172 protein-coding genes, 2 tRNA genes, 1 pseudogene and 1 riboswitch (1 of these 176 running past the window's edge) are annotated in these 170,000 nt (G+C 66.0%); of the genes and pseudogenes, 72 read left to right on the top strand and 103 right to left on the bottom strand.

The annotated features are described in order from the left end of the window. Positions 1–246 carry the 5' portion of a CBS domain-containing protein gene (locus N539_RS0100980; protein WP_028968756.1) on the bottom strand. 183 nt of this gene lie to the left of the window's left edge, so the window shows 246 of its 429 coding nt (coding positions 1–246); the start codon lies at positions 244–246; its stop codon lies beyond the left edge, outside the window. Between the two features lie 68 nt (positions 247–314). On the opposite strand from N539_RS0100980, the gene N539_RS14790 reads away from it, so the two are divergent. After that, the gene (locus N539_RS14790; RefSeq protein ID WP_051531105.1) at positions 315–605 is read left to right on the top strand and encodes a hypothetical protein; all 291 of its coding nucleotides are present in this window, start codon (positions 315–317) and stop codon (positions 603–605) included. Continuing rightward, positions 602–976 (top strand): acyl-CoA thioesterase, encoded by a 375-nt coding sequence (locus N539_RS0100970; protein ID WP_028968755.1) that lies wholly within the window; start codon positions 602–604, stop codon positions 974–976. Before N539_RS14790 ends, N539_RS0100970 begins: the two co-directional genes overlap by 4 nt. Here the strand turns inward: N539_RS0100970 and N539_RS0100965 are convergent. The 7 genes from N539_RS0100965 to N539_RS18685 all read right to left on the bottom strand — a co-directional run bounded on the left by N539_RS0100965 (position 973) and on the right by N539_RS18685 (position 10,685). After that, a complete protein-coding gene (locus N539_RS0100965) occupies positions 973–2,460 on the bottom strand; it encodes a DUF4139 domain-containing protein (protein WP_028968754.1) in 1,488 nt (495 codons plus the stop codon). The genes N539_RS0100970 and N539_RS0100965 overlap by 4 nt on opposite strands. 5 nt (positions 2,461–2,465) lie before the next feature. Beyond that, entirely contained in the window at positions 2,466–3,896 is a 1,431-nt protein-coding gene (locus tag N539_RS0100960) for a DUF4139 domain-containing protein (RefSeq protein WP_156029682.1), read from the bottom strand. 113 nt (positions 3,897–4,009) lie between these two features. Then, complete coding sequence (locus tag N539_RS0100955; protein WP_028968752.1) at positions 4,010–4,645, bottom strand: DUF4167 domain-containing protein; 636 nt, start codon at positions 4,643–4,645, stop codon at positions 4,010–4,012. Between the two features lie 224 nt (positions 4,646–4,869). Continuing rightward, positions 4,870–5,697 carry a peptide chain release factor N(5)-glutamine methyltransferase gene (prmC, locus tag N539_RS0100950; RefSeq protein ID WP_028968751.1) on the bottom strand — a complete coding sequence of 276 codons (828 nt, stop codon included), beginning with the start codon at positions 5,695–5,697 and terminating at the stop codon, positions 4,870–4,872. Further along, a complete protein-coding gene (prfA, locus tag N539_RS0100945; protein ID WP_028968750.1) occupies positions 5,694–6,779 on the bottom strand; it encodes a peptide chain release factor 1 in 1,086 nt (361 codons plus the stop codon). Before prfA ends, prmC begins: the two co-directional genes overlap by 4 nt. Further along, entirely contained in the window at positions 6,776–8,014 is a 1,239-nt protein-coding gene (gene hisS, locus N539_RS0100940; RefSeq protein WP_028968749.1) for a histidine--tRNA ligase, read from the bottom strand. Before hisS ends, prfA begins: the two co-directional genes overlap by 4 nt. A 37-nt stretch (positions 8,015–8,051) precedes the next feature. Next, entirely contained in the window at positions 8,052–10,685 is a 2,634-nt protein-coding gene (locus N539_RS18685) for a TonB-dependent receptor (protein WP_197018308.1), read from the bottom strand. 186 nt (positions 10,686–10,871) lie between these two features. Here N539_RS18685 and N539_RS0100930 point away from each other — a divergent pair, with 186 nt between their 5' ends. After that, positions 10,872–12,362 (top strand): amidase, encoded by a 1,491-nt coding sequence (locus N539_RS0100930; protein ID WP_231462799.1) that lies wholly within the window; start codon positions 10,872–10,874, stop codon positions 12,360–12,362. Here N539_RS0100930 and N539_RS0100925 read toward each other — a convergent pair. Beyond that, positions 12,352–12,666 carry a DMT family transporter gene (locus N539_RS0100925; protein ID WP_028968747.1) on the bottom strand — a complete coding sequence of 105 codons (315 nt, stop codon included), beginning with the start codon at positions 12,664–12,666 and terminating at the stop codon, positions 12,352–12,354. The two genes, N539_RS0100930 and N539_RS0100925, sit on opposite strands and share 11 nt — an antisense overlap. 50 nt (positions 12,667–12,716) lie before the next feature. Here N539_RS0100925 and N539_RS0100920 point away from each other — a divergent pair, with 50 nt between their 5' ends. After that, positions 12,717–13,361 carry a DUF1345 domain-containing protein gene (locus N539_RS0100920; protein ID WP_028968746.1) on the top strand — a complete coding sequence of 215 codons (645 nt, stop codon included), beginning with the start codon at positions 12,717–12,719 and terminating at the stop codon, positions 13,359–13,361. On the opposite strand, the gene N539_RS0100915 is transcribed toward N539_RS0100920, so the two are convergent. The 3 genes from N539_RS0100915 to ispG form a co-directional block, all read right to left on the bottom strand. Further along, a complete protein-coding gene (locus N539_RS0100915) occupies positions 13,358–14,257 on the bottom strand; it encodes a DMT family transporter (RefSeq protein ID WP_028968745.1) in 900 nt (299 codons plus the stop codon). The genes N539_RS0100920 and N539_RS0100915 overlap by 4 nt on opposite strands. Positions 14,258–14,284: 27 nt before the next feature. Next, positions 14,285–14,764, bottom strand: a complete 480-nt coding sequence (locus N539_RS17505) for a retropepsin-like aspartic protease family protein (RefSeq protein ID WP_051531100.1) — start codon at positions 14,762–14,764, stop codon at positions 14,285–14,287. Between the two features lie 200 nt (positions 14,765–14,964). After that, positions 14,965–16,095 (bottom strand): flavodoxin-dependent (E)-4-hydroxy-3-methylbut-2-enyl-diphosphate synthase, encoded by a 1,131-nt coding sequence (gene ispG, locus N539_RS0100900; RefSeq protein WP_028968744.1) that lies wholly within the window; start codon positions 16,093–16,095, stop codon positions 14,965–14,967. 110 nt (positions 16,096–16,205) lie between these two features. Here ispG and N539_RS14775 point away from each other — a divergent pair, with 110 nt between their 5' ends. Genes N539_RS14775 through N539_RS17500 form a run of 3 tightly spaced genes read left to right on the top strand, consistent with a single transcriptional unit; the run spans position 16,206 to position 20,698 of the window. Further along, positions 16,206–18,380 carry a toll/interleukin-1 receptor domain-containing protein gene (locus N539_RS14775; RefSeq protein ID WP_081774115.1) on the top strand — a complete coding sequence of 725 codons (2,175 nt, stop codon included), beginning with the start codon at positions 16,206–16,208 and terminating at the stop codon, positions 18,378–18,380. An 18-nt stretch (positions 18,381–18,398) separates the two neighbouring features. Then, positions 18,399–18,857, top strand: coding sequence for a hypothetical protein (locus N539_RS0100890; RefSeq protein ID WP_028968743.1), 459 nt, complete (start codon positions 18,399–18,401; stop codon positions 18,855–18,857). After that, on the top strand, positions 18,854–20,698 hold the full coding sequence (locus N539_RS17500; protein WP_051531096.1) for a hypothetical protein: 1,845 nt from the start codon (positions 18,854–18,856) through the stop codon (positions 20,696–20,698). Before N539_RS0100890 ends, N539_RS17500 begins: the two co-directional genes overlap by 4 nt. Here the strand turns inward: N539_RS17500 and N539_RS0100880 are convergent. Genes N539_RS0100880 through N539_RS0100870 form a run of 3 tightly spaced genes read right to left on the bottom strand, consistent with a single transcriptional unit; the run spans position 20,695 to position 21,974 of the window. After that, complete coding sequence (locus N539_RS0100880) at positions 20,695–20,940, bottom strand: hypothetical protein (RefSeq protein ID WP_028968742.1); 246 nt, start codon at positions 20,938–20,940, stop codon at positions 20,695–20,697. The genes N539_RS17500 and N539_RS0100880 overlap by 4 nt on opposite strands. Further along, positions 20,937–21,143 carry a hypothetical protein gene (locus N539_RS0100875; RefSeq protein WP_028968741.1) on the bottom strand — a complete coding sequence of 69 codons (207 nt, stop codon included), beginning with the start codon at positions 21,141–21,143 and terminating at the stop codon, positions 20,937–20,939. Before N539_RS0100875 ends, N539_RS0100880 begins: the two co-directional genes overlap by 4 nt. 6 nt (positions 21,144–21,149) lie before the next feature. After that, a complete protein-coding gene (locus N539_RS0100870) occupies positions 21,150–21,974 on the bottom strand; it encodes an SPFH domain-containing protein (RefSeq protein ID WP_081774162.1) in 825 nt (274 codons plus the stop codon). A 163-nt stretch (positions 21,975–22,137) separates the two neighbouring features. Here N539_RS0100870 and N539_RS0100865 point away from each other — a divergent pair, with 163 nt between their 5' ends. Then, positions 22,138–23,058, top strand: a complete 921-nt coding sequence (locus N539_RS0100865; RefSeq protein ID WP_037551866.1) for an isoaspartyl peptidase/L-asparaginase family protein — start codon at positions 22,138–22,140, stop codon at positions 23,056–23,058. Here the strand turns inward: N539_RS0100865 and N539_RS0100860 are convergent. The 4 genes from N539_RS0100860 to N539_RS0100845 are packed head-to-tail and all read right to left on the bottom strand — an operon-like array spanning position 23,034 to position 25,709. After that, on the bottom strand, positions 23,034–24,170 hold the full coding sequence (locus N539_RS0100860; protein WP_028968738.1) for a GNAT family N-acetyltransferase: 1,137 nt from the start codon (positions 24,168–24,170) through the stop codon (positions 23,034–23,036). The two genes, N539_RS0100865 and N539_RS0100860, sit on opposite strands and share 25 nt — an antisense overlap. A 33-nt stretch (positions 24,171–24,203) precedes the next feature. Continuing rightward, the gene (locus N539_RS0100855; RefSeq protein WP_028968737.1) at positions 24,204–24,665 is read right to left on the bottom strand and encodes a RidA family protein; all 462 of its coding nucleotides are present in this window, start codon (positions 24,663–24,665) and stop codon (positions 24,204–24,206) included. Positions 24,666–24,696: 31 nt separating this feature from the next. Beyond that, on the bottom strand, positions 24,697–25,440 hold the full coding sequence (locus tag N539_RS0100850) for an SDR family NAD(P)-dependent oxidoreductase (RefSeq protein ID WP_028968736.1): 744 nt from the start codon (positions 25,438–25,440) through the stop codon (positions 24,697–24,699). Further along, the gene (locus N539_RS0100845; RefSeq protein WP_028968735.1) at positions 25,437–25,709 is read right to left on the bottom strand and encodes a DUF3572 family protein; all 273 of its coding nucleotides are present in this window, start codon (positions 25,707–25,709) and stop codon (positions 25,437–25,439) included. Before N539_RS0100845 ends, N539_RS0100850 begins: the two co-directional genes overlap by 4 nt. 46 nt (positions 25,710–25,755) lie before the next feature. Here N539_RS0100845 and N539_RS14765 point away from each other — a divergent pair. Beyond that, a pseudogene (locus tag N539_RS14765) lies at positions 25,756–26,103 on the top strand (response regulator); the annotation flags it as partial. Between the two features lie 158 nt (positions 26,104–26,261). Here N539_RS14765 and rpmG read toward each other — a convergent pair. After that, positions 26,262–26,429 carry a 50S ribosomal protein L33 gene (gene rpmG, locus N539_RS0100835; RefSeq protein WP_028968734.1) on the bottom strand — a complete coding sequence of 56 codons (168 nt, stop codon included), beginning with the start codon at positions 26,427–26,429 and terminating at the stop codon, positions 26,262–26,264. 153 nt (positions 26,430–26,582) lie between these two features. On the opposite strand from rpmG, the gene N539_RS18305 reads away from it, so the two are divergent. Genes N539_RS18305 through N539_RS0100815 form a run of 4 tightly spaced genes read left to right on the top strand, consistent with a single transcriptional unit; the run spans position 26,583 to position 31,423 of the window. Continuing rightward, positions 26,583–26,891 carry a hypothetical protein gene (locus tag N539_RS18305; RefSeq protein WP_156029680.1) on the top strand — a complete coding sequence of 103 codons (309 nt, stop codon included), beginning with the start codon at positions 26,583–26,585 and terminating at the stop codon, positions 26,889–26,891. A gap of 34 nt (positions 26,892–26,925) precedes the next feature. Beyond that, the gene (locus N539_RS0100825) at positions 26,926–28,545 is read left to right on the top strand and encodes a cisplatin damage response ATP-dependent DNA ligase (protein WP_028968732.1); all 1,620 of its coding nucleotides are present in this window, start codon (positions 26,926–26,928) and stop codon (positions 28,543–28,545) included. A 47-nt stretch (positions 28,546–28,592) separates the two neighbouring features. Then, the gene (locus N539_RS0100820; RefSeq protein ID WP_028968731.1) at positions 28,593–29,894 is read left to right on the top strand and encodes a metal-dependent hydrolase family protein; all 1,302 of its coding nucleotides are present in this window, start codon (positions 28,593–28,595) and stop codon (positions 29,892–29,894) included. Then, the gene (locus N539_RS0100815) at positions 29,891–31,423 is read left to right on the top strand and encodes a S10 family peptidase (protein ID WP_197018306.1); all 1,533 of its coding nucleotides are present in this window, start codon (positions 29,891–29,893) and stop codon (positions 31,421–31,423) included. Before N539_RS0100820 ends, N539_RS0100815 begins: the two co-directional genes overlap by 4 nt. Before the next feature lie 73 nt (positions 31,424–31,496). On the opposite strand, the gene N539_RS19090 is transcribed toward N539_RS0100815, so the two are convergent. After that, positions 31,497–32,309: a cold-shock protein gene (locus N539_RS19090; RefSeq protein WP_051531095.1), complete on the bottom strand. Its 813-nt coding sequence runs from the start codon at positions 32,307–32,309 to the stop codon at positions 31,497–31,499. A 209-nt stretch (positions 32,310–32,518) separates the two neighbouring features. Between N539_RS19090 and N539_RS0100805 the strand changes: the two genes are divergently transcribed. Genes N539_RS0100805 through rpoN form a run of 5 tightly spaced genes read left to right on the top strand, consistent with a single transcriptional unit; the run spans position 32,519 to position 36,572 of the window. Then, positions 32,519–33,142, top strand: coding sequence for a ribonuclease D (locus N539_RS0100805; RefSeq protein ID WP_028968728.1), 624 nt, complete (start codon positions 32,519–32,521; stop codon positions 33,140–33,142). Continuing rightward, positions 33,142–33,780, top strand: coding sequence for an LPS export ABC transporter periplasmic protein LptC (gene lptC / locus N539_RS0100800; RefSeq protein ID WP_028968727.1), 639 nt, complete (start codon positions 33,142–33,144; stop codon positions 33,778–33,780). The genes N539_RS0100805 and lptC overlap by 1 nt, the downstream gene beginning before the upstream one ends. Positions 33,781–33,812: 32 nt before the next feature. Next, positions 33,813–34,316, top strand: a complete 504-nt coding sequence (locus N539_RS0100795; RefSeq protein ID WP_051531282.1) for an LptA/OstA family protein — start codon at positions 33,813–33,815, stop codon at positions 34,314–34,316. 9 nt (positions 34,317–34,325) lie between these two features. Then, positions 34,326–35,099, top strand: coding sequence for an LPS export ABC transporter ATP-binding protein (lptB, locus tag N539_RS0100790; protein ID WP_028968725.1), 774 nt, complete (start codon positions 34,326–34,328; stop codon positions 35,097–35,099). Between the two features lie 12 nt (positions 35,100–35,111). Continuing rightward, the gene (rpoN, locus tag N539_RS0100785) at positions 35,112–36,572 is read left to right on the top strand and encodes an RNA polymerase factor sigma-54 (protein ID WP_028968724.1); all 1,461 of its coding nucleotides are present in this window, start codon (positions 35,112–35,114) and stop codon (positions 36,570–36,572) included. Here rpoN and N539_RS0100780 read toward each other — a convergent pair. The 8 genes from N539_RS0100780 to N539_RS17485 all read right to left on the bottom strand — a co-directional run bounded on the left by N539_RS0100780 (position 36,569) and on the right by N539_RS17485 (position 45,884). Beyond that, positions 36,569–37,333, bottom strand: coding sequence for an endonuclease/exonuclease/phosphatase family protein (locus N539_RS0100780; protein ID WP_028968723.1), 765 nt, complete (start codon positions 37,331–37,333; stop codon positions 36,569–36,571). The two genes, rpoN and N539_RS0100780, sit on opposite strands and share 4 nt — an antisense overlap. A gap of 33 nt (positions 37,334–37,366) precedes the next feature. Then, on the bottom strand, positions 37,367–39,880 hold the full coding sequence (gene gyrB / locus N539_RS0100775) for a DNA topoisomerase (ATP-hydrolyzing) subunit B (RefSeq protein WP_028968722.1): 2,514 nt from the start codon (positions 39,878–39,880) through the stop codon (positions 37,367–37,369). Between the two features lie 91 nt (positions 39,881–39,971). After that, positions 39,972–41,480 (bottom strand): DEAD/DEAH box helicase, encoded by a 1,509-nt coding sequence (locus tag N539_RS14750; protein ID WP_081774113.1) that lies wholly within the window; start codon positions 41,478–41,480, stop codon positions 39,972–39,974. Between the two features lie 206 nt (positions 41,481–41,686). Continuing rightward, positions 41,687–42,742 (bottom strand): DNA replication/repair protein RecF, encoded by a 1,056-nt coding sequence (gene recF / locus N539_RS0100765; protein WP_028968721.1) that lies wholly within the window; start codon positions 42,740–42,742, stop codon positions 41,687–41,689. Positions 42,743–42,758: 16 nt separating this feature from the next. Then, positions 42,759–43,064: a hypothetical protein gene (locus N539_RS0100760; RefSeq protein ID WP_197018305.1), complete on the bottom strand. Its 306-nt coding sequence runs from the start codon at positions 43,062–43,064 to the stop codon at positions 42,759–42,761. 11 nt (positions 43,065–43,075) lie between these two features. After that, positions 43,076–44,179, bottom strand: a complete 1,104-nt coding sequence (gene dnaN / locus N539_RS0100755; RefSeq protein ID WP_028968719.1) for a DNA polymerase III subunit beta — start codon at positions 44,177–44,179, stop codon at positions 43,076–43,078. Between the two features lie 84 nt (positions 44,180–44,263). Beyond that, on the bottom strand, positions 44,264–44,863 hold the full coding sequence (locus tag N539_RS17490; protein ID WP_051531091.1) for a fasciclin domain-containing protein: 600 nt from the start codon (positions 44,861–44,863) through the stop codon (positions 44,264–44,266). Positions 44,864–44,951: 88 nt separating this feature from the next. Continuing rightward, entirely contained in the window at positions 44,952–45,884 is a 933-nt protein-coding gene (locus N539_RS17485) for a hypothetical protein (RefSeq protein ID WP_156029678.1), read from the bottom strand. Between N539_RS17485 and N539_RS0100740 the strand changes: the two genes are divergently transcribed. Then, complete coding sequence (locus N539_RS0100740) at positions 45,864–46,481, top strand: hypothetical protein (RefSeq protein WP_028968717.1); 618 nt, start codon at positions 45,864–45,866, stop codon at positions 46,479–46,481. The two genes, N539_RS17485 and N539_RS0100740, sit on opposite strands and share 21 nt — an antisense overlap. A gap of 123 nt (positions 46,482–46,604) precedes the next feature. On the opposite strand, the gene N539_RS0100735 is transcribed toward N539_RS0100740, so the two are convergent. The 4 genes from N539_RS0100735 to N539_RS0100720 are packed head-to-tail and all read right to left on the bottom strand — an operon-like array spanning position 46,605 to position 50,299. Then, complete coding sequence (locus tag N539_RS0100735; protein ID WP_037551634.1) at positions 46,605–47,852, bottom strand: spinster family MFS transporter; 1,248 nt, start codon at positions 47,850–47,852, stop codon at positions 46,605–46,607. Beyond that, entirely contained in the window at positions 47,849–49,012 is a 1,164-nt protein-coding gene (locus N539_RS0100730; protein WP_028968715.1) for a class V aminotransferase, read from the bottom strand. Before N539_RS0100730 ends, N539_RS0100735 begins: the two co-directional genes overlap by 4 nt. Next, positions 49,009–49,776: a tryptophan 2,3-dioxygenase gene (locus N539_RS0100725; protein ID WP_028968714.1), complete on the bottom strand. Its 768-nt coding sequence runs from the start codon at positions 49,774–49,776 to the stop codon at positions 49,009–49,011. Before N539_RS0100725 ends, N539_RS0100730 begins: the two co-directional genes overlap by 4 nt. Before the next feature lie 52 nt (positions 49,777–49,828). Continuing rightward, positions 49,829–50,299: an outer membrane protein assembly factor BamE gene (locus N539_RS0100720; RefSeq protein WP_028968713.1), complete on the bottom strand. Its 471-nt coding sequence runs from the start codon at positions 50,297–50,299 to the stop codon at positions 49,829–49,831. 4 nt (positions 50,300–50,303) lie between these two features. Here N539_RS0100720 and N539_RS17480 point away from each other — a divergent pair, with 4 nt between their 5' ends. After that, complete coding sequence (locus N539_RS17480; RefSeq protein WP_197018304.1) at positions 50,304–50,939, top strand: ubiquinol-cytochrome C chaperone family protein; 636 nt, start codon at positions 50,304–50,306, stop codon at positions 50,937–50,939. Next, positions 50,936–51,454: a YceD family protein gene (locus tag N539_RS0100710; protein ID WP_028968712.1), complete on the top strand. Its 519-nt coding sequence runs from the start codon at positions 50,936–50,938 to the stop codon at positions 51,452–51,454. Before N539_RS17480 ends, N539_RS0100710 begins: the two co-directional genes overlap by 4 nt. A 13-nt stretch (positions 51,455–51,467) precedes the next feature. Here the strand turns inward: N539_RS0100710 and ssb are convergent, their stop codons facing one another. From ssb to N539_RS0100645, 13 genes are all read right to left on the bottom strand, one after another. Further along, positions 51,468–51,956 carry a single-stranded DNA-binding protein gene (ssb, locus tag N539_RS0100705; RefSeq protein WP_028968711.1) on the bottom strand — a complete coding sequence of 163 codons (489 nt, stop codon included), beginning with the start codon at positions 51,954–51,956 and terminating at the stop codon, positions 51,468–51,470. Positions 51,957–51,983: 27 nt separating this feature from the next. Beyond that, positions 51,984–53,831 (bottom strand): ferrous iron transporter B, encoded by a 1,848-nt coding sequence (gene feoB, locus N539_RS0100700; protein WP_028968710.1) that lies wholly within the window; start codon positions 53,829–53,831, stop codon positions 51,984–51,986. Next, positions 53,828–54,097 carry a FeoA family protein gene (locus N539_RS0100695; RefSeq protein ID WP_028968709.1) on the bottom strand — a complete coding sequence of 90 codons (270 nt, stop codon included), beginning with the start codon at positions 54,095–54,097 and terminating at the stop codon, positions 53,828–53,830. Before N539_RS0100695 ends, feoB begins: the two co-directional genes overlap by 4 nt. A 44-nt stretch (positions 54,098–54,141) precedes the next feature. After that, positions 54,142–54,795: a COQ9 family protein gene (locus N539_RS0100690; RefSeq protein WP_028968708.1), complete on the bottom strand. Its 654-nt coding sequence runs from the start codon at positions 54,793–54,795 to the stop codon at positions 54,142–54,144. Between the two features lie 5 nt (positions 54,796–54,800). Beyond that, the gene (locus tag N539_RS14730; protein WP_037551631.1) at positions 54,801–55,694 is read right to left on the bottom strand and encodes a DMT family transporter; all 894 of its coding nucleotides are present in this window, start codon (positions 55,692–55,694) and stop codon (positions 54,801–54,803) included. A gap of 69 nt (positions 55,695–55,763) precedes the next feature. Further along, entirely contained in the window at positions 55,764–56,186 is a 423-nt protein-coding gene (gene ribH, locus N539_RS0100680) for a 6,7-dimethyl-8-ribityllumazine synthase (protein WP_028968707.1), read from the bottom strand. A gap of 4 nt (positions 56,187–56,190) precedes the next feature. Next, positions 56,191–57,474: a 3,4-dihydroxy-2-butanone-4-phosphate synthase gene (gene ribB / locus N539_RS0100675; protein WP_028968706.1), complete on the bottom strand. Its 1,284-nt coding sequence runs from the start codon at positions 57,472–57,474 to the stop codon at positions 56,191–56,193. A gap of 52 nt (positions 57,475–57,526) precedes the next feature. Beyond that, complete coding sequence (locus N539_RS0100670) at positions 57,527–58,132, bottom strand: riboflavin synthase (RefSeq protein ID WP_028968705.1); 606 nt, start codon at positions 58,130–58,132, stop codon at positions 57,527–57,529. A gap of 9 nt (positions 58,133–58,141) precedes the next feature. Continuing rightward, positions 58,142–59,098, bottom strand: a complete 957-nt coding sequence (gene ribD / locus N539_RS0100665) for a bifunctional diaminohydroxyphosphoribosylaminopyrimidine deaminase/5-amino-6-(5-phosphoribosylamino)uracil reductase RibD (RefSeq protein WP_028968704.1) — start codon at positions 59,096–59,098, stop codon at positions 58,142–58,144. Positions 59,099–59,111: 13 nt separating this feature from the next. After that, positions 59,112–59,435, bottom strand: coding sequence for a hypothetical protein (locus N539_RS0100660; protein WP_156029676.1), 324 nt, complete (start codon positions 59,433–59,435; stop codon positions 59,112–59,114). 41 nt (positions 59,436–59,476) lie between these two features. Further along, positions 59,477–60,136 (bottom strand): energy transducer TonB, encoded by a 660-nt coding sequence (locus N539_RS17475; RefSeq protein WP_051531088.1) that lies wholly within the window; start codon positions 60,134–60,136, stop codon positions 59,477–59,479. A 94-nt stretch (positions 60,137–60,230) separates the two neighbouring features. Further along, complete coding sequence (gltX, locus tag N539_RS0100650; protein WP_028968702.1) at positions 60,231–61,550, bottom strand: glutamate--tRNA ligase; 1,320 nt, start codon at positions 61,548–61,550, stop codon at positions 60,231–60,233. Then, positions 61,547–63,193 (bottom strand): NAD+ synthase, encoded by a 1,647-nt coding sequence (locus N539_RS0100645; RefSeq protein WP_028968701.1) that lies wholly within the window; start codon positions 63,191–63,193, stop codon positions 61,547–61,549. The genes gltX and N539_RS0100645 overlap by 4 nt, the downstream gene beginning before the upstream one ends. Positions 63,194–63,285: 92 nt before the next feature. On the opposite strand from N539_RS0100645, the gene N539_RS0100640 reads away from it, so the two are divergent. From N539_RS0100640 to N539_RS0100625, 4 genes are all read left to right on the top strand, one after another. Further along, positions 63,286–64,221, top strand: a complete 936-nt coding sequence (locus N539_RS0100640) for a ribose-phosphate pyrophosphokinase (RefSeq protein ID WP_028968700.1) — start codon at positions 63,286–63,288, stop codon at positions 64,219–64,221. Between the two features lie 89 nt (positions 64,222–64,310). Further along, complete coding sequence (locus tag N539_RS17470) at positions 64,311–65,357, top strand: hypothetical protein (protein ID WP_051531086.1); 1,047 nt, start codon at positions 64,311–64,313, stop codon at positions 65,355–65,357. Positions 65,358–65,360: 3 nt separating this feature from the next. Beyond that, the gene (locus N539_RS0100630; RefSeq protein WP_028968699.1) at positions 65,361–65,723 is read left to right on the top strand and encodes a cupin domain-containing protein; all 363 of its coding nucleotides are present in this window, start codon (positions 65,361–65,363) and stop codon (positions 65,721–65,723) included. A 23-nt stretch (positions 65,724–65,746) separates the two neighbouring features. Further along, the gene (locus N539_RS0100625) at positions 65,747–66,409 is read left to right on the top strand and encodes an SDR family oxidoreductase (RefSeq protein WP_028968698.1); all 663 of its coding nucleotides are present in this window, start codon (positions 65,747–65,749) and stop codon (positions 66,407–66,409) included. 3 nt (positions 66,410–66,412) lie between these two features. Here the strand turns inward: N539_RS0100625 and N539_RS18035 are convergent, their stop codons facing one another. Continuing rightward, on the bottom strand, positions 66,413–66,736 hold the full coding sequence (locus tag N539_RS18035) for a VOC family protein (protein WP_197018303.1): 324 nt from the start codon (positions 66,734–66,736) through the stop codon (positions 66,413–66,415). Between N539_RS18035 and N539_RS0100615 the strand changes: the two genes are divergently transcribed. The 3 genes from N539_RS0100615 to rplT all read left to right on the top strand — a co-directional run bounded on the left by N539_RS0100615 (position 66,677) and on the right by rplT (position 68,047). After that, entirely contained in the window at positions 66,677–67,330 is a 654-nt protein-coding gene (locus tag N539_RS0100615) for an SDR family oxidoreductase (RefSeq protein WP_028968697.1), read from the top strand. The two genes, N539_RS18035 and N539_RS0100615, sit on opposite strands and share 60 nt — an antisense overlap. A 132-nt stretch (positions 67,331–67,462) precedes the next feature. Then, complete coding sequence (rpmI, locus tag N539_RS0100610) at positions 67,463–67,666, top strand: 50S ribosomal protein L35 (RefSeq protein ID WP_028968696.1); 204 nt, start codon at positions 67,463–67,465, stop codon at positions 67,664–67,666. A gap of 12 nt (positions 67,667–67,678) precedes the next feature. Beyond that, positions 67,679–68,047, top strand: a complete 369-nt coding sequence (gene rplT / locus N539_RS0100605; protein WP_028968695.1) for a 50S ribosomal protein L20 — start codon at positions 67,679–67,681, stop codon at positions 68,045–68,047. A gap of 54 nt (positions 68,048–68,101) precedes the next feature. Here rplT and N539_RS0100600 read toward each other — a convergent pair whose 3' ends face one another. Continuing rightward, positions 68,102–69,013, bottom strand: coding sequence for a DUF5996 family protein (locus N539_RS0100600; protein WP_028968694.1), 912 nt, complete (start codon positions 69,011–69,013; stop codon positions 68,102–68,104). 79 nt (positions 69,014–69,092) lie between these two features. Here N539_RS0100600 and pheS point away from each other — a divergent pair, with 79 nt between their 5' ends. Then, positions 69,093–70,142: a phenylalanine--tRNA ligase subunit alpha gene (pheS, locus tag N539_RS0100595; RefSeq protein WP_051531084.1), complete on the top strand. Its 1,050-nt coding sequence runs from the start codon at positions 69,093–69,095 to the stop codon at positions 70,140–70,142. Then, positions 70,139–72,487, top strand: coding sequence for a phenylalanine--tRNA ligase subunit beta (gene pheT / locus N539_RS0100590; protein ID WP_028968692.1), 2,349 nt, complete (start codon positions 70,139–70,141; stop codon positions 72,485–72,487). Before pheS ends, pheT begins: the two co-directional genes overlap by 4 nt. Here the strand turns inward: pheT and N539_RS0100585 are convergent. From N539_RS0100585 to ftsE, 4 genes are read right to left on the bottom strand one after another with little or no spacing between them, the layout of a single operon-like run. Beyond that, positions 72,484–73,164, bottom strand: a complete 681-nt coding sequence (locus N539_RS0100585) for a lysophospholipid acyltransferase family protein (protein ID WP_028968691.1) — start codon at positions 73,162–73,164, stop codon at positions 72,484–72,486. The two genes, pheT and N539_RS0100585, sit on opposite strands and share 4 nt — an antisense overlap. Beyond that, positions 73,164–73,700: a YdcF family protein gene (locus tag N539_RS0100580; protein WP_028968690.1), complete on the bottom strand. Its 537-nt coding sequence runs from the start codon at positions 73,698–73,700 to the stop codon at positions 73,164–73,166. The genes N539_RS0100585 and N539_RS0100580 overlap by 1 nt, the downstream gene beginning before the upstream one ends. After that, positions 73,697–74,566 (bottom strand): cell division protein FtsX, encoded by an 870-nt coding sequence (locus N539_RS0100575; RefSeq protein WP_028968689.1) that lies wholly within the window; start codon positions 74,564–74,566, stop codon positions 73,697–73,699. The genes N539_RS0100580 and N539_RS0100575 overlap by 4 nt, the downstream gene beginning before the upstream one ends. Then, entirely contained in the window at positions 74,566–75,285 is a 720-nt protein-coding gene (gene ftsE, locus N539_RS0100570; protein WP_028968688.1) for a cell division ATP-binding protein FtsE, read from the bottom strand. Before ftsE ends, N539_RS0100575 begins: the two co-directional genes overlap by 1 nt. A 108-nt stretch (positions 75,286–75,393) precedes the next feature. On the opposite strand from ftsE, the gene N539_RS0100565 reads away from it, so the two are divergent. Continuing rightward, positions 75,394–76,251: a zinc-ribbon domain-containing protein gene (locus N539_RS0100565; RefSeq protein WP_156029674.1), complete on the top strand. Its 858-nt coding sequence runs from the start codon at positions 75,394–75,396 to the stop codon at positions 76,249–76,251. Between the two features lie 2 nt (positions 76,252–76,253). On the opposite strand, the gene N539_RS0100560 is transcribed toward N539_RS0100565, so the two are convergent. Next, positions 76,254–76,472: a hypothetical protein gene (locus tag N539_RS0100560; protein ID WP_028968686.1), complete on the bottom strand. Its 219-nt coding sequence runs from the start codon at positions 76,470–76,472 to the stop codon at positions 76,254–76,256. Positions 76,473–76,644: 172 nt separating this feature from the next. On the opposite strand from N539_RS0100560, the gene N539_RS0100555 reads away from it, so the two are divergent. Further along, a tRNA-Leu gene (locus tag N539_RS0100555) sits at positions 76,645–76,731 on the top strand. A 30-nt stretch (positions 76,732–76,761) separates the two neighbouring features. Here the strand turns inward: N539_RS0100555 and N539_RS0100550 are convergent. From N539_RS0100550 to N539_RS0100530, 5 genes are all read right to left on the bottom strand, one after another. Next, the gene (locus N539_RS0100550; RefSeq protein ID WP_028968685.1) at positions 76,762–79,461 is read right to left on the bottom strand and encodes a hypothetical protein; all 2,700 of its coding nucleotides are present in this window, start codon (positions 79,459–79,461) and stop codon (positions 76,762–76,764) included. Between the two features lie 30 nt (positions 79,462–79,491). After that, on the bottom strand, positions 79,492–80,325 hold the full coding sequence (locus N539_RS0100545) for a fimbrial biogenesis chaperone (RefSeq protein WP_051531081.1): 834 nt from the start codon (positions 80,323–80,325) through the stop codon (positions 79,492–79,494). Between the two features lie 118 nt (positions 80,326–80,443). Next, positions 80,444–80,953, bottom strand: coding sequence for a DUF4402 domain-containing protein (locus N539_RS0100540; protein ID WP_197018302.1), 510 nt, complete (start codon positions 80,951–80,953; stop codon positions 80,444–80,446). A 100-nt stretch (positions 80,954–81,053) separates the two neighbouring features. Next, complete coding sequence (locus tag N539_RS0100535; RefSeq protein WP_197018301.1) at positions 81,054–81,512, bottom strand: DUF4402 domain-containing protein; 459 nt, start codon at positions 81,510–81,512, stop codon at positions 81,054–81,056. Between the two features lie 180 nt (positions 81,513–81,692). Next, a complete protein-coding gene (locus N539_RS0100530; protein WP_028968681.1) occupies positions 81,693–82,199 on the bottom strand; it encodes a DUF4402 domain-containing protein in 507 nt (168 codons plus the stop codon). 144 nt (positions 82,200–82,343) lie between these two features. Between N539_RS0100530 and N539_RS14710 the strand changes: the two genes are divergently transcribed. Further along, positions 82,344–84,467 carry a PBP1A family penicillin-binding protein gene (locus N539_RS14710; protein WP_081774109.1) on the top strand — a complete coding sequence of 708 codons (2,124 nt, stop codon included), beginning with the start codon at positions 82,344–82,346 and terminating at the stop codon, positions 84,465–84,467. On the opposite strand, the gene N539_RS0100520 is transcribed toward N539_RS14710, so the two are convergent. Next, positions 84,423–85,133, bottom strand: a complete 711-nt coding sequence (locus N539_RS0100520; protein ID WP_028968680.1) for a M48 family metallopeptidase — start codon at positions 85,131–85,133, stop codon at positions 84,423–84,425. The genes N539_RS14710 and N539_RS0100520 overlap by 45 nt on opposite strands. Continuing rightward, positions 85,111–85,548 (bottom strand): YcgN family cysteine cluster protein, encoded by a 438-nt coding sequence (locus tag N539_RS0100515; RefSeq protein ID WP_028968679.1) that lies wholly within the window; start codon positions 85,546–85,548, stop codon positions 85,111–85,113. Before N539_RS0100515 ends, N539_RS0100520 begins: the two co-directional genes overlap by 23 nt. Before the next feature lie 62 nt (positions 85,549–85,610). Here N539_RS0100515 and N539_RS0100510 point away from each other — a divergent pair, with 62 nt between their 5' ends. After that, positions 85,611–86,198, top strand: coding sequence for an ankyrin repeat domain-containing protein (locus tag N539_RS0100510; protein ID WP_028968678.1), 588 nt, complete (start codon positions 85,611–85,613; stop codon positions 86,196–86,198). Between the two features lie 3 nt (positions 86,199–86,201). Here the strand turns inward: N539_RS0100510 and N539_RS0100505 are convergent, their stop codons facing one another. From N539_RS0100505 to N539_RS0100470, 8 genes are all read right to left on the bottom strand, one after another. After that, a complete protein-coding gene (locus N539_RS0100505; RefSeq protein ID WP_028968677.1) occupies positions 86,202–86,687 on the bottom strand; it encodes an MmcB family DNA repair protein in 486 nt (161 codons plus the stop codon). Positions 86,688–86,772: 85 nt separating this feature from the next. Next, entirely contained in the window at positions 86,773–87,342 is a 570-nt protein-coding gene (locus tag N539_RS0100500; RefSeq protein WP_051531076.1) for a cell wall hydrolase, read from the bottom strand. A 269-nt stretch (positions 87,343–87,611) separates the two neighbouring features. Continuing rightward, positions 87,612–87,956, bottom strand: coding sequence for a DUF1491 family protein (locus tag N539_RS0100495; protein WP_028968675.1), 345 nt, complete (start codon positions 87,954–87,956; stop codon positions 87,612–87,614). 16 nt (positions 87,957–87,972) lie between these two features. Beyond that, positions 87,973–88,452, bottom strand: a complete 480-nt coding sequence (locus N539_RS0100490; protein WP_028968674.1) for a PTS sugar transporter subunit IIA — start codon at positions 88,450–88,452, stop codon at positions 87,973–87,975. Positions 88,453–88,498: 46 nt separating this feature from the next. Continuing rightward, positions 88,499–89,068, bottom strand: a complete 570-nt coding sequence (gene hpf / locus N539_RS0100485) for a ribosome hibernation-promoting factor, HPF/YfiA family (protein ID WP_028968673.1) — start codon at positions 89,066–89,068, stop codon at positions 88,499–88,501. 57 nt (positions 89,069–89,125) lie between these two features. Next, complete coding sequence (dnaQ, locus tag N539_RS0100480; protein WP_028968672.1) at positions 89,126–89,824, bottom strand: DNA polymerase III subunit epsilon; 699 nt, start codon at positions 89,822–89,824, stop codon at positions 89,126–89,128. An 8-nt stretch (positions 89,825–89,832) separates the two neighbouring features. Next, positions 89,833–90,426 carry a dephospho-CoA kinase gene (gene coaE / locus N539_RS0100475; RefSeq protein WP_028968671.1) on the bottom strand — a complete coding sequence of 198 codons (594 nt, stop codon included), beginning with the start codon at positions 90,424–90,426 and terminating at the stop codon, positions 89,833–89,835. After that, positions 90,423–90,995, bottom strand: a complete 573-nt coding sequence (locus N539_RS0100470; protein ID WP_028968670.1) for a Maf family protein — start codon at positions 90,993–90,995, stop codon at positions 90,423–90,425. Before N539_RS0100470 ends, coaE begins: the two co-directional genes overlap by 4 nt. Positions 90,996–91,290: 295 nt before the next feature. On the opposite strand from N539_RS0100470, the gene hemE reads away from it, so the two are divergent. The 10 genes from hemE to N539_RS0100420 all read left to right on the top strand — a co-directional run bounded on the left by hemE (position 91,291) and on the right by N539_RS0100420 (position 100,867). After that, entirely contained in the window at positions 91,291–92,352 is a 1,062-nt protein-coding gene (gene hemE, locus N539_RS0100465; protein ID WP_051531072.1) for a uroporphyrinogen decarboxylase, read from the top strand. Then, positions 92,349–92,801: a CopD family protein gene (locus tag N539_RS0100460; protein WP_028968668.1), complete on the top strand. Its 453-nt coding sequence runs from the start codon at positions 92,349–92,351 to the stop codon at positions 92,799–92,801. The genes hemE and N539_RS0100460 overlap by 4 nt, the downstream gene beginning before the upstream one ends. Positions 92,802–93,029: 228 nt before the next feature. Further along, on the top strand, positions 93,030–94,286 hold the full coding sequence (rho, locus tag N539_RS0100455) for a transcription termination factor Rho (protein ID WP_028968667.1): 1,257 nt from the start codon (positions 93,030–93,032) through the stop codon (positions 94,284–94,286). 10 nt (positions 94,287–94,296) lie between these two features. Beyond that, a complete protein-coding gene (locus N539_RS0100450; RefSeq protein WP_231462797.1) occupies positions 94,297–94,965 on the top strand; it encodes a YjbE family putative metal transport protein in 669 nt (222 codons plus the stop codon). 10 nt (positions 94,966–94,975) lie between these two features. After that, positions 94,976–95,620 carry a TerC family protein gene (locus tag N539_RS14705; RefSeq protein ID WP_037551628.1) on the top strand — a complete coding sequence of 215 codons (645 nt, stop codon included), beginning with the start codon at positions 94,976–94,978 and terminating at the stop codon, positions 95,618–95,620. A 5-nt stretch (positions 95,621–95,625) separates the two neighbouring features. Then, complete coding sequence (gene mnmE / locus N539_RS0100440) at positions 95,626–96,882, top strand: tRNA uridine-5-carboxymethylaminomethyl(34) synthesis GTPase MnmE (RefSeq protein WP_028968665.1); 1,257 nt, start codon at positions 95,626–95,628, stop codon at positions 96,880–96,882. Between the two features lie 40 nt (positions 96,883–96,922). Then, positions 96,923–98,602: a tRNA uridine-5-carboxymethylaminomethyl(34) synthesis enzyme MnmG gene (gene mnmG, locus N539_RS0100435; RefSeq protein ID WP_028968664.1), complete on the top strand. Its 1,680-nt coding sequence runs from the start codon at positions 96,923–96,925 to the stop codon at positions 98,600–98,602. After that, on the top strand, positions 98,599–99,213 hold the full coding sequence (rsmG, locus tag N539_RS0100430; RefSeq protein WP_051531070.1) for a 16S rRNA (guanine(527)-N(7))-methyltransferase RsmG: 615 nt from the start codon (positions 98,599–98,601) through the stop codon (positions 99,211–99,213). Before mnmG ends, rsmG begins: the two co-directional genes overlap by 4 nt. After that, entirely contained in the window at positions 99,210–99,992 is a 783-nt protein-coding gene (locus N539_RS0100425) for a ParA family protein (RefSeq protein WP_028968662.1), read from the top strand. Before rsmG ends, N539_RS0100425 begins: the two co-directional genes overlap by 4 nt. 8 nt (positions 99,993–100,000) lie before the next feature. Further along, positions 100,001–100,867, top strand: coding sequence for a ParB/RepB/Spo0J family partition protein (locus N539_RS0100420; protein ID WP_037551626.1), 867 nt, complete (start codon positions 100,001–100,003; stop codon positions 100,865–100,867). Position 100,868: 1 nt separating this feature from the next. Here N539_RS0100420 and holA read toward each other — a convergent pair whose 3' ends face one another. The 4 genes from holA to N539_RS0100400 are packed head-to-tail and all read right to left on the bottom strand — an operon-like array spanning position 100,869 to position 105,343. Further along, positions 100,869–101,885, bottom strand: a complete 1,017-nt coding sequence (holA, locus tag N539_RS0100415) for a DNA polymerase III subunit delta (RefSeq protein WP_028968660.1) — start codon at positions 101,883–101,885, stop codon at positions 100,869–100,871. Further along, a complete protein-coding gene (lptE, locus tag N539_RS0100410; protein ID WP_028968659.1) occupies positions 101,882–102,382 on the bottom strand; it encodes an LPS assembly lipoprotein LptE in 501 nt (166 codons plus the stop codon). Before lptE ends, holA begins: the two co-directional genes overlap by 4 nt. Further along, positions 102,379–104,898 (bottom strand): leucine--tRNA ligase, encoded by a 2,520-nt coding sequence (gene leuS / locus N539_RS0100405; protein ID WP_028968658.1) that lies wholly within the window; start codon positions 104,896–104,898, stop codon positions 102,379–102,381. Before leuS ends, lptE begins: the two co-directional genes overlap by 4 nt. Before the next feature lie 10 nt (positions 104,899–104,908). Continuing rightward, on the bottom strand, positions 104,909–105,343 hold the full coding sequence (locus N539_RS0100400; RefSeq protein WP_028968657.1) for a DUF3576 domain-containing protein: 435 nt from the start codon (positions 105,341–105,343) through the stop codon (positions 104,909–104,911). Between the two features lie 188 nt (positions 105,344–105,531). Between N539_RS0100400 and N539_RS0100395 the strand changes: the two genes are divergently transcribed. Genes N539_RS0100395 through N539_RS0100385 form a run of 3 tightly spaced genes read left to right on the top strand, consistent with a single transcriptional unit; the run spans position 105,532 to position 107,598 of the window. Next, on the top strand, positions 105,532–106,248 hold the full coding sequence (locus N539_RS0100395; RefSeq protein WP_231462795.1) for a porin: 717 nt from the start codon (positions 105,532–105,534) through the stop codon (positions 106,246–106,248). Positions 106,249–106,255: 7 nt separating this feature from the next. After that, complete coding sequence (locus N539_RS0100390; protein WP_028968655.1) at positions 106,256–106,912, top strand: YggS family pyridoxal phosphate-dependent enzyme; 657 nt, start codon at positions 106,256–106,258, stop codon at positions 106,910–106,912. Beyond that, complete coding sequence (locus tag N539_RS0100385; protein ID WP_028968654.1) at positions 106,912–107,598, top strand: HAD family hydrolase; 687 nt, start codon at positions 106,912–106,914, stop codon at positions 107,596–107,598. Before N539_RS0100390 ends, N539_RS0100385 begins: the two co-directional genes overlap by 1 nt. Here N539_RS0100385 and ribA read toward each other — a convergent pair. The 4 genes from ribA to N539_RS0100365 all read right to left on the bottom strand — a co-directional run bounded on the left by ribA (position 107,590) and on the right by N539_RS0100365 (position 112,663). Then, entirely contained in the window at positions 107,590–108,663 is a 1,074-nt protein-coding gene (ribA, locus tag N539_RS0100380; RefSeq protein WP_443027617.1) for a GTP cyclohydrolase II, read from the bottom strand. The genes N539_RS0100385 and ribA overlap by 9 nt on opposite strands. Continuing rightward, complete coding sequence (locus N539_RS0100375; RefSeq protein WP_028968652.1) at positions 108,645–109,439, bottom strand: exodeoxyribonuclease III; 795 nt, start codon at positions 109,437–109,439, stop codon at positions 108,645–108,647. Before N539_RS0100375 ends, ribA begins: the two co-directional genes overlap by 19 nt. A gap of 209 nt (positions 109,440–109,648) precedes the next feature. Beyond that, positions 109,649–110,254, bottom strand: a complete 606-nt coding sequence (locus tag N539_RS0100370) for a LolA family protein (protein ID WP_028968651.1) — start codon at positions 110,252–110,254, stop codon at positions 109,649–109,651. Positions 110,255–110,341: 87 nt separating this feature from the next. Then, positions 110,342–112,663: an FtsK/SpoIIIE family DNA translocase gene (locus N539_RS0100365; protein ID WP_051531068.1), complete on the bottom strand. Its 2,322-nt coding sequence runs from the start codon at positions 112,661–112,663 to the stop codon at positions 110,342–110,344. A 102-nt stretch (positions 112,664–112,765) separates the two neighbouring features. On the opposite strand from N539_RS0100365, the gene N539_RS0100360 reads away from it, so the two are divergent. Beyond that, positions 112,766–113,980 (top strand): UbiH/UbiF/VisC/COQ6 family ubiquinone biosynthesis hydroxylase, encoded by a 1,215-nt coding sequence (locus N539_RS0100360; RefSeq protein ID WP_028968649.1) that lies wholly within the window; start codon positions 112,766–112,768, stop codon positions 113,978–113,980. A 1-nt stretch (position 113,981) separates the two neighbouring features. Here the strand turns inward: N539_RS0100360 and N539_RS14700 are convergent, their stop codons facing one another. Both N539_RS14700 and N539_RS0100350 read right to left on the bottom strand, forming a co-directional pair. Continuing rightward, on the bottom strand, positions 113,982–114,617 hold the full coding sequence (locus tag N539_RS14700; RefSeq protein WP_051531278.1) for an LON peptidase substrate-binding domain-containing protein: 636 nt from the start codon (positions 114,615–114,617) through the stop codon (positions 113,982–113,984). After that, complete coding sequence (locus tag N539_RS0100350) at positions 114,614–115,519, bottom strand: tetratricopeptide repeat protein (RefSeq protein WP_028968648.1); 906 nt, start codon at positions 115,517–115,519, stop codon at positions 114,614–114,616. Before N539_RS0100350 ends, N539_RS14700 begins: the two co-directional genes overlap by 4 nt. 165 nt (positions 115,520–115,684) lie before the next feature. Between N539_RS0100350 and N539_RS0100345 the strand changes: the two genes are divergently transcribed. The 3 genes from N539_RS0100345 (at position 115,685) to N539_RS14695 (ending at position 117,924) form a co-directional block, all read left to right on the top strand. Continuing rightward, positions 115,685–115,759 (top strand) — tRNA-Gly (locus tag N539_RS0100345). A gap of 156 nt (positions 115,760–115,915) precedes the next feature. Then, positions 115,916–116,440, top strand: coding sequence for a Dps family protein (locus N539_RS0100340; RefSeq protein WP_028968647.1), 525 nt, complete (start codon positions 115,916–115,918; stop codon positions 116,438–116,440). A gap of 44 nt (positions 116,441–116,484) precedes the next feature. Further along, the gene (locus tag N539_RS14695) at positions 116,485–117,924 is read left to right on the top strand and encodes an NAD-dependent succinate-semialdehyde dehydrogenase (protein ID WP_051531067.1); all 1,440 of its coding nucleotides are present in this window, start codon (positions 116,485–116,487) and stop codon (positions 117,922–117,924) included. Positions 117,925–117,927: 3 nt separating this feature from the next. Here N539_RS14695 and N539_RS0100330 read toward each other — a convergent pair whose 3' ends face one another. The 4 genes from N539_RS0100330 to hemC form a co-directional block, all read right to left on the bottom strand. After that, complete coding sequence (locus N539_RS0100330) at positions 117,928–119,010, bottom strand: serine hydrolase (protein ID WP_028968646.1); 1,083 nt, start codon at positions 119,008–119,010, stop codon at positions 117,928–117,930. Between the two features lie 142 nt (positions 119,011–119,152). Beyond that, positions 119,153–119,956, bottom strand: coding sequence for a hypothetical protein (locus N539_RS14690; RefSeq protein ID WP_156029670.1), 804 nt, complete (start codon positions 119,954–119,956; stop codon positions 119,153–119,155). After that, the gene (locus N539_RS0100320; RefSeq protein ID WP_028968645.1) at positions 119,953–120,618 is read right to left on the bottom strand and encodes a uroporphyrinogen-III synthase; all 666 of its coding nucleotides are present in this window, start codon (positions 120,616–120,618) and stop codon (positions 119,953–119,955) included. The genes N539_RS14690 and N539_RS0100320 overlap by 4 nt, the downstream gene beginning before the upstream one ends. Beyond that, the gene (gene hemC, locus N539_RS0100315; RefSeq protein ID WP_037551617.1) at positions 120,615–121,529 is read right to left on the bottom strand and encodes a hydroxymethylbilane synthase; all 915 of its coding nucleotides are present in this window, start codon (positions 121,527–121,529) and stop codon (positions 120,615–120,617) included. Before hemC ends, N539_RS0100320 begins: the two co-directional genes overlap by 4 nt. Before the next feature lie 51 nt (positions 121,530–121,580). Here hemC and tsaD point away from each other — a divergent pair, with 51 nt between their 5' ends. The 6 genes from tsaD to purH are packed head-to-tail and all read left to right on the top strand — an operon-like array spanning position 121,581 to position 128,784. Beyond that, complete coding sequence (gene tsaD, locus N539_RS0100310; RefSeq protein ID WP_028968643.1) at positions 121,581–122,612, top strand: tRNA (adenosine(37)-N6)-threonylcarbamoyltransferase complex transferase subunit TsaD; 1,032 nt, start codon at positions 121,581–121,583, stop codon at positions 122,610–122,612. Beyond that, positions 122,609–123,589: an NAD(P)H-dependent glycerol-3-phosphate dehydrogenase gene (locus N539_RS0100305; protein ID WP_028968642.1), complete on the top strand. Its 981-nt coding sequence runs from the start codon at positions 122,609–122,611 to the stop codon at positions 123,587–123,589. Before tsaD ends, N539_RS0100305 begins: the two co-directional genes overlap by 4 nt. Positions 123,590–123,593: 4 nt before the next feature. Continuing rightward, on the top strand, positions 123,594–124,838 hold the full coding sequence (locus tag N539_RS0100300) for an RsmB/NOP family class I SAM-dependent RNA methyltransferase (protein ID WP_028968641.1): 1,245 nt from the start codon (positions 123,594–123,596) through the stop codon (positions 124,836–124,838). Between the two features lie 18 nt (positions 124,839–124,856). Further along, positions 124,857–125,531 carry a ribulose-phosphate 3-epimerase gene (gene rpe, locus N539_RS0100295; protein WP_028968640.1) on the top strand — a complete coding sequence of 225 codons (675 nt, stop codon included), beginning with the start codon at positions 124,857–124,859 and terminating at the stop codon, positions 125,529–125,531. After that, positions 125,528–127,180, top strand: a complete 1,653-nt coding sequence (locus tag N539_RS14685) for a heparinase II/III family protein (protein ID WP_037551615.1) — start codon at positions 125,528–125,530, stop codon at positions 127,178–127,180. The genes rpe and N539_RS14685 overlap by 4 nt, the downstream gene beginning before the upstream one ends. A 14-nt stretch (positions 127,181–127,194) precedes the next feature. Continuing rightward, entirely contained in the window at positions 127,195–128,784 is a 1,590-nt protein-coding gene (purH, locus tag N539_RS0100285) for a bifunctional phosphoribosylaminoimidazolecarboxamide formyltransferase/IMP cyclohydrolase (RefSeq protein ID WP_028968639.1), read from the top strand. A 7-nt stretch (positions 128,785–128,791) separates the two neighbouring features. Here the strand turns inward: purH and N539_RS14680 are convergent, their stop codons facing one another. From N539_RS14680 to N539_RS0100260, 5 genes are all read right to left on the bottom strand, one after another. Next, positions 128,792–130,309 (bottom strand): lipopolysaccharide biosynthesis protein, encoded by a 1,518-nt coding sequence (locus N539_RS14680; protein ID WP_231462842.1) that lies wholly within the window; start codon positions 130,307–130,309, stop codon positions 128,792–128,794. 50 nt (positions 130,310–130,359) lie between these two features. Then, positions 130,360–133,227 (bottom strand): DNA polymerase I, encoded by a 2,868-nt coding sequence (gene polA / locus N539_RS0100275; RefSeq protein WP_028968638.1) that lies wholly within the window; start codon positions 133,225–133,227, stop codon positions 130,360–130,362. Between the two features lie 516 nt (positions 133,228–133,743). Further along, complete coding sequence (locus N539_RS0100270) at positions 133,744–134,139, bottom strand: MAPEG family protein (RefSeq protein WP_028968637.1); 396 nt, start codon at positions 134,137–134,139, stop codon at positions 133,744–133,746. A gap of 168 nt (positions 134,140–134,307) precedes the next feature. Further along, the gene (gene nadB, locus N539_RS0100265) at positions 134,308–135,900 is read right to left on the bottom strand and encodes an L-aspartate oxidase (protein WP_028968636.1); all 1,593 of its coding nucleotides are present in this window, start codon (positions 135,898–135,900) and stop codon (positions 134,308–134,310) included. Further along, a complete protein-coding gene (locus tag N539_RS0100260) occupies positions 135,897–136,826 on the bottom strand; it encodes an ABC transporter ATP-binding protein (RefSeq protein ID WP_028968635.1) in 930 nt (309 codons plus the stop codon). Before N539_RS0100260 ends, nadB begins: the two co-directional genes overlap by 4 nt. A gap of 83 nt (positions 136,827–136,909) precedes the next feature. Here N539_RS0100260 and N539_RS0100255 point away from each other — a divergent pair, with 83 nt between their 5' ends. From N539_RS0100255 to N539_RS14670, 4 genes are read left to right on the top strand one after another with little or no spacing between them, the layout of a single operon-like run. Then, positions 136,910–137,110 carry a zinc-finger domain-containing protein gene (locus tag N539_RS0100255; RefSeq protein WP_028968634.1) on the top strand — a complete coding sequence of 67 codons (201 nt, stop codon included), beginning with the start codon at positions 136,910–136,912 and terminating at the stop codon, positions 137,108–137,110. After that, complete coding sequence (gene tldD, locus N539_RS0100250; protein ID WP_028968633.1) at positions 137,107–138,528, top strand: metalloprotease TldD; 1,422 nt, start codon at positions 137,107–137,109, stop codon at positions 138,526–138,528. Before N539_RS0100255 ends, tldD begins: the two co-directional genes overlap by 4 nt. A 52-nt stretch (positions 138,529–138,580) precedes the next feature. Beyond that, positions 138,581–139,282 carry a winged helix-turn-helix transcriptional regulator gene (locus N539_RS14675; protein WP_051531065.1) on the top strand — a complete coding sequence of 234 codons (702 nt, stop codon included), beginning with the start codon at positions 138,581–138,583 and terminating at the stop codon, positions 139,280–139,282. A 30-nt stretch (positions 139,283–139,312) separates the two neighbouring features. Continuing rightward, positions 139,313–139,621: an EthD family reductase gene (locus tag N539_RS14670; RefSeq protein WP_051531063.1), complete on the top strand. Its 309-nt coding sequence runs from the start codon at positions 139,313–139,315 to the stop codon at positions 139,619–139,621. Here the strand turns inward: N539_RS14670 and N539_RS14665 are convergent. Both N539_RS14665 and N539_RS14660 read right to left on the bottom strand, forming a co-directional pair. Beyond that, the gene (locus N539_RS14665; RefSeq protein ID WP_037551611.1) at positions 139,618–140,589 is read right to left on the bottom strand and encodes a PLP-dependent cysteine synthase family protein; all 972 of its coding nucleotides are present in this window, start codon (positions 140,587–140,589) and stop codon (positions 139,618–139,620) included. The two genes, N539_RS14670 and N539_RS14665, sit on opposite strands and share 4 nt — an antisense overlap. 22 nt (positions 140,590–140,611) lie before the next feature. Then, positions 140,612–142,552: a TonB-dependent siderophore receptor gene (locus N539_RS14660; RefSeq protein ID WP_081774105.1), complete on the bottom strand. Its 1,941-nt coding sequence runs from the start codon at positions 142,550–142,552 to the stop codon at positions 140,612–140,614. A gap of 79 nt (positions 142,553–142,631) precedes the next feature. Between N539_RS14660 and N539_RS0100225 the strand changes: the two genes are divergently transcribed. Together N539_RS0100225 and N539_RS0100220 are read left to right on the top strand one after the other, a co-directional pair. Beyond that, the gene (locus tag N539_RS0100225; protein WP_051531061.1) at positions 142,632–143,162 is read left to right on the top strand and encodes a DUF924 family protein; all 531 of its coding nucleotides are present in this window, start codon (positions 142,632–142,634) and stop codon (positions 143,160–143,162) included. Beyond that, positions 143,159–143,377 carry a putative signal transducing protein gene (locus N539_RS0100220; RefSeq protein WP_037551609.1) on the top strand — a complete coding sequence of 73 codons (219 nt, stop codon included), beginning with the start codon at positions 143,159–143,161 and terminating at the stop codon, positions 143,375–143,377. The genes N539_RS0100225 and N539_RS0100220 overlap by 4 nt, the downstream gene beginning before the upstream one ends. On the opposite strand, the gene N539_RS0100215 is transcribed toward N539_RS0100220, so the two are convergent. From N539_RS0100215 to N539_RS0100195, 5 genes are all read right to left on the bottom strand, one after another. Next, the gene (locus tag N539_RS0100215) at positions 143,374–143,781 is read right to left on the bottom strand and encodes a TIGR01244 family sulfur transferase (RefSeq protein WP_028968630.1); all 408 of its coding nucleotides are present in this window, start codon (positions 143,779–143,781) and stop codon (positions 143,374–143,376) included. The genes N539_RS0100220 and N539_RS0100215 overlap by 4 nt on opposite strands. 1 nt (position 143,782) lies before the next feature. After that, the gene (locus N539_RS0100210; protein WP_028968629.1) at positions 143,783–144,313 is read right to left on the bottom strand and encodes a hypothetical protein; all 531 of its coding nucleotides are present in this window, start codon (positions 144,311–144,313) and stop codon (positions 143,783–143,785) included. Between the two features lie 93 nt (positions 144,314–144,406). Continuing rightward, positions 144,407–146,632: a M3 family metallopeptidase gene (locus tag N539_RS14655; protein ID WP_051531276.1), complete on the bottom strand. Its 2,226-nt coding sequence runs from the start codon at positions 146,630–146,632 to the stop codon at positions 144,407–144,409. Positions 146,633–146,700: 68 nt separating this feature from the next. Continuing rightward, a complete protein-coding gene (gene recQ, locus N539_RS0100200; protein WP_028968628.1) occupies positions 146,701–148,452 on the bottom strand; it encodes a DNA helicase RecQ in 1,752 nt (583 codons plus the stop codon). Continuing rightward, entirely contained in the window at positions 148,449–150,269 is a 1,821-nt protein-coding gene (locus tag N539_RS0100195) for an ABCB family ABC transporter ATP-binding protein/permease (protein ID WP_037551605.1), read from the bottom strand. Before N539_RS0100195 ends, recQ begins: the two co-directional genes overlap by 4 nt. Before the next feature lie 395 nt (positions 150,270–150,664). Between N539_RS0100195 and N539_RS19085 the strand changes: the two genes are divergently transcribed. The 4 genes from N539_RS19085 (at position 150,665) to N539_RS0100165 (ending at position 152,820) form a co-directional block, all read left to right on the top strand. Further along, positions 150,665–150,796 (top strand): hypothetical protein, encoded by a 132-nt coding sequence (locus N539_RS19085; protein ID WP_269319413.1) that lies wholly within the window; start codon positions 150,665–150,667, stop codon positions 150,794–150,796. Positions 150,797–150,801: 5 nt separating this feature from the next. Beyond that, complete coding sequence (locus tag N539_RS0100180; protein ID WP_028968626.1) at positions 150,802–151,656, top strand: glucose 1-dehydrogenase; 855 nt, start codon at positions 150,802–150,804, stop codon at positions 151,654–151,656. A 368-nt stretch (positions 151,657–152,024) separates the two neighbouring features. Next, on the top strand, positions 152,025–152,210 hold the full coding sequence (locus N539_RS0100170) for a PspC domain-containing protein (protein ID WP_028968625.1): 186 nt from the start codon (positions 152,025–152,027) through the stop codon (positions 152,208–152,210). A gap of 85 nt (positions 152,211–152,295) precedes the next feature. Next, positions 152,296–152,820, top strand: a complete 525-nt coding sequence (locus N539_RS0100165) for a peroxiredoxin (protein WP_028968624.1) — start codon at positions 152,296–152,298, stop codon at positions 152,818–152,820. On the opposite strand, the gene N539_RS0100160 is transcribed toward N539_RS0100165, so the two are convergent. Then, positions 152,807–153,202: a gamma-glutamylcyclotransferase family protein gene (locus N539_RS0100160; RefSeq protein WP_051531274.1), complete on the bottom strand. Its 396-nt coding sequence runs from the start codon at positions 153,200–153,202 to the stop codon at positions 152,807–152,809. The genes N539_RS0100165 and N539_RS0100160 overlap by 14 nt on opposite strands. Before the next feature lie 195 nt (positions 153,203–153,397). Here N539_RS0100160 and N539_RS0100155 point away from each other — a divergent pair, with 195 nt between their 5' ends. After that, on the top strand, positions 153,398–154,057 hold the full coding sequence (locus N539_RS0100155) for a hypothetical protein (protein WP_156029668.1): 660 nt from the start codon (positions 153,398–153,400) through the stop codon (positions 154,055–154,057). Between the two features lie 60 nt (positions 154,058–154,117). On the opposite strand, the gene N539_RS14645 is transcribed toward N539_RS0100155, so the two are convergent. The 3 genes from N539_RS14645 to N539_RS17465 form a co-directional block, all read right to left on the bottom strand. Then, positions 154,118–154,750, bottom strand: a complete 633-nt coding sequence (locus N539_RS14645; RefSeq protein WP_037551604.1) for a cytochrome b — start codon at positions 154,748–154,750, stop codon at positions 154,118–154,120. Between the two features lie 71 nt (positions 154,751–154,821). Then, positions 154,822–155,253 carry an NAD(+)--rifampin ADP-ribosyltransferase gene (arr, locus tag N539_RS0100145; protein WP_028968621.1) on the bottom strand — a complete coding sequence of 144 codons (432 nt, stop codon included), beginning with the start codon at positions 155,251–155,253 and terminating at the stop codon, positions 154,822–154,824. Between the two features lie 4 nt (positions 155,254–155,257). Then, a complete protein-coding gene (locus N539_RS17465) occupies positions 155,258–155,749 on the bottom strand; it encodes a DUF3833 family protein (RefSeq protein ID WP_051531059.1) in 492 nt (163 codons plus the stop codon). Between the two features lie 198 nt (positions 155,750–155,947). Between N539_RS17465 and N539_RS19080 the strand changes: the two genes are divergently transcribed. The 3 genes from N539_RS19080 to N539_RS0100125 all read left to right on the top strand — a co-directional run bounded on the left by N539_RS19080 (position 155,948) and on the right by N539_RS0100125 (position 157,253). Beyond that, entirely contained in the window at positions 155,948–156,076 is a 129-nt protein-coding gene (locus tag N539_RS19080; RefSeq protein WP_269319412.1) for a hypothetical protein, read from the top strand. Positions 156,077–156,096: 20 nt separating this feature from the next. Further along, the gene (locus N539_RS0100130) at positions 156,097–156,552 is read left to right on the top strand and encodes a YaiI/YqxD family protein (RefSeq protein ID WP_028968620.1); all 456 of its coding nucleotides are present in this window, start codon (positions 156,097–156,099) and stop codon (positions 156,550–156,552) included. A 74-nt stretch (positions 156,553–156,626) separates the two neighbouring features. After that, positions 156,627–157,253, top strand: a complete 627-nt coding sequence (locus N539_RS0100125; protein WP_028968619.1) for a glycoside hydrolase family 25 protein — start codon at positions 156,627–156,629, stop codon at positions 157,251–157,253. 496 nt (positions 157,254–157,749) lie between these two features. On the opposite strand, the gene N539_RS0100120 is transcribed toward N539_RS0100125, so the two are convergent. The 5 genes from N539_RS0100120 to N539_RS0100100 form a co-directional block, all read right to left on the bottom strand. Next, the gene (locus N539_RS0100120) at positions 157,750–159,384 is read right to left on the bottom strand and encodes a hypothetical protein (protein ID WP_197018299.1); all 1,635 of its coding nucleotides are present in this window, start codon (positions 159,382–159,384) and stop codon (positions 157,750–157,752) included. Positions 159,385–159,509: 125 nt separating this feature from the next. Continuing rightward, positions 159,510–160,112, bottom strand: a complete 603-nt coding sequence (locus N539_RS14635) for a DUF2199 domain-containing protein (protein WP_081774103.1) — start codon at positions 160,110–160,112, stop codon at positions 159,510–159,512. A gap of 66 nt (positions 160,113–160,178) precedes the next feature. Continuing rightward, entirely contained in the window at positions 160,179–160,646 is a 468-nt protein-coding gene (locus N539_RS14630) for a lipocalin-like domain-containing protein (RefSeq protein ID WP_051531057.1), read from the bottom strand. Next, a complete protein-coding gene (gene thiC, locus N539_RS0100105; RefSeq protein ID WP_028968617.1) occupies positions 160,643–162,580 on the bottom strand; it encodes a phosphomethylpyrimidine synthase ThiC in 1,938 nt (645 codons plus the stop codon). Before thiC ends, N539_RS14630 begins: the two co-directional genes overlap by 4 nt. Beyond that, positions 162,576–162,684: riboswitch (TPP riboswitch) on the bottom strand. (Overlaps the previous gene by 5 nt.) A 71-nt stretch (positions 162,685–162,755) precedes the next feature. Further along, positions 162,756–163,304, bottom strand: a complete 549-nt coding sequence (locus tag N539_RS0100100; RefSeq protein ID WP_028968616.1) for an EF-hand domain-containing protein — start codon at positions 163,302–163,304, stop codon at positions 162,756–162,758. Positions 163,305–163,713: 409 nt separating this feature from the next. Between N539_RS0100100 and N539_RS17460 the strand changes: the two genes are divergently transcribed. Beyond that, positions 163,714–170,000 (top strand): autotransporter domain-containing protein (locus tag N539_RS17460; protein ID WP_081774101.1); only part of this gene is annotated, 6,287 nt, incomplete at its 3' end.

Genomic DNA, 170,000 nt, shown 5'->3' with positions numbered 1-170,000 from the left:
TGCGGTGATCGCCGGCGAGCTCATCGCTTTGCTCACCGGCCAGTCGAGCGCTTCGGCGCCGTGCTCGCGCAGGCAATAGATGACGTCGCGCTCCGACATGACCCCGGCGATTTGGCCATTCTCGATCACCGGAAGAGCGCCGATGCGCTTTTCGCCAAGCTTTCGAACCGCATCGTGCACGCGGTCGTCGACGCCGATGGTCTCGACCGTGTTTCCCTTGCTGCCAAGCACTGCCGCGATGGTCATGGCGCGCCTCCCCGACTTGCCCCGCCTGTCGGCTTGATCGTCTCACTTCGCAAGCCCAAAGGGAGGCCATGCCCCAGCCAGATCCCATCCCGAGCCCTGGCTATTCGCTGATGCGTCGCTTCTGGCGGATCTTCCGGCTGCTCGCGCTGCTGTCCGTGATCGTTGCGGGAATCGCGGTGGTCCTGGTCACGCGCGGCGACGACCAAATCCACGCCGGCCTGATCATCGCCACCGGGCTTGGCGTCGGGTTCACCATGCTCCTCGGCACGGCCCTGATGACGCTTGTGTTCCTGAGCTCATCGAGCGGGCATGACGATCAGGCCACGCCTCATATCCACCAGGAGAGCGACGACCAATGACCGATCTCGAGCGGACGCCGATCCTGCGCGTTGTGCCCGGCCCCACCGACATCAACGCCAACGGCCATATCTTCGGCGGCTGGGTATTGAGCCAGATGGACATCGCCGCGGGCGTCGTCGCCTCGCGCCGCTCGAAGGGACCGGTCGCCACCGTGGCGATCGAGGCGATGGAATTCATCGCGCCGATCCATCTGCGCGACCTGATCTCGGTCTATGCCCACGTCGAGCGCGTCGGCCGGACCTCGATGGGGGTGAGGATCGAAGTCGTCGCCCAGCGCGACCTCGGCCAGACCGAGGTCAAGGTGACCGAAGGACTGTTCACCTTCGTCGCGCTGGACGCCAACAACCGTCCGCGGTCCATCGATAATTAGTGGTATCGCAGCCTGGCGCTTCCGTTCGCCGGCACGGTGACGCGCCACAGCATCCAGCCATCGCGCTTCACCAGTTTCGCGTTCAGCCCTTTGGTGTCGAGAGCTAGCTCGATCTCGGCAATCTGCGGCCGCGGAAGATCGTTGGTAAGCGTGAGGATATAAGCGTCGGGATCGTCGTCCGTTTGCTTCGCGAAGACGCCGTTTGCAGTCCCGACCGGAATCTCGACTCTCTCGCCGATCGCGTGGTCGTCCATCTTACCCTCGCCGATCAGGACGCGGCGGCCATCCCTCCGGCCGAGCAAGACGACCTTGCCTGCCGGCAAGGCAAGACCGAGCCCTTCCTGAGATCGGTTGCGGGTGACGAGGACCCGCTCCAGCGGACCTTCGAAGTTTCCCTCCGGCGGGCGGAGCTTGACGATGCTCTGGACGCCGACGGAGGCCTGGCTGATCATAGCGACCTGCTTTTGCGACTTGGCCGCCACCGTGACCTGTTCGGGAATGCGATATAGCCGCACGTCGCCGAGCTTCTCCTCCTCGGCCATCAGCTCGTCGCCGCCGCGCTCGGCCGAGGGCGGCGGCGATGGCGGCGGCGCCTGCGCGCTGATGCGTGAGCCGGTGACAATGATGAGCTCACCGCCCACCGGCAGCACTTCAACCGGAATGTCGCTAGTCGTGCCTTGCGGCCAGCAGTTGATCGTAATCGGCCTGGCTTCCCCTTGCGGCACATAGACGCGATCGCGGTTGAGCTTGCCGGCGACGGCCTGGGTGTCGGCGTCCGCGAGCGATGTCTGGTCACCGTTGGCGAGGGTCAGCCAGGCGAACAGCGAGATCCGGTCGCCGCCGGGCGAGAGCTCGGCGACATAATTTGCCTGCCAGTCGAAATTGTTGGTGATGTAGGTCAGCGTCACCTCGCGCTCGATCGGACCGGGACTGCGGACGCGCACCGACAGCGTCGGCTTGGCGGATAGCCCGGTCGGCACTCGCGAGGCAATCAGCGTCTCGGGCAGGCCGGTGCAGCGCAGCGCCTCGATGCCGCCGGCCGTCTGCAAGACAACTCCGTCGGACGTGGCGCGGACCACCGCTTCCTGCTCGCGGACCTTGCCCGTCGTCTTGTCGGTGCGGCGAAGCAGCAGCCGCTCGCCGAGCGACGCATCGAGCAGCGACCCTGGCGAAAGCAGCCGCGCATCGCGGTTCTTCTCGAGCACCGCTTCGCCGAGACCGACTACGATCGCACTCTGCGGGACGATGCCCGAGGTCACCCCTTCGAAGCGCAGCTCGCTCTCGCCGGCGGGCAACCGCACGCGGCGGGTTTCGCTGACCAGCGCATAGCCGCCGAGCCACTCGAGGTTGAGCGGCTCGATCCCGCGGTCCGGGTTGCGGTAGACGGTCACGGCCACGCGCTCGGGCGCCGGCGACGTGACGATCGCCTGCGCGTCGATGCGCGCGGACAGCGCCAGCGCTGCAACCAGGACGAGGGCGCGCATCGGTCTTAGTAGCGGCTGTCGAACGTCGCGGTGACGGTTGCTTGGCCGTTCGCCGGAACGGGAACGGTCCAGCCGACCTGGTCGGCATTCGGCCGCACCGATTTCATGCTTTCGTTGGTGACTCGGGTGTCGCCGACAAGGCCGCTCTGGAACAGGTCGATGGTGATCGGCTTCGGCGAGGCGTTGGTCAGCGTGTAGCGCATCCGGGTCTTCCAACGGTCGCTCGCGATTCGAGTTCGCTCCTCGACGACTGGCCGGACCTTGACGTCAAACGCCTCTCCCGTTGTCACGCCGATCTGCGACCCCATCGGAGTGTGATCGATCGCGTGTTCGCCGACGAACTGGGGGCTGCCGCGCGCGTCGCGCTGATAAACGCGGATAGTACCAGCCGGCAGCGCATCGCCGAGCCCGCCGTCGCGGGAGCTCGAGAAGCGCAGCACCGTCGAGGCGCCCATCGGCTCCTCGCTCGTCGTCAGCCAGCCATTGTTGAACTCAAAGGAGCGCAGCGCGGGAGCACCGTGCACGTCGAGGAAGCTGACCTGCTTGGTCTGCTTGTCGGCGATCGTCGTGCGCTCTGGCAGCGGATAGAGGTAGAAGTCGCCGAGCCGCTCACGTCCAGCGGTCTCGGTTCCGGCGCGGCCGATCGTGCGTCCGGGCGGGGGCGGCGGAGGGGGAGGGGGATAACCGCCGCCATAATAACGCTGCTGGTATGGGTTCGCCTGACCGACGGCGCCCGCCACGAGAAGGGTCGAGGCGTTCATGTACGGAGTGCCGCTGTTGTTGGTAAGCGTTATCCAGCCCTGCATGTCCATGCGGCTGTTGGCTTCGTCGAACAGGGCCACGTAGTCGGCCGCCCAGCCGAGGCCGGGGGTCAGGTAGGTGAGCGTAACCGGACGCGGCCCGCCCCCGTCGCTGCGAACGGTGACCGACAGGGTCGGGCGGGGGCGCAGCGAGGCAGGGACCTGATCGAAGATGACGCGCGCTGGCAGCCCGTCGTCGCGCAGCACCTCTATGCGGTCGCCGATTTGCAGCACGACGCCGCCATTGGCAGCCAGCACTCGAGCGCGTTCGCGCACCTCGCCGCCGGTCGCCGGATTGACGCGAACCAGGGTCACTTCCTGGCCGACCGCATTCTGCATCAGCGCCGCCGGCGTCAGCAGGTCGAAGTCGAAGTTCTGCTCGACGATGCCGACGCCGCGGCCGTTGAGAGTCACGGTTTCGGGCTGAATTTGCGCCGAGACGTCGCTGAACTCCTGCCGGCTTCGTCCGGACGGAAGGTTGAGCACGCGCTTGTCTTCGACCAACGCGCGGTTGTTGTTGTAGATCGTGACCGCCACATCACCTTGAGCGGTCTGGCTCGCCGCCGGCACCTCGGCCTGGGCGAACAGCGGCGCCGCGGCGCATAGCGCCGTGCCCAACAGAAACAATCGACGCATTCCCATCTCCCCGAACTCAGACGGGGACGATGTTACAATGTAACACGCACGTCAAGCCGTCGTTGGAGAGCAGAGAAGCGTTACGGCCGTGAACGGTCAGTGAATTGAACGGCTTAGGCCGCGGGAGCGATCTCGTCGTCGCCATCGGCGGGCCGAGCGGCGCGCGCGCGGCGGCGGGGGCGCTCGGGCTCCGCTTCGACTTCATCGGATTGGTCGTCGCGGCCGATCGCCGGCGGAAGCGCGTCGAACGGAATGGTTTCGGGCTCGCCGTTCATTGGCTCGTCACGGCTGGCGCGTTCAGGGCGCTGGGCGCGTGCGGAGCGTTGCTCATCGCCTTCGGAGCGGTGCGGGCGGTCGCGGCGATTGAAGCGCTCGGCGCGCTCGGGCCGATCGTCCGACGCTTCAACGTCGCCCGCCTCGGCCAGCTCTTCGTCGCCCTCGTCCTCGTCCATTTCCTCGTCGCGCTGGCGCCGCGGGTTCTGGTCCTCGAAGCGGGCGCGGCTTTCGCCCAGAACGCGAAAATAATGGTCCGCGAACTGAAGGAAATATTCGGTCTGCACGCGGTCGCCCGCGAGCTGCGCGTCGCGCGCCATGCTCTTGTATTTCTCGAGCAGCTGGGCGGCGTTGCCGCGCTGGCGATTGTCCTGGCGGTTGCCCGGCTGTCCGCCGAGGTTCCGACCCCCGCCGCCGCCGCTGCCTTGTCCACCACGGCCGCGCCTGCGGCCACCACCCTGTCTGTTGTTGATCAAATGCCTACGTCCTTACGCAGTGAAGCTAGCCCCTTTGCCTTCCTCGGGCAGGGCGGCGCGAGGCGCTGCCCTGACCCTCTCGTCGCGGTCTGCGCTACAAGCGCGAGACGAACGGCCGATTGCGTCGGGGGTGGAGCGGAGCGCGTCCAGCTTCCCTTGAAGGGGCGGGCACCGGTCCTGCCATTGATGTAGTGTCGCCGACGCCCGATGCCAAGCGATTTCGTTCAAACCCAGGTTAGCAGGACGGCGCGGTGGCGCCCGGCAAGGTCCTCCGCGACCCGCGCCTTGAGGCCGTCGCGGGCAAGGAGCGAACTGACCGCATCGGCCTGATCGTGGCCGATCTCGACCGCCGCCAGCCCGCCCCGGCTGAGCAAGCGCGGCAGCTGCGGGGCCAGCTCGCGGTAGGCGTCGAGGCCCTCCACACCGGCAAACAGCGCCTCGTCCGGCTCGAATTCGCGCACGCCGGCGCCAACCTCGGCGCCTTCGGGGACGTAGGGCGGGTTGCAGAGAATCAGGTCGAAGGTCTCGACCAAGCCTTTCGCCCAATCCCCCTGGATCAGCTTGATCCGGTTTTCGAAGCCGAGCCGCCGCGCATTGGCCGAGGCGTAGGACAGGGCCTGGCGCGACATGTCGATGCCGAGGCCGGTCGCTTCGGGCCAGATGTCGACCGCGGCCAGCACGAGGGTTCCCGGCCCGGTGCCGAGATCGAGGATGCGCTGTGGGCCGGCCGTGCCTTCGAAATGCTCGAGCGCGGAGGCGATCAGCGCCTCGGAATCCGGGCGCGGCACGAGTACTCCGGGGCCGACGTGTAGCTCGATGTTCCAGAACGCCCGGCGGCCGGTGATGTAGGCGATCGGCTCGCCCGACTTGCGGCGCTCGACCATGTCCCAGAAGCGGTCCGGCACCGGGCGATCGGGCGGCGCCAGGATCAGCCGGTCGCGATCGATGTGCAGCGCCTCGGCCATCAAGAGTTCGGCGTCGAGGCGTGCAGTGTCGCTGGTCTTTTCGAGCCGACGCGCGGCATCGCCGAGCGCGCGGGCGATGTGCTTCACGCGTCTTCGAGGCCAGCCAGCCGCTCCGCCTCGTCCTCCGCGATCAGCGCGCCGGTGAGCTCGCCGAGCCCCGGGCCTTCGAGGATCGCGTCGAGCTTGTGCAGCGTCAGGTTGATCCGGTGGTCGGTGACTCGTCCCTGGGGGAAATTATAGGTGCGGATCCGCTCCGAGCGATCGCCTGACCCGACCATAGATTTTCTCGCTCCGGCGCGCTCGCTGGCCAGGCGCTCGCGCTCGAGCTCGAACAGCCTGGTGCGCAGCACCTTCAGCGCCTTGGCCTTGTTCTTGTGCTGCGATTTCTCGTCCTGCTGGATGACGACCAGGCCAGTCGGCAAGTGAGTGATCCGCACGGCGCTGTCGGTGGTGTTGACCGACTGCCCGCCCGGGCCGGACGAGCGATAGACGTCGATCCTCAGGTCCTTGTCGTCGATATGGATATCGACATCTTCGGCCTCGGGCAGCACGGCGACGGTCGCCGCTGAGGTGTGGATGCGCCCGCCGCTTTCGGTCGCCGGCACGCGCTGGACGCGATGGACTCCGCTTTCGAACTTAAGCTGCGCGAACACCCCTCGCCCGGTAATCGAGGCGATCGCTTCCTTGTATCCGCCGACCTCCGAGACGCTGGCTGAGATCAGCTCGAAGCGCCACCCCATGCCCTCGGCATAGCGCTGGTACATGCGCAGGAGATCGCCGGCGAACAGCGCCGCCTCGTCGCCGCCGGTCCCGGCCCTAACTTCGAGCATCGCGGGACGGTCGTCGGCTGCGTCGCGCGGGAGCAGCTGGAGCGCGAGCCGGCGCTCGGCGTCGGGCAGCTTGCCGCGGATCTCCTCCGCTTCGGCAACCGCCATTTCCTTGAGCTCGGGCTCCGCGGCGGGGTCGTGGACCATGCCGTCGAGGACGTCCAACTCGGCGCGCAGCCGGCGCACCTCCCGCGCCGCATTGGCGACCGGCTCGATCGCCGCATAGTCCTTGGACAGCTTCACGAACTCGTCGGGCGACAAATCGGCGCGTGCCATCGTCTGGGCAAGCTCGTGGCGCCGCGATTCGATCGACGCGATGCGTTCCAGCGAGATGCGGGTCATCGGCGGATCGCCTCGGCAATCAGGTCGAGCGATACGCCGCGCTGTTCGCCGCTCGTCAGGTCCTTGAGCTGGGCCTGCCCGCTGTCGAGCTCGTCGTCGCCAAGGATGAGCGCGTAGGCGGCGCCGGCCGCATTCGCCCGGCTCATTCGCTTCTTGAGGTTGCCGCGATAGGCCATGTCGGCGGCGATTCCTTCGCGCCGAAGCCCGACCAGGATACGTTGCGCCTCGGCTTCCGCACGCTCGCCGAGCGGCACCAAAACCACCGCCGGGCGCACCGGCGCAGGAGCGTCGATCATCATCGCCAGACGTTCGATCCCGGCCGCCCAGCCGACCGCCGGCGTCGACGGGCCGCCAAGCGCTTCGATCAGCCCGTCGTAGCGGCCGCCGGCGATCACTGTCCCCTGCGCGCCGAGCCGGTCGGTGACGAATTCAAACGCGGTGTGGCGGTAATAGTCGAGGCCGCGCACCAGGCGCGGGTTGCGGGTCCATGGAACGCCGGCGGCGTCGACGCCGGCAGTCACGGCGGCGAAGAAATCCGATGCTTCGGCGGTCAAATATTCATCGACGTTTGGCGCGTTCTCGCAAATTCCCCGATCCTTCGGGTCCTTGCTGTCGAGGATCCGCAACGGATTGCGCTCGAGCCGCGCGACGCTGTCCTCGGACAGTGCGGCTTTGTGCGAACGAAAATAATCCACGAGCGCGCCGCGCCACGCATCGCGCGTCTCGGGGTCGCCGAGCGTGTTGAGCTCGAGCGTCACTCCCTCGGCGATGCCGAGCTCGGCGAGCAGTTGATAACCGAGGGTGAGGATTTCGACATCGGCCTGGGGCTCAGCCGCGCCGATGATCTCCGCGTCGAGCTGGTGGAATTCGCGGAAGCGGCCTTTCTGCGGCCGCTCATAGCGGAACGCGGAGCCTGACGCGGCGACCTTCAGCGGCGCGTGCTGCTGCCAACCTTCGGACAAATACGCGCGACAGATGCCCGCGGTAAACTCGGGCCGAAGGGTGATCGATTCCCCGCCGCGATCCTCGAACGAGTACATCTCCTTGGAGACGACATCGGTCGTCTCGCCGATCGTCCGGGCGAACACGGCGGTGTGTTCGATGGTCGGCACTTCGACCCGCCTGAAGCCGTAGAGACGGCGCACGCGATCGAACGCCGCAACCACCGCGGCGAGGCGGTCGGCATCTTCTCCGAGCAGGCTTTGCGTACCCCGTACGGGTTGAACCGGCGTCATTGCCGCGCGCTAAAGCACATTTCTTCGGAATGCGGAATCAGCGGGGATTGGTTCCGTTCTGGCGATCGCCTTGAAAATCCCGCCGCATCGTCGCGAACGACGGCAGGAACGATTTGCGGAAGCTGATCATGATCGTCCGGCCGAGCGGGTCGAGCAGGTCGGGTTGATAGCTCAGCGGCACGTTGCCGGCGGCGTCATGCACCTTGGGCCGGCTGTTGAAGAGGTTGTTCACCTCCAGCCGGAACTGAGTTCCGCGCAGCCACGGGTGCTTGAGGGCGACTTCCGGAATATCGCCGGGATTGGCGAACAGCCGCAGGTCGAACGTCGCGAGCGGGGAGAAGCGCAAGTCGTCGCCGCTCAGCGTATTGACCGTCGTCCCGCTCCGCCAATTGGCGCTGACGCGCGCGCCGAGCCCGTTGTTGGACCAGCCGCCCTGCGCCTCGACCTGGTGGCGCGGCGTGCCCCCGCCCTGGCCCGCTGCCTCCCCGTGCAGATAGTCGATCACCGGCAGGCCCGGGCCGATCGAGACCTTGTCGGTCAGCGTGATCGTATCGGTAAGCGAGAATTGGAGACGGCCGCGGCTCCCGCCGCCGAAGAAACCGCCGCCACCACCACCGCCGCCTCGGCCACCGCCGCCAAACCCGCCACGACCTCCGCCGAAACCGCCGCCGCCTTCGGATGGAGGTGGCGGAGGACCGCCGGCTCCCTCGGGTGGCGGGCCCGGAGGCGGAGCATTGGCGTCGGGTTGAGCGGCACCCTGAGGCGCGCCGCCGGCTTGCGCGCCGGTGGCCGGCGGCGTTCCGCCTCGACCCCCACGGAATTGCGCGCGAATCTGGTCCATCACCGATTGCGACGGCCGCCGCGATTTGAGCGGCTTGGAGAAATCGAAGCCAATACGCAGCGTGTCGCGCGTCGAACGGTCGAAGTTGATTGGCCGGAGGTCGACACTCACGAGCGTTCCCGAGGGATCGCGAACGAACCGCTCCGGGAACGCCTCCTCGATGGTCGGGCTCGCAGTGATGTTGGAGATCGGGCGGTCGATCTTCTGGTGGACGTAATCGGCGCGCAGCCGCAGATCGGTCTTGGAGCTCGGTTGCCAATAGCCGCCGAGCTTGAACACCGTCCGCTTGTCGGCATCGAGGTCGGGATTACCGCCCGTGGTGGCCGTGACCAGCACCGTCTCCCCGGTCGTGAAATCGAAAATGCGCGTCCCCGGAGTGACCAGCACCGGGTCGCCGAGCTGGTTGATGGTCGGGGCGCCCTCTTCCCGGCTCCAGCTGGTGAGGAAGTTGAGCCGGTCGACCGGCGACCAGTTGGCGCCGCCACCGAACTTGGTCAGCGTCCCGAAGTCCGAGAGCTGATCGACCTCGGCGTTGGCGTTTACCGTCAGATTGCCGAGCGCGCTGAAGTCGCGGTTCCGGCGCGAGATCGGCAGGTCGACATTCACGGCCGCAGTGCCGCTGGTGCGCCCGAGCGAGCCATTGGTACCGACGCCGGCAAGCTCGCGGAATGTATCCAGGTGGACCGTGTCCGCACCGGCGCGAATGGTGCCGCTGGCGTCCCCGGCCGGCAGCTTGAACAAATTGCCGTTGGCGGTGGCGGTGAGGTCCGCCGACGTGGTCGTCTCCCGCGCCCGGTCATGCGGGAAAGCGGCATTGTCGCGGTCGGTGCCGGTGGTATCGCGCTGCCAGTCGGCATTGCCGGCGACGTTCCAGTGCCACTGGCCCTTGTCGCCGTTGAGGGTGGTGCCGAGGTGAGCGCTGTTGCTGTTGGTGTTACGGGCAAGCGGCACCAGCAAAGTGTCGCCGAGCCCGATCAGCGAGCGGCCCTCGCTGTGCTCGAGCTCGCCGTTGAGCGTGCCCGACACGTCGCCGAGCACCGTCCGGCTGATGACGGTCGATCCGCGCAGGTCGCGCCTGGACCCGACCAGCGAGCGCGCCGCCAGCGCGTCCGCATCACTGCCGGTCGGCGACGATTCGGTGAGGAGAATGTCGCGCTCATCCTCGGTCAGCATCGAATTGCCTTCGGCGTGGAGGTTGAACTGCGTGCGGCCGTCGCGGTTGATCATCAGGCGCGTGAGATCGCCCTTGGCCGAGGCGTAGCCGCCGTCGGTGGCGGCGCCGGCCCCGACTTGCACGACGGTCGAGCGAAAGCGCTCGCGAAGGACGATGTTCACGACCTTCTGGTCGGCGCGATAGCCGTATTTTAGCGCGACTTCCTCGGGCAGTATCTCGACCCGGCTGATGGCTTCGGTCGGAATGTCGCGAAGCTCGCGGAAGCCCGAGATGCGCTTGCCGTTGAGGAGCAGGACCGGCTGTCCGCCGCCGCGGCCCTGGGCGCTTCCGATTTGCGGCGAAAGCGCGTCCAGAAGCTCGCTGATGTTGGTGGCGCCGGTCGCGCGCACGTCGCGCGAATCGAGGGTGTTTTCGGGCGGGATGTCGCCGACCACCGACCCGCGCGGGCGGGCGCCGGTGACGACGATGGCGTCTTCCTCGTCGCCATATTCGTCGGTCGCGACCGGTGCTTCGGTTGCCGGTGCTGCCGTGGCCGGCGGTGCCGCAGTGTCCGCCGGCGGCTGCGACGGATCGACGGCCGCCGATTGCGCGGCGACCGGCGATGACAAGGGCAGAAGCGCCGCCACACCGGCGAGAAGCCTGGTTCGCAATGTCATGACGGCTGCGCTAACCGCGGCGACTGAACGCGCGCTGACATTGGGCTTAAGTTCGAGCAAGCGTCGGACCAGACCGACCAACGGATGGAATATTGCATCTTGCGCTCAAACCCTTTGGGGGGCTTTTGTTGCGCCGCTCGGTAGGGGGTGATCGCAATGATTAAAAGTGCAGCAGCAAGCCTAGCGATGCTTTTCGCAACGGGCGCCTCGGCGCAATATCCTGACGGCAGCGCGCGGCAACGGACCGCCAACGCGCTCGCGCGCATCCAGGCGATCGACCCGCAATTGCACTCGGTGCTCGCCCTCGACTCGACAGCGATGGCCCAGGCTCAGCGAATCGACGCGCGTGGCGCGCGCGGCGGGATCGCCGGCGAGCCCATCCTGCTCAAGGACAATATCGAGGCCGCCGGGCCGCTTCCGACGACCGCCGGCAGCCTTGCGCTTTCGACCAACGTCACCAACCGCGACGCGCCGCTGGTCGCGCGCCTTCGCGCGGCCGGCGCAATCATCCTCGGGAAAACCAACCTTAGCGAGTGGGCGAACATCCGCTCGAACCATTCAATCTCCGGGTGGAGCGCGGTCGGCGGCCAAACCCGCAACCCGTGGGCGCTCGACCGCAATCCGTGCGGCAGCTCGAGCGGCAGCGGCGCGGCGGTCGCGGCTGGCCTAGTGCGCATCGCCATCGGCACCGAGACCGATGGGTCGGTGACCTGCCCCGCGGCGCTCAACGGCATCGTCGGGATGAAGCCGACCGTCGGCCTGGTCAGCCGCACCCACATCGTTCCGATCAGCCACAGCCAGGACACCGCCGGGCCGATCGCCGCGAGCGTGCGCGAAGCGGCGATGCTGCTGACCGCGATTGCCGGCAGCGACCCCGCCGATCCGGCGACGGTGGAGGCGGACAAGCGCAAGACCGATTATGCCGCGCTGCTCGACGCCGGCTCGCTGAAGGGCAAGCGGATCGGCGTCATGCGCTTCGCCTCGGGGTTCGGCACCGACGCCGCTTTTGCGACCGCGCTGGCGGTGCTTCGCGAACGCGGCGCGACGCTGGTCGAGATCAAGAAGTTCGACGACCAGTCGAAAGGCAGCGACGAGCTCAAGGTCCTGCTGACCGAGCTCAAGGCCGATCTCGCGACCTATCTCAAGGGCAGCCCGGCCCCGATCCCGGTGCGCAGCCTCGCCGACGTGATCGCCTTCGACAATGCGCACGCGAAGGCTGAAATGCCGCTGTTCGGCCAGGACACGTTCGAGGACGCGCAGAAGACCAAGGGGTTGAGCGACCCCGCTTACAAGAAAGCGCGCGAGGCGAGCTTCCGCGCCGCGGGCCCGAACGGGATCGACCATCTCCTGAAGCAGTACAATGTCATTGCGCTGGTCGGCCCGACGATGCCGCCGGCGTGGCTGATCGACCCGGTGAACGGCGACCAGAGCACGGGCGGTGGCGCGGGATCGCTTGCCGCAGTCGCCGGTTACCCGCACCTGACGGTGCCGATGGGCCTCGTCAAAGGATTGCCGGTCGGGCTCAGTTTCATCGGGCCCAAGTGGAGCGAGGCGCGGCTGTTGTCGCTCGGCTACGCTTACGAGCAGGCGCGCGGGCCGTTGCCGACGCCAAAACTCTATCGCTCGATCGACGACAGTCCCGAGATCGCGCCGGCGCTGCTGCCGATCAGGCGGTAGCGCGAAGCGCGGCGATCGCCGCGACGATGGCGAGGATCAGGAGGAGGCGGACGGTGCTCGACGGCTCGTGGAACCAGAGGATCCCGACGATCACCGTGCCGACCGCGCCGATGCCGCCCCACACGGCATAGGCGGTTCCCATCGGGATCGTCCGCGACGCGAACTCGAGCAAAGCCATGCTGATCGCGACCGAGACCAGGAAGGCGAGGGTCCACGGCAGGTTCCTGAACCCGTCGACGAAGCGCAGCGAGGTCGTGAACCCGACTTCGAACACACCGCCGATGACAAGCCACAGCCAGGGCATGGATTTCCTTTCACTGGACGCGGCGCGCCCTTTCGTTACGCTCCGAACTCATGGCGAAACCGCACACCATCGGCAATAAGATCGCGCCGTGGCGCTTCCTTGTGTTCGTCGGAATCATGGCGGCAGGAGTGCCCATCGCCTCGCGGCAAATGGGCAATCTCGCGCTCGGTCTCATGACCGGCTTCGACATCGCCGCGCTAGTCTTTCTGATCCTGTGCGCGCCGGTGCTGGGGACGAAGCAAGCGGCGGTCGTGCACCGGCATGCCAAAGAGAATGACGCCAATCGCACCGGGCTGATTGTCATCACGTTGATTGTGATGGCCGTCTTGCTCGCCGCCATCGGAGCGGAGACGATGGTCAACCGCCCGGAGCCCCTGACCAAGGCGATCGTCATTTCGAGTTTGTTCCTCGCCTGGCTGTTCAGCAACCTCGTCTACGCATTCCATTATGCGCACATGGCATATCGCGATGGTCCGCACGCGACCTGTTCGGGGCTAAATTTTCCGGGCAAGGAAGACCCTGTCTATTGGGACTTCATCTATTTCGCCTTCACCCTCGGCATGACCTTCCAGACCTCCGACGTGACCATCAGCGATCCGCACATCCGCAAGTTCGTCACCCTCCACGCCTTCGGCGCCTTCGTGTTCAACATCGGCGTGCTCGCCTTCACCATCAACGTGATCGGCAGCAGTTAGGTATAGTCCATCTCCGGCGGGGCGGCGGGCTTGCCGCGAATCGCGAGCAGGCAACCGGCGATGATCAGCGCGGCGCCGGCCAGCGTGTACGACGACAGTTTCTCGTGGAAGTAGATCCAGCCGAGGACCGAGGCCCACAGGAAGGCGCTATATTCCGTGACCGCAAGATAGCTCGCCTGCGCGCGCGCATAGGCCCAGGAGAACAGCAGCCCGCCGGTGATCGACATCAATCCGGCGATCACGATCCACAGCCAATGCCCGTGCGGCCATTCGGGCATGCCGAACAGCGGCACTGCGGCGAGCCATAGGGCTGCAACCGTCAGGGACTGGAAGAAACCGATCTCGAGCGGCTTTGCGGCAAGCGCCTGGTGCCGCATCAGCACGATGTTCACGGCATAGCACAGCGCCGAGCCGATGATCGCGGCGCTGCCGAGCAGCACCTCCGGCCCGAGCTGGGTGCGCGCCTGGCCGAACACAATGGCCAGCACGCCCGCGAACGCGACCACCGAGCCGAGGATCGAGCGTGACCCGATCCGCTCATGCAGCGTCAGCGCCGCCAGCACCAAAGCAATCAGCGGCGCGATGAAGGTCAGCGCGATCGCCTGGGCCAGCGGCACGCGGCCGATGCCCCAGAAGAACAGCAGCGCCATGACCATCACCACCACGCCGCGCCAGATGTGAATCCGAAGCGTCTTGCGGGTCGGCCACTGTCGCCGCGCCGGAAAGTATAGCGCGGCTGAAACCGTCAGATTCACCAGCGAACGCCAGATGCTGATCGCGTAGATGCCGATGGCGATGACCAGCGCCTTCATCACCGCATCCATGACCGACAGCACGCCGACTGCCGCGAGTGATACCGCGAAGGCTTGAGCGGGATGTTGGGGAACGCGGTTCATCGACCGCGCCATAGTGACGACTTCAGGCTAGCGCAGCACCATATATTCGCCGCGCATCTGCACCTCGCCCATCCGCGACAAATAGGATTGGCCGAGCAGCGACATCGAGGAATCCGCGAGGATGACGCCGTCGACGTCGTTGACCAGCTTGCCGTCGACCTCGATGCTGTCGATGGTCACCGGCAAGCCGCGCACCGGACCCGAAGCACCTTCGCCGATGACGTAGAATTTGGACGGATCGACCGGGATGCCGAGCCGCTCGGCGTCATCCGTGGTCAGCGCAACCACATCCGCGCCGGTGTCGACGATGAAGTGGACGAGCTCGCCATCGACCTTCGCATAAGTGAAAAAGTGGCCGCTCTCGCTGCGTTCCAGGCGCGTCTCCTTGGGCGGCTCCGACGGTGTCGAGACGCGGTGCGGATGGCCGCTGCTGCGTGGCCCGGAGCTGGGCATGAACGCACCGATGGCGACGCCGATGCCGAGGATGAAGAGAAACAATCGTCCCATGCGAGAAGGCCTACCGTGGCGATGGGTTCAAAATCGTTAAAACCGCTACCGAACCGCGGCGGCGTGTGGCGAGTCGATCAGCAACGGCGGCGCGGAATGCGACGCGGCGATGCGGTCGGCGAGCGCGCCCAACAAAGTGGCGATGAGCAGCAGCTTGGTCACATCGGCAAGCTGCGCCGATTAGGTAAAGAAACGCTGAACTATTCCGCGGCGGTGAGCGTCGGCTGTGCCTCGGCGGCCTCGAGCTCGGCCGCTTTCGCTTCGACCAGCTTCACAATGTGATCGATCATGTCGGCGTCGCGTACATGATGATCGGTGACGCCCGACAGATAGACCATGTGCGTGCCGTTGCCGCCGCCGGTGATCCCGATGTCGGTCTCGCGCGCTTCGCCCGGGCCGTTGACGACACAGCCGAGCACGCTGAGCGACATCGGGGTCTTGATGTGCTGCAGCCGTTCCTCGAGCGCCTCGACGGTGCGAATGACGTCGAAGCCCTGACGCGCGCAGCTCGGGCAGGAGACGACCCGCACGCCGCGGCTGCGGATGCCGAGCGACTTCAGGATCTCATAGCCGACGCGGACCTCTTCCTCGGGCTCGGCCGACAGGGAGACGCGGATGGTATCGCCGATGCCGGCCCACAGCAGCGACCCGATGCCGAGCGACGACTTGACCGTGCCGCCAATCAGCCCGCCGGCCTCGGTCACGCCGAGATGGAGCGGGCAATCGACCTGGTCGGCGAGCTGCTGGTAGGCGGCAACCGCGAGGAACACGTCGCTGGCTTTGACCGCGACCTTGTAGTTGTGGAAGCCGTGATCCTCGAGAACCCGGATGTGGTCGAGCGCGCTTTCGACCAAGGCCTCCGGGCAAGGCTCCCCGTACTTTTCGAGCAGGTCCTTTTCGAGGCTGCCGGCATTGACCCCGATGCGGATCGCGCAGCCATTGGCGCGCGCGGCGGCGATGACTTCCCTGACTCGCTCCTCGGAACCGATGTTGCCCGGGTTGATCCTCAGGCAGGCGGCGCCGGCGTCGGCCGCTTCGAGCGCGCGCTTGTAGTGGAAATGGATGTCGGCGACGATCGGCACGTTCGCCGCGCGGACGATTTCCTTCAGCGCCGCGGTGCTCTCCGCCGTCGGGCAGGAGACGCGGATGATGTCGGCGCCCGCGTCCTCGCAGCGACGGATCTGCTCGATCGTGGCGGCGGCGTCCTCGGTCGGCGTATTGGTCATGGTCTGGACGGTGATCGGCGCGTCGCCGCCAACGGGAACCGCGCCGACCATGATCTGCCGCGACTTGCGCCGCTCGATATCGCGCCAGGGACGAATGGATGACATGGTCGCGCATATAGGCGCTGGGACCGCGGCGGCAAAGCCGAGACCAAACATATCGCCCAAACCTATCGCGTTGTGTTAACGGGCTTAAAGGGGAGCATGGGGGCGGCCCGATGGCGGAACTAGCCCGAGTGCCGGCGAACGATGCGCTAAGCGTGGAAGCCGCGCGGCCTCCGCGCGCCCCGCGCAAGCGGCTGCGGACGCCGCGCCTGCGCCGACGCAAGGCCCGTTACTACGCCTTCCTCAGCTACAGCCATCGCGACGAAGAGATAGCCGATTGGCTGCATCGCGAGCTGGAGGAATTCCGCGTCCCGCCCGGGCTCGCCGGGAAGCTGACCGAGAATGGGGTGATCCCAAAGCGGCTGACGCCGGTGTTTCGCGACGAGCACGAGCTGGCGGCGGCAGACGATCTCGGCGAGGAGATCGAAGCCGCGCTTGCCTCCTCGCAATATCTGATCGTGCTGTGTTCGCCGGACGCTGCGAAGTCGCATTGGACGAACGCCGAGATCGAGCTGTTCAAGCGCACCCGGCCCGACGGCTGCATCCTTGCCGCGATCGCTTCGGGCGAGCCGTTCGCGGTCGACATTCCGGGGCGCGAGCATGAGGAGTGCTTCCCGCCCGCGTTGCGCCAGCGCTACGACAGCCGCGGGCGGCCGACTGGCAAGCGCGCCGAACCGCTTGCCGCGGACTTGCGCGATTCTGGGGATGGACGGCGGCTCGGCTTCCTCAAGCTGGTCGCCGGCATGCTCGGTGTTGGGCTCGACGAACTCGTCCAGCGGGAGACGACCCGGCGGCACCGGCGCATGGCGTGGCTCGTCGCGGCCTCGCTCGCCGGGATGGCGGTGACGAGCACGCTGGCGTTGACCGCGATTCAGGCCCGCGATGCCGCGCGCGACCAACGGCGCGAGGCCGAAGGCCTGGTCGCCTTCATGCTCGGGGACCTGCGCGACAAGCTCGAGCCGATCGGGCGGCTCGACGCCCTCGACGGCGTCGGATCGCGCGTGCTCGCTTATTACAGCAAGCAGAATGCCGCCGACCTTTCCGACGCGGCGCTGTTGCAACGCGCGCGCGCGCTCAGCCTTACCGCCGAGGTTTCCTATCAGCGCGGCAGCTTCGACACTGCGGGCCGCCTGTATCGCCAGGCGATGGCAGGAACCGCCGAAGCTATCCGCCGCAATCCCCGGGACGCGCAACGCCTGTTCGATCATGCGCAGAATGTGTTCTGGGTCGGCGACATTGCGCTTCGGCGAGGCGACGAGCGCGGAGCGGAAACGGCCGCGCGCGAATATAAACGGCTGGCGCTGTCGATGGTCGCCCTCGACGCGAACAACATGAAATGGCGCATGGAAGAGCAATATGCTGACGCGAACCTCGGTGTCGTGCTCTATGGGCAGCGCCGCTTCGGCGAGGCGGCAAGTCAGTTCGCCCAGGCCCTGCGCACGATCGACGCGCTCGCGACCGCGGACCCGCACAACAACGACTATCAAAAGTCGGTCGCCGAGTCGCTCGCCTGGCTGGCGGACGCGCAAATGTCCGAGGGTCAGCTCGCTGAGGCGACCGCGACCAGGGAGCGCCACGTCGCTCTTCTCCAGCGGTTGCTGGCATCAAGCGGCGACGACGTCGAATATCGGCAGAAGCTCATCCAGGCCCATCGCGCGCTCGGCAATCTTTATGGCTATGCCGGCCGCAACGGGCCCGCGCTTGACCAGCTGCGCGCCGCGATCGACCAGGCCGACCGTCTCACCTCGAGCGAGCCCGATAATCGCCAATCGCTGCAATATGGCGCGGAGGCGCGGTTGAGCTATGCCGAAATCCTGCTGGCGGCCGATCGCCGTGCCGACGCCGCCGGCGAAACCGCAAAGGCCTGCGCGGCGGTTCAGCAATTGCTCGCCCGCGATCCGAATGTTGAACGGTGGCGGATGGCGAAGAGCGACTGCGCGGCGACCCAGGCGCAGCTCGCGCTCGCATCGGGCAGCGGCGACGCGCTCGCTCTCGCCGGGCAGGCAATCGTCAGCGCGAAGGCCGCCAAAGGCAATGATGCCGCCGCCGATTCCTACGCGCTTGCCAAAGCCTATCGCTTGATGGGCGACGTCAGGCACAGTCTCGGCGATCATTCCGGCGCTTCTGCCGCTTGGGCAAATGCACTGTCGGCGGTCCCGGCCGCCTCGGCGGAGCGGCCAGTAGAGATGGCGGAACATGCCGCAATCCTGCAGCGGCTTGGAAAGCAGCCCCAGGCCAGCTCATTACACGCAAAGCTTCGCCAGAACGGCTACCGGCGGTCGATCTAATCAAAAAGGGGAAATGACATGGGTAACGCAAGACGAACGATCCTCGTCCACATCTGGGATGACCCCGAAGCGCCGAACGGCATCCAGTTCGGAATGTCGGGCTTCGGCGTCCAGAAGGACGAAATCACCTGCGCCAAGGGAACGATGCCCCACGGCGATTCGAACAGCGTCACGTTCGAGATCAACAATCGATCGGACCGCAGTTGGCTGTTCCCCAGCGATGAGAGCGACGCGATGTGGGTCTCGGAAAACGGAAGCGATTGCCCGACGCACCGACCGCCGGAAAATCCCGAATTCCCGCTCAAGGACATAAAGGTCTCACACGACCGCGAGCAGCTTACGGTCCGCAACCGCAACAGCTGCAAGGCGACGTACAAGTTCGCGCTGAACTTCGTCGACGGGGATGACCAGAAGCACCTTTATTCGTTCGATCCGATCTGGAATAACCAGAATGGTGGGACGGGCCACACCCGTTGAATCGGACGGTTTCCGCAGCGGATCTCAAGCCGGCGAAAAGCGTCGCGCCGGCCGGTCCGCCGCGGCTGCCGTTCGTGTTCAGCGTCGGGATTACCGGTCATCGGATGGGGGCGCTGGGGCCCGACGCGCTCAAGGCCTTGCCGGCGCGCATCCAGTCCGCGCTGAAGATGGTGACCGAGTCCGCGCTCGCGATTCATGCCGGGAACCACGCTTTGTTTTCGGACGTGCCGACGCGCCTCGATTTCGTGTCGCCGCTCGCCGGCGGCGCCGATCAGATCGCGGCGGAGGCCGCGTTGCAGCTCGGATATCGCCTGCGCGCCGTGTTGCCTTTCACAACCGCCGACTACCGTCACGATCTGGTCGCCGAAGCGGCCGAAGCGCGGTTCGACGAACTGCTTGCCCGGGCTGAAACGCGCCTCGAGCTCCCCGGCAACCGCGCCGACGAGCCCGACGCCTATGCCATGGCTGGGCGCGCGACGGTGGCGCATTGCGATGTCCTCATTGCCGTTTGGGACGGACTGAAAGCCCGCGGCAAGGGGGGAACGGCGGACGTCGTCGAAGTTGCGATTGCTCACGGCACGCCCGTCATTCACTTGCTGCCTGGCGAGGGCGAGCCGGCCAAGCTGTTGTGGGCAGCGTTCGACCCGGTGGTCGATACCTCGGGAGTCGACCCGATGTCCGAGCGACCGCTCGACACGGCGCACGTCGACCAGATGCTGAAGGCGATTCTGCTGCCCCCGCCGGGCGATCGGGAGAAGCACTTCGTGGCGCGCTTCTTCGCCGAGCGAATACCGAAATACCGTGTACGCACCGAATATGCGATGCTTCTCGCCGCCGCTCGTGTGCGGAGGCTGAGATTCCGCGACTTCAGCGAAGACTACACCGCGCGGATGATCAAGGAAGAGTGGCGGAGTTATCAGGAAAACTGCGCCGCCGCCCACGACGTCTCGGTTCCCTTCGACCTCTTGGAAGATGCCTACAGCTGGACCGACCATCTGGCGACGCATCTCGCCCAGAAATACCGCAGCGGGCACATCTTTTCATTCGTGCTCGGCGGGCTCGCGGTGTGCATGGGCCTTGCCGCCTTCATGTTCCCGCACTTCAAGTTCCAGGAAGCGTTCATCGAGACCGTCCTGACCGTCGCGATCATCATGAACGCACATGTCGGATCGAAGAACGAATGGCACCGCCGCTGGCTCGATTATCGCCAGCTCGCGGAGCGGCTGCGCCCGATGCGCAGCCTGAAGCTGCTGGCCCTCGCTGCTCCCGACCCGCCCGGGACGGAGACCAATCCGGTCGCGCAGCGGTGGATCGACTGGTATGCGAGCGCCGTGTGGCGCGCGATGGGCTGCCCCTCGGGCTCGCTGGACCCGGAGTCGGCGGCCAAACTGGCCGAAGCGATCGGCGACCATGAGGTCGCTCCGCAGATGAGCTATCACGAGCGCAACGCGAAGGTGATCGAGCTCCTCGACAAGCGCCTCGAGAAGTTCGGGACCTCGCTCTTTTTCATCACCTTGATTTCCTCGAACATCACCTTGGTCGGCCTCGCCATCAACGCCGCGTTTGTGATGAAATGGGGCAATTGGTTCACACTGATCTCGGCGGGTTTTCCGGCGCTGGCGACGACCGTCTTCGGAATCCGCTTTCAGGGCGATTTTGGGGGCGACGCGCTGCGCTCGCTGGCCACCGCGGAGAAGCTTCGACAGATCGACAAGGAGCTGCGCAAGGATCCTGGCCTGATGCGCGCCGGCGACCTCACCGAACAGGCCGCGCGCTTCATGCTCGCCGATCTCGACGAATGGTGCCTGGTCAATGCCCAGCGCGACCTGTCGGTCGGCTAATCGTCGTCGCCCCAGCGCCAGCGCCAGCCGCCGCGGGTGGTCTTGGCGGCAATGACCATAAACACAGCAATCAACGGGATGAGCGCGGCAACCGCCTGATAGGGCCGGTCATGGAACCGCAACCCCGCGCCCACCGCGAGCGTCGCGAAAGCGAGCGTAACCGCCCAGCCCTGCCAGGAAATGGGCGGTCCCGCGCCATAGCCATAACGCCGCGGCGCGAACCATTCCGGACCCTCGCTCATCGCTTCTCATCCTTGGGTGGCCGGCCGCGCTTGCGCGGCGTGGGCATCTGAAGCTTTACGCCGCGCGACCCGAGCGCTTCGCGCAGGAGGCACTCCACCTGGGCATTGACGCTTCTCAACTCGGCGGCGGCGCTTCGCTCGACCGCCGCCCACAGCGCCGAATCGACGCGCAATGGATAGGCCTTGCGTTCACGCTCCGCCACGATGCGTTACTGGTAGAGGGTGCCGGTATTGACGACGGGCTGGGTGTCGCGCTCCCCGCACAGCACCACCATCAGGTTCGAGACCATCGCCGCGCGGCGCTCGTCGTCGAGTTCGACCACCTTCTTTTCGCTAAGCATGGTGAGCGCCATCTCGACCATCCCGACGGCGCCTTCGACGAGGGTCTTGCGCGCCGCGACGACCGCCTGCGCCTGTTGCCGGCGGAGCATCGCGCCGGCGATTTCCTGCGCATAGGCAAGGTGAGTGAAGCCGCATTCATCGACGGTGATGCCGGCGACCGCGAGACGCGCCTGGAGCTCCGTCCGAAGCTCGGTCCCGACCTGATCGTGGTTGCCGCGGAGCGTGATCTCCTGGTGCTCGAAATCGTCATAGGGATAGCGCGAGCCGATGGTGCGGATCGCGGCCTCGACCTGGACCCGGACGAACTGCTTGTAGTCGTCGACGTCGAACAAAGCCTGGGCCGTGTCGACCACGCGCCACACGATCTGCGCCGCCATCTCGATCGGGTTGCCGCGCAGGTCGTTGACCTTGATCTTCTCGGAAATGAAATTGTTGGCGCGGACAGACACCTTTTTCTTCGCCATCCACGGCCACGTCCAGCGAAGCCCGGTCGCGCGGTCGGTACCACTATACGAACCGAACAAGGTAATCGCCGCCGCCTGGTTTGGTTGGAGCATGTAAAAGCCCGGCATCACCAGGATGAACACGATCGTCGCGACGATGACGAGGAAGAACCCGGTTATGCTGGCCTGCGATAGCTGTCCGATCCCGTAGACGTCGGCGAGGACCGCGACCAACAGCACGATCAGCATCGCATAGCCACTCGTCGTCGACGCCGACCGTTCACTCGTCGCCGTCAGTGCAATGATCTTTTCGTCAGCCACCTGTGCCTCCCTAAATATGATATCATAATAATATGGCTAGGCGGCCGGCGTCAACTGGAATCGGTGAACCGTCGCGGCTATGCGCAGCGCCATGTCACGTTGGCGACTGGTGATTCACGGCGGCGCCGGGTCGATGCGCCCGGGTCGGCTTCCTCCCGAGCAGGAGGAATGCGCGCGCGCCGGCCTGGAACGCGCGCTCCAGGCGGGGGCGGTGATTCTCGAGAAGCGCGAGGCCGCAGTCGACGCCGTCGAGGCTGCGGTTCGCGAGCTGGAGGAGGATTCCTGCTTCAACGCCGGCCGCGGCAGCGTGCTGACCGCCGAGGGCTGCATCGAGCTCGACGCGGCGATCATGGACGGGCGAGACCGATCGGCCGGCGCGGTTGCCGGGTTGCGGACGACGCGGGCGCCGATCAGCCTCGCGCGCATGCTCATGGAGCAGGGTCCGCATGTCTTCCTGTCGGGCAAGGGCGCCGACCAATATGCCCGCGAGCATGGTCTGGAGCAGGTCGGCAACAGCTGGTTCGAAGTGCCCGAGCGCCGGCGCCAGCTCGAAGAATTGCTCCGCGAGGACGGATTCGACGATGAGGTGAAGTACGGCACGGTGGGCGCGGTCGCGGTCGACGTCGACGGTCATGTCGCGGTCGCCACCTCGACCGGCGGACTGACGGCCAAGCGCTGGGGCAGGGTCGGCGATTCACCCCTGATCGGCGCCGGTACCTACGCCGACGATCGCTCCGCGGCGGTCTCCGCGACGGGCTCGGGGGAGTATTTCATCCGCGCCGTCGCCGCGCACCAGCTCGCCGAGCGCGTGCGGCTCGGATGCGAGTCGCTCCAGCAGGCGCTCGACGCCGTGCTCGCCGACATCGCCTTGCTCGGCGGGAAGGGCGGCCTGATCGCAGTTGCACCGAACGGCGATGCTGCATGGGGCTTCACGACGCCGGCAATGTATCGCGGCATGGCGGACGCCGGTGGGCGAACGGTGCGAATCTACGGCGAAGACGACGACCGGTAAGGAAGGTCCTGCCGCAACCATTCGACCTCGTTGAGGATTGCCGCGCGCTCGGTCTCCACGAAGTCCGCGACCGCCTCGCGAAAGCTCCGGTTGGGAATGAAGTGGGCCGACCGGGTGACCACCGGTTCATAGCCCCGCGCGATTTTGTGCTCGCCCTGCGCCCCGGCCTGGACGGTCTTTAGGCCGTACTGGCAAGTCCATTCGACCGCGCGGTAATAGCTGAGCTCGAAGTGCAGGAAGCGCACCTCTTCGGTGCAACCCCAGTAGCGGCCGTAGAGCGTGTCCTCGCCGACGATATTGAGCGCTCCGGCGATCGGCCGGCCGTCGCGGAACGCCAGGAACAGCAGCAGCTGGTCGCCCATTCGCTCGCCGATGAGGTCGAAGAATTCGCGGGTGAGGTAGGGCTGCCCCCACTTTCGCGAACCGGTGTCCTGGTAGAAGTCCCACATCGCGTCCCACTCGGCGGGGCCGATTTCGCCGCCGCGCAGGGCGCGGATCTCGAGTCCCTCCTGGGCCGCCTCGCGCTCCTTGCGGATGGCCTTGCGCTTGCGGCTGCTCAACCGGGCGAGGAAATCGTCGAAGCTCACATAACCGCGATTGAACCAGTGGTACTGGATGCCGAGCCGAATGAGCCAGCCGCGCCGTTCGCATTCCATCGCGCCCGCTTCGTCGACGAAGGTGATGTGCGCCGACGACAGCCCGTTCTGCACCACCACCGCCTCGGCGGCGGCGAGGAGCTGTTGCGGGCGGTGGCCGAGCAGCCGCGGGCCCGGCACGGGCGTAAACGGAACGGCGATCTGGAGCTTGGGATAATATTGGCCCCCGGCATTCTGCCACGCCTCGGCCCAGCCATGATCGAACACATATTCGCCCTGGCTGTGACCCTTGAGATAGGCGGGCGCCGCAGCGACCAGCGTGCCTTCCTCATCGACCAGGATCGGCGCCGGCGACCATCCGGTCGACAGCCCGACACTTCCGGAATCCTCGAGCGCGGAGAGAAACGCGTGGCTGAGGAAGGGGTCGCCGCTGCTCAGCCTGTCCCAGGCGTCGGCGTCAACCGACGCGACACCCGGTGCGAGGCGAGCGAGAACGTCGGATTCGCGGTCGGCCATAACCCGCTACGTGGGTAGACCGGCGGAGATGAACTAGGCCTTCACCGCGACGATCGCGTCGACTTCGACCGCAACCCCGAGGGGAAGCACGGCCACGCCGACCGCGCTGCGGGCATGGCGGCCCGCTTCGCCGAACACCTCCTGCATCAGCTCCGAAGCGCCATTGGCGACCTTCGGCTGATCGGTGAACGACGGGGCGCTGTTCACGAACACGCCGAGCTTCACGATCCGCTCGACCCGGTCGAGCGAGCCGAGCGCGGCCTTGATTTGCGCCAGAAGCATGATCCCGCAGCGCCGCGCGGCCTCGGTTCCGCGCTCGAGGTTCACGTCCTCGCCGAGCCGGCCGAGGATCAGATTGCCGTCCTCGGCGAAACTGATCTGGCCCGAAATGTGGAGCAGGCCGCCTGCTTCCACGGCGGGGACGTAGGAAGCCACGGGAGCGGCGGGCTGCGGAAGGTCGATGCCGAGTTCGGCGAGGCGATTGTCGATGCTCATAGACGCCCCCAAGCACCGGAGCCGGACGGAATCAACCCTCGCGGTCGATCGCGAAGCCGGCCCAGCTCTGGCTGACCGGCATCAGTTCAATCGCGTTGATGTTAAGCCGCGGCGGCAGGTTGGCGAGCCACCAGAAGAGGTCGGCATGGTCTTCGGCGGTCATCGGGTTCATGCCGGCATAGAGCTTGTCCGAAGCCTCCTTGTCGCCGCCCGTCCGCACCAGCGTGAACTCGGTCTCGGCCATGCCCGGCTCGACCGAGGTCACGCGCACTCCGGTTCCCGCGAGGTCGCACCTGAGGTCGAGCGAAAATTGGCGGACGAAGGCCTTGGTCCCGGCATAGACCGCTCCGCCTTTGTACGGATAGGTAGCCGCGACGGACGACAGGTTGATGATCTGCCCCTTGCGCTCGATCAGCCTGGGCAGGAGCGCCCGGGTCAGCGCCACCAGCCCGGTGACGTTGGTCGCGATGACGTCCTCGATCCGGCCCCAATCGGTGTCGGGGAGGGGATTGGTCGGCGGTGCGAGGCCGGCATTGTTGAGCAGCAGGTCGACCGCGTGCCACGGCGCCGCCAGCTGCGCCAGGCTCTCGACCGCGGCGAAGTCGCGCATGTCGATTTCGAGTGGGAGGAACGAACCGCCAAGCTCGTCCTGAAGTGCGCGGAGCCGATCGGCCCGGCGTCCGGTGCCGATCACCCGCCACCCGCCAGAGGCGAATTTTCGTGCGGCGGCCGCTCCAAACCCCGAGGTCGCTCCAGTGATCAGGATCGTCTTCATTCGGCCTCCTCGAGCGCTCGCCGAGCGGCGACCAGCGCCTCGGGCTTTACCCCAATCTGCTCCGAAACCGAGAGGAGATCGGGCTCGTGCGCCTCGAGAAAGGCAATGAGTGCAGAGAGCAGGGCGGGCTGACCGGCCCGACGGCGCAGTTCATCTGTCCCGATTCCGGTCAGGTCCAGGAACCGCACCGCACGCCGTTCGTCGGTCAGCGTTGCCGCGAGAGCGGCGAGAGCAAGCGCATGAGGGTCATTTGGCGTCTGCAACGGCACCGCCTAAGCTCTCGCGCCCAAGGGGGAAGGAAGTGAATTGGCCAAGATCCTGATCGTCGAGGACAATGCGCTGAACATCAAGCTGTTCTGCGACCTGCTCGCCGCGCACGGGCATGAGCCCGAAGCCGTGACCGACAGCCGCAATGCGCTCGATGCCGCGCGCAGCTTCTCGCCCGACCTCGTGATCACCGACATCCAGCTGCCCCACGTCAGCGGGCTTGAGCTGATCCATCAGCTGAAGAGCGATTCGAAGCTCGCCGGCATTCCGATCATGGCGGTCACGGCCTATTCGGCGACCGGGGACGAGGAGCGCATCCGCGCGGCCGGCGCGCAGGCCTATGTGTCGAAGCCGATTTCGGTGGTGAAGTTCGCGCAGACGGTCGACGAGCTGCTCGAAGACGCAAGCGAGCGCGAGCTCAAGAAGGACGGCGCGGAAGATTGGGCGAACGAAGGTGGCGACGCGCCCGGCATCGGCGAAGCTGGAGGCGAGGAGGACTCCGCCTGAGCAGTCAAGGTCCGGAATGACGATCCGAGCGACGGGCGCTCAGCGCGTCACTTGATCTTGGTTTCCTTGAACTCGACGTGCTTGCGCACCTTCGGGTCGTACTTCTTGAAGCTCAGCTTCTCGGTCTGCGTCCGCGGATTCTTCTTGGTCACATAGAAGAAACCGGTGTCGGCGGTGCTGACGAGCTTGATCTTGACGGTTGCCGGCTTGGCCATCGCAAATTTCCAAATCTGCCAAAAAAGAAAAGCGGCCGCGGCCGCCCAAGTCGCCGCGTCCCATGACGAACGCGACCGATTCTGTCAACCGACACAGAGACGTAACGAGGCGTTAACGCCTTTGGCTCACTTTGCCTTCAACAGGAGGCGACAATGGCAACCGACCCGCTCTCGGCCGTCAGGACCCAGGTCGGGCAGCGCGTTGCCGAGATCCGCCAAGCGGGACCGCGCCTCTCCCCCCTCGATCTTCACGCCCGCATGGACGCGATTCGCCAGCTTGCCGCCGATCATGGCCTCGCGGCGCTTGAAAGCCTCGCCCGGCGGACGACTCAACTGGCGCTGCTGCCCGGTCATCGCGTCGCGCTTCAGTCCTGTCTCGAACATGTCGACGAAGCGCTCGACAGCGTCTCGCCGCGCGATTGCAACACAATCCTCGCGGCCCTCGCCGTTCGCCTCCACTAGGCACGAGACCGCCGTTCGCGCATTTTGAGGCGCGATGCGCGCCTTTTCGCAGCTTCTGGACGATCTCGTCTACACGCGCTCGCGCAACACCAAGCTCAGGCTGATCGGCGATTACCTCAAGGAAACGCCCGACCCCGATCGCGGCTTCGGTCTCGCCGCTTTGACCGGCACGCTCGACATCCCGGCGGTCAAGGGCGCCGCGGTTCGCGCGATCGCCGAGGAGCGCGTCGACCCGGTCTTGCTCTACATGAGCCGCGACTATGTCGGCGACATGGCTGAGACGGTGGCGCTGTTGTGGCCGAAGGGGGCGGGTTTGGGGGCAAAGGGCGCCGAGCCCCCAGAGCTCGACGACGCGACCATCTCGATCAGCGAGGCGATCGAGCGGCTGCGCTCGACCACCCGGCTCGATGCGCCGCGCACGCTGGCCGACATGCTCGACCACCTCGATGCCTCGGGACGATTCGCGCTGCTGAAGCTGGCCACGGGCGCGCTCCGCGTCGGGATCAGCGCCCGGCTTGCCAAGCAAGGGCTGGCCGATGCGTTCGGGCTCGAGGTCGAGGCGGTCGAGGAGGTGTGGCACGGGCTTCGCCCGCCCTTCACCGAGCTGTTCGACTGGGCCGAGGGCCGCGCCGGACAGCCGAGCGTGCGCGATGTCCCGGTGTTCCGTCCGTTCATGCTCGCCCACCCGCTCGAAGCGACCAAAGTCTCGCTCGACGATTATGCCGCCGAGTGGAAGTGGGACGGAATCCGGGTCCAGCTGGTCCACGCCGGCGGCGATACTCGACTTTACAGCCGCACGGGCGACGACATTTCGGGAAGCTTTCCCGACATCGCCGAGGCCTTTCGTGTTCACGGCGTGCTCGACGGCGAGCTCCTCGTGCGCGGATCGGACCAGGGCCAAGCCGCCGTCCACGGCGGCGCCGCGGCAAGCTTCAACGCGCTCCAGCAGCGCCTGGGCCGCAAGACCGTGAGCCAGAAGATGCTCGGCACTTATCCTGCTTTCGTACGCCTCTACGACATCCTGTTCGATGGCGATGAGGATTTGCGCGAGCTCGCGTGGAGCGAACGACGAGGGCGGCTGGAGGACTTCGCCAAGAGGCTCGATCCCGAGCGCTTCGACGTATCGCAGCTTATAGAAGCAGATAGCTTCGAGGCACTCGAGGACCTGCGCGCCGGCGCGCGCGACGTCGCGATCGAGGGCATCATGCTGAAACGTCGCGACAGCCCCTACGCCGGCGGGCGCCGCGCCGGCCTGTGGTACAAATGGAAGCGCGACCCGCTAATCGCCGATTGCGTGCTGATGTACGCGCAGCGCGGATCGGGGAAACGATCAAGCTATTATTCCGACTATACCTTCGGCTGCTGGACGGAAGCGGACGAGCTGCAGCCGGTGGGCAAGGCCTATTTCGGCTTCACCGACGAGGAGCTGAAATGGATCGACCGCTGGGTGCGCGGGCATACGATCGAGCGATTCGGGCCGGTGCGCGAAGTCGAGAAGAGCCTGGTGCTCGAGGTGGCATTCGACTCGATCCACAAAAGCACGCGGCACAAGTCGGGCCTCGCCATGCGCTTCCCCCGAATCAGCCGCATCCGCACCGACAAGCCGGCGAGCGAAGCGGACCATATTACAACTTTGCAATCCTTGGTGACTTGAAGCGCGGCGCCGGGGCGCTAAGCCTTCCCGCCTCGGAGGGGATCTCAATGTACAAAGTCTTGCTCGCCGGCGCGGCGACGCTGGCAGTCGCCGGTTCCGCCAATGCCGCCACCTACGCCATCCAGGCCGGGCGCCTGATCGTCGACGCCGCGCAGCCGGAGCGCGGCAATTCGACGGTGATCGTCGAGAACGGGCGGATCAGCCGCATCGACAGCGGCTTCACCGCGCCCGCCGGGGCGATCGTCGTCGATCAGCGGAGCAAGACCGTGCTGCCGGGAATGACCGACGTCCACGTCCACCTGACGCAGGACAGCGGACTGCCCTGGTACGCTTACTACACCCAGAAATATTCCAATCCCTACGCCGCGACCGTCGGTCTGAGCCACGCGCTCGAAATGGCGCGCGGCGGCTTCACCACGGTGAGGGATCTCGGCGGCGATACGGCGGTGGTCACGGCCGTCCGCGACGCGGTCGCCGAAGGGCGCTTTCCCGGCCCGCGGATCAAGGTCTCCGGCGCGCCCTTGTCGATCATCGGCGGCCACGCCGACGCGGCCACCGCGCTCCCACCCGAACTCGCATTGGCGATCAACGAAGCGCACATGAACCCGTCGGTCTGCACCGGCGTCGAGGAATGCCAGAAGGTCGTCCGCCAACTCGCCGCGGCCGGTGTCGACGTGATCAAAGTCATGGCCACGGGCGGGGTGCTCGATCCCGGCGCAATGGGGCTGGAGCAGCACTTCAGCGACGCCGAATTGAAGGGCATCGCGGACATGGCGCACTCGCTGCATTTGAAGGTCGCGGCGCATGCCCATGGCGCCGGCGGAATCCTCGCCGCGGCCAACGCCGGCATCGATTCGATCGAGCACGGCACCTTCATCGACGAAGCCGGCGCCCGATCAATGAAGGCGCACGGTTCCTATTATTCCGCGACGCTGATGGCCTTCAGCGGAGTGCAGCGCATCATGGGCACCGGCAAGCTGACCCCGGCGATGGAGGCCAAGGCCGCGACGACCTTCGCGGTCTGGGGCAAGGGCCTCAACCTCGCTTATCGCACCGGGGTGAAGATCGCGCTCGGCACGGATTCCGCGGTCGCCCCGCACAATCAGGCGAACAAGGAGCTCGAGCTGATGGTCACCAAGGGCGGGATGACCCCGCGCGACGCGCTGGTCGCGGCGACCAAGGGCGGGCCCGACCTCATGGGACTGTCGAACGAGACCGGAACGCTCGATCCGGGCAAGTCCGCCGACCTGATTGCAGTTGAGGGAGACCCGTTGGTCGATCCGACGGCTGTGCAGCGCCTCGATTATGTCATGGTCCGCGGCAATCCGATCCCGATGAAAGGTCAATGATGCGCCCGTCTCTGATTGCCCTTGCGCTCGCTCTTGGCGCCCCGGCTTACGCGCAGGAAGCCGGCGACGTGCCGGCCAAGGATGCCAAGCCGGATGCCGCGAAGCCCGACAAGGATGCGGCGAAGGCCAGTGTCGAGGAAGACGAGCAGCCCCAGCGGCGCTCGATCCCCCTTCGCGGGCATAGCCTCGCCTACACCGTGACGCCGGGCCACCTGACGATCCGCAACGACAAGGGCGAGCCGACCGCGAGCATGTTCTACACCGCCTACACCGTTCCGTCGGCCGGGCGGGCGCGGCCGGTGACCTTCCTGTTCAACGGCGGGCCCGGTTCGTCGACCATGTGGCTGCACATGGGCTCCTTCGGGCCGATCAAGGTCGATGCCTCGGTTCCCGAGACGATTGCGGGGCCGCCGTTCCGCTATGGCGCCAACCCCGACACCTTGCTCGACGTCACCGACCTCGTGTTCATCGATGCGCCGACGACGGGTCTGTCGCGCGAGATCGGCAAGGCCGAGCCGAAAGACTTTTTCGGTGTCGACAAGGACGCCGACGCCTTCACCCGCACGATCCAGCGCTACCTCAGCAAGTACGGCCGCTGGAACAGCCCCAAGTTCATCATTGGCGAAAGCTACGGCACCACCCGCGCCGGAGCATTGTCGAAATCGCTGTCCGACGCCGGCGTGCAGCTCAACGGCATCGTGCTCGTCTCGACGGTGCTCAACATCGGCCTGTTCGGAGGCGACGACCAGACCCTGGTCAACTTCCTGCCGACCTATGCCGCCGATGCCTGGTACCATGGTAAGGTCCGGCCCAAGCCCGAGCTCATGAGCTTCGTCGCCGAAGCCAAGGCGTTCGCTTCCGGTCCCTATGCTGCCGCGCTGCAGAAAGGCGGGGCGCTCAGCGAGCAGGAGAAGCAGTCAGTCGCCCAGCAAATGGCCCGGCTAACCGGGCTTTCAACGGATTATGTCATGCGCTCGAACCTGCGCGTGCCGCCCAACCATTTCCAGCGCGAGCTGCTGCGCGACCGCCGCCAGATCATCGGCAGGATCGATTCCCGCTTTGTCGGCACCGAACCCGATGCGGCGGGCGATTCGCCGAGCTACGACCCCCAGGCAAGCGCGATCTCGGGCGCGTTTGTCGGGGCGTTCAACGACTATCTCTACCGCGACCTCGGCTACAAGACGGCGCTGACCTTCCGCCCGAACAATTATGCGGGAATCGGCAACGACTGGAACTTCCAGCACAACGCGCCCGAAGGGCAGCAATTCGTCGCCAACGTCGCCTCCGACCTGGCCCAGGCGATGCGCGAGAACCCGCGGCTGAAACTCCTCAATGTCGCGGGCGTGTATGACCTTGCGACGCCGTTCTTCGGCGCGGAATATGATCTGGGCCATATGGCTCTGGAGCCGCAGATCGTGGCCAACATCCGCTATGCCTACTATCCGGCGGGCCACATGATGTACATCGACCCGCCCTCGGCGCGGCAGCTCAAGGCGGACATCGCCAGCTTCTACGCAACGGCCGAGTAGAGCGCGCAATGAAAGAGCCGGTGAAGCATTGCTCCACCGGCTCTCGCCCCCTCAAGTGGGTCTTGTCGTCGCGCTAGCTGCTGATCGTCTGCAGGTTCACCGCGGCATATTTTCCGCGGCGATCCACCTCGATCTCGAACTCGAGCCGGTCGCCCTCGTTGAGGGTCGGAATACCGGCCCGCTCGACCGCCGAGATATGGACGAACGCATCGGGCTGACCGTCATCGCGCTGGATGAAGCCGAAGCCCTTCATCGAGTTGAAGAACTTGACCGTGCCGGTGGCCTTCTCGCCGGTCAGCTGACGCTGCGGGCCACCGCGATCGCCGCCGCCCGCTGGGGCGCCGCGATCACCGCCGCCGCTCCGCTCGACCGCCATCGGCTCGCCCTCGATTCGCAGGTTGGTCGCCGAAATGCGCCCCCCGCGATCGACCAGCGTGAACTCCAATGGCTGCCCGTCGGCAAGGTCAGTCAGGCCGGCTTGCTCGACTGCCGAGATGTGAACGAACACGTCCTCACCGCCGTCATCGCGGACGATGAAGCCGAAGCCCTTCTGCGGGTTGAAGAATTTGACGACGCCCTTGCCTTCGCCAACGACCTGCGGGGGCATTCCGCCACCGCCGCCACCGCCGCCGCCGCGAAAACCGCCGCCGCCGCCACCGCCGCGAAAGCCACCGCCTCCGCCGCCGTAACCACCGCCGCCGCCGCCGCCACCACCGTAGCCGCCGCCACCGCCGCCAAAGCCACCCCGACCGCCGCCGCCACCACCGTAGCCGCCGCGCTCCTGGAATCCGCCCTGATCAGCAAAGCTTGGTTCTTCAAAAAAACCGTCGCGCTTATCCCTGCCGCGACCGCCACGATCGCCTTTGCGCCCTCTATCGAAACCCATTCCGTCTAAACTTCCGTGTGCCCCAAACCAGATAAAAACCAACGCGCTGGGCCCTGAGGCGCAACCGGTCCCGTGCGATTCCTACTCACGCACGGTTCAGGCCCTTACATGAAAAATATTCCATGCTCCAGTGATTGAATCGCCGCGGGGCTGGCAAGTCGTGCGGCAAGGGGACTAAAGCGGGACGCGGGGCAATTTGAGGAATATCGATGGCCGTTCATTTTCACGAGGAGGACTTGCCCGCCGAGGTTGCCTTCGGCGAAGGCCCGATCGCCGTCGATACCGAGGCGATGGGACTTGTCCCAGGCCGCGATCGCCTGTGCCTCGTGCAATTGTCGGATGGGGAGGGCCATGAGCATCTCGTCCGCTTCAAGCGCGGAAGTGACTATGCGGCACCCAATCTCAAAGCCCTGCTAAGTGATTCGGAGCGATTGAAGCTCTATCATTTCGCGCGCTTCGACGTCGGCATCATCCAGGCCTATCTCGGCGTCACGGCCGCTCCCCTCTACTGCACCCGCACCGCCTCCCGGCTGGTCCGCACCTATACCGACCGCCACGGCCTCAAGGATCTGGTCAAGGAGCTGCTCAACATCGACCTCAGCAAGCAGCAGCAGACCAGCGACTGGGGAGCGGACGAGCTCAGCGAGGCGCAGCGCGAATATGCAGCGAGCGACGTCCGCTATCTTCACCAGCTCAAGAACAGGCTCGACGAGCGGCTGGAGCGCGAGGATCGGACGGCGCTGGCGCAGGCCTGCTTCGATTTCCTTCCTGCGCGCGCTCTGCTCGATATCGCCGGCTGGCCGGAGCAAGATATTTTCGCGCACGACGGATAATGTCTGACGCTGCAACCAAGGGCCGTGAGGTCAAACAACGGTGGGCCATTCCGGGAAGTGCTCACGACCGCATCGTCCGCTTCACCAAGATCGCCTTGCCGAGCGCGGTCGGGGTGCTGATCGCGGTGCTCGCGATCGCTCCGCTCGATAAGCATGGCGACGTCAGCTTCATCCTCGACAAGAAGAAGGTCGAAAATGCACCCGAGCGGATGCGGGTCGAACAGGCGAAATATGTCGGGACCGACAATAAGGGCCAGCGCTTCGAGATGACCGCCCAGCGCGCCCTGCAGCGCAGCTCCGACGTCCCGCTGGTCGACATCTGGGGAATGTTCGCGCGGCTTGGCCTCGAAAAAGGGCCGTTGATGATCGCTGCCAACCAGGGACAGTACAATCTCGATACGCAGAGAGTGGCGATCAACGGGCCGGTCAAGGTTGCGGGACCCGACGGCTATCGGCTGGCGACGCGCGATGTCTCGGTCGACTTGAAGCAGCGCCAGCTGCGCAGCGCCGGGCCGGTCGCCGGCCAAATGCGGCTGGGGCAGTTCCAGGCGGGGCAGCTCCACGCCGATCTCGGCAACCGGACGGTCGTGCTCGATGGCGGAGCTCGCTTGAAAATCGTGCAAGGGGCGGTCAGATGATGGTCATGCGCCCCGTTGGCATCCTTTTTGCAATGGCTTTGACCGCCGGCACCGCGGCCTTCGCCCAGTCGCAGCAACAGCCCGTGTCGGCGCTCAAGGGACACAACAGCGATGCACCGGTCGACGTGAACGCCGACCGCATCGAGGTGCAGGACCGCGCCGATCGGGCGATGTTCGTCGGCAACGTCCATGTCCGCCAGGCCGAGCTCACGCTCGACACCCAGCGGCTGACCGTCGCTTATTCGAGCAACGGCGGCGTTCAGATCCGGCGGCTCGATGCCGCTGGCGGAGTAACTGTGCACAGCCCCTCCGAGACCGCCAAGGGGGATTTCGGGATCTACGACCTCGATCGCAAGCTGATCACGCTGATCGGCAACGTCCGGCTCGATCGCGGCGACAACCAGGTCCTCGGCCAGCGGCTGGTGATAGATCTCGATTCCGGCCGCGCGGTGATCGACGGCGGTCCGGCGGGCGTGAACCAGAGCGGCGGCCGGGTCACCGGCCACTTCACCGTCCCGCAGCGCAAGAGCAGCTAGGCCCCGCCGATGAACGAGGCCGCGACCTTCGTCCGTCCGGCGACCGAGACGCCGCAGATCGTCGGCGGCCTCGAGGTGCGCTCGATCGCCAAATCATACGATCGCCGCGCGGTCCTTCACGACGTGTCGCTCGAAGTTCACCGCGGCGAAGTGGTCGGGCTGCTCGGCCCGAACGGCGCCGGCAAGACGACGTGCTTCTATTCGGTGATGGGGCTGGTGAAGCCCGACAGCGGTCGCATCTTCCTCGACGGTGAGGACATCACCGAGCTGCCGATGTACCGGCGCGCGATCCTCGGCCTCGGCTATCTTCCGCAGGAGACCTCGATCTTCCGCGGCCTCAGCGTCGAGGAGAATATCATGGCGGTGCTCGAGGTGTCGGAGCCCGACCGCCAGGCGCGCAGCGCGCGGCTTGAGCAGCTGCTCGGCGAATTCGGCCTGACCGGCCTTCGCGAATCGTCCGCGATGGCCCTGTCGGGGGGCGAGCGGCGGCGCTGCGAAATCGCCCGGTCGCTGGCCGCCGAGCCATCGATCATGCTGCTCGACGAGCCGTTCGCGGGCATCGACCCGATCTCGATCGCCGACATTCGCGACCTCGTGAGGGAATTGAAACAGCGCGACATCGGCGTGCTGATCACCGACCACAATGTCCGCGAGACGCTCGACATCGTCGATCGCGCCTGCATCATCTACGACGGCCAGGTCCTGTTTGCTGGTACTCCCGAAGCGTTGGTCGCCGACCAGGAGGTCCGGCGCCTCTACCTCGGCGAGAGCTTCGCGCTGTAGCGGCGGGGCCGCATGGGACTGGGTCCAAGCCTAAGCATTCGCCAATCGCAGCAGCTGGTGCTGACGCCCCAGCTGCGCCAAGCGATCCAGCTGCTGCAGCTCAGCAACCTCGAGCTCGAGGCCTTCCTGGCCGAAGAGATGTCGAAGAACCCGCTGCTCGAAGCTCGGCCCGAGGAAGACGAGCCGGGAGCCCCGGCAGTCGCCGAGATCGCCGCTGGAGATAGCGAGAGCGATGAGGCTCCCGACGATCCCGGCGCCGACAATATCATCATGGGCGAGGCCGACGACGACCGTCCGCTCGACGTCGACTGGCAATCCGAAGCACTCCAGAACGACAGCTATTCGGACGTCGTGACGTCCGGCGGTGGCGAGGAAGCGTTCGACTTCGACCGCGTCGAATATGCGGCGGCGTCGCTTGCCCAGCATCTGACCGACCAGCTGCATGGCTATTCCGGTCCGACGGGCGACCTCGCGCGAGTCCTTGCCGAAATGCTCGACGAGACCGGCTATCTGACCGTGGCGCTGGACGACGTCGCGGATGCCAGCGGCGCGCCGGCCGAGCTGATCGGCCAGGCGCTGGCCATCGTGCAAGGCCTCGACCCGCCCGGGGTCGGCGCCCGCTCGCTCGCCGAATGCCTCGCGCTCCAGGCCAGGGCCGCCGACCGCTACGACCCGGCAATGGCGCGGCTGATCGACAATCTCGAACTGCTGTCGAAGGGCCGCATCGCCGACCTCAAGCGGATCTGCCAAGTCGACGACGAGGACCTCGCCGAGATGATCGCCGAGCTGCGCGCCTACGATCCCAAGCCCGGTTGCCGCATTTCCGGCGCCGCCGCCGCCGACGTCACTCCCGACGTATTCATCCGCAAAATGCGCGACGGCTATGCGGTCGAGCTCAACCAGGCGACGTTGCCGCGCCTCCTGGTAAACCGGCGCTACTATCAGGAGCTGAGGTCAGGGCCGCAGGACAAGGCTTCGCGCGCCTGGCTGAGCGAATGCATGGCGAGCGCGAATTGGCTGGTCAAAGCGCTCGACCAGCGAGCACGCACGATCGTCAAGGTCGTGTCGGAGATCGTCAAGCGCCAGCAGGGCTTCTTCGAGCGCGGCGTCGCGGCCCTCAAGCCGCTCACCCTGCGCGAAGTCGCCGAAGCGATCGAGATGCACGAATCGACGGTCAGCCGGGTCACCTCGAACAAATATCTGCTGTGCGACCGCGGTCTCTACGAGCTCAAATATTTCTTCGGCTCGGGGGTCGCTTCGGCGGAGGGCGACGGAGCCGCGGCCAACGCCGTCAAGGCCGGCATCAAGGAGCTGATCGAGGCGGAGACCGAGATCCTCAGCGACGATGCCATCGCCGCACTGTTGAAGCAGCGCGGCTTCGACGTCGCCCGCCGCACCGTCGTCAAATATCGCGAGTCGATGGCGATCGGCTCCTCGATTCAACGCCGGCGGATGCGCAAGATCGCCGGCTAGGCGACCAGCCTCGCCCAAATGGGGAGGTGATCCGACGCGCGCCGGGCGACATGGCTCATGTGGACCCCGGCGGCCTCGATCGTCAGGTCTCTGTGAACGATGATCCGGTCGAGCGCCGCGACCGGGTGGCGGGCGTGAAAGCTCGGGCCGGTCGGCGCGAGGTGGAACTCGGGCTCGATTTCCCTGAGGCAGCCCGCCTCGGTGCGCCACTCATTGGTGTCGCCCATCAGCACGGTCGGCATCTTCTGCGGCCGCGCCGCGATCGTCTCCAGGATCCGCCGCATCTGCCTCCTGCGCCACAAGCCGGAGAGGTCTAGATGCATGCCGACGATCCGCAGCGGTTTGTCGCCGACCAGCAGCTCGGCCATGACCGCGCCGCGCGGCTCGAGCGTCGGCAGGTTCAGCACGGCGCAGTCGATCACTCCGATGTGCCGTTTCACCAGGATCGCATTGCCGTGCCAGCCGATGTTGCGGGTGTTGACGTTGAGCAGCCGCTCGGCGTGCTTGCGCGCTTTCTCCAGCGGCCGCCGGTGGCGGACCCCGAGATGCACGGGGGTGTAGAGGCCGTGGCTGTCGATCAGCTCATGCGGGACGGTCGAGCCGCGCCCGCCCATCCGCTTGTCGGCTTCCTGGAGCGCGACGATGTCGGCGTCGATTTCCTGCAGCACCTTGAGCACGCGATGCGGGTCGCGCCGCCCGTCGAGCCCGACCGCCTTGTGCATATTGTACGATGCAACGGTAATGCAGTTCGAACCGCTCACGCCGACGCCAACCCCAGGAGGTCCACCCGGTTCCTAAACGTCGAGGTTGGCGACGTTGAGCGCGTTGTCCTGGATGAACTCGCGGCGCGGTTCGACGACGTCGCCCATCAAGCGCGTGAAAATCTCGTCGGCGACGTCGGCCTGCGCGACCTCGACGCGGAGCAGCGAGCGATTGGCGGGATCGAGCGTCGTTTCCCACAGCTGCTCGGCGTTCATTTCGCCAAGACCTTTGTAGCGCTGGATCGAGAGGCCCTTGCGGCCGGCGGCCAGCACCGCGTCGAGCAGCTCTGACGGACGGGTCACGGCCACCGGCTTGCCCTTGGTCTCGGGCTCGGCGGTTTCGCCTTCCTCACCCTCGATCGGTTCGGGCCTTGCCTCTTCGGCCGCAGCACCCTTCTTCAGGGTCCGCAGCGTCGAAGGCGTCGCGTAGGCCGCCGCTTGTTCCTTCGCCAAGGTGTCGAGCTTGCGCGCCTCGGCCGAACCCAGGAAGCTCGGCTCGATGATGTGCGCGTCGGTCACTCCGCGCCACAGCCGCTTGAGCAGGTATCCGCCTTCCGCGGCGACTTCGCCCGACCACTCAGCCTCGAGGTCGGCGGCGCCCAGCCATGCGGCCGTGCGGGCGATGGCCTTCGCCCGGCCGTCCTTGTCGAGGTTCGGCTTGAGCGAGCCGTTGAGCGCCAGCGCCTCGATCAGCGCCGGATCGTATTTGCGCGGCGCGTAGCGCATCAGCGTGCGCATGCGGCGCGCGTGATCGACCATCGTCTTCAGGTCGTTGCCGCTGCGCTGCCCCTCGCCGCTATCGAGAACCAATCCTTCGAGGCCCGCCGCCTCGAGGTAATCGTCGAGCGCGGCATCGTCCTTGAGATAGACTTCCGAGCGGCCGCGGCTGACCTTGTAGAGCGGCGGCTGGGCGATGAAGAGATGGCCGTGGTCGATCAGCTGCGGCATCTGGCGGTAGAAGAAGGTCAGCAGCAACGTGCGGATATGCGCGCCGTCGACATCGGCGTCGGTCATGATCACGATCTTGTGGTAGCGTAGCTTCTCGAGATTGAACTCCTCGTGCCCGATCGAGGTGCCGAGCGCCTGGATTAGGGTCCCGATCTCCTTCGAGCCGAGCATCCGGTCGAACCGCGCGCGCTCGACGTTGAGGATCTTGCCCTTCAATGGAAGGATCGCCTGATTGTGGCGGTTGCGGCCCTGCTTGGCCGAGCCGCCGGCGCTGTCGCCCTCGACCAGGAACAGTTCACTGAGCGCCGGATCGCGTTCCTGGCAGTCGGCGAGCTTGCCGGGGAGCGAGGCGATGCCCATCACCGACTTGCGGCTCGCTTCACGCGCCTTGCGGGCGGCCTCGCGCGCGGCGGCGGCGTCGATCGTCTTCTGGATGATCGAGCGAGCATCGCCCGGATGCTCCTCGAGCCATTCGCTCATCTTGTCGCTCATCAGGCTTTCGAGCGGCTGCCGCACCTCGGAGCTGACGAGCTTGTCCTTGGTCTGGCTGCTGAACTTGGGATCGGGCAGCTTGACCGAAACGATCGCGGTCAGCCCCTCGCGCATGTCCTCGCCGGTCAGCGTCACCTTCTCGCGCTTCAGCATCCCCGATTTGTCGGCGTAATTGTTGATGGTGCGGGTCAGCGCCGCGCGGAACGCCGCCATGTGGGTGCCGCCGTCGCGTTGGGGGATGTTGTTGGTGAACGGCAGGACGTTCTCGTAATAGCTGTCGTTCCATTCGAGGGCGACGTCGATGCCGATCCCGTCGCGCAGTGCCGAGATAGCAATGGGGTCGGGGAATAATGCTGTCTTGGCGCGGTCGAGATACTTGACGAACGCCGCGATGCCGCCCTCGTAATAGAGTTCGTGCTCCACCCGCTCCTCGTGCCGGGCATCGGCAAGGATCAGGCGGACGCCCGAGTTGAGGAAGGCCAGCTCGCGGTAGCGATGCTCGAGTTGCTCGAAATCGAAGTCGGTGATCTTGAACGTGGCCGGGCTCGGCAGGAAGGTGACGCGCGTTCCTTTCTTGCCCTCGGGTGCCGGGCCGACGACCTTCAGCGGCGCTTCGGCATCGCCGTTGCGGAAGCGCATGAAATGCTCTTCGCCGTCGCGCCAGATGGTGAGGTCGAGCCATTCGCTGAGTGCGTTGACGACGCTGACGCCGACCCCGTGGAGGCCGCCCGAAACCTTATACGCGTTGTCCTCGGACGTGTTCTCGAACTTTCCGCCGGCGTGGAGCTGGGTCATGATGACCTCGGCCGCCGACACCCCTTCGCCCTCGTGAATGCCGGTCGGAATACCGCGCCCGTTGTCCTCGACCGTGACCGAACCGTCGGGGTTGAGCTGGATCAGAATGCGGTCGCAATGCCCCGCGAGCGCCTCGTCGATCGCGTTATCCGACACCTCGAACACCATGTGGTGAAGGCCCGACCCGTCGTCGGTGTCGCCGATGTACATGCCGGGGCGCTTGCGCACCGCGTCGAGGCCCTTGAGAACCTTGATGCTTTCGGCGTCGTACACGCCCTGGTTTGGGGTGTTGCTGTCGGGGTCGGTTGCCATAGTCCAGATATAGGGATTTACGGCTGAAAGTCACGCGCGCGCCCGTACGCGCGCGTGAGTCGCCGGCCCGGAAGTTCAGAACATGAAGATGTTAGGCGGGAGAGCGCCGGGCACCGCCGCCGAAACGGCGCTGGCCGTGGAATTTGCGCTTCGGCTGGCCGCCCTCGGGACGCCGTGCCGGCCGCTGGTCTGACGCCGCCTCGCGATAGGCCTCCGGCCGATAGGACTGACCGATCCGGCGACCCTCGGCGCGCTGCGGCGATTGGTCGTCGCGGCGCTGTCCGGTGCGATCCTGCGTGGCCGAACGGTGACCCGCATGGCCGTCCGCGCGATGCACATGGCGCTGCTGGCCATCGTTGCGATTGTCGCGGCGCTGGCCGTCGGCGCGGCGATGCGACTTGAACGAAGGCCGCTGCGCGGGCTCCGCCTTGGGCGCCGGCTTCAGCCGCTTGAACGCCTCCGCGGCCGCCATGAAATCGGCCGGCAGCGGAGCGATCGCGATCTTCTGGCGCGTGGTGCGCTCGATATCGCGCAGATTGCCCCGCTCCTCGTGCCCGCAGAAAGCGATTGCGATGCCGTCGGCTCCGGCACGCGCGGTGCGGCCGATGCGGTGGACATATTGTTCCGGCACATCGGGCAGATCGAAGTTGATGACGTGGCTGACGCCCGGGATATCGATCCCGCGCGCGGCGATGTCAGTCGCGATCAGCACGCGCATGGCGCCGGACTTGAACGCCGCGATCGCGCGCTCGCGCTGTGCCTGGCTTTTGTTGCCGTGGATTGCGCCGGCGGCAATGCCGGCCGCCTCAAGCTGACGGACGACCTTGTCGGCCCCGTGCTTGGTGCGGCTGAACACCAGCGCGCGCTCGACCGACTTGGTCTGCAGGATCATCGCCAGAAGCGCCGGCTTTTCGGCCTGGTTGACCATGGTCACGCTCTGCTCGATCCGGTCGACGGTCGTGGCCGTGGGCGTGACCGACACTTCGGCCGGGTTGGTGAGATAGCGGTCGGCGAGCTCCTTGATCGCCCTCGGCATGGTCGCCGAGAAGAACAGGGTTTGGCGCTTGGGCGGGACCAAAGCGACGATGCGCTTCAACGCGTGGATGAAGCCAAGGTCGAGCATCTGGTCCGCCTCGTCGAGAACGAGGATCTCGAGCTCGCGTAAGCTGAGCGCGCGCTGGTCGATGAGGTCGAGCAGACGGCCGGGCGTCGCAACCAGCACGTCGAGCCCGCGCGAAACGGTGCGCACGCTCTTAGAGTTGGGGACGCCGCCGAAGATGACTCCGACCGAAAGACGCATGAACTTGCCGTATGCCTGGGCGCTGGCGGCAATTTGGGCGGCAAGCTCGCGGGTCGGGGCCAGCACCAGCATGCGCACGTGGCCCGGCTTCGGGATATTGCGCGCGGCGGCCAGGCGGTCGAGCGACGGCAGCATGAACGCCGCGGTCTTGCCGGTGCCGGTCTGGGCGATGCCGAGCAGGTCGCGGCCGGTGAGGACCGTCGGGATGGCTTGAAGCTGGATGGGCGTCGCGTGCGAATAATCCTTCGCGGCGAGCGCATCGAGCAGGGGCTTCGAGAGCCCCAGGGACATGAATGACATTGAGTTGATTCCAATATTGTGCGCGCGGCCGACGCATTCATGGCGCAGCCGCGAACGGGGTCAAATGAGCGCCCCGCGTGAATAGGAGAGCAAGAAAACCGAGACGCGGGCCGGTTACCGCCGAAGCGTTGAACCGTTCACGCCGCTTGCAAAAGCGCCTCGTGCTGCGGTGCAATATAGAGAAGAAACACCGAAAGTCCAGCACTTCACTCGGGAAAGACCATTCCGGGCTCGATCCGGAAGCGCGAAGCGGCGCCGATCCCGTCGAACAAAGCGGCTTCGGTCGCGGTCATCCAGACCTGGCCGCGCCCTTCGATCCGCGCGAACAGCGCATCACGGCGGGTCGGATCGAGGTGGGCGGCAACTTCGTCGAGCAGCAGGATCGGCGGCTCTCCGCGGCGGTCGGCGACGAGGTCGGCGTGAGCGAGGACGAGGCCGAGCAGAAGCGCTTTCTGCTCGCCCGTCGAGCTGCGGGCCGCGGGCATCGCCTTGGTCCGATGCATGACGGCAAGATCCTGGCGGTGCGGGCCCTCGGTCGCCCGTCCCGCCGCGGCGTCGCGCGAGCGATAGGTCTTGAGCGCGGGGGCGAGGTCGCCCGGCTCCCAACCTTCGAGCGCGATGGACGCGCGAGCGAATTGATCGTCGGGCGCCTGACTAAGGCGCTCCTCCAGCGCAACCGCGGTGCGTTCGCGCGCCTCGGCGAGAGCGTTGCCGTGCTCGGCCATCGCCAGCTCGAGCGAAGCCACCCAAGGTTCGTCCCACCGCTCGTCGCCGAGCAGCTTGTTCCGAGCGCGCATCGCCGCGTCGTAGCGCGTGGAGTGATGCGCGTGGCTCGGCTCTAGCGCGAGGACGAGCCGGTCGAGGAACCGGCGGCGATCGCCCGCACTGCCGCTGAACAGCCGGTCCATCGCCGGGGTCAGCCACAATACCGACAGCCATTCGGAGAGGCTGTTCACCGCGGCCGGAGCGCCATTAATCCGGACCTGACGGCGCTCGGGAGTAGAGGGCAATGTACCCGTGCCGATATCGGTGTCGCCGAGCTTGGCTGCGACCGCGAACGCGCCGTCGCCGCCTTGGCGCGCCATTTCGGACAACGCCGCGCCGCGAAGCCCGCGCCCAGGGGTCAGCAACGAGACCGCTTCGAGCACGTTGGTCTTGCCCGCGCCGTTTTCGCCGAACAGCAGCACGAAGCCGGGGCCCGGCTCGATCAGCGCCGAGGGATAGGAACGGAAATCGGTGAGGGCTAGGCGGCTGACGGGCACCGGCGCGGCTTAGCCGCTATTGCTCGCGGCGGTCGATGACTTCGTAATGGGCCGCCCGGTCATCAAAGCTGTTGAGCACCGCACGGGCCTCCAAAGGCACGTGGCTGACGCTGTAGTCCTCGCCCATGAAGGCCTTGATCGCGTCGAGGGTGTCGAACCACATCAGCGTCTGGAACTCAATCTCGCCGTCAAGGTCTCGCTTCATCAGGTCGATGTGACGAAAGCCGGGAATCTTCCGCGCTTCGATGCCGGGGATCACTTCCCCGCGGACGATCCGTTCATAGGCGTCGGCATTCTCCGGCGTGGTCCAGCCCCGCCACACGCGGCAGATCATTAGACCCGCATCGGCATGAGGACATAGAGCGCGTTCGACTTGTCGTTCTCGCGCAGCAGCGTCGGGGCGGCGGCGTCGGCGAGATGAACCTCGACCGTGTCGCCGTCGATTTCGCCCAGGATGTCGAGCAGATAGCGCGCGTTGAAGCCGATCTCGATGTTGTCGGAGCCGTAATCGGCTGGCAGCTCCTCGGTCGCCAGGCCGTTCTCTGGCGAGGTCACCGACAGCGTCACCTTGTCGCGGTCGACGCTCATCTTGACCGCGCGGGTCTTCTCGGACGCGATCGTCGAGACGCGGTCGACGCCGGCCGAAAAGCTCTTGGGGTCGAGTTTGAGGAGTTTGTCGTTCCCGGTCGGGATGACGCGGTTGTAATCGGGGAAGGTGCCGTCGATCAGCTTGCTGGTCAGGACCGCGTTGCCGAGACCGAAGCGGACCTTGGTCGGCGACAGCGACACCTCGACCGTGCCCTCGACCTCTTCGAGCAAGCGGTAAAGCTCGGCGACGCATTTCCTCGGGACGATGATGTCCGGCATGCCGTCGGCGCCGTCGGGCTTGCCGACGGTGATGCGGGCAAGGCGATGGCCGTCGGTCGCGGCCGCCCGCAGCTGGTCGTCGATGATGTGGAAGAAGATGCCCATCAGATAATAGCGGGTCTCTTCGCTGGAGATCGCGAAGCGGGTCTTCTCGATGATCTGGCGGAGGGTCGCGGCAGGAAGCTCGAAGCGGGTTGGGAGCTCGCCTTCCGCGATCACCGGGAAATCGTCGCGCGGCAGGGTCGACAGGTTGAAGCGCGAGCGCCCGGCGTTGACCTGCATCTTGCCCTCGGCCGCCGCGATCTCGACCTGGCTGCCTTCCGGCAGCTTGCGCACGATATCGAACAAGGTGTGCGCGGAAACGGTCGTCGCGCCGGCCTGGCTGACATTGGCCGGAACGCTTTCGTCGACCTGCAGGTCGAGGTCGGTGGCCATCAGCCGGAGCGAACCGTCGTCGCGCGCCTCGATCAGCACATTGGACAGAATCGGGATGGTGTTGCGCCGCTCCACGACCGACTGGACGTGGCCGAGGCTCTTCAGGAGTGTCGCCCGCTCAATCGTCACTTTCATTGCCTGAACACCCCATCATCCGCACGCTTCGCGAGCTACTATAGCGGCCCGTTCCACGTGCGGAAGTGGGATGATTCAAGCTTGTCAGCCGGCCTTTTGACCGACCGCCAGCTTGGCTGGCTGGCCCTTGGCAGGGAGCAAGGCCGCATCGACGTGATGAACGACGCCGTTGCTGAACACCTCGTCCGCCTGGGTCACCGTCGCTTTGTGCCCGGCGGAATCGGTCAGCACGATCTTGTCGCCGTCCTTGGTCGCGATCAGCGTGCCGCCGCCCATCGTCCCCAGCAGGGCCTTGCCCTTGCCGGCGTCGATCGCCTTGCCGATGTCGGCCGCCATCACCGTGCCGGAAATGATCAGATTGGTGAGCACGCCGGTCAGCTGCGCGCGATTGTCGGGCTTGGCGTCGAACGTGCCGGCCGGGGCCGCATCGATCGCCGCGTCGTCGGGCACGAACACTGTGTAGGGGCCGGGGCCGGCGAGGGTCTGGTCGAGGCCGGCCGACTTGGCCGCGGCCATGAACTTGCCGTTCGCGGCGAGACCCGCGGCGATGGTCTTGTCGCCCGCCACCTTCTTCGCCGCCGGCGTCTGCGCGGTTTCGGACTTGTTGGCGCTGGTGTTGTTGCAGCCGCCGACGACGACGAAGGCCGCCGTCGCGACGCCGAGCATTAGCGCATGGCTCTTCATGCCCTGGTCTCCTTCTTTATTCTGCATACGAAATGGCCCGGCAACGCGTGCCGGGCCACTCTGGTTCAATTTTTAAGTCAGGCCGAGACTAGGTCAGGATCGAAGCGACGATCGCGCCGACCACCTGCGTGGCCGGGTCGACCTGGTAAATGTACCCATTGTTGTACCGATACCAGGCGTTCGGCGTGTCGTAATAGGTGCTGCGATAGGCGTAGGGCACGTTGTACGCACTGTAGCCCATCGGCATCGGCTGACCGACCGTGAAGCCCGGTGAGAGCAGCGCGGCCACCGAGGTGATCATGCTGCTGCCCCGATCGTACTGATAGATCGAGCCCGGCGCGTAATAATAGCCGTAATCGGGCGTGTCGTAGTAGAGATCCCGATACTGATAGGGCACATTATAGGTGCTGTACGCCGACGGCAGCAGCTGCCCGACGCCATAGCCGCCCGCATAGGTTGGTACGACGTCCACGATCATCCCGCTGAAGCAATCGACGCGATAGATCACGCCGTTGGCATAACGATTGCAGAGGTTGTCGTAGCCATAGCCGTACCCTGCGCCGTAGCTCGACGGGTAGAAGCTGTTGAGGCCGTAATAGGACGGCGCGTAGCTGTTCATATAATTGTTCGGCAGGTACGTGCCCGGCATGTAGCCGCCTGCCAGCAGCGGAAGCAGCGCCGCGATCAGGTTCGAACCCCGATCGACCTGGTACAGATAGCCGCCGCCATATTGGTAATAATAGTCCGGCGTGTCCGGATAGAGGTAGCTGACGGCCGAGGGCAGCGGGCTCAGCGCGAAGTACGGGCTGACCGCCGAGACCGGCTGGCCGACGAAGCGGACGGCTTCGACCGGAGCAACCACCCGCGTCCGCGGCGAGAAGGAATTGAGCGCCGCGAAGCGGCTCTCACGGAAAGCATTCGCATTGACGATGCGATCCGCCCGAAGGGCGTTCCTCGCCTGCCTCAAATCCTGCGAACGAATCTGGCGGTCGGCGCGGAGTTGCTGGCGCTGAGCCATCATGTCCTGCGCCCGGCCCTGACGATCGGCGCGAAGCTGCGCGCGGTCGGCCATGCGGTTCTGGACCTGAGCCCGGTTGTTGCGAACCTGCTGGCGCTCGGCCATCCGATTCTGAACCTGGACCCGGTTGTTGCGGACCTGCTGGCGCTCGGCCATCCGGTTCTGAACCTGGGCTCGGTTATTGCGCACCTGCTGGCGGTCGGCCACGCGAGCCTGGCGCTCGACGCGATTGGGTCGAACCTGCTGACGCTGGGCCATGCGGTTCTGGACCCGTTCCGTGTGGGCCGGGCGCTGCGCCATCCGCTCCACGCGGGCTGGACGGGCCTGGCGTTCGACGCGCATCGCGCGCGGCTGATGCTGCTGCTGCATCGCAGCAAACCGCTGTCCACCATTACGAGGCCCGCCGCTGCTGCGCTGGAAGTTCACCATTTGGCGCGGCGCCGAACGACGCTCGGCCTGGGCGCGCTGGCCGCCGCCACCGCCCCGCTGAGGTGCGGCATAGGTCTGGCGATCATGGCCGCCGCCACCCTGTCCGCCACCAGGTCGGGCAGCGGCCGGGGCCGAAATCGCCAGCGCGGCAACGCCCGCGGCGAGGAATAACCTGGTCATCACAATTTCTCCTTCTTAACGGCCTAAACGGCCACTGGGGCCCGCCGTTCCCGTGTTCGGCTATGGAACCGTTCACTTTACCGCAGCGGAATGAACTCAAAATGTCTAATGTATTCAGATATTTGGAGATTCCGCGTCGCGGCCGATGGTGATCGCGGCCAATCCGCACAGCAACGCAGCCAGGACATAGAAGCCTAGTCCGTCGAGAATCGCGATGCGCATGGCGTCCGCGCCGTAGGCCGGGCGCAGGCGGTCCGCCGCGAAGCCGAACACGAAGGTCCCAAAGCCGATTCCGATGAGATTGACGAACAGCAGGAAGCAGGCCGACGCGGTCGCCCGGCGGCTGGGCGCCACCAGTCCCTGGACCGCGGTCGTGATCGGCCCGAGCCAGGCGAGCGACAAGGCCTGGGCAAATGCGAACAGGAGCCAGGCGAGCCCGGGAGACGCCGACGACATGGCCACGAAATAGGCTGGTACCGAGAGCAGGAAGGCGACGCCCGGGACGGCGGGGTAGGCAGCGGATCGGGCAGCGCCGAGCCGGTCCGACACCAGGCTTGCGAGCCAGATGCCGGCGGCGCCGCCGACGAGGACGATCGACCCGTAATAGGCGCCGATACCGGTCAGGGAGAGGCCGAGATTCTCGCTGAAAAAGGACGGCAGCCAAAAGCCGAAACCATAACCGCAGATCGAGCCGGACGCGGCGCCGAGCGACAGCAACCAGAAGCTCGGCTTGGCGGCAAGCTCGGCGAGGACCTGGAAGAACGGCGCCGCTCCGGCGGCTGGATCTGGCGCAGCATCGGGAACGTAGCGCGCAATCAGCCAGGCGACGGGCAGCCCCGCCGCTCCAATCACGACGAATGCCGCGCGCCAATCGACCGCCTCGGCGAGCCAGCCGCCAAAGAACAGCGCGAGCGCCGAGCCGATCGGAATTCCGAGGAAGAAGATCGCCAGCGCCCGCGCCCTGCGCTCCGGCGCGACATGCTGAGCAATCAGGGCGTAGCTTGGAGCGACCCCTCCGGCCTCGCCGACCCCGACCCCCATGCGCGCCACGAACAGCTGCCAGAAGGAGGTGACCAGTCCGCACAGCCCGGTGAACAGGCTCCAGGTAGCAATTGCGAGGACGATGACGCGCGCCCGGCCCTTGCGGTCGGCGTAGCGGGCGAACGGGATCGCCAGCGTCGAATAGACCGAGGCGAAGGCAATGCCGCCCATCAGCCCGAGCTGGGTATCGGAGAGACCAAGCTCGGCCTTGATCGGAATTTTCAGGATTCCGACGATCTGCCGATCGAGGAAGTTGAGCGTGTAGGCAGCCAGCAGGAGGCCGAGGATGAGGCCGCTGCCCCCGTTCGCCGGTCGGCTCAAGCAAGCCCCGCGATAAGCTCGCGCAGCCGCTCGACATCCTCGGGGTCTTGATAGACGCCAAATCCGATTCTCAGCACATCGCCGCGCACGTCGGTGATGCAGTTCTTAGCCTTGAGCTGCTGGTACCAGCGCTGCGCGTCCCCGCTGCGGAAGGCTAGGAAGCGGGCGTGCGGCGACCCGTCGAGTGGATTGAGCAGGTCCGCCTCCGCCAACGCAGTCTGCGCGATCCCGCCCACTAGCTGGGCCTGCAATTCCGCGACATGGGCGGAGATTCGCGCGGTGGTCAGGCCGTGGTCCGCCAGCGTCCGCTGAACCGCGTTGAAGCGGTACAGCGCCGAGGGATCGAACGTGGCTCCTAGAAACCGGCTCGCGTCCCTGGCATAGCCGACGCTTCCCGGCGGCAGGCTCAAGTCCTCAAACTCGGCGAACCAGCCGGTCACCGGCGGGCGGTCGCCGAATTCGGGCGGGGCATGGAGAAAGGCGCAGCCCTCGCCCGCCATCGCATATTTGTAACCGCCGCCGAGGTAGAAAGCCGAGCGCGCGGCCTCCTCTCCGAACGGGTCCGCCACACCCATGAAGGCATGATAACCGTCGATCACCACCCACGGCCCCTCAGGCCTGGCAAGCGACGACAGCTCCTCCACGCGGTCGAACAGGCGGCCGCTGCCGAACAGCACCTGGCTGATCATGATCAGGTCGTGATCGCCCTGCTGCGCGGCGGCGAAGAAGCGGTCCGAAAGGCTGTCGGACGGCTCCGCGGCGATCTTGTCGAGCACGATCCAGCCGGCCTCGGCCCAGCGCGCAAACTGGCGCCGCGCGCTGTGGAACTCGCCGTCCGTTGTCAGCACTCGCAGCGGTCCGCTGCCGCGCGCTGGAGCGGCGGTGATCAACCGGATCAGAAAATCGTGGGTGTTGGACGAAAAGACGATGGCCGAGGGGTCGCCCGTGCCAAGCTCGCCGGCGATGTGGCCTTGAGCCTCCTGCCAGACCTCGCCCATGACCTTGTCCCATTTGAGGTCGGCAAGGCGCGCCGCGTCGTTCCATGCCGCGACCTGGCCGGCAAAGCTGGCGTCGGGCCACAGGTGATGACTGTGCGACGCGAAATGCAGCCGGTCGGGATCGGCCGACAGGCTCCGCGAGAACAGCGGCTTGAAGCTCAAAGATCGGTCCTCAGCGCCCACAATTCGGGGAATATGCGCTTGTCGAGCGTCGAGCGGAGGTACGAGGCGCCTGCCGAGCCCCCGGTGCCGCGCTTGTTGCCGATGATCCGCTCGACCGTCAGCACATGCTTGTGCCGCCACATGGCCAAAGCGTCGTCGATGTCGACGAGCTTCTCGGCAAGCTCGTACAGCTCGAACCAGCGGTCGGCATCGCGATAAACCTCGAGCCACGCGGCGGCGAGCGCCTCGACGGAGCGGTCGCCAAGGTCGAACCCGCCGCGCGCCAGTGCATCCATCGCCGCTTCGCGCAGGCTCGGTTCGTCGAGGGCGCGCTGCAACCGAGTCCGTGCCGTGGTGCCTTCGTCATAATGGTCTAGAAACGCGGGGTTCTTGAGGCCGAGGCGATATTCGAGCTCGCGGAATTGCGCCGACTGAAATCCAGAGCTGGTGCCGAGCACGTCGCGAAATTTCATGTAATCGACCGGAGTCAGCGTCGACAGGACGTCCCACGACAGGGTCATCACCGCCTGGATCCGGCTGATCCGCGCCATTGCCTTGAACGCTTCGGCGAGATGGTCCTCGCCAATCAGGCGAATGGCCAGCTCAAGCTCGTGCAGCATCTCCTTCATCCACAGCTCTTTGGTCTGGTGGATGACGATGAACAGCATCTCGTCGTGAAGGGCGGACAGCGGCTGCTGCGCCGACAGCAGCTGGTCGAGCTTGAGATAGTCGGCATAGGTCATGCCGGCAGGGGTCGCGGTCATCTCCGCCGCTTAGGATAAAGCGACGCTACGAGGAAGCGGCAGGGCGCGGTCCTTAGTAAGGTCCGCCGCTGTTCGACCCGGGCAAGCCCGGCGTGCCGACCGTCCCGATATTGTTGAACAGTTCCTCGAAGAAGCCCTGCTTGCGGCCGAGCGTTGGAGTCTTGCGGCTGCTCGGGTCGACGTTCAGCACCAGCTCCTTGCCGATATGGTCCACTGCGGCGACGTTGCCGGCAGGGTCGAAGCGCACCAGCAGCACGGTCTGCTTGATCGTCCGCGGATTGCGGAAGGCGAACTGCGCCGTGTCGCGCGACACATAATACCATTCGTTCGGCGTGAACTGGCCGGTGAACGACGGCCGGCCGAGCAGCTTCTCCACCGATGCCTTATTGTCGACGCCGGGCTGGACCGCAGTCATGAGCTGCGAATCGATGACCGCCCCGCGGTGCGTTCGGACCGAAGCGCAGCCACCGAGCGCGGCGGCGACCGCGAACGCGGTCGAGATCTTCAAGAGCGCAACCTTCATGATGATGTTCAAATCCCTTCGGATGCGCGAGATGAGCGCGTCACAATCGCCCGGACTTGCCTACCCGGTCCGCGGCCTCAATATGCTGGCCGCAACCGGAGGCGCAAGCCTTGGGAGCGCGAAGGACGCTATGCTCGACAACCTGTTCCGAAGATTAACGGCCCAACCGGTGCGCGGGACCGCGCTGTTTTCCGCCGCCACCGACGAGGCGCGGCGACCGCACTGGTTTCGCGACGGCCGCGTCCCCGACACGATCGACGGGCGCTTCGCCATGCTGTCGACGGTGATCGCGCTGATTCTGGTCCGGCTCGAACGGGAGGGCGAGGCCGGAAATGAGGTGTCCGTCGCGCTGACCGAGCGGTTCATCGCGGTCATGGAGAGCGAGCATCGCGAACTCGGGCTTAGCGATCCGACTTTGGGGAAGACGGTGCGCAAGCTGGTCGGCTCGCTCGCCAGGCGAACCGCATTGTGGCGCACTGCGATCGCCTCGGCCGACTGGCGCGAACCGACCCGCGAAAGCGTTTATCGGTCGGAGCCGGCGGACGACGCGGCTAAGCACACCAGCGCAGCGTTGAAGGCGTTGTGGTTGAGGCTCGAACGAACCGGCCCCAGCGCACTGGCTGAGGGAAAGATCGAATGAACGACGGCTTCGCACACCAACTCAGACTCGATTCAATTCGCGACGGCGACCGTCTCGATCTCATCGCCGACGACGACGAACGGCGGGACATCGCCAAACGGCTGGGACTCGGCGCAGTCGACGGCGTCGAGGCCCATGCCTGCCTGTCGCGCAAGGGCGGGCAGGTCCGCGCCGAGGGCCGGCTGGTCGCATCGCTAGTGCAAAGCTGCGTCGTGACCGGCGCGCCCGTCGCCGCGCACATCGACGAGCCGTTTGCGCTGATCTTCAGGCCTGAGCTTCAAGCCAGTCCGGATGACGAGATCGAGCTCGGCGCGGCGGATTGCGACACGGTCTTCTACGAGGGCGGGACCATCGACCTCGGCGGCGCCATTGCCGATACGCTGGCGCTCAGCCTGGATCCGTACCCGCGCAGCGCCGAGGCGGACGCCGCGCTCAAGGAGGCAGGGGTGATCAGCGAAGCCGAAGCCAGCCCGTTCGCCGTGCTAGCGCAGCTCAAGAAGGGCCTCGACTCCTAGAAGGGCCCGACTCCTAGAAGGGAACGTCGTCGTCCAGATCGGTGTCGAACGCCGCCGGTTGCGGGCGCGACTGAGACTTCGACGGAGCACCGCCGCCAAAATCGTCGCCGCCGAAGTCCTCATTGAATGCGCCGCGGCTCGAGCCGCCGCCATCACGGCTGTCGAGCAGCTGGAGCTCGCCGCGGAATTTCTGAAGCACAATCTCGGTCGTATATTTGTCGTTGCCCGATTGGTCGGTCCATTTGCGGGTCTGCAGCTGACCCTCGACGTAAACTTTGGATCCTTTGCGCAAATAGTTCTTCGCGACTCGGCCCAGGTTCTCGTTGAAGATCACGACATTGTGCCACTCGGTCTTTTCCTTGCGCTCACCGGTGGCTTTGTCGTTCCAATTCTCCGACGTGGCGATGCGCATGTTGACGACTTCGCCGCCGCTGTTGAGCGTGCGCGCCTCGGGGTCCGCGCCGAGATTGCCGACCAGGATCACCTTATTCACGCCCGCCATGGCTACTCTCCTTCTCTCGAAGAACCGCTATAAACCGAGCGCGACCGCCGTCCAGTAGGTCACGCCCGCCGCGATGTAGGCGAGCGCAAATAAGTAGCCGACCATCACCAGCGGCCACTTCCAGCCGTTGGTCTCGCGGCGGGTGACGGCGATGGTCGAAATGCACTGCGGCGCGAACACGAACCAGGCGAGAAAGGCGAGCGCGGTCGGCAGCGGCCAGCGATGCCGGAGCCGGTCCTCGAGCTTGGTCGCGCCGGCCCCTTCATCCGGCGAATCGATCGAATAAACGGTGGCGATGGCGCTCACCGCCACCTCGCGCGCCGCCATCGCCGGCAGGAGCGCCAGGCTGATCTCGTGGTTGAAGCCGATCGGCCGGACGACGGTCTCGATGCCGTCGGCGATATGGCCGGCGATCGAGACCTCGCTCTGCTTCTGGCCGGGGCCGGCCTGGGGAATGCTGGCAAGGGCCCACAGGATGATGGTGGTGCCAAGGATGATCGTGCCGGCCCGCTTGAGGAAGATTTCGGCGCGGGTCAGCAGGCCGATGGCGACGTCCTTCACGGGCGGCCATTGGTACTTGGGAAGCTCCATCATGAAGCCGCCGCCGCCGCCCTTGAGGACGCCGCGGCGGATGACCAGCGCGGCCACCAGCGCGCCGAAAATCCCGACGATGTAGAGCCCGAACATCACCACGCCCTGCAGCCCGACGCCGAACCCGAGGCTTCGGTTGGGGATGAAGGCGGCAATGATCAGCGTGTAGACCGGCAGTCGCGCCGAGCAGGTCATCAGCGGCGCGACCAGGATCGTGGTCAGCCGGTCCTTCGGGTCCTCGATCGTCCGCGTCGCCATGATCCCGGGCACCGCGCAGGCGAAGCTCGACAGCAGCGGGATGAATGAGCGGCCCGACAGGCCCGCGCCATGCATCAGCCGGTCCATCAGGAAGGCGGCGCGGACCATATAGCCGGTGCCTTCGAGGAGGAGGATGAAGAAGAACAGGATCACGATCTGCGGCAGGAAGGTGATGACTGCGCCGACCCCGGCGATCGCGCCGTCGACGATCATCGAGCGCAGCAGCCCGGGCGGCAGGGCGCGGGCCGCGACTCCGGACAGCCACGCGACGCCGTCGCCGATCCAGTCTTGCGGCGTGACACTCCACGCGAACACCGCCTGGAACATCACGAACATGATCGCGGCGAGAATGACGGGGCCGATCACCGGGTGAAGCAGGACTCCGTCGAGCCGGTGGGTCCAGCGGCGCACGGGCGTCTCGCGAATCACCGCGGCGGTCGCAATTTCGCGCGCGCGCCGCTGCAAATGGATGAGATCGCCCTTTACATGGTCGTGAAGGCCGCAGCGGGGCGCCGAGAGCATGTCGTCGAGGGCGGACTGGAGCTCGGGAACGCCGCGCCGCCGCACCGCGACCGTCTCGATCACCGGGACCCCAAGCGCCTCCTCCAGCTTGCGCGGGTCGAGCTCGAGCCCGTCGCGCTTGGCGAGGTCGACCATGTTAAGCGCGACGACCGTCGGCAGGTCGAGCTCGATCAGCTGGAGCGCGAAGCGCAAATGATTGTCGAGGTTCGAGGCGTCGACGACGATGAGCAGCGCATCGGGCCGGCGCTCGCCCTTCTGGCGGCCGAGCAGAACGTCGCGGGTAACCGCCTCATCCGGGCTGACGGGATCGAGGCTGTAGGCGCCGGGGAGGTCGACCAGCTCGACCGGGCGACCATCGGCGAGAGTCAGTCGGCCGGAATGCCGCTCGACGGTGACGCCGGGATAGTTGGCGACCTTCTGCCGCGCCCCTGTCAGGGCGTTGAACAGCGCGCTCTTGCCGGCATTGGGGCTGCCGGCGACGGCGACCAGCGGAAATGGGTTCACTGCTCGAGCGGGACGACCTGGACCGCGCCGGCGTGGCGGCGCCGAATCGCCACGGTCATGCGCCCAACCCGGATCGCGATCGGATCGCGACCGAACGGCCCAAGGTGAAGCGCCTCCACGGCAACCCCTTCATCGAAGCCGAAATGCTTGAGGCGATTGACCTCCGAAAGCTCGAGCATTGCCCAATCGATGGAATCGATTCGCGCGCGCCGGCCAACGGCCAGCCGGTCGAGGCCCATCGCCTCCGGTGTGGTGAGCGCGTCCATTCTTGCGACTGATTATCATTAACGGCAGCGCGAGGGAAGCCGCGTCAGCGCGGCGGATAGCGGAGCCGCCCAAGGAAGCGCGTCAAGCTCAGCTGGCGCTCGCCAGAGCCGCGCCATTGCGCCTTCCATTTCTCGAACTTCATCACATCGTCGATCCGGCGGTCGAGGAAGGCGGCGGAGTCGCTCCACCCCTCGCTGGCGTCGTCGAGCCAGGTCAGCAAGGTCGAGCCATAGACCGCGCCCAGCGTCATTCGCTTGGTGTAGTGATTGAAGTCGGTGCTGGTGTCGCCGGCCATCCGCCACATGAGATCGGCGGTGCGCCACGACAGGCGCAGCGCCAACGGGACATTCTGCGGCATCGCGAGAATCGCGAGCGCGCGGCGGACAGCCTCACGCGCATCGCCCATGATCTCGAGCCGGCGCCAGACCAAAGCGCGAATCCGGTCGCGGATCTTCATCGCCGCGAGCTTGTCGGGAGTGAAGCTCGCTTCGAGCGCGCGATCGACCTCTTCGATATAGCAGTGGATCATCGCCGCCTGGCGCTTGGGGAAGGCGAGCCGAGCCTGCACCGGGTCGACGCCGAGCTGAGCGGCGGCGCTGTCGACCGCCTGGCGCGTCCATCCGTCGAACACCGCGTTTTCGCCGACTGCCAGAGCAAGGCGGCGGCGCAACTGTTCGAGCGGACTCGGGCCGGTCATCCGGCTCACGTGGGCTGCTCAACCGGAGCACGCAAGCCCCGCTGAGGGAGCCGGACGAGCACCAAAGCGGCCGCGATCGCGACCGCGCCGAGCGCGTCCAGCCAAGTAAAGGCCTCGCGGTACACGACCCAGCCCACCGTGGCGGAGATCGCGGGCTGGGTGAGCAGAGTCAGCCCGACGACCAGCGGCGGAAGCCCGCCGATCGCATAGACCAGCAGGCCCTGCCCGATCACCTGGCTGCCAATCGCCAGCCATAGGACGTAGGTCCAGTCGTTCGGCACGACTTGCTCCCCCAATGCCAGCGACAGCGGCAGCAGCATCACCGCGCCGAACAGGCTGGCGATGAACAACAGGGGCAGCGGTTTAAGCTCACCCCGGACACGCTGCACCGCAATCAGGTATCCGGTGTAAAGAACGCCCGCCGACAAGGCGAGGAAGTCGCCCGCGAGATTGCGCGTGGAGAGCTCGGCGCTGCTTCCCATCAGCAAGGCGGCGCCGAGAACCGCAAGGCCGAGGGCCGAGACTTGGGTCGCGGACGGCGCCCGGCCAGCGAGCCACAGGCCATAAACGGCGAAGATCAGGCTCGAAGTATTGCCGAACAAGGTGGCGTTGCCGAGCTTGGTCATGCGGATCCCGGCGTGCCACAAAGCAAGGTCGGCGGCGAAGAAGAAGCCGCCGAGGACGGTGATCAGCACGAGCCGCCGTCCCGGCCAATGGATCGGCTGACGGGTGACCGCGGCGATGACGAACAGGAACGGCAGCGCCAGAGCGAGTCGCCAGAAGCCGGCAGCGACCGAGCCAACGCCGGTCAACCGCACCAGCCACGGCCCGAAGGCAAGGCTGGTGCTCCCGATCAGCAGCGCTGCGAATGCAAAGGGATGGTCTGGAGACCGGGTCATCGAACGGCAACTAAGGGGCGCCCCGCCGCTCTCACAAGTCTATTCCGCCAGCCGTCCAATAACCTCGGCTTATGGCGCGTATTGCTCGCGAAGCTCGTGCAACGCGAGCGCGGCATGGGCCGCATCGCCCCCCTTGTCGCCCTGCCTGGGATCGGCGCGAACGATCGCCTGCTGTTCATTCTCGACGGTCAGGATGCCGTTGCCGATCGCAAAGCCCTGGATCGTCAGCTCCATCAGGGCCCGGGCGCTCTCTTCGGCGACGATCTCGAAATGATAAGTCTCGCCGCGGATCACGACGCCAAGCGCGACGAACGCGCAGAAGCGGCCGCTGCGCGCCGCGAGCGCGATCGCGCCGGGCAGCTCGAGCGCGCCCGGGACGGTCAGCGTCTCATGCTTGTGGCCGGCCGCCTCGACCGCCGCGCGGGCCCCTTCGAGAAGCATGTCGTTGAGCTGCGGGTAGAAGCGCGCTTCGGCAAGGAGAATGGTCGCCATGACGTCACTCGCCCCGCTTGATCGCGCGCTCTTCGACGATCGCGAGACCGTAGCCGGCCAGCGCCACCGGCGAATGGTGCGTATTGGTGAGGAGAATCATGTCGTGAATGCCCAAAGCGGCAAGGATCTGGGCGCCGGTGCCATAGCCGCGCACCGCGTCCCCGGCGTCGGTCGGCTTGCCTGAGCGGCGATCGATCGACAGCGACAGCGACCCCGGCGCCGCGGCATGGAGCGCGACCAGCACGCCCGAGCCCTGCACCTCGATCATCCGCATCGCCGCGTGGAGCAGGCCGGCCCGGCCGCCGGCCTCGCCAAGCACGTCCGCGAACAGGTCGAGGCTGTGCATTCGGACCAGCACCGGCTGCGAGGGATCGAGCGCACCGTGGACCAGCGCGAGCTGCTCCTCGCCGGTCGATTTGTCGCGGAACACCTGGGCCTGCCACAAGGCGCCGCCGCCGGCGGTGAACGGGCTGGTGGCGACCCGCTCGACCAGATGGTCCTTCTTCAGCCGATAGGCGATGAGGTCGCGGATGGTGCCGATCTTGAGGCCGTGGGTGCGGGCGAAATCCATGAGGTCGTCGAGCCGCGCCATCGTCCCGTCGTCGCGCATGATCTCGCAGATCACCCCGCTCGGGTTCAGACCGGCGAGGCGGGCGACGTCGACGGCCGCCTCGGTATGGCCGGCGCGGACCAGCACGCCGCCGGGCCGGGCGACGAGCGGAAAAACGTGGCCCGGCGAAACGATCGTCTCGGGCCCGTTCGCCGAATCGATCGCGACCGCCACGGTGCGCGCGCGATCGGCGGCGCTGATTCCGGTGGTGATCCCGTCCCGTGCCTCGATCGACACGGTGAACGCCGTCTCGTTGCGGCTAAGGTTGGTGCGGGTCATCGGCTCCAGCCCCAGCTGGTCGGCGCGGTCCTTGGTCATGGCCAGGCAGATCAGCCCGCGGCCGTGGCGCGCCATGAAGTTGATCGCGTCGGGCGTCGCCATCTGGCCCGGAATGATAAGGTCGCCCTCGTTCTCGCGGTCGTCGTCATCGACGAGGATGAACATGCGCCCATTGCGCGCCTCGTCGATGATCGCTTCGGCGCCGACAAGAACCTCGGCGGTCCCGCTGTGGATCAGCTTTTCGAGGCGGCTCAGGGTGTCGGCGGTCGGGTTCCAGTCCGACGCGCCCAGCTTGCGCAGCGAATTGGGATGGAGGCCGGCGGCACGGGCGAGGCCCGCGCGGCTGACCTCGCCGGTGGCGACGATGGCTTCGAGGCGTTCGATCAGGGTGGTGCTCATGAGGCGCCAATATCACATTGTGATGTGATGAAAAGAAGGAACAGACGTGTTCCTATTGTGAGCGTGCGGCGAGCATTCGGTCGATATAGCGCGCCAGCACGTCGATCTCGACATTGAACTGTCGCCCGGGGACAATTCCCCCAAGCGTCGTCTCACGCGCCGTATGGGGAATGAGATTGATCGTGACAGCCGTCCCATCTTCGCCATCGCGGACATCGTTGACGGTCAGCGACACGCCGTCGAGCGCGATTGAGCCCTTGGCGGCGATCATCGGGGCCAGCCTGGTGGGCACGCGCACAGTAATGCGGGTCGAATCACCCTCGGGCAGAGCTTCCGTGACGGTTCCGACCGCATCGACATGGCCGGTCACGATATGGCCGCCGAGCTCGTCGCCCATGCGCAGCGACCGCTCCAGGTTGAGCCGGGCGCCCTCGCGCCACAGATCAGCGGCGGTTCGCGACACGGTTTCGGCGGAGACATCGACCGCGAACCAGTCCGCGCCCTTGTCGACGACGGTTAAGCACACGCCCGAGCAGGCGATCGAGGCGCCGAGATCGACGGTCGCGAGGTCGTAGCCGGTCGCGATCTCGAGCCTCAGGTCGCCGCGTTGCTCGGCCTTGCGGACGGTGCCGACGTCGGTGACGATCCCGGTGAACATCGCCGCCGCCTAGCTGTCCCTCACCCGCTCGTAAACTTCGAGGCGGTCGACGCCGAGGCGCTGCTCGTCGATCAGGCGCCAGCGTTCGTGGGCGTCGGCGACCGCATCGAGGCCGACATAGCCGAAGCTCGACTTGCCCTCACCGACGATGATCGGCGCGCGGTAGATCAAGATCCGGTCGACCAAATCCGCGCTGAGAAACGCCGTCGCGGTCGCCGACCCGCCCTCCACCAAAAGGTCGTTGACGTCATGAAGCCGGTACACATCCTGCGGAGATTCAAGGATTTCCCAACCGTCGACCGCTTCGCCGCGAGTGAGCAGGGCGCGGCGCGGTGACGCCGCCTCGAGGCCGGGGAGGCGGACGTCAAGCCGGGGCTGGTCGGCCATGAACGTCCCGCGCCCGACCAGGATCATGTCGCTGTACGAGCGTTCGAGATGCACATGGCGGCGCGCGTCCTCGCCGGTGATCCACTTCGACTCGCCGGACGGCAAAGCGATCTTGCCGTCGATCGACAGCGCCAGCTTCAGCGTGACTCGCGGGCGGCCGAGCGTCAGCCGCGTGAGCCAGCCGCCGAGCGAGCGCTTCGCTTCCTCGCGGCCGACCCCGAGAGTCACTGCAATTCCCGCCTTCCGCAGCCGGGCGATCCCCTTGCCCGTCGTGCGCGGATCCGGATCCTTGAGCGCGACGACGACCCGCGCCGGCCCCGCCGCCAGCAGGAGGTCGGTGCAGGCGGGCCCGCGCTCGCTGGCATGAACGCAGGGCTCGAGTGTGACGTAGACCGTGGCGCCCTTGGTGCGCTTCCCGGCCTTTTCGAGCGCAATTGCCTCGGCATGCGGCCGTCCTCCCGCCGCGGTCGCGCCGCGTCCGACGATCTTGCCGCCCGGAGATACGATGACGCAGCCGACATTGGGATTGGGAGCGGAGCGGCCCACCGCGCTCGCGCCGAGCGCAAGCGCTTCGGCCATCAGCTTGCGGTCGTCACTCAATCCCGAACCGCTTCTCGAGCTCTTTATACTGGCGCTGCTGCTCTTTCGCCAAAGCCGCCTTTTCCGCCTGGTCCTTCTTCTGGTCGGCGATGATCTCGGCATCGGTCCGGTTGGAAGGATAGAGCTCGACATAGACCGGCGTCGGCGCGGGCACGGCGCCGAAATAGGAGTCGATGAGAAATTCGACGACGATAATGCCCGTTGCGAGCAGCGCCAAAGCGGCGCCGATCCGCTGCTCGCGGCTGCTGTGCCGCAGGACCGCCATCAGGTCGCGCAAGGCTGCGCGCGGGCTGGAGGGACGGGGAAACCACGACATAACGGTAAGATAGGACGCAGCCGCGCGCTGCGCCACCCGGCTTACCCGTCGAGCTGGAACCGCAGGGTAATCACCATGGTCGACGATATAGCGCGACCGTCTTCGCTTGCCGGCCTGTAGCGCCAATGGGCGAGCATGTGGCGCCGCGCCGCGGCGAGAAACACCGGGTCCGCCCGGCCGACGGGCTCGACCGCGACGACCCGGCCGCGCTCATCGATCGTCAGGCGGAGCTGCAAGGCCGCTTCCTCGCCGCTGGCGAGCTTGGTCGCGGGGTAGGGCGGCTTGAGCGCATCCGGCGCGGTGAGTAGCTGCGGTCCCAGATGGATCGGCACCGGTTTGGGCAGCGGTATGGGGTCAGAGACAGGACCATTGCCGGCGATCGGTCCGGGGTCGGGGAAGGCCGGCGTCGGTGACAGATCCGGACCCGGCAGCGGTTGGACAGGGATATGCGGCTCGGTCACCGTCGGGCCTGGCTGCGGCCGCGGCGTAGATTGAGGCATCGGGGTCGGCGGCGGCAAGGGCGGATTGGGAATTGGGATGACCACGGTCGGGCGCTCCGGCAACAGCCGTCCGGGCAAATCCATCTTGGCGCTCATGACGACCGCGAGAAGCGCGACGTGGCCGGCGATGATCGCGAGCAGGGCGTTGGGGCTGGACCGGCGCTCGGCGAAGCGCGGGGCGGCGGCGGCGTAGGCGAGCATTAAACCCTCCTTCACTCGGATTCGAGTAAGGAATGTTACATCATTACATTTGTTCCGCAAGAGGGATTTTGCGTCGCTGTGGCAAGATTTCCAATCAGCGCTTGGCGGCCGCCGCGAGGCGGTCGAGGGCGCGCTGCTTCCCCATCCGCGCCACCAGTCCGGCCATCTCCGGTCCGCTCTCGCGTCCGGTGAGGGCAAGACGGAGCGGATGGAACAGCTCGCGGCCCTTCTTGCCGGTTGACGCCTTCACTGCGTCGGTGAGCGCCCTCCACGGCTCCGTCGACCAGTCGAGTGGCTCGGCAGCGGTCACGGCATCCTTGGCAACCAGCCGTTCGTCATGGCTGAGCTCGGGGGGCTCGATGTCGCCGTGGAGAACCTCGAACCAGCCGCCGAAATCCGACAGATGCCCAAGGTTCTGGCGCAACAACAGCCAATCCTCTTCGCTCGCCTGTAGCGGAAGCCGGTCCGCGACCGCCGGATAGTCCATCTTGTGCAGCAGGCGGGCATTGATCAACTCGACCTCGCGTGGATCGAAATGCGCCGGCGCGCGGCCGAAATGCCCAAAGTCGAAGTCGCGAGCGAGCTCATCCAGGCTCGCCGCCGGCTCGACCGGCTGCGAGGTGCCGATCCGCGCCAGCACCGACAGCAACGCCATCGGCTCGACCCCTTCCTCGCGCAGATGCTCGGCGCCGTATGACCCCAGCCGCTTCGACAGCTTGCCCTCCGCAGCGACCAGCAGCGCCTCATGCGCGAACCGGGGCGGCGCGGCACCGAGGGCCACGAACATCTGCGTTTGTGCGGCACTGTTCGACACATGGTCCTCGCCGCGCACGACATGAGTGACGCCGAGGTCGACGTCGTCGATCACGCTCGGCAACAAATACAGCCAGCTGCCGTCCTCACGCCGGACGACCGGATCGCTGAGCAGCTTGGGATCGAACCTCTGCTCGCCGCGGATGAGGTCGTCGAAGACGATCGGCGCATCATGGTCGAGCTTGAATCGCCAATGCGGCTTGCGGCCTTCGGGCACCGGCGCATCCGCGGGCTTGCGCTCATAGACCGGCGGCAGGCCGCGCCCGAGCAGCACCTTGCGGCGAAGCTCGAGCTCTTCCGGCGTCTCGTAGCAGGCGTAGACCCAGCCCCCGTCCCTGAGGCGCTGGAATTCGCGTTCATAGAGGTCGAACCGCTCGGACTGCCGGAAAATTCGGTCGGGCGTCACGCCCAGCCAATCGAGGTCGTCGCGGATCGCCTGGTCGAACTCCGCCGTTGATCTTTCGCGGTCGGTGTCGTCGATCCGAAGCAAGAATTCGCCGCCGTTCTTCCGGGCGAACAGGAAATTGTGCAGCGCGGTCCGAATGTTGCCGACGTGAAGCCGCCCGGTCGGCGACGGCGCAAAGCGGGTGACGACGGTCACTTCGGGCCCGTGTGGAAGAAATTGCTGATCGGGTAGCGGCGGTCGCGGCCGAAGTTGCGGTTGCCGATCTTGACCCCGGGGGGCGCCTGGCGGCGCTTATATTCGGCGCGCAGCAGCTTCGTCTCGATATCGGCCACCAGCGCGACGTCCGCACCAGTCGCCGCCGCGACTTCCCTCACGCTCAGTTCCTTGTCGACCAGCCCCTCGAGGACGCGGTCGAGCACCGAATAAGGCGGAAGACTGTCCTCATCCTTCTGATCCGGCCGCAGCTCGGCGCTCGGCGGCTTGGTGATGACCCGCTCCGGCATGACCGGACCGTCGGGCCCAAGCGCGCCCTCGGGCCGCTTGTGATTGCGCCACTTGGACAGCGCGAATACCGTGGTCTTGTAGGCGTCCTTGAGGACGGAATAGCCGCCCGCCATGTCGCCGTAGAGGGTCGCATAGCCGACGCTCATCTCGCTCTTGTTGCCGGTGGTGAGCAGCATCTGCCCGCCAGAGTTGGACAGCGCCATCAGCGCCACCATGCGCAGGCGCGCCTGAACATTCTCGGCGGCGAGCGCGCTCATCTCGGGCAGCATCTCGGCAACCGCCGTGACCGCCGGGGCGATCGATACGACGTCATGGCGGCAACCGAGCAGCCGGGCGCACTCGCGCGCATCAGCGAGGCTCTCCTCGCTGGTATATTTCGATGGAAGCATCACGCCGCACACCTTGTCCGGTCCGAGGGCATCGACCGCGATGGCCGCGGACAAAGCGCTGTCGATCCCGCCGGACAGGCCGAGGATCACGCCCGGAAAGCCGTTGCGCCCGACATAGTCGCGCAGGCCGACAATCATCGCCTGGTAGACGTCCTCGGGGAACGTATCGACGATGTGGCTCTCCCGCGTCATGCAGCGCCAGCCCTCGACCGTCCGCTCCCAATCCGTGACGATGAGTTCCTCGTTCCAGTCGCAGAACTGGACCACCCGCTCTCCATCCGGATGGATGACGAACGACGAGCCGTCGAACACCAGCTCGTCCTGCCCGCCGACGCGGTTGAGATAGACGATCGGCAACCCGGTCTGGATCGTGCGCGATCGGACCAGGTGATAGCGGGTCTCGTCCTTGTCGAGCTCATAGGGGCTGCCGTTGGGCACCAGCAATATTTCGGCGCCGGCATCCGCGAGATGCGCGCAGACCACCTCCTGCCAGATGTCCTCGCAGATCGGCACGCCGAGCTTGGCGCCCATATAGTCGATCGGTTCAGGCAGCGGCCCCGGCGTGAACACGCGCTTCTCGTCGAAGGTGCCGTAATTGGGCAGCTCGCGCTTCAGTGTGCGGCCGATGACCTTGCCGCCCTGGGCGAGGATGAAGGCGTTGTAGACCGCGCTTCCTTCCGCGATCACCGTGCCGATCAGCATCGCCGGCCCGGGCTCGGTGGTCGCCGCCACCAGCTCGTCGGTGCATTCATGAACGCGTCGGACGAACTCCGGCTTGAGGATCAGATCCTCGGGCGGGTAGCCGGTCAGCTGCAGCTCAGGGCACATCAGGAGGTCCGCGCCCGTCGCCCGGCGGCGCATCTCGAGCATCGCGGCGGCGTTGGACGGGAGATCGCCGACGCGCTGGTTCATCTGGGCGAGCGCGATGGTCAGCTTGTCGGTCATGAGGGCGATTTAGCGAGCATCCGGCCCGCGGCAACCTTTACGCGCGCCGCGCTGCCCCGCTAAAGCCCCGTCACACGCTGGGGAATCATCACATGAAATTGCTCGCCGGGAACAGCAACCTGCCGCTGGCCCGATCGATTTCCGACTATCTCGAAATGCCGTTGACCGACGCCAGCGTGCGCCGCTTCGCCGACGAGGAGGTGTTCGTCGAGATCAACGAGAACGTCCGCGGCGAGGACGTATTCGTGATCCAGTCGACCAGCTACCCGGCCAACGATAATCTGATGGAGCTGCTGATCTGCATCGATGCGCTGAGGCGCGCGTCGGCCAAGCGGATCACCGCGGTGCTGCCCTATTTCGGCTATGCCCGCCAGGACCGCAAACCCGGCCCGCGTACCCCGATCTCGGCCAAGCTGGTCGCTAACCTGATCACCACCGCCGGCGCCAACCGGGTGTTGTCGATCGACCTTCATGCGGGCCAGATCCAGGGCTTTTTCGACATCCCCACCGACAATCTGTTCGCCTCGCCGGTGATCGCGGCCGACATCCATGCGCGGCTCACGAACAAGAACCTGCTGGTGGTGTCGCCCGACGTCGGCGGGGTGGTTCGCGCCCGCGGGCTCGCCAAGCGCCTCAACAACGCGCCGTTGGCGATCGTCGACAAGCGCCGCGAGCGCGCCGGTGAATCGGAGGTGATGAACATCATCGGCGACGTCGAGGGGCGCACCTGCATCCTCATCGACGATATCGTCGATTCGGCCGGCACCCTGTGCAACGCGGCCGCGGCGCTGAAGCAGCAGGGCGCGATCGAAGTCTTCGCTTATTGCACCCACGGCGTGCTGTCGGGCGCCGCCGCAGCGCGTGTCGCGAAGTCCGTGCTCAGCGAGCTCGTCGTCACCGATTCGATCTGGAGCGGCGAGGCTGACCCCGCCGAAGGCAAGATCCGCCGCTTGACCATCGCGCCCCTGCTCGCCGAGGCGATCCGCCGAATCGCCGACGAGACCAGCGTCTCCAGCCTGTTCGACTGAGTAAGATGACTGCTGCCCTTATCTACACTGTCGACACTTCGGGCGCTCTCACAGCAATGCGCCCATCTGGACCTCGCAACGAAGACTTCATGCAGGCCTTGGTCGCGGCCCATCCGGAGGTCATTGCCGACCGGGACGGCAACTTGCTGCTAATCAAACGAGAACAGCCGATCGCCGATCAAGTCGAGGGTTCCGGAAGATGGTCTCTTGATCACCTGTTCGTTACGCGCACCGGCATACCGGTCTTGGTAGAACTGAAGCGGGCAAGCGACACTCGACTGCGACGCGAGGTGGTCGGCCAGATGCTGGATTATGCCGCGAACGGGACGGCATACTGGCGGGCGGGGCGGATCGCCGAGAGCTTCGCGGAATCGATGACGAAGCTGAACAAGAATGCTGATGTGGTTCTCGCGGAATTCTTGGGCTTTGATCGAAGTCCGGATGAGTTCTGGCAGCAAGTCGATGCGAATTTTGCAGCCGGAAGGGTAAAATTGGTCTTTGTCGCCGACACGATTCCGCGCGAGCTGGCGAGAATCGTCGAATTCCTGAACGAGCAGATGCGAGCAGACGTGCGGGCTGTCGAACTTGCCTGGTTTGAAAGCGACGGAGGACTGACCGCGCTCGCGCCCCGGATCATTGGCGAGACCGAACGAGCGCAGGACAGTAAGGCTGCGCGATCAGACCGGGCGCCGATCTCGCGCGATCAATGGGTTGAGAAACATATCTTGCCACTCGGTCAGGCAGCGGTTGCTGCTGCGGAGGAATACATTGGTTTGATCGACAAAGCAGGTGGATCGGCACAGGTTACTTCTACTCAGGGCTCGATCATTGCGGTTTTTGAAACGGCGAGTGGGCCGCTCTATCCCTTTGGACTCGTGTACTGGAGCAAGGGTGCCGTTCAGTTCAACTTGAAGTATCTCGCATCGAATCCGGCTTTCGCGTCACCCGAAAAGCGCCAAGACCTGTATGACGGCCTAGTAAAAATCGTCGGGCCACTCTCCACAACGAACACCAACGGATTTCCGACGTTTTCGCTACAGCACCTCAATGATCCTGCCGGCAGGGCACTGCTCGGCCAATTTGTGCAGGAGCTTGTCGATTTGGCACGCTCGCAAGCCAGCGCCGGCCATCGCTGAAAAATGGACCTCGACGTCGTCCTCAAGCGCTTCGAGCGGCCCGACGAGGTGCGCGAGTTCGAGCTGGGGCGGTTCGAACTGGTCCACGCCGGCGGCATGACCATCGGCCGCGCGACCTACCAGCCGGGGTGGAAATGGTCGGTCCATGTCGGCGCGCCGCTCGGCCAGCCGAGCTGCCAGGTGGAACATGTCGGCATGGTCGTCTCGGGCCGCGCGACGGCCGCAATGGACAATGGCGAAATCATCGAGATGCGCGCCGGTGACATTTTCTACATCCCGCGCGGCCACGACAGCTGGGTGGTCGGAGACGAGGCGTATGTCTCGCTCCATTTCATGGGCGCCGACAAATATGCGGCGCACGATTGAGCGAGTCGCGCGTTAGCCCGCGCATGACGACCGTCCTGATCACCGGCGCGAACCGCGGCATCGGCCTCGAGTTTGCTCGCCAATATTCGAGCGACGGCTGGAGCGTGATCGCCACGGCGCGCGACCCAGCGGATACCGACGAGCTCAAGGCTCTTCCGGTGCGTGTGGAGCAGCTCGACATGGCTGACCTCGATGCGGTCGCCGACTTTGCCGCAAAGGTCGACGCGCTCGACCTGCTCGTCGCGAATGCCGGAACGAACGATCCGATGAACGCCGACACCATTGCCGAGGCGAAACGGTGGGCGAGGATGATGGTCGTCAATTCGATCGCGCCGTTCATGCTGGCGCGAGGCTTGCTGCCGAACGCGGCGGCGACCGGCGCGAAGCTGATCGCCATCACTAGCGGCATGGGCAGTCTTGCGGACACGACGGGCGGCTGGATCCCCTATCGGGCATCGAAGGCGGCGCTGAACATGGCCTGGCGCTCTCTCGCACTCGAGGCGCGGGCGCAGGGCGTAACGGCGGCGATGCTGAGCCCCGGCTGGGTCAAGACGCGCATGGGCGGCGCCGGAGCGGAGCTTACGCCGGAGGAGAGCGTCACCGCGATGCGCGGCCTGATCGAGCGGTTGACGATCGGCCAGACCGGGAAGTTCCTGCGCCGCGACGGCTCCGAAATTCCATGGTGAGGCTTAGCCGGGCTGGTCGGCCTTGACCGGCGCGCCGATCGACCAGCGGTGCCCGAACGGGTCTTGCACCTGGCCGTAGCGATCGCCCCAGAACTGATCCTCCAAGGCCATCGTCACGGTCGCGCCGGCGCCGACGGCCTGCTGCCAGAAGGCATCCATGTCGGGGACGTGGAGGTGCAGCGTGATGCCCTCGGACGCGGCCGGGACGCGACCAGCATCTCCAGCCTGTTCGATTGACTTGAGCGCGCGACCCGCGTGTACGAACCCATGCCGACCGTCCTGATCACCGGCGCAAATCGCGGCCTTGGCCTGGAATTTGCGCGCCAATATGCTGCCGACGGCTGGTCGGTCATCGCCACGGGCCGGCAATCGAGTTCGGAATTGGGCGAGCTCGGCGTGACGTTCGAGACTCTCGACATGGGCGATTTCTCGGCGATCGTGGGGCTTGGTCAGCGCATTTCGGAGTTGGACCTGCTGATCGCCAACGCGGGAACCCGCGGGCCGGAGACGGTGACGGGTGCCGACGACGCCAGGGAGTGGTCCGAAGCCTTTACGGTCAACGCGATCGCGCCTTTCCTCCTTGCCCAGTCGGTACTTCCTGCCATTCGCCAATCGGGCGGGAAGCTGATTGCGATCAGCTCAACCAGGGGAAGCCTTTCCGACAATTCGCCCGGCGGAAGCGTCGCCTATCGCTCGTCGAAATCTGCGCTGAACTCAGCCTGGCGGAGGCTGGCGATCGAGAACCCCGACGTCATCTGCGCGCTCTTCCATCCGGGCTGGGTAAAGACCGGAATGGGCGGCCCGTCGGCTCCGATCGATCCGGAGACCAGCGTCCGTAGCCTGCGCCGGCTCATCGGCGCGCTGGAGCCGCAACACTCGGGCCGTTTCTTCAATCCGCAAGGCAAGCAACTGCCCTGGTAGGTTGCATGTCGCGCCCCTCGTCTTTATAGGCGCGCGCTTTCCAGATCGTTGGAAAACCAATGGCCCGGCCGGAAGGCATGCCGTGGCGGTCGGATAACGTCGCGTCCCAAGGACGCACACAAGGAGACGAAAATGCCCAAGCTCAAGACCAAGAGCGGCGTCAAGAAACGCTTCAAGCTCACGGCGACGGGCAAGATCAAGCACGGGGTCGCCGGCAAGCGCCACCGCCTGATCAGCCACAACGCCAAGTACATCCGCCAGAACCGCGGCACAGAAATTCTCGCCGACGCCGATACGGCGCGCGTGAAGGCCTGGGCCCCGTACGGCCTGAAGTAAGGAGGCCGAGACATGGCACGCGTCAAACGGGGTGTAACCACCCGCGCCAAGCACAAGCGGATCCTGGAGAATGCGAAGGGCTATTACGGCCGCCGCAAGAACACGATCCGGATCGCCCGCCAGGCCGTCGAGAAGGCCGGGCAATATGCCTATCGCGACCGCAAGGTGAAGAAGCGGAGCTTCCGCGCTTTGTGGATCCAGCGCATCAACGCCGCGGTTCGTGCCGAGGGCATGACCTACGGCCAGTTCATCCACGCGCTGAACCTCGCCGGCGTGACGCTCGACCGCAAGGTGCTCGCCGACATCGCGATGCACGAGGGCGAAGCGTTCTCGGCGATTATCGCGCAAGCGAAGGGCGCGCTGGAGAAGAAGGCGGCTTAAGCCTTCTCAGCAAGGAACAAGGTGGGCGTCGCGAGAAATCGCGGCGCCCTTTTCTTATGGCGCCACCGGCTCGCGCTCGAGGGCGGCGCGGTCCCAGTGGGCGAGGTCGGCGGCCGCATCGTAGGTGGACTGGAGAAAGCCGGTCAGCATGGCTGGCGGATCCGGTGCCGAGCGAACGTCCGCATAGCGCAGGGTGAACTCGCCCAGCGTCTCATCGAACGATCCTCCCGCAATGGTCGACGTTCGAAACCCGTCGGGCTCGGGATACGCGTAGCTGTAGAAGATCGGATCGACGGCGGTCACGCCGCCCGGCCAGAAGCCGGCGCTGGATACTTCGTGGCTATAGGCTTCGCGGGTGATGCGGTCGGGCAAGCCCGGGATCCCGCCGGGATGTTCGGGTGCGCGACGGCCGGAGAAACGAGTCACGGCGAGGTCGAAACTGCCCCAGAAAAAATGGACCGGGCTGGCTTTGCCGAGGAAGCCGGCGCGGAAGCGGTCGAAGATCGGAACCACCAGCTGCAGCGCGGTCAGCAAGCGTCGCGCGCTGTCGGCATCGTAGCGGCGTTCGGCGCGGTCGTCGGCGAAGCGAACCGCGTCCGCAATCTCGTTGGGGCGGCCGTTGAAGGCCGACGGCAGCTCGTGCTTGTCGAGCATCGCGATCAGCCCCGCGTGAATATCCGCGATCGTCTGACCCGCGAAAGGAACCAGGTCGCGCCCGCCATCGCTGACGGCCAGCGCAATGCCGTGCGCGCACAGGTCGAGCGTCAGGGCGAAGCTGCGCCCGGGCGAGGCCGGAGCCGGGAGGATGGCCAGGCCGTTGGCGCGCGGGCGAAGGGTCAGGTGCCAGCCGTGGTTCTGCCAGGTCGCATGAGCTAGGCGAATCTTCCCCAGCATCTGGCTCGCGAGATGCAGGACCGCGAAGGTGTCGCCATCGCGCGCGGGATCGAGTTCGGGCCAATCGGTCATTGAAGCAGCCCTTTCGTGCCCGCCTTTGCATTTTGCAGTGCGGCATTGCTAGAGCGCCGCTGTGACTGACGCCGAAACCATGCTCGACCGGATCCTCGCTGCCGACAGCCTGCAGTCGCTCGATTCGGTCCGCGTCGCGCTGCTCGGCAAATCGGGCGAAATCACCGCGAAGCTCAAGTCGCTCGGCGGGATGGACGCGGAAACCCGCGCCGCGGAGGCCCCGAAAATCCACGCCCTGCGCGGGCGGGTCACCGACGCGATCGCAGGCCGCAAAGCCGAACTCGAATCCGCCGAGCTCGAACGCAAGCTCGCGACCGAAAAGGTCGACCTGTCGCTGCCTGCGCCAGACAGCATCAGCGGCACCGTCCATCCGGTGAGCCAGGTGATGGACGAGCTTGCCGAGATCTTCGCGGACCTTGGATTCTCGGTCGCCGAAGGGCCCGAGATCGAGACCCAATGGTACAATTTCACCGCGCTCAACATGCCCGAGAACCATCCGGCCCGCGCGATGCAGGATACCTTCTACCTCGAGCCGCGCGCGCCGGGCGATGAGCCATATGTCCTCCGCACGCATACCTCGCCGGTGCAGATCCGCGCGTTGGAAGTGCATGGCGCGCCGATCTACACGATCGCCCCCGGCCGTGTGTACCGTTCCGACAGCGATGCGACCCACACGCCGATGTTCCACCAGGTCGAAGGCCTGGTCCTCGACCGCAACATCACGCTCGGCCACCTCAAGTGGACGCTGGAGACCTTCCTCAAGGCGTTCTTCGAGCGCGACGATCTCGTGCTGAGGATGCGGCCGAGCTATTTCCCGTTCACCGAGCCGTCGGCCGAGGTCGACGTCGGCTGGTCGATGGAGAAGGGCCGCCGCGTCGTCGGCGGCAGTGAGGGATGGATGGAAGTGCTCGGAAGCGGCATGGTCCATCCCCGCGTGATCGCCAATGCCGGCCTCGATCCAGACGAGTGGCAGGGCTTTGCCTTCGGCTGCGGAATCGACCGGCTGGCGATGCTCAAATACGGCATGGACGACCTCCGCGCGTTCTTCGACGGCGATATCCGCTGGCTCAAGCATTACGGATTCAAGGCGCTCGACGTGCCGACCCTTTCCGGGGGGGTTGGCGCATGAAATTCTCGCTCGACTGGCTCAAGGCGCATCTCGACACGAATGCTTCCGCCGAAGAGATCGCCGACAAGCTGACCGCCATCGGACTGGAGGTCGAAAGCCTCGCCAACCCCGCCGAGGCGCTCGCCCCGTTCAAGATCGCGCGGGTGCTGACCGCGGAGAAACACCCGCAGGCGGACAAGCTCCAGGTTCTTACCGTCGATGCCGGAGACGGCGCGGTGCAGGTTGTCTGCGGCGCGGCCAATGCGCGCGCCGGCTTGGTCGGCGTGTTCGGCGCTCCCGGCGATTACATCCCGGGCACCGATATGACGCTGAAGGTCGCCGCGATCCGCGGCGTCGAATCGCGCGGTATGATGTGCTCGGCGCGCGAGCTGGAGCTTGGCGACGACCATAGCGGCATCATCGAGCTTCCGGCGGATGCGCCGGTCGGGACGCGCTACAGCGATTATGCCGCGCTCAATGATCCGGTGTTCGACGTCAACGTCACCCCCAACCGCCAGGACTGCATGGGCGTGCGGGGCATCGCCCGCGATCTTGCGGCAGCGGACATTGGGGCGTTGAAGCCGCTCGCAGTGCCGCAGATCGAGGGCGAGTTCGATTGTCCGGTGCCGGTGCGCATCGACGATCCCGGCGGCTGTCCCGCGTTCTTTGGGCGTGCAGTCACTGGTCTCGCCAATGGCGCCTCGCCCGAGTGGATGCAGCGCCGGCTCAAGGCCGCGGGCCAACGGCCGATCTCGGCGCTGGTCGACATCACCAATTATGTGATGCTCGAGCACGGCCGCCCGGCGCATGCCTATGACATCGCCAAGCTCAACGGAGGCCTCACCGCACGCGCGGCCCGCGCCAGCGAAAAGGTGCTGGCGCTGAACGAGAAGGAATATTCGCTTCAGCCGTTCATGACGGTGATCGCCGACGACCGTCAGGTCCACGACATCGGCGGCATCATGGGCGGCGAGGATTCGGGCGTCAGCGAGACGACCACCGAGGTGATGCTCGAGGTCGCCTATTTCACGCCCGAGCGGATTGCCCGGACGGGCCAGGCGCTCGGCCTCACCAGCGATGCGCGCAGCCGCTTCGAGCGTGGAGTCGATCCGGGTTTCCTCGACGAAGGACTGGCGATCCTGACCGGGCTTATCCTCGATATCTGCGGCGGAAGGCCGTCGGCCGTCGTGCGCGCAGGCCAGCCGCCGATCGAGCCCCGGACCATCGCCTTCGACTACGCGCGCACCGAGGCGCTCGGCGGGATCGCGGTCCCCGAGGCACGCCAGCGCGAGATCCTCTCCAGCCTCGGTTTCGAGATTGATGGCGACGAGGTTGGGGTCCCGACCTGGCGTCGTGACGTCGACGGCCCGGCGGACCTGGTCGAGGAAGTGGCGCGGATCACCGGCTACGACGAGGTGCCCTCAACTCCGCTCGAGCGGGCGCCCGGCGTGGCCAGGCCGACGGCGACGCGATCGCAACTGATGGAACGCCGCGTCCGCCGCACCGCCGCCCGCGGCCTCGACGAAGCGGTGACCTGGAGCTTCATCTCCGAAGCCGAAGCCGAGGCTGTCGGCGGCGGCTGGTGGCGCCTCGCCAATCCGATCAGCGAGGACATGAAGGTGATGAGGCCCTCCCTGCTTCCGGGCCTGATCGCCGCAGCGCGCCGCAACACCGACCGTGGCGCTCCGTCGATTCGCCTGTTCGAGATCGGGCGCCGCTATCTCGACAACGCCGAGCGGCCGACGCTGACCTTCCTGCTCGCCGGCCACAAGCAGGCACGGGCGTGGCAGTCCGGGAAGGCGCAAGGCTTTGACCCTTTCGATGCCAAGGCCGCGGTGCTGGAGCTGCTCGAAGCCGCCGGCGCTCCGGTCGCAAATCTCCAGATTTTCCCCGATGCGGGCGCCAGCTGGCATCCCGGGCGCTCAGCCCGGTTCGGGCTCGGACCCAAGACGATCGTCGCCAGCTTCGGCGAGCTTCACCCGAATCTGCAAAGGCAGCTCGACGCGCCCGCCGGCGCAGTGGCCGGAGAGATTTATCTCGACGCGATCCCGGCGCCGCGCTCGACCGACCGGGCGCGGCCAGCGTATGCACCACCAGCCTTGCAATCCACCACCAGGGACTTCGCCTTCATCGTTCCGCCCGACCTCGCCGCCGACAGCCTGGTCCGCGCGATCCGCGGCACCGACAAGGCGGCGATCACGGACGTTCGGCTGTTCGACCGCTTCGACGGCGCGGACGGGCTGTCGCTGGCGATCGAGGTCACGCTCCAGCCGATCGACAAGAGTTTTACAGACGAGCAAATCGGCCAAATCTCGGGGCGCATCATCGCCGCTGCCGAAAAGCTCGGGGCGCGGCTCCGCAGTTAGTTCAGCGCGTTGATCGCCAGGTGGACCCGCGCCTCGATGTCGTCGCGCTTGAGGCCGGGCGGGATCGTCTCGCCGATCTTGAACGTCACGGTGCCAGGCTGGTGGACGAGGCCGCGCCCCCATAGCCGGCCGCTGTCCACTGCGACCGGCACGACGGGCAGGCCGAGCGCACGATAGAGGGCGGCAAAACCCGATTTGAGCTCCGGAGTCGCGCCGGCCCGAACCCGCGTTCCCTCGGGATAGATGATCACGGAGCGGCCCGAGGCAATCGCCTGCCTGGCTTCTTCGACTAACCTGCGCAGCGCCCTGGCGCCGGCCGAGCGCTCGACCGCGATGATGCCGTAGCGTCGCGTCATCCACCCAAAAAAGGGAATGTCGGCCAGCTCTTTCTTGATCACGATTACCGGCCCGTTCGACAGCCGCACCATCTCCAGCGTCTCGAACATCGCCTCGTGCTTGACGGCGATCAGGTGCGGCCCCGCGGGAATCGCGCCTTCGACCCGGGTCTGGATGCCAAGCAGGTGGCGGGCCAGCCAATTGTGCATTCCGACCCAGCTCATCACGACCGCGAGGGTCGGCCGCCGCCCGAACACGCTAGCAACGAGTCCGCTCACCACCCACAGTGCCGTCGCCGGATAGAATAGCGTCGCGTAGAGCAGCGACCGCGCCCATGCCATCAGATGTCGGCCCAGACCGCGAGGCGCCTGAGCACATACTTATTATACTCGCCAAACAGCGTCAGAAAGCGCGGATCCGACCGCACTGCGTCGGGCACGATCCGATATTTGTCGCCCAGGACCTTGTGGAATTCGTAGCGCGCGCGACGCATGTGCCAGTCACTGGTGATCAGCCGCACCGACGAGAAATGCCGGTTGGCGAGCCAGCGTCCGGCTTCCTCGGCATTGGACCGCGTGTCGACCGATTCGCTGCCGAGATCGACGCAGCATTTGACGAGCTTGTTGCTGCCCTTGATGCGGCGCGCGATGTCGGCCTTGGTCACGGATGGGTCCGCTCCCGCCACCAGCACACGCTTTGCCTTATGGTCACGCAGCACATCGATTGAATGTTCGATGCGGCCGGGGCCGCCGGTCAGCACAATCGCGGCGTCGGTCGATGGGGAGTCGGCGGCTGCTGCCTTGCCGAGCGTGACCGCGAACAACACGAACCCGACCGCGTAGATCAATAGCAGCAGTGCGACGGCCCGGCTGATCATAGCGCCTCGCGCAGTGCCGCGAGCACCGCCGCCCGGGCAACCCAGGTCGCCAACGCCGTCAGCGCGAGCGGAAGCAGGGCCAGGATAACGAAATCCTTTGCGCCCAGCGTCGCACCGCCGGTGAGTTGCCCGGCAAACGCGGCTCCCGTCGCCAGCAGGACGAGAACGACCGTCGCCGCGGCGGCTCCGACGAGGCTGCCGGTGAGGGCATCGATTGCGATCTTGCGCTGAAACAAGCGGGCGACCTGGACGTCGGTCGCGCCCACACCGTGCATGATCTCGATCGTCGAGCGGTTGGTGTCGAGCGCACCGCGAGCGGCGAGCACGACCGCTGCGGCGGCAGCGCCGCTGAGCAGCAGCACGAGGCCGAGCGCGACCCACTGAAGAAGCCGGAGTGAGTTCAGCAACGGGCGCACCGTCTCCTCGTGGGCCGCGATCCTTGCATCCGGGGCCACCTTGCTCACGAGCTGCCGGATGCGGTTGAGATCGGTGCTCGGACGGACGTCGAAGTTGATGAGCGCCGGCACCGGGAGCTGGTCATTGGCGGCCTCCGGGCCCAGCCAGCGCTCGAGCGTGCGGCGCATCGCGGCTTCGGATACGGCGTCGGCGGAGGTCACCCCGGGAGCCGACCTCACCGCCCCAAGCACGGCGCCGAGATCGCGCCCGCCCGCGGGAACCTCCACCGAATAGCGCGTCTCTATGGCGCTGCTGAGCAAGCCGGCGGTGTTGGCCAAAGCGAGGCCGCTCGCCGCGATGATCATGATCGAGAAGCTCATGATCGCGATCACCCACGGCGTCGGCCCGCGAAAGCGCGCGCTGCCAAGCAGCCGGCGCTCGGCGGCCGTCGCGAACGCCCAGCGGGCCATCATGGCCGCCGCTCGGCAGCCGGAGTTGCCGGCGGATTGCGAAGGCTGCCCGTCGGGTCGACGACCGAGCCGCCCTCGAGTCGGATCATCTGCGCCCCCGGCGTCGCGCTGATCAGGCCGACATCGTGGGTCGCCACGACGATCGTCGTGCCGAGCCGGTTCAAGGCGGTGAACAGGTGCAGCAAGCGGTGCGCCATTTCGGCATCGACGTTGCCGGTCGGCTCATCGGCCACGAGCAAATCGGGACGGTTGATGACCGCGCGGGCGATGGCGACGCGCTGCTGTTCCCCGCCCGAGAGGGTCGGCGGCGGCGCGCTGGCGCGATCGCCGAGCCCGACCCACGCGAGCATTTCGCGCACCGGCCCTTCGACTTGCTCCTCGCTCGACCCCGCGATGCGCAGCGGCAACGCAACATTGTCGAACGCGGACAAATGGCGGATCAGGCGGAAATCCTGAAAGACCACGCCGATCCGGCGGCGGAAGGCGGGCAAAGCGTCGCGGGGCGCTTCGGTCAATTCCTCGCCGAACAGCCGGATGCGGCCTCGCGTCGGCCGTTGCGCGAGATAAAGCAGCTTCAGCAGCGACGTCTTTCCCGCGCCCGATGGGCCGGTCAGGAAATAGAAGCCGCCGTTCGCGAGGCGGAAGTCGAGATCGCGCAGCACTTCGGCGCCCGTGCCGTAGCGCAGGCCGACGCTGTCGAATTCCGCGATCGATTCCAGCTTCTCTGCCCTCCCTCGACGCCGAGCCCCCGCGGCTCGCCTTGCCAAGGCTGTCACATTCCTGTTTACCCTGTGAAAACCGTCCCGGAAGAGGGCTTTTACGCAAACATGATCCTGACCTGCCCGAGCTGCGGCACCCAATATGTCGTAAAGGACGGCGCAATTCCTCCCGGAGGACGCCAGGTTCGCTGCGCCGCCTGCAAGCATAGCTGGCACCAGGATCCCGAGGACCTCGAGCTCGATACGCCGATCGACGACGGTGCGGCACCCGTGGATTCCGACGAGGAGAGCCTTGCCGAAGCGACGCTGATCGAGCCGCGGAGCGGCCCGGAAGCCGAGCAGCGCGCGTACGAGGAATCCGTCCTTGGGGAAGCGGACGCCGAATCGGCACCGGCCGAATCCGACCTTCCGGTTGAGCTGTCTGACGCGGAACTCCCCGGCCAAATTGCCGAGCAGTCGGCTGCGCCCGCCGGTTGGGACACTCCACCCGAGGCCGAGGCCGCCGACGACAGCTTCAGCCCGTTCGCTGCTGCGGACGAGACCGAGCCGCGGCGGCGCCGGCCGCTGCTGACGATCCTACTCATCGCGCTGGTTATCGCCGCGCTCGCCGCGGCTTTTTGGTTCCTTGCTCCTCCTGAATGGAAGGCGCGCGTCGGCCTTGGCGCCGCCGGCGTCAGCCCACTGGCGCTGGTGACGACCCACATGGACCGTCAGCAGCTCGAAAGCGGCAACGAATTGCTGACCGTGACCGGTCGGGTGATCAACCCCACCTCGAAGGAGCAGGATGTGCCGGCGATCCAGGCGCAGCTCCGGAGCAAGGCGGGCAAGGTCGTCTACAGCTGGACGATCGCGCCGCCCGCTCGAACGCTGCCCGCCGGCGGAAGCGCAAGCTTCAACAGCGCCGAGGTCAATGTGCCGCCCGGCGGCGACGAGCTGACCATCAGCCTCGGCTCGCCGCGGGCCTGAACCTACTCGAATTCGATGAGCTTCGCCGGCTGGAGTCGCGCGCCCTGAGTGCGGACCATCGTATCACGGAGTTGCGGCGCGCTCTCATTCACTCGCTGGTCGAAGCGCAGGCGAACGCCGGAGATGACGCGAACGATCGCGCGCGCCTGCGCGCTCGCTGCCGTCGGGGCGCGGGGCAGCTCGGCCTGCGAGAGAACAGCGGCGGCGGCGAGGAGCACCATAAGACGTCGTAACGCGCCACAGGCGGCGTGGTAAACAAAGTCTTAATGCCGAGTCCCGCGATGGCACGATTGGGCTCGGGCAAGGCGGCATTGCGCGCCCTCGGGTGCTTTGCTAGGGGCCGCGCCTTGCCAGTAGCGGCGGCCGTCGGCCTGCCCGCTCATCTCATGACGTGCGGTCGTGGCGGAACTGGTAGACGCGCAGCGTTGAGGTCGCTGTGGCCGAAAGGCCGTGGAAGTTCGAGTCTTCTCGACCGCACCAATGATCCGAAAAACCTTCGCCAATCGAGCTTTACGGTGTGCCGGGTATGGTCCCGCCGACCGAGGCAATCACCGGCGCGGGCCGGACCTGGATCGCGCCAAGCCGCACGATCGCCTTTTCGGCGCTCACCTGAAGCGTAACGCCGAGGTCAGCGACGATCTTTGCCGACGTCGCCGACGATTGCGCGACGCGGATCGTATAGGAACCGTAGGCGACGCGCTCGAACAGGAAGGAGCCGTCGAAATCGCTTTGCGTGGTGGCAACGACCTTGCCCGACACGTCGACCAGCTCGAGGCCGAGGCCTTCGAACCCGAGCCCGCCACCTTTGACCACCGCGCCCTCGACGTCGCCGCCGCCGACCAGACCGATCTGAACCTCTGCCGGGACGCCCGGGCGGGGCATGATCACCTGGAGCGCCTCCTTCGGCACCAGCATCGGGTCGGCGAGGCTGGTCTGGTCGATGCCGACGGCGATCGGCTGATAGGGATTGAGGCCGCCGACAATGACCGATCCCCGGGCGTCGGTCGGACGGGCGATCTGGGTCGTGCCGGTGGTGACCAACGCGCCTTTCTCCAGCGGTTCCGACGGATCGCGCAAACCGTTGTCATTGAGGTCGCGATAGACGGTGGCGCGGACCGCGCCGGCCTGGGCCAGCGGCAGCCGCGACAGGTTGAGTCCGCGGCGCGGGTCGAGCGAGAAGTTGAGGTTGACGCCGAACGCGACCGAGCCATCGGTCGCCGCCTCGCCCGTCAGTGCGATTGCCATCGTGTCGAGGCGGCGAATATGGCTGATCCGGGCGCGCGCCTGATGAATGGTGGAATCGTAGGTCAGCCCACCTTCCCAATCGACATTTTCGGACGCGCTCCAATAGGCCGAGACCTCCGCGGTGCGGAACTTCCCCCGTGGCGCGACGTCGAAATCGGCGGCTGCGCGCAACCGCACGTTTCGGAACCGGCCGGTGCCGATCACTCCGAGATTGACTTCGCCGGGCCGCGCCGGGCCGGACGCAAGATACTGGCGCCGATAGGTGAGATCGGTGGCGAGGTTGAAGCGGTTGAGATTGGCCGCCAGCCGCGCCGCCGCGTCGAGCTGCTTCGTCCCGTCGCGCCGGTCGGTGTAATGGACGTCGGCATGCGCGGGCACGATGATCTTGCCCAGCTTCACCGGAAGATCAGCGGTCACGCGGAAATCGCGAAGATTCCCTAGGCGCCCTCCCTGCAAATGAAAATCGTTTGCAAGAAGCGCCTCGGCGCTGACGTTGACCGGGCCCACCCGGCCCAGCAGCTGGGCATGGGCAGCCGTGCCGCCGTTCGATTCGCGCGCAGCGCCGACCTCGATCAGCGCGGCGCCGATCGAATGGCGGACATTGGCCTCGATGAAGGTCAGCCGCTGGTCGTCGATGAGCATCATGCGCGCGAGCGCACCGACCGACGTCCGGTCGGTGATGCCATGCTCCACGGATGCCGTCGCCTGCGCTGTGGGCAGGACGATCCCGTCGGGCGGCTTCTCGATCGTCAGAACATCGCGGCCGGGCTGGTTGAAGCCGGCCCAATACCAGGTCTTGCCGGCCGGCACATTGTCCTTGCCGATATCGATCAGCTCGTCGCGCGTGCGGACCTGTCCCTGGGGGCCATAGAGGATGATTTGAACCCGGTTCTCACCGTACAGAAGTTGAACATCGTCAAAGACATAGCGCTGACCGGCACTCGGCTTGGCGAAGCCCAGCAGCTCGCCGTTGCGGTAGATCTCCGCCTCCCAGCCCGACGGCAGGTCGCCTTCGAAACGAGTGCGGTCGAACGCGGCGCGGACCGTCAGCGGCCGATTGGTGATCACCGCGCCGCGCCCGCTGGCAACCGTGCCGGTGAGGCCGCTGTCGAACCCCTCGACATCGCCGAAGCCGAAGTGCGTTGCCTTCACGGGCCCCAGCAGAGTGCCGTCGGGATCGGAGCGGTAGGCGCTGAAGCGCAATGTCCGCGGCTTGCCCTTAACGTTGGTCGTGATTTGCGCATTGTACGACAAGCGCGCGAGCTCTCCCGCGGCATAGATCGAGCTCTGGCGATCGACCCGGACGCCGTCGCTTGCGCGGTAGGTGACGCCGGCGCTGACGACGAAGTCGAGCGCCGGGGTGCGCCACATGCGATAGGGAACGCGGACCTGGGGCAGGCTCTTGAGGTCGAAGCTGGCCGGGCGGATGTGCTGCGCGCGCCGTTGCCGCTCGATCGCCAGCTCGACCGGAAGCTTGGCCTCCGATTGAAGCACCAGCACCGAACCGGCGGTGACCGGCTTTACGCCGATTCCGAACCAGCGGGCGAGAGCGCTGGTCTGGACGCACCAGCCGTCGGGCGTTTCGCGGATGGTCCCGGGGGCGATCGCTTCGCTCTTGCCGCCATACGCCGCGGTCATCGCCGCATAGTCGATCGAAATCCGGTTCTTCTCGGTGAATGCCCAGCCGCTCGCCTTCTTCCCGGCCAGATCGATCTTCATCGGCACGTCGAGCGTCGTCAAAAAGTCGCCTAAGACGACACAGGTGCCGTCGGGCGCATTGTAGGCGCGGACGCCGTCGCCGAGCTTCAGCTGGCGGATGTTGACGTCAAGAAGGAACTGGTCGTCCGGGTCGGCGGCCCATCCGACGGCGCTGGGCGTGGGTGCGGGCGCGGAGGCCCCGACGGCCCCGGCACATAGCGCGAGCAGCAGCGAAGCCCTGCGCAGCCATTGGCCGCGACCGAACATCGGGAGGATCTCTGAAGCCTCGCGCCTCGCTTAACGCAGCACTGCCTGGGTTTCGGCGAGCACATGGGAGCCGTCGTCCCCGGTCTCCACATACTGGACCGTGACCGGCCCGGCGAGGTCGCCCTTGTAGGCCGCGTCAACCGGCAGGGTGACGTGGCGGGTGCCGATCTCGGTATAGACCGCGACCGCCTTCTGAAGCGCGATGGGGTCCTTGCGGCCGGGCTTCAGAACACGGACCTCCCCGAAGGTCGAGCGCTGCCCGACGCGGCTAAGATCCAGAGAAACCGCGGAATTTCCGTCGTTCCTGTCGAGATGGACGTTGGCGATGCCGGCCGTCGCCTGGAGATTGCCGAGACGGACGATGACGGGGATGGTGACTCCGTAAACCGGGATCAGCTCAAACTTCAGGCCCTTTTCAGGCTGAGCGGCTGCAGCGGCCTGGACGACCGGCGTTGCCGGCGGGATCGCCCGGAACAGCAAGTGCACGCGATATTCGCCGTCGGGCAGGCCCTGCGGCGGGCGCGCCGCGATCCGGATCGCCTGCGGTTCGTGCGGCGCGAGAGTCACCCGGCGCGGCGCGTAAATGATCATGTCCGCGGCGCTCTGGTCGGCCGCGGTCGGCTGGACGACCTCCTCGAGCGTACCATCTTCGTGCATGCGGCGGAAATCGACGGAGATCCGATACACAGCCGGCTCGTCCCCGATATTGTTGAGGATGATCTCGGCGCCCTTGCGGCCGTCGAGCACGAGCCGGGTCGGCGCAACCAGCAGATCGCCGACGCCGGCCTGGGCCGGGGCAGCGAATGCGATCAGCGGCGCGGCGATGGCGGCAGCCGCAGCGATCGGCTTGGTCCACAGTTTCATATCGGCGATTCCCCACTTTGCTCCGATACGGAGCGATCGCCTTCGTCTTGCTCCGGAATGGTTGATTTTCGGTCAACCATGAGTGTTGAAACTTCGGGAAACCGCGAAAAATGCGGGCTTAATAGTCGACGGTGACGTTGAACGTGCCCGAATAGGTACCGCCCGCCGTGGTCGAGCTCACGGTGATCGATCCGCCGAGCGAGAAATCGAGTCCCGGAGGACCCGAATTGGTGAGCGTGACGCTTCCGGGATTATCGACCACCAGGGTCAGCGTCTTGGTCGCATCGCTCTGATTGACCAAAGTGACGTTGGGCGCGGTGATGTGGACGACCTCGCGGTTCGAGCCGCTGACGTTGTATTTGGCCGCCTTGGTCGCGCCCGAGCAGGTGACGTTCGCGCTTGGGCAGCTGAACGCCCCAGCGCGCGAGATGCCGATGGTTGCGCTCGACCAGCTTCCCGGCCCGAGGATGATGGTGCCGAGGTCGAGATCCTGAAGCCAGGTCAGGACCAGCGGTTTGACCACACTGGCGTTGACGGTGGCGACGCCGCCCGCGGCCGCGCACGCCGGCGCCGCGCCGACCAGGGCGCTAGCCAATCCAGCGATGATGGTCAGGCTATGACGACGCACGATAGTCCCTTCGTCGTCGAGGCGGACGTGCTCGAGCTCTGCGGGTTACAATTGGAATGGTTGATTTTCGGTCAACCATGACCCCTCACGCCTGGCCGGCTCAATAATTGACGGTGACGTTGAATTGGCCGGTGTAGGTTCCATCGGTCGTTGCCGAGTCCACGCCGATCGCCCCCCCCAGCCCGAAGGTAACGCCGACCGATCCCGAATTTGCGAGGTCGACGAAGCCCGGGTTGTTGACTGTCAAAAGCAGCGTCTTGGTGCTGTCGGTCTGGTTGGTCAGCGTGACGTTGGGCGCGGTGATGAAGACCCGCTGGTTATTGGTTCCGGTGACTTTGTACTGGGCCGGCTTGGTCGCCCCGGAGCAGGTGACGTTGGTGCTGCCGCAGCTGAAAATGCCGGCGCTGGTGATGGCGATGGCCGTTGTCGGCCACGTCCCGGTCCCAAGCACGATCGTGCCCAGGTCGAGGTCCTGCACCCAGGTCAGCGTGAGGGGTTTGACGATCTTCGCGGTGGCGGTCGAGTTTTGATTGGGACCGACGGCCAGCGCTGGGGTCACCGCGAGCGCACATGCCGCGGAGACGAGCACTGTCCTTAGCAGAATCCTGGTCCACAATTGCATTCTCACGGTCGGCACTCCGAGCTTATGCTTGGCGCGGCATTAACCTTGATCGCTTACCGCTTCGCGCATGCTTATGGTTAATGCGGAGTTAGCTATTCGTTACGGAGCTATACCGAATTACTGATATTCAGCGGTGATCGGCAGGTCGCCTCGATAGTCACCGTCGGCATCGCCGCTGAGGTGAATCCGGCCGCCGAAACGAAAGCTCAGCAGGCCGCTGGCATCGAGGCGCGGCATCGGCGGCAGGTCGCTGGTCACCTGATCGAACGCAATCTCACCGCCGCTCAGCGAATAGAGCTGGATCCGCGGCGGCAGGTTAACTCGAACCGAGCGATTGGGCTCGCCATGCAAGATGGCCGTGCCAACCATCGCGCGCGGGCCAACCGCCGTGACGGCCCCCTCGGCGAACCGCGATCCGTCCGGCCGGATTTCGGCATTGCCGGCGCTGCTTCCAAGGACGATCAGGCGATCAAAGTTGATGTTCGTTTCAACTTCGACGGTCACGCGCTGATCGGCGGCATCGTCCGCTCGCGTAGTGACCGGCGTGCCGCACAGGCGGCATTGCGCCTGCGCCGGCGGAGCCGCGGCCAATCCGACGGCTGCTGCGATGAGAAAGCGGGCCATTGCGCGATCCCTACCCGAGACTGGCTAAAACGGGGTTAATCCGCCGCTAACCGTCGTTCGACCAGACCGGAGGAGATAAAGGACCGACACCATTTGCCTCAGCTATTGTCCAGCCGCGTCTGGCTTTCTATCCCTCGCCCCTAAATGGCCCCTAAACGCTCAAGCCCCGGATCGGGTGGCTCTACCTTCATGTCGGTGATCAAGGGCCTCGCCTATGCGGCCGTGCTCGGTCTGCTGGCGCTGATCGTCGCGGTCGCGGTCGCCACCGCCTATCTGCCGAGCTACGGCACGCTGACCAAGCGCACCAATCTCGGGCAGATGATCCGCGTCCGCGCCGCCAATGGCCAGGTGCTTGTCGCGGTCGGCCCGAGCTTCGGGAAGTGGCTGCCCTACGACCAGATCCCGCCGGAGATGCGCGCGGCCATGATCTCGACCGAGGACCGGCGCTTTCGGTCGCACATCGGCGTCGATCCGATCGGCATCGGCCGCGCGATCAGCGCCGCAGTGGTCAAGAATCGCCGAGTCAGTGCGACCTCGACGATCACCCAGCAGCTCGCGCGCAACATCTTCCTGACCAACAACCGCAGCTTCGTGCGCAAGGTCAAGGAAGCGGTCCTCGCTTTGGCGCTCGAACGCAAATTCTCAAAGAACCAGATCCTCGAGCTGTATCTCAACCGCGTCTACTTCGGCGGCGGCGCTTATGGCATTGATGCCGCCTCGAGGAAGTTTTTCGGCCATGGCGCCGATCATTTGAGTCTCGGCGAAGCCGCGATCATTGCCGGTCTGGTCAAGGCACCGTCGAACTACTCGCCGACCGCCGACATCGAGGCTGCGCGCACCCGCTCCGCAGTCGTTCTCCAGACCATGGCCAAGAACGGCTTCATCAACCCGTCGGACGCCGCCGCCGTCGACCCGGCGACGGTTCGCATCCAACAGACGACGAACAACAATAGCGTCCGCTATTTCACCGATTGGGCGCTGCCCCAGCTCGATACGCTGATCGACGAGACTTCGGACCCGATCGATGTGTGGACGACCCTCGACCCGCGCATGCAAGTGGCGGCGGATCGGGCGATCGCCGCAAATTCACCGCCCGGTACGCAAGGTGCGCTGGTGGCGATCGACCGCGACGGCGCGGTGCGGGCGATGGTCGGCGGCAAGGACTATGTCGATTCGATCTACAATCGCGCGACCCAGGCCGAGCGCCAGCCCGGATCCGCGTTCAAGCTGTTCGTTTACCTCGCCGCGCTCGAATCGGGGATGAAGCCGACCGACACGATCGTCGACGAGCCGGTGACGATCAATGGCTGGAGCCCGCGCAACTCGACCCGGACCAATCTCGGCCCGGTCACCCTGCGCGAGGCCTTTTCGCGATCGATCAACACGATCAGCGCCAAGATCGGCGCTCAGCTCGGCTTTTCGACCATCGCCGACATGGCGCGACGGTTCGGCATCTCGACGCCGATCTCGACCTTCCCCTCGATGGTCCTCGGCACCAGCGACGTCCGCTTGATCGACATGACCCGGGCCTTTGCCTCCGTCGCCAACAAGGGGGTCGCCGTCACCCCTTATGCCATTCGCAAGGTCGTGACCGCGGACGGGCGTCAGCTCTACCAGCACGATTCGAGCGAGGAGCGCGTATTGGTCGCGCCGTGGGTCGCGGCGGAGATGACCGACCTTCTCCAGTCCGCCGTGCTCACCGGCACCGGACGCGCGGCGCAGATCGGCCGCCCGGTCGCGGGCAAGACCGGCACCACCCAGTCCAACAAGGACGGCTGGTTCGTCGGCTTTTCGAGCGGGCTCACCACCGGCGTGTGGATGGGCCGCGACGATGCCCGCATGGTTCGTGGGCTGCAGGGCGGCACCGCCCCGGCCCGCGCCTTCCACGACTTCATGACGATCGCGGTTGCCAACCGGCCGGTCGAGCAGTTCGAGACCCAGGTACCGATTCCCGATTGGCAGCTGACTCCGGAAGAAGAGATGTTCGGCGACATGGCGGTCGACGCCAACGCCATTCAGCCGATGGTCGACGAAAATGGCATGCCGATCGGAATGCCTCCAGCCGACCAGGGCCTGCCACAGCAGCAGCCGATGGTTCGTCCCGATGGCACCGGCGAGCCCTCGCAACAGGAGCTCGATCAGGCTTTCCCACCCCAGCAACGGCCGGCGAACCAGTATCCGTCTCGACCGCAGCCCCCGCCGCAGCCGCGTCAGCCCGATCCGCTAGCCCCGGCCGATCCGTCGGAGCCGCGGTCCGAGACGCCGTAACTGCGCCTTGGCCTGGGCCAGCCCGGGCCCGAACAATGTCGCTTCGAACGCTTTGAACTCGGGTCCGTGATTCATGTGCTTGAGGTGCGCGACCTCATGCGCGGCCACATATCGGCGGACCTCCGGTGGAGCGAGGATCAGCCTCCAGCTGAGACGGATGCGGGCATCCGACGAGCAACTTCCCCAGCGCGTTCCGGCATCGCCGACCGCCACCGAGCGAACCGTGACACCGGCCGCCGCGGCATATTCCGCGACGTCGCGCGACATGATCTCCAGCGCATGTTTCTTCAGCCATGTCTCGATGCGGCGCGGGACACTCTCTTGGGGTCCGCCGCAGCGCAGCTCACCCTCGATCAGAGCCGGAGTCCGCGGCAGTTCCGGCTGCCACCGGATTTCGGTCTCTGCCCCCTCAATTGGAACTGGCGCCCCAGGCGCGAACGGCTCGAACGGCGCTGCCCGGGCCAGCTGACGGTCGATCCAGTCGCGCTGGTCGAGCGCCCAGGCCAGCGCGGCGCGCCGGGTGGTGCGCGGCGGGCAGGTCAACTTCAGCGTGCCCTGGACCTCGTCGAAGCGCAGCCTCAGCCGGCGCGCGCTGCGGACGACGCGGATCTCGATCGGGACGGGAAGGCCGACACCGAGGTCTTCAGAGCGGGCGGTCGACCACATGCCATTCGAGCTCCCCCGCATCCTCTTCGCTCACCGTCCAGCCGCGCGTCGACTGGCCCGCTTCGTGAACCGTCTCGCGGCTGCCGGAAATCAGATAATGCCAATCGCGCAGCCGTTCTCCCGCCGCGCGGAGGCGATAGGCGCAAGTATCCGGTAGCCAGTCGAGCGCCGCCAGGTTGGCGCGATCGAGCCGGACGCAATCGCTGACCAGCTTCATGCGGTGCTTGTAGTCGAGGCATCGGCCGTTGCGCCGGTCGAGCAGCTTGCAGGCGACGTTCGTCGGATAGAGAAGCCCGGTTTCCTCGTCCTCGATCTTGTGCACGCAGCAGCGTCCGCAACCGTCGCACAGCGCCTCCCACTCGCCGTGGTCGAGCGCGGACAAAGGCTTTTCCCAGAACGGTGCGGGCCGGTTCATGACAAGGCCACCCTTGCTCTGCTATTGCCCCGCGATCAAGGCGGGGCGTGAGGGTTAAGTCTGTGAAGAAATTGAGATTTGCAACGGTTGCGGCGGTGCTGGCCGCGATCGCGGCGCCGATTGCCGCGCAGCAGCTGACGACCAAGGGCTACGATTTCATCCACGCCGTCGAAGAGCGCAACGGCGACAAGGCGACGCAGCTCCTCGCCGACAATCCGCCGGGCATCGTCAACACCCGCAACGGACAGGGCGACACCGGCTTGATCATTGCCATCTCGCGGAGCGATGAAAACTGGACCGGGTTTCTGCTGAAGAACGGCGCCGATGTGAACCTTGGCGGCCAGGGTGGCGATACGCCCCTCATCGCCGCCGCTCGGGTCGGCTTCGAAGACGCGGTTGGCTGGCTGCTCGATCTCGGCGCGAAGGTTGATGGTTCCAACAAGGGCGGAGAGACGCCGTTGATCGTCGCCGTCCAGCAGCGGCGGCCTCAAATCGTCCGGCTCCTCCTCGAACGCGGCGCCAACCCCGACAAGCAGGATTCGCTCGCCGGCTATTCGGCGCGCGATTATGCGGTGCGCGACAACCGCGGGCGACAGATTCTCCAGTTGATCGAAGCGAAGAAACCCAAGCCGACGGCTTCCGGCAAATAGCGCCTAATTGGAGTCGCCGAGCGACGGATCGACCTGCGCCGACAGGCGCCGCGCGGCGCGGCGCGCAAAGTGCAGCAGTTCTGCCTTGCGCCTCGCCGGCGCCATCGGCCGCGGGACCGCCTCGCGAATCACCGCGGCATCGTAACGGTCCGCGACAATCAGCCCCACCTGGCCGGGCAAGTAGCGCTCCTCCTCGAGGATTCGGGCGAGGTGCGGCGGCACTGCCCAGAAGAAGCGATCGCAATAATCGAGATAATCGAGCCATTTCCCGTCGCCGAGCAGGTCCGCCTTGGCGACCTTGATTTCGACGATCGTCAGCGCGCCCTTGGCGTCGATCGCCATCAAATCGGCGCGGCGGCCGTTGGGAAGCGGCATTTCGCACACCGCGAACAGGTCCTGGCGGCAGAACAGGCGGGTCACCCCGCGCGCGACTTCACCCGCGATTGGCGGAGCGTCGGTAAAACATCGCGAATCGAGTTGAGTTGCCACTCGGAAGAACTAGAACAAATCGACAACACCGCAAAGGAAAACGGGCGAGCCGAAGCCCGCCCGTCGTTAACTCGTCCGCTAGGCCCTAGCGGTAGAAGACGTGGTTGCCGATCGACGCCACGCGCTTCATCCGCCAGCCCGGCGAGACGTAGCGGGCGTGGAAGAACAAGGCATTGCCCACATTCGACTCTTTCAGGTCCCGATCGACGATCTTGGCGATCGCGACCGCCGTCTGCCACTGCCGGTTGGCATGCGGCACCGAGGGCATGTGGCCGCCGTGCACGAAAGAGAATTGGCCGCGCTGGAACAGGACGCCGCAGTAGGTGGCCGGGAAGCGCCCACCGCTTTGCGCGCGGTTGGCGATGACCTGGCCGACGGCAAGCTGGCCCGCGAGGGGTTCGCTCTTGGCTTCGAAATAGACGCCGGTCGCAAGGCAATCGAGCTCGCGGCTCCCGGCATCCGCCGAGCGAAGCTGCGCGACCATGGAAGCGAGGTCGCCGGTCGGCTGCACGTCCGCAATGTCGGCGGAGTCGCCAGTGGAAGCGTCCGAATTGCTCGGTTGCTCGTCTGGAGCGGCAAGTTCCGGCTCGGCCTCGGGGGCCAGCAAGTCGGGAACCGCGATCTTGGGAAGGCTGGCGCTGTCGACCGGAATCAAGGGCTCCGTCGAAGGTCCAGCCTGCGCCGGGGCAAATGTCCCGGCGGTAAGCGCAATGCAAGTCAGCAGCGCTGAACGAAAAGAAATCAAAAGTTGAGCCAATTCTGTGCGGTCAACCGCCGGAGAAAGGAGCGCATTTACTATGCGAATACTTCCGCGTGCCCTTTTGGCAGTTACCCGTCTCGCGTGGCATTCCCCCGGAATATTCCCGTGCAAGAATGCCCCCCGCTCTTGTTGTTGGCCGGGTTTCCGCCGCCCGGCACACGGGGTCAACCCGTGGAGGTCGTTTCAGCGATGAACCGTTCAGGCTCCGCGATGTCCAGTTCGATTGCCCAGGAATCCTCGTCGAAGCGTGCCCGCTTTCCGAGGAAGTCAGCAACCTTATCGGAATCCGGCGATTCGGCCGGTCCGATGCTGTGCCAGCGATAATCGCCGCCCACCGACAAGGTGCGCTCGAGGAAGGCGATGTGCCGGCCGCGGCTGGTGATGACGAGAAGGAGCGCGCCGCGGTCCGGGTCACCTTTCCTCACGATGGTCGCGAAATCACCGCTCGCCGAGGTGCGGCGAAGGATGCCTGCAACCTCGACGTGGGTCGGCAGCCGGTCCGCGCTCACGAGGCGTCAGTCAGCGTCAGGCGGCGTCACGTTCGTCAGCCCCGAGCAGCACTGCGGCCAGGGCATCGCGGCTTCTCGCGCCGCGCATTTTTTCGAGCGTGGCCATGTTGCGCGTCACCCGGCTGACCGCCGCCAGGGCCTTCAAATGCTCGGCGCCGGCATCGGGCGGCGACAGGAGAAGGAACACGAGATCGACCGGCCGGGCGTCGATCGACTTATAATCGACCGGCTCGGCAAGCCGCGCGAACAGGCCGTAGATCCGGCCGAGGCCCTCGATCTTCCCGTGGGGGATCGCAACGCCCTGCCCAAACCCGGTCGAGCCAAGCTGCTCGCGTTCGGTGAGGCTGGCCAGAATCACACCGGCGTCCTGGCCCAGCCGCTGCGCCGCTAGATTTGCCAGCTGCTGAAGCAGCGAACGCTTGCTGCCGCCCGGAAGCGCAGTCTTGATCGCGTCGAAATCGAGAAAATCGGCAAGCTGCATCGCGGAACTCGTCACGGGCTGCGGCCACTAGCACGATTGGCCGCCGGCAATGGAATGATAATCAGGTGGCGCGGGGTTCGACCCAGCCGATGTTTCCGTCCTCACGACGGTAGATCATGTTGAACTCGCCGGTCCCCGAGTTCCTGAACAGCAGGGCGCCGGTGTTTCTCAAGTCCATCAGCATCACGGCATCGGACACGCTAGCCTCGGGAATGTCGACGCGCGTCTCGGCAATGACGGTTGGGTTATCGGCGCCCTCGGCCTGAGCATCGGCCGGCGCTGAGAAGACCGTATATCCCGCGTTCTCGACATAGGCCTGAGCGGTCTCGTCGCCCTTATGGTCCTTCAGCCGGTTGGTGTAGCGGCGCAGCTGCTTTTCGATCCGGTCCGCCGCCCCGTTGAAGGCCATTTCGGCCGTCCGCGCGCTATACGAAGCCTTGAGCACGACCCCCTGCACGACCGGCGCGACAATGTCGCACGTGTAATCGTTGTTCGGCCCGCGACCGAACGTCACGTTCGCGCCGACCGACCTGGCGAAATATTTTTCGGTGATTTCGGAAACCCGGCGCTGGGCATGATCACGCAAGGTCTCGCCGGTATCGACCTGATGGCCCGCAACCCGGATATCCACGTGGCTGAGCCTCCTCCACTGTACGGCGGGCCGCTTAGAACCGGCCCGATCCTCGCGTCAACCGGCGGGTGCGAAGCGCGCCCACAAAGGCTCGACGAGTCGGGAGATAAACGCGCGGTGACGCTCAAGTTCCTCCGCCGCGGCAAAATGCGGACGGGCCGGCCGCGGTGGCCGAGCAATGACCGGCCGCGCGCCCATCGGCACCATGACGCTGACGGTGTCGGCAACCAGGCCGAGCCCGATCTGCCGCCCGCCGGTAAGCTCGACATAGACCTGCGCGAGGAGCTGAGCGTCGAGCAGCGCCCCATGCTTCACGCGATGGCTGCGGTCGATGCCGAAGCGGACGCACAACGCATCGAGGCTATGCTTCGCGCCCGGATGCCTGGATCGCGCCAGCATCAAGGTGTCGACCATGCGACGCAGGCCGACCGGGAGGCGACCGCAGCGCTCGAGCTCGGAGTTGAGGAAGCCGAAATCGAATCCCGCATTGTGCGCGACCAGCGGCGAGTCCTCGATGAAATCGAGCAGCTCTTCGGCGCGCTCGAAGAAGCGCGGCTTGTCCGACAGGAACAGGTTACTGAGGCCGTGCACTTCCTGCGCCTCGAACGGCATGTCGCGCTCGGGATTGAAGTAAGCGTGGAAGTGGCGCCCCGTCTCAACCCGATTGAAGACCTCGACGCAGCCGATCTCAACCATGCGGTCGCCGCCCGCCGGGTTCAGACCCGTGGTCTCGGTATCGAAAACGATTTCCCGCATGGGCGAAACTATCTTCGGTCGGCAAGTCCGAGACAAGCAAGGATTTCGCGAACTTCGCTTTCAGTTGTGGATAGGTCCGCGCCGGTGTCGACGACGAAGTCGGCGCGCGGCCTCTTATCCTCGTCGGGAACCTGGCGGCGCAGGATCGCGTCGAGCTTTTCGGCGGTCATGCCGGCGCGCTCGAGCACCCGGCCGCGCTGCACGCCGAGAGGCGCCGAAACAACGACGACCTTGTCGAACTCATCCTCCTGGCCGGTCTCGAACAACAGCGGGATCTCGAACAGTAGGGCTCGAGCATCGCTATGGTCTTCAACGAATGAGTCTCGCGCGGCCCGAACCGCGGGATGAACGATCGTCTCGAGCGCAGCGAGTTCGTCGGGACGGCCAAGCACCGCGCGCGCAAGACGCTCGCGATCGAGCACGCCGCCTTCAACCGTCTCGGGAAAGCGGGCAGCGATCGCCTCGACCAGCGCGCCGCCGGACCCTTGCAGCTGCCGCACGACGGCGTCGGCGTCGAACACCGGAACGCCCGCCTTCTCGAACATCCTGGCGACGGTCGACTTGCCCATGCCGATCGAGCCGGTGAGCGCGATTCTGATCATCGCGGCACCAGCCCGCGCTCTCGAAGCGCTCCAAGCAAAGGCAGCAGGGGCATCCCGAGGATCGTGAAATAATTGCCGTCGATGCGGTCGAACAATTGCACGCCGCGGCCCTCCAGCCGGAACACGCCGACGCAATAGCCGACCTCGGGCCATTCGGCATCGAGATAGAAATGGATGAAATCGTCGGAGAGCGATCGCACCTCGAGCTTTGCACAATCGATGCAATGCCAGTCGACCGCGCCATCTCGCGCCAACGCTACCGCGCTGGTCAGGAGCATCGTCTTGCCGGAGAAGAAGCGCAAATGCTCCTCGGCTTGGTCACGGTCGGCGGGCTTGTCGAACGGGCAGCCGTCGACACTAACGACGCTATCGCTGCCGATCGCCCAATCCGCGCCGCCAATGCTGCACGCCTTGAGAGCAGCCAGTTCCCCCACGACTTGCTCTGGATCATCGAGGCGCGCCTTGACCGCCGCCTCGTCGACTTCCGGTCGCTCGGCCCGGTACTGGACCCCGGCCGCGTCGAGCATCTGGCGCCTTATGATGCTGGTCGAAGCAAGGATCAGGGCCAATCGAACAACCTTGTGGAAAAGACCGCGTGCAGCCGTAGCGCGGACATGGGGGTAGGCTCAACGCGGATAGCGTTCCACGGTCGCCGCGATCATTCCAAGGATTCATCCACGGGGACGAAATTCATCCCCAGACTGTGAATCACGGGTGGGACTCGGACCGACTCGCGCATTCGCCGAGAGCCGCGGTCCCGTCCGCTTGTTGGCAATTTCGGGATGCTTGCCTAAACCCCGCTCTCCCACGCCCAACTACAACATCAATCTTTAGATTCTAAATATAATAAAGGAGAGAAGAGGGGTGTCCCGTAAGCCTGCGGATCCTTCGAACAGGCAGGCGGGCAAGCCTTTGCTCGCCGTGCTGCGCGGACAGGCTTTGAGCCCTCCGCCGATATGGCTGATGCGCCAGGCCGGGCGCTACCTGCCCGAGTACCGCCAGCTGCGTCAGGACAAAGGCAGCTTCCTCGACCTGGTCTATGACAGCGACGCCGCTGCAGAGATCACGCTTCAGCCGCTGAAGCGGTTTCCTCAGCTCGATGCCGCGATCCTGTTCTCCGACATCCTGATCGTTCCCTTCGCTTTGGGCCAGAACCTGACCTTCATCGCCGGCGAAGGACCTCGCCTGTCGCCGATCCTGGCCGAGACGGCAATCGAGGATCTAAATCCGTTCCCGGCGCGGCTCGACCCAATCTATGACACGGTCCGCAAGGTGAAAGCGGCGCTCGATCGGACGAAGACGCTGATCGGTTTTGCCGGAAGCCCGTGGACCGTCGCCACCTATATGGCGGCCGGCCAGGGAAGCCGCGACCAGGCCGAGACCCGCCGCCTCGCCTATAGCGATCCCGCGCGATTCGAGGCGATCATCCGGCGCATCGAGGACGTCACCGTCGATTATTTGCTCGGGCAGGTCGAAGCCGGCGTCGAAGTGGTGCAACTGTTCGACAGCTGGGCCGGGAGCTTGTCCCCAGCTCAATTCGAGCAATGGGTGATTGTCCCGACCGCGCGGTTGGTCGACGCCATCCGCGCCAGGCATCCGGATCTACCCATCATAGGCTTTCCTAAAGGCGCCGGCGGCAAGCTGCGCGCTTATGCCCGGGAGACGGGAATTACCGCGCTCGGACTCGACGAAACCGTCGATCCGGTGTGGGCGGCGAAAGAGTTACCGGAAGACCTGCCGGTGCAAGGCAATCTCGACCCATTGGCGCTCGTCGCAGGAGGCGAAACACTTCAGGCCGCGGTGGGCCGCGTCCTTGACGCATTCGCCGGGCGTCCTCACATCTTCAACCTCGGGCATGGGATCCTCCAGGACACGCCGGTCGCGCATGTCGAGGAGCTTCTCGCCCAGGTGAAGGGGACAAAGTGACAGAGCTGACGGGATTTCTCGGCCCCGCTTATCTGTGGGTGAAAGCGGCGCACGTCACCTTCGTCATCTTCTGGATGGCCGGGCTGTTTCTACTTCCTCGCTTCTACGTCTATCACCAGGAAACGGCCGTCGGCTCCCCCGAGGACCGTGCGTGGATCGAGCGCGAAGCTCGCGTTCGCTCGATTATCCTGACCCCGGCGATGCTGCTGGTGTGGGTCCTGGGCCTGATGCTGGCGTTCAACGGGGATGCCTGGAGCCAGGGCTGGTTCCACGCCAAGCTGGCGCTGGTAATCGCGCTCAGCGCCTACCAGGGCTGGCTCGGCGCCTACGGCAAGAAGCTGGCCAATGGTCAGCGCCCGCTGTCGGGCAAGGCGGTGCGGATGATCAACGAGATTCCCGGCGTCGCCGCGGCGCTAATCGTCGTGCTGGTCATCGTCCGTCCGTTCTAGGATGGACGACAATGAAAACTCCCGTCCGTTTTAGGCATTTCGCCGCTTTCATCGGTGGCCACTGATTGACAGGCGGCGCGGCGAGACATACCTCCAATCGTGACGGCTCCCGGCCAGTTTCACTAAATTACCGGCCGCCATCCTTCCGCATCGCGGCGTCCTGCCGCCTCCGGCTTTGTGAACCAACGCAAGAAGCTCGAGCACAATTCCCCAAGAAAAGAACAATTTATGCATTTGAAAGAACTGAAAAAGAAACCGCCGGCCGAGCTGGTTGCGATGTCCGAGGACATGGGAGTCGAGGGCGCGTCGACGATGCGCAAGCAAGATCTCATGTTCTCGATCCTCAAGATCCAGGCCGAGAACGGCGTCGAGATCATGGGCTCGGGCACCATCGAGGTGCTCAATGACGGCTTCGGCTTCCTTCGCTCGCCCGAAGCAAATTACCTCGCCGGTCCCGACGACATTTACGTCACGCCCTCGATCGTCCGCCGCTTTGGCCTGCGCACCGGCGACACCGTCGAAGGCGAGATCCGCGGGCCCAAGGAAGGCGAGCGCTACTTCGCCCTGACTCGGATCACGACGATCAACTTCGACGATCCGGAGCAGGTCCGTCACCGCGTCAATTTCGACAATCTGACGCCGCTCTATCCTGACGAAAAGCTCAAGCTCGACACGCTTGACCCGACGATCAAGGACAAGTCCGCGCGGGTGATCGACATTGTCGCGCCGCTCGGCAAGGGTCAGCGCGCGCTGATCGTTTCGCCGCCGCGGACAGGCAAGACCGTGCTGTTGCAGAATATCGCACGCGCGATCACCGACAATAACCCCGAAGTGATCCTGATCGTCCTGCTCATCGACGAGCGGCCGGAAGAGGTCACCGACATGCAGCGCTCTGTCCATGGCGAGGTCATTTCATCGACCTTCGACGAACCCGCGCAACGCCACGTCCAGGTCGCCGAGATGGTGATCGAGAAGGCCAAGCGCCTGGTCGAGCACAAGAAGGATGTCGTGATCCTGCTCGATTCGATCACCCGCCTCGGCCGCGCCTACAACACCGTGGTGCCGAGCTCCGGCAAGGTGCTGACCGGCGGCGTCGATGCCAATGCGCTGCAGCGGCCAAAGCGCTTCTTCGGCGCCGCGCGCAACATCGAGGAAGGCGGCTCGCTGTCCATCATCGCCACCGCGCTGATCGATACCGGCTCCAAGATGGACGAAGTGATCTTCGAAGAGTTCAAGGGCACCGGCAACAGCGAAATCGTGCTCGACCGCAAGGTCAGCGACAAGCGCATCTTCCCCTCGCTCGATGTCGGCAAATCCGGCACCCGCAAGGAAGAGCTGCTGGTTGATCAGAACGTCCTCACCAAGATGTGGGTGCTGCGTCGGATTCTGATGCAGATGGGCACGGTCGACGCGATGCAGTTCCTGCTCGACAAGATGAAGGACGCCAAGTCGAACGAAGATTTCTTCGCTTCCATGAACCAGTAAGGGTCTGCCCGTGTTCGAGGGCCTAGATTTCGGCGCGATTTTCACCGCCGCCGGGCTCGCCAAGCTGGGGCAGATCATCATCGGCGATCTGACCATGGCCGGCGACAATATCGTCATCATGGGTTCGCTCGCCTCGGGCCTGCCGGAGAAGGACCGGCGCAAGGTTCTGCTGTTCGGCGTCGGCATGGCGCTGGTCTTCCTGATCACCTTCGCCGTGATCGCGACCCAGTTGCTCAAGGTTACGGGTCTGGTGTTCGCCGGCGGCCTGCTTCTGCTGTGGGTCGCCTACAACATGGCGGGCGAGCTCCGGCCGAAGCGGCCGCCGGTCGTCCACGACGACCCCGACACGGCGGTGGTCGAAGGCCCGCCGGCAACCAAGACCTTGCTGCGCGCCGCGATCCAGATCACCGCGGCCGACCTCAGCATGAGCCTCGACAATGTGCTGCTGGTCGCGTCGATCGCGCGCGAGAATCCGGCTTTGCTGTTCATCGGCCTGACCTTCTCGGTGCTGTTCATGGGCCTCGCCGCCAATTACGTCGCGCGGCTGATCCAGCGGTATCACTGGATCAATTACATCGGGCTCGGCGTCATCCTCTACGTCGCGGTTAGCATGATCTACGAAGGTTGGGTCGGCGGCGATCACGTGCTGGGCTTGAGAAGCGTGCTCGCTCTCGGCTAGGCGCGAAGCCATGGACATCGCGAGCATGATCACGCCTTCGGCGATCGCAGCTTTCTTCGAGATCCTGGCGATCGACATCGTGCTCGCCGGCGACAATGCGATCGTCGTCGGCGCGCTCGCGGCGGGATTGCCCGCGGCGCAGCGCCGCAAGGTCATCATGATCGGCGTGCTCGCGGCGCTCGTGCTCCGCATCGCCTTCGCGCTGCTCGTTACCCAGCTGCTGCAGGTCGTCGGCCTGGTCCTCGCCGGCGGCATTCTCCTGCTGTGGGTGGCATGGCGGATGTACCGCGAGCTTCGACACAAGGACGAAAGCAAGGGTTCCGAGGAAATCGTCGGCGACGAGCATTCGGGCCTGCAGTCCGCCAGGAGCTTTGCCAGCGCGGCGTGGGGCGTGGCCCTCGCCGACGTCAGCATGAGCCTCGATAACGTCCTGGCGGTCGCCGGAGCCGCCAAGGATCACCCGTGGGTGCTGGTCTTCGGCCTGATCCTGTCGGTGATCCTGATGGGCGTCGCCGCCAATTTCATCGCCCGCTACATCGACCGCTATAAATGGATCGCGTGGCTCGGCCTGCTGGTCATTCTGTGGGTCGCGCTCAAGATGATCTGGGAGGGCGCCGGGCATGTCGCGCCGGTGATCGCGCCTTTCTTCACCTAGGGCTCGTGGACACGATCTTCGCTCTGTCCAGCGGCCGGCCGCCGGCTGCGATTGCCGTCATCCGCATCAGCGGGGCCGTGGCGCACGAAGCGGCGAGGCGGATGGCGGGCCTACTGCCTGACGCTCGCCACGCCGCCCTTCGCGAACTGCGCGATCCGGCGACCTGCGAGCGGCTCGACGAGGCGTTGGTCCTTCGGTTCGATGCACCTGCGAGCTCGACCGGCGAGGACAGCGTCGAGTTTCACTGCCACGGCGGGCGCGCGGTCGTCGACGCGGTGCTTCGGACACTCGGCCAGCTCGACGGATTGCGCGAGGCCGAGCCGGGCGAATTCACTCGCCGTGCGTTCGAGAACGGCCGCATCGACCTGACCGAGGCGGAAGGGTTGGCCGATCTTATCGAGGCCGAGACCGAATCGCAGCGCAAGGCGGCACTGGCCTTGGCCGAAGGCGGGCTGAGGAGGCAGCTGACCGAGTGGCAGGACAGGCTGCTTGATTTGTCGGCTGCGGCCGAGCGAGCGATCGATTACGATGAGGACGACAGCGCCATCGATCCGTCGCTATTGACCGGCGTCGCGGCGCTGGTTGCTGAGCTCGACCAATGGCTCGCGCGCCCGCGGATCGAGCCTCTCAAGGATGGCGTGCGAGTGGTTGTCGCCGGCCCACCAAATGCCGGAAAATCGAGCCTTGTCAATGCGGTAGCTGGTGTTGAGCGGGCGATCGTAACGGACGTCCCGGGCACCACCCGCGATCATATCGAAGTGCCGCTGGCGATTGCCGGCCTGCCCATCTTGCTGACCGACACCGCCGGCCTGCGCACGACCGAGGACCAGGTAGAGGCGATCGGGGTCGAGCGGGCAAACCAGTTGGCGGCGGCCGCCGACATCCTGCTTTGGCTGGGCGAGCCGAACGCCGCTCCGCCAGGTGCTATTCTCGTCCACGCCAGGGCGGACATGCGCGGTCCGGCTCCCGAGGGCTCGCTTGCGGTGTCGGCGAAAACGGGCGTTGGGCTGACCGAGCTTCTCGACCGCGTCGCGCAGGCTGCCAAACCGTTGTTGCCCGGGGAGGGGGCTATTGCGCTCAACCGGCGCCAGGCGAAATTGTTGGCGGAGGCCCGCGACGCTCTGGCCACGCCGACGCGTGAGGCGGTCCTCGTCGCGGAGAACCTTCGGCTCGCGCGCGGCGCTTTCGATCGGCTAACTGGCCGCGCCGGTGTCGAAGACGTGCTCGACACGCTTTTTTCCCGCTTCTGCCTCGGCAAATGACGATGTTCCACGTGAAACACTGATGCGTTAAGGGGCGGGCATGTTCGACGTTCTGGTCATCGGTGCCGGCCATGCCGGAGGCGAAGCCGCGGCCGCTGCGGCGCGCCGCGGTGCGCGCGTCGGCCTGATCACGTTTCGGGCCGCGGACGCCGGGCAGATGTCGTGCAACCCGTCGATCGGCGGCGTCGGCAAGGGCCACCTGGTGCGCGAGCTCGATGTCTTCGACGGACTGATGGCACGTGCCGCGGACCGGGCGGCGATTCACCGCCGGATGCTCAACCGGAGCAAGGGGCCGGCGGTGTGGGGACCGCGCGTTCAGGCCGACCGGAGGCTTTACCGCACCGCGGTCGCGGAGCTGCTGGGCGAAAGCGGGGTCGAGATCGTCACTGCCGAGGCGCTTCGCTTCGTGATCCGCAATGAGCGCCTCGCCGGAGTGGAGACGGACGCGGGCACCTTGACCTGCAGAGCGCTGGTGATCGCCACCGGCACCTTCCTCGACGCGCGCCTATTCGTCGGCCAGGAGGTGGTCGCAGGCGGCCGCCGCGACGACCAGGCGTCCGTCGCGCTCGCCGGGCAGGTCCGCGACATTGGCCTGGGGCAGGGGCGGCTCAAGACCGGTACCCCACCGCGGCTGGACGGCAGGACGATCGATTGGTCGCGGCTGGAGGAACAGCCGAGCGACGCCGATGGCTGGGCCATGTCGGCGTTGGATGATCATGTTCGCCAGCCGCAGGTCCGCTGCGCGATCACTCGAACCAGCCAGCGCACTCACGACATCATTCGTGCCAATTTCGATCATTCGCCGCTGTTCGCCGGCGCGATTGAGGGCCGCGGGCCGCGCTACTGCCCGTCGATCGAGGATAAGGTGAAGCGATTCAGCGAGCGCGAATCGCACCAGATCTTCCTCGAGCCGGAGGGATTGGACGATCATTTGGTTTATCCCAACGGGATCTCGACCTCGTTGCCGGCGGACATCCAGAAGGAGTTCGTTTGCACGATCCCCGGGCTCGAGCGCGCCGAGATCGTGCGGCCCGGCTACGCGGTCGAATACGAGTTCGTCGATCCGCGGCGCCTGAACACGACTCTGGAAGCTCGCGAGCTACCGGGGCTGTTCCTCGCCGGGCAGATTAACGGGACGACCGGGTATGAAGAGGCCGCCGCGCAAGGCTTGGTCGCTGGGCTCAACGCTGCAGAACGGGCGCTCGACCTGGGCGAGGTCCGGTTTGACCGGCGCTCAAGCTACATCGGTGTGATGGTTGACGATCTGACGCTTCAGGGGGTGAACGAGCCCTATCGCATGATGACCGCGCGCGCCGAATATCGCTTGTCGCTGCGCGCGGACAACGCGACCTCGCGGCTGGGCGAGACCGCGCTTGGGGCTGGCTGTGTATCGCCGCGGCGAAAGGCGCAGATCGAGCGTCACTTTGCGGCTCGGTCAAACAGAGAGTGGGCCGAGACGGAGGAAGGGCGCGCCGATTCGCTCTACGCGCCTTACGTCGAGCGGCAGCAGCGCGAGTGGGAAGTCGTCCGGCGTGACTCGCGCATATGGATTCCGGCCGATTTGGACTTCGGCGCGGTTCCGGGTCTTTCGAACGAGATGGTCGAGCGGCTCGATGACTCGCGGCCGGAGACTCTGGACCAAGCCTCTCGGATCGCCGGGGTCACTCCGGCGGCGCTGTCGGCGCTGTATGTCGCGGCAAGCCGGCGCGCCGCGGCGTGATCGGCGAGCTCGAGCAGGCTGCGGGTCGGCCTGTTTCACGTGAAACATTCGGCAGGCTGGAGGCCTACGCTGGCTTGCTCGTTGAGGAGAATCAGCGGCAAAACCTGGTTTCGCCTTCGACCATCGACCATCTGTGGGAGCGCCACATTGTGGATTCGGCCCAGCTGGTACGATTCGAGCCCCACGCCGGGGCATCCTGGCTCGACATCGGATCGGGCGCGGGGCTGCCCGGAATCGTCATTGCTTGCCTCGTGGACGGGCCGGTCACTTTGGTGGAACCGCGGCGTCTTCGCGCCGAATTCCTCCACAAGGCGGCAGAATCACTTGGGATTGAGACAATCATCGTCCGCGGCAGGGCCGAAAGCCTAGAGCGAAAGTTCGATGTGATCACCGCGCGCGCCGTCGCGCCACTGCCCAAACTGCTCGAACTATCCCACCACTTGTCCACAAGAAATAGCCGCTGGGTTCTCCCTAAGGGACGGAATGCGCAATCCGAACTGGCCGAGGCCCAACGCGCATGGCAAGGTGTGTTCCACGTGGAACAAAGCCTGACGGACGCGGATTCCCGGATAATCGTCGCGACGGGCGTGAAGGCGAGGCACAAGGCGTGATTCGGATCGCGGTGGCCAATCAGAAGGGCGGGGTCGGCAAGACCACGACGGCGATCAACCTCGCCACCGCTCTGGCAGCGATCGGGTGGCGCGTCTTGCTCGTCGACCTCGACCCGCAAGGCAATGCGTCGACCGGGGTGGGGATTGGTCACGCTCAACGTATCCGGTCGAGCTATGACGTGCTGATCGGCAGCGCCTCGGTCAGCGAGGCGGCCGTCGCCACGCGCGTGCCGCGCCTCGATCTGTTGCCGGCGACCGTCGATCTCTCGGGGGCCGAGATCGAGATGGTCGGGCTCGAGGACCGCGCGCATCGGCTCGACAAGGCTCTGGCCGCCGAGCCGCCGGGGCGGTGGGACATTGCGCTTATCGATTGCCCGCCGTCGCTTGGGCTGCTCACCGTGAATGCGCTCGTCGCGGCGCGGCATCTGCTCGTGCCGCTGCAGTGCGAGTTTTTTGCGCTCGAGGGTTTGAGCCAGTTGCTCCAGACCGTGGAGCGGATCCGCTCCGCCTTCAATTCGCAGCTTTCGATCCTCGGCGTCGCGCTGACCATGTTCGACCGCCGCAACAATCTCTCGGGCGCGGTGGCGGAAGACGTCCGCGCCTGCCTCGGAGCGACCGTGTTCGAGACCGTCGTGCCGCGCAACGTGCGCCTGTCGGAGGCGCCGAGCCATGGGCTGCCGGCGCTGATCTACGACCTGCGCTGCCCGGGCTCGGAAGCCTACGTCCGGCTGGCCCGCGAGCTCATCGGCCGGCTCCCCGCCCTGGCGGTGGCGGCGTGACTGAGCGGATGGCGAAGGGGCTTGGCAAGGGTCTGTCCGCTTTGCTCGGCGACGCACCATCCCCGCTGCCGGCGGGGACCGAGCCGGCGTCGAGCGGCGGGGTGCGCGAGGTCGAGATCGGCCGGATCCGGCCGAACCCGCATCAGCCGCGCACCTTGTTCAATGATGAATCCATCGCCGAGCTCGCCGAGTCGATCGCCGAACGCGGCGTGCTTCAACCAATTCTGCTGCGGCCGGCCGGCGAGGGCTTCCAGGTCGTTGCCGGCGAGCGGCGCTGGCGGGCGGCGCAGCGGGCCGGGCTCCACAGCATTCCCGCAATCGTCCGCGACATCGACGAATCAGCGATGGCCGAGCTGGCGCTGATCGAGAATATTCAGCGCGAGGATCTGAACGCGATCGAGGAGGCGGAAGGCTATCGCCAGCTCGTCAGCCGCTACGGGCATACCCAAGAAGCCGTCGCCCAGATCGTTCATAAATCGCGAAGCCACGTCGCCAACCTGTTGAGATTGCTTGATCTTCCGGAGTTCGTCCGTCAATCGCTGATGCGAGGCGATATCAATATGGGTCACGCCAGGGCGGTTGCTGCGGCGCCGGACCCGGAATTGCTGACCCGTGAAATCGTCAAGAAGGGCCTTTCAGTGCGCCAGGCGGAGGCCCGCGCCAAGCGCGCCAAGCGCGGTCCGGTGGAGCTGGTATTGGGCAAATCGAGCGCGATCGATCCCGACTTGGCTGCGCTGGAGCGACAGCTCGGCGACATGCTCGGCGTCCGCGTGCAGGTGACTCACAAGGGGCAGGGCGGAACTGTGAGCCTCAATTATTCCAACCTCGAGCAGCTCGACATGATCTGCCAGCGGCTGACCGGCGAACCGATCTAGCTCACCGCGAGCGCGCTGCCCGCGCGATTGCAAGCAATTCTTCGCCCAACGTTTCGCGGTCGGGCGCCGGCCCGAAAATCACCGCCCGCTCGAGATTGGAGGCGCGCTCCGAGACCGTCGCCAGCTTGGTCGCCGGCCACAGAGTGAGCATCCTGCCTGCAGCGGATTTGTCCTTCCAGAACAATGCCCTGCCCATCGACGTCATGACGGCGTCGGGAGATTCGCCGCGTTCCACCCGGGCCCGCATCGGCGCCAGCATCAGCAGCCGGCGCTGCAGCGACCGGATGACGGGAATGGCCTCGGTCCCGGCCGGCGACAAAGCGGCGAGCTCATCGGCAAGGCCGGCCACGTCGCCGGTCATCGCCAAGTCCGCCAGCCGGCCGAAGTCCCCCTCCGCCGCAGCGGCGCCAACCGCGTCGATTGCCGAGTGATCGAGCTCCTTCGGCATCTGCGGCGAGGCATCGATGTACAATGCCAGCTTCTGCAACTCCTGCGCGGCAATGGCCTGGTCGTTGGCGCTGCTGTCGGCGATCCGCGCCGCTACCGGGGGACTGATCTTGAGCCCGTAACGGCGGCCAAGGTCGACCACCATGCGGATGGCATCCTGTCCTTCCGGAACATAGGAGGCGTAAGCCAGCCCCTGGGGAGATGACTCGGCCAGCTTGAGCAGGGCGGATGTCTTGGGAAGCGATCCGGCAATTGCGATCACCGGGCTTTCCGGCACCGCGCCTTCGAGCAACGCGACGACCCCGTCCTCAATGTCTTTGGTCGCCGGCTCGACCCAGATCGCGCGCTTGCCGCCGAAGAGGCTGAGGGCGCCCGCTTCATCGGCGAGCGAGGCTGGGTCCGATTTGACCGTCCCGCCGGCAATCATGAATTTCGTTGCGCCGAGCGCCTGCAGCAGCCGTTCCCCCAGGCCCCGCGACTGCGCTTCATCCGGGCCATGAAACAGATACAAGCGAATGTCGGCGCTCGGCTGGTCGACCGAGCGGCCGATCGAGGCCTTGCTCGCCTTCACCTGCCGGGCTGCGTGCGCGCCGCATAGATGCTGAGGCGGGCGACGATCTGGTCGGCGACGATATCGGACAATTGCTCGAGCGCGGTCTGCTCGGCGGCGACCGTCGCATATTCGGAGCTGACGATGTCGATGCCGGAGTCGGACCCCGCCGTCGCATCGAGGACCACGGTACCGGTTGCGAGGCTGACCAACTGGTAGCGCGCGCGCAGGGTGCGGCGTTCGCGTGTCGCCGCGCGGTCGCCCCGGATGCCGAACGAGGTGATGTTGTCGTCCAGCGTAACGTCGAGCCGGTATTGCGCGGCGCCGCTGCCCGATTCGCCGAGCCGGTCGACCAGCTTGCTGTGCATGAACCACCCCGACTGCCCCGCGATCGGCGCCACCTCGACGGCGCGAAGGGTCGCCGCGATGGGGCTCGAGGCACCGCCGCCATAAAGCGGATGAAGGCCGCATCCCGGCAACGCCAGGCAGGCCAGGAGGAGAGCGGCGGGCCGCATCATGCGACGATATTCACCAGTCGGTCGGGAACGACAATCACCTTGCGCGGACTGGCGCCGGCAAGTTGCCGCTGCACCTTGTCCGAGGCGAGGGCGAGCGCCTCGGCGTCTTCCCGAGGCAATCCCCGCGGCGCGCTCAGCGTGTCGCGCAGCTTGCCGTTGATCTGGATCGCCAGGGTCACCTGGTCGTCAACCAGCAGGGCCGGATCGAAACTCGGCCACGCCGATTCAACGACGAGGCCGTCGCCGCCGAGCAACGCCCAGGCCTCTTCCGCGAGGTGCGGCGCCATCGGGGCGATCAATTGGATCAGGCTCCGGATCGCGTCGGCCCGCGTGGTGGAAGGCGGCGCCTTTTCGATCGCGTTGACCAGCTCATAGAGTTGCGCGACGGCCTTGTTGAACTGCAGGCCGTCGATCGCTTCGCCGACTGCCGCGATGACGCGGTGCAGCTTGCGCTGAAGAGCCTCGTCGTTGCCTTCGCCTGACCGTTGGTCGCTGGCCAGGCGCCACACACGCTGAACGAAGCGCGCGGCGCCCTCGATACCGGCTTCGGACCATTCGAGATCGCGCTCCGGCGGGCTGTCGGACAGCATGAACCAGCGCACTGCGTCGGCGCCATATTTGGCGAGGATGGGCTCGGGGTCGATCGTATTGCGCCTCGACTTCGACATCTTCTCGATTCGGCCCGGAGTGACCGGATGGCCGCTCTCGATGTGGATCCAGTCGTCGCCGTCCTTGCGGACCTCATCCGGGCTAAGCCAGCTCCCGTCCCCGGCGCGATAGGTCTCGTGCGTCACCATGCCCTGCGTGAACAGGCCGGTGAACGGCTCCGCGACATTCAGCTTGCCAAGATGCTGCAAGGCGCGGGTCCAGAAGCGCGCGTAGAGCAGGTGCAGGATCGCATGCTCGACGCCGCCGATATATTGGCCGACGGGCAGCCATTGCTCGGCTTCGGCGCGGTCGAACGGGCGGTCGTTGGGTTGGCTGGCGAAGCGGATGAAGTACCAGCTCGAATCGACGAACGTATCGAGGGTGTCGGTCTCGCGCATCGCCTCGCCGCCGCAACTCGGGCAATCGACATGCTTCCACGTCGGGTGCCGATCGAGCGGGTTGCCGGGCGCGTCGAAGCTGACGTCTTCGGGCAATACGACCGGAAGCTGGTCGCGCGGGACCGGGACGGCGCCGCACTTCCCGCAATGGATGATCGGGATTGGCGTGCCCCAGTAACGCTGGCGCGACACGCCCCAATCGCGCAGCCGCCACGCGATCGTGCCCTTGCCCCATCCGGCTTCCTCGGCGCGGCGGATGATGTCCGCGGTCGCCTGCTCGCCGGTCAGGCCATCGAGGAAGCGCGAGTTGACCGCGACGCCATCGATAACCTCGGCCTCGCCCGTAATCGGCAGCGATGCGTCTTCGCTGCTGGCGGCGACCACGCGCTTGATCGGCAGGCCGTATTTGCGCGCGAATTCGAAGTCGCGCTGGTCGTGGCCGGGCACGCCGAAAATCGCGCCGGTGCCATAGTCCATCAGCACGAAGTTCGCGATGTAGACCGGCAGCCGCCATTCGGGGTCGAGCGGGTGCACGACTTCCAGCGCCGTCTTGAATCCCTGTTTCTCGGCGGCCTCGATGTCGGCGAGGCTGGTTCCGCCACGCTGGCACTCGGCGATGAACTCGGCGGCCTCGGAATCCTGCGCGGCGAGTGCTTGCGCGATGGGGTGGCCGGCCGCAATCGCAACGAAGCTCGCGCCAAAGATCGTGTCGGGGCGGGTCGTGAACACGTCGACGCCATCGATGGAGTCAACCGGCTCGGCCGGGCGGAAGCGGAACTGCAGCCCGCGGCTCTTGCCGATCCAATTCTCCTGCATCAGCCGGACCTTGTCGGGCCATTGGTCGAGCGTCTTGAGGCCGTCGAGCAGCTCCTCGGCGAAATCGGTAATCTTGAGGAACCACTGCGCGAGCTTGCGCCGTTCGACCAGCGCACCCGAGCGCCAGCCGCGGCCGTCGATCACCTGCTCGTTGGCGAGCACGGTCATGTCGACCGGGTCCCAATTGACCTCGCTCTCCTTGCGATAGACGAGCCCGGCGTCGAACAGGTCGAGGAACAGCGCTTGCTCATGCCCGTAATAAGTCGGGTCGCAGGTCGCGAGCTCGCGCGACCAGTCGAGCGCGAAGCCGATCTGTTTGAGCTGCTCGCGCATTGTTTCGATATTGTGCCAGGTCCACTGGCCGGGATGGACGCCGCGCTCCATCGCGGCATTCTCGGCCGGCATGCCGAAGGCGTCCCAACCCATCGGGTGAAGCACTTCATGGCCCTGCATCCGCCGATAGCGGGCGATGACGTCGCCCATCGTATAGTTGCGCACATGGCCCATGTGGATGCGTCCCGACGGGTAAGGGAACATCTCCAGCACATAGGTCTTGGGCTTGGCGCTTTCGCTGTCCGCCTCGAAACAGCGCTGCTCGGCCCACCGCGCTTGCCAGCGGCGGTCGGCTTCGGCCGGGTCGAAACGCCCCGTCATGGTGGATTCATTAGCCCCGGACAGTGGCGCGGCGGAGGTCGCGGGCCCTGGTCAGGATGATGTCCTCGAGCTTCTGCACCGTGGCCGCCGTCACCGGCGCATCGACCCACGCCCCGCTTTGGTTGACCTGCCGCGCCGCGGAGACGCGCAGGGCGTCGGCGCGAAGGTCGGGGTCGAGGACCGCGACCGTCAGCTTCACTCGCTCGCCCGGCGCCTTCGGGCTCGAATACCAGTCGGTGATGATCACGCCGCTGTTGGGGTTGGCCTGAAGCAACGGGGCGAATGAGACGGTGTCGATTGCCGCCCGCCAGAGATAGCTGTTGACGCCGATGTTGGTCATCTTCGACGGCGCCAGCCGCGAGGGTAGGCTGCGGTTCGCCGCGCATCCCGATGTTGCAAGGGCAAGTACCAGAAGTGCGGCAGCGGTCGTGTGCGGACGAGTCATCGGCGATCCTCGAAGGAGAGAAATTCAGGTTTGGCGGCGTTATAGATAGTCAAGGTCCTCCCGCAAGCGTGTCCCGCTGCTGAACCACATTGTGTTGAGTCGGCAACAGCAGGCAATTGAATCGATTCCGCTCATGGAACCTTCAGGTTGGACGGACTATATCGACTCGTAACAGGGAGTCTTTGGATTTGCTGAAGATCGCGAGTCGGAGGGAAGCCAAGCTGCTTGCGGCCATTGCCGCGAGCAGTCTCGTGCTGTCTCCGGCATTCGCCGCCAGCACCTCGACCAAGCGGCCGTCAGCGATTTCGCTGAGCTTCGATCCGATTTCATCCTTCACTCCGGCCAATGCCGATCCCAAGCTCGCGGCGGCGCTCGCCGGCCGTGGCCTTTCGCTCCACGATTTCAAGTTCACCCCGGCGCCGGCGAAGGGACGGCCGTCGCAGGTCCGGGTCGCAATTCGCGCACGCACGACTACGCCGGCTCAGACCCAGCTCGCGGATGCGTCGACGGCGCCGACGGCGGTTGCCCTGGCGCCGACCACCTATAATCTCGGCGTGGCCGTGGGCTGGCGCCGTTTCGCGGTCGCTGGCGATGTCGCCAAGGTCAAGGAAGCGGATACGGCGCTCGGCGGACGCGAGAGCGCGATCGTGGGCGTCAGCTATTCGCTCAAGAAATTTACCGGCCGAGTCGCGGTCGGCGCCGAGCGCGGTACCGACCACGCTCTTCCTGGCCTGCGCAAAGGCGACAACGGCTGGGTCGATCTCGGCGGCTCCTATTCGCTGTCGCAGCGGTTCGCGCTGACCGGCGGCGTCCGCTACCAGATCGAGCGCGACAAGATGTCGGCGCTGCAGGATGAGCGGCGCGACAGCCAGGCCGTCTACATCGGCACTGCCTTCAAGTTCTGATCCATCGATGACCGGCGCGGCTGAGCGGCGCCAACATATCCTCGATCTAATCGCCAAGTCCGCCGGCATCGCACGCCGCGATCCGGCCGACGTCGAGCTCATCGCGGTCAGCAAGACTCGCCTCGGCGAGGCGATCGAAGCGCTGATCTCCGCTGGCCAGCGCAGCTTTGGTGAAAGCCGGGTGCAGGATGCGCTCGCCAAATGGCCCGCGCTTCGCTCCCGGTATCCGGACATTCTGCTCCACTGCATCGGGCGGCTGCAATCCAACAAGGCCGCCGAAGCCGTCGCGCTGTTCGACGCGATCCATTCGCTCGATCGCGCTTCGCTTCTCGATGCCCTCGTCAAGGAAGCGGACAAGGCGCGGCGCTTTCCCGCGGTCTACATTCAAGTGAACATCGGCGAGGAAGAGCAGAAGGGCGGCTGCCCGATCGGGGAGGTCGGCGCGCTCGCCGCTGCGGTCCGCGCGTCGCCTCTGCCGCTCGCCGGGCTCATGGCGATTCCCCCGCTGGGGGTCGAGCCGGCTCCTTATTTCGCTCTTCTCAACAAGTTAGCACGGCGCCATGACGTCACGGGCCTGAGCATGGGCATGTCGGCGGACTATGAGGCCGCTGTGATGCTCGGTGCGACGGCGGTCCGCGTCGGCACCTCGCTGTTCGAGGACTGATGCCCAAATCCCAAACGACTAGCTTCGACGCGATCATTTTCGATTTCGACGGCGTGCTCCTCGAGAGCGAATATGAGGGCAACCGCCTCCTCGCCGAGCTTCTGACCGACCTCGGCCATCGCCACACCGTCGAAGAAGCCATGGAGCGCTATGTCGGTCTTGCCGGCCGGGACTTCCTTGCAGCTCTTGAAAGTCAGATCGGCCGACCGCTCCCGGCCGAGTTCCACCAACGGCGCAAGGAGCAGAGCGTTCGCGCGCTGGAGGAAGGCGTCCAGGCGGTCGCTGGCGCAATCGACTTTGTTCGTTCCTTGCCAGCGGACCTTCCAATGGCAGTCGCGTCGTCCAGCTCGACTCGCTGGCTTCGGGGGCATCTCCAGCACCTCGGCCTCACCGGCGTGTTCGGGGATCACGTTTACAGCGGCAACGAGCATGTCGAACGCGGCAAACCCGCGCCCGATCTCTATCTCTTCGCCGCCGATCAACTCGGCGTCGACATCGGCCGCAGCGTGATCCTCGAGGATTCAGTCGTCGGTGTAACCGGGGCGCTTGCTTCGGGCGCTCGCGTGATCGGCCTAACGGCCGGCGCGCACTGCCTCGCTGGCCATACCGAAAGATTGCGGAACCTCGGCGTAGCGGAGATCGCGCATAGCTTCGACGACGTTCGGCGGTTGCTCGGGCTAGATTAAGTGCCCGCTCTTCCGGCGTTTGGTCGCGAGATAGTCCGCGTTGTGCGGATTGGTCGGCATGTGGTGCGGGACACGCTCCACGATTGTGATTCCCGCGCTTTCCAAACCCGAAACCTTGTCCGGATTGTTGGTCAGGAGCCGGACCTCATCGACTCCGAGCGTCCGAAGCATTGCCGCGGCATGCGCATAGTCGCGCTCATCGTCGGCAAAGCCCAGGCGGCGGTTAGCGTCGACCGTGTCGAGACCGCGATCCTGCAGCGCATAGGCGCGAAGCTTGTTGGCCAGCCCGATGCCGCGCCCTTCCTGACGCAGATACAGCAGCACGCCGCCACCCGCCGCGCCGATGATCCGAAGCGCTTCCTTGAGCTGCGGCCCGCAGTCGCATTTGAGCGATCCGAACACGTCGCCCGTCAGGCACTCGCTGTGCAGCCGGACCAGGGGCGCTTTCCCGCCAAACGCGCCGACCACCAGCGCGACATGCTCCTGGCCGTCGTCGGATCCGCGGAACGCGACGATCTGCGTGTCGGGCATGCCGTCGAGCGGCAGCTTTGCGCGCGCAACGAGCTCGACCGCCGGCGCCTTGCGCTGCCGCTCGACGTCCTCCGCCGACACCAGGATCGCGCCCGGTTGGTCATCGACCAGCCATAATGCCGGCAGCAGGCCGGCGAGCCGGGCTAATCCGAGCGCGGCCTTTGCCGCCTCCGGGCAATCGAGGTGCAGGGGATGCAGCGGCCCAATCGGTCCACGATCGAGATCGCGGCCGGGATCGGCGATCGCCAGCGCCGCCGCGCCATCGAGCCAAGGAGCGCGCTCGATCAGCACCGGCGCCGCTGGGTCGGCGGCATTGCGCTCATTGGCAAGCGCCAGTGCGGCGGCGCGCTCGCCACTGATCAGCAGCCGGCCGTGGCGGTTCGGATCGACAATATCGAGAAGCTCGGGCGTGGCGGTTTCCACCGCAACGACAGCGACAGGATCCTGACACTCGATCCGAATCGGTCTCCCCGCGCGCAAGGCGGCAATCGCGCGGCGGATCGAAGCGGAGTCGCTCAAATCTCGACCTCGCAGATGAGCGGCACGTGGTCCGACGGCCGCTCCCAATTGCGCACGGGTTCGAGCACCGCATGCCCTTTGAGGTGCCCGGCGAGCTCGGGCGACGCCCACATGTGGTCGAGGCGACGGCCGCGGTCATTCTTGGTCCAGTCCGGGGAGCGGTAGCTCCACCAGGTGTAACAGCGCTCCGGCGCCGGGAAGAAGCGGCGGCCGATGTCGATCCAGTCGTGGGCCTCGCGTAACCGGGCCAGGGCATCGACTTCGACCGGCGTATGGCTGACGACCTTCAACAGCGCCTTATGGCTCCAGACGTCGCATTCGAGGGGCGCGACGTTGAAGTCGCCGACGATGATCGTCGGTTCGTGGAGACCCTCCGACCACCGCGTCATGCGTTCGATGAAATCCAGCTTCTGGCCGAACTTCGGGTTTTGGCTACGGTCGGGGATATCGCCGCCGGCGGGGACATAGACATTCTCGAGCCGGATGCCGCATTCGAGCCGGACGCCGACGTGGCGCGCCTCACCATTGTCCTGCCAGTCGTGCTTGCCTGGATCCTTGATTGGAACACGGCTGAGTATCGCGACGCCATGGTGCATTCGCTGCCCATTCAGCTGCTGGTGGACGTAGCCGCGATCCTTGAACAGTCCGGCCGGAAAGACGTCGTCGTTCGCCTTGGTCTCCTGCAGGCACAGGATGTCGGGCTGCTGCTCGGCAATCAGCCGCTCGACCAGCGCGGGGCGCGCCCGCACCGAGTTGATGTTCCACGAGGCGATCTTCAGCCGTTTGGTCACAGGACGCGCTTAGCTCCGTCATTTCCGGATGCCAAAGAAAAGGCCCCCGCTCCGGGGGCGTGGAGCGAGGGCCGACCTAGCGTTCGTCACGCAAGGGATCCTGCGGACCCCGGGTAACAGGGGGAAACCCCGGGTTGGTGCAGGATCGAGCTTGCATATAGGAACCCTACCCTGAAAGTGCGATGAACAGGTCGCAATATGAAACTTTTTTAATGGCGCTTCGGCTTGGGCTCGGCATAGTTGAACGCAGATTCGGGCACGGCAACATTGTAGCGGACATTGCCGAGCTTGACCGTGGTGCGCTTGTTTTGGGCGTCGATCGCCGTCCAGCCATAGAGTTGAAGGCCGCCCGGCGCCGCGCCGCTGCGCAGGAAAACCAGCGTGATCGAGCCATATTGAGCGGGGTCCCGGGCGCGCACGCTGACCACTCGCGGATCCTGGCTCGGCACAATCTGTGCCCGGCCTTTGAGGTTGGGCGAGTCAGAAAGGAGCACGCCGAGCGGCGTGCGGCTGAGCGGCCAGCCGGATTTTTGCCCGACCTGATAGTCGATGAAGGTCAACGTCTTGCCGTTCGACACCAGCAGCAGGTCGCCGCTGCCGTAGGCGAAGCGGACCTTGCCCGGGCGCTTGAGCTGCAGCGTCCCCGCCGCCGAGCGTCCGCGAGCGTCGGTCTGGATGAAGTTCGCGGTCATCGTATGGACCGAGCGGATGTGCGCATTGAGCCGCGCCATGTCGGGCGATTCGGCGGCCGCGACTGGCGCTGCCACAACCACCATTGGGACAAGCGCGCGCGCGAAAGTCTTAGGAAGAGTCATTCAGAAGCTCCTGGGAATCTTCGCCGGGAAACTGGCGTTTCGCCATTGAATGCGCACTGAACCCTGCGGTTCCGGGCGATTCAGGCGTTAGATCGGGTGCCCCTCCGGGTCGATCAGTACTTCGCGGCGGCCGACGTGGTCGGGCATGCCGACGAGGCCGTCCTTTTCCATGCGCTCGATCAAGCGCGCCGCGCTGTTGTAACCGACGCGAAGCTGGCGCTGGAGATAGGAGGTCGAGGCCTTCTGGCTCTCTGCCACGATCTGGATCGCCTTGCGATAGAGCTGGGTCTCGGCGTCGTCCTCGCCGGTCGGCTGGCCGTCGAACAGATAGCCGCCGTCCTCGGGCTCCTCGGTGACGGCCTGGACATATTCGGGCGAGCCCTGCCTGCGCCAATGCTCGGCGACCGCGCGTACCTCTTCGTCCGACACGAACGGGCCGTGCACGCGGACAATCTGCTTGCCGCCCGGCATGTACAGCATGTCGCCCTTGCCCAGCAGCTGCTCGGCGCCCTGCTCGCCGAGGATCGTGCGGCTGTCGATCTTGCTCGTCACCTGGAAGCTGATGCGCGTCGGCAGGTTGGCTTTGATGACGCCGGTGATGACGTCAACCGACGGGCGCTGCGTCGCCATGATCAGGTGGATGCCGGCCGCGCGCGCCTTCTGCGCCAGCCGCTGGACGAGGAACTCGACCTCCTTGCCGGCGGTCATCATCAGATCGGCAAGCTCGTCGATGATCACGACGATCTGCGGCAACACCTCATAGTCCAGCTGCTCGGTCTCGTAGATAGGCTGGCCGGTGTCCGCGTCATAGCCGGTCTGGACCCGGCGGCCGATCTTGGCGCCCTTGGCCTTCGCCTCGCGAACCTTGGCGTTAAAGCTCGGCAGTGCGCGCACGCCGAGGTTCGCCATCATTCGGTAGCGCTCTTCCATCTGCTCGACGGTCCATTTGAGCGCGCGGATCGCCTTGCCCGGCTCGGTGACCACGGGCGACAGCAAATGCGGGATGTCCTCGTACATGCTGAGCTCGAGCATCTTCGGGTCGATCATGATCAGTTTGCACTCGTCCGGACCGTAGCGGTAGAGCAGCGACAGGATCATGCAGTTGAGGCCGACCGACTTGCCGGAGCCGGTGGTGCCGGCGACGAGCAAATGGGGCATCGGCGCGAGGTCTGCGATGACCGGGTCGCCCGCGATATTCTTGCCGAGGATCAGCGGCAACGCATGATTCTGGTCCTCGAAGGCCTGGCTGCCGACAAGCTCCGACAGGCTCACCGTTTCGCGCTTGGGATTGGGCAGCTCGATGCCGATGACGCTGCGGCCGGGGATGGTGGCGACGCGGGCGGAGAGCGCCGACATGTTGCGCGCGATGTCGTCGGCGAGCTGGATGACCCGGCTCGCCTTGATGCCGCTCGCCGGCTCGAGCTCGTACATGGTGACCACGGGTCCGGGGCGGACTTCGACGATGTCCCCGCGGACGTGAAAGTCTTCAAGGACGCTTTCGAGCAGGCGGGCGTTGCGCTCGAGCCCGGCGCGATCGATCTGCTGCTTGCCCTTCTCCGGCGCCCGCGCGAGCAGGCCGATAGTCGGCAGCTGATAGCTGTCGCCAAGCGCGAGGCCCGGCTGGGCGGCGGCCTTGCGCGGATTGGCGCGACCCGCGGGCGTGACCGCCCTCGACGGCTCGGCAACGGCGACGGTGGGACGCGAGCGAGGGGGCGCGGCGGGAAGGGCGCGGTCGTCGAAGATTTCGGTCGAGCGGGGCGCGATCCGGCGAGCCCGCGGGCGGCGCCGGAACAGGCCGGCGAGCCAGTCCTTTTCCTCGGGCCTCAAGCCAAGCGCAAAATAGCCGATGGTCAGCCCGGCTGCGCCAAACAGCAGCAGAACCGTCAGGCGGACCGGCCCGGCGATCGACGGGTTCCGAATGAGATTGACTGCGCCATCGACGCCATGCGCGCCGGCCAGGCCGAGCGCTCCGCCCCAGCCGCCGGGCAGTCCCGACACCGCCGAGCCGCTGGTCAGGCCGAGCGCAACGCCGAGCAAGACGGCGCCGACCGTCGCGATCAGCAGCCCTCGGATAATATGTCCGGCCGGCTCCAGGCGGATCATCCGCAGTGCGGCAATCGCGATGACCGGCAGGAACAGCACCGAGCCGATGCCGAACAGCAGCAGCAGCGCGTCGCTGGAGTAAGACCCGACACTGCCCAGCCAGTTGGCCGGCGGCCCGCCCGCGGCGGTGCTGAGCGAGGGGTCGGTCGGATTGTGGCTGGCGAGCGCGATCGCCGCCGCTAGGCTGACCGCAAGCAGAAGCGCACCCACGGTGCGGATCGCGAGCCGGCGCACCGCGTCGCGCAGCGCATCGCGCCAGTCGGGCGCCAACTCTCGCTTGGGCGCGCGTGCGGCAACCGTCGCCATATCCTTCCTCGCTGCTCCTCTCTCCGCATAGAATCCCTCACGTCGAGTCCCCGGTCAAGCGAACTTCTTGGCGTCGTTGCACGGGGCGCCTAGGGCGGCGCGATGGATCGCGCGGACGTCATCATCTTCGGCGGCGGGCTGGTCGGGCTGGCATTGGCTTCGGCGCTCGATTCGAGCGACCTGTCGGCGATCGTCGTCGATCCCGCCGACCCGGCGCCCCGAGCCACCGGGGCATTTGACGGGCGGACGAGCGCGGTCTCGTCGAGCTCTATGCGCATGCTCGAGACGATCGGCGTTGCAGCGCATCTCGTCGAGCCGGGCTGCCCGATCCGGCGCATCGCCGTCGCTGACGGCCTCGAGCCCGGCGGCCTCCAGTTCGATGCCGACGACGATGAGGCGCTCGGCTGGATGCACGAGAACCGCAACTTGCGGACCGCGCTCCAGGCCCGCGCCGAGGCGGGTAAATCGACTTGGCTTCTGTGGAAGTCCCGACTCACCCACGTCGATCGCGGCGAGCATGAAGTCACCGTCGCGCTGGAAGACGGGCGCAAGCTCAGCGCTCCGCTGCTGATCGCCGCCGATGGACGCAATTCGGCGACGCGGGAAGCCGCCGGCATCCGCATCGCGCGCTGGAAATATCCCCACCAGGCGATCGTCTCGGTGCTCCGCCACGAGCGGCCGCATGATCAGGTCGCATACGAGATCTTCTACCCCTCGGGGCCGTTCGCGCTGCTGCCGATGACCGACGATGCCGGCGGCCATCGCTCGGCGATCGTGTGGTCGGTGCCACAGGAGGATGCGACGGGCTGGCTCGCGCTCAACGACGAGGATTTTGCCGCCGAGGCCAAGGCCGCGATGGGCGGCTTCCTCGGCGACATTGCGTTGCTCGCGCCGCGCTCCTCGTTCCCGCTCGGCTTTCATCATGCCGCGCAGATGACGGCGCGGCGGCTCGCTCTCATCGGCGACGCCGCGCATGCGATCCACCCGATCGCCGGGCAAGGCCTCAACCTCGGGTTCCGCGACGTCGCCGCGCTGGCGCAGGTGCTGGTCGAAGGCGCGCGCCTCGGCCTCGACCTTGGCGACCGGCAACTCCTCGACCGCTATCAGCGCTGGCGCTCGCTCGATTCCTTGTCGGTCGCCTTTGCCACCGACAGCCTGACGCGCATCTACGGCGTGCCCGGCAGGACCGCGTCCGCCATCCGGCGCTTTGGCATGGGCCTGGTCGGCCGCATCGGGCCGCTCCGCAATCGCCTTCGCAGCGAAGCGCAGGGCACCAGCGGCGAGCTTCCGCTGTTGCTCCGGGGGTTGCCGATATAACCTATTGCAGCGTCGGTTCGATCTCGACGCCACCGCTCACGGCCACGCGGTGAAATTGCATCAGCTGCACCAGCAGATCGGCGCGCGCGGCGAGAGTCGCCTCTTCCAGCAGCGCTTGCTTGGCGCCGATGTCGAACGGGGCGACCTGGGCAATTGCGTTGACCAGCATCTCGTCGTCGAGGCGGTTGACCCCGGCCCAGTCGACCGCGAGCCCGAGGGCGTCGCCGAGCCGGCGCGCTTCGCGCTCGACCTCCGCCCGCGAGCCCAGCGACAGCGGCGGCGGGTCGCGATCGTCGAACGCCGCCACGTCGACCTCGGCGCAGCGATAGCCCGCATCGCTCTCGGCCTCGCTTATCACGCGGAAGCGGTCGGTGCCGAGCAGGACGATGTTGAAGCGGCCGTCGTCGAGCTCTTCGACGCCGACGATGTCGCCAATACAGCCGACCCCGTACAGGGGCGCCTGGTTGTCGTCGTCGTCGCGCAGCGGCTGGATCATCCCGATCCGGCCGGCGCCGTCGATCGCGTCGCGCACCATCTCGCGGTAGCGGCTCTCGAAAATGTGCAGCGGCAGCTGCTGGCGCGGGAACAGCAATGCTCCGCCGAGCGGGAAGATCGGGACGCGGAGCGTTCGGCTCACGTGAACAGCAGCGCCGACAGCCGCCGCCGCTGCGCGCTCGACCACGGATCCCCCAGTCCTTGCGCCTCGAGCAGCTGGAGGAAGCGCTGGCGCGCCGCATGGTCGTTCCACTCGGGGTCGCGGCGGATGAGCTCGAGCAACCCATCGGCCGCGGCATCGCGATCGCCCGCCGCCATCCTCGCCGCGGCCAGCTCGAACCGCGCCTCATGATCGTCGGCGTTCGCCGCCAGCCGCGCCTCCAGCGGACCGGTGTCAACCAGCGGCGCCGAGGCAACCTCGAGCGCCGCGACCGCCCGGGCGATCTCGGGCTTCTTCTTCTGCTCGGCGGACAAGGCGTCGAGAACCTGCCGCGCCTCGTCATGGTCCCCGGCCGCGACCAGTGCGCGCGCCAAGCCACCAATCACGTCGAGATTGTCGGGCGCCATCTCCTGAACCTGGCGGAAGATCGAGACCGCGCGCGGCGCATCGCCATCGCCGAGCACCTGCTCGCCCATTGCCACCAGCGGCTCGATCTCGGCCTGGGGAGCGGCCCCCTCCGGCTCGATCTTGAGCTGGGCGAGAAGCTGGTCGAGCACCTTCCTGAGCTGGTCTTCGGTGCGGTAATTGGTGAGGTCCGCGACCGGCTGCCCGCGGTAGATCGCATAGACCGTCGGGATCGACTGGATGCGGAACTGCGCGGCGATCAGCTTGTCGTGATCGACGTCGAGCTTGGCCAGCGTCACGCCTTTGGCCGAATAATCCGCCGCGACCTTTTCGAGGATTGTCGAGAGCTGCTTGCTCAAAGCCGATCGGTCGGCCCAAAAATCGAGTATGACGAGCGCCGTCATCGACGGCTGGATGACGTCGGCTTCGAACCGCTCGATCGATTCGCGTTCGGCTTCGCTGAGGCCAAGGGTCGCCACGGTTTCGCGCTCTCGTCCGGCTGTTGATCCGCGGCCCATATGGGCGGCTCGCGCGACCGCCACAAGCTGGGCGGCAAAGCCTTGCGGGATCGCGCATCGCCATGCTAGGCGCGCGCCTCACCTCCGCCGGGGTCGGGCTTTCGGGTCCCCGGCGAACAGCTCAGAGCGGGCGTAGCTCAGGGGTAGAGCACAACCTTGCCAAGGTTGGGGTCGAGGGTTCGAATCCCTTCGCCCGCTCCAGCTCCGGCACGCCGGAGCATGCCGGCAGCGCGCGGCAATCGCTTCAGGCGATGACGACAAGCGAAAGACTTCATTTTCATTCGACAGCGTCCAGGCCTATCGGCGCCGCACGGCCCCGTTGCGTAGCGCCGCCCCCAGGCTCGAAGGGATGCCATCATGAACAGCGAAGACGCTTTGATCGTCCGCACCGCCCCGCTCGGAACCCCGACCGACCTTTCCGCGGACGCGGTCCGCGACGTCTCCGCCGCGCTCAATGCGCTGCTCGCCGACATGTTGGCGCTCTATGTGAAGACGAAGAACTTCCATTGGCACGTCTCCGGCCCGCATTTTCGCGATTACCATTTGCTCCTCGACGAGCAGGCCGACCAGATTTTCGCGACCACCGACCCGATCGCCGAGCGCGTCCGCAAGATCGGCGGGCGGACCATTCATTCGGTCGGCCACATCCACCGCCTCCAGCGCTTGCTCGACAATGATGCCGATTACGTGACCCCGCTCGACATGCTCGCCGAGCTTCGCGAGGACAATAAGCAGCTGACCAATGAGATGCGCCGCACCCACGCGCTGTGCGACGAGCATGAAGACGTCGCCACGGCGAGCCTGCTCGAGGTGTGGATCGACGAGGCCGAACGGCGCACCTGGTTCCTCTATGAGGCTGGCCGCTCGGGCGCACTAGCCTGAACCCAGGCCCGAAGCGTTGACGACCTGTCGGAAGGAGTGATGTGATGGCGGAGCAAGCGGAACTGACTCGTCCGGATGCCGGAGCCGTGTTCCAGACGGTCAACCCGGCGACCGGCGAACCCGGCAAGTCTTATCCCCGGCATTCGATCGCCGACGCGCACGATGCCGCGGCCGCTGCCCATCGCGCCTTCCTCGACTGGCGCCGCACTTCGTTCGACGAGCGCGCGGCGGTGGTGCGCAAGGCCGGCGATATTCTCCGCGCCCGCAAGGACGAGTTCGCGCGGCTGATGACCGAGGAGATGGGCAAGACCGTCGACGACGGCCGCGCCGAGGTCGAGAAATGCGCGACCAACTGTGACTGGTTCGCCGATCACGCCGCCGGATATCTCGCCGACCAGCCGGTCGACATCGGCGGACCCGAGGCTTTCGTCACCTTCAACCCGCTTGGCGTCGTCCTCGCGGTGATGCCGTGGAATTTCCCGTTCTGGCAGGTGTTCCGATTCATCGCCCCGGCGCTGATGGCCGGCAATGGCGCGCTCCTCAAGCACGCCAGTAACGTGCCGGGCTCCGCGCTGGCGATCGAGGACGTGCTTCACCAGGCGGGGGTACCGAAAGACCTGTTCCGGGCGCTGCTGCTGCCGAGCAGCGACGTCGAAGCGCTGATCAGGGACGACCATATCGCCGCGGTGACCCTCACCGGCAGCGTGGGAGCCGGCAAGGCGGTGGCGACCGCGGCGGGATCGGTGCTCAAGAAGTGCGTGCTCGAGCTCGGCGGCTCGGATGCTTACGTCGTCCTCGAAGACGTCGACATCGCGGCCGCGGCGAAGATCGCGGCGACCGCGCGGATGGTCAATGGCGGCCAGAGCTGCATCGCCGGCAAGCGCTTCATCGTCGTCCGCTCGATCGTCGACCGCTTCAGCGAGGCGCTGGTCGAAGTCATGCGTGGCTACGCAATGGGTGACCCGTCCAAGGACGGCACGAAGCTCGGCCCGATGCAGAGCGTCAAGGCGCGCAACGAGATCCACCGCCAGGTCGAGGACAGCGTGCGCAACGGCGCGCGGCTGCTGCTCGGCGGCAAAATCCCCGACAAGCCGGGCGCCTGGTACCCTGCGACCGTGCTGGGCGACGTCCGGCCCGGCCAGCCGGCGCATGACGAGGAAGTCTTCGGCCCCGTCGCTGCAGTGATTGCGGCGGAGGACGAGGCCGACGCCATCCGCATTGCCAACGCGAGCGAGTTCGGCCTCGGCTCGGGCGTGCTGACCGGCGATCCCGACCGCGGCCGCCGGATCGCAGCAAAAGAGCTCGAGGCGGGCCTGAGCTTCGTCAACGAGAACGTCCGGTCCGACCCGCGCATGCCGTTCGGCGGGGTCAAGCATTCGGGCTACGGCCGCGAATGCTCTGCCTATGGCATCCGCGAATTCACCAACATCAAGAGCGTGCACGTCCGCCCGCTCGAGCACGGGACCGGCAACGCCATCGAGTGAGACTTAGTTGGCGGCGGCGGCGTATTGCATATCGTGCTGGGCAATCACCGCGCGCACGACATTGTTCATCAGCGCCATGCGGGTCGGCAGCGGGACCTTGGTCAGCTTGATCATCACCGCGACGGAGTAGCTTCTGCCGTCCGGGGCGGTGAGAATGCCGATGTCGTTGTAGCCGGCTTGGTAACCGTCCAGCTCCTGCCCGGTCCCGGTCTTATGGTTCAGCACCCAGCCGGGCTGGAGCCCCCCCTTTAGGCGGTTCGCGCCGGTTTTGGTATGCGACATGATGTCCAGCAGCCTTGCGGTCGACGCGGGCGACAGCAATTCGTTGCGCTTCAGCCGCGCCAGCGCCGCCGCGATCGCGCTCGGCGCCGCGCCGTCATAGGGATCGTCCACGTAGCGGTTGAACGCCGCCTGCCTGACCGACCGTGGCAGCGCATCGCGCGCGTCGAAGAAGGCGTTGCCGAACGAATAGCTTGGGCTCCAGATCAGGCCCGCGATCCGGCTCTGCAGCGCTCGCTCGCCGTCGTAGAAGCGGATCGCGCCGAGATGCTTGCCGTGGATCATCTCGCGCACCGCCGTCGGGCCGCCGACCGAGCGCATCAGCTTGTCGTTCGCGGTGTTGTCGCTGGTGGTGATTGCCTTGACCATCAGGTCGGCCAGCGTGGTGGAATAACCGCCTTCCAGGATCAGCGATCGGATCGGTTGATGGAAAACCGTGAGGTCGGACCGCGTCAGCGTGACCTTGTCGTCCAGCCTGACGCGGCCCTGGTCGACCGCGTCCATCGCGGTGATCGACACCCACAGTTTGCTGACGCTTTGTTGCGGATAAAACTCGTCCGCCTTCCAGCCGGTCGCCCAATTGTCGTCGACCGCGCGGACCGCGATGCCGACTCGGCCGTCGAAGGCGCGGCCCAGCTCCTCGACGCGGTCGCGGATATAGTTCGGCGCGGGCGTAGCCGGCCGGACGGCGACCGGGGCTGCGCGCGGCGGAATGGCGCGAGGGACTGGGTTCTGGACTGCGGCCGAGGCGTCGACCTGCGCGCCCGCCAGCAGCACCAGTGCAAGTCCGACACGCCGTGACGTCATGACCTCAATTCCCCCGTGGATTCGCGCCTGTTGCCAGACGCTTAGCGAAGCGTAGGTGAACTGCCGCTGGCCGCCGCGCGGATCAGACTCGCATCCCGGACTCGGGTTGCCAAGCCGAAATTGCGGTCGATATGCGCTGGATTCAGCGACCTTGCGCGCTGCCGCCGAGGAGCGCCGCCGACTCGATTTCATCGAGCGCCCGATGCGCCGCGACATAGCGCCGCGCCTTGCCGACCCAGTCGCCGGCGCGCGAAGCACCGGGCAGGCGCATGGTTTCGGACAGGGCCTGGTCGACCTCGCCCGCCGCGAGGCGTTGCGCAGCGCGGCGATAGCGGGCGTCGGGGTTGGCCGACGGGCGGTCGGCCGGATGGATCGCGACGAGGCCGCCGAGCTCGCGGCGGAAATTCGTCCACCAGCTGTCCTGCGGCCCGCCCCGCCTCAGGTCCGGGCCGAGCGTCTCATATTCGGCGCTGAGGTCGTTCAGCCGCACCGGCTGGTGGGACGAGGTGATGATCGTCGCCACCGCCGCCGGATGCTGGGCGCCGAAGCGGTCGACCAACAGATTCTCGAGATAGCCGAGCGCCACGCCGCGATCGATCGCCCGGCGGGCGGCGAAGGCGACGACGAGGGCGTCGGCGCGGCCGGCAAAGCCCTCGGCGCGCTGAGTCGCATTTTCGACCCGCCCCACGCGCTGCTCGAGCGTCGCGATCTTGGCCGCGTCTTCGGGATCGTTCGGCTGGTCCGCCGCGGCCTGCTCACCTGCATTCATCACCACGGGCTTGGGGGTCAGGACCGCCTGCGGCTGAGCGGCCGGAGTAATGCCGAGGACTCGCGCGGCCTTGGGATAATGCGCCAGGCTCCACGCCGCCGCGCCGGCGCCGACGATGATCAGCACCAGCCCGACCAGCAGCCGCGCACTCCAGCTCATGCTCGTTCGGCCGTTCATTGCGGGGCCGGTATGTTGCACAGCCGTGCCGCCAGGGCCAGCAGCGCTTGATCGTTCGGCTGGTCGGCGATCTCGATGCGGCGCCAGCCGGTGCCGGCGGCTTCAGCAGCAACGGCACTGATCGCGACGATGGCGGTCGATCCTCGCTCGCCCGATAATTCGGCGAATCGGAGCGCCGCCCGCGGTGAATGGATGAGGACGATTGCTCCCTCGCCCGGGTGAAGGTCGGGGTTCGCGCGCTCCGTCGATCGATAGACGGCGAGCGAGGTGATCGCCTGGCGCGAAGCTTGCGGTTCGCGCCGGTCTTCGCCGCAGAGGTGAAGCAGCTTCAGGGACGGATCGAGCGCACTGAGCAGCGCGTCGACTCCGGCATCGCCGGCACTCGCGACAGCGAACCCGGCCTCCCGCGCCGCTTGCGCGGTGGCGTCGCCAACCGCGTGGACCGGCAGCATCCGCAATCCCATCAACTGCCCGCCGCCGCAGCGGATGGCATTCGCGCTGGTCAGCAGCACGGCATCGAACCGGGCCGGGTCGGGCGCTTCCCAGGCGAGCGGACCGACGTCGAACAATGGAATCCGAACGGGCTCGAGCCCGAGCATTCGCGCGCGCTTCGCGGTCTCGCTCGCACCCGGCTCGGGGCGCAACACCACGACCCGGCTCATTGCGCGGCGAACAGCCTCCGGATCGATTCAGGTGCCTTATCCAGCAGCTCGCGGGCGAGCGCTTCGGGCGGTTTGTGATCCCCGCAATCGAACACGGTCCGGCCTTCGACCATGTCCGCGCCATCCTCGCTGAACAGCTGGCCGCGCATCCTCAAGTCGCCGTCCTCGAGCACGCAGAAAGCGGCGACCGGGGAAGCGCAGGTGCCGCCCAACGCGCGGGTGAAGGCGCGCTCGGCCATCACGCAATCGTAGGTGATCTGGTTGTTGATGCTGGACAGCACGCTCTGCGTCATCGTGTTGTTGGTCCGGCATTCGATGGCAATTACGGCCTGGCCCGGCGCCGGCAGCAATATCTCGGTCGGGATCGCCGTGCCGGTATTGATGTCCAGCCGCTTGAGACCGGCGGCCGCGAGCAAAGTCGCATCGACCTCGCCGTCCTCGATCTTCTTGAGGCGGGTTTCGACATTGCCGCGCAGCGGCACGATCTTGAGGTCGGGCCGCATCCGCAGCAACTGAGCCGCGCGGCGCGGCGACGACGTTCCGACGACCGCGCCCTTCTTCAGCGAGTCGATCGACTCGGCGCCGATGATTCGATCGCGCGCGTCGCCGCGCGGGCGCACCGCGGCGATGTGGATGTCCTTGGGCCGGACGCTTTCGACGTCCTTCATCGAATGGACGCAGAAATCGACCTCGCCGGCGAGCAGCGCGCGATCGAGTTCCTTGGTCCACAGCGCCTTGCCGCCGATTTCCGCCAGCGGCCGGTCCTGGACCTGGTCGCCGGTCGTCTTGATGGCAATGATCTCGACATAGCCGTCGGGCCAGCGCTGCGCGCTTTCGATCGCGCTCGCCACCTTGCGCGCCTGGGCCAGCGCCAACGGCGACCCGCGCGTTCCAAGCTTGAGGCCCATCATCAGCCACCCCTAGTGCATTGCGCCGCCATCAGGCAAAGGGCCGCACGCGAAATGACATTGATATTGGGCCTTGAATCCTCGTGCGACGACAGCGCGGTCGCGTTGGTGACCGGCGACCGGCGCATTCTCGCGCAGGCGGTTGTCGGGCAGAACGCCGCGCACCAACCTTATGGCGGCGTGGTTCCGGAAATTGCGGCGCGCGCCCATGTCGAGATCCTGCCCGACCTGATCCGCCGCGTACTGGACGAGGCGAAGGTCGGCATCGGGGACGTCGATGCAATTGCCGCGACCGCTGGGCCGGGGCTGATCGGCGGAGTGATGGTCGCGCTGCTTGCCGGCAAGGGCTTGGCGCTTGCTGCGGGCAAGCCGCTGATCGCGGTCAACCATCTCGAAGGCCACGCGCTGAGCCCACGTTTGGTCGATCCGGATCTCGGCTTACCCTATCTCCTGCTGCTCGTCTCCGGCGGCCATTGCCAACTGCTCGAAGTGCGCGGGGTGGGCGACTACCGCCGCCTCGCGACGACCATTGACGATGCCGCGGGGGAGGCGTTCGACAAGGCCGCCAAGCTGCTCGGGCTCGGCTACCCCGGCGGCCCGGCGATTGAGGCGCTGGCCGGATCGGGTCTTCCGGCGGCCGTTCCGCTGCCGCGCCCATTGGTCGGTTCGGGCGAGTCGCATTTCTCCTTCGCGGGCCTCAAGAGCGCCGTCCAGCGCGCCGTCGCTTCCGGGGATTATCGGCCCGAGGATATCGCGGCGAGCTTTCAACAGGCGGTCGTCGATTGTCTCGTTGACCGAACCGCGCTCGCGCTCGACAAGACCGATGCGCCGACGCTGGTCGTCGCGGGCGGAGTGGCCGCCAACGCCGCGATTCGGTCGGCGCTCGCCGGCCTTGCCGCGCGTGAAGGCCGCGGGTTCAGCGTGCCGCCGGCCTGGCTGTGCACCGACAATGCGGCGATGATCGCCTGGGCCGGCGCCGAGCGCTTCGCCGCCGGCTTGACCGACGGCCTCGACGCACCGGCGCGCGCGCGCTGGCCGCTGGACGAATCGGCCGAGAGAGTCCGCGGCGCGGGGGTGAAGGCGTGAAGCTCGGCATCATCGGTGGCGGCGCGTGGGGCACGGCTTTGGCCCAGGTCGCGGCCGCCGGCGGCCGCGAGACCCTGCTGTGGGCGCTCGAGCCGGAGGTGGTCGAGGCAGTCAACTCTAGCCACGAAAATCCGCTGTTCCTCGCCGGCATCCCGCTCGATCCGGCGATCCGCGCGACTTCGGACCTGGGCGAGCTCGAAGGATGTGATGCCTGGCTCGTCGTCACTCCGGCGCAGCACATGCGCGCGGTGCTCAAGGCTGCGCCCGGCTGCGACAGGCCGTTGATCCTGTGCGCCAAGGGCATCGAGGAAGGCAGCGGCGAGCTGCTCCATCACGTCGCCCGGGAGTGCTGCCCCAAGGCGCAGGTCGGGGTCCTCTCCGGGCCGACCTTCGCCCACGAGGTGGCACAGGGCCTCCCCACCGCCGTTACCCTTGCCGCCGAGGATGGCGAGCTGGCCGCCCGCCTGCGCGAGCGGCTCGCGCGGCCGACGTTCCGCATCTATATTTCCGATGACGTTGCCGGCGCGGAGATTGGCGGCGCCGTCAAGAACGTCCTCGCGATCGCCTGCGGCGTGGTCGAGGGCAAGGGCCTCGGCCAGAACGCGCGCGCCGCGCTGATCGGACGAGGTTTTGCCGAAATGACCCGCTTCGGGCTTGCCTTCGGAGCGCGCCGCGAGACCCTCACCGGCCTGTCCGGGCTCGGCGACCTCGTCCTCACCTGCTCCTCGACCAGCTCCCGCAATTATTCGCTCGGGGTCGGGCTTGGCCAAGGCCGGCCGGCGGTCGAATTGATGGCCGATCGCCGTACGGTGGCCGAGGGCGCCTTCACCGCGCCGGTACTGGCCCGCCTCGCCGGGGAAAAGGGCGTCGACATGCCGATCGTCGAGACCGTCGAGGGGCTTTTGTCGGGGCGCTTCACGGCCGACCAGGCGCTCGAACAATTGCTGTCGCGCCCGCCCCGGCCCGAGGCGGTCTAGGCGCATGCCCGACCCAGAGGGCGTCGCCGCACGCCGCGCGGCGCTGCGCATTCTCGACGCGGTTCTTCGGCGGGGCGAGACCCTCGACGGCGCGGCGCAGGCGGCCCGCGGCCTAACGGGACCGGATCGCAACTTCGCGGTCGCGATCGCCGGCGAAGCGCTGCGGCGGTTGCCCGATCTCGACGCGCTGATCGACGGCGCGACCCGTCAGCGCCTGCCCGACGACAGCAAGGCGCGGATGGTGCTGCGCATCGCGCTTGCGCAAAAGGCCGGGCTCGGGACGCCCGATCATGCCCTGGTCGCCACCGCTCTGCCCCTCGTCGACGGCGGCCCGCGCCGTCTCGTTCACGGGGTGCTCGGGACACTGTTGCGCCGCGGCCTGCCGCCGCTCGATGCGCCGCATCTTCCCGAGGAGGTCGAGGCGCGCTGGCAATCGGCCTGGGGTGAATCCGTGGTCGAGGCCGCGCGCCGGCAAATTGCGCATCGCCCGCCGCTCGACCTGACCTTCGCCGATGATAGCGAAGCGAAGGCGTTTGCGGGCGCCTCGCTCGCGCCGAGCCATGCCCGCCTTGAGAGCGCCGCGGTGGCCGAGCTGCCCGGCTTTGGCGAAGGCCGCTGGTGGGTGCAGGACCTCGCCGCTTCGCTGCCCGCGCGACTCATTCCGAAGGATGCCGTCGATGTCCTCGACTTGTGCGCCGCTCCGGGTGGCAAGACGATGCAGCTTGCGGCGGCTGGTCATCGGGTGACGGCGGTCGATTCCTCGGCCAGGCGCCTCGAACGCCTGCGCGAGAACCTCGAGCGGACGCATCTGCAGGCCGACCGCGTTACCGCGGATGCGCTGACTTATGAGCCCGGCCGGCAATTCGATGCCATTCTGCTCGATGTGCCCTGCTCGGCCACCGGCACTTTCCGCCGCCATCCCGAGGTGCTCTACCGCGCCCTGCGCAAAGTCATCGCCGACAGCGCCGATCTGCAGCGGCAACTGCTTGACCGCGCCGCGCGGTGGATGAGGCCCGGCGGGATGCTCGTCTATTCGGTCTGCTCGCTCGAGCCCGAGGAAGGCGAGCAGATCATCGAATGCTTTCTCGACGGCAATCCGGACTATGCGGTCGATCCTCCCAAACCCGGGGAATTGCCCGATTTCGTGACCGCATCGCCCCAGGGGTGGATCCGCATCCTGCCCGGCCTGCTCGAAGCCGAAGGCGGGCTCGACGGCTTCTTCATGGTCCGCCTTGTCCGCAAGGGTTAATCCCGTCTAATCGGCGCCATGCCCCAAGGGACTAACACACCGCTCATTGCTCCCTCGATCCTGTCCGCCGACTTCGCCAGGCTCGGCGAGGAAGTGCGCGCGATCGACGAGGCCGGCGCCGACTGGATCCACATCGACGTGATGGACGGCCATTTCGTCCCCAATCTGACGATCGGCCCGGGGGTGGTGAAGGCCCTTCGTCCCCACAGCCAAAAGCCGTTCGATGTCCATCTGATGATTTCGCCGGTCGATCTGTTCCTCGACGCTTTCGCCGAAGCCGGCGCCGATACCATCACCGTCCATCCGGAAGCCGGGCCGCACCTCCATCGCACCATCCAGCGCATCAAAGGCCTGGGCAAGAGGGCTGGCGTATCGCTCAACCCGGCGACTCCGGCGAAGGTCCTCGACTACGTGCTGGAAGAGGTGGATCTGGTTCTCGTCATGAGCGTCAATCCGGGCTTTGGCGGGCAGAAGTTCATCACCAGCCAGCTCAAGAAGATCGAGGCGATCGCCAACCGCATCGCCAAGGAGAATCTCGACGTTCTCATCGAGGTCGACGGCGGCATCGATGCGGAAACCGCGCCGCAAGCCGTCTCGGCCGGCGCGAATGTGTTGGTCGCCGGCACCGCGGCATTCCGCGGCGGGCCCGATCATTATGCGGCGAACATCCGCGCGCTGAAGGGCGGCGGATGACGGTGCCGGCATCGGCGGCCGAACGCGACATCGTCCAGAAACTTGCGCGCGGATCGCTGCTTTCCCGGCTGAAAGGCTCGCGCCACCCATTGAAGCTGGCGGCGGTTCCGCGCGATCATGTTCCGGGCGATCGGCCACGCGGCGAAGCCTTGGTCGCGGGACGCTTTCAAGTCGGCAGCGAGACCGTCCCGCTCGCCGATCTCGATTTCGCTGCGCTCGGCAGCGCGGGTCCGGTCGGCGACTACATCCAGGGCTTTTCCTGGCTCCGCGATCTCGCTACCGCCGCGTCGCGCGAAAAGGGCGCGCGGCTCGCGGAGGCGATCGTCGGCCGCTGGCTCCTGGCGCACGGAACCCGCGCCGACGAGGCCTGGGCGCCGCATTTGTGGGGCGAGCGCATCCTCTATTGGGCCGCCTACGCGCCCTATATCCTGTCGAGTGGCGACGCGGGCTATCGCTCCGCGCTTCTGAACACCTTCGCCCGGGGCGCGCGCCATGTCGAAACCAGCGCCGACAAGGCGCCGCCGGGGCTGAAGCGGATCACGGCGTGGTGCGGCGTGGTGGCCGCCGGGCTGCTCGTCCAGGGCGGCGTCCCCCGGGTGGCGCGCGGCGAAGCGGGCCTCGCTCGCGCGTTGAGCGCGGCACAATTCGATGACGGCGGCCTCGTCAGCCGATCGCCGTTCGAGCAAGTCCAGCTGGTCGATCGTCTCGGCCTGCTTCGCGCCTGCTATTTCGCGGCGAAGCAAACCATCCCCGACAGCATCGAAGCGGCGGCCGCGGCCGCCCTCGCCGCGCTTCATGGCGTCACCATGGGCGATGGCGCGCTGTCGAGCTGGCAGGGCTGCGGGCCGGGCGAAGCGTCGCGACTGGCAGCGCTGGTCGAAGGCTGCGGCGTCCGTGCGCGCGCGCTCCGTCAACCGCGGGGCTGGGGTTACCAGCGGCTGTCCGCGCTCGGCACGATCGTCGTCCTCGATGCCGCTCCCCCGCCGAGCCAGAAAATGGCGACTCAGGGCTCGGCTTCGACGCTCGCGTTCGAAATGTCGGACGGCGGCCAGCGGCTGGTGGTCAATTGCGGCGGACCGGGACCGCTGCCGAGCGAGCTTTCCGATGGCCTGGTGTCGAGCCTGCGGTCGACCGCCGCCCACAGCACCCTCGTGCTCGCCGACACCAATTCGACCAACATTCTCGCCGACGGCTCCCTCGGCAAGGGCGTCGAGGACGTTGCTATCGACCGCAGCGAGGACAATGATGCGAGCCGGCTCGAGGCGAGCCATGACGGCTATGTTCGGGCGTTCGGGCTGGTCCACAAGCGCAGCCTGATGCTCGGCAATGACGGCAAGGAGCTGCGCGGCGCGGACCAGCTCATCGCGAAGGGGCGCAAGAAGATCCGCGCTGCCGCAAGCTATGCGGTGCGGTTCCACCTTGCCCCTGGCGTCGAGGCGACGACCACCGCCGACGGCATGGGCGCGATCCTTCGCTCGCGCGGCGGGCCGCCGTGGAGCTTCCGCTGCCGCGGCGGAAGCTTGACCATCGAGGAAAGCTTGTGGATCGACGGCCGCGGGCAACCACAGCCGACTGTGCAGCTCGCGATCATCGGCGAAATCTCCGCGCTCGGCGGCGAAATCGGCTGGCAATTCCGGCGCACGAGCTAAATCAGGAAGGACTCATGACCGATATCGTACCCGTTCGCCGGGCACTCATTTCGCTTTCCGACAAGAGCGGGCTCGACGAGCTCGCGGCCGGCCTCGCGCGGCATGGCGTCGAGATTGTCTCGACCGGCGGCACCGCGGCGAAGCTCCGCGAATTCGGAAACGAGGTGCGCGATGTCTCCGACCTCACCGGCTTTCCGGAGATGATGGACGGGCGGGTCAAGACACTCCACCCCAAGGTCCACGGCGGGCTACTCGCCGTCCGCGACAATCCCGAACATGTGGCGGCGATGGACGCGCACGGCATCGTCCCGATCGATCTCGTCGTGGTCAATCTCTATCCGTTCCTCAACACCGTGACGAGCGGCGCGGACCGCGACACGATTATCGAGAATATCGACATCGGCGGCCCGTCGATGGTGCGCTCGGCGGCCAAGAACCATGCCCATGTCGCGATCGTGACCGACCCCGCCGATTATGCGGCGCTGCTCGAACAGCTCGATGCCAACGGCGGCACCACCCTCGAATTCCGCAAGTCGCTCGCGGCCAAGGCATTCGCGCTGACCGCGGCCTATGATTCGACCATTTCGCAATGGTTCGCCTTCGCCGACCAGGGTGAGCGCTGGCCGCACAGCTGGACCCGCGCGTCGACCCTCAAGATGCCGCTTCGCTACGGCGAGAACCCGCACCAGCAGGCGGCGCTCTATCTTCCGGTCGGGCCGTCGGCGCGCGGCGTCGCCCAGGCAAGCCAAGTCCAGGGCAAGGAGCTCAGCTACAACAATCTCAACGATGCCAATGCGGCGCTGGAACTGGCGGCGGAGTTCCGCGACGGCCCCCCGACCATCGTCATCGTCAAGCACGCCAATCCGTGTGGCGTCGCCACCCGCGACCGCCTGCTCGACGCATGGAAGGAAGCGCTCGCCTGCGACGCGGTCTCCGCGTTCGGCGGGATCGTGGCGAGCAACCGGCCGCTCGACGTCGCGACCGCCGAGGCGATCACCGACATCTTTACCGAAGTGGTGGTGGCGCCCGACGCCGACGATGAGGCGAAGGCCATCTTCGCGAAAAAGAAGAACCTGCGGCTATTGCTGACCGGTGACTTGCCCGATCCGCGGCGCGGCGGTCAGACCTTGGCGATCATCGCTGGCGGCATCCTCATGCAGGACCGCGACAATGGGGTCGTCACGCGCGAGCAGCTCAAGGTCGTCACCAGGCGCCAGCCTACGGAGCAGGAACTAGACGACTGCCTGTTCGCCTGGACCGTTGCCAAGCACGTCAAGTCGAATGCGATCGTCTACGCCAAGGACGGTGTCACGGCGGGCATCGGCGCGGGCCAGATGAACCGCCGCGACAGCGCCCGAATTGCCGCGATCCGCGCCAGGGAAGCCGCCGAGGCCAACGGCTGGCCCGAGCCGCGGACGGTCGGCTCGGCGGTCGCCTCCGACGCCTTCTTTCCCTTCGCCGACGGCCTCCTCGCCGCGGCCGAAGCCGGCGCGACCGCCGTGATCCAGCCCGGCGGCTCGATCCGCGACGACGAGGTCATTGCCGCTGCGGACGAAGCGGGCCTCGCGATGGTCTTCACCGGAATGCGTCATTTCCGGCATTAGCGGCCGGCTAGACGATATCGTCCTGGATCTGGTCGCGCGCTTCGGCTGCTTCCTCGGCTTCGCGCAGCTCGCGCACCTCGGATTTCTTCATCCGGAACAGCTCGCGGTCCTCGGGCCCGAAACCCTTGGTCCACAGCACGGCGAAGAAGGCGACGAGGATCAGCGGGACGCCGACGACGAGTTGCCAAGTCTCCGGCAATAGCCAGCGGACCACGCCGCCCGCGATCAGTCCCGACCCGGTGGCCCAGGCGAGGTCCCAGCGCCAGCCGCTGACCGGCGCTCCCAGCTGCTTCTTCAGCAGCCACGACTTGGTGATCGAGGCGAAGCCGAGCGCGACGCACAGCCCGATCGCTGGACCGGTCGCCTGGAACGCCTGCGGCAGCCCCTCGTCCTTCATGATCAGGATCAGTGCGGTGGCCAGCCCCGCTTCGAGCGCCAGCATGACCAGGCTGATCAGCATGTTCCGCTTGCGCGCGACGTAAATCAGCGCCGCCTCGCTGACGACGGCCGCGGCGGCGATGACCTCGGCTGCAAGCAGGAAGCCCAGCGTCGCGGTGCCGCCGGTGAACCCCGACCCGACCAGGCCCATCACCGCGCGCCCGGGAATCCCCAGCGCCAGCGCGATGCCGAGCTGCGCGGCGATGATCCAGTAAGTGACCTGCCGCAACTGCTTGGCGACAGAATCGCGATCGCCGACGGCGATCTTGCGCGCGATCGCCGGACCGAGCACGGGCTCGAAGCTGGTCTTCAATTTGGCGGGCAGGGTCGCGACCTGCTGGGCGACATAATAAATCCCGACGAAGCTCGCCGGCATGAACGCGCCGAGCGCGGCGAGGTCGATCCTGCGCGACGCCCATTCGACCGCGTCGGCCGCTGCGAGCGGGGCGTTCCGGACCGACGTTCCCCACGCCAGCCGAAGGTCCGGCTTCCATCCGTGAGGGATGCCATAGCATCTGACCAGCGGGATCAGCGCCGCGACCAGCGCCGCCACCATCGAGAAGACGTAGGAGACGATCAGCCCGTCATTGAGCGAGACGTAGGACCAGGCGAAGGCGACAATGCTGATCGTCCACGGCTCGACGATCGAGCGCGCCCGCACCGTGGCGCCGACGTCGTGCTGATAGGCCAAAGCGGCGAGCGCGATGTCGGTCCAGGCGATCGCCAGCACGGTGATCGCAAGCCATCGATCCATGCCGTGGACCTGCGTCGTCGGGTACATTGCCTTGGGGAAGGCGAACAGGATCGCCATTCCGATCGCCGAACCGATCGCCGCGACGAGCATCGCGTCGGCGACGATGCAGGCTTCGGGCTTCCTGGCGTTGGCGAGCAGCTGGGCAAGACCGCGGCGCAGCCCGAGCGCGGCGATCTGCGCGGCGAATTCGACCGTCAACACCGCATAGGCGAAGCGCCCCAGCGACTCGGCGCCGTAGATGCGGCCGGCAATGAACAGGAACGGCAACCGCGCCGCGAGCCGCAATACGAATCCGAAGACGTTGAGCCGGCCGCCCCGCGCGAGGGTGGCCATGTCGGCGTCGGGCGATTGCGCGCTGACCGCCTCGGTCCGCCCGCCGTCGCTCAATGCGCCTCGCCCCAGTGGGCGCCCCAGCCGACCTCGACGTCGAGCGGAACGTCGAGCGTCATGGCCGGCTCCGCCGCTCTCGACATCACCTGCTTGATCACCGCCGCCGCCGCTTCCTCGCGGCCGTCGGGCACTTCGAACACCAGCTCGTCGTGGACCTGGAGCAGCATCTTGACGTCGTCGAGCCCGGCGTTTGCGAGCGCGCCGTCCATCCGCGCCATCGCGCGCTTGATGAGGTCGGCGCTGGTGCCCTGGATCGGCGCGTTGATCGCGGCCCGCTCGGCACCGCCGCGGATCGACGGGTTGGGCGAGCGGATGTTCGGCTCGAAGTGGGTCTTGCGTCCGAACAGGGTCTTGGTGAAGCCATGCTCGCGGGCGAAGGCCAGCGTCGCGTGCATGTAGGCGCGGATTCCCGGGAATCGCTCGAAATAGCGGTCGATGATCGCTTTGGCCTCGTCCCTCGGTACCCCGAGCCGCCCTGCCAGGCCCCACGACGAAACCCCGTAGAGGATCGCGAAATTGACGGTCTTGGCCTTGCCGCGGGTGTCGCGGTCGACGATCCCGAACAATTCCTGGGCGGTGATCGCGTGGATGTCGTCGCCGGCCTGGAACGCGGCCTTGAGCTGCGGCACGTCCGCCATGTGGGCCGCCAGCCGGAGCTCGATCTGGCTATAATCGGCCGACAGGATCTTGTGCCCCGGATCGGCGACGAAGGCGTCGCGGATCTTGCGGCCGACCTCGGTCCGGATCGGGATGTTTTGCAAGTTGGGATCGTTCGACGACAACCGTCCGGTCTGTGCTCCGGTCAACGAGAAGCTCGTATGCACCCGCCCGGTCTCGGGATTGATCTGCGCCTGGAGCGCATCGGTGTAGGTGCTTTTGAGTTTTGTCAGCTGGCGCCAGTCGAGCACCAAGCGCGCGCAATCCACCCCTTCCGCGGCAAGTCGTTCGAGCTCGGTGACATCGGTCGAATATTGTCCGCTCTTGCCCTTGCGGCCCCCCTTGAGGCCGAGCCGCTCGTACAGCACCTGGCCGAGCTGTTGCGGGCTGCCGATGGTGAACGGCCCGCACGCCGCTTCGTAGATTTTCTCCTCGAGCGCCTGGATGTCGCGCCCGAATTCGCCCGACAGCCGCGCCAGATAGTCGCGATCGACCTTGATCCCGCGCCGCTCCATCCTCGCGATCACCGGCACCAGCGGCTTGTCGACCCGCTCGTAGACCCGCGCGGCATTCTCCTCCGCGATGCGCGGCTTGAGGCGCAGCCACAGCCGCAGCGCGATGTCGGCATCCTCGGCGGCATATTCGGTTGCCTGTGGGAGCGGCACCTTGTCGAAGGTGATCTGCTTCTGGCCCGAGCCGCAAACCTGCTTGAACGGGATGCACTCATGGTCGAAGTGAAGTTTCGCCAGCTCCTCGAGCCCGTGGCCGAAGCTCCGGCCGGCATCGAGGTCGAAGCTCATCACCATCGTGTCATCGACCGGCGCAACCTCGATCCCGGCCTTGTCGAACATCACCCAGTCGTATTTGAGGTTGTGCCCGATCTTGAGCACCGCCGGGTCTTCGAGCATCGGCTTCAGCTTTGCGAGCACCAGCGCTTCCGGGAGCTGGTTCGGCGCGTCGGAGTAAAGGTCGGCGCCGCTGTGCCCGACCGGGATGTAGCAGGCGCGGTTGGGCGCGGTCGCCAGGCTCACGCCCGCGAGCTTGGCGATGATGCAGTCGATGCAGTCGGTCTCGGTATCGATCGCGACCTGGCCCAGCGCTCTCGCCTCGGCGATCCAGCGGTCGAGCGACGCCTCGTCGGTCACCGTCTCGTATTTCGATCGGTCGATCTCGATCTGTTCGGCCGGCGCCGGGCCTTTCGACTTGGGCTCCAGGGCCGTCATGACGTCATTGATGCCGCCGCCGCTACTGCTGCGCCCCGTCGGCGCGGTCGCGCTGCCGGCGCTGATCAGCCGGTTGAGCAGGGTCTTGAACCCTTGGTCCGCGAGAAACTCCTGCAGCGGCTCCATCGGAATGCCCTTGAGCTCGAGCGCCTCGAGCGGCTCGGGCAGCGGCGAATCGCACACCAGCCGCACCAGCTCGCGGCTGAGGCGCGCGTCTGCGGCGAACTCGATCAGATTCTGCTTGAGCTTGGGCTTGCTGATCTGGTCGGTCGACGCCAGCACCGTCTCGAGGTCGCCGTACTGCTGGATCAGCTGGCTCGCGGTCTTTGGCCCGATCCCGGGCACCCCCGGCACGTTGTCGACGCTGTCGCCCATCAGCGCCAGCACGTCGCCGACCTTCTCCGGCGGCACGCCGAACTTCTCCAATACCTCGGTCCGTCCGATCCGGCGGTCGTTCATGGTGTCGAGCATGTCGATCCCGGCATCCTCGTCGATCAGCTGCATCAGATCCTTGTCGGAGCTGACGATGGTCACTTTCCAGCCCGCCTTGATGGCGGCGGTGACGTAGCAGGCGATGATGTCGTCGGCCTCCAGACCCGCCTCCTCGATGCACGGAATCGAGAAAGCACGCGTCGCCACGCGGATCAGCGGGAATTGCGGGACCAAATCCTCGGGCGGCGGCGGCCGGTGCGCTTTATACTGGTCGTACATCACGTTGCGATGGGTGTGCTCGGACGCATCGAGGATCACCGCCATGTGCGTCGGCCCGTCCGCGCGCGACAGGTCGCCGGCGAGCTTCCACAGCATGGTCGTATAGCCGTAGACCGCGCCCGCCGGCTGGCCGTGCCGGTTGGTCAGCGGCGGCAGCCGGTGATAGGCGCGGAAGATGTAGCTCGAGCCGTCGACGAGATAGAGGTGGTTCGTCGTCTGCGGCTTCGGAGCGTCGGTCGGCGGTGCGTCGGTGGTTTCGGTGTCGGCCATGAAGGCGGCGGTTTAGCAGGGTGGCGGCGGGAAGGAAGCTGAACGGAAGGTAGGGAGCGAGGCGACTGCTTTCGAGCAGTTGCAGAGATTCAATCATCAGTTACCTTCTGGTTGCAAGCGAGGTCTTCATGCTGAGTAAGCGTATCACTTCAACAATCATGCTGTGCGCCCTGGCCGCCCCTGTGAGCGCCGCCGGCCTAAGCGGTTTGAAGGGCAAGCCGTATCATGAGGCTCGTGTTAGGCTTCTGCGGGACGGCTACCGGCCTGTCCACTTTCAACGAGGGGCCCTGTTCGAGCCGTGCCCAGACGACCCGGCGTCATGCAAGCGATATCCTGAAGCGCTAAATTGCTCGGGAACGGGACTTGCTTACTGCCAGTTTGCCTTCTTCGATCCTCGTCATAGACGCTACTTCGTGGTCATCACGCGTGGTGAAGAACGGAGAACCGTCGATAGTATAGCTATTCCTACTCGCCGGGAGAGACAGGAAGGCTGGCCGCCCCTGGTTCGATGAGCATTCAACCCGCAAGTAGCGGATAGATCACCATCACCAGCCCGATCGCGCTGATCGTCCACACCACCGTGCGGATCACCGGCACGCCGACCGCGTAAAGCGGCAGGTACACCACCCGCGCGCCGAGCCAGATCCAGCCGCCGAGCGCGGTCATCGGACTGGTCCGCCCGGCGATGACCACGCCGAGTAGCGCGACGATCGCGATCGGAAACGTCTCCTGGAAATTGGCCTGCGCGCGTATCGTCCGGCCGGTCACCGGGCTCGGCTCGGCCAGCGCCTCGTCGCGCGCGCCGACGTTCCACTTGCGACCATATTGTGCGGTCTTGAACCGCGTCGCGGTGAAGATGTGCACGAACAGCAGCAGCGCACCCAGCGCCAGGATCTTGAGTTCAACGGGCATCGGTCCCTCCTTTTCGTTGCGCGGCGATTATCCTGTCCTACAGCACCCGCTTTGTGATCCAAGCTCGCCGATGAACACATCCGATTCGCGCCCGAAGTTGACGAAGTTGACTCACCCCCCGCCCCCGCTGCCGGCACGACCTCGCCGATGTTTCGGTTTCGCGAATTCCTACGGCACGAGGACCGTGTCTTTCGCCTCCTTCAGCGTCTCGGGATAATCGAGCGTGTAGTGAAGCCCGCGGCTTTCGTGGCGGCTTAGCGCGCTGCGGACGATGAGGTCGGCGACTTCGACCAGGTTCCTGAGCTCGATCAGGTCGGGGGTGACGCGGAAGTGGGCGTAATAGTCCTTCACTTCCTGCCGCAGCATGTCGATGCGGTGCTTGGCGCGCTCCAACCGCTTGGTGGTGCGGACGATCCCCACATAGTTCCACATCATCCGCCGTATCTCGCCCCAGGTCTGGGTGATGACGACTTCCTCGTCGCTGTCGGTGACCCGGCTTTCGTCCCAGCCGCGGATTGCGGGCACGTCGGGCAGTTCGTCCCAGTTGGCCGCGATGTGCGTGGCCGCCGCTTCGCCGAACACCAGGCATTCGAGCAGGCTGTTGGAGGCCAGGCGATTGGCGCCGTGAAGCCCCGATTGGGTCACTTCGCCTGCGGCATAGAGGCCAGGCGCGTCGGTGCGCCCGTCGAGGTCCACCACCACGCCGCCGCAGGTATAATGCTGCGCCGGGACGACCGGGATCGGCTCGGCGGTGATGTCGATGCCGAGGCCGAGCAGCTTCTCGTAGATGGTCGGGAAGTGCGCCTTCACGAACTCGGGCTCGCGGTGCGAAATGTCGAGGTGGACGTAGTCGAGGCCGAGGCGCTTGATCTCATGGTCGATGGCGCGGGCGACGATGTCGCGCGGCGCGAGCTCGGCGCGCTCGTCGAACTGCGGCATGAACCTTTTGCCCGCGCCCTTGACGCCGGGCGGCAGCTTGAGCTGTCCGCCCTCGCCGCGCACCGCCTCGGTGATCAGGAAGTTCTTGACCTCGAGATTGTAGAGGCAGGTCGGGTGGAACTGCATGAACTCCATGTTGGAGATGCGGCATCCGGCGCGCCACGCCATTGCGATGCCGTCCCCGGTCGCGCCGCGCGGCGCGGTCGAATAGAGATAGGCGCGGCCGGCGCCGCCGGTGGCGAGGATGGTCGCGCGCGCGGTCAGCGTTTCGACCCGCTTCTTCTTGCGGCTCCAGGCGTAGAGGCCGTGGACCGCGCCGCTGGTCGAGAAATCCGTGGCATGGCGGCCGGTGATCAGGTCGATCGCCACCATGTCGGGGACCAGCGTGATGTTGGGATGGCGGGCGGCCGCGCCCTCGAGCGCCTGGCTGATCGCCCAGCCGGTGGCGTCGGCGACGTGGACGATGCGGCGGTGGCTGTGCCCGCCTTCGCGGGTCAGGTGCAGCGCGCCATTCTCGGACGCGAAGGCCACGCCCAGTTCGATCAGGTGCCGGATCGCCCGCGGCGCCGCCTCGACGACATGCTCGACGACCTTAATGTCGTTGAGGCCGGCGCCGGCGATCATCGTGTCGTTGACGTGCGCTTCGAAGCTGTCGCCTTCCTCCAGCACCGCGGCGATCCCGCCCTGCGCGCGGGCGCTGGCGCTGTCGCCGAGCGCCCCCTTGGCGATCACCGCCACCTTGTGCGTCTCGGCGAGGTTGAGCGCCGCGGTCAGCCCGGCCGCGCCCGAGCCGACGATGAGGACGTCGGCGGTCGGCTTCATGCCGCCTCTTGCTCGGCCGACACCAGACTCAGGAACACGTCCTCGAGATCGGGATCGCGGGTCGAGACGTCGACGATCGCGAGCCCTTTCGCGGTCAGCGACGCAAGCACCTGTCCGGCGTTGACCTTGTCCTTGCGGAAGGTGATCTCGAGCGTCCGCTCGTCGATCAGCGAAATGCCCTCGAAGGCGGAATTGACCGGCACCTCGGCGATGTCCTTGTCGAAGGTGACGACGACGGCCTTTTCCTGCGCCTTGGCAACCAGCTCGCGCGTCGGCTCGTTGGCGATCACCCGGCCGTGATGGATGATGGCGATGCGGTCGCAAAGCTCCTCGGCCTCCTCGAGGTAATGCGTCGTGAGGACGATCGTGACGCCCTGGGCGTGAAGCTGGCGCACATAATCCCACAGCTGGCGGCGAAGCTCGACGTCGACGCCCGCGGTCGGCTCGTCGAGGACGAGGATCGGGGGCGAATGGACCATTGCCTTGGCGACCAGCAGGCGGCGCTTCATCCCGCCCGACAAAGTGCGGGCATAGGCATTCGCCTTGTCGGTCAAATGCATCGCTGCGAGCAGCCCGTCGCTCTGCCGCTCGGTGGGCGGGATTCCGTACAGCCCCGCCTGGATCTCCAGCGTCTCGCGCGGCGTGAAGAAGGGATCGAAGATGATCTCCTGCGGGACGACGCCGATCGAGCGCTTGGCGTTGCGCGGGTGCTCGTCGATGTCGAAGCCCCAGATGTTCACAGTTCCGCTGGTCTTCACGACCAGTCCGGCGAGGATGTTGATCAGCGTCGACTTGCCCGCGCCATTCGGGCCGAGCAGCCCGAAAATCTGCCCGCGCGGGACGTCGAAGCTGACGTCGTTCAGCGCCTGCTTGCCGCCGGCGTAGGTCTTGCATAGCGATTCGATGCGGATGGCGGCGTCGGTCATTTGGGCGACGGGCATAAGAGCGGCGCTCCGATGCGACAAGCCGAGCGGTTGAAGCGGGGCGGGGCGGTTGCTACCTCCGACTCATGCCAGCCCCACCGCCGCCCGAGATCTACCGCGTCACCAGCACCGCCGTCGCCTGCGACGGTTCGGGCGAAGTCGAGCCGGCGCTTGGCCACCCGCGCGTCTATCTCCGGATTGAGCCCGACACCGGCTTCGTCGAGTGCGGCTATTGCGACCGGCGTTTCGTGCTCATCGGGGGACCGGCGGACAGCCAGGCGGCATGACCACGCCCGATCCGCGCCGCTTTCTCTACCGCAGCCTCGATCCGGATGGCGCGCGAGCGCTTGCGAACAAGCATCTTTCGCCGTGCGACGACGGCGAGCTCTACCTCCAGTACAGCGCGAGCGAGGCGTTCGGGTTCGACGACGGGCGGCTAAAGACGGCCGACTATCACACGTCCTCGGGTTTCGGCCTCAGGGGCGTGACCGGCGAGACCACCGCCTTCGCCCATGCCAACGAGATCAGCGAGGCGGCGATCGAACGCGCCGCGTCGACTCTGAAGCTGCTCGACCCGCGCAAGGCCGAGGCCGCGCTGCCGCCCGCGCGCACCAACCAGGCGATGTACGGCGCCGAAGATCCGCTTGCCCTCGTTCCCTTCGCCAAGAAGGTTGCTTTGTGCGAGAAAATCGACGCGGCGGCGCGTGCCCGCGACCCGCGCATCTGCCAGGTCAGCGTCACGCTCGCCGCCAACTGGAGCGTGATCGACATCGTCCGCGCGGGCGGCTTCATCGCCTCGGACGTGCGCCCGCTGGTGCGGCTCGGAATCAGTATCGTCGCCGAGCAGAACGGCCGCCGCGAGAGCGGCTATTTCGGGCTGGGCGGGCGCTATCTTTACGGCCGGTTGTTCGAGGATGCCGAGTGGAACCGGGCAATCGACATCGCGCTCGGCCAGGCACTGACCAACCTTGAATCGGTCGCGGCGCCGGCGGGCGAGATGCCGGTGGTGCTCGGCCCCGGTTGGCCCGGGGTGCTCCTTCACGAAGCGATCGGCCACGGGCTTGAGGGCGACTTCAACCGCAAGGGCACTTCCGCTTTCTCGGGGCGGCTCGGCGAGCGGGTCGCGGCGCCGGGGGTGACCGTCGTCGACGACGGCGCGATGGACCTGCGCCGCGGGTCGCTGACGATCGACGACGAAGGGACGCCGACGCGCCGCACCACACTGATCGAGGACGGCATTCTCAAGGGCTATCTGCAGGACCGGCTCAACGCGCGCCTGATGGGCATGGAGCCGACCGGCAACGGCCGGCGCGAGAGCTTCGCCCATGCGCCGATGCCGCGCATGACCAACACTTTCATGCTCGCCGGCAAGGACGATCCGGACGACCTCGTCAGTCGCGTCAAGGACGGCATTTTCGCCAAGAGCTTCGGCGGCGGGCAGGTCGACATCACCAGCGGCAAGTTCGTCTTCTCCTGTACCGAAGCCTACCGCATCCGCGGCGGCAAGATCGCCGAACCGATCAAGGGCGCGACGCTGATCGGCGACGGCCCGACCGTCCTGACCCGGGTCACAGGCATCGGCAACGACCTCGCCCTCGACGAGGGCATCGGCGTCTGCGGCAAGGGCGGGCAGAGCGTGCCCGCGGGCGTTGGCCAGCCGACGTTGCTGGTCGACGGGTTGACCGTGGGAGGCACCGCCGCCTGACGGTCCATTTTCTGGACTCCCGGCCAGCCGGCATTAGGACTAGCTTGGTCCGATGTCGGGCGCCGGTCAGTTCTGCGCGGTGGCTCGCTCGCTCGATATCCTCGGCGGGCGCTGGACTCTGCTGATCATCCGCGAGCTGCTGTGCGGCAGCGAGCGATTCAACGATATTCGGCGCGGAGTTCCGCGGATCAGCCGGACGATGCTCTCCGAACGCCTTCAGATGCTCGCCCACGTCGGCGCGATTGCCCGAACCGAGGGCTCAAGTGGGCCGGAATATGTACTGACCTCGGCGGGCATGGAGCTGTTGGGGATAATCGAGGAGCTCGGCCTCTGGGGTCAGCGATGGCTGCCGCGCCAGGCGCATGCCGAGGACCTCGATCTCGAGCCGCTTCTGATCGACATGCGGCGGAGGGTGAATTTCGCTGCGCTCCCGAACGAACCGCTGGTGGTTCGCTTGGAGTTCGACGGCCATCGCCCCAGCTATCTCCTGCTTCGCCAGACGGAAGCGTCGTTGTGCCACCACAATCCGGGTTATCCGGAACTGATCAGCCTCGGCGGCCCCCTCGCAGTCCTTGTGGCGTGGTGGCGCGGCGATTTGGGATTTCGCGAGGCGCAGCGCAGTGGATTGCGGCTCGAGGGTCCGCGACCTCTCGTCCATGCGTTCCCGAGCTGGTTCGACCGATACATGTTTGCCAATGTGGAGCCTGCCGCGGGTCAGGATTCCGTACCGCTGAAGCTGGTCAAGCCGGCGTAATGCTCCTTCGCCAATGGGAGGAGATCAATCATGGCTGCACATCTGCTCATTCTTTATCCGCAACCAACCGACGCTGCGGATTTCGCGAAAGCGTATCGCGACGAGCATCTGCCCTTTGCCGGGCCGCGGCTGACCGGCGCGACCGCCGTTGCCAGCCGCAAGATTATCGGTCCGGGCGAAACGCCGCCGTTCCACTTCCTCAGCGACGTAACCTTCCCGGACATCGACACGCTGCAACGCTGCGCTCAATCGGCGGGCGGGCAGGAGGCTCTTGCTCACGCCGCTTCGATTAGCTCGGGCGGCGCGCCGACGGTGCTCGGGACGGTGGATGCGGACTAGCATTCGTTGGGGTGGCGCGAGATCCGCGCCGCCAACATTCTTCCATAGGTCGCAAGATATTTGAGGCCTGAATCGACCAGCAGGGTGGTCACGGTCCTATCGGGTCCAAGTCGCCGGCCGACACGGATAGCCGCCACAACGTTTGCCCCGGATGAGGTACCGGCAAACAACCCCTCCTCCTCAGTCAGGCGGAGCGCCATCGCATTCGCGTCGGCTGTCGAGACGGAGATCACTTCGTCGACAATGTCGGGATCCCACAGTGGCGGGATATATCCGATGCCGATTCCGTCGATTTTGTGGGCGCCGGTGGGCCCTCCCGAAAGGACAGCAGACTCGCTCGGTTCGACGGCGATGGTCCGGACATTCGGATTGTTCTGCCGCAACACGGCTGCGACACCTTGTAGCGAAGCGCTGGTGCCGATCGCTTGAACGAACGCGTCCACCCGGCCCTTCGCTTGGTTCCATATTTCCTGGCCCATCGGACGATAGCCCGCAATCATGTCCACATTGTTCAGCTGGTCCGTCCAGAATGTGGCCGGCTCTCCGCTTGCCTCTTTGGCGGCGGCGATCATGCTTTCGATCAGAGATTTGGTTATCCGGCCCTCTTCGCTACGGATGATGGTCAGGTCGGCGCCGAAGGCCGCCATTTGCACCAGCTTCTCCTCGCTGAAGGCGTCGGAACTGAACAGGCGCAGTCGATAACCCTTAGCCGCGCAGATCAACGCCAGTGAGGCGCCGGTGCTGCCGCCGGTATATTCGACGACAGTATCGCCACGCTTGAGTCTACCGTCGCGCTCCGCGGCCTCGATCATCGCCTGTGCCATTCGGTCTTTCATGCTGCCGGTTGGATTACGGCCTTCGACCTTGACCAGGATTCGGGCGCAGTCTTTGGGCACCACGCGTCGAAGTTGGACGAGGGGCGTGTTGCCGATCGTATCGAGAATGCTGTGGTTGAGAGAGCGGGTCACTAGAAGCCGTTTTCCACAGTGATTAGAGATCGACGGTCAAATAGCCGAGCAATTGGCGCGAAGCCTTGGGACCAAAGATTCCGGGCCCGAAGGTCGCCACGTCATGATTGTCGAACAGGTTCGTGACCTGAACCCGCAAGGTTGCCGCGTGCTGCGCAAGCCTGAACCCATAATGCATCCCGAGATTCACGTTCAGCCGCGGCGGCAGATAGACGAGGTCGTCGGTTGTCGCGGGCTGTCTGCCGCGATGGGACACGCCGAGATCGAGCTGAAGCCCCTGCAGGAATGACGTCTGCCAATTCGCGTTGAAATTGATGGTGTGGGTCGGAACTCCATATGGCTTCGAGCCGATGTTGCCCGAGGCGTCCGAGTCGGCTTCGACCCGCGGCTTTAAGAGCACTCCGCCAAAGACGATGTTGAGCTTGGGCGTGACCTTCCCGGAAATGGAAAATTCGGCGCCGCGGCTTCGAACCGAGCCGATCTTTTTGAACGCATTGACGGTGTCGAAACCGAAATAGGGCCGCGTTAGATCGAACACGCCGACGACGGCATTGAGGTCTTTGCTGACGCCAATACGGACACCGGCGTCTCTTTGCTGAGTCAGGATCGTTTCCAGGGGCTCGTTGCGGTTGGCGGCGGTGAACGGCGCAATCCCGCTTTCCTCAAGCCCGCGCGCGTAGCCGGCGTAGACGTTGACGGATTTCGATAGAACAATCGCCGCGGTGCCATTGTAGAGCCAGGGATTGGACCGTGCCTTCACTTGGCGGACCGCCGGGATGTCGGTCAGTTTCCGATAGTTTGCTTTCGAGACACCCAGGCTGATTTCTCCGACGCCTTTCCAGCGGCCGTCGTAAGCCACGCCATAGCTCATCTGCTCGACGTGCTGGTGAGTTTGCTCTCCGAATTCAAAAGCCGGTTTGGCAGCAGTCACATTTTCGCCGACCCTCCCAATCCCAAAACTGACCGAATCCGAGCCGCCGAATTCCCGCCGGGCATCGCGCCGTCGAGCGCTGAGGTGAATGAGGTGCAGCCGCGGGCCCTCCGCGATGCTGTGAGTGACCCGCAGCTCACCGCTCAGCGAGTGACTATGGTTTGGCGGATCGGCGATGAGGATCCGCTCGGCCGTCCCGTCCAGTTGCTCGTTGGTGAGCAAATGCGTGTATGCGTGCCGGTTACGGACGCTCGATCGGAAGGCACCGAGACGGGCGACCCAATTCTCGCCGAATGAGACGTTCGTCAAAATGCCCGCGTTGGTGCCAGCGAAGCGATTATCGGCCCAGCGCGGCCCCTCGTCGTGGTGGGGCCGGTCAATCGAGGGGTTGAAGCTTCCGGCAGCAACATAGAGTGTCCCGCTCTCGTCGTCATAATCATTGTACATCGACCAGAACGGCGTGACTTCGATAGCGTCGGTCGGGCGCCAACGCCCGATAATGCTTTCGGCGTGGCTGAAGTTGTCGGTGCCGTTGACGAATACGGTCGTCCCGGCGTTCAGTCCGACGAACAGGCCCAGGCGCCCTGTCAGCGGCAGCGAGCCGTCGACTTCAATGCCCTTGCTGCCATAATCGTCCGCGTTGGCAATGACCGATGCCCCAAGCCTGGATTGTGGCCGACGGAGCGTCTGATCCACGATTCCGCTCGGCGCAACGAACGGATAGCCTTGGGCGGACAGGCCGACCTTGATGCTGGTCGAATCGACCAAACTGCCCTGCAGGCCGAAAACCGGGTCGTAGTAGAGCCCGTCGATGCGAACATTGCCCGCCGCGGTGGGTGAAAAGCCGCGCGCATTGCCGGGACCGTAAATGCCGATCGTTTCCCGGCCGACGCTGAAGCCGAACGCGTCCTCGGCCTGCGTGACGGCGTTGTCGTCCGCCCTGTTCTGCGCTGACGCTTGGGCTCCGCTGCATACGGCCGCGGCTGCGAGAGTTAGTCGCACGAGTTTACCCATCGGCGGAAATCGAGTCATGCCGCCCGCCTATCATTGCGACGAATGCAAACGCGGTCCGTTTTCGCTACCGCGGTGAGGAAGCGAGAAGGTGCGCGAGATGTGGGTGAGCGACATTTTGCAGTTCTGGTTCGGGCTCGATCCCGGGCAATGGTGGAAGGCGGATCCGGCGCTCGACCACATCTGCAAGCAGCGCTTCCTCAAGCTGTGGGTGGAGAAGCGCCAGCTGCCGGTCGATGCCTTCCTCGACGATCCGCTCACCGCGCTCGCCGGCGTCATTCTGTTCGACCAGATGCCGCGCAACATGTTCCGCGGCGCCGCCGACCAGTTCGCGACCGACCATCTGGCGCTGTTAATCGCCAGGGAAGCGGTCGATCACGGGTTTGACGAGCAGCTTGAGCCGCAACAGCGCGGCTTTCTCTACATGCCGTTCCAGCACAGCGAGAATCTTGAAGACCAGAAACGCTCGCTGCTGTTGTTCACTCGGCTCGGCGACGATCATCAACTGGGCTACGCGAAGAAGCATCATGACGTGATCGAGCGATTCGGCCGCTTTCCGCACCGCAACGCGATGCTCGGCCGTGATCCGCGCCCCGCTGAAATCGCGGCCGGCGACGTTTTTCCCTGGTGACCGACCTCGTCGAAGCCGGCCGTTTCAGCTCACGCGTCGAGGCGGATCTCGCGCGTCTGTATCTCGAAAGCGAGGGCGTCGAGGCAATCCTGTTCGACGCCGACATCAATAACGTCTTCGGCTGGTTTTACGTGCTGCTGTTGCCGGTGCGGCTGATGGTGCTGGATGAAGACTTGGGCGACGCACAGCGGTTGCTGCGAGAGTACAAGCCCTAGAGCAGGTGCGCGATTGGTCCGGGGTCGAAGCCGGCGCGGGTCAGCTTCTCCGTCACCTCGTCGGCCGAAGCCCCGCCTTCGCGATGCGCAAGCGCGCACGCCAGGGCCGACCGCGTTCCCGATCGGCAGAAAGCGAGGACCGCGCCGTCGCCGGCCTCGCGCAGCGCCTCGCGCATCGATTCGACGTCTGCGGGCCCGATTCCCCGAACGATCGGCACGAACCGATAAGCGATGCCCGCGGCCTCCGCAGCCGCTTCGATATCGCCGGCGAGCGGCTGCTCGGGATCCTCCCCGTCGGGGCGGTTGTTGACCAGCAGGGTGACGCCGCTCGCGGCCAGCCCGGCGACCTCGTGGGGAGCGACCTGGCCGCTCACCCACGTCCGGTCGTCGAGCTTGTGGATCATTCTACTGGCACTCGATCTGGTCGCCCTCGAGCAACTCAAAATTTGAGAGGTCGATGGCGTCCAGCACATATGGCCAGTGCTCGAAGCCAGGTTTCACGGCCGGAACATCGCAGACATCGGTCGGGACCGATTGCTCGCCGCGACGGATGACTGCGCTATAGCGGAGCGATCTGGCGTAACCGTTTTCAAGCGTGAGCAAAGACTGCATCGCAGTACCGTCTGAATTGGAAACAGTCCGAAACGCAATTCGCAATTGTCCCATCCGAATCTTTGGTGCCGGCGCATCCGTGTGATTGATAGCCAAGGGTGCAACCGTCTTTGCTTCCGGCGGTACAACGATCGCCTGGCCGTCGTGCAAGGCCTCTGTCTCGAAAGCCGACAGAGGAGCAGCTTTTTCGCGGGTTAAGACCGCGAGGCCCTTATCGCCGATCGTGATCGTCAAACTCTCGCCCGCCCTAATGGTCAGCCTGTCGGTGGCGCTATTGGCCGCCGTCGCGACAGCGAAGAACAAAACTGTGGCGTAGCGGAGCATGCTCCGTTTGTGGTGCTCAAACGCGGCGACAAAGCAAGAACTTATTGGAGCGGCTAGGCGGCCAATTCACATGACCTGCGCCTAGCCGTCTACTCAGCGCCCGCGCTCGGTCGGCGTTGGCGCCGCCGCCGGCGCTGACGGCGGCGGAGCCGGGGCCATCGCCGGAGTCGCACCCGCGCCGGTCAGCCCGTAATATTCGAGATACGGATTGATGCTCGGATCGTGCCCGGCCCAGGCGCGGTACATCTCGGCATAATCGAGCGTGTTGCCGCGCGACAGGACCATGTCGCGGAAGCGCTGGCCGTTGGCGCGGGTCAGGCCGCCGTGGGTCTCGAACCAGTTGAACGCGTCCTGGCCGAGCATCCGGGTCCACGGATAGGCGTAATAGCCGGCCGAGTAACCGTTGCTCCAGATGTGGAGGAAGTAGCTCGAGCGGTAGCGGGTCGGCACGTCGGCGACGTCAAAGCCGCTCTTGGCCAAAGCATCCGCCTCGAACTTGTCGACGTCCTGCCGCGCCGCCGTCGCCGGCAGCGAATGCCAGTCGAGGTCCAGCCGCGCCGCTTCGAGCACCTCGCCATTCTCATAGCCCTGGTTGAAGGTGCGGGCGCTCTTGACCTTGGCGACGAGATCGGCCGGAATCACCTGCCCCGTCTGATAGTGGACCGCGTAGTGGGACAGGATCTTCGGATCGAGCGCCCAGTTCTCGTTGAACTGCGACGGGAACTCGACGAAATCGCGCGCGACATTGGTGCCCTGCAGCGTCGGATAGGTCTGCGCGGCAAACATGCCGTGCAGCGCATGGCCGAACTCGTGGAACATCGTCGTCACGTCGTCGAAGCTGATCAGCGCCGGCTGGCCCGCCGCAGGCTTGGTGAAGTTCTCGACGTTGAAGATGACCGGCTTGGTGCCGCGCAGATATGCCTGGTTGACCAGGTTCGACATCCACGCGCCGCCCGACTTGTTGTCGCGCTTCCACGGGTCGATCATGAACAACGCGAGCTGGCTGCCGTCGGCATCATGCACCTCGAACACGCGCATGTCGGGGCTCCACGTCGGAATGTCGTGGCGCTCGGTGAAGGTTAGCCCGTAGAGCTGGTTGGCGGCATAGAAGACGCCGTCGGTCAGCACCTTGTTGAACTCGAAATAGGGCTTCAGCTGGTCGCTATCGAGCGCGTAACGCTGTTTGCGAATCTGCTCGGAGTAGAAGTTCCAGTCGGCCGCCGTCGGGGTGAAGTTGGCGCCTTGGGATTGGGCCAGCGCGCGGATGTCCGCGGCCTCCTGGCGCTGCTTCGCGGCGGTGGCCGGTGCGAGCCGGTCGAGGAAGCCGACCGCGGTCGCGCGGTCCTTCGCCATCTGATCGTAGAGCGTGTAATCGGCCCAGGTCGGGTAGCCGAACAACGCCGCCTTCTTCGCGCGCAGCTGCGCGATCTCGGTGATGATCGCGCGCGTGTCGTTGGCGTCGCCATGCTCGGCGCGGTTGAGGCTCGCATCGAGGAGCTTCTGGCGCGTGTCGTGGCTGGTCAGGGAATCGATCGACGGCTGCTGGGTCGTGTTCTGCAGCGGCAGGACATAGCCCGCGACCTTGCGGTCCTTGGCGGCTTGCTGGGCAGCGGCGAGCTGTTCGGGCGACAGCCCGGCGAGCGCCGCGGCGTCGTTGACGTGGAGCGCTCCGGCCTTGGCAGCGGCAAGCAGCTTCTGGCCGAACTGGCTCTGCAGCGTGCTCAGCCGAGTGTTCATGGTCTTGAGCTGCGCCTGCTTCGCCGGCGACAGTTCCGCCCCCGCGTGAACGAACTGCTTGTAATAGACGTCGAGGAGCTTGGCCTGCTCCGGATTTAGCCCGAGCGACGCCTGGCTGTCGTGCAGTGTCTTGAAGCGGTGATAGAGCTTGGGGTTCAGATAGACGAAGTCGTTGTGCGCGGCGAACAGCGGCGCGGTCTTGGTGTCCGTCGCTTGCAACGTGTCGTTGGTGTTGGCCCCGTTGACTGCGGAGAAAGCGAGGTTGGCGCGCTCGAGCAGCAGCCCGGAGCGCTCCATCGCGACGACCGTGTTGTCGAAGGTCGGCGCCGCCGGGTTGTTGGCGATCGCGGTTACTTCCTGCTTCTGCTGGGCCATGCCGGCGAGCAGCGCGGGCAGATAATCGCTGTCCTTGATCTTCGCGAAATCGGGGGTCTGGAACGCCAGCGCGCTGGTCTGCGCGAATGGATTAGACGCCGGAAGTGTCGCCGACGCAGCGGGCCGGGCCTTGGCGGGGGCGGCGAGCGCGGGCTGAGCCGCAGCGGCGACCGCCAGCGCGGCGGACGCGAGCAGAAGGTTACGCATCATAACATCTTTCCAATATCTCAATCAGTTACGGCCTAATCGAACCCGCCTTGCGCGAGCCTGAATGGTCAGCGGGCGGCAGCGACCGCGGCGAGCATCGCGTCCCCATAGCGAGCAAGCTTGGCCTCGCCAACGCCGTTAACTTGCGCCAACTCGGCAAGGTTCCGGGGCCGCGCGGCGGCGATCTCGCGAAGCGTCGAATCGTGGAAGATGACATAGGCCGGAACGCCGGACTCGGCGGCGAGAGCGCGGCGGGTCTCGCGCAAGGCGTCGAACAGCGGATCGGCGGGGCCGGAATCGCGATCGCGGCGGCGCTTGCGCGGCGGCGGGACGCCAACATGGAGTTCCTGCTCGCCCTTGAGGATGGGCCGCGCGCCAGGGCCGAACGACAGCCCGCCATACGCATCGGCGCGCAGCGCATCGCGGGCGATCAGCGCCCGGGCCACCGGCCGCACCAGCGCGATCTCCTCTGGCGTCGCGATCCCGAACACCGACAGGCGGTGATGGCCGAAGCTGCGCACTTTCTCATTGTCGTTGCCCGCGAGCACGTCGGCGAGGTGTCCGACGCCAAAGCGCATCTCGGTGCGGAAGGCGGCGGAGAGCAGCTTGCGCGCCACCTCGGTCGCGTCGATGGTTTGTGGCTGCTCCAGGCAATTGTCGCAATTGCCGCACCGCTCCGGCGGGTCGTCGCCGAAATGCCTGAGCAGGATCGCGCGGCGGCAGCCGGTCGCCTCGACGAACATCGCCAGCGCGTTCAGCCGCTCGCGCTCGGCCGGGCGGCGCTCGGGTTCCACTTCCTGCTCGATCCGCTGACGAGCGCGCGCGAAGTCCTGCGCGGCCCACAACAACCATGCCTCCGCCGGCTCGCCGTCGCGGCCGGCGCGGCCCGTCTCCTGGTAATACGCCTCGATGCTTTTCGGGATCGCGGCGTGGGCGACCAGCCGCACGTCGGGCTTGTCGATGCCCATGCCGAACGCGACCGTCGCCGCGATCACCATCTCCTCCGAATGGACGAACGCGGCCTGGTTGCGGGCGCGAACCTGCGGCTCGAGCCCGGCATGGTACGGCGCCGCCGGGCGCCCGTCGCGGCCGATCGCCTCGGCGATCTTCTCGGCCTTGTCGCGGCTCGGCGCATAGACGATCGCCGGGCCTGGCTGCGCGGCGAGCAGTTCGCGCAGTTGCTTGCCAGTCTGCTCGCGGTGACGGACGCAATAGCGGATGTTGGGGCGGTCGAACCCGGCGAGGACGAGGCCGTCCTGCGGGATTCCGAGCTGGGTCAAAATGTCGGCGCGGGTTCGCGCATCGGCGGTGGCGGTGAGTGCCAGTCGCGGCACGCCGGCGTGCTGATCGAGCAGGCCCCTGAGCTGGCGATAGTCGGGCCGGAAATCATGGCCCCAGTCGCTCACGCAATGCGCCTCGTCGATGGCGATCAATGACAAGGGAACGCGGTCGATCAATTGTCGGAACGAACCGGTCGTGGCGCGTTCGGGGGCGACGTAGAGCAGGTCGAGCTCGCCGGCGCGAAAGCGCTCGATCGTCCGCTCGCGGTCGGCATCCGCCGAGGTCAGTGACGCAGCGCGGATGCCGATCGTCTCCGCGCTGCGGATCTGGTCGTGCATCAACGCGATCAGTGGCGAGATGACCAACGCGGTCCCGTCGCGGAGGAGCGCGGGAAGCTGGTAGCAGAGCGACTTGCCGGCGCCGGTCGGCATCACTGCCAGCGTATGCTTGCCGGCAAGCACGCGCCCGACGACATCTTGCTGGGCGCCGCGGAAATGATCGAATCCGAAGGTCTGCTTGAGAATCTGCTCTGGAGTCACTCCGCCGCTTCCGCCGTTACCTGCTCCGAGCGTTCGGCAGCCTGCCGAGTCCACAGCTCGGCGTAAAGCCCATCCCTGGCTAGCAGGGTCTCGTGGGTGCCGTGTTCGACGATGCGGCCGTTGTCGAGGACCATGATCTGGTCGGCATCGACGATGGTCGACAGGCGGTGCGCGATCATGATCGTGGTGCGGCTTTCGGCGACCCGGTCGAGGGTTTCCTGGATCGCCTGCTCGGTGCGGCTGTCGAGCGCCGACGTGGCTTCGTCGAGGACCAGGATCGGCGGGTTCTTGAGCAGGGTCCGGGCGATCGCGACCCGCTGCTTCTCGCCGCCCGACAGCTTAAGCCCGCGCTCGCCGACCATCGACTGGTAGTGCTCGGGAAGGACCTGGATGAAGCGGTCGATTGCGGCGCCGGCCGCCGCGTGCTCGACCTCCTGCTGCGAAGCGCCGTCGCGCCCGTAGGCGATGTTGTAGCCGATGGTCTCGTTGAACAGCACGGTGTCCTGCGGGACGATGCCGATCGCCGCGCGAAGGCTCGTCTGGGTGACGTCGGCGATGTCCTGGCCGTCGATCAGGATGCGGCCCGCGGTCGGATCGTAGAAGCGGTAGAGCAGACGGGCGATGGTCGACTTGCCGGCGCCCGACGGCCCAACGATGGCGCAGCTCGTGCCCGCGGGGATGTCGAGGTCGAGGCCCTGCAGGATGTCGCGGCCGTCCTCATAGCCGAAGCGGATGCCCTCGAAGCGGACCTGTCCGCTGACGATGCGCAGGGCCGGGGCGTTCGGCTTGTCGGTCACTTCCGATGGCGTGTCGAGCAGGTTCCACATCGCTTCCATGTCGATCAGGCCCTGACGGATCGAGCGGTAGACCCAGCCGAGCATGTCGAGCGGTCGGAACAGCTGCATCAGCATGGTGTTGATGAAGACCACGTCGCCAGGCGTGAAGCGGCCCTTGCTCCAGCCCCAGACGGTGAAGATCATCGCGCCGGCCATCATCAGGTTGGTGATCAGGGCCTGGCCGATGTTGAGCCAGGCGAGGCTGACTTCGTTGCGGATGGTTGCGTTGGCGAAAGCGCCAATCGCCTCGTCGTAGCGCTTCGCCTCGCGTTCCTCGGCGCCGAAATATTTGACGGTTTCGTAGTTGAGCAGCGAGTCGACGGCGCGCCCGATGGCTTTGTTGTCGACCTCGTTCATCTGACGCTGGAGCGCCGCGCGCCATTCCGTCACGCGGCGGGTGAAGCCGATGTAGAACGCCATCATGGCGAGGGTCGCGGCGACCAGGCCGAAACCGAACTTGACGAAGAAGATGATGCACGCCGCGGTCAGCTCGATCAGCGTCGGGCCGATGTTGAACAGCAGGAAATAGAGCATCATGTCGATGCTCTTGGTCCCGCGCTCGACAATCTTGCTCAGCGAGCCGGTGCGGCGCTCGAGGTGGAAGCGCAGCGACAGGTCATGGATGTGGCGGAAGACTTGCCCGGCCAGCCGGCGCGCGGCGTTCTGGCCGACCTTCTCGAACAAGGCATTGCGCAGATTGTCCGAGAGGACGCCGGCGAAGCGCGCAGTCGCATAGCCTGCGACCAGCGCGGCGACGACGCCGAACGGCACCGCATGGCTCGACATGCGGTCGATCACCGCTTTGTAGGCAAACGGCATCAGCAGCACCGCGGCCTTGCCGGCGAGCACCAGCACCACCGCCGCGACGACGCGAAGCTTGAGCTCGGCCTCGCCCTTCGGCCACAACATCGGCAGGAAGCGCCACAGCGCGCCGAAGCCGCCGCTCGGTTTCTGCAATTCGTGGGAGGGGGTGGTGGCCATTCGTGACTAGGTAGGTTCCCTCACGCCGCGGAGCAAACGATCGCGGCGAAATCACTGGAACCGCTGACAAAATCAATTGTTCTAAGAGGCCAGGCAACAGGAAGTTAAAATGGGCGCGGGCTATTTCGTAATTGCAATATTGGGCTGCGCCGACGGCGGTTCGCAATGTTCGCAGGTTGCGACGTTGGGGGCGCATTATTCAAGCGCCGAGCAATGCTCAGCGGCGACGGGCGCGGCGCTTGAAGCGAATACGAATTTCGACTTCCCCACTCTGGTTGCACGCTGCAGGCCGGGAAGCGCGACCTCCGCGGACGCTGGCGCCGAGCGGCCGATCCCCGCAGGCGCTCGCCGCGGCTGAACGGAACTACGCCAAGGCGCGGCGGGTTTCTGATTTCATGAAGACCACCGAGACCACGCCCAAGGTGCCACGCGGACACCGCGGCAAGAAAGCGTCGAAGAACGAAGTACACCAAGCGACTTCGAAAGACTTCGAGCGTGAGGGCATGGGCGTCGCGCCGAAGGAGTAAGCGCAATGTCTGACGTCATGGAGCCGATGATCCACGAGGACGGCTTGCCGGGCCATGAAAGCCGGCTCGAGCCCAAGCCCGACTGGGAGCCGCGCTACCCTGGATCGGGACGTCTCGACGGGAAGATCGCGCTGGTCACCGGCGGCGACAGCGGCATCGGGCGTGCGGTTGCCGCGCTGTTCGCGCGCGAGGGCGCCGACGTCGCGATCGTCTATCTGTGCGAGCATGACGATGCCGCGAAGACGAGGGAGATCGTCGAGACGGAAGGACGCCGCGCCATCACCATAGCGGGGGACATCGGCAACAAGGCATTCTGCGAGAAAGCGGTGAAGCAGACCGTCGACCAGCTCGGCGGCCTCGACATCCTCGTCAACAACGCCGGCGAGCAGCACCCCGACAAGGACATCACCGATATCACCGAGGAGCAGCTGCGGCGGACCTTCCAGACCAACATCTTCGGGATGTTCTTTATGAGCCAAGCGGCGGCGCCGCATCTCAAGCAAGGGTCGGCGATCATCAATTGTACGTCGGAGACGATGTATGCCGGCTCGCCGGAGCTCCTGGACTACAGTTCAACCAAGGGTGCGATCACCGCGTTCACGCGCTCGTTGGCCCTGAACCTGGTCAAGAAGGACATTCGCGTGAACGCCGTCGCGCCGGGGCCGATTTGGACTCCGCTCAATCCGTCGGGGGGTCAGCGGCCGGAGAAGATCCCGGAGTTCGGCAAGGACACGCCGATGGGCCGCCCCGGCCAGCCGAACGAAGTCGCGCCGTCCTTCCTGTTCCTGGCCTGCGAAGATGCGAGCTACATGACGGGGCAAGTGCTGCACCCCGACGGCGGCGACACCACGTCGAGTTGACCGGAAACGAACTACATTTGTAGCGCGTGTCCATTTCCGGACAAGCGTGCAAGCGACCAAGACGTCCGGGATTGGGATTTTTCCCCAACAAACAGCATGAAATGCGCCGGTGTTCGGGTAGCACAGCGCAAGCATCACTGAAAAACAACGGCTTTTTCAATTTGGCACGATCCCTGCAGTGTATACGGCATGGACCCGATGGTCGGGTTCGCTACGACAAAAGGGATTGTGAACATGTTCGCTTCTTTCATTTCCGCTCGTGAGACCGCCACCGTTCTCGCCGGTGCGCTCGTTTCCGCGCTCCTGCTCGTTTCGGCCGCCACGTCGCTGCCGATCGCCTGAACCCTCAATCCCAAGGAAAACTTGAAATGAACGGACGTTTCCTGATCAACCGGCGCGACGCCAAGGTCATGGGCGTCGCCGCCGGGCTCGCCGACTATACCGGCGTTGATCCGCTATTGATCCGCCTCGGCTTCGTTGGCCTGACCCTGATCACCGGCCCGCTCATGGTCCTGTTCTACGTGCTCATCGGCTGGCTGGCGCCTCAGCACTAAGCTCGCCAGCCGGTGAACCGGACGAGCATCCCCTCGCACTCATCGGGGACGCGCGCTAAGGATTGCGCGTCAAGGAGAGTCGACGATGCGCAAGCTTCTCGCGGGACTGATCGCCGCAGCCTTCGCCGTTCCGGCCCAGGCCGCACTTCCGGTGGGCGCCAAAGCCCCCGATTTCACCACCACGGGAGCGGTTGGCGGCAAGGAATTCAGGCTCCATCTCGCCCAGCAGCTGCACAAGGGTCCGGTCGTCCTCTATTTCTTCCCCAAGGCGTTCACGTCCGGCTGCACCGCCGAGGCTCACGCCTTCAGCGAATCGATCGGCGATTTCAAGAAAGCCGGCGCGCAGGTGATCGGCATGTCGGCCGACAATGTCGCGACGTTGAAGGACTTCTCGGTCAAGGAATGCCGCAGCGCCTTCCCGGTCGCCACAGCGACCCCGGCGACGCAGAAGGCGTATGACGTGGCGTGGGCTGCGCATCCCGGCATCACCACGCGAACATCCTACGTGATCGCCAAGGGCGGCAAGATCGTCATGGTCCACGACGACCTCGACTTCAGCCAGCACGTCGCCAAGACCCTGGCTGCGGTGCAACGCCTCAAGGGCCGGTAGCCGCCCCGACGTACACCCACGCCGTACGGCCCGACTCGAGCCGCGTTTCGACGCGCCCGTAGGCATCAACTTCATAAGCGTCGGTCGCGTCCAGCTCCGCCTGGCTCAGGCGGAATACCATCCCGGCGACGCGGTCGGCGACATCATCGGTCGCGACGGCGATCGAATGCACCGCTTTTCCGCTCAACCGAACCACTTCAAGGTCGCTGATTTCGAGAGGCTGGAGGCGATAACCGGGCAGAGCGTCCGCCTGGCCCTCGAGCAATCGCCCGTAAGTCGCGCGTTGAACCGCCGGCAGCTGCAGCGTCCCGTAGGAGAAAAGCGCGACCTCCTCGCTCACGCCTGGTCTGCGGGCCGGGCTCGCTGCGATGTCGCCAACCATGCTCGTCCATTCGCCGACATGCCGGCAAACAGCAAGCCGCCGAGACATCTTTCCGTCGCGATGCACGGCCTCGTGGATGCGGCCAATGCGGGAACGATTCGCGCCCGCGAGAAAACGGATCGACCCGTCCACCTGAGACTTCCATTAGCCGATAATCCGGCGACTTGCGCCTTGTACGGCCGTTGTTTGGGCATGATGACCAACCACAAAACGCTATATGCACGAGCAGGCGCTGCCGCGATTGCCGCGTCAGTCGCCTTGTCCCCAACCCTGGCGGCGGGGCCGAAGCCCGTCGTCGACCTTTCCGCCAGCCCCGCGCTCAGCGGGAAAGCCGATGCCGCCGCGCCGGCGGCGCAATCCGCGAAACCAAAGGCGAACCCGTTCAACGGTCCGTTCGACGAGCGGACGCTCAAGTTCGGCGGCGGCGCCTTGGCGGTGATTGCCCTTGGTGGCGCGGCAATCGTGATGAACCGCCGCAAGCGTCGCCGCGAGGACGAAGGGGCATGGCAATATGAGTCGCCCGAGCCTGCCCCGGACGAATCGGCGAGCGAAGACATCCCCTCGCCGCCAGTGGCGGAGGCGCAGCCGACCGTCGCGGCCGAAGCGTCCGCCTTCTCGTGGGGCAACGAGCAGGCTTCGAACAGCGCCAAGCCGGGCGAGACCTGGGTCGAGCGCGCCATGCACGGTCCGACTTCGGACAATCCATCGCAGTCGCTGAGGAAGCGGCTCAAGCGCGCCGCCTTCTTCGACAAGCGCGATCGCGAGGTCGCGGCCGGTGAAGCGCGCGCGGTGGAAGGCGACGCCGGACTTCCGGAGAATATGGACGAACCGGAGCGCCAGTCCGAAGCGGCGTAACCAAAGCATTCAACTCGCAAGGAGGAAGGCGCCGCTCGGGGAACCGGGCGGCGTCTCCGGTCAAAGTCGAGTCGCGTCAATCTCGGCGGCCGAACCTTGGGCGATGACCGCGCGCTCCCCGTCCCGAGCCCGGAACGGAGGCATTCGATAGGCAACGCCCGTTTTTGTGCCGAACTGCTCGTAGAGCGCGGCGCCGATGTGGATGACGAGCAAGGCAATCGTCGACCACACCAGGAACACGTGGACGTCGCCCGAAATCTCGCCGGTCGCCTCGTTGATCCCGGGCACCACCGGCAAGGGGATGTTGCCGACCAGCGGCGTGAACCAGCCGGAGCTGTGGCCCGACACCGCGATCAGCCCGGTCAGCGGCAGGACGATCAGCAGAGTATAGAGAAGGCGGTGGCTCCAGACCGCCGCGGTACGGCGCCAGTGCGGCATTTCGGGGGGATAGGGCGGCGCCGGGTTGGCCAAGCGGTAGCCGAGCCGGACCAGGGTTAGCAACAGGATCGTCGCGCCGACCGTCTTGTGCCAGGTGAAATACTCCATCCGCGCCGGGCCACGCGGCATGTCGGCGAAGGTGAAGCCGAGCCAGACCTGGGTCAGCAGCAGGACGACGATGGTCCAGTGCAGCGTCACCGCCACGTTGGAATAACGCAGCGGCGCGCGCGACGCAGCTTGGGACACGGTGGCCATTCAATCCTCCATCCGTCGGTTCGAAGCGAACCCAACGTCACGGGCGCACGAAAGTCTCCGAAATGTTGGTTTCAGTCCTCGATGATCTCCGCGGCCCCGTTGGCATTCAGCTTGGCGAGATTGTCGCGCATTTCCTGGAGGCGTTCGGGCGAATGTTCGACCCAGTCGTCGACCTCGCCGGTGATTCGCAAGGGATGCTGGCTGCGATAGGAGGCGGTGACGTTGCCGGGGAATTTCTTGTCGGTGAGGTTGGGGTCGTCCTCGAACGGGCCGGTCGGCTCGACGATGTAAATGCGTCCGCGCGCGCCTTCCTGTCCTTTTGGGCCCCTGGCCAGCTCGGCGCCCCAGGTGGCGGCCTCCAGCGTCGCGCTGAAATAGATGTGCTTGAGCTCGCGCTCGACGAAATTGCTACCAAAGCCCGGACGGATCAGTTCGCCGACGGCAAGGTCGGCCTTGGTGCCGTGATAGAAGGTTGTGTTCGGTGGGACGTCTGCTGCGTACATCGTCTCAGATCTTGCGGATCGTGCCCTCGGTGGTCGCGACGGTGATGCCCATGCGCTTGACCTTCATGATGTTGCGGGCCGAGCGGCCGTCGGGCTGGGGCGTCAGGATCTGCTCGGCGCGCATGTTGCCTTTCATCGTGAAGCGGAAGCGATAGCGATTGCCGATCCGCTCGATCGCGACCGGCCCTACGGCTTCCGTCATGCTGGCGACGAAGCGATCCGGGCCCGCGCGGCGGACGCGCCAGCGCCGCTCGTGCGACGGCTTGCCTTCGTCCTCGACGCGCTGGACCAGCGTCAGGGTCCCGTCCGGCTCGATCCGGCCGGCGCCGATGCTGCGCGTCCGGTACGGCTTGTGGAACATGACCTTGACCGTGCCCTGCGTTTCCGTGCGGCCTTCGAAGAAGTGCAGCGGATCGACCTGCCGCTCCTCTGCCGAGGCAAGCGGAGCGACGAGGATAGAACCGGCGGCGGCGAGCGCATGGCGAAGGGCGGGCATCAGCGGCGCTTAACGACAGGTCATCGGATTGGTTGCGCCTTCGCGGATGCAGGTGTGGCGCTACTTCGCCGGAGCCGGCGCATCCTGCAACCTTATCCAAGGTAAGGCCAGCCTCGCCTGACCGTTTGAGTGTCGCCGCCATCAGGCTATGACTGCCGTGAGGTGGCGCATCCGCCGCGTCGCAGCAGGAGATCAGCCGTGGCCAAGGGACAGCAGAAAAAGAGCAAGGAAGCGCGCAAGCCCAAGAAGGCGAAGGTGAAGACCATCGCCGCCAACCCGTCACAAAAAGGCGGCGCGCGCGGGCTGGAGAACCTGAAGAACAGCTGAGAGCGCCGAAACAGGGAATCGTGACGAGCGCCGTCAAGATCCTGGTCGACGCCGACGCCTGCCCGGTGAAGGACGAGGTGTACAAGGTCGCGTGGCGGCGCGAGGTGCCCGTCACGGTCGTCAGCAACAGCCACATGCGCGTACCCGATCATCCGCTGATCCAGCGGGTGGTGGTATCCGACAAATTCGACGCCGCCGACGACTGGATCGCGGAAGCGATGGACGCGAAGACGGTGGTGATCACCGGCGACATCCTCCTCGCCGACCGCTGCCTCAAGAAGGGCGCGACGGTCATCGGCCCCAACGGGAAGCCGTTCACTGCCGCGTCGATCGGCGGCGCGATCGCAACGCGGGCGATCATGGCCGATTTGCGCTCGGGGGCCGGAGTGACCGGCGGCCCGGCGCCGTTCGCCAAGGCGGACCGCTCGCGGTTCCTGCAAGTGCTGGACGAAGCAATGGTGCGGTTGGGGAAGTGAAGTCCGACATTGGGCGAAGCGATTGAATCAGCATAAAAGGGGCACGCCGAATCGCCCGGTCCGGGGAGATTCCCATGACGATCAATGCAGTCATCGACATTTCGCACCACAACGGCACTCGTCTCGATTTTGCCAAGGCGAAGGCGGACGGCATCCTGGGAGTCATCCACAAAGCGTCACAGGGGCAAGCCAATATCGATCCTATGTACCGGACGAACCGCACGCGGGCTCGTGCCGCCGGCTTGCTGTGGGGCGCGTATCATTTCGCGACCGGCTCCGACGGCGTGAAGCAGGCTATCCAATTCCTCACCGCCGTCGGCGATCCGACCGACACGCTGCTGGTGCTCGACTTCGAGCCGAACCCCTCGGGACCGTCGATGTCGCTCGAGGAGGCGCGGGCGTTCAATACCCACGTGTTCGAGCAGACCGGCCAATGGCCCGGTCTCTACGCGGGTCATTATCTCAAGGAAAAGCTTGGCGCGGGGAGTGATTCGGTGCTCGCGAAAAGCTGGTTGTGGATCGCCCAATATGGCCCGACGGCAGTCGTGCCGCCAAACTGGCCGACCTGGACGATGTGGCAATATACGGATGGCGCCGTCGGCCCGCAGCCGCATACGGTCAAGGGCATCGGCAGGTGCGATCGCGACAAATTCAACGGCAGCGAGACGCAATTGAGGAGGTTGTGGGGCGCCGTGGCCTGAGCGCGGCGGGATGACCGGCGGGCCGGCGCCGTTCGCCAGGGCCGACCGGCCGCGGTTCCTGTAGGCGCTGGATGCGGCGCTGGTGCGGATGGGGAAGAGCTGAGCCCAAAAACGCGCCCAATGCCGGCAATCTGAACGCTCGGAAGTTGCCAAAGTTGGCAGCGACATGTGCGTGCAGGCGCGCGCGTACGCGAGGGAGTGGCGGCTCGGTCTAAGACCGGCTGCCACTGAAACTTCACCAATCTTCGCAGTGACGGCGATGTTTTGTGCGCCCGCTCCTTCGGCAGTGCACGGCCGACCGCGCGTGCTGCTGGATTGGTTTTGCTCGTTCGTCCGCCCATCGATCAGGGTGAAGCAAATCCGGAGCGAATAGGACAGCTTTTTGTGAGCGGCGATTAGCCCGCCGGTGCCGCTTGATCCTGCAATTCCATGCCTCGCAAAACTGGATTCCAAGCTGATGAGGGCGGGCCCTTGCCGGGTGCGGCCCAACCCGTGTTCAGGAAATCCGAAACTTTCGCCGAATTGCCATGACACCGAGATAAATAAGTGTCGCCGAGAAAATTGTCTGAGCCGTCGCTATCGCGCGTACCGCAATATCACCCACCTGCCCACTGCTACCCAACAGATGTTCTCGCCAAGCATTATGATCCTCTGCAAAGACGCCAATCGGAAGCGTTCGATTTAGCGAATACCCGAGCCCTTCTTCGATGCTGCGCCAATCGATAGAACCAAACCAGCTCATTCCACCAATCCACGCATAAATGAGCGCAAAGAGCGCCATTGCGGCGCCCAAGACGACGAATGGCCTGGATATCGACAAACCGTAATCAGCTAGTAGCCCATACAGGCTCGAAAACGACTTTTCCGATGCGGCGCTTTCGCCGCGTGCTCGACGGGCAATCAACTCAGCCCGGTGCCAAAGCTGCTCGCTTTGCACGTCACCGGCAGCCTCGGCGACCTTCCTCAAGGTTCTACACCCTGACTCAACGTCTTGTGCATGCTTCTGCTTGTTGAAAGTCTGCTCAGACTGACTTCCTACCGCGGCCAACTCTTTCTTGAAACTTTCCCGTCTCGACCGGTCCGAGAATGAATTCAGCGAGACCTTGCTCCTAAACTCAGCCTCTTGGAAAAGCTGAACGGGCGGCGGTTCGCCGCCCGCGATTTCCACGATGCCATCAAATTTGGATCCAGAGGCCGACGCACAGCCATAAGACGATGCAGGCCAAGTTATCTCGGCAAGAGTGAGGCGGCTTCTGAAGTCACATGCCAATAGACCGATTGACTTCTTTATCTCCGAGTCGACAAGAAGCACGTGGGCGTCAAACGTGCAGTTGATCCATTCAATCCATTCAATCGTCGAGCCTCCGATGGTGAGCGGACCTCTGACGCTGGTCTCAGTGATACTCAGCGATTTCGCATCACAATGATCTAATCGCACTATCGAGAGATCAGAATCGCTTACCTCCAATTTTTCGTGGAGTGAGCTGCCATTAAGGTCGAGCGAGTCGAGATTTGAGACTTTCTCCAAAATTATTGGTTTCGCAAACTCACACCATGTGAAATGAACGGTGCACTCTCCGCTGCCAGCATTCGCCCTTCCATAGAAGTTGAGCTGCTCGCCGAAGAAGCACCATGTAAATGAACGGTCGCCGCGCCTCGGAATGCTTCGAAGTTCCGAGTTGAACCGCACCCAGTCGAATGAAGCGCGTGCGCTGGAAACCAAGCGACGTTCGACGTCCAGTGGTAGGTGGACACCCGACAAAGTGGCGTCGCTGCCATCTCGAAGGGGACCGTTAGTAAAGAGCCCCTGCCAATACCGCTCCTTCGCCGCAAGAAGATCAGGTGCCGAAATTGCAGCTTGTTGCGATTCGGCCCAATCTTCCGGGACGAATAACACATGGAAAACTCCGTACTCGCCACAACCGATCAAAATTCCGCGCTCCAGCAAATCGGCGTCCGTCGCTTGATTCTCCATCGCGCGCAGAAATTCTTGAAGAGTTCCTCCTTGACCGGTTAGCCAAGAGCGATGTTTCGCTAGTCCCGGCCACGAGAAATCAGCCGCTCGCCATCGCTCCAACCATGGAACGTCGAAATCTGGTTGCTGCGTATCGCCTTGAGGATTGTTCGCCATGCCCTCCATGAAACTTGTCGTATTGGCGATGGCAAGTCTCGAAACACGGAAATGAGCGGGCTGAAGTCTAAATCACTCCGCCGCGGGGGCGTGAATCTCGCCACCTTCGTTTTGGAAGCGTTTGCTCACTGAACGGTGGGGCCGTGACCGTATGCCCGCAACAGGGACAGCATCGGTTCAGCGGTTATGCCGTCGCGCTGAGCGATCGCGAGCGGATGATCCTGGTCCTTTACGATTAGTCTGGGTCGCTGGCGATTTGGGTGCGGAAGCACGTGTACGCCTATCGGCTCTCCCTCGTCGAAGTAGATCTTGAGCCGATTGGAAAGCCACCCGAACCACGGCCCGTCGTCTTCATATTCGCCGTCGTCGAAGCCGGCGACGTACTTTTCGAAATTGGTGCGGCTGAGGGTGCTCCAGCATCCGAAGCCCCACGGTCTCTCCAGTCCATCAACGGGAATTTCGAGCAGGCTACGAACGAAGAAATGCTCGCCTTCCAGCACGCAAAAGTCTTCCGACAGGAAGTTGCCCTCCAGCCGCAGTGCCGAATTCGGTTCGTAGGTGGGTTCGTCGGGCCACGGATCGGGAGTGTGAGCGGCCATGTCCATCAAACCGTGGTGCCACTCGCCGCAGCAGGAACAGCGCCAATCCGACCTCAACAGCTCAAGCGTTGCGTCGTGCTGCTCAGCTGCGACGGCTCGTTTTCGAAGGCCAAAAAGACGGCGAATCATCCGGCGCGCACATAAATCTCGCCGCCTTCGTCGCGGAAGCGCTTGCTCATCTCGGCCATGTGTTCTTCAGCGAACCCGCCGCCACGCGACCGTCCAGTCTCGCACGCCCGCCGGCCAGGGCGGCGCCGGATGAAGCTCCAGGCGATCTCCCGAAAGCTTGAAGAAGCGCTTGCGGTCGGTTCCGATGCGGTTCGGCGACAGGTCGAGCTCGACGTGATGGACGACCACGCCCGCCGCCTCGTCGAGGGTATAGGTGCCGCAGTAAGCAACCATGTTGGCGAAGATGGCGCTGGCCTCGGCCGGGGTCGGGTGCGCGCCATCCACCCAGCGCGGCCGCTCGCTGCTTCCGATCATCGTGCAGACCCGCCCGGTGGCGGTATAGGTGATGTAGCCGCGGGGTCGGGGCCCAAGGTCGGGGTCCGGCCGTTCGTGGCCGTCCGCCATCCTCTGGGTCGCCGAGACCAGGCGCCAGGTGCCGACGAGCTGGGCCGTGGCATGCTGGGCCGCGGCGGCAAGGAGGAGGGCGAGGATCACTCCGCCGCCGGCACGTAAAGCTCGCCGCCTTCGTCGTGGAAGCGCTTGCTCATTTCGGCCATTCCAGCGTTCGCCACGGCTTCGGCGGACAAGTCGGCTTCCTCGAGCGTCCGTACAGCGGAGGCGTCACCCTCACCCTGCCCTCTCCCATCAAGGGAGAGGGTTGAAGGCGCGGCGGCGCCTTGTTCTTGCAGGCGCGCGAAGTCGCGGACTTCCTGGCTGATCTTCATCGAGCAGAATTTGGGGCCGCACATCGAGCAGAAGTGGGCGGTCTTGGCGCCTTCGGCGGGGAGGGTCTGGTCGTGGAACGCCTCGGCCGTTTCGGGGTCCAATGACAGGTTGAACTGGTCGCGCCAGCGGAAGTCGAACCTCGCGCGGGACAGCGCATCATCGTGGGCGCGGGCGGACGGGTGGCCCTTCGCCAAATCGGCGGCGTGGGCGGCGAGCTTGTACGTCACCACTCCGACCTTGACGTCGTCGCGGTCGGGGAGGCCGAGATGCTCCTTGGGGGTGACGTAGCAAAGCATCGCGGTGCCGAACCAGCCGATCATCGCCGCGCCAATGCCGCTGGTGATGTGGTCGTAGCCGGGCGCGATGTCGGTAGTCAGCGGCCCCAAGGTGTAGAAGGGCGCCTCGCCGCACACCTCGAGCTGCTTCTCCATATTCTCCTTGATCTTGTGCATCGGCACGTGGCCGGGGCCCTCGATCATCACCTGGACGTCGTGCTTCCACGCGAGCTTGGTCAGCTCGCCCAGCGTATAGAGCTCGGCGAACTGGGCCTCGTCATTGGCGTCGGCGATGCTGCCGGGTCGCAGGCCGTCGCCGAGGCTGAAGGCGATGTCATAGGCCTTCATGATCTCGCAGATCTCGGCGAAGCGCTCGTAGAGGAAGCTCTCGCGGTGGTGGGCGAGGCACCATTTGGCCATGATCGAGCCGCCGCGGCTGACGATCCCGGTGACGCGCTTGGCGGTCAGCGGGACGTATGGGAGCCTGACGCCGGCGTGGATGGTAAAATAGTCGACGCCCTGCTCCGCCTGCTCGATCAGCGTGTCGCGGTAGACCTCCCAATTGAGGTCCTCGGCGACTCCGCCGACTTTTTCGAGCGCCTGGTAGATGGGGACGGTGCCGATCGGCACCGGCGAGTTGCGGACGATCCATTCGCGGGTGTCGTGGATGTTGCGGCCGGTCGACAGGTCCATGACCGTGTCGGCGCCCCAGCGGATCGCCCAGACCATCTTGTCGACCTCGGCCGCGACGTCGGACGCGACCGCGCTGTTGCCGATGTTGGCGTTGATCTTGACCAGGAAGTTGCGGCCGATCGCCATCGGCTCGCTTTCGGGGTGGTTGATGTTGTTGGGGATGATGGCGCGGCCGCGGGCGACCTCGTCGCGGACGAATTCGGGGGTGACGTAATCGGGGATCGAGGCGCCGAAGTCCTCGCCGTCGCGGGTGACGAACAGCTCCTCGCGGCCGATGTTCTCGCGGATCGCGACATATTCCATCTCGGGCGTGACGATGCCGCGGCGCGCGTAATGCATCTGCGAAACGTTGGCCCCGGGCTTGGCGCGCAGCACGCGCTTGCGGGTGTTGGGGAAGGAGGCGACGCCGCCGGAGCGGTCCGGGCCGAGCTGCCCGTTGTCCTCGGGGCGGACGTCTCGCGCGGAAACTTCCTCGACGTCGCCGCGCGCGCGGATCCAGTCGGCGCGGAGCTCGGGCAGACCGGCCATGATGTCGATGCGCTGCTGCGGGTCGGAGTAAGGTCCGCTGGTGTCGTAGAGCACGACCGGCGGCTCGCCTGAGCTGGGCTCGAGGTCGACCGCGCGCATCGCGACGCCCCTGCCAAGACTTGGGCGCTCCCCGACGTAAATCTTGCGCGAGCCCCGGATCGGCCCGGTGGTAACGGTCAGTTCGGTGCGAGCGAGTGCGTCGGCCATGTTAGACTCCTCTTCCTCCGCCGGTGTCAGCCGGATCAGGTTCGACGGGTCTCCTGCTCGTGCAGGTTTCTCAAGCGCCGGCAGCGCTACCCCGGGGAAGAGTCGTCCTTAAGACGCGAAAAGGCCGCGCGCCATAGGAGACCGCGCGGCCTTTATCCAACGAACGCCGAGGCGCTTACTTCTTGGTGCGGGAGGCGATGGCGGCCTGGCGCTCGGTCGCGCTGATGGTGCCGTCCTTGTTGGTGTCGAGCTTGTCGAAAATGGCAAGGCGCGGCGCGCGATATTCGTCCGGGCTGATCTTGCCGTCCTTGTTGGTGTCGAGCTGGGTGACGATCGCGGCGCCGTTGGGCGCGCTCACCGGGGCGGTCGACGCGGCGGCCATGAACTCGGCCTTGTTCAGCTGCCCGTCCTTGTTGGTGTCGAGCTTGGTGAACTCGGCCTCGATGTTGCTGCGCCGGCGCGCGAGCTGCTGCTGCTGGATCTTGCCTTCAGTGGCCTGGGCTTCGGCGGCGCTGATCGAGCCGTCGCCGTTGGTGTCGATGTTCTTGAAGGCGTTGTCGAGCCCCTTGAGCAGCGCGGCGCGGGTCGGAGCGGCCTGGGCGGCGCCAGCGGGCTTCGATACGGCGGGTCTCGATGCGGCGGGCGTCGGCGCAGCGGTCGCCAGGGCCGGAGCACCGGCGCCGAGCGCGACCATCAACGCGAGCGAAACATAAGCTTTGGACAATTCGGTCTCCCCTGATCTTGAACGTGGGTGTGGAAAAAGCGCGGGCATCCGATAGCGAGTCGTCCCGGCGCCGTCGACGGGGGCTTATTGTCAGCGCCCGAACCTTGCTGCGAACTGAACTGCACAATTTCGCGGAACCCACGCAACCTATCCGCATACGCGCGCGCGCGACGCCGGCGGCACTGTTGCGGCTTCGCCACAGGGGGCCGCCGGAATGGCGGATATACGCAATCCGGATCAATTTTTTGGCTTTGCTTTTCCGACAATGCGGGCATAAGCCACGGTTAGAGGAATATCCCGCCTTGGGGGCGGGCTGCATTGCGTGCCGACTTTGCAGCCATCCAGGGAGGGGTTTTCCAAGCGTAACCAAAAGTCCGCGGCCGCGGCATTAAGAACAGGGGATACATTCATGAAGACCTCGCACCGGCGTATTGCGCTTCTCACCGGAGCCTCGATTTCCGCACTGGGTGTATCTTCGATTTTCGCAGCGCCGGCGTTCGCCGCGCCGCACGATGCCTTGGCCGACGGCACGCATGCCGGGACGAGCTCAACCGACCCGACGATCTCGATCTGCACGATCGCCGATAACGCGGAGTGTTTCTTTGGCGTCATCAACACCGCGGGTGGGGCGGCGACGGTCAATTCGGTCCCGACCGGCAAGATCGTCCAGCATGACGCCGGCGGCGACATCACGCTCGGCATGACCAACGCGGCCTACGACACCACGACTTATCCGTACCAGACCGCCGAAGTCGGCGCGATTTCGACGGGCGGGGCGAACGGCAACGCCAACATCGACGGCATCGCGATCTTCCAGCACGTCGCCACCGGCGACGACGTGGCGCTGAATTTCACCAACGACGGCAACATTCTGATCGATGCCATTGCGAGCGGCAGCGTCTATGCCAGCGCGCATATCGACAGCGGCGTTGCGCAGAGCATCGGCTCGGCCGAGACAGCGGCCGCCAATTTCGTCAACAACGGCAACCTGACCGTTTCCGCGGTCGCAACCGGATTCGGCGAAACCGCCGACGCCGATGCGAACGTCGCATTCGGCGCGTGGCAGTTCGCTTACGCCACCGTTGGCGACGCGACCGTCAAAATGCACAATTACGGCACGATGAACGTCAACGCCGTGGCGACCGCCTCCAACGCCGTCGGCTTCGCGAGCGCACAGGTCACCAACGGTATCTGGCAGTCGGCGCAGGCGTACGCGACGGACGCGGTGGCCAGCGCAGTGCTGACCAATGACGTTGACGGAGTCATCAACATCGGCGCCGTGGCGAATGTCCATTCGACGTTCGACGGCGTCGCCCACGCGGTCGTCGGCTTCGACACCACCTACGGCACCGATTATGCCGCAATCAGCCAGAAGGCGATCAACTTTGGCGGCGGCGCGGCCAATGTCACCCTCAATAATGGTGGTAAGATCGACATTGCGGCGGTCGCCGGTGTCGGGGCCCTCACCAGCCCTTACGGGACTGAGACCCCCACGTTCGCACGTGCGCACGCCGAGGTCCTCGGCGGCATTTATCAGCGGGCCGCTTCTTATGGCACCGCCTACAACAGCGGCGACGCCGCGGCGCTGATCGCGAACGACGGCACCATCGGCATCAACGCCTCGGCCGACGCGGTTGCGACCAAGTCGGCGTACGCCACCGCGACCAACAATTTCGGGGTTGAGCAGCACGCCTTCGCCACCTCCGGCAACGCGGCGGCGAGCATCACCGGCGCGGGCTCGATCGACATCGGCGCGCATGCTCGCGCGCTGGCGACCGATGGCGGCGACGGGTTCGCTTACGCTTCGGTCGACCATGGCATCATCCAGTCCGCCGACGCGTTCGGCGGCGGCAGCGCTCATGCCATGATCTCGCAAGCCGGCGGGATCGCCATCCACGCGACTGGCCTCGGATTCGGCGACGACTCCGGGTTCGCCAATGCCGCGGTTCACAGCGGGATTCTCCAGTCTGCATACGCGAGCAGCGGCGACGCTTACGCGACGATCAACCTCGCCGGCGACAACAGCGTCGTTGCCAATGCGACAGCGACGGGTGCCGACGGCATTGCGGTTGCCAACGCGACGGTGGGCGGAACGGTCCAGGTCGCGCACACCTACGCAACCAAGTCGGGCACTGGCGTTTCCTACACGACGCAAGCCGAAGGCGGGATCTCCCAGCTCGTAACCGCGGGCGGCGGCGGCAATGCAGTGGCCAACATCAACAACAGCGGGTCGCTGGAGGTTGGCGCGCATGCTTATGCGACGGCGCAGGAAACGGCCTTCGCCAGCGCGTTCGTCCAGCGCGGCCTGATCCAGGTCGCATCGGCGACCGGCGGCGGCAACGCGACCGCGAACATTTACAATACCGCCGATGCGGCGATCTCGGTTCTCGCCAGCGCAACGGCGACTGGGCAGGATGCCTACGCGACCGCGGCGGTGAAGTCCGGTCTCGTGCAGAACGCCATTGCCTATGGCACGGGTGCCAATGCGGCGGCCAATCTGACCAACGACGGCGCGATCGCGGTCGCGGCCAACGCGGCCGCCGACGCGACCGGCGTGGATGCCGGGGCCGAGGCCGACATTCTGTTCGGAGTGCTGCAATCCGCTTATGCGACCAGCGGCGATGCGAACGCGACCATCGCGAATGGCGGCTCCATCAACGTAGCCGCGGCCGCGACTGCCGATGCCGGCACCCTCGTATTGGGGGTTGGCCCCACGGCGACGACGGTCGTCGGTGACGCCTATGCGACTGCTCAGGTGCTTCTGGGCGTCGGCCAGGGCGCCAACGGCGTCAACGCCAGCGCGATCATCAATAATGGCGGTTCGATCGACGTTACCGCGTCCGCGAAAGCGCTCGGCGAAGGCGACGGCGCCGCTTATGCGACTGCCGGAGCCCTGGTTCTGGACGGAATCTCGCAGTTCGCTCGCGCTTCGGGGACCTTCACGACCCCAACCGGCACCGGCGCCACCGCGACCGATGTTACGGTTGGCGGTGTCGCTCTCGCCTCGCTGACCAATGGGTCGGCGATCAACGTTAGCGCGAATGCGGCCGCGACCGGCACCATCTCGGCCAATGCCTACGCATCGGTCGGCGCCGGAATCGCGCAGCAGGCGCACGCCAACGGCGGCACGGCCTCCGACCATGTCTACAATTCGGGCACGATCACTGTCGCGGCATCTGCGGATGCGGTCGGCGGAGCGGCGAACGCAGGTGCGCGGGTCCGGGTCGGCATCGTCCAGTATGCCACTGCAGACGCGGTGGGCACATCGTTCACAGCGACTCCCTATGGCTCGGCGCCGCTGGCCGGGGTTGCCGGGGTAGCGCACGTTTCGCTGACCAACGAGGGCACGATCGCGATCAACGCCAACGCGCATGCGACCGGCACCGGTGTGGCGAATGCCAACGCCTTCGTCGGCGCGGGCGTGCATCAGATCGCCAATGGCGATGGGCTTACGGTCGGGACCGGCGTGGATACGTCGCTGCTCGTCGCCGGCGCCACCGCCAACTTCGTCAATGACGCCACGCTGGAAGTCGGCGCGGCGGCCTATGCCAGCGGCACCAACGCCAAGGCTTACGCCACGGCGTCCTACGCCGCATGGCAGGAAGTGTCGGGGCCGGTTGCTTCGGCCAACATGACCAACAATGCCACGCTCGCCCTGGTGGCGACGGCGAGTGCGACAGGCACGAATCATGCCTCGGCCATCGCGAACGCCAACACCGCCATGTACCAGGAAGCGGACGGGCCGGGGGTCGCTGCGTTCATGTCGAATGCGGGCACCGTAACGGCAACCGCGAATGCGCATGCGCATGCGGTTGTATCGGCAACGGTCACCAACACCACGGGAACGGGCACGAGTGCCACGACCACGACCACGACGACCTTCTCCGGCTCGGCGCATGCCTGGGCGCAGGCGATCGGAATGGGTCAGGACGTCGGCGGCACGGGCAGCGCGACCATCGTCAACAGCGGCACGCTGAACGTCGGCGCGCATGCGACGGCGAGCGGTGGCTCGAACGCGGTGGCTACGGCCTATGCGACGGGCGTCTATCAGGAGACCGATCCGGTCGCGATCAACTTCGACAACAGCGGCACGATCAACGTGGCTGCGACGGCCGTGGCGACGTCCTATGCGACGCTCGCCGGGACCGCCCACGCCGGCGCGATCGGCTATCGGGGGTCGGGGTCCGGCGGCGCGGGTCTGACGGTTGCCATCACCAACGAGGATGGCGGCGAGATCAACGTCACTGCCAATGCGACAGCCCCGGGAACCGCGGTTGCGCATGCCCAAGGCATCCTGGTCTCGAACGAGGCGACGGTGACTACGGTTGCAGGCTCGCCACCGGTAGTGGTGACGAACGCGCAGCCGATCGACGGCGCGATCAACAACTCGGGCACGCTCAACGTCCTCGCCCATGCTTCGGGCGGGGTGGCTTCGGCGACCCATACGTTCGTGAACTACACGACCGATGGTCCGGGCACGGTGGTGGCGTCGACGACGACGACAACCACCACGACGCCGCTGAGCTCGGCATTGGCGACGGGCATCCGCGTCGATGGCGGCATCAACAACATGACGATCAGCAACTCTGGCTCGATCAATGTTGATGCGATTACGGAGAATGGCGGGTCGGCGACGGCGTATGGCATCCGGGTCACGTCGAATGGCGTGACGGTTCCGCTTGCCGGCGATGTCACCACGATCGAGAATTCGGGCGACATCATCGTCCGCGTCTCGACCGACGGCGGGACGACCTTCCACCGCGGCACCGCGATCGACGTGACCGACGCTCCCAACCGGTCGGTGATCAACCTCCTGTCGGGCAGCATCTTCGGCAACATCGAGCTGCAGAGCGACGCCGACACGATCAACGTCACCGGCGGCGAGACCTTGTTCAACGGCATCATCAACTCGAGCTGCCTGCCGGCGGCCGGGGTGGCGGCGGGAACCGGCGGCGGCGCTGCCGACAGCCCGGCGCTGAGCTCGTGCGGTGTCGGCACCATGAACATCAACAACGGCGGCAACTTCCACCTCCAGATCGATCCGGTGGATGGCCCGTCCTATGTGTTCATGAACACGCTCGACCTGCGCGCTCCGGTGGTGGTGGCTCCGGCCACCAGCGCTCCGGGGACGATCACCTTCGATCTTCCAGGCGCGGTTGCCGGCGAGGTGCCGGTGGGCACCTATCCGCAGGTGTTCGTCGAGAATGCGTTCCTCGACGGCACGCTGGTCGCGAACCTCGCTCCGGGGACGTTGTTCGACACCACGGTCTATCAGAACGTAATCGACGCCAACGTCCGCACCGGGACCTTCGACCAGTGCATCATCGGCGGCATTCCGGCCGACTCGCTGCTGCTCGACTTCGGCTGCGTCTACGACAACCAGAACAACGTCGATCTGGCGCTGACCCGGGTGCCGTTCAACGAGGTCCCTGGCCTCAACAACAACGGCGAGCAGGTCGGCGAGGGCCTCGAGTGCCTGTTCGACGTCACTTTGACCGGCGGCTTCGCGGATCTGCTGAGCGACCTGTTCCTGATCACCGACCCGGTGAACTACAACATCGCGCTCAACCAGCTCGCCGGGGCCAGCTACGCCAACTACCTGCAGTCGTTCTCGTCGCTGGGTGTCCATTATAACGACATCCTCGACCATGCGACGAGCTGCGAGGTTCCGGCGCTGGCCGGCTCGGTGCTTGAGTGCCGCGCCTCCTCGCCGATCCACGTCTGGGGTCAGCTCGACTATCAGACGAGGAAGGCGGACGGCGACAGTGAAGCCGGGACGATGAAGGCGAAGCGGTTCACCGGTCTGCTCGGCGTCGATGCGAGCGTCGGCAACGCCGCCATCCTCGGCGTCAGCGCAGGCATGGTCACCAACCACACCCGCGACCATCTGTTCGGCGACAAGGTCGATGCCGACGGCATGCAGGTCGGCGCCTACGGGGTGTACGATCCGGGCGCCTTCTACGTGAAGGGCGTGGGCACCTACAGTTGGTACGACGGCGACAGCCGCCGTCATATCGACTTCGCCGGCCTTGGCACCGGGACCAGCTTCGCCGCCACGGTCGACGGCGATCCGGACGTCAAGATGTACACCCTCGGCCTCCATGGCGGCGCCCGGTTCCCGATGGGCGGTGCCTCGGTCCTCACGCCGTACCTCAACCTCGATTACGTCCACGCCAAGATGGACGAGTTCATCGAGACCGGAGGCACCGGCGCCGAGCTTCACCTGGGCAACAACAAGTCCAGCCACACCTTCCTTACCGGCGGTGTGAAGTGGGCGACCCAGATGGGCGGCGTGGTTCCGGAAGTGAACGTCGGCTACCGCTACCGCTTCGGCGAACGGCGCACCGACATCTCGGAAGCGTTCATGTGCCAGATCGACACCTGCGCGTTCGACGTGGTGTCGGCGGCCCAGAAGCGCGGCTCCATCCTCGCCGGCCTCAGCATTGGCGGCAAGATGGGCCCGGTCGACGTGAGGGTCGGGTACGAGGGCGAGTTCAACGGCGACATCAAGAGCCACAGCGGGAACTTCAAGTTCGTGCTGCCGCTCGGTGGCCACGCGGCTCCGCCGCCGCCGCCACCGCCGCCGCCTCCGCCCCCGCCACCTCCGCCGCCGCCGGCAACCCAAACCTGCCCCGACGGCTCGGTGATCCTGGCGACCGACACCTGCCCGGCACCGCCGCCACCCCCGCCGCCGCC

It is taken from the genome of Sphingomonas sp. URHD0057 (genome assembly GCF_000620665.1).
Taxonomy (GTDB): domain Bacteria; phylum Pseudomonadota; class Alphaproteobacteria; order Sphingomonadales; family Sphingomonadaceae; genus Sphingomicrobium.
The sequence above is the reverse complement of the archived record's forward strand: the minus strand, read 5'-3'. Positions and strand labels throughout refer to the sequence as shown.

Bases quoted from the DNA above. Each gene is read 5' to 3' on its own strand.
- N539_RS0100390 (WP_028968655.1), top strand. From the start codon at position 106,256: ATGACCGGCGCGGCTGAGCGGCGCCAACATATCCTCGATCTAATCGCC.
- N539_RS0100560 (WP_028968686.1), bottom strand. From the start codon at position 76,472: ATGGTGCTCCTCGCCGCCGCCGCTGTTCTCTCGCAGGCCGAGCTGCCC.
- N539_RS14635 (WP_081774103.1), bottom strand. From the start codon at position 160,112: ATGATTCGCCGTCTTTTTGGCCTTCGAAAACGAGCCGTCGCAGCTGAG.
- N539_RS0100880 (WP_028968742.1), bottom strand. From the start codon at position 20,940: ATGAGCGAGGGTCCGGAATGGTTCGCGCCGCGGCGTTATGGCTATGGC.
- N539_RS14705 (WP_037551628.1), top strand. From the start codon at position 94,976: ATGGACATCGCGAGCATGATCACGCCTTCGGCGATCGCAGCTTTCTTC.
- polA (WP_028968638.1), bottom strand. From the start codon at position 133,227: ATGGCCGACACCGAAACCACCGACGCACCGCCGACCGACGCTCCGAAG.
- N539_RS0100925 (WP_028968747.1), bottom strand. From the start codon at position 12,666: ATGCCCTGGCTGTGGCTTGTCATCGGCGGTGTGTTCGAAGTCGGGTTC.
- lptB (WP_028968725.1), top strand. From the start codon at position 34,326: ATGAACGAGGCCGCGACCTTCGTCCGTCCGGCGACCGAGACGCCGCAG.
- coaE (WP_028968671.1), bottom strand. From the start codon at position 90,426: ATGATCAGAATCGCGCTCACCGGCTCGATCGGCATGGGCAAGTCGACC.
- nadB (WP_028968636.1), bottom strand. From the start codon at position 135,900: ATGAAGCCGACCGCCGACGTCCTCATCGTCGGCTCGGGCGCGGCCGGG.
- N539_RS0100585 (WP_028968691.1), bottom strand. From the start codon at position 73,164: ATGGCATGGGCGCGGTCGCTGCTCTACGCGACGCTATTCTATCCGGCG.
- rho (WP_028968667.1), top strand. From the start codon at position 93,030: ATGCATTTGAAAGAACTGAAAAAGAAACCGCCGGCCGAGCTGGTTGCG.
- N539_RS0100690 (WP_028968708.1), bottom strand. From the start codon at position 54,795: ATGACCGGCCCGAGTCCGCTCGAACAGTTGCGCCGCCGCCTTGCTCTG.
- hisS (WP_028968749.1), bottom strand. From the start codon at position 8,014: ATGACGCCGGTTCAACCCGTACGGGGTACGCAAAGCCTGCTCGGAGAA.
- N539_RS0100795 (WP_051531282.1), top strand. From the start codon at position 33,813: ATGGCTTTGACCGCCGGCACCGCGGCCTTCGCCCAGTCGCAGCAACAG.
- rpe (WP_028968640.1), top strand. From the start codon at position 124,857: ATGCCCCAAGGGACTAACACACCGCTCATTGCTCCCTCGATCCTGTCC.
- dnaN (WP_028968719.1), bottom strand. From the start codon at position 44,179: ATGAAAGTGACGATTGAGCGGGCGACACTCCTGAAGAGCCTCGGCCAC.
- N539_RS0100915 (WP_028968745.1), bottom strand. From the start codon at position 14,257: ATGAACCGCGTTCCCCAACATCCCGCTCAAGCCTTCGCGGTATCACTC.
- N539_RS17485 (WP_156029678.1), bottom strand. From the start codon at position 45,884: ATGATGGCTCAGCGCCAGCAACTCCGCGCCGACCGCCAGATTCGTTCG.
- N539_RS17505 (WP_051531100.1), bottom strand. From the start codon at position 14,764: ATGGGACGATTGTTTCTCTTCATCCTCGGCATCGGCGTCGCCATCGGT.
- rpoN (WP_028968724.1), top strand. From the start codon at position 35,112: ATGGGACTGGGTCCAAGCCTAAGCATTCGCCAATCGCAGCAGCTGGTG.
- N539_RS14710 (WP_081774109.1), top strand. From the start codon at position 82,344: ATGGCCCCTAAACGCTCAAGCCCCGGATCGGGTGGCTCTACCTTCATG.
- N539_RS0100160 (WP_051531274.1), bottom strand. From the start codon at position 153,202: ATGGTTGGCGACATCGCAGCGAGCCCGGCCCGCAGACCAGGCGTGAGC.
- N539_RS17470 (WP_051531086.1), top strand. From the start codon at position 64,311: ATGCAGGCCTTGGTCGCGGCCCATCCGGAGGTCATTGCCGACCGGGAC.
- N539_RS0100340 (WP_028968647.1), top strand. From the start codon at position 115,916: ATGAACAGCGAAGACGCTTTGATCGTCCGCACCGCCCCGCTCGGAACC.
- N539_RS14690 (WP_156029670.1), bottom strand. From the start codon at position 119,956: ATGAACGGCCGAACGAGCATGAGCTGGAGTGCGCGGCTGCTGGTCGGG.
- N539_RS0100370 (WP_028968651.1), bottom strand. From the start codon at position 110,254: ATGACTCTTCCTAAGACTTTCGCGCGCGCGCTTGTCCCAATGGTGGTT.
- N539_RS0100920 (WP_028968746.1), top strand. From the start codon at position 12,717: ATGGCGAAACCGCACACCATCGGCAATAAGATCGCGCCGTGGCGCTTC.
- N539_RS0100400 (WP_028968657.1), bottom strand. From the start codon at position 105,343: ATGACTCGTCCGCACACGACCGCTGCCGCACTTCTGGTACTTGCCCTT.
- N539_RS0100825 (WP_028968732.1), top strand. From the start codon at position 26,926: ATGCGCGCCTTTTCGCAGCTTCTGGACGATCTCGTCTACACGCGCTCG.
- N539_RS19085 (WP_269319413.1), top strand. From the start codon at position 150,665: ATGAAGACCACCGAGACCACGCCCAAGGTGCCACGCGGACACCGCGGC.
- N539_RS0100860 (WP_028968738.1), bottom strand. From the start codon at position 24,170: ATGGCCGACCGCGAATCCGACGTTCTCGCTCGCCTCGCACCGGGTGTC.
- rplT (WP_028968695.1), top strand. From the start codon at position 67,679: ATGGCACGCGTCAAACGGGGTGTAACCACCCGCGCCAAGCACAAGCGG.
- N539_RS0100385 (WP_028968654.1), top strand. From the start codon at position 106,912: ATGCCCAAATCCCAAACGACTAGCTTCGACGCGATCATTTTCGATTTC.
- N539_RS0100580 (WP_028968690.1), bottom strand. From the start codon at position 73,700: ATGATCAGCCGGGCCGTCGCACTGCTGCTATTGATCTACGCGGTCGGG.
- N539_RS19090 (WP_051531095.1), bottom strand. From the start codon at position 32,309: ATGGGTTTCGATAGAGGGCGCAAAGGCGATCGTGGCGGTCGCGGCAGG.
- N539_RS0100165 (WP_028968624.1), top strand. From the start codon at position 152,296: ATGCGCAAGCTTCTCGCGGGACTGATCGCCGCAGCCTTCGCCGTTCCG.
- N539_RS14655 (WP_051531276.1), bottom strand. From the start codon at position 146,632: ATGCGTAACCTTCTGCTCGCGTCCGCCGCGCTGGCGGTCGCCGCTGCG.
- N539_RS0100850 (WP_028968736.1), bottom strand. From the start codon at position 25,440: ATGAAGACGATCCTGATCACTGGAGCGACCTCGGGGTTTGGAGCGGCC.
- N539_RS0100720 (WP_028968713.1), bottom strand. From the start codon at position 50,299: ATGAAGGTTGCGCTCTTGAAGATCTCGACCGCGTTCGCGGTCGCCGCC.
- N539_RS0100615 (WP_028968697.1), top strand. From the start codon at position 66,677: ATGCCGACCGTCCTGATCACCGGCGCAAATCGCGGCCTTGGCCTGGAA.
- hemC (WP_037551617.1), bottom strand. From the start codon at position 121,529: ATGATGGGCCTCAAGCTTGGAACGCGCGGGTCGCCGTTGGCGCTGGCC.
- N539_RS0100625 (WP_028968698.1), top strand. From the start codon at position 65,747: ATGACGACCGTCCTGATCACCGGCGCGAACCGCGGCATCGGCCTCGAG.
- N539_RS0100870 (WP_081774162.1), bottom strand. From the start codon at position 21,974: ATGCTGATCGTGCTGTTGGTCGCGGTCCTCGCCGACGTCTACGGGATC.
- ispG (WP_028968744.1), bottom strand. From the start codon at position 16,095: ATGTCATCCATTCGTCCCTGGCGCGATATCGAGCGGCGCAAGTCGCGG.
- N539_RS0100970 (WP_028968755.1), top strand. From the start codon at position 602: ATGACCGATCTCGAGCGGACGCCGATCCTGCGCGTTGTGCCCGGCCCC.
- N539_RS17480 (WP_197018304.1), top strand. From the start codon at position 50,304: ATGTTCAAATCCCTTCGGATGCGCGAGATGAGCGCGTCACAATCGCCC.
- N539_RS14645 (WP_037551604.1), bottom strand. From the start codon at position 154,750: ATGGCCACCGTGTCCCAAGCTGCGTCGCGCGCGCCGCTGCGTTATTCC.
- N539_RS0100195 (WP_037551605.1), bottom strand. From the start codon at position 150,269: ATGGCCACCACCCCCTCCCACGAATTGCAGAAACCGAGCGGCGGCTTC.
- N539_RS14675 (WP_051531065.1), top strand. From the start codon at position 138,581: ATGTCGGGCGCCGGTCAGTTCTGCGCGGTGGCTCGCTCGCTCGATATC.
- N539_RS0100670 (WP_028968705.1), bottom strand. From the start codon at position 58,132: ATGTTCACCGGGATCGTCACCGACGTCGGCACCGTCCGCAAGGCCGAG.
- N539_RS0100890 (WP_028968743.1), top strand. From the start codon at position 18,399: ATGGGTAACGCAAGACGAACGATCCTCGTCCACATCTGGGATGACCCC.
- N539_RS0100515 (WP_028968679.1), bottom strand. From the start codon at position 85,548: ATGAACCGGCCCGCACCGTTCTGGGAAAAGCCTTTGTCCGCGCTCGAC.
- N539_RS0100965 (WP_028968754.1), bottom strand. From the start codon at position 2,460: ATGCGCGCCCTCGTCCTGGTTGCAGCGCTGGCGCTGTCCGCGCGCATC.
- N539_RS0100855 (WP_028968737.1), bottom strand. From the start codon at position 24,665: ATGAGCATCGACAATCGCCTCGCCGAACTCGGCATCGACCTTCCGCAG.
- leuS (WP_028968658.1), bottom strand. From the start codon at position 104,898: ATGACGGGGCGTTTCGACCCGGCCGAAGCCGACCGCCGCTGGCAAGCG.
- N539_RS0100215 (WP_028968630.1), bottom strand. From the start codon at position 143,781: ATGATCCACAAGCTCGACGACCGGACGTGGGTGAGCGGCCAGGTCGCT.
- N539_RS0100180 (WP_028968626.1), top strand. From the start codon at position 150,802: ATGTCTGACGTCATGGAGCCGATGATCCACGAGGACGGCTTGCCGGGC.
- ssb (WP_028968711.1), bottom strand. From the start codon at position 51,956: ATGGCGGGCGTGAATAAGGTGATCCTGGTCGGCAATCTCGGCGCGGAC.
- N539_RS0100865 (WP_037551866.1), top strand. From the start codon at position 22,138: ATGTCACGTTGGCGACTGGTGATTCACGGCGGCGCCGGGTCGATGCGC.
- N539_RS0100695 (WP_028968709.1), bottom strand. From the start codon at position 54,097: ATGGACGCGCTCACCACACCGGAGGCGATGGGCCTCGACCGGCTGGCC.
- N539_RS0100320 (WP_028968645.1), bottom strand. From the start codon at position 120,618: ATGAGCCGGGTCGTGGTGTTGCGCCCCGAGCCGGGTGCGAGCGAGACC.
- purH (WP_028968639.1), top strand. From the start codon at position 127,195: ATGACCGATATCGTACCCGTTCGCCGGGCACTCATTTCGCTTTCCGAC.
- N539_RS0100360 (WP_028968649.1), top strand. From the start codon at position 112,766: ATGGATCGCGCGGACGTCATCATCTTCGGCGGCGGGCTGGTCGGGCTG.
- N539_RS0100225 (WP_051531061.1), top strand. From the start codon at position 142,632: ATGTGGGTGAGCGACATTTTGCAGTTCTGGTTCGGGCTCGATCCCGGG.
- N539_RS0100640 (WP_028968700.1), top strand. From the start codon at position 63,286: ATGAAATTGCTCGCCGGGAACAGCAACCTGCCGCTGGCCCGATCGATT.
- N539_RS14695 (WP_051531067.1), top strand. From the start codon at position 116,485: ATGGCGGAGCAAGCGGAACTGACTCGTCCGGATGCCGGAGCCGTGTTC.
- tldD (WP_028968633.1), top strand. From the start codon at position 137,107: ATGACCACGCCCGATCCGCGCCGCTTTCTCTACCGCAGCCTCGATCCG.
- N539_RS0100930 (WP_231462799.1), top strand. From the start codon at position 10,872: ATGCTTTTCGCAACGGGCGCCTCGGCGCAATATCCTGACGGCAGCGCG.
- N539_RS0100330 (WP_028968646.1), bottom strand. From the start codon at position 119,010: ATGACGTCACGGCGTGTCGGACTTGCACTGGTGCTGCTGGCGGGCGCG.
- ribD (WP_028968704.1), bottom strand. From the start codon at position 59,098: ATGGCCGAAGCGCTTGCGCTCGGCGCGAGCGCGGTGGGCCGCTCCGCT.
- N539_RS0100815 (WP_197018306.1), top strand. From the start codon at position 29,891: ATGATGCGCCCGTCTCTGATTGCCCTTGCGCTCGCTCTTGGCGCCCCG.
- N539_RS0100300 (WP_028968641.1), top strand. From the start codon at position 123,594: ATGCCCGACCCAGAGGGCGTCGCCGCACGCCGCGCGGCGCTGCGCATT.
- lptE (WP_028968659.1), bottom strand. From the start codon at position 102,382: ATGATGCGGCCCGCCGCTCTCCTCCTGGCCTGCCTGGCGTTGCCGGGA.
- N539_RS0100530 (WP_028968681.1), bottom strand. From the start codon at position 82,199: ATGGCCCGCTTTCTCATCGCAGCAGCCGTCGGATTGGCCGCGGCTCCG.
- gyrB (WP_028968722.1), bottom strand. From the start codon at position 39,880: ATGGCAACCGACCCCGACAGCAACACCCCAAACCAGGGCGTGTACGAC.
- rpmG (WP_028968734.1), bottom strand. From the start codon at position 26,429: ATGGCCAAGCCGGCAACCGTCAAGATCAAGCTCGTCAGCACCGCCGAC.
- mnmG (WP_028968664.1), top strand. From the start codon at position 96,923: ATGTTCGACGTTCTGGTCATCGGTGCCGGCCATGCCGGAGGCGAAGCC.
- rpmI (WP_028968696.1), top strand. From the start codon at position 67,463: ATGCCCAAGCTCAAGACCAAGAGCGGCGTCAAGAAACGCTTCAAGCTC.
- N539_RS0100120 (WP_197018299.1), bottom strand. From the start codon at position 159,384: ATGGCGAACAATCCTCAAGGCGATACGCAGCAACCAGATTTCGACGTT.
- N539_RS0100365 (WP_051531068.1), bottom strand. From the start codon at position 112,663: ATGGCGACGGTTGCCGCACGCGCGCCCAAGCGAGAGTTGGCGCCCGAC.
- lptC (WP_028968727.1), top strand. From the start codon at position 33,142: ATGTCTGACGCTGCAACCAAGGGCCGTGAGGTCAAACAACGGTGGGCC.
- N539_RS0100645 (WP_028968701.1), bottom strand. From the start codon at position 63,193: ATGACCGACAAGCTGACCATCGCGCTCGCCCAGATGAACCAGCGCGTC.
- arr (WP_028968621.1), bottom strand. From the start codon at position 155,253: ATGTACGCAGCAGACGTCCCACCGAACACAACCTTCTATCACGGCACC.
- dnaQ (WP_028968672.1), bottom strand. From the start codon at position 89,824: ATGCGGGAAATCGTTTTCGATACCGAGACCACGGGTCTGAACCCGGCG.
- N539_RS14775 (WP_081774115.1), top strand. From the start codon at position 16,206: ATGGCGGAACTAGCCCGAGTGCCGGCGAACGATGCGCTAAGCGTGGAA.
- N539_RS0100520 (WP_028968680.1), bottom strand. From the start codon at position 85,133: ATGTGGTCGACCGCCCGCTCTGAAGACCTCGGTGTCGGCCTTCCCGTC.
- tsaD (WP_028968643.1), top strand. From the start codon at position 121,581: ATGACATTGATATTGGGCCTTGAATCCTCGTGCGACGACAGCGCGGTC.
- N539_RS14660 (WP_081774105.1), bottom strand. From the start codon at position 142,552: ATGACTCGATTTCCGCCGATGGGTAAACTCGTGCGACTAACTCTCGCA.
- N539_RS17465 (WP_051531059.1), bottom strand. From the start codon at position 155,749: ATGCCCGCCCTTCGCCATGCGCTCGCCGCCGCCGGTTCTATCCTCGTC.
- N539_RS0100550 (WP_028968685.1), bottom strand. From the start codon at position 79,461: ATGTTCGGTCGCGGCCAATGGCTGCGCAGGGCTTCGCTGCTGCTCGCG.
- N539_RS0100270 (WP_028968637.1), bottom strand. From the start codon at position 134,139: ATGCCCGTTGAACTCAAGATCCTGGCGCTGGGTGCGCTGCTGCTGTTC.
- N539_RS14730 (WP_037551631.1), bottom strand. From the start codon at position 55,694: ATGACCCGGTCTCCAGACCATCCCTTTGCATTCGCAGCGCTGCTGATC.
- pheT (WP_028968692.1), top strand. From the start codon at position 70,139: ATGAAATTCTCGCTCGACTGGCTCAAGGCGCATCTCGACACGAATGCT.
- N539_RS0100600 (WP_028968694.1), bottom strand. From the start codon at position 69,013: ATGACCGATTGGCCCGAACTCGATCCCGCGCGCGATGGCGACACCTTC.
- ribH (WP_028968707.1), bottom strand. From the start codon at position 56,186: ATGGCGACCATTCTCCTTGCCGAAGCGCGCTTCTACCCGCAGCTCAAC.
- N539_RS0100820 (WP_028968731.1), top strand. From the start codon at position 28,593: ATGTACAAAGTCTTGCTCGCCGGCGCGGCGACGCTGGCAGTCGCCGGT.
- prfA (WP_028968750.1), bottom strand. From the start codon at position 6,779: ATGACCCGCATCTCGCTGGAACGCATCGCGTCGATCGAATCGCGGCGC.
- N539_RS0100960 (WP_156029682.1), bottom strand. From the start codon at position 3,896: ATGCGTCGATTGTTTCTGTTGGGCACGGCGCTATGCGCCGCGGCGCCG.
- N539_RS0100710 (WP_028968712.1), top strand. From the start codon at position 50,936: ATGAACGACGGCTTCGCACACCAACTCAGACTCGATTCAATTCGCGAC.
- N539_RS0100565 (WP_156029674.1), top strand. From the start codon at position 75,394: ATGATCCTGACCTGCCCGAGCTGCGGCACCCAATATGTCGTAAAGGAC.
- N539_RS18305 (WP_156029680.1), top strand. From the start codon at position 26,583: ATGGCAACCGACCCGCTCTCGGCCGTCAGGACCCAGGTCGGGCAGCGC.
- N539_RS0100420 (WP_037551626.1), top strand. From the start codon at position 100,001: ATGGCGAAGGGGCTTGGCAAGGGTCTGTCCGCTTTGCTCGGCGACGCA.
- N539_RS0100725 (WP_028968714.1), bottom strand. From the start codon at position 49,776: ATGACCGCGACCCCTGCCGGCATGACCTATGCCGACTATCTCAAGCTC.
- N539_RS14790 (WP_051531105.1), top strand. From the start codon at position 315: ATGCCCCAGCCAGATCCCATCCCGAGCCCTGGCTATTCGCTGATGCGT.
- N539_RS17475 (WP_051531088.1), bottom strand. From the start codon at position 60,136: ATGCTCGCCTACGCCGCCGCCGCCCCGCGCTTCGCCGAGCGCCGGTCC.
- N539_RS14670 (WP_051531063.1), top strand. From the start codon at position 139,313: ATGGCTGCACATCTGCTCATTCTTTATCCGCAACCAACCGACGCTGCG.
- pheS (WP_051531084.1), top strand. From the start codon at position 69,093: ATGCTCGACCGGATCCTCGCTGCCGACAGCCTGCAGTCGCTCGATTCG.
- N539_RS0100210 (WP_028968629.1), bottom strand. From the start codon at position 144,313: ATGCTCCGCTACGCCACAGTTTTGTTCTTCGCTGTCGCGACGGCGGCC.
- N539_RS0100575 (WP_028968689.1), bottom strand. From the start codon at position 74,566: ATGGCCCGCTGGGCGTTCGCGACGGCCGCCGAGCGCCGGCTGCTTGGC.
- N539_RS14750 (WP_081774113.1), bottom strand. From the start codon at position 41,480: ATGTCATTCATGTCCCTGGGGCTCTCGAAGCCCCTGCTCGATGCGCTC.
- N539_RS0100255 (WP_028968634.1), top strand. From the start codon at position 136,910: ATGCCAGCCCCACCGCCGCCCGAGATCTACCGCGTCACCAGCACCGCC.
- N539_RS14685 (WP_037551615.1), top strand. From the start codon at position 125,528: ATGACGGTGCCGGCATCGGCGGCCGAACGCGACATCGTCCAGAAACTT.
- N539_RS17490 (WP_051531091.1), bottom strand. From the start codon at position 44,863: ATGAAGAGCCATGCGCTAATGCTCGGCGTCGCGACGGCGGCCTTCGTC.
- thiC (WP_028968617.1), bottom strand. From the start codon at position 162,580: ATGGCCGACGCACTCGCTCGCACCGAACTGACCGTTACCACCGGGCCG.
- ribB (WP_028968706.1), bottom strand. From the start codon at position 57,474: ATGAGCACCACCCTGATCGAACGCCTCGAAGCCATCGTCGCCACCGGC.
- N539_RS0100260 (WP_028968635.1), bottom strand. From the start codon at position 136,826: ATGACCGACGCCGCCATCCGCATCGAATCGCTATGCAAGACCTACGCC.
- N539_RS0100660 (WP_156029676.1), bottom strand. From the start codon at position 59,435: ATGTCGTGGTTTCCCCGTCCCTCCAGCCCGCGCGCAGCCTTGCGCGAC.
- N539_RS0100630 (WP_028968699.1), top strand. From the start codon at position 65,361: ATGGACCTCGACGTCGTCCTCAAGCGCTTCGAGCGGCCCGACGAGGTG.
- N539_RS0100125 (WP_028968619.1), top strand. From the start codon at position 156,627: ATGACGATCAATGCAGTCATCGACATTTCGCACCACAACGGCACTCGT.
- N539_RS18685 (WP_197018308.1), bottom strand. From the start codon at position 10,685: ATGACATTGCGAACCAGGCTTCTCGCCGGTGTGGCGGCGCTTCTGCCC.
- N539_RS0100155 (WP_156029668.1), top strand. From the start codon at position 153,398: ATGACCAACCACAAAACGCTATATGCACGAGCAGGCGCTGCCGCGATT.
- N539_RS0100170 (WP_028968625.1), top strand. From the start codon at position 152,025: ATGAACGGACGTTTCCTGATCAACCGGCGCGACGCCAAGGTCATGGGC.
- N539_RS0100805 (WP_028968728.1), top strand. From the start codon at position 32,519: ATGGCCGTTCATTTTCACGAGGAGGACTTGCCCGCCGAGGTTGCCTTC.
- N539_RS14680 (WP_231462842.1), bottom strand. From the start codon at position 130,309: ATGGCCACCCTCGCGCGGGGCGGCCGGCTCAACGTCTTCGGATTCGTA.
- N539_RS0100545 (WP_051531081.1), bottom strand. From the start codon at position 80,325: ATGAAACTGTGGACCAAGCCGATCGCTGCGGCTGCCGCCATCGCCGCG.